General features: G+C 64.8%; 210 protein-coding genes, 6 tRNA genes and 2 riboswitches (2 of these 218 only partly in view). Of the genes, 119 read left to right on the top strand and 97 right to left on the bottom strand.

Annotation, left to right across the window (positions count from 1 at the left end; translation table 11 throughout):
* Positions 1-881, bottom strand: partial view of a threonine aldolase family protein gene (locus tag BH93_RS22070; protein ID WP_242459033.1) — the 5' portion only. 133 nt of this gene lie to the left of the window's left edge; the window shows 881 of its 1,014 coding nt (coding positions 1-881); the start codon lies at positions 879-881; the stop codon falls past the left edge of the window.
* A gap of 67 nt (positions 882-948) precedes the next feature.
* On the opposite strand from BH93_RS22070, the gene BH93_RS22065 reads away from it, so the two are divergent.
* Complete coding sequence (locus BH93_RS22065) at positions 949-1,587, top strand: TetR/AcrR family transcriptional regulator (protein WP_052065041.1); 639 nt, start codon at positions 949-951, stop codon at positions 1,585-1,587.
* A 107-nt stretch (positions 1,588-1,694) separates the two neighbouring features.
* Here the strand turns inward: BH93_RS22065 and BH93_RS22060 are convergent, their stop codons facing one another.
* Positions 1,695-2,345, bottom strand: coding sequence for a DsbA family oxidoreductase (locus BH93_RS22060; RefSeq protein WP_037173282.1), 651 nt, complete (start codon positions 2,343-2,345; stop codon positions 1,695-1,697).
* Positions 2,346-2,476: 131 nt separating this feature from the next.
* Between BH93_RS22060 and purB the strand changes: the two genes are divergently transcribed.
* Positions 2,477-3,895 carry an adenylosuccinate lyase gene (gene purB / locus BH93_RS22055; RefSeq protein ID WP_032376530.1) on the top strand — a complete coding sequence of 473 codons (1,419 nt, stop codon included), beginning with the start codon at positions 2,477-2,479 and terminating at the stop codon, positions 3,893-3,895.
* Here purB and BH93_RS22050 read toward each other — a convergent pair whose 3' ends face one another.
* A complete protein-coding gene (locus tag BH93_RS22050; RefSeq protein ID WP_037173281.1) occupies positions 3,896-4,687 on the bottom strand; it encodes an HAD-IIA family hydrolase in 792 nt (263 codons plus the stop codon). It abuts the gene before it with no gap.
* Between the two features lie 275 nt (positions 4,688-4,962).
* On the bottom strand, positions 4,963-5,136 hold the full coding sequence (locus BH93_RS22045) for a hypothetical protein (RefSeq protein WP_165712585.1): 174 nt from the start codon (positions 5,134-5,136) through the stop codon (positions 4,963-4,965).
* 35 nt (positions 5,137-5,171) lie between these two features.
* Between BH93_RS22045 and BH93_RS28260 the strand changes: the two genes are divergently transcribed.
* From BH93_RS28260 to BH93_RS22035, 3 genes are read left to right on the top strand one after another with little or no spacing between them, the layout of a single operon-like run.
* On the top strand, positions 5,172-5,531 hold the full coding sequence (locus BH93_RS28260; RefSeq protein WP_347402327.1) for a hypothetical protein: 360 nt from the start codon (positions 5,172-5,174) through the stop codon (positions 5,529-5,531).
* 2 nt (positions 5,532-5,533) lie between these two features.
* Complete coding sequence (locus tag BH93_RS28255; RefSeq protein WP_347402318.1) at positions 5,534-6,307, top strand: DUF4010 domain-containing protein; 774 nt, start codon at positions 5,534-5,536, stop codon at positions 6,305-6,307.
* Between the two features lie 27 nt (positions 6,308-6,334).
* Positions 6,335-6,757 (top strand): HIT family protein, encoded by a 423-nt coding sequence (locus tag BH93_RS22035; RefSeq protein ID WP_037173279.1) that lies wholly within the window; start codon positions 6,335-6,337, stop codon positions 6,755-6,757.
* Here the strand turns inward: BH93_RS22035 and BH93_RS22030 are convergent.
* Positions 6,747-7,868 (bottom strand): ABC transporter substrate-binding protein, encoded by a 1,122-nt coding sequence (locus tag BH93_RS22030; RefSeq protein WP_037173277.1) that lies wholly within the window; start codon positions 7,866-7,868, stop codon positions 6,747-6,749. The two genes, BH93_RS22035 and BH93_RS22030, sit on opposite strands and share 11 nt — an antisense overlap.
* Before the next feature lie 261 nt (positions 7,869-8,129).
* Between BH93_RS22030 and BH93_RS22025 the strand changes: the two genes are divergently transcribed.
* The 5 genes from BH93_RS22025 to BH93_RS22005 all read left to right on the top strand — a co-directional run bounded on the left by BH93_RS22025 (position 8,130) and on the right by BH93_RS22005 (position 14,058).
* Positions 8,130-9,203: an ABC transporter substrate-binding protein gene (locus BH93_RS22025; RefSeq protein ID WP_037173276.1), complete on the top strand. Its 1,074-nt coding sequence runs from the start codon at positions 8,130-8,132 to the stop codon at positions 9,201-9,203.
* Between the two features lie 65 nt (positions 9,204-9,268).
* Positions 9,269-11,155, top strand: a complete 1,887-nt coding sequence (locus BH93_RS22020) for a siderophore-interacting protein (protein ID WP_052065040.1) — start codon at positions 9,269-9,271, stop codon at positions 11,153-11,155.
* Positions 11,152-12,195 carry an iron chelate uptake ABC transporter family permease subunit gene (locus BH93_RS22015; protein WP_037173274.1) on the top strand — a complete coding sequence of 348 codons (1,044 nt, stop codon included), beginning with the start codon at positions 11,152-11,154 and terminating at the stop codon, positions 12,193-12,195. The genes BH93_RS22020 and BH93_RS22015 overlap by 4 nt, the downstream gene beginning before the upstream one ends.
* Positions 12,192-13,256, top strand: a complete 1,065-nt coding sequence (locus BH93_RS22010; protein ID WP_037173272.1) for a FecCD family ABC transporter permease — start codon at positions 12,192-12,194, stop codon at positions 13,254-13,256. The genes BH93_RS22015 and BH93_RS22010 overlap by 4 nt, the downstream gene beginning before the upstream one ends.
* A gap of 13 nt (positions 13,257-13,269) precedes the next feature.
* Positions 13,270-14,058 carry an ABC transporter ATP-binding protein gene (locus tag BH93_RS22005; RefSeq protein ID WP_037173271.1) on the top strand — a complete coding sequence of 263 codons (789 nt, stop codon included), beginning with the start codon at positions 13,270-13,272 and terminating at the stop codon, positions 14,056-14,058.
* Between the two features lie 16 nt (positions 14,059-14,074).
* On the opposite strand, the gene BH93_RS22000 is transcribed toward BH93_RS22005, so the two are convergent.
* A complete protein-coding gene (locus tag BH93_RS22000) occupies positions 14,075-14,839 on the bottom strand; it encodes a 2,3-dihydro-2,3-dihydroxybenzoate dehydrogenase (protein WP_242459032.1) in 765 nt (254 codons plus the stop codon).
* Entirely contained in the window at positions 14,836-15,984 is a 1,149-nt protein-coding gene (locus tag BH93_RS21995; protein WP_080739009.1) for an isochorismate synthase, read from the bottom strand. The genes BH93_RS22000 and BH93_RS21995 overlap by 4 nt, the downstream gene beginning before the upstream one ends.
* Before the next feature lie 128 nt (positions 15,985-16,112).
* On the opposite strand from BH93_RS21995, the gene BH93_RS21990 reads away from it, so the two are divergent.
* From BH93_RS21990 to BH93_RS21945, 10 genes are all read left to right on the top strand, one after another.
* On the top strand, positions 16,113-17,408 hold the full coding sequence (locus BH93_RS21990) for a lysine N(6)-hydroxylase/L-ornithine N(5)-oxygenase family protein (RefSeq protein WP_037173269.1): 1,296 nt from the start codon (positions 16,113-16,115) through the stop codon (positions 17,406-17,408).
* A 4-nt stretch (positions 17,409-17,412) separates the two neighbouring features.
* Complete coding sequence (locus tag BH93_RS21985) at positions 17,413-19,143, top strand: ABC transporter ATP-binding protein (protein WP_155290925.1); 1,731 nt, start codon at positions 17,413-17,415, stop codon at positions 19,141-19,143.
* A gap of 116 nt (positions 19,144-19,259) precedes the next feature.
* Positions 19,260-20,933 carry an ABC transporter ATP-binding protein gene (locus BH93_RS21980; RefSeq protein WP_242459252.1) on the top strand — a complete coding sequence of 558 codons (1,674 nt, stop codon included), beginning with the start codon at positions 19,260-19,262 and terminating at the stop codon, positions 20,931-20,933.
* Between the two features lie 27 nt (positions 20,934-20,960).
* A complete protein-coding gene (locus BH93_RS21975; RefSeq protein ID WP_037173267.1) occupies positions 20,961-21,623 on the top strand; it encodes an isochorismatase family protein in 663 nt (220 codons plus the stop codon).
* 65 nt (positions 21,624-21,688) lie between these two features.
* A complete protein-coding gene (locus BH93_RS21970; protein WP_242459251.1) occupies positions 21,689-23,239 on the top strand; it encodes a (2,3-dihydroxybenzoyl)adenylate synthase in 1,551 nt (516 codons plus the stop codon).
* Entirely contained in the window at positions 23,236-35,931 is a 12,696-nt protein-coding gene (locus tag BH93_RS21965) for a non-ribosomal peptide synthetase (protein ID WP_037173264.1), read from the top strand. Before BH93_RS21970 ends, BH93_RS21965 begins: the two co-directional genes overlap by 4 nt.
* Before the next feature lie 54 nt (positions 35,932-35,985).
* Positions 35,986-37,026: an ABC transporter substrate-binding protein gene (locus BH93_RS21960; RefSeq protein ID WP_242459031.1), complete on the top strand. Its 1,041-nt coding sequence runs from the start codon at positions 35,986-35,988 to the stop codon at positions 37,024-37,026.
* Positions 37,027-37,064: 38 nt separating this feature from the next.
* Positions 37,065-37,292 carry a phosphopantetheine-binding protein gene (locus BH93_RS21955; RefSeq protein ID WP_155290924.1) on the top strand — a complete coding sequence of 76 codons (228 nt, stop codon included), beginning with the start codon at positions 37,065-37,067 and terminating at the stop codon, positions 37,290-37,292.
* A 40-nt stretch (positions 37,293-37,332) separates the two neighbouring features.
* Positions 37,333-39,150, top strand: a complete 1,818-nt coding sequence (locus BH93_RS21950; RefSeq protein ID WP_037173262.1) for a siderophore-interacting protein — start codon at positions 37,333-37,335, stop codon at positions 39,148-39,150.
* Positions 39,151-39,198: 48 nt separating this feature from the next.
* Positions 39,199-40,092 carry a siderophore-interacting protein gene (locus tag BH93_RS21945; RefSeq protein ID WP_037173260.1) on the top strand — a complete coding sequence of 298 codons (894 nt, stop codon included), beginning with the start codon at positions 39,199-39,201 and terminating at the stop codon, positions 40,090-40,092.
* On the opposite strand, the gene BH93_RS21940 is transcribed toward BH93_RS21945, so the two are convergent.
* A complete protein-coding gene (locus tag BH93_RS21940; RefSeq protein WP_037173258.1) occupies positions 40,089-41,282 on the bottom strand; it encodes an FAD-dependent monooxygenase in 1,194 nt (397 codons plus the stop codon). The genes BH93_RS21945 and BH93_RS21940 overlap by 4 nt on opposite strands.
* Positions 41,283-41,398: 116 nt before the next feature.
* Here BH93_RS21940 and BH93_RS21935 point away from each other — a divergent pair, with 116 nt between their 5' ends.
* From BH93_RS21935 to BH93_RS21925, 3 genes are read left to right on the top strand one after another with little or no spacing between them, the layout of a single operon-like run.
* Entirely contained in the window at positions 41,399-42,439 is a 1,041-nt protein-coding gene (locus BH93_RS21935) for an iron ABC transporter substrate-binding protein (RefSeq protein ID WP_037173256.1), read from the top strand.
* Positions 42,440-42,442: 3 nt separating this feature from the next.
* Positions 42,443-44,011, top strand: coding sequence for an ABC transporter permease (locus BH93_RS21930; protein WP_242459030.1), 1,569 nt, complete (start codon positions 42,443-42,445; stop codon positions 44,009-44,011).
* Positions 44,008-45,063 carry an ABC transporter ATP-binding protein gene (locus BH93_RS21925; RefSeq protein ID WP_037173254.1) on the top strand — a complete coding sequence of 352 codons (1,056 nt, stop codon included), beginning with the start codon at positions 44,008-44,010 and terminating at the stop codon, positions 45,061-45,063. The genes BH93_RS21930 and BH93_RS21925 overlap by 4 nt, the downstream gene beginning before the upstream one ends.
* Here BH93_RS21925 and BH93_RS21920 read toward each other — a convergent pair.
* Positions 45,060-45,626, bottom strand: coding sequence for a CG0192-related protein (locus BH93_RS21920; RefSeq protein WP_037173253.1), 567 nt, complete (start codon positions 45,624-45,626; stop codon positions 45,060-45,062). The two genes, BH93_RS21925 and BH93_RS21920, sit on opposite strands and share 4 nt — an antisense overlap.
* A 10-nt stretch (positions 45,627-45,636) precedes the next feature.
* A complete protein-coding gene (locus tag BH93_RS21915) occupies positions 45,637-47,040 on the bottom strand; it encodes an MDR family MFS transporter (RefSeq protein ID WP_037173252.1) in 1,404 nt (467 codons plus the stop codon).
* A 63-nt stretch (positions 47,041-47,103) separates the two neighbouring features.
* On the opposite strand from BH93_RS21915, the gene BH93_RS21910 reads away from it, so the two are divergent.
* Positions 47,104-47,988, top strand: coding sequence for a phosphoribosylaminoimidazolesuccinocarboxamide synthase (locus BH93_RS21910; RefSeq protein WP_037173567.1), 885 nt, complete (start codon positions 47,104-47,106; stop codon positions 47,986-47,988).
* Positions 47,985-50,111: a S9 family peptidase gene (locus tag BH93_RS21905; RefSeq protein ID WP_037173250.1), complete on the top strand. Its 2,127-nt coding sequence runs from the start codon at positions 47,985-47,987 to the stop codon at positions 50,109-50,111. The genes BH93_RS21910 and BH93_RS21905 overlap by 4 nt, the downstream gene beginning before the upstream one ends.
* 48 nt (positions 50,112-50,159) lie before the next feature.
* On the opposite strand, the gene BH93_RS21900 is transcribed toward BH93_RS21905, so the two are convergent.
* On the bottom strand, positions 50,160-50,834 hold the full coding sequence (locus BH93_RS21900) for a response regulator (protein ID WP_032376361.1): 675 nt from the start codon (positions 50,832-50,834) through the stop codon (positions 50,160-50,162).
* Positions 50,831-52,324: a sensor histidine kinase gene (locus BH93_RS21895; RefSeq protein ID WP_242459250.1), complete on the bottom strand. Its 1,494-nt coding sequence runs from the start codon at positions 52,322-52,324 to the stop codon at positions 50,831-50,833. The genes BH93_RS21900 and BH93_RS21895 overlap by 4 nt, the downstream gene beginning before the upstream one ends.
* A 234-nt stretch (positions 52,325-52,558) precedes the next feature.
* Here BH93_RS21895 and BH93_RS21890 point away from each other — a divergent pair, with 234 nt between their 5' ends.
* The 7 genes from BH93_RS21890 to BH93_RS21860 all read left to right on the top strand — a co-directional run bounded on the left by BH93_RS21890 (position 52,559) and on the right by BH93_RS21860 (position 58,543).
* Positions 52,559-53,959 (top strand): cation:dicarboxylate symporter family transporter, encoded by a 1,401-nt coding sequence (locus tag BH93_RS21890; RefSeq protein ID WP_037173249.1) that lies wholly within the window; start codon positions 52,559-52,561, stop codon positions 53,957-53,959.
* Between the two features lie 133 nt (positions 53,960-54,092).
* Entirely contained in the window at positions 54,093-54,599 is a 507-nt protein-coding gene (locus tag BH93_RS21885; RefSeq protein ID WP_032376363.1) for a glutathione peroxidase, read from the top strand.
* Between the two features lie 55 nt (positions 54,600-54,654).
* Entirely contained in the window at positions 54,655-55,356 is a 702-nt protein-coding gene (locus BH93_RS21880) for a DUF2334 domain-containing protein (protein ID WP_037173564.1), read from the top strand.
* A 123-nt stretch (positions 55,357-55,479) separates the two neighbouring features.
* Complete coding sequence (locus BH93_RS21875; RefSeq protein WP_037171107.1) at positions 55,480-55,968, top strand: helix-turn-helix domain-containing protein; 489 nt, start codon at positions 55,480-55,482, stop codon at positions 55,966-55,968.
* A complete protein-coding gene (locus BH93_RS21870) occupies positions 55,965-56,819 on the top strand; it encodes an IS3 family transposase (RefSeq protein WP_037171110.1) in 855 nt (284 codons plus the stop codon). The genes BH93_RS21875 and BH93_RS21870 overlap by 4 nt, the downstream gene beginning before the upstream one ends.
* A 92-nt stretch (positions 56,820-56,911) precedes the next feature.
* Positions 56,912-57,715, top strand: a complete 804-nt coding sequence (thiM, locus tag BH93_RS21865; RefSeq protein WP_037171112.1) for a hydroxyethylthiazole kinase — start codon at positions 56,912-56,914, stop codon at positions 57,713-57,715.
* A 180-nt stretch (positions 57,716-57,895) separates the two neighbouring features.
* Positions 57,896-58,543 carry an LppP/LprE family lipoprotein gene (locus tag BH93_RS21860; RefSeq protein WP_037171114.1) on the top strand — a complete coding sequence of 216 codons (648 nt, stop codon included), beginning with the start codon at positions 57,896-57,898 and terminating at the stop codon, positions 58,541-58,543.
* On the opposite strand, the gene BH93_RS21855 is transcribed toward BH93_RS21860, so the two are convergent.
* The gene (locus BH93_RS21855) at positions 58,540-59,178 is read right to left on the bottom strand and encodes an MBL fold metallo-hydrolase (protein ID WP_037171116.1); all 639 of its coding nucleotides are present in this window, start codon (positions 59,176-59,178) and stop codon (positions 58,540-58,542) included. The two genes, BH93_RS21860 and BH93_RS21855, sit on opposite strands and share 4 nt — an antisense overlap.
* 100 nt (positions 59,179-59,278) lie before the next feature.
* Here BH93_RS21855 and purS point away from each other — a divergent pair, with 100 nt between their 5' ends.
* The 4 genes from purS (at position 59,279) to BH93_RS21835 (ending at position 60,873) form a co-directional block, all read left to right on the top strand.
* Positions 59,279-59,530 carry a phosphoribosylformylglycinamidine synthase subunit PurS gene (gene purS, locus BH93_RS21850; protein ID WP_032376367.1) on the top strand — a complete coding sequence of 84 codons (252 nt, stop codon included), beginning with the start codon at positions 59,279-59,281 and terminating at the stop codon, positions 59,528-59,530.
* Positions 59,527-60,204, top strand: a complete 678-nt coding sequence (purQ, locus tag BH93_RS21845) for a phosphoribosylformylglycinamidine synthase subunit PurQ (RefSeq protein WP_037171119.1) — start codon at positions 59,527-59,529, stop codon at positions 60,202-60,204. Before purS ends, purQ begins: the two co-directional genes overlap by 4 nt.
* A 36-nt stretch (positions 60,205-60,240) precedes the next feature.
* On the top strand, positions 60,241-60,591 hold the full coding sequence (locus BH93_RS21840) for a VOC family protein (RefSeq protein WP_037171120.1): 351 nt from the start codon (positions 60,241-60,243) through the stop codon (positions 60,589-60,591).
* A 120-nt stretch (positions 60,592-60,711) separates the two neighbouring features.
* Entirely contained in the window at positions 60,712-60,873 is a 162-nt protein-coding gene (locus BH93_RS21835) for a hypothetical protein (RefSeq protein WP_155290824.1), read from the top strand.
* Between the two features lie 25 nt (positions 60,874-60,898).
* Here BH93_RS21835 and BH93_RS21830 read toward each other — a convergent pair whose 3' ends face one another.
* Positions 60,899-61,789, bottom strand: coding sequence for a hypothetical protein (locus BH93_RS21830; protein WP_037171121.1), 891 nt, complete (start codon positions 61,787-61,789; stop codon positions 60,899-60,901).
* A 66-nt stretch (positions 61,790-61,855) separates the two neighbouring features.
* Between BH93_RS21830 and BH93_RS21825 the strand changes: the two genes are divergently transcribed.
* Positions 61,856-63,151 (top strand): M18 family aminopeptidase, encoded by a 1,296-nt coding sequence (locus BH93_RS21825; protein WP_197914462.1) that lies wholly within the window; start codon positions 61,856-61,858, stop codon positions 63,149-63,151.
* Between the two features lie 514 nt (positions 63,152-63,665).
* On the opposite strand, the gene BH93_RS21820 is transcribed toward BH93_RS21825, so the two are convergent.
* On the bottom strand, positions 63,666-64,430 hold the full coding sequence (locus tag BH93_RS21820; RefSeq protein WP_242459029.1) for a nucleoside phosphorylase: 765 nt from the start codon (positions 64,428-64,430) through the stop codon (positions 63,666-63,668).
* A gap of 103 nt (positions 64,431-64,533) precedes the next feature.
* Between BH93_RS21820 and purL the strand changes: the two genes are divergently transcribed.
* From purL to purM, 10 genes are all read left to right on the top strand, one after another.
* Positions 64,534-66,825: a phosphoribosylformylglycinamidine synthase subunit PurL gene (gene purL / locus BH93_RS21815; RefSeq protein ID WP_037171123.1), complete on the top strand. Its 2,292-nt coding sequence runs from the start codon at positions 64,534-64,536 to the stop codon at positions 66,823-66,825.
* A 101-nt stretch (positions 66,826-66,926) separates the two neighbouring features.
* The gene (locus tag BH93_RS21810) at positions 66,927-68,654 is read left to right on the top strand and encodes an alpha/beta hydrolase (RefSeq protein ID WP_371832108.1); all 1,728 of its coding nucleotides are present in this window, start codon (positions 66,927-66,929) and stop codon (positions 68,652-68,654) included.
* Positions 68,651-69,244, top strand: coding sequence for a CPBP family intramembrane glutamic endopeptidase (locus BH93_RS21805; RefSeq protein WP_037171126.1), 594 nt, complete (start codon positions 68,651-68,653; stop codon positions 69,242-69,244). The genes BH93_RS21810 and BH93_RS21805 overlap by 4 nt, the downstream gene beginning before the upstream one ends.
* 2 nt (positions 69,245-69,246) lie before the next feature.
* Positions 69,247-69,633: a sterol carrier family protein gene (locus BH93_RS21800; protein ID WP_032376375.1), complete on the top strand. Its 387-nt coding sequence runs from the start codon at positions 69,247-69,249 to the stop codon at positions 69,631-69,633.
* A gap of 138 nt (positions 69,634-69,771) precedes the next feature.
* Positions 69,772-71,334 (top strand): amidophosphoribosyltransferase, encoded by a 1,563-nt coding sequence (purF, locus tag BH93_RS21795; RefSeq protein WP_032406013.1) that lies wholly within the window; start codon positions 69,772-69,774, stop codon positions 71,332-71,334.
* A gap of 141 nt (positions 71,335-71,475) precedes the next feature.
* Entirely contained in the window at positions 71,476-73,119 is a 1,644-nt protein-coding gene (locus BH93_RS21790; RefSeq protein ID WP_052064778.1) for an ABC transporter substrate-binding protein, read from the top strand.
* 4 nt (positions 73,120-73,123) lie between these two features.
* The gene (locus tag BH93_RS21785) at positions 73,124-74,215 is read left to right on the top strand and encodes an ABC transporter permease (protein ID WP_052064772.1); all 1,092 of its coding nucleotides are present in this window, start codon (positions 73,124-73,126) and stop codon (positions 74,213-74,215) included.
* The gene (locus BH93_RS21780; protein ID WP_032376376.1) at positions 74,215-75,183 is read left to right on the top strand and encodes an ABC transporter permease; all 969 of its coding nucleotides are present in this window, start codon (positions 74,215-74,217) and stop codon (positions 75,181-75,183) included. Before BH93_RS21785 ends, BH93_RS21780 begins: the two co-directional genes overlap by 1 nt.
* A complete protein-coding gene (locus tag BH93_RS28150) occupies positions 75,180-76,817 on the top strand; it encodes an ABC transporter ATP-binding protein (RefSeq protein WP_037171128.1) in 1,638 nt (545 codons plus the stop codon). Before BH93_RS21780 ends, BH93_RS28150 begins: the two co-directional genes overlap by 4 nt.
* A 92-nt stretch (positions 76,818-76,909) precedes the next feature.
* The gene (gene purM / locus BH93_RS21770; protein ID WP_032376541.1) at positions 76,910-78,010 is read left to right on the top strand and encodes a phosphoribosylformylglycinamidine cyclo-ligase; all 1,101 of its coding nucleotides are present in this window, start codon (positions 76,910-76,912) and stop codon (positions 78,008-78,010) included.
* Positions 78,011-78,098: 88 nt separating this feature from the next.
* Here the strand turns inward: purM and BH93_RS21765 are convergent, their stop codons facing one another.
* The 3 genes from BH93_RS21765 to ygfZ form a co-directional block, all read right to left on the bottom strand.
* Positions 78,099-78,293 (bottom strand): DUF3073 domain-containing protein, encoded by a 195-nt coding sequence (locus BH93_RS21765; protein WP_008719426.1) that lies wholly within the window; start codon positions 78,291-78,293, stop codon positions 78,099-78,101.
* A 247-nt stretch (positions 78,294-78,540) separates the two neighbouring features.
* The gene (locus tag BH93_RS21760; RefSeq protein ID WP_037171130.1) at positions 78,541-79,179 is read right to left on the bottom strand and encodes an MOSC domain-containing protein; all 639 of its coding nucleotides are present in this window, start codon (positions 79,177-79,179) and stop codon (positions 78,541-78,543) included.
* Positions 79,176-80,297: a CAF17-like 4Fe-4S cluster assembly/insertion protein YgfZ gene (gene ygfZ / locus BH93_RS21755; protein ID WP_037171177.1), complete on the bottom strand. Its 1,122-nt coding sequence runs from the start codon at positions 80,295-80,297 to the stop codon at positions 79,176-79,178. The genes BH93_RS21760 and ygfZ overlap by 4 nt, the downstream gene beginning before the upstream one ends.
* Positions 80,298-80,391: 94 nt before the next feature.
* On the opposite strand from ygfZ, the gene BH93_RS21750 reads away from it, so the two are divergent.
* The 6 genes from BH93_RS21750 to BH93_RS21725 all read left to right on the top strand — a co-directional run bounded on the left by BH93_RS21750 (position 80,392) and on the right by BH93_RS21725 (position 88,508).
* Positions 80,392-81,690, top strand: coding sequence for a dicarboxylate/amino acid:cation symporter (locus tag BH93_RS21750; protein ID WP_037171131.1), 1,299 nt, complete (start codon positions 80,392-80,394; stop codon positions 81,688-81,690).
* 24 nt (positions 81,691-81,714) lie between these two features.
* Positions 81,715-82,578: an aminodeoxychorismate lyase gene (locus tag BH93_RS21745; RefSeq protein WP_037171133.1), complete on the top strand. Its 864-nt coding sequence runs from the start codon at positions 81,715-81,717 to the stop codon at positions 82,576-82,578.
* A 134-nt stretch (positions 82,579-82,712) separates the two neighbouring features.
* Complete coding sequence (locus BH93_RS21740; protein WP_037171178.1) at positions 82,713-84,182, top strand: cytochrome ubiquinol oxidase subunit I; 1,470 nt, start codon at positions 82,713-82,715, stop codon at positions 84,180-84,182.
* A 9-nt stretch (positions 84,183-84,191) separates the two neighbouring features.
* Positions 84,192-85,229, top strand: a complete 1,038-nt coding sequence (cydB, locus tag BH93_RS21735; protein WP_037171135.1) for a cytochrome d ubiquinol oxidase subunit II — start codon at positions 84,192-84,194, stop codon at positions 85,227-85,229.
* The gene (gene cydD / locus BH93_RS21730) at positions 85,226-86,914 is read left to right on the top strand and encodes a thiol reductant ABC exporter subunit CydD (protein ID WP_037171137.1); all 1,689 of its coding nucleotides are present in this window, start codon (positions 85,226-85,228) and stop codon (positions 86,912-86,914) included. Before cydB ends, cydD begins: the two co-directional genes overlap by 4 nt.
* A complete protein-coding gene (locus BH93_RS21725; protein ID WP_080738883.1) occupies positions 86,907-88,508 on the top strand; it encodes an ATP-binding cassette domain-containing protein in 1,602 nt (533 codons plus the stop codon). The genes cydD and BH93_RS21725 overlap by 8 nt, the downstream gene beginning before the upstream one ends.
* A gap of 179 nt (positions 88,509-88,687) precedes the next feature.
* Here the strand turns inward: BH93_RS21725 and BH93_RS21720 are convergent, their stop codons facing one another.
* Positions 88,688-89,329, bottom strand: a complete 642-nt coding sequence (locus BH93_RS21720; RefSeq protein ID WP_052064779.1) for an FABP family protein — start codon at positions 89,327-89,329, stop codon at positions 88,688-88,690.
* A 384-nt stretch (positions 89,330-89,713) separates the two neighbouring features.
* Between BH93_RS21720 and BH93_RS21715 the strand changes: the two genes are divergently transcribed.
* A complete protein-coding gene (locus BH93_RS21715; RefSeq protein WP_037171138.1) occupies positions 89,714-91,231 on the top strand; it encodes a cutinase family protein in 1,518 nt (505 codons plus the stop codon).
* A gap of 80 nt (positions 91,232-91,311) precedes the next feature.
* Here the strand turns inward: BH93_RS21715 and BH93_RS21710 are convergent, their stop codons facing one another.
* From BH93_RS21710 to BH93_RS21690, 5 genes are all read right to left on the bottom strand, one after another.
* On the bottom strand, positions 91,312-91,617 hold the full coding sequence (locus BH93_RS21710; RefSeq protein ID WP_032376387.1) for a DUF1416 domain-containing protein: 306 nt from the start codon (positions 91,615-91,617) through the stop codon (positions 91,312-91,314).
* Between the two features lies 1 nt (position 91,618).
* On the bottom strand, positions 91,619-92,455 hold the full coding sequence (locus BH93_RS21705; protein ID WP_037171140.1) for a sulfurtransferase: 837 nt from the start codon (positions 92,453-92,455) through the stop codon (positions 91,619-91,621).
* 49 nt (positions 92,456-92,504) lie between these two features.
* Complete coding sequence (locus tag BH93_RS21700) at positions 92,505-92,972, bottom strand: DUF4395 domain-containing protein (protein ID WP_037171142.1); 468 nt, start codon at positions 92,970-92,972, stop codon at positions 92,505-92,507.
* A 251-nt stretch (positions 92,973-93,223) separates the two neighbouring features.
* The gene (locus tag BH93_RS21695; RefSeq protein ID WP_037171143.1) at positions 93,224-93,643 is read right to left on the bottom strand and encodes a thioredoxin family protein; all 420 of its coding nucleotides are present in this window, start codon (positions 93,641-93,643) and stop codon (positions 93,224-93,226) included.
* Complete coding sequence (locus BH93_RS21690; protein ID WP_032376391.1) at positions 93,640-94,419, bottom strand: LmeA family phospholipid-binding protein; 780 nt, start codon at positions 94,417-94,419, stop codon at positions 93,640-93,642. Before BH93_RS21690 ends, BH93_RS21695 begins: the two co-directional genes overlap by 4 nt.
* A 130-nt stretch (positions 94,420-94,549) precedes the next feature.
* On the opposite strand from BH93_RS21690, the gene BH93_RS21685 reads away from it, so the two are divergent.
* From BH93_RS21685 to pstB, 6 genes are all read left to right on the top strand, one after another.
* A complete protein-coding gene (locus BH93_RS21685; RefSeq protein ID WP_032376392.1) occupies positions 94,550-95,311 on the top strand; it encodes a winged helix-turn-helix transcriptional regulator in 762 nt (253 codons plus the stop codon).
* Positions 95,312-96,217: a mycothiol synthase gene (gene mshD, locus BH93_RS21680; RefSeq protein ID WP_052064773.1), complete on the top strand. Its 906-nt coding sequence runs from the start codon at positions 95,312-95,314 to the stop codon at positions 96,215-96,217.
* Positions 96,218-96,417: 200 nt separating this feature from the next.
* Positions 96,418-97,518, top strand: coding sequence for a phosphate ABC transporter substrate-binding protein PstS (pstS, locus tag BH93_RS21675; RefSeq protein WP_032376394.1), 1,101 nt, complete (start codon positions 96,418-96,420; stop codon positions 97,516-97,518).
* Between the two features lie 87 nt (positions 97,519-97,605).
* Positions 97,606-98,643: a phosphate ABC transporter permease subunit PstC gene (gene pstC, locus BH93_RS21670; RefSeq protein ID WP_032376395.1), complete on the top strand. Its 1,038-nt coding sequence runs from the start codon at positions 97,606-97,608 to the stop codon at positions 98,641-98,643.
* Positions 98,644-98,646: 3 nt separating this feature from the next.
* Entirely contained in the window at positions 98,647-99,555 is a 909-nt protein-coding gene (gene pstA, locus BH93_RS21665) for a phosphate ABC transporter permease PstA (protein WP_032376396.1), read from the top strand.
* A gap of 37 nt (positions 99,556-99,592) precedes the next feature.
* Complete coding sequence (pstB, locus tag BH93_RS21660) at positions 99,593-100,369, top strand: phosphate ABC transporter ATP-binding protein PstB (RefSeq protein WP_032376397.1); 777 nt, start codon at positions 99,593-99,595, stop codon at positions 100,367-100,369.
* 123 nt (positions 100,370-100,492) lie between these two features.
* Here pstB and phoU read toward each other — a convergent pair whose 3' ends face one another.
* The 6 genes from phoU to BH93_RS21630 form a co-directional block, all read right to left on the bottom strand.
* Complete coding sequence (gene phoU / locus BH93_RS21655; RefSeq protein ID WP_032376398.1) at positions 100,493-101,167, bottom strand: phosphate signaling complex protein PhoU; 675 nt, start codon at positions 101,165-101,167, stop codon at positions 100,493-100,495.
* Positions 101,168-101,233: 66 nt separating this feature from the next.
* Positions 101,234-103,153: an LCP family protein gene (locus BH93_RS21650; protein ID WP_037171145.1), complete on the bottom strand. Its 1,920-nt coding sequence runs from the start codon at positions 103,151-103,153 to the stop codon at positions 101,234-101,236.
* A gap of 118 nt (positions 103,154-103,271) precedes the next feature.
* Positions 103,272-104,411, bottom strand: a complete 1,140-nt coding sequence (dusB, locus tag BH93_RS21645; RefSeq protein ID WP_037171147.1) for a tRNA dihydrouridine synthase DusB — start codon at positions 104,409-104,411, stop codon at positions 103,272-103,274.
* Positions 104,412-104,503: 92 nt separating this feature from the next.
* Positions 104,504-105,460 carry an acyl-ACP desaturase gene (locus BH93_RS21640; protein WP_032377482.1) on the bottom strand — a complete coding sequence of 319 codons (957 nt, stop codon included), beginning with the start codon at positions 105,458-105,460 and terminating at the stop codon, positions 104,504-104,506.
* Between the two features lie 261 nt (positions 105,461-105,721).
* Positions 105,722-105,797 (bottom strand) — tRNA-Lys (locus BH93_RS21635).
* Between the two features lie 67 nt (positions 105,798-105,864).
* Positions 105,865-107,088, bottom strand: a complete 1,224-nt coding sequence (locus tag BH93_RS21630) for a lipase family protein (protein WP_242459028.1) — start codon at positions 107,086-107,088, stop codon at positions 105,865-105,867.
* 701 nt (positions 107,089-107,789) lie between these two features.
* On the opposite strand from BH93_RS21630, the gene BH93_RS21625 reads away from it, so the two are divergent.
* From BH93_RS21625 to BH93_RS27825, 6 genes are all read left to right on the top strand, one after another.
* On the top strand, positions 107,790-108,458 hold the full coding sequence (locus BH93_RS21625) for a TetR/AcrR family transcriptional regulator (protein WP_032377441.1): 669 nt from the start codon (positions 107,790-107,792) through the stop codon (positions 108,456-108,458).
* A gap of 79 nt (positions 108,459-108,537) precedes the next feature.
* Positions 108,538-108,610 (top strand) — tRNA-Glu (locus tag BH93_RS21620).
* Positions 108,611-108,734: 124 nt separating this feature from the next.
* Positions 108,735-108,808: transfer RNA gene (locus BH93_RS21615), tRNA-Asp, on the top strand.
* A 56-nt stretch (positions 108,809-108,864) separates the two neighbouring features.
* A tRNA-Phe gene (locus BH93_RS21610) sits at positions 108,865-108,941 on the top strand.
* A 117-nt stretch (positions 108,942-109,058) separates the two neighbouring features.
* Positions 109,059-109,628: a DUF6584 family protein gene (locus BH93_RS21605; RefSeq protein WP_037175690.1), complete on the top strand. Its 570-nt coding sequence runs from the start codon at positions 109,059-109,061 to the stop codon at positions 109,626-109,628.
* Positions 109,629-109,711: 83 nt separating this feature from the next.
* Entirely contained in the window at positions 109,712-110,014 is a 303-nt protein-coding gene (locus BH93_RS27825) for a hypothetical protein (protein ID WP_032377439.1), read from the top strand.
* Positions 110,015-110,028: 14 nt separating this feature from the next.
* Here BH93_RS27825 and BH93_RS21595 read toward each other — a convergent pair whose 3' ends face one another.
* Together BH93_RS21595 and BH93_RS21590 are read right to left on the bottom strand one after the other, a co-directional pair.
* Positions 110,029-110,328, bottom strand: a complete 300-nt coding sequence (locus BH93_RS21595) for an ANTAR domain-containing protein (protein WP_037175689.1) — start codon at positions 110,326-110,328, stop codon at positions 110,029-110,031.
* 90 nt (positions 110,329-110,418) lie between these two features.
* Positions 110,419-111,003, bottom strand: a complete 585-nt coding sequence (locus BH93_RS21590; RefSeq protein WP_032377437.1) for a helix-turn-helix domain-containing protein — start codon at positions 111,001-111,003, stop codon at positions 110,419-110,421.
* A gap of 90 nt (positions 111,004-111,093) precedes the next feature.
* Between BH93_RS21590 and BH93_RS21585 the strand changes: the two genes are divergently transcribed.
* Positions 111,094-112,212, top strand: coding sequence for a hypothetical protein (locus tag BH93_RS21585; protein WP_052065474.1), 1,119 nt, complete (start codon positions 111,094-111,096; stop codon positions 112,210-112,212).
* On the opposite strand, the gene BH93_RS21580 is transcribed toward BH93_RS21585, so the two are convergent.
* The 6 genes from BH93_RS21580 to metE form a co-directional block, all read right to left on the bottom strand.
* Complete coding sequence (locus BH93_RS21580; protein WP_037176847.1) at positions 112,139-113,056, bottom strand: pseudouridine synthase; 918 nt, start codon at positions 113,054-113,056, stop codon at positions 112,139-112,141. The genes BH93_RS21585 and BH93_RS21580 overlap by 74 nt on opposite strands.
* Before the next feature lie 89 nt (positions 113,057-113,145).
* Positions 113,146-114,141 carry an NADP-dependent oxidoreductase gene (locus BH93_RS21575; RefSeq protein WP_037175688.1) on the bottom strand — a complete coding sequence of 332 codons (996 nt, stop codon included), beginning with the start codon at positions 114,139-114,141 and terminating at the stop codon, positions 113,146-113,148.
* Positions 114,142-114,152: 11 nt separating this feature from the next.
* The gene (locus tag BH93_RS21570) at positions 114,153-114,578 is read right to left on the bottom strand and encodes an organic hydroperoxide resistance protein (RefSeq protein WP_032377436.1); all 426 of its coding nucleotides are present in this window, start codon (positions 114,576-114,578) and stop codon (positions 114,153-114,155) included.
* Entirely contained in the window at positions 114,575-115,033 is a 459-nt protein-coding gene (locus BH93_RS21565) for a MarR family winged helix-turn-helix transcriptional regulator (RefSeq protein ID WP_037175687.1), read from the bottom strand. The genes BH93_RS21570 and BH93_RS21565 overlap by 4 nt, the downstream gene beginning before the upstream one ends.
* A 98-nt stretch (positions 115,034-115,131) precedes the next feature.
* Positions 115,132-116,178, bottom strand: a complete 1,047-nt coding sequence (locus BH93_RS21560; RefSeq protein ID WP_037175686.1) for an ABC transporter substrate-binding protein — start codon at positions 116,176-116,178, stop codon at positions 115,132-115,134.
* A gap of 106 nt (positions 116,179-116,284) precedes the next feature.
* Positions 116,285-118,540, bottom strand: coding sequence for a 5-methyltetrahydropteroyltriglutamate--homocysteine S-methyltransferase (metE, locus tag BH93_RS21555; RefSeq protein WP_037175685.1), 2,256 nt, complete (start codon positions 118,538-118,540; stop codon positions 116,285-116,287).
* Between the two features lie 130 nt (positions 118,541-118,670).
* Positions 118,671-118,881, bottom strand: a riboswitch (cobalamin riboswitch).
* A gap of 237 nt (positions 118,882-119,118) precedes the next feature.
* Here metE and BH93_RS21550 point away from each other — a divergent pair.
* On the top strand, positions 119,119-120,210 hold the full coding sequence (locus BH93_RS21550) for a 3-deoxy-7-phosphoheptulonate synthase (RefSeq protein WP_037175684.1): 1,092 nt from the start codon (positions 119,119-119,121) through the stop codon (positions 120,208-120,210).
* 47 nt (positions 120,211-120,257) lie between these two features.
* Here BH93_RS21550 and BH93_RS21545 read toward each other — a convergent pair whose 3' ends face one another.
* Entirely contained in the window at positions 120,258-120,878 is a 621-nt protein-coding gene (locus BH93_RS21545; protein ID WP_037175683.1) for an alpha-ketoglutarate-dependent dioxygenase AlkB, read from the bottom strand.
* A 58-nt stretch (positions 120,879-120,936) separates the two neighbouring features.
* Between BH93_RS21545 and BH93_RS21540 the strand changes: the two genes are divergently transcribed.
* A complete protein-coding gene (locus tag BH93_RS21540) occupies positions 120,937-121,362 on the top strand; it encodes a VOC family protein (protein ID WP_037176845.1) in 426 nt (141 codons plus the stop codon).
* Here BH93_RS21540 and BH93_RS21535 read toward each other — a convergent pair.
* Positions 121,355-122,380 carry an AraC family transcriptional regulator gene (locus BH93_RS21535; protein WP_037175682.1) on the bottom strand — a complete coding sequence of 342 codons (1,026 nt, stop codon included), beginning with the start codon at positions 122,378-122,380 and terminating at the stop codon, positions 121,355-121,357. The two genes, BH93_RS21540 and BH93_RS21535, sit on opposite strands and share 8 nt — an antisense overlap.
* The gene (locus BH93_RS21530; protein ID WP_037175681.1) at positions 122,377-123,549 is read right to left on the bottom strand and encodes a pyridoxal phosphate-dependent aminotransferase; all 1,173 of its coding nucleotides are present in this window, start codon (positions 123,547-123,549) and stop codon (positions 122,377-122,379) included. Before BH93_RS21530 ends, BH93_RS21535 begins: the two co-directional genes overlap by 4 nt.
* Positions 123,550-123,611: 62 nt before the next feature.
* Here BH93_RS21530 and BH93_RS21525 point away from each other — a divergent pair, with 62 nt between their 5' ends.
* On the top strand, positions 123,612-124,598 hold the full coding sequence (locus BH93_RS21525) for an LLM class F420-dependent oxidoreductase (protein ID WP_037175680.1): 987 nt from the start codon (positions 123,612-123,614) through the stop codon (positions 124,596-124,598).
* On the opposite strand, the gene BH93_RS21520 is transcribed toward BH93_RS21525, so the two are convergent.
* The 3 genes from BH93_RS21520 to BH93_RS21510 form a co-directional block, all read right to left on the bottom strand.
* Positions 124,579-125,268: a DUF3239 domain-containing protein gene (locus tag BH93_RS21520; protein WP_197914460.1), complete on the bottom strand. Its 690-nt coding sequence runs from the start codon at positions 125,266-125,268 to the stop codon at positions 124,579-124,581. The two genes, BH93_RS21525 and BH93_RS21520, sit on opposite strands and share 20 nt — an antisense overlap.
* A 39-nt stretch (positions 125,269-125,307) precedes the next feature.
* The gene (locus BH93_RS21515; RefSeq protein WP_032378320.1) at positions 125,308-126,963 is read right to left on the bottom strand and encodes a DNA repair helicase XPB; all 1,656 of its coding nucleotides are present in this window, start codon (positions 126,961-126,963) and stop codon (positions 125,308-125,310) included.
* Positions 126,964-127,052: 89 nt separating this feature from the next.
* A complete protein-coding gene (locus BH93_RS21510) occupies positions 127,053-129,344 on the bottom strand; it encodes a helicase-associated domain-containing protein (RefSeq protein WP_037175677.1) in 2,292 nt (763 codons plus the stop codon).
* A gap of 61 nt (positions 129,345-129,405) precedes the next feature.
* Here BH93_RS21510 and BH93_RS21505 point away from each other — a divergent pair, with 61 nt between their 5' ends.
* Positions 129,406-129,594: a hypothetical protein gene (locus BH93_RS21505; RefSeq protein WP_008719333.1), complete on the top strand. Its 189-nt coding sequence runs from the start codon at positions 129,406-129,408 to the stop codon at positions 129,592-129,594.
* A 78-nt stretch (positions 129,595-129,672) separates the two neighbouring features.
* Here the strand turns inward: BH93_RS21505 and BH93_RS21500 are convergent, their stop codons facing one another.
* The 3 genes from BH93_RS21500 to BH93_RS21490 form a co-directional block, all read right to left on the bottom strand.
* Positions 129,673-130,284 (bottom strand): transglycosylase family protein, encoded by a 612-nt coding sequence (locus tag BH93_RS21500; RefSeq protein WP_037175676.1) that lies wholly within the window; start codon positions 130,282-130,284, stop codon positions 129,673-129,675.
* An 8-nt stretch (positions 130,285-130,292) separates the two neighbouring features.
* A riboswitch (cyclic di-AMP (ydaO/yuaA leader) is annotated at positions 130,293-130,494 on the bottom strand.
* A 276-nt stretch (positions 130,495-130,770) separates the two neighbouring features.
* Complete coding sequence (locus BH93_RS21495; protein WP_032377424.1) at positions 130,771-131,145, bottom strand: YccF domain-containing protein; 375 nt, start codon at positions 131,143-131,145, stop codon at positions 130,771-130,773.
* A gap of 3 nt (positions 131,146-131,148) precedes the next feature.
* Positions 131,149-131,367 (bottom strand): hypothetical protein, encoded by a 219-nt coding sequence (locus BH93_RS21490; RefSeq protein ID WP_032378319.1) that lies wholly within the window; start codon positions 131,365-131,367, stop codon positions 131,149-131,151.
* 188 nt (positions 131,368-131,555) lie between these two features.
* Between BH93_RS21490 and BH93_RS21485 the strand changes: the two genes are divergently transcribed.
* Complete coding sequence (locus BH93_RS21485) at positions 131,556-131,972, top strand: cold-shock protein (protein WP_008719325.1); 417 nt, start codon at positions 131,556-131,558, stop codon at positions 131,970-131,972.
* Between the two features lie 12 nt (positions 131,973-131,984).
* On the opposite strand, the gene BH93_RS21480 is transcribed toward BH93_RS21485, so the two are convergent.
* From BH93_RS21480 to BH93_RS21470, 3 genes are read right to left on the bottom strand one after another with little or no spacing between them, the layout of a single operon-like run.
* Positions 131,985-132,497: a DUF2771 family protein gene (locus BH93_RS21480; protein ID WP_037175675.1), complete on the bottom strand. Its 513-nt coding sequence runs from the start codon at positions 132,495-132,497 to the stop codon at positions 131,985-131,987.
* Complete coding sequence (locus BH93_RS21475) at positions 132,494-134,191, bottom strand: MFS transporter (protein WP_197914458.1); 1,698 nt, start codon at positions 134,189-134,191, stop codon at positions 132,494-132,496. Before BH93_RS21475 ends, BH93_RS21480 begins: the two co-directional genes overlap by 4 nt.
* 4 nt (positions 134,192-134,195) lie before the next feature.
* On the bottom strand, positions 134,196-135,059 hold the full coding sequence (locus BH93_RS21470) for a glutaminyl-peptide cyclotransferase (protein ID WP_037176842.1): 864 nt from the start codon (positions 135,057-135,059) through the stop codon (positions 134,196-134,198).
* A gap of 41 nt (positions 135,060-135,100) precedes the next feature.
* On the opposite strand from BH93_RS21470, the gene BH93_RS21465 reads away from it, so the two are divergent.
* From BH93_RS21465 to BH93_RS21455, 3 genes are read left to right on the top strand one after another with little or no spacing between them, the layout of a single operon-like run.
* Positions 135,101-136,117, top strand: coding sequence for a DUF3027 domain-containing protein (locus tag BH93_RS21465; protein ID WP_080739161.1), 1,017 nt, complete (start codon positions 135,101-135,103; stop codon positions 136,115-136,117).
* Positions 136,114-138,843 carry a sacsin N-terminal ATP-binding-like domain-containing protein gene (locus tag BH93_RS21460; RefSeq protein WP_037175674.1) on the top strand — a complete coding sequence of 910 codons (2,730 nt, stop codon included), beginning with the start codon at positions 136,114-136,116 and terminating at the stop codon, positions 138,841-138,843. Before BH93_RS21465 ends, BH93_RS21460 begins: the two co-directional genes overlap by 4 nt.
* A complete protein-coding gene (locus tag BH93_RS21455) occupies positions 138,833-139,384 on the top strand; it encodes a phosphatase PAP2 family protein (protein WP_197914456.1) in 552 nt (183 codons plus the stop codon). Before BH93_RS21460 ends, BH93_RS21455 begins: the two co-directional genes overlap by 11 nt.
* On the opposite strand, the gene BH93_RS21450 is transcribed toward BH93_RS21455, so the two are convergent.
* On the bottom strand, positions 139,353-139,496 hold the full coding sequence (locus tag BH93_RS21450; RefSeq protein ID WP_155289340.1) for a hypothetical protein: 144 nt from the start codon (positions 139,494-139,496) through the stop codon (positions 139,353-139,355). The genes BH93_RS21455 and BH93_RS21450 overlap by 32 nt on opposite strands.
* 140 nt (positions 139,497-139,636) lie before the next feature.
* A complete protein-coding gene (locus BH93_RS21445) occupies positions 139,637-139,876 on the bottom strand; it encodes a DUF2530 domain-containing protein (protein ID WP_032377420.1) in 240 nt (79 codons plus the stop codon).
* 59 nt (positions 139,877-139,935) lie between these two features.
* On the opposite strand from BH93_RS21445, the gene BH93_RS21440 reads away from it, so the two are divergent.
* Genes BH93_RS21440 through BH93_RS21430 form a run of 3 tightly spaced genes read left to right on the top strand, consistent with a single transcriptional unit; the run spans position 139,936 to position 143,197 of the window.
* Positions 139,936-141,387 (top strand): NCS2 family permease, encoded by a 1,452-nt coding sequence (locus BH93_RS21440; RefSeq protein WP_037175673.1) that lies wholly within the window; start codon positions 139,936-139,938, stop codon positions 141,385-141,387.
* A gap of 34 nt (positions 141,388-141,421) precedes the next feature.
* Entirely contained in the window at positions 141,422-141,868 is a 447-nt protein-coding gene (locus BH93_RS21435) for a MarR family winged helix-turn-helix transcriptional regulator (protein WP_032377418.1), read from the top strand.
* 57 nt (positions 141,869-141,925) lie between these two features.
* A complete protein-coding gene (locus BH93_RS21430; RefSeq protein ID WP_037175670.1) occupies positions 141,926-143,197 on the top strand; it encodes an MFS transporter in 1,272 nt (423 codons plus the stop codon).
* Between the two features lie 6 nt (positions 143,198-143,203).
* Here BH93_RS21430 and BH93_RS21425 read toward each other — a convergent pair whose 3' ends face one another.
* Genes BH93_RS21425 through BH93_RS21405 form a run of 5 tightly spaced genes read right to left on the bottom strand, consistent with a single transcriptional unit; the run spans position 143,204 to position 146,910 of the window.
* Positions 143,204-143,809, bottom strand: coding sequence for a response regulator transcription factor (locus BH93_RS21425; protein ID WP_037175668.1), 606 nt, complete (start codon positions 143,807-143,809; stop codon positions 143,204-143,206).
* On the bottom strand, positions 143,806-144,942 hold the full coding sequence (locus tag BH93_RS21420; protein ID WP_052065467.1) for a sensor histidine kinase: 1,137 nt from the start codon (positions 144,940-144,942) through the stop codon (positions 143,806-143,808). The genes BH93_RS21425 and BH93_RS21420 overlap by 4 nt, the downstream gene beginning before the upstream one ends.
* Before the next feature lie 38 nt (positions 144,943-144,980).
* The gene (locus tag BH93_RS21415; protein WP_037175666.1) at positions 144,981-145,754 is read right to left on the bottom strand and encodes an ABC transporter permease; all 774 of its coding nucleotides are present in this window, start codon (positions 145,752-145,754) and stop codon (positions 144,981-144,983) included.
* Positions 145,751-146,686, bottom strand: coding sequence for an ABC transporter ATP-binding protein (locus tag BH93_RS21410; RefSeq protein WP_037175664.1), 936 nt, complete (start codon positions 146,684-146,686; stop codon positions 145,751-145,753). The genes BH93_RS21415 and BH93_RS21410 overlap by 4 nt, the downstream gene beginning before the upstream one ends.
* On the bottom strand, positions 146,683-146,910 hold the full coding sequence (locus BH93_RS21405) for a hypothetical protein (protein ID WP_080739160.1): 228 nt from the start codon (positions 146,908-146,910) through the stop codon (positions 146,683-146,685). The genes BH93_RS21410 and BH93_RS21405 overlap by 4 nt, the downstream gene beginning before the upstream one ends.
* 167 nt (positions 146,911-147,077) lie before the next feature.
* On the opposite strand from BH93_RS21405, the gene BH93_RS21400 reads away from it, so the two are divergent.
* The 4 genes from BH93_RS21400 to BH93_RS21385 are packed head-to-tail and all read left to right on the top strand — an operon-like array spanning position 147,078 to position 150,785.
* Positions 147,078-147,632 (top strand): CcdC protein domain-containing protein, encoded by a 555-nt coding sequence (locus tag BH93_RS21400; protein ID WP_032404404.1) that lies wholly within the window; start codon positions 147,078-147,080, stop codon positions 147,630-147,632.
* Positions 147,629-148,771, top strand: coding sequence for a sensor histidine kinase (locus BH93_RS21395; RefSeq protein WP_037175662.1), 1,143 nt, complete (start codon positions 147,629-147,631; stop codon positions 148,769-148,771). The genes BH93_RS21400 and BH93_RS21395 overlap by 4 nt, the downstream gene beginning before the upstream one ends.
* The gene (locus tag BH93_RS21390) at positions 148,768-149,415 is read left to right on the top strand and encodes a response regulator transcription factor (RefSeq protein ID WP_032404402.1); all 648 of its coding nucleotides are present in this window, start codon (positions 148,768-148,770) and stop codon (positions 149,413-149,415) included. The genes BH93_RS21395 and BH93_RS21390 overlap by 4 nt, the downstream gene beginning before the upstream one ends.
* A gap of 44 nt (positions 149,416-149,459) precedes the next feature.
* Positions 149,460-150,785: an MFS transporter gene (locus tag BH93_RS21385; protein ID WP_037176837.1), complete on the top strand. Its 1,326-nt coding sequence runs from the start codon at positions 149,460-149,462 to the stop codon at positions 150,783-150,785.
* On the opposite strand, the gene BH93_RS21380 is transcribed toward BH93_RS21385, so the two are convergent.
* A complete protein-coding gene (locus BH93_RS21380) occupies positions 150,782-151,981 on the bottom strand; it encodes a GNAT family N-acetyltransferase (RefSeq protein ID WP_037175661.1) in 1,200 nt (399 codons plus the stop codon). The two genes, BH93_RS21385 and BH93_RS21380, sit on opposite strands and share 4 nt — an antisense overlap.
* A gap of 108 nt (positions 151,982-152,089) precedes the next feature.
* Here BH93_RS21380 and BH93_RS21375 point away from each other — a divergent pair, with 108 nt between their 5' ends.
* A complete protein-coding gene (locus BH93_RS21375) occupies positions 152,090-152,893 on the top strand; it encodes a TrmH family RNA methyltransferase (RefSeq protein ID WP_037175659.1) in 804 nt (267 codons plus the stop codon).
* Positions 152,890-153,159 carry a DUF2537 domain-containing protein gene (locus tag BH93_RS21370; RefSeq protein ID WP_037175657.1) on the top strand — a complete coding sequence of 90 codons (270 nt, stop codon included), beginning with the start codon at positions 152,890-152,892 and terminating at the stop codon, positions 153,157-153,159. The genes BH93_RS21375 and BH93_RS21370 overlap by 4 nt, the downstream gene beginning before the upstream one ends.
* Positions 153,160-153,164: 5 nt before the next feature.
* Here the strand turns inward: BH93_RS21370 and BH93_RS21365 are convergent, their stop codons facing one another.
* The 5 genes from BH93_RS21365 to BH93_RS21345 form a co-directional block, all read right to left on the bottom strand.
* Positions 153,165-153,896 carry a DUF6928 family protein gene (locus tag BH93_RS21365; RefSeq protein WP_442981233.1) on the bottom strand — a complete coding sequence of 244 codons (732 nt, stop codon included), beginning with the start codon at positions 153,894-153,896 and terminating at the stop codon, positions 153,165-153,167.
* Between the two features lie 143 nt (positions 153,897-154,039).
* Positions 154,040-154,933, bottom strand: coding sequence for a septation protein SepH (gene sepH / locus BH93_RS21360; RefSeq protein WP_037175655.1), 894 nt, complete (start codon positions 154,931-154,933; stop codon positions 154,040-154,042).
* A gap of 111 nt (positions 154,934-155,044) precedes the next feature.
* Positions 155,045-155,716, bottom strand: a complete 672-nt coding sequence (locus tag BH93_RS21355; protein WP_037175653.1) for a rhomboid-like protein — start codon at positions 155,714-155,716, stop codon at positions 155,045-155,047.
* Positions 155,717-155,824: 108 nt separating this feature from the next.
* Complete coding sequence (gene serC, locus BH93_RS21350) at positions 155,825-156,946, bottom strand: phosphoserine transaminase (protein ID WP_032377404.1); 1,122 nt, start codon at positions 156,944-156,946, stop codon at positions 155,825-155,827.
* A gap of 69 nt (positions 156,947-157,015) precedes the next feature.
* Positions 157,016-158,134: a citrate synthase 2 gene (locus tag BH93_RS21345; RefSeq protein WP_165712804.1), complete on the bottom strand. Its 1,119-nt coding sequence runs from the start codon at positions 158,132-158,134 to the stop codon at positions 157,016-157,018.
* A 78-nt stretch (positions 158,135-158,212) separates the two neighbouring features.
* On the opposite strand from BH93_RS21345, the gene pdxH reads away from it, so the two are divergent.
* From pdxH to BH93_RS21320, 5 genes are all read left to right on the top strand, one after another.
* Entirely contained in the window at positions 158,213-158,887 is a 675-nt protein-coding gene (pdxH, locus tag BH93_RS21340; RefSeq protein ID WP_080739154.1) for a pyridoxamine 5'-phosphate oxidase, read from the top strand.
* A 5-nt stretch (positions 158,888-158,892) separates the two neighbouring features.
* On the top strand, positions 158,893-160,176 hold the full coding sequence (locus BH93_RS21335; RefSeq protein ID WP_032378311.1) for an MFS transporter: 1,284 nt from the start codon (positions 158,893-158,895) through the stop codon (positions 160,174-160,176).
* Entirely contained in the window at positions 160,160-161,089 is a 930-nt protein-coding gene (locus BH93_RS21330) for an aldose 1-epimerase family protein (protein ID WP_037175555.1), read from the top strand. Before BH93_RS21335 ends, BH93_RS21330 begins: the two co-directional genes overlap by 17 nt.
* Positions 161,086-162,024 carry a carbohydrate kinase family protein gene (locus tag BH93_RS21325; RefSeq protein WP_037175554.1) on the top strand — a complete coding sequence of 313 codons (939 nt, stop codon included), beginning with the start codon at positions 161,086-161,088 and terminating at the stop codon, positions 162,022-162,024. Before BH93_RS21330 ends, BH93_RS21325 begins: the two co-directional genes overlap by 4 nt.
* Positions 162,025-162,094: 70 nt before the next feature.
* Positions 162,095-163,393 carry a citrate synthase gene (locus BH93_RS21320; protein WP_032377399.1) on the top strand — a complete coding sequence of 433 codons (1,299 nt, stop codon included), beginning with the start codon at positions 162,095-162,097 and terminating at the stop codon, positions 163,391-163,393.
* Between the two features lie 211 nt (positions 163,394-163,604).
* Here BH93_RS21320 and BH93_RS21315 read toward each other — a convergent pair whose 3' ends face one another.
* Complete coding sequence (locus tag BH93_RS21315) at positions 163,605-164,405, bottom strand: carbon-nitrogen hydrolase family protein (RefSeq protein WP_155291054.1); 801 nt, start codon at positions 164,403-164,405, stop codon at positions 163,605-163,607.
* Positions 164,406-164,451: 46 nt separating this feature from the next.
* Between BH93_RS21315 and BH93_RS21310 the strand changes: the two genes are divergently transcribed.
* The gene (locus BH93_RS21310) at positions 164,452-165,093 is read left to right on the top strand and encodes a GntR family transcriptional regulator (protein ID WP_032377397.1); all 642 of its coding nucleotides are present in this window, start codon (positions 164,452-164,454) and stop codon (positions 165,091-165,093) included.
* Here the strand turns inward: BH93_RS21310 and BH93_RS21305 are convergent.
* Positions 165,065-166,414, bottom strand: coding sequence for an MFS transporter (locus tag BH93_RS21305; protein WP_037175552.1), 1,350 nt, complete (start codon positions 166,412-166,414; stop codon positions 165,065-165,067). The genes BH93_RS21310 and BH93_RS21305 overlap by 29 nt on opposite strands.
* Positions 166,415-166,544: 130 nt before the next feature.
* Between BH93_RS21305 and BH93_RS21300 the strand changes: the two genes are divergently transcribed.
* Together BH93_RS21300 and BH93_RS21295 are read left to right on the top strand one after the other, a co-directional pair.
* On the top strand, positions 166,545-167,219 hold the full coding sequence (locus BH93_RS21300) for a DUF2848 domain-containing protein (RefSeq protein ID WP_037175551.1): 675 nt from the start codon (positions 166,545-166,547) through the stop codon (positions 167,217-167,219).
* A gap of 85 nt (positions 167,220-167,304) precedes the next feature.
* Entirely contained in the window at positions 167,305-167,664 is a 360-nt protein-coding gene (locus BH93_RS21295) for an FKBP-type peptidyl-prolyl cis-trans isomerase (RefSeq protein ID WP_032377394.1), read from the top strand.
* Positions 167,665-167,671: 7 nt separating this feature from the next.
* Here the strand turns inward: BH93_RS21295 and BH93_RS21290 are convergent, their stop codons facing one another.
* The 4 genes from BH93_RS21290 to BH93_RS21275 form a co-directional block, all read right to left on the bottom strand.
* Positions 167,672-168,709, bottom strand: coding sequence for an isopenicillin N synthase family dioxygenase (locus BH93_RS21290; RefSeq protein ID WP_037175545.1), 1,038 nt, complete (start codon positions 168,707-168,709; stop codon positions 167,672-167,674).
* A gap of 62 nt (positions 168,710-168,771) precedes the next feature.
* Positions 168,772-170,073 (bottom strand): sensor histidine kinase, encoded by a 1,302-nt coding sequence (locus BH93_RS21285; RefSeq protein WP_037175544.1) that lies wholly within the window; start codon positions 170,071-170,073, stop codon positions 168,772-168,774.
* Positions 170,070-170,798 (bottom strand): response regulator transcription factor, encoded by a 729-nt coding sequence (locus BH93_RS21280; protein ID WP_037175543.1) that lies wholly within the window; start codon positions 170,796-170,798, stop codon positions 170,070-170,072. The genes BH93_RS21285 and BH93_RS21280 overlap by 4 nt, the downstream gene beginning before the upstream one ends.
* Before the next feature lie 17 nt (positions 170,799-170,815).
* Complete coding sequence (locus BH93_RS21275; protein WP_032378310.1) at positions 170,816-171,022, bottom strand: hypothetical protein; 207 nt, start codon at positions 171,020-171,022, stop codon at positions 170,816-170,818.
* A gap of 141 nt (positions 171,023-171,163) precedes the next feature.
* Between BH93_RS21275 and BH93_RS21270 the strand changes: the two genes are divergently transcribed.
* On the top strand, positions 171,164-172,492 hold the full coding sequence (locus BH93_RS21270) for a cryptochrome/photolyase family protein (protein ID WP_037175541.1): 1,329 nt from the start codon (positions 171,164-171,166) through the stop codon (positions 172,490-172,492).
* A 6-nt stretch (positions 172,493-172,498) separates the two neighbouring features.
* On the opposite strand, the gene BH93_RS21265 is transcribed toward BH93_RS21270, so the two are convergent.
* The 6 genes from BH93_RS21265 to BH93_RS21240 form a co-directional block, all read right to left on the bottom strand.
* Positions 172,499-173,401 carry a DMT family transporter gene (locus BH93_RS21265; RefSeq protein WP_032378309.1) on the bottom strand — a complete coding sequence of 301 codons (903 nt, stop codon included), beginning with the start codon at positions 173,399-173,401 and terminating at the stop codon, positions 172,499-172,501.
* A 136-nt stretch (positions 173,402-173,537) separates the two neighbouring features.
* Positions 173,538-175,394 (bottom strand): propionyl-CoA synthetase, encoded by a 1,857-nt coding sequence (locus tag BH93_RS21260; protein WP_037175537.1) that lies wholly within the window; start codon positions 175,392-175,394, stop codon positions 173,538-173,540.
* A gap of 10 nt (positions 175,395-175,404) precedes the next feature.
* Positions 175,405-175,902 (bottom strand): hypothetical protein, encoded by a 498-nt coding sequence (locus BH93_RS21255; RefSeq protein ID WP_032377388.1) that lies wholly within the window; start codon positions 175,900-175,902, stop codon positions 175,405-175,407.
* Positions 175,899-177,146: a molybdopterin-dependent oxidoreductase gene (locus BH93_RS21250; protein WP_037175536.1), complete on the bottom strand. Its 1,248-nt coding sequence runs from the start codon at positions 177,144-177,146 to the stop codon at positions 175,899-175,901. Before BH93_RS21250 ends, BH93_RS21255 begins: the two co-directional genes overlap by 4 nt.
* A gap of 94 nt (positions 177,147-177,240) precedes the next feature.
* Positions 177,241-177,849, bottom strand: coding sequence for a TetR/AcrR family transcriptional regulator (locus tag BH93_RS21245; protein WP_037175533.1), 609 nt, complete (start codon positions 177,847-177,849; stop codon positions 177,241-177,243).
* Complete coding sequence (locus BH93_RS21240; RefSeq protein ID WP_037175530.1) at positions 177,846-178,511, bottom strand: class I SAM-dependent methyltransferase; 666 nt, start codon at positions 178,509-178,511, stop codon at positions 177,846-177,848. Before BH93_RS21240 ends, BH93_RS21245 begins: the two co-directional genes overlap by 4 nt.
* A 127-nt stretch (positions 178,512-178,638) precedes the next feature.
* On the opposite strand from BH93_RS21240, the gene BH93_RS21235 reads away from it, so the two are divergent.
* Positions 178,639-179,028, top strand: coding sequence for a hypothetical protein (locus tag BH93_RS21235; RefSeq protein ID WP_037175527.1), 390 nt, complete (start codon positions 178,639-178,641; stop codon positions 179,026-179,028).
* A 78-nt stretch (positions 179,029-179,106) separates the two neighbouring features.
* On the opposite strand, the gene BH93_RS21230 is transcribed toward BH93_RS21235, so the two are convergent.
* From BH93_RS21230 to BH93_RS21200, 7 genes are all read right to left on the bottom strand, one after another.
* Positions 179,107-180,591 carry a carboxyl transferase domain-containing protein gene (locus BH93_RS21230; protein ID WP_037175525.1) on the bottom strand — a complete coding sequence of 495 codons (1,485 nt, stop codon included), beginning with the start codon at positions 180,589-180,591 and terminating at the stop codon, positions 179,107-179,109.
* Positions 180,592-180,615: 24 nt separating this feature from the next.
* Positions 180,616-181,815 (bottom strand): ABC transporter permease, encoded by a 1,200-nt coding sequence (locus tag BH93_RS21225; RefSeq protein ID WP_037175523.1) that lies wholly within the window; start codon positions 181,813-181,815, stop codon positions 180,616-180,618.
* Positions 181,812-182,705: an ABC transporter ATP-binding protein gene (locus tag BH93_RS21220; protein ID WP_032404380.1), complete on the bottom strand. Its 894-nt coding sequence runs from the start codon at positions 182,703-182,705 to the stop codon at positions 181,812-181,814. Before BH93_RS21220 ends, BH93_RS21225 begins: the two co-directional genes overlap by 4 nt.
* Positions 182,706-182,721: 16 nt before the next feature.
* Entirely contained in the window at positions 182,722-183,273 is a 552-nt protein-coding gene (locus BH93_RS21215; protein ID WP_037175517.1) for a hypothetical protein, read from the bottom strand.
* A gap of 4 nt (positions 183,274-183,277) precedes the next feature.
* Complete coding sequence (locus tag BH93_RS21210) at positions 183,278-183,808, bottom strand: hypothetical protein (protein ID WP_037175516.1); 531 nt, start codon at positions 183,806-183,808, stop codon at positions 183,278-183,280.
* On the bottom strand, positions 183,805-184,077 hold the full coding sequence (locus BH93_RS21205; protein WP_032404377.1) for a helix-turn-helix transcriptional regulator: 273 nt from the start codon (positions 184,075-184,077) through the stop codon (positions 183,805-183,807). Before BH93_RS21205 ends, BH93_RS21210 begins: the two co-directional genes overlap by 4 nt.
* 64 nt (positions 184,078-184,141) lie before the next feature.
* Positions 184,142-184,597, bottom strand: coding sequence for a MarR family winged helix-turn-helix transcriptional regulator (locus BH93_RS21200; protein ID WP_037176814.1), 456 nt, complete (start codon positions 184,595-184,597; stop codon positions 184,142-184,144).
* Positions 184,598-184,678: 81 nt separating this feature from the next.
* Here BH93_RS21200 and BH93_RS21195 point away from each other — a divergent pair, with 81 nt between their 5' ends.
* Positions 184,679-185,509 (top strand): alpha/beta fold hydrolase, encoded by an 831-nt coding sequence (locus BH93_RS21195; protein WP_052065408.1) that lies wholly within the window; start codon positions 184,679-184,681, stop codon positions 185,507-185,509.
* Between the two features lie 74 nt (positions 185,510-185,583).
* Here BH93_RS21195 and BH93_RS21190 read toward each other — a convergent pair whose 3' ends face one another.
* Complete coding sequence (locus BH93_RS21190; RefSeq protein ID WP_037175511.1) at positions 185,584-187,215, bottom strand: ABC-F family ATP-binding cassette domain-containing protein; 1,632 nt, start codon at positions 187,213-187,215, stop codon at positions 185,584-185,586.
* 54 nt (positions 187,216-187,269) lie between these two features.
* On the opposite strand from BH93_RS21190, the gene BH93_RS21185 reads away from it, so the two are divergent.
* Positions 187,270-188,118: an aldo/keto reductase gene (locus BH93_RS21185; protein WP_037175509.1), complete on the top strand. Its 849-nt coding sequence runs from the start codon at positions 187,270-187,272 to the stop codon at positions 188,116-188,118.
* Positions 188,119-188,158: 40 nt separating this feature from the next.
* Positions 188,159-188,980, top strand: a complete 822-nt coding sequence (locus BH93_RS21180) for a uroporphyrinogen-III synthase (RefSeq protein ID WP_037175508.1) — start codon at positions 188,159-188,161, stop codon at positions 188,978-188,980.
* On the opposite strand, the gene BH93_RS21175 is transcribed toward BH93_RS21180, so the two are convergent.
* Positions 188,977-190,041 carry an NAD(P)-binding domain-containing protein gene (locus BH93_RS21175; protein WP_037176811.1) on the bottom strand — a complete coding sequence of 355 codons (1,065 nt, stop codon included), beginning with the start codon at positions 190,039-190,041 and terminating at the stop codon, positions 188,977-188,979. The genes BH93_RS21180 and BH93_RS21175 overlap by 4 nt on opposite strands.
* Before the next feature lie 65 nt (positions 190,042-190,106).
* On the opposite strand from BH93_RS21175, the gene BH93_RS21170 reads away from it, so the two are divergent.
* From BH93_RS21170 to BH93_RS21160, 3 genes are all read left to right on the top strand, one after another.
* Positions 190,107-190,838: an enoyl-CoA hydratase gene (locus tag BH93_RS21170; RefSeq protein ID WP_037175507.1), complete on the top strand. Its 732-nt coding sequence runs from the start codon at positions 190,107-190,109 to the stop codon at positions 190,836-190,838.
* Positions 190,835-192,169 carry an ammonium transporter gene (locus BH93_RS21165; RefSeq protein ID WP_037175506.1) on the top strand — a complete coding sequence of 445 codons (1,335 nt, stop codon included), beginning with the start codon at positions 190,835-190,837 and terminating at the stop codon, positions 192,167-192,169. Before BH93_RS21170 ends, BH93_RS21165 begins: the two co-directional genes overlap by 4 nt.
* 192 nt (positions 192,170-192,361) lie before the next feature.
* On the top strand, positions 192,362-193,036 hold the full coding sequence (locus BH93_RS21160; RefSeq protein ID WP_037175505.1) for a hypothetical protein: 675 nt from the start codon (positions 192,362-192,364) through the stop codon (positions 193,034-193,036).
* 67 nt (positions 193,037-193,103) lie between these two features.
* Here the strand turns inward: BH93_RS21160 and BH93_RS21155 are convergent, their stop codons facing one another.
* A complete protein-coding gene (locus tag BH93_RS21155; RefSeq protein WP_037175504.1) occupies positions 193,104-194,051 on the bottom strand; it encodes an alpha/beta fold hydrolase in 948 nt (315 codons plus the stop codon).
* Between the two features lie 197 nt (positions 194,052-194,248).
* On the opposite strand from BH93_RS21155, the gene shbA reads away from it, so the two are divergent.
* Positions 194,249-194,824, top strand: a complete 576-nt coding sequence (shbA, locus tag BH93_RS21150) for an RNA polymerase sigma factor ShbA (protein ID WP_037175503.1) — start codon at positions 194,249-194,251, stop codon at positions 194,822-194,824.
* Between the two features lie 113 nt (positions 194,825-194,937).
* Positions 194,938-196,584, top strand: coding sequence for a purine-cytosine permease family protein (locus BH93_RS21145; RefSeq protein WP_165712801.1), 1,647 nt, complete (start codon positions 194,938-194,940; stop codon positions 196,582-196,584).
* A gap of 63 nt (positions 196,585-196,647) precedes the next feature.
* On the opposite strand, the gene htpG is transcribed toward BH93_RS21145, so the two are convergent.
* Positions 196,648-198,573, bottom strand: coding sequence for a molecular chaperone HtpG (gene htpG, locus BH93_RS21140; RefSeq protein WP_037175500.1), 1,926 nt, complete (start codon positions 198,571-198,573; stop codon positions 196,648-196,650).
* A gap of 94 nt (positions 198,574-198,667) precedes the next feature.
* On the opposite strand from htpG, the gene BH93_RS21135 reads away from it, so the two are divergent.
* From BH93_RS21135 to BH93_RS21070, 14 genes are all read left to right on the top strand, one after another.
* The gene (locus tag BH93_RS21135) at positions 198,668-199,783 is read left to right on the top strand and encodes an MBL fold metallo-hydrolase (protein ID WP_080739220.1); all 1,116 of its coding nucleotides are present in this window, start codon (positions 198,668-198,670) and stop codon (positions 199,781-199,783) included.
* A 23-nt stretch (positions 199,784-199,806) separates the two neighbouring features.
* On the top strand, positions 199,807-202,221 hold the full coding sequence (locus BH93_RS21130) for an HAD-IC family P-type ATPase (protein ID WP_037175498.1): 2,415 nt from the start codon (positions 199,807-199,809) through the stop codon (positions 202,219-202,221).
* Between the two features lie 40 nt (positions 202,222-202,261).
* Positions 202,262-202,450, top strand: a complete 189-nt coding sequence (locus tag BH93_RS21125) for an antitoxin (RefSeq protein ID WP_032377365.1) — start codon at positions 202,262-202,264, stop codon at positions 202,448-202,450.
* A 78-nt stretch (positions 202,451-202,528) separates the two neighbouring features.
* Positions 202,529-204,157 carry a Na+/H+ antiporter gene (locus BH93_RS21120; protein ID WP_037176808.1) on the top strand — a complete coding sequence of 543 codons (1,629 nt, stop codon included), beginning with the start codon at positions 202,529-202,531 and terminating at the stop codon, positions 204,155-204,157.
* A gap of 28 nt (positions 204,158-204,185) precedes the next feature.
* A complete protein-coding gene (locus BH93_RS21115; RefSeq protein ID WP_037175496.1) occupies positions 204,186-205,367 on the top strand; it encodes an alpha/beta hydrolase family protein in 1,182 nt (393 codons plus the stop codon).
* Complete coding sequence (locus BH93_RS21110; protein WP_037176805.1) at positions 205,364-206,536, top strand: sensor histidine kinase; 1,173 nt, start codon at positions 205,364-205,366, stop codon at positions 206,534-206,536. The genes BH93_RS21115 and BH93_RS21110 overlap by 4 nt, the downstream gene beginning before the upstream one ends.
* A complete protein-coding gene (locus BH93_RS21105; protein ID WP_032404362.1) occupies positions 206,533-207,333 on the top strand; it encodes a LytR/AlgR family response regulator transcription factor in 801 nt (266 codons plus the stop codon). The genes BH93_RS21110 and BH93_RS21105 overlap by 4 nt, the downstream gene beginning before the upstream one ends.
* A gap of 67 nt (positions 207,334-207,400) precedes the next feature.
* Positions 207,401-207,706: a hypothetical protein gene (locus BH93_RS21100; protein ID WP_230594602.1), complete on the top strand. Its 306-nt coding sequence runs from the start codon at positions 207,401-207,403 to the stop codon at positions 207,704-207,706.
* 6 nt (positions 207,707-207,712) lie between these two features.
* Entirely contained in the window at positions 207,713-209,455 is a 1,743-nt protein-coding gene (locus BH93_RS21095; protein WP_032377360.1) for a sodium/solute symporter, read from the top strand.
* A 264-nt stretch (positions 209,456-209,719) separates the two neighbouring features.
* Positions 209,720-210,019: a DUF485 domain-containing protein gene (locus BH93_RS21090; protein ID WP_037176803.1), complete on the top strand. Its 300-nt coding sequence runs from the start codon at positions 209,720-209,722 to the stop codon at positions 210,017-210,019.
* Entirely contained in the window at positions 210,016-211,647 is a 1,632-nt protein-coding gene (locus tag BH93_RS21085) for a solute symporter family protein (protein WP_037175495.1), read from the top strand. Before BH93_RS21090 ends, BH93_RS21085 begins: the two co-directional genes overlap by 4 nt.
* A gap of 83 nt (positions 211,648-211,730) precedes the next feature.
* Positions 211,731-212,162, top strand: a complete 432-nt coding sequence (locus tag BH93_RS21080) for a type II toxin-antitoxin system Rv0910 family toxin (protein ID WP_032377358.1) — start codon at positions 211,731-211,733, stop codon at positions 212,160-212,162.
* A 72-nt stretch (positions 212,163-212,234) separates the two neighbouring features.
* A complete protein-coding gene (locus BH93_RS21075; protein WP_197914454.1) occupies positions 212,235-213,890 on the top strand; it encodes a substrate-binding domain-containing protein in 1,656 nt (551 codons plus the stop codon).
* A gap of 149 nt (positions 213,891-214,039) precedes the next feature.
* Positions 214,040-215,647 carry a VWA domain-containing protein gene (locus tag BH93_RS21070; RefSeq protein WP_242459026.1) on the top strand — a complete coding sequence of 536 codons (1,608 nt, stop codon included), beginning with the start codon at positions 214,040-214,042 and terminating at the stop codon, positions 215,645-215,647.
* 3 nt (positions 215,648-215,650) lie between these two features.
* Here the strand turns inward: BH93_RS21070 and BH93_RS21065 are convergent, their stop codons facing one another.
* Positions 215,651-216,388 carry an energy-coupling factor transporter transmembrane component T family protein gene (locus BH93_RS21065; RefSeq protein WP_037175487.1) on the bottom strand — a complete coding sequence of 246 codons (738 nt, stop codon included), beginning with the start codon at positions 216,386-216,388 and terminating at the stop codon, positions 215,651-215,653.
* Positions 216,385-218,418: an ABC transporter ATP-binding protein gene (locus BH93_RS21060; protein WP_197914452.1), complete on the bottom strand. Its 2,034-nt coding sequence runs from the start codon at positions 218,416-218,418 to the stop codon at positions 216,385-216,387. The genes BH93_RS21065 and BH93_RS21060 overlap by 4 nt, the downstream gene beginning before the upstream one ends.
* Before the next feature lie 24 nt (positions 218,419-218,442).
* Here BH93_RS21060 and BH93_RS21055 point away from each other — a divergent pair, with 24 nt between their 5' ends.
* Positions 218,443-219,723 (top strand): MFS transporter, encoded by a 1,281-nt coding sequence (locus tag BH93_RS21055; protein ID WP_037176800.1) that lies wholly within the window; start codon positions 218,443-218,445, stop codon positions 219,721-219,723.
* 43 nt (positions 219,724-219,766) lie between these two features.
* Here BH93_RS21055 and BH93_RS21050 read toward each other — a convergent pair whose 3' ends face one another.
* From BH93_RS21050 to BH93_RS21040, 3 genes are all read right to left on the bottom strand, one after another.
* On the bottom strand, positions 219,767-221,170 hold the full coding sequence (locus BH93_RS21050; protein WP_052065403.1) for a DEAD/DEAH box helicase: 1,404 nt from the start codon (positions 221,168-221,170) through the stop codon (positions 219,767-219,769).
* Between the two features lie 222 nt (positions 221,171-221,392).
* On the bottom strand, positions 221,393-222,736 hold the full coding sequence (locus BH93_RS21045) for an HNH endonuclease (RefSeq protein ID WP_197914450.1): 1,344 nt from the start codon (positions 222,734-222,736) through the stop codon (positions 221,393-221,395).
* Positions 222,737-222,838: 102 nt separating this feature from the next.
* Positions 222,839-222,923: transfer RNA gene (locus BH93_RS21040), tRNA-Arg, on the bottom strand.
* Between the two features lie 109 nt (positions 222,924-223,032).
* On the opposite strand from BH93_RS21040, the gene BH93_RS28025 reads away from it, so the two are divergent.
* The gene (locus BH93_RS28025) at positions 223,033-223,500 is read left to right on the top strand and encodes a hypothetical protein (protein ID WP_052065400.1); all 468 of its coding nucleotides are present in this window, start codon (positions 223,033-223,035) and stop codon (positions 223,498-223,500) included.
* A gap of 7 nt (positions 223,501-223,507) precedes the next feature.
* Here the strand turns inward: BH93_RS28025 and BH93_RS21030 are convergent, their stop codons facing one another.
* From BH93_RS21030 to BH93_RS21005, 6 genes are all read right to left on the bottom strand, one after another.
* Entirely contained in the window at positions 223,508-224,269 is a 762-nt protein-coding gene (locus tag BH93_RS21030; protein WP_155291052.1) for a hypothetical protein, read from the bottom strand.
* Positions 224,266-224,877, bottom strand: coding sequence for a hypothetical protein (locus BH93_RS21025; protein ID WP_037175482.1), 612 nt, complete (start codon positions 224,875-224,877; stop codon positions 224,266-224,268). The genes BH93_RS21030 and BH93_RS21025 overlap by 4 nt, the downstream gene beginning before the upstream one ends.
* A 191-nt stretch (positions 224,878-225,068) precedes the next feature.
* Positions 225,069-225,144, bottom strand: a tRNA-Arg gene (locus tag BH93_RS21020).
* A gap of 426 nt (positions 225,145-225,570) precedes the next feature.
* Positions 225,571-227,988 carry an FtsX-like permease family protein gene (locus tag BH93_RS21015; protein WP_155291051.1) on the bottom strand — a complete coding sequence of 806 codons (2,418 nt, stop codon included), beginning with the start codon at positions 227,986-227,988 and terminating at the stop codon, positions 225,571-225,573.
* Between the two features lie 50 nt (positions 227,989-228,038).
* Positions 228,039-228,740 carry an ABC transporter ATP-binding protein gene (locus tag BH93_RS21010; RefSeq protein ID WP_037176793.1) on the bottom strand — a complete coding sequence of 234 codons (702 nt, stop codon included), beginning with the start codon at positions 228,738-228,740 and terminating at the stop codon, positions 228,039-228,041.
* An 87-nt stretch (positions 228,741-228,827) separates the two neighbouring features.
* Positions 228,828-230,060 (bottom strand): PucR family transcriptional regulator, encoded by a 1,233-nt coding sequence (locus BH93_RS21005; RefSeq protein ID WP_032377353.1) that lies wholly within the window; start codon positions 230,058-230,060, stop codon positions 228,828-228,830.
* Positions 230,061-230,388: 328 nt separating this feature from the next.
* On the opposite strand from BH93_RS21005, the gene BH93_RS21000 reads away from it, so the two are divergent.
* Positions 230,389-230,686 carry the beginning of an acyl-ACP desaturase gene (locus BH93_RS21000; RefSeq protein WP_037176791.1) on the top strand. 608 nt of this gene lie beyond the right edge of the window, so the window shows 298 of its 906 coding nt (coding positions 1-298); it begins with the start codon at positions 230,389-230,391; its stop codon lies off the right edge, out of view.

Genomic DNA, 230,686 nt, shown 5'->3' with positions numbered 1-230,686 from the left:
GCCGGATCTTCGACGGTGGCCAGCACGATGTTCGTCTCCGGTTCCGGCACATCCCAGCCTCGCTCCCGCAGTCCACGGGCAAGGGTCGCCGCGTTGGCGTGATCCTCGGCCAGATCGCCGATTCGATCCAGCGCAACGAGCCCTGCCGCAGCCAGAACGCCACCCTGACGAACCCCGCCGCCCAACATCTTTCGGACGCGTCGGGCCTCGTGGATTCGCGCCGCGTCGGAGACCAACATCGAGCCGACGGGGGCTCCGAGGCCCTTGCTCAGGCACACCTGCACCGTGTCGGCGCCTGCAGTCAACGATGCAATCGGAACATCGAGGGCCACAGCGGCATTCCACAGTCGCGCACCGTCCAGGTGAATTTTCAGACCCGAATCACGTGCGGCACCGACGAGTTCGGACCATTCGTCCGGCCCGAACACGGCACCGCCGGCAAAGTTGTGGGTGTTCTCGAGCGAGAGCAGCGTAGTCCGCAGCGCGAAGTACGGTCCTGCGCCACCGGCCTCGGCGCGAACGGTCGACGCGAGGGGACGGCCGGGGCCTGCGTCGTGGGGGAGGGCGTTCGGCATCCCGCCTGCCAACCACGCTGCGGTGCCGAGCTCGGATCCCAGCACGTGCGCGTGCTCGGGTGCCAGGAACCGATCGCCGCGCTGCAGATGCAGCATCAGCGCAATGATGTTGCCCATCGAGCCCGATGGCACCCACAGTGCCGACTCGAATCCGAGCATGCCTGCGACGGCCTCTTCCAGTGCCGCCATCGTGGGGTCGTGATCGAGGACGTCGTCGCCCACTTCGGCGTCTGCCATGGCTTTTCGCATGACCGAATCGGGCCGGGTGATGGTGTCGGAGCGGAGGTCGATCGTTCTGTGTGCCACGAGTAACGACAATTCCATAGCTCGAAAGCAGTCCGACGAACGGCCTGGAGCTGGCACGATGACTTGAATGTCCGCAGGTCCGACCGAGTCGCAACACAAGGTGTCGGGTGCGACTCCGAAGGGGGTGCGCCGCCGCCAGGCATTGGCGTCGGCCGCTGCGGACCTCCTCGTCGAGGGTGGCTTCGACGCGGTTCGGCACCGATCCGTGGCCGCGCGAGCCGGGCTTCCGCTGGCGTCGACCACCTACTATTTCGAGTCCCTCGGAGACCTTGTTGCTGCAGCAGTCGACGTCGTCGGAACCCGTGAGATCGACGTCATGCGCGGTCGCATCGAGGACGAGGGCAAGTGCTCGAACGAAATGGAATCGACGGTCGACCTCATCGTCGACCTGCTCATCGGGCCACAGGACGGCCACGAGCAACTGATCGCACGATACGAGCGCTTCATCGCGTCGGCCCGGCATCCCGAACTGCGGGAAGTGCAACTGCGGCTGCGCGCCCAGATCGACGACCTGCTCACCGACGTGCTGCGTAGATCGGGCCGAACCGTGCAGGAAGAGCAGCTGCGACGACTCGTGGCGGTGGTCGACGGAGCAGTGGTGGGCGCGCTCAGCGAAGTGGACCCCGATCCTCGTGAAATGGCGCGAAGCATGCTGTTGGCCGTCATCGACATCGTGGCACCGGCGGAACAGGTGCCGGCCGATTGACTGCTAGTCGGTCTCGTCAGGGTCTGCGTCGTGGATTGGCAGTACCTCGCACACGCCGCCCTCGCAGACGGGGCCGTGGTCGTCGCCGATGATCTCCAAAGGACTGCTCATGAGCCGGCAGCGGCCTTCTGCAGGACCTCGGCGAACACCGACGGTTCCTGCGCGCCCGAGACACCGAGCCGTCCGTCGATCACGAAGAACGGCACACCGCTGATCCCGTACGCGATGGCCTGCTCCTTGTCCGCGCGCACTGCTGGCAGGAACTCCTCGGATTTCAGCGCCTCGACCACCTCGTCGCGGTCGAGGCCGACCTCCGTGGCCAGGTCGGCGAGGTCATCGGTCCGGCCGACGTGGCGGCCCTCCTCGAAGTAGGCCGCCAGAAGCCGTTCCTTCATCTCGACCTGCTTGCCCTTCGACTTGGCGAAGTGCAGAAGCTCGTGCGCCTTGACGGTGTTGGTGTGCTGCAGGGCGTCGAAGTCGTACGCGAGCCCCTCGCCTGCGGCCAGCTCGGTCATCTGCCCCAACATCTGCGTGACCTGGGCGGCCGGCATGCCTTTGTGCGAGACGAGAAAGTCGACCTCGCTGCCGTCGAAGTCGACCGGTGTGTCGGGCGCCAGCTCGAACGAGTGGAACTCCACCTCGAGCGTTCCGCCCCCGGCGGTGAACGCTGCAGCGCCTGCCTCGAAGCGGCGCTTGCCGACGAAGCACCACGGGCATGCGATGTCGGACCAGATGTCGACCTTCACTGTTCGGCTCACGTCGGCTCCAACCTCGGAACACGCTGCGGTTATTCCACTCCGCGGCGATGGTCTCGATGCTCGGTCCGACGGCCGAATCCGAGTCCGACCTCATCCGAGACCGACAACTGCGCCACGTAAGCTGGACGCTCGTGAGCATCCCGAATGTCCTGGCCACCCGTTACGCGAGTCCTGAACTGGTGGAGCTGTGGTCGCCGGAGCACAAGATCGCCCTGGAACGCCAGTTGTGGATCGCCGTGCTGCGCGCGCAGTCCTCCCTCGGAGTCGACGTACCCAACGCTGCGATCGCCGACTACGAAGCCGTCGTGGACCAGGTGGATCTCGCGTCGATCGCCGAGCGTGAGCGGGTCACCCGGCACGACGTCAAGGCTCGAATCGAGGAGTTCAACGCCCTCGCAGGCCATGAACACATCCACAAGGGACTCACCAGCCGCGACCTCACCGAGAACGTCGAGCAGCTGCAGATCCTCCGCTCGCTCGAACACGTGCACGCGCACGGCGTCGCGGTTGCCAAGCGGCTGGCCGAACGCGCTGCCGAGTACTCCTCGCTCGTCATGGCCGGTCGCAGTCACAATGTCGCGGCTCAGGCCACGACTTTGGGTAAGCGTTTCGCCTCCGCAGCCGACGAGCTGTTGCTGGCACTGGCCCGGGTTCAGGAACTGATCGCTCGCTACCCACTGCGCGGGATCAAGGGCCCGATGGGCACCTCGCAGGACATGCTCGATCTCTTCGGCGGCGATTCCGCCAAGCTCGTCGCACTCGAGCGCATCGTCGCCGACCACCTCGGGTTCCGGCACACGCTCACCAGCGTCGGCCAGGTCTATCCCCGCTCGCTCGATCACGAGGTCGTCTCTGCGTTGGTCCAGATCGGTGCCGGACCGTCCTCGTTCGCGCATACCGTCCGACTGATGGCGGGCCACGAACTCGTCACCGAAGGCTTCCAGCCGGGGCAGGTCGGCTCGTCGGCGATGCCGCACAAGATGAACACCCGCTCGTGCGAGCGCGTCAACGGCTTGCAGGTGGTACTGCGCGGCTACGGATCGATGGCCGCCGAGCTCGCCGGTGCGCAGTGGAACGAGGGTGACGTCTTCTGTTCGGTCGTGCGCCGCGTCGCCTTGCCCGACGCCTTCTTCGCCATCGACGGTCTCATCGAGACCTTCCTGACGGTGCTCGATGAATTCGGTGCCTACCCGGCCGTCATCGCCAAGGAACTCGACCGATACCTGCCGTTCCTCGCGACGACGAAGGTGCTCATGGCCGCCGTGCGCGCGGGCGTCGGCCGCGAGACCGCGCACGAGGCGATCAAGGAACACGCCGTCGCCGTCGCACTGGCGATGCGCGAGCAGGGTCAAGAACCCGACTTGCTCGACCGACTGGCCGCCGACGACCGACTCCCACTCGATCGGGCTGCCCTCGATGCTGCACTTGCAGACAAGACCGCTTTCATCGGTGCGGCCGACGCCCAGGTCAGTGCTGTCGTCTCGGCCGTGGAGCGGTTGATCGCGAAGTTCCCGGGCGGAGCGTCGTACAGCCCGTCGCCGATTCTCTAGTCAGGACAGGACGTCGGGGAGGTCAGCGACGGAGTCGATCACGTGGTCGGGCTCCATCGCGAACTCGTCCGTGATGCGGCGGTCCAGCACATCCTGACGGAACTTCCCGGTGCGCACCAGCACCCCCGTCATACCGACGACCTGGGCGGCGAGAACGTCGTTGTCCAGGTCGTCGCCGACCATCACGACATCGTCCGGGTCGACGCCCATCCGGTCGGATGCCGTCCGGAAGCCCAGCGGAGCCGGCTTCCCGATGGCCTTCGCGGTATGGCCCGACGCTTGTTCCATTCCGGCCAGATACATGCCGGTGTCGATGCGCAAACCGGCTCCCGTGCTCCACATCAACGACCGATGCATCGCGACGACGGGTATGCCGCGGCACAGCCAGTCGTAGACGCGACTGAGGCGCTCGTGGGTGAACTCCGGCCCGGCCCCGCCGACCGCCACGACGTCGGGATCCTCGGACGTCTCGTCGACGAACTCGATTCCCGGCATGTCGCCCTTGATCTCACCGTTGTTGATCAGCACCACGCGCGCGTCCGGATAGTTCTCGCGTAGATGATCCGCGGTGAGCGACGCGGCCGTGACGATCTCGTCGGAATGGACGTCCAGCCCGACATCGCGCAACGCTCCGGCGATCTGTTCGCGTGTCTTCGACGTGGTGTTGGTCAGAAACGCGCGGGCAATGTCCTTGCTGTCCAGGAACTTCAGCGTCTCCGCGGCCCCGGGCACCGCCTGCCACGACGTCACCAGAACGCCGTCGATGTCGAAAAGAACCCCGCCGATACCCATCGGCAAACAGTAGTCGGGTTACCGAACGCCTGCAGCCTCAGCCATGTCGTGCACGTAGGGTCGACCGCACCTAGGGCGTAAGTCATACGCGTGAGGGACCTTTCGCCCTGTTTCTTCGACTGTGTGCTCCCGACAATGGGTTTGTGACCTACTGCGGCGCGGAGAGCTGACGTCGTGACGGAAACGTCGGATCACAGCAGAGACGAATGGGGCTCGGCTATGTTCTCCGCTCGAGGCGAGCCGGTCCGAAACCGGACCGTCCGTGGATTCGAATTCTATTCGGCTGCGGGGTCCGTCGCCGACTCGAGCGGCTCTCGGTCGGTGTTGCGGCAAATCCGTTCCAGTACTGCACGATCGGTGACACTGTCGTGAGCTGGATGGACGTCGAGCCCTTCCTGGTGGCGCTTGCCATCGGGCTGCTGCTCGGGTTCGAGCGTGAACGCAGCCATATTCGCAGCTCCCGGCCGGGTCGCGTTCGTTCGCGCTGCTGTCTCTTGCCGGAGCCGTCGCCGCCGGCTTCGACAACTGGGCCGTCGCAGCCGGCATCGCTGTCGTCGGGCTGCTCATGGCACTTGCCTACCTCCGCACCAGCGGGCAGGACCCGGGGACCACTACCGAGATTGCCGCGCTGGTGGCCTATCTGCTCGGCGCGCTCGCCTATACCGACCCGTCGGTGGCCGTCGCCCTTGCCGTGATCGTGGCCGCACTGCTGGCGTCGAAGTCTCGCATTCATCGCTTCGCCCGTCAGATGGTCAGCGAGATCGAACTCGAAGACGCCATCAAGTTCCTCGTGGCGGCGTTCGTCATCCTGCCGTTGTTACCCGATCGCGGAATCGGACCCTAGGCGTGCTCAACCCGGCCAAGGTATGGCTCCTCGTCGTTCTGCTCACCGGTATCGGATGGATCGGATACATCGGCGTCCGGACGCTCGGGCCCCAGCGCGGTCTGCTCGTCACGGGTCTGGCCGGCGGATTCGTATCCGCAAGTGCGGCGACTGCGTCGATGGGCCGGCTGAGCCGAACGGCCGATGACATGCGGGCACCGCTCGCCGGGGCGCTCGTTGCCAGCCTCGCCACCTTCATACAGTTGCTCGTCGTCATCGGGTTCGTCGAGCCGGAGGTGCTTCGACGACTGTGGCCCCCGGTGGTGGCGGCAGCCATGGTGCTCGTTCTGGTCGCCGCCGTCGTCTACCGCGGTGCCTCGGCCGGCGCACAAGACGCTGAGACGAGCGCGAGCGTCGAACCGCAGACCGCGGCGCGGCCGTTTTCGTTGCGGCCGGCACTCGTCTTGGCCGCTGTTCTCGTCTTCGCCCTCTTTGTCGGCCGATGGGGTGCCGACGTTCTGGGTTCGCGAGGAGCGGTGCTCGCCGCAGCTGCGGCGGGTCTCGCCGATGCCCACGCCGGCGCTCTCGGTGCTGCGAGCCTTGCTGCGAAAGGCACCATCACGGTCGACAGCGCGCTGCTGGCAATCGCTGCTGCGCTGGGATCGAACCTGCTGGTCAAGAGCGTGCTGGCCTTCACCTCGGGTGGTCGTCGCTTCGGTCTCGGGTTTCTTGCGGGCATGGCTGTGCCGACCATGGTCTTCGCGGTCGCGATGACCATGGTGGTGACGGTGGGGTGAACTGCAGTGGACCTTAGAGTCGGGACTGTGAACCCATATACGATCTTCGCCGAAATCACTGCCGGGACGGCCGAGTCCTCCCGCGTCCACGAGGACGAGACAGTGGTCGCGTTCATGGACATTCGACCGCTCACCAGTGGACACGTACTGGTAGTGCCCAGGGAGCAGTTTCGGACGCTGGCGGAGTTGCCGCCGGAAGTCGGCGCCCGTCTGTTCGTCGTGGGGCAGAAAGTGGCCGCCGCTGTGCGCGCGAGCAATCCACGCGTCGCCGGCGTCAACCTGTTTCTCGCCGACGGCACGGTGGCAGGCCAGGAAATCTTTCACGTGCATCTGCACGTCATCCCACGCATGATCGGCGACGGCTTCGGCCTCCGCGCTCGACCGTCGTCCCCGCAGCGATCCGAACTCGACCGACGAGCTGCGGAGATCGCGGCGGCGATTACTCGGTAGTGACCTTCTGCGCCTTGGACAGTGCGTCGGCGTAGACGTCGATGGTCTTGGTGTAGCGGCTGTAGCTCTTGTTGGCGCCGTAGTCCCAGAGCACCATCTGTTGCTTGTCGACGGCCGCGATCGTGTCGAATCCGGGGTAGCGACTGGGGATGTCGGCCAACTTCACGTCAGCCGCGTTGGCAACGTCGTGGTAGACGAATGCGACATCGGCATCGACACTCGACACGTTCTCCCACGACACCTTCTTCCAGTATCCGTCGTCGGTGCCGTCGGGGGTGTACATCTTCAAGCCCCAGCTTTCGTAGTCGCTGAAGTCCGGATCCGCGGACGGGTCGAGTACGTACGCGACGTCGAGGGGCCAGACGCCGACTCCGGTGAGGTCCTGGCGTTCGGCGGCAACCTTTGTGAAGTTGTCGACGGCAGCGTCGTAGTCGGCCTTGATGTCTGCCAGTTGCGGGGTGTCGAGGTCGACGCCGAGCGAGGACGCGAGTCCGGCGTAGTTCTCGATGGTCTTCGCTGTCGAGGTCGTGTCCAAGGTGACACCCAGGGTGGGAGCGAGCTGATCGATCGTGTCGGCCTTGGACGTGTCGGCCGTGGTGGTCAGCTTGCCGAACTGGCCGAATCGTGGGTTGAACTCGCCGATGACAAGATCCGGTTCGAGGCCGGCGGCTTTCTCGAAATCGAATGCGCCCCAGCTCTCGCCGACCGATTCGATGCCGGCGAGATCGGAGCAGCTCAGAATGGGGCTGGTGCCCATCGGAGTCGTCGACCAGATGGCGATCGGCTTGATTCCGTACGACATCAGCGCCGCAGCGGATTCCTCGTCGGCGATGATTCTGGTCGGCTGGGTAGCGAGGGAGATCGTGCGTCCGCGACCGTCGGTGTACGTGAACGGTCCGGACGCGCGGTCGACTGCATCGACGCGGTCGTTCTCGCCGCACGCGGCGGGGTTCGCGTTCAGGTCGACGATCTGTGCGCCGCGGTCTTCCGGTTCGGTGGTGTCGCTGCTGCATGCCGCGGCAGTGAGAAAGACGAGGACAGCAATGCTCCCGGTCAGGGCACGTGGTCGAGACCCGTACCGGCCGGTGCTGGGGATTCGATGGGAGATCATGTCTCGCTTTCGTCTTGGTTGCATTTACCGTCATGGCCCGGTGCGACGCATCGCACCGTCGCTGACCGTCGGCCCAACCGCGTGGTTCGAGGCCTACGACGAGACTTCGGTTCGGCGGTGGAGGTGATCAGGAGACCGTGCAGTACCTTACTGCGTGATTTAGGTGAGCGTTACCTTATAAGTGCTACCTTGTCAGTCGCCTCACCCGGTCGGGTGTGAGACGCCGCAGTGTGTTGTCGAGTCGAGAGGTACCGAGCAACGATGAAGGTTCGTACGAAGTGGACGAGGAGCGCCGCGTCGATTGCGCTTGCCGGAGGGCTGACCATCGCTCTCGCCGCCGCCGGCTGCAGCAGTAGTACCGACGAGGCACCCACGGCCGAGTCCACCACCGCCGCGTCGGAATCAGCATTTCCGGTCACCATCGATTCCGCACTCGGATCCGCGACGATCCCCGAGGCCCCGACGCGCGTCGCCACCTGGGGTTGGTCCAACCAGGACGCCATGCTCGCTCTCGGTGTCGTGCCCGTCGCCATGCCGACCTTCGACGGCCCGCAGTACGGCTCGGAAGGCGGCATCTTGCCGTGGGACGCGAAAGCGCTCGCCGACCTCGGCGGCGAAACACCCACGCTGCTCTCCGGTGACGGAACCGGAGCGGTACCCGTCGAGCAGTTCGCCGCTGCCGCCCCCGATCTGATCTTCGCCCCGTACTCGGGATTGACCCAGGAAGAGTTCGACAAGCTCTCCGACATCGCACCGGTCGTCGCATACCCGGACGAGCAGTGGACGACCTCGTGGCAGGACCAGCTCACCATCGCGGGCAAGGCACTCGGCAAGGAGAAGGAGGCCGCCGATCTGGTCTCCGGAGTCGAGAATTCCATCTCCGACGCGGCCGCGAAATACCCGGCGCTGCAGGGCAAGACGGTCACCATCGCTCTCCCCAATGCTCCCGGCACGTTCGCCGTCAGCAAGGACGACGACGTGCGCGTCGAGTTCCTCGAACAGCTCGGGCTGGTCAACGAGCCCACCATTCAAGAGGCCGACCCGGCCAAGGATCCCGATGCCGTGTTCTTCGAGCTCAGCCTCGAGCAGGCGTCGCTGTTGAAGTCGGATGTGTTGTTCGTCGTCGCCTACGACAAGGAATCACTGGGTGCCTTCCTCGTCGAACCGGCTGTGGCCTCGCAGCCTGTGCTGGCACAGGGACGCACTGCATCCACCGAAAGTCTCAGCGTCGACAAGAACTTCGCGTTCGGCGGTTTGACGGTACTGACGATTCCGTACATCCTCGACGACGTGGCATCGGCGCTGAACACCGCCGCCGAGAACGTCCAGGGCTGATCCGAGCGCAGGCCCACCCGACGCACCGCGGACGTGCATTCATCCGAGAAGGAGCGTGTTGCACCGTGGCAAGGTCTCACCGACTTCAGGTCGTCTTTCCCGAAGTCATCCGAACGGCCACCGTGATCGACACGGAGCAACTCAGTTCGGGAATGCGCAGGATCGTGCTGGGTGGGCCGCAGCTGCGGGAATTCTCGCGAGACGGATACGACTTTCCGGCGCTGCGTAGCGAGGGATTCGACGACTTCGTCCGCCTGTTCTTCCCACTCGACGACAACGGCACGATCGCTCTACCGGTGCAACACGAGCGCACGGTTGAGTGGCCGCGGGACCCGCGGCCGCTGACCCGCAACTACACCGTGCGCAGCGTCGATGCCGAGACTGCCGAAGTGACTCTCGATTTCGTCACCCACGACACCGGAATCGCGTCGACGTGGGGGCGTCGCTGCGCCGTGGGTGATTCCATCCCACTGTTGGGCCCGGTGCGCTCGGGTCACGCACCCGCCGAGGTGGATTGGGTGTTGCTTGTCGGAGACGAAACCGCGTTGCCTGCTGTTGCTCGCTACCTCGACGAAGCCGGAGCAGGTGAGCGAATCCGGGTGTTCGTCGAGGTGGCCGACGCCGAGCGAGAACTACCCTTGCCGACGGCCGCCGACGTCGAGATCATGTGGGTCCACCGCGACGGCGCGGTTGCAGGTACCGGAGACCTGCTGGAAACAGCCGTGCGCAGTGCGCCCTGGTGGGAGGGAACCGTGTTCGCCTGGGTAGCAGGCGAATCCACAACACTCAAAGGCATCAGGCGATACCTGCGCGAGGATCGCGCGATGCCGCCGGAGATGGTCGAGGTCACCGGCTACTGGCGGCGCGCAGAGGTTCTCACCCGCGCGGACGATCCGGAAGTTCCCGATCTCAACGCTCGCGAATCCGAGCCGTTCGACAGGCTTGCCGAACGAGCGGAGATGTTCTCCCCCTTCGCGATCAGGGCGGCGAACACGTTGCGCATCCCGTTGCATGTCTCCCGCGGAATACGCACCGTCGACGAACTGGCCACGGCCACGGGCACCGATACGCGAGCATTGGCAAAATTCGTCCGCTACCTGCGGTCCGTCGACGTGCTCACCGAGGATTCGGATGGCGGTGTGATCCTTGCCGATATCGGTGAAGCCATGCTCGGTGACGACTGGATTTCGCACTGGCTGGATTTCGACGGTATCGAGGCGCGAGTGGAATTGTCGATCACCGGACTCGTCGAGAGCCTGCGCACCGGCGCTGCCAGTGCGAGCCTGCTGACCGGCAAGACGTTGAGCGAGGACCTCGCCGGCTCGCCTCGGCTGACGGAATTGCACCACAACCACATTGCGGACGAGGCAGCGTTCCTGGGTCCTGCTCTGGTCCAGGACTATTCGTTCGACGGCGTGTCGACGTTGGCGGTGACCGGTGCGGCATCCGGGGTGGTGCTCGGCTCGATCCTGACGGGCCACGACGCGATGTCGGCAACCGTTCTGGGATTGCCCAGCGAACTCGACCTCGTCCGACGCGATCTGCAGACGTGGCCGGAACTTCCGGCGCGCGTGACCGAGTGCGCTCAGAGTGTGATGGCCGAACCCCGTAGGACCCCCACGGACGGATTCGACGCATACCTGTTGCTCGAGGTCACCGGGCATTATCGTGACGACGATCTGGCGTTGCTCCTGGCGAGCGCCGCAGCAGGCTTGTCGGAGGGAGGCAAACTGGTTGTGGTGGAAAGACTGTCGGACGACGGTGCGATCAACGAGGATCAGGCCGAGTTCGATCTGTTGATGCTCTGCATGCATGGCAGTGGAGTGCGAACCAGAGCCGAGTTCGAGGCGGTCGCAACCGCTGCAGGCCTGGTGGTGACCGCGTCTCGTCTCGTCGGCTGGGGTATCGCCGTACTCGATATCCGTAGTGCAGACCGTGTGAGGACAGGGTGATCGATGAGGCGGACCACCCGGTGTCAGCGGAGGGGCTTGCTCACACCGATGCGCGGCGGACCGCAGGGTTGGTCGTCGTCATCGGAGTTCTCGCGACCCTGTGCCTGGTGAGTGTCGCGGTAGGCACCGAGTACATCCCCCTCGGTTCGGTCTGGCATGGCCTGTTCTTCTCCGACGGTTCCACCGACTCTGTGATCGTCCGCGAACTGCGCCTTCCGCGAACCGTTCTTGGGCTCGTCGTGGGCAGCGCACTAGGGGTGGCCGGTGCACTGATCCAGGCGATGACGCGAAACCCCCTGGCCGATCCGGGCATCCTGGGCGTCAACGCCGGAGCCGCGTTCTTCGTCGCGTTGGCCGTCGGCGTACTGGGTTTCACCGGTATCGACTCCTACATCTGGTTCGCGTTCGCCGGAGCCGTACTCGCCGCGGTCGCGGTGTACGCACTGGGGTCGATGGGGCGGGCGGGCGCGACGCCGATTCGCCTGACCCTGTCCGGAATTGCGCTCGGTGCGGTACTCGGTGGAATCACCTCGGGCATGCTGCTCCTCGACCCGGACGCCTTCGACAGAATGCGGTTCTGGAGCGCGGGATCATTGGCCGGCCGCGGCCTGGACATCGTGACTGCGACCGGGCCGTTCATCGCATCGGGGCTGTTGCTGGCTGCCCTCGTCGCACGTCCGCTCAACGCGATCGCACTCGGTGACGATCTGGCGCAGTCGTTGGGAGCACGAGTGATGCGTACGCGCCTCATCGGTGTTGTCGCAGTGACTCTGCTCGCCGGTGCCGCGACCGCAGCGGCCGGGCCCATCGGGTTCGTCGGACTGATGATTCCGCACATGGTGCGGTGGTTCGTCGGGCCGGATCAGCGCTGGATTCTGATCTACACCGTGTTCGCGGCACCGGGACTGCTGCTGCTTGCCGACGTGGTGGGCCGTATCGTTGTTCGGCCGGGTGAGCTCCAGGTGGGGATAGTCACCGCATTCGTCGGCGCTCCGGTACTGATCGTGCTGGTCCGCCGCAAGAAGGCGAGCGGACTGTGACCCCAGGGCAGCGCGGCAGCGTGGACTTCGGGCGGCGGTTGTGGATCGTTCGACTGCGTGATCGGGTGGACGGACGAATCGACATCCGAACGGTGACGGTCTGTGCCGCACTGCTTCTCGCGACGGCGGTGGTCGCCGTTCTCGCGGTCGGTACCGGCGACTACTACGTTCCGCCGAACGAGGTGCTGGCCGCGGTGTTCGGTGACGCTCCACGCGTCACCGAGATCATCGTCATGGAGTGGCGCTTTCCCCGAGTGGCACTGGCGTTCCTGTTCGGAGCCGCCCTCGGTGTATCCGGTGCGGTCTTTCAGTCGTTGACGCGCAATCCGTTGGGCAGCCCCGACATCATCGGATTCGCCACCGGCGCGTACACAGGCGCGCTCGTCGTCATCCTCACTCTCGGTGGCGGCTATTACCGGACCGGAGCGGGCGCGCTCGTGGGCGGACTGGCCACGGCGGCGGCGGTGTATCTGCTTGCCTACAAGCGCGGGGTGCAGGGCTTTCGGCTGATCATCGTCGGGATCGGCGTCAGCGCGATGTTGGCCTCGGTCAACACCTGGTTGGTCGTGAAGGCCGATCTGGCCGAAGCGATCGCGGCCGCCGTCTGGGGTGCGGGAAGTCTCAACGGGTTGGGATGGGCGCAGGTGTGGCCGGCGCTGATAGTGATGGCCGTGATCACTCCGTGCCTGGCGGTACTGTCGCGGCGGTTGCCGATGTTGGAGATGGGGGACGACGCCGCACGTGCCCTCGGGGTGCGCGCCGAACCGACGCGTCTGATGCTGGTTCTTCTGGGCGTAGCGTTGATCGCACTGGTCACCGCGGCCGCGGGACCCATTTCGTTCGTCGCGCTCGCTGCGCCGCAACTCGCGCGCAGGCTTACCGGAACATCAGGAGTCGCGATGGTACCCGCGGCCTGTATGGGGGCGCTGATGCTCGTGGTCAGTGACGTTGTCGCACAGCGCGTCTTCGCCCCGACTCAGCTGCCGGTCGGTGTTGTGACCGTGTCGGTGGGAGGCGCATATTTCGTGTGGTTGCTCGCTCGCGAAGGGAGAAAGCAGTGACAGGGAGAAAGCGATGACCGAGTCTCGGTTGCACGCAGACGCGATCACGGTCGGATACGACAAGAGCGTGATCATCGAGAACTTGACCGTCGCGATTCCCGACGGCAAGTTCACGGTCATCGTCGGCCCCAACGCCTGCGGTAAATCGACGCTGCTGCGAGCACTCTCGCGGCTGCTGAAGCCCTCCCTCGGAGCCGTTCTGCTGGACGGCAAGTACATCTCGTCGTACCCGGCAAAGGAGGTTGCGCGACGCCTCGGCCTGTTGCCCCAGACCTCCATCGCACCCGACGGTATCTCGGTAGCCGATCTCGTTGCGCGAGGACGATATCCCCATCAGAAGTTGATCCGGCAGTGGTCGACGGCGGACGAGGATGCGGTCGTCCTGGCCATGGACGCCACCGGAGTGACGTCGCTGTCGGCCCGACCGGTCGACGAACTGTCCGGTGGACAGCAGCAACGAGTATGGGTGGCAATGGTTCTCGCGCAACAGACACCACTTTTGCTCTTGGACGAGCCCACGACCTTTCTCGACATCGCGCACCAGATCGAGCTTCTCGACTTGTTGGCCACACTGCCCCGCGAGAACGGCAACACACTGGTCGCGGTGCTGCACGACCTCAACCACGCCTGCCGGTACGCCGATCACATCATCGCGATGAAGGACGGCGCCGTCGTCGTCGAAGGGCCGCCGGCCGAGATCGTCACCGCCGACGTGGTGGAGGCGGTTTTCGGACTGCCGTGCCGCATCATCGACGATCCGGAATCGCACACTCCATTGGTGATTCCGATCGCGCGACGCTGAGAAGCACGGCCGACACTCAGGCTCCGAGCGTCGCACCGCCGTCGACGTAGAGTGCCTGCATCGTGATGTGTCGGGCCCGATCGGAGAGCAGGAATTCGACCGAGTCGGCGATGTCTTCCGCAGAGGCTATGCGGCCCAACGGAATACCGTTCTTGTACGACGCGAGGTCACCGTCGACGACGGGTTGAATGTTGCTCTCGTCGGTCGCGTCCGGCCACAGAGATCGCTGCATGTCGGTATCGGTGGACCCGGGTGCGACGATGTTGGCCCGGATGCCGTCCCGAGCCAGTTCGAGACCGAGGACCCGAGTCAACATCGTGGCGGCGGCCTTGGAGGATCCGTAGGCACCCATCGACATTCGCGGTACTCCTGCCGCGTTCGAACCGACGACGACGACGGCTCCGGTACGGCGTTCGCGCATCGGCTTGCATACCGCCTGTACGACGTTGAGTAGCCCGAACACATTGACATCGAATATCTTTCGCCAGTCGTGGAGACTGGAGTCGAGAACGGAGCCGGTGGACAGGATGCCTGCGACATGGGCCAAGCCGCTGATCGGACCGAGCGTGGACTCGATCTCTGTCACCATCGCCGTGACTGCGTCGGGATCGCGCACATCCACGACATGAATGCTCGCTGCGCCGCGGAGGAGGGCGGCCGTTTCGGTGAGGGCCTCGTTGTCGATGTCTGCGAGCGCGAGCCGCCGCCCGGCGTGAGCGAGTGCGATGGCGGTTGCGCGGCCGATTCCCTTGCCTGCACCGACTACCAGAGTGATTGTCACAGTGTCACCCCCAATGCGCAGAGCACGGTACCGAACTTGGTGGACGTTTCTGCCAGTTCGGCCGAAGGGTCGGACTCGGCGACGATCCCGCCACCTGCGTATGCGGTCAAGACTCTTCGATCGGAACTGATTTCGGCACAGCGGATCGCCACCATCCACTCACCATCTCCATCGGAGTTGCACCAGCCGACGGCCCCGGCGTAGAAGCCTCGGTCGCCCTCCAATTCTGCGATCGTCCGATAGGCGGCGTCGGTGGGTGTACCGCACACTGCCGGCGTCGGGTGTACCGCGAGTGCCAGCTCCAGGGCTGTGGTGTCGGGTTGTCGGAGCTCCCCTCGAATGGGCGTTCCCAGATGCCACAGTTGCGGCGTACGAGTCAACGTCGGGGCATCGGGAATGTCGAGGCTGCGACACAGAGGCGCAAGCGATTCGCGGAGTGCATCGACGACGAACGCGTGTTCGCGAGTGTCCTTCGACGACTGGAGCAGTGCCTGGCCCGCGTCGCGGTCTCGACGCTCGTCGGGGTCGCGGGCAACGGATCCGGCCAGCGGATGGCAGGTGACCGTCGAGGCTCGGCGACGGATCAACACCTCAGGACTGGCACCCACGAGCGCACGGCCTACGTAGTGCCCGCCTGCAGGGCTGAGATCGACCTGAAAGCCGTTGCGACTACGGTTGTTCGCCACGAGTGCCGACAGAACGGCCGAGGGGTCGATGCGATTGTCTGCCCGTAATCTCAGTGTTCGCGCGAGAACCACCTTCTGCAGCGAATCGGCGGGGTCCGCCAGTGCCCGTACGGCAGTGCAGACGCGATCGAGATGATCACGCTCACCTCGATCACCGACGGTGAATCGCGGCAGTGCAGGACCTGACGGGGTCTGCGGCCCTGATGTCGTCGGATCGACGAATGTCAGTGTTGTGGGAACCGAAAGGGCGCAGGGAGAATCCCGGCGGAATGCCAGTGCACCGACCACGGCGGACGCCGCCCCCGTCCGGAGTGCGCCCGCCGCCTCGACCGGGTCGTCGTAGCAAGTCTCGATCCCGCGACCGATAGCTGTCCCGTGGGGACGTGAAAGCACGAAACCCTCTGCAGCGGTTGCATCCTCGGTTCGGTCGGCGCGCACCGTGCTGATCTGGGGCTTCATTTCCATCCTCGTCTCATCGGTGAAGACCTCATGGTCTTGTTTCTGCAAACTCCCTGAGGGGTTTACACTCGGCAGTCGCAATGTAGGTTAGGCTAAACTGCCCCCAACCGACAAGGACAACAGCACCCATGGCGATCGATCACTCCGAACCAGTCGACATTCTCGGCGTCGGCTACGGCCCGTCGAACCTGGGTTTGGCTATCGCTCTGCAGGAACGCAACCGAGCGGTACCGCAGCAGGATCGATTGACCTCGGTGTTCGTGGAACGTCAACTGGAGTTCAGGTGGCATCCGGGCATGCTCCTGCCCGGCGCGACGATGCAGATCTCTTTCCTCAAGGACCTGGCGACGCAGCGAAACACCCGCAGCGAATACACCTTTCTGGAGTACCTGGCTCAGCGAGATCGACTGACACACTTCATCAACCTGCAGACTTTCTTTCCCTCCCGGCTCGAGTTTCACGACTATCTGACCTGGGCGGCAGCAAAAGTCGATGCCGACGTCGCGTACGGGACGTCCGCCACCTCGGTTGCGTGGAAAAGTGGCTGTTTCGAGGTCTCGGTAACCGACAACGACGGACGCCCTAGCATGTTGCGTGCGCGCAACGTGGTGCTCGCAGGTGGTTTGACGCCCACACTGCCTGCCGGCGTCGCACCCAGCGCGCGAGTGTTCCACAACCACCGTATTCTCGATCACCTCGAGGCATTGCCGGATCTGCAGCACCGTCGGTTCGTCGTAGTGGGTGCCGGGCAGAGTGCTGCCGAAGTGGTTGCACACCTGCACGATCGCTACCGTGATGCCGAGGTGCACGGCGTCTTCGGCAAGTACGGGTACAGCCCGGCAGACGACAGTCCGTACGCCAATCGGGTGTTCGACCCGGAAGCGGTGGACGACTTCTATTCCGCCACTCCGCAATTGCGGGAGCAGCTGATCAATTACCACCGCAGTACCAATTACTCCGCGGTCGATCTGCCGCTCATCGAAGATCTGTACAACCGGGAGTACGGCGAGCGAGTGTCCGGCGACCGCAGGTTGTTCGTACACGGGGCATCCGAGGTGTCGATGCCCGAACCGATCGACAACGGTGTGGAGGTCGCGATCGTGCATCGCCCCACCGGCAGAGTGGAGCGGCTCGACTGCGATGCTGTGGTGTACGCCACCGGTTTTCGGTCGCTCGATCTACGCGGCATTCTCGGCGAGCTCGGCAACGACTGTGTGTTCGCACCCGACGGCACCCCGGAGGTCGAACGTGATTATCGGTTGCGGACCGATGAGTCCATTACCGGTGGTATCTACTTGCAGGGCGGAACGGAACATTCGCACGGGCTCACGTCATCGTTGCTCTCGAATATTGCCGTGCGATCGGGCGAGCTGGTGGACTCCTTGGGCTCGCGTGCGCTGCTCGACTCGGTCCTGGCGCGCTGACATCGTGAAATTACCGATCTTCTTCGACGCGCCGCCCACGCCATTGGCGTTGCGGGACATCGAGATCGACCAGACCACGACCCCACGTCAGCTGACATTGCGGACGATGTTCGGGGCCAAGAGGTACACCGTGCCTGCCGGCATACTGTTGATCTCGCATCAGCTGTGCGCGGCGTTGGTCCCGGTGATCATGGGAGTGGCCGTCGACCGAGCCATCAGGACCGGCGACCCCCAGCAGCTGGTGCTGTGGGTAGCGGTGCTCGCGGTGAACTTTGCGTTCATGTCCATGACTTTTCGCTTCGGTGGACGCATCGGATTCCTCGGCATGAACGCCATCCAACACCATATTCGAACCCGGGTCACCGACAGAATTCTCGACTCGCGTGGAATGGCAGGACCAGCAAGACAACCGGGAATGTTGCTCTCCATAGCGACATCGGACGCGCGGCAACTCGCCACGTCCGTCGCAATCGGGATCTATCCGCTCGGTGAATTCGCTGCGGTGCTCTTCGCTGCACTGATTCTGTTGTTCATCTCGTGGCCGCTCGGACTGGCCATCGCGATCGCCGCGCCACTGATGCTCTGGCTGATGGATCGAGCTGGAGCGCCATTACGCCGCCGTAGTGGTCTCGAGCAGCAGTTGGCCGGTGAGGCGGCCGGAACCGCAGCAGATCTCGTCGGCGGGTTCCGCACGGTCAAAGGTCTCGGGGCAGAGCCCGAGGCTACCGGTCGCTATCGCGCAGCGAGCGGGCGCGCGCTCGAAGGTACGTTGCGCGCCAGCGTGGCCCGTGCGGGATACCTCGGATCCATGGACTTGGTCTCCGGTTCGTTCATCGCCGCGGTTGCGGTCGCGGCGGGCCTGATGGCATCGAGCGGGGCAATGACGGTAGGGCAGCTCATCACTGTCGTGGCCGTCACCCAGTTCGTCATGGGCCCGCTACAGGCCTTCGCCGCCAACTTCGGTGTCGTCTGGGCCGGTGCGTTGGCGTCGGCTCAGCGAGTCGCGACCGTTCTGCAGGCACCACCGGCGGTCCGCGATTCCCCATCGACCGGCTGCTCACGCGGAGCGGACTTGGCGTTGAGGGGAGTGCGGTGCGGCGGCGGGGACGTTGCCGATGTCGAGATAGCCGAAGGTGAGTTCGTCGCAGTCGTGGCCGGGCCTGCAGCGGCACGAGCATTGGCCGAGGTTCTCGCTGGTTCGGGCGAACCGGATTGCGGCACTGTGACAGTCGGCGGAGCGGAGATACACCGATTGTCCTCCACCGAGCGGAAGTCGCGTCTGCTCGTCGTTCCACACGAAAGCGATCTGTTCGAAGGAACTGTGGCGGAGAATATTTCGCGCTCGACGATGCTGCCCGGTGATTCCATCGATCGAGCACTGTTCGCGGCTGTCTGCGAGGACCTCGTCGACGCGCTGCCCGACGGCTTGAATACCGACGTGGGTGAGGCAGGCCGGTTGCTTTCGGGCGGGCAACGGCAACGAGTATCCCTGGCCCGCGCGCTCGCCGCCGATCCGCCGATTCTCGTGTTGCAGGATCCGACGTCGTCGGTCGATTCGGTCACCGAGGCGCTGATCGCCCAGCGGATGGTCGAGATGCGACGCGGACGTACCACCGTGGTGATCTCGTCGTCGCCCAACCTGCGGGCCGTCGCATCCACCGTCATGCACCTCGAATCCGCTCGGTCGGTGGAGGACATGTCGAAGCAACAGCAGGATGTCGAGGTGAGTTCGTGATGTCGTCGTTGGACACCGTGACCCCACCGTCGGCGAATCCATCTACGCTACCGGTCGCGGGCGTATCGCAAGTGCTGGCCGAAGTCCGTCGATCCTTCAGAGGGTCCGGCGTGCGAATGTTCGTCGTCGTCGCGGTGATGATTGCGGGCGCTGCCCTCGGACTGGTTCCGCCGTGGGCACTCGGACGCATGGTCGATACCGTCATCGACGGCGGTGGAGCGCACCGGATCTGGCTCCTCGGGGCTGGGATGGTGGGTGCAGCCGTGTCGTTCGCCGGATTCACAGCTCTGGGAGTGGCGTTGTCCGCGCGACTGTTCGAGACGGCGCTCGCGCGATTGCGCGAGTCGATGTTCGCCACCAGCCTCGGGCTCCCGCTGGAGCGGGTCGAGCGTGCAGGAAGCGGAGATCTCATTTCTCGTGCGACCGACGACGTCGACGAGGTCTCGTCTGCGATCGATGCCGTTGTGCCTGCACTTTCTGCGTCGCTGTTCACAGTGGCACTCACGGCGGTCGGACTGACCGCACTGGACTGGCGCTTCCTCGCCGCGGTGGTCGTCGTCGTTCCGATCTATGTTTTCGCGGTGCGGTGGTACCTGAAGAACGCTCCGGGAATCTATGCCGCTGAGCGGGCCGCCATGGGTCTTCGTGCGCACCAAGTTCTGGGATCGGTCCGAGGTCTGCGCACTGTGCACGAATTCGACATGGCCCCGGCGCTGGCACGACGGGTGGGCACGCATTCCTGGGAGGTGGTGCGGTGGAGCATGCGTGCGCGCATCGTCCAGAACAGGTTCTACGGACGCCTGAACACCGCACAGTTCGTCGCCATGGCCGCTCTGCTGATCATCGGCTTCCACTTGGTCGGTGCAGAGGCAGTGACGGTCGGAGCCACGACAACCGCAATGTTGTTGTTTCTGAGGCTCTTCGAGCCGATCGACAACGTTCTGTCGGTGATCGACGAACTTCAATCGGCGATTGCCTCACTGGCACGCATCGTCGGAGTGATCTCGCTGGGACATCCATCGGCCGTGCGGCACGGTGCCGACGACGAATTGCCGGCGGCAGGGGCTCTGCACGCTCGAGGTGTCAGCTTCGGGTACACACCGCAACGCCAGGTCGTGCAGTCGGTCGACCTCGCCGTCGAGCGGGGCGAAACTGTTGCCATCGTCGGTACTTCCGGTGCGGGAAAGTCGACGCTCGCGGCCGTGTTGGCAGGGGTGCGTCAGCCGACTTCCGGATCCGTGCACTTTGCGGGAGTAGATGTGAACGAGATCTCGGATACGGCCCGCGCACGACGAATCACGCTCGTGACTCAAGAGGTACACGTGTTCACCGGCAGCCTGCGCGAGGACCTCGGCCTTGCCGCACCCGATGCCGACGACGAAGCGATGAAGACCGCGTTGCGTACGGTGCTGGCCGATGAGTGGTTCGACCTGCTTCCCGATGGTCTCGATACTCGGCTGGGAGACGCCGGGCACGCGCTTACCCCCGTGCAAGCTCAGCAGTTGGCGCTGGCTCGGCTGGTTCTGGTCGACCCCGCGGTGGCGATCCTGGACGAGGCAACTGCCGACGCAGGGAGCGCCGGCGCGTCGTTGCTCGAGCGGTCTGCCGCGGCTGCCCTCGAAGGGCGCTCGGCCGTGGTCATTGCGCACCGACTGGATCAGGCGCGTCGCGCTGATCGAATTCTGTTGATGGACAACGGGTGCATTGTCGAGAGTGGCTCGCACGAGCAGCTACTCGAACAAGGTGGGCGCTATGCGCGCCTGTGGAACGCCTGGACTCTGCACCGCTGAACAGATGTACCGAAGAGAGGGACGATCATGGCAATACCCAAGATTGCGAGCTACGAGTTGCCCAACCGTAGCGAAATTCCGCACAACGTCGTGGACTGGACATTGGATCCGAACCGCGCGGCGCTGCTGGTGCACGACATGCAGAAGTACTTCATCGACGCCTACGTCGACGCCCCCGAATTGATCACCCCCGTCATCGACAACATCGCCGCGATCCGGTCCCGGGCCGACGAACTCGGTATTCCTGTGGTGTTCACGATGCAGCCGGGGGATCAACATCCCTCCCGTAGAGGCATTCTCGCGGACTTCTGGGGACCCGGGCTCGGTACGGGGCGCGACACCGAGGTGATCGAACGGCTTCGGCCGAACGTCGGTGACATCGAGGTCACGAAATGGCGATACTCGGCGTTCCAGCGCACCGATCTGCGCGAATTGTTGGCACATCACGGTCGAGATCAGCTGATCGTCACCGGCGTGTACGCCCACATGGGCTGCCTTCTCAGTGCAGCCGAGGCCTTCATGTCCGATGTGTCACCGTTCTTCGTCCTCGACGCCACCGCGGACTTCTCCCGCGACGAACACCTGATGGCAGCTACGTACGCCGCCAAGCGATGCGGCACGGTCGTCACCACCGACGAGGTGGCATCGTCGCTACGGAGATCGAGTGCAGCTGTCGGAGTGAGCAGTTGAATACTTCGACAGCCGAATCCGTTGTACCGCTCGAGCTACCGGGGGTAGTCCCGTACCCGGAGGAGATGGTCCGGCGCTATCGCGAGAAGGGTTACTGGACGGGCCGAACGCACTCGGACCTGCTGGACGCCGCCGCGAGTGAGTACCCCGATCGGACGGCTGTGGTCGACGACCACCGGACACTCACCTATTCCCGGTTGGCCGAGCGGGTGCAGATCGTCGCCGGTGAACTCAGCAGCAGAGGAATCGGCCGCGGAGATCGAGTCGTGGTGCATCTGCCCAACACTGCCGAGTACGTCGAAGTGGTGTTCGCCCTGTTCGAGATCGGTGCCCTCCCGGTCTTCGCGCTTGCCGCACATCGAGCCGGCGATATCGTTCAATTCTGTTCTGCCACCACGGCTCGGGCGTACATCACCGTCGACCGGTTCGGAGCGACCGACTTCGCGAACATCGCCACCGACATCGCGGGCGAGTGCCCGGACGTGTCGACGGTGATCGTTGCGCGCGGCGACGAGAATTGGACCACCGCCGCACCACTCCCGCGTCGAAACCGTTCGCTGCCCTCGGATATTGCCTTCCTCCAACTGTCGGGCGGGACGACCGGAACCCCGAAGCTCATTCCGCGGACACACGACGACTACCTCTACTCGGTGCGCGAAAGCGCTCGGATCTGCGGAATCGACTCGTCCTCGGTGATGCTGGCCGTCCTGCCGATCTCGCACAATTTCACGATGAGTTCGCCCGGGCTCCTCGGCATCGTCGCTGTGGGCGGTTCCGTGGTCATGGCCCCAGACCCGAGTCCGGATACTTGTCTGCCTCTGGTGCAGCAACATTCGGTGACTCACGCTGCGCTGGTACCACCGCTGCTGGTGGCCTGGTTGAACTCCTCGGCTCGCTCGGTGTGGGACATCTCCTCGCTTCGGGCGTTGTGGGTGGGCGGCGCGAAGTTGCCTGCCGAAGTCGCTCGACGGGTCACCCCGGAATTCGGTTGCGAGCTCACTCAGGTATTCGGGATGGCCGAAGGATTGGTGAATTACACCCGACCGGACGACGATCTCGACACCGTCTGCACCACCCAAGGCAGGCCGATTTCACCCGACGACGAGGTTCGCGTCGTGGACGATTCCGGAGTCCCGGTTGCAGACGGTGAGCCGGGGAATTTGCAGACGCGTGGGCCGTACACGATTCGCGGATATTACCGAGCTCCGGAGGCCGATCGCATTGCGTTCACTGCTGACGGCTTCTATCGGACCGGCGATATCGTCGTTCGAGACCATCGGGGTTACCTCCAGGTTGTCGGTCGGACGAAAGACCAGATAAATCGCGGGGGCGAGAAGGTGGCCCCGGCGATGGTGGAGAATCATCTGCTGGCGCACGACGAAATCCACGACGTGTCCGTGGTCGGTGTCCCCGATGATGCTCTGGGGGAGAAGATCTGCGCCTATGTCGTCAGGCGTGATGCACGGTCCGAATCCCCCACCGCTGCCCAGCTGCGCGCATTCCTGCGAACGGAACGGAAAGTGGCCGCGTACACCATTCCCGACCGATTCGAGTTCGTCACCGAATTCCCGACCACCTCGGTGGGCAAAGTCGACAAGAAGAGCCAGAAGCAATGACCCTCACGGAACACCTTCACTCCTACCCGGCTGCGAGCGCCACGGTCCCGCTGCTTCCGCTGACCGGTGCGCAAGCAGGAATCTGGAATGCGCAGCGGTTGGAGCCGGAGTCGCCGTACTACCTCGTCGGCGAGGTCGTGGAGATCGACGGTTCGGCCGATGATGTCGGGCTGAATCTCGACATACTCGTCGATGCCGTCGTCGACACGATCGCCGAGGCAGAGACGATGCGGCTGCGATTCGTCGACACCGAAGGTGGACCACGACAGTGGATTTCGGATCCCCCGTCACGTACTGACGCGGCCCAGGCAGTGACGGTGATCGATCTCTCGACCGAGGCGGACCCGCGACGCAGCGCCGAAGAGCACGTTGTGCGCTGCCGGACGGAGGCTGCCGAATTCTGCCGCGACATGGTGGATCGGGAGCTCTTCGCGTACACCCTGTTGGTGCTCTCGCCCAACGAAATCTGGTGTGTACAGCTGTATCATCACCTGATCGTCGACGGCTATTCAGCGGCCATGATTTCGCGTCGGGTGGCCGCCCGATACACATCGGCGACAACGGGAAAGGCGCTGCGTCCCAATCCGTTCGGCTCAGTCGCGGAATTGATCGACGAAGATGTGCGGTACCGGGAATCATCCGACGCCGCCGCCGATCGGGAGTACTGGTCGAAGACACTGGATCCGCTGCCGGAGCGACCGAGCCGAGCAGGTACCGACGACGGTCCGGCCGAGGACACGCATTCGGCGAGGGCGACCGTCGATCGAGTCGCCATGGAGCGACTCGCGGGTATAGCCGACCGCTGCGGCTGCACGTGGGCGGACGTTCTCATCGGTAGCTATGCGGGTTTCGTCTCGCGACTGCACGGGACTTCGGACGTGGTCATCGCACTGCCGGTGATGGTACGCACAACCAGGACGGCGTTGACGACGCCTGCGATGGCGGTGAACGTTCTTCCGCTGCGCATCTCGGTCTCGCTCGAAGATACGATCGTCGATCTCGCGATGTCTGCTGCGACGGCCCTGACGGAGTTGCGCGCGCATCAGCGTTACCGCGGCGAGGACATCGTCCGCGATCTCGCTGCACCCGGTGCCGGTGCTGTGCTGCACGGAGTCGGAATCAACCTCAAGGCATTCGATGTGGGGTTGAACTTCGGCGGCGCCGTGGGCACCCTCCGCAACGTTGCCGGTGGACCGCCGGAGGAACTCGGTCTGACCGCCACGCCGATCGCCGGCGGCGCGATGATGCTCGGATTCGAAGTCGATGCGCGCCAGCACTCGCAGGCGACCGTGTCTGCGCGAATGGAGGGGCTCGTCACTCTCATCGAGTCGATGTGCTCGCAGGCCCTCCCCGCTCTGGGACACGTCGGGCTCAGACCCGCGGGTCTCGATCCGCAGTGGCAGCCGGCTGCGCTCGCGGGTAGTGCTGTGCCACAACCTGTTGCGGATGTCTTTGCCGATATGGTGCGCGATCGGGTCTCGGACGTTGTGCTCGACGACGGTGAAACGAACTGGACAGCAGCAGAACTGGCCGATCGCGCGTACCGGATAGCGCGACTGATGCGGGATCGGGGAGTCGGTTCGGGCGACCTTGTGGCCCTGGCGCTACCGCGATCACTCGACCTGGTCGCGTGCATCTTTGCGGTGTGGGAGGCGGGTGCGGGCTACGTCGCTCTCGACCCGGCATACCCGGTCGAGCGCTCCCGAGATATCGCTCGACGAGCTCGTCCTGCCCTGATCGTGAGTCAGGGTGGCGCGACTTTCGGCGATATCGACTGCGACACCATCGATTTTCGTGAGAGCGCGACCGCGGCAGAACTTGCACGCTATCGGGCAGCCCGACTGCAACCCTCGGAACTGTCCGCACCCAGGCACCGGGAGGATCCGGCGTACGTACTGTTCACTTCCGGTTCGACAGGGCAACCCAAGGGCGTCGTCGTCCGGTCCGGTGGACTCTCGCACCTCGTGCATCGGCATCGCAACACCGTCTATGCGGACGCAGTCGGGCGAACGGGCGACGATGCGCGACGCCTCCGCGTCGCGCACACCACCTCGTTCTCGTTCGACGCCTCCCTCGACCCGCTGTTGTGGATCCTCGATGGTCATCGAATCAGACTGTACGACAGCGATGTACAGCGTGATGCCGAATTGCAGCTGGCGTCGTTTGCGGCCGACCGCATCGACGTGATCGACACTACTCCGTCCATGATGTCGTTCCTGGTGGACGCCGGGCTCGACCGAGTGCGCAGTGTCGGCACTGTTCTGATCGGTGGTGAGGCGCTTCCGAGTGCGCTCGCGGAACGGCTGGCGTCGAGTTCTGCTCGCGTGTACAACATGTACGGACCGACCGAAGCCACCGTCGACGCGCTCTCGGCCGAGGTCACCGGCGGACACGTTCGGATCGGGCGACCCCTCGACGGCACGTCGGCGTACCTCCTCGATTCGGCTCTGCAACCGGTGATCGACGGTGAGACCGGGGAGCTGTACCTGGCCGGCCCGCAGCTCGCCCAGGGCTACCTCGATCGACCCGACGCCACCGCGGACAGGTTCGTCGCCGATCCGTTCGGTTCTGCCGGTGACCGGATGTATCGCACCGGCGATCTCGCGCGGTGGCACAACGACTCCGGCTACGAATACCGCGGTCGCGCAGACGACCAGGTCAAGATCCGCGGCCACCGCGTCGAACTGGGGGAGGTCGAGTTCGCGCTGTCGCGAACCGAGGGCGTGGCCGGTGCCGTCGCGGTGGTGTCCGGTAGCGGCACGACGGCCAGGTTGTTGGCCTACGTCGTCGGCGAGACCGTAGCAGTGGAGTCCGGGGACAGGCCGACGACAGGCGCGGTGATCGACAGCGACAGTATTCGTCGTGACATGGCCTCGCGCGTGCCCGATCACATGATTCCGTCGATCGTGATGGTGCTCGACCGATTCCCGACGACGGTGAACGGCAAGGTCGATCACGCGAAACTACCTGCGCCTCGATCGGGCTCCCCGTCGACATCGAGTACGCGAACTGCCCGCACTCCGGCCGAGTTCGCGCTCCAGTCGGTATTGGCGGACGTTCTGGACCACGAGGACGTCCCGCTGGAATCGGATCTGTTCTCACTGGGCGGAGACAGCATCGCGGCCATCAGCATCAGCAGCCGATTACGTGCTCACGGGGTGGTGTTGACGCCCAAGGAACTACTGACCGGGCGCGATCTGGTGACGCTCGGTGCGGCCGCCCGCGTTCTCGACGGCGTCCCGAATTCCGCGGTCGTGGACGCCCCGCACGGTTCCACGCCGACCACACCCATCATGCGTTCGGTGTTGCGCACCAACGACGTCGAGTCGATCGCGTCGTATGCGCAGTGGGCGGTGGTAGAGGTGGCCGAGGTTCCGGATCAGGCGCTGCTCGTCCAAGCGGCGTCGCGCTTGCGTCGGCGACACCCCGCGCTCGGGATGGTCGTGGAGAGCTCCGAGTCCGTGTACGTCCCGGAAATTCCGGGCGACGACGACAGCTGCGGTGCCGAGTTCGGTCCCGTCGATGCCGAGCAATACGCACAGAACATCGGCACCTGGGCACGCTCGCTGTCGCGAGAGCTGGACCCACGGGCCGGGAAGCTGTTGCGGCTTGCCGTCGTTCGCATGTCCACCGGTGACGATCGATTGTTGGTGATGGTGCACCACATCGCGGTCGACGCGGTGTCCTGGCCCACGCTGTTGAGAGATTTGCTCGCATCGTTCGGTGACGAGGACGGCAACTACGTAGTGCAGGGCACGTCATGGCGTCACCGCGCACTCGATCTTGCCGCTCGCGGCGCTGCCCACCGATATCTCGACGAACTCGACGTGTGGATCACAGTGGCGAACCCCGTGTCTCTGCCTCTCGTCGACGGCACTCTTCGCGAGGGCGTCGACACCCACTCGACTGCCTCGATCACCCGAACCACCGCCGTCCCGTCGATCACGTCCGCCGTTCTCGACGACCTCTGTGCCGCATACCGAATGCGTCCGGACGAAGTACTGCTCGTGGCACTGACCGTCGCCGTACGGGCCTGTCGCGGATCCGCACTGGAGAATTTTCCGGTGATGATGGAGGGACACGGCCGCGACGAGGACGGTGACATCGATCTGGGTACAACGGTCGGTTGGTTCACCACCGAATACCCTGTGTCAGTGCCTGTTTCGATCCTCCACGATGAAAGTTCGGTCATAGAGGCGCTGGCCGGTGGTGAGGTCGTGGCGAAACTGCTGCACGGTGTCAAGGAAAGCCGCCGGGTCGGGCGAGACGACGGCCTCGGCTACGGCGTTCTGCGCTACCTCGACGACGCAGGGACGGGGCTCGGGGCAGTGAGTGGACCACAGTTGCTGCTCAACTATCTGGGCAAGCCTGCAGTGACGTCCGGGCCCGGCTGGCGGAGCGTAGCCGGTGATGCGTTCGGGGTGGTGGAACCACCGAACCGGATGCTCTCGGAAGTTCTGGCCGTCAATGCATTCGTCCACGACACCGCAGACGGTGCCGAGCTGTCCTTCGAATGGACGGCAGCCGGACTCCTGTTCGACTCGTCGAATGTGCTGAGGCTGCAGCGACACTTCGGTGCCGCCCTGTCGGGCCTGGCTGCCCACGCGGCGCTCTTCGCCGGTGGACTCAGCTCGGTCGACGCCGACGCCGTGGGCGTCACCCAGCAGCAGATCGACAATCTCGAAGGCCTTGTCGGATCGGTCGATCGCCTCCTTCCGCTGTCACCGTTGCAGGAAGGCCTGTTGGCCCATGCGGCGAGATTCACCGACGACTCCGTCTACACGCTGACCGCAGTGGTGGATCTCGACGGCGATCTCGACGCCGAACGACTGCGATCCGCATTCGGTGCAGTAGTGCGTCGGCACTCCAACCTCGCGGCGGGCTTCCACTTCGAGGGGTTCGATGTTCCGGTACAGGCGATCACAAGAGAATTCGACATCGCCTGGCGAACCACGGACCTGAGGTTCCTGCCGGACGAGACAGCTGCCGCTGCGGCGCAGCAGGCGCAACACACGGCCGCGGCCCGCACCTTCGACGTACGGTTCGGGCCGCTGATGGCGGGGCACGTAATTCTGCTTCCCCATTGCCGCACTCGGTTGATTCTCAACGCGCATCACCTCGTGACCGACGGATGGTCGACGCCGATTGTCCTGCGCGAGTTGGTACAGCTCTACAACGGTTTTCCTCACCCGTTGCCGCCGGCACCGGACTACGCCGACTACCTGCGATGGCTGGCCAACCTGGATCGGACCGAGATGCAGGGTGCCTGGCGGTCCAGGCTGGCCGGTTTCAGCGAGCCCACCATCGTGGCGCGCGGCGACGGTACCGGACTCGGTGTGCTCTCTGCCGAGGTGCAGTTGTCGCCTGCGGTCGCAGATCGAGTCCCTGCGCTCGCGCGAGAGAACGGTCTGACCGTCAACACTGTCGTACAGGCCGCCTGGAGCGCGGTGCTGTGCGCACTTCTCGGGCGAACCGATGTGGTGTTCGGTACCACTGTCTCGGGACGCCCGGCCGAGCTGGCCGGTGTGGAGGACATGGTCGGCCTGTTCAGCAACACCGTGCCGGTACGGATGCATTGGACGGAGGAACCACTCCGAGAAATATTGCGGCGCAGCCAGAACGAGCAGTACGCCCTCGAAGCTGCGGGGCATCTGTCGCTATCGGAAATCGAGGCGTGCAGCGATGCGCGCGGAGCAGATGCTCTGTTCGACACGCTCGTCGTCTTCGAGAACTACCCAGAGCTCGTCGGGTCCGCGGCAGCGGGCCACACCCGCGTTCTTTCCGTCGGCAACGTGGGGTCCACGCACTACCCGCTCTCGCTCCTCGCTCCGCCCGGTGATCGCCTACGGCTCGTCGTCGACCACGATTCCTCGGCCGTGGAATCAGCGACCGCCGATGCAGTCGCGAGAGCCCTGGCGTCGGTGCTGAACGACATGATCGATGGAATCGACCGTCCAGCAACGGAGTACGTTCCCACATCGGTGCCGGTGCTGCCACCCCGGGTGCCGAGCCGAATTCTCGAACCGGTATCGGGCGAGGCCTCGGCCGACGTGGTCGACACCGTCACTGCGCAGCTCGCCGCAATTCTGGACATGCCACTGGATATCGAGGACGACTTCTTCGAGCAGGGTGGCCACTCATTGGCCGCCATGCGCGCAGTGAGTGCACTGCGCCGCGTCGGAGTCGTCGTGACGGTCGCGGACATTTTCGCGGCACGGACGCCGAAGGCCCTGGCGGCGCGGGCATCGCACGCACACACTGTCGACGTGGCTGCCCCGGTCGGCTCGGTGGCTGGTGAACCCGTCATGTCCTCCGCGCAGGAGCGGTTGTGGATCCTGCAGCGCATGGAAGGGCAATCCCGCACCCATGACGTGCCGGTCGCTCTGCGCCTGACCGGGGAGATCGACATCGTGGCGCTGCGCGCTGCGTGGGGAGATGTGCTCGATCACTTCGCTGTGTTGCGAACCTGCTACCCGGCAGCAATTTCCGGTGATCCCACCGTGCGCGTCGTCTCGGACTCCGACTTGCCGGACCTGATCGTTCGAGAGAGCAACGCGGGCATCGTCGACGCGGTACAAGTCGAGCTGAGCGATCCGGACCGTGCCGTCGACATCGAGTCGTCCGCACCGGCGCGGGCAGTCCTGATCCGCGCCGTCGACGGTGTCGCGCTGGCACTGGTCTTCCATCACATAGCAATCGACGGCGCGTCGGTACCCATCGTCCTCGACGCCTTGATCGAGGCCTATCGGGCCCGAACGGTCGGTCATCCGCCCCGGCTACATCACGATGCACCGACGTTCGGCGAGTTCGCGATTGCCGACCGCGCCCGCAGCGGATCGGCAGAGGCCGAGGATGCGCTCCAGTATTGGCAGGAGAGGCTGGCCGATGCGCCGGTGGAACTGGACCTGCCGACGGACCGATCGCGGCCCCGACGTACCTCGTCGAGATCGGTGAGTGCCGTCCGTCCGCTGTCGAACGGGATGTCGAGTGGACTTCGCGCTGCCGCAGTTCGGCACGGAGTGAGTCCGCTCATGCTCGTCGAAGCCGCCGTCGCACTGACCTGGCAGCGGTACGGTGCCGGAGACGACATTCTGCTCGGAACAACCGTGTCGGATCGAGAGATGCTGCAGGACGGTAGGTTCCGCACTACCGTCGGATATCTGGTCAACACGACTGTGCATCGCGTGGATCTGAGCGGAAACCCCACGACCGGTGAGGTTCTCGGGCGAGTTCGGAGCATCGGACTCGATGCACTGGCCCATCAACAGGTCCCGTTCGATCGAGTGGTCGGCGCTCTCTCTCCGCCGCGTGCTGTGGGGCGCCATCCGCTGTTCCAGACTCTCGTGGGTCACGAATTCGGCGGAGCACCGATCGAATTCGGTGAGGTTGTCGCGACACCGATGGAACCGCTGGACCCGCCCGCTCGGATGGACACTGTGGTGTGGTTACGAGAATTGCCGACAGGGCAGGAAGTGCGAATCGGGGCCGCGGCGGACCTGTTCGACTCGGCCACTGCCGATTCCGTTCTCGACGAGATCGTTCGTGTACTCGATCACATCATCCGGTTCCCGGACGCGCGGATCGACCGGATCGGTGCCCGACCGACGCAGTGTGCGTCCGAAACGGTCTCGACCACTCCGAAGTCTGTGCTCGAGCGATTTCTGCATCAGGTGCAGGTCGCCCCGAACTCGATTGCCATCGTGGCCGGCGACACGGAGCTCGATTACAGCGAGACCGGCTGCCGTGTCGAAGCCTTGGCGCGAGCACTTCTTGCGGCGGGCGTGGGCCCGGGCGGCGTTGTGGGCGTTGCCCTGACGCGGGATGTCACACTTCCCATAGCTCTGCTGGCCGTGATGCGATGCGGGGCAGCGTATCTTCCGCTGGACGTGGACTATCCACGAGAGCGGTTGCAGTACATGATCGACGACGCACGGCCGGTGTGCATCGTCGCGTCGAATTCGGCGTCCCTCGACTGGATACGGGTTCCGTCGGTGTCGGTCGAGCACCTCGGGGCGCCGGACGACGAGACGGTTGCGTTACCTGTCCCGGCGGATCCTGGACCGGCACCGGCCTACATCATTCACACGTCCGGAACCACGGGGAAGCCCAAGGGCGTCGTGGTGACGACGGCAAATCTCGCGACGTTCGCAGAGGCGGTGACCGAACAGCAATGGGTACGACCCGGCGACCGTCTGGTGGCGGTGACGACCGTGTCGTTCGATATCGCCGTGCTGGAACTGCTGTGTCCCTTGACTGTCGGAGCAGCGGTCGTGGTGGTACCGCGTCAGGTGGTTGTCGATCCGGAGCAACTCGGCACCGTCGTCGTGAGCAGTGGTGCCACCGTCGTGCAGGCAACTCCGTCGCTGTGGCGTCTCCTGCTGGGATCCTCTCGCGCCGCGGAATTCGGTGGGTTGCGCGCCTTGGTGGGCGGTGAAGCCCTGTCGTCGGAACTGGCCGAGCAGCTGATCGAGAGCACCACCGAGGTGTGGAACGTGTACGGTCCCACCGAGGTCACCGTGTGGGCGACCGCAGCCCGACTCGACGTGGGATCGCCGGTGAGCATCGGGGCACCGTGGAACGGGGTACACGCAAGGATCCTGGACGGGCTTCTGCGCCCGGTGCCCGACGGGGGACGCGGCGAGCTGTATCTCGGGGGCGCACAGGTTGCGGCGGGATATCTCGGCCGTCCGGATCTGACGGCAACGAGGTTCGTGCCCGATCCGGAACATATTGGGCAAAGGCTCTACCGCACAGGTGATCTCGTCCGGAAGCGGCCGTACGGTATCGAGTACTCGAGACGCACCGACGATCAGGTCAAGGTGCGCGGCTTCCGGGTCGAGCTCGGAGAAGTCGAGTCGGCTCTGCGAACCGTGGACGGCGTGCGGGACGCCGCCGTGAGGGTCGGGGAGATCGGCGACGGTACTTCTCGCCTGTTCGGCTACGTTGTTCTGAACCCGGATACGCCTGCGGCGGAGCAAGCTTCCATCGGCGGAAACACGTCGACGGAAATACGGATTCGGCGCGAGCTCGCTGCGTTGGTTCCGGATCACTTCGTGCCGCAGTCGATTACGGTGCTCGGCGGACTGCCGCGTACGCTCAACGGCAAACTCGATCGAGGTGCGCTGCCGATGCCGGTGCCGTCTTCGAAGCCGGGCGGTGACGCGGCGACGGTGGCCACGGTCGAGGTAACGCCGATGGCGGCGATCCTCGACGCGGCGGCCGAAGTGCTGGGCGTGTCGGTCGAGACCGACGGCCCCGACGCGAGCTTCTTCGAGCTCGGCGGCGACAGTATCGCCGCGGTTCGATTCGTAGCGGCAGCGGAGCGAATGGGTGTCCGATTCGAGGTCGCCGACGTCTTCGGCGCAGGCACCCTATCCGAACTCGCTGCTCGTGCTACCTCGTCCGCACCTTCCTCGGCCGTGACCGAGAAGAGAGTCGAGCTCGTCACGGTGGGCCCGCAAGCACGCCGATCGCTGGACCGATCGTTCCCGGGGTGGCAGTCGGTGCTTCCGCTGACACCGTTGCAGCGGGGCATGTACTTCGAGTCGATCAGCGCCGCCGGGACTGCGGGCCGTGCCGACAGCTATCACGTCCAGCATCGGTTCGAGTTCGGCGAAACCATCGACCGGCCGGCACTGGCGGCGGCTCTGACGGCTGTGCTGAGTCGGTACCCCACTCTGGGGGCAGCGTTCACCCACAGAATGATGGCCGAACCGGTCGCAGTGGTCTCACCTGCGTCGATCGAGTTGCAGGAGAAGCAACTGCACAACGCACGCACTATCGATGTTCTTGCGGCCGAGGAGTTCGCCACTCCGTTCGACCTCGAGCGTGCGCCCCTGATCCGTGCCGTGGTTGCCACGACGCCGGGAGGTAACTCGTACCTGGTGGTGACACAGCATCATCTGCTCAGTGATGCCTGGTCTCAATCGGTGATGTTCACCGAACTGTTCGTGCTCTACGGAGTCGCGCGCATGACATCGGGTCTGTATCGGTCGCAGGACTCGCTGGCAGGTTCGCTGCAGCGAGTCCTGGAGCCGGCAGCCGATTTCACGGAACATCTGCGGCACTTGAACACTCGTGACAACGCAGCGGCCGCCGACGCATGGAAGGACCATCTGGCCGATCTCGACCAGCCGACATCGGTGGCACCGTCGAAGAACAACAACACGACCGCGAGCTCGATCTCGTTGCCTGATCGCCGCACGCGTCAGGTCGATGCCGCCCTGCGCGAGTCCGTTACCGCGACGGCGCGTGAATCGGGAGTGACGGAATCGACGGTGGTCGCGTTGGCGTGGGCACTGACGTTGCGCCGCACGACCGGACGAGACGATGTCGTGTTCGGATCCACGGTGTCCGGACGCGATCCGATGGTTGCCGGCGCCGACCGAATGGTCGGCCTCACCTTGAACACGGTGCCGATCCGGTGCCGATTGCGGCCGGGGGCATCGATGCCCGAACTGCTTCGCGAGATGTTCGGCGACCGAGCAGCTCTCGTCTCACATCAACATCTGGGGCTCGGCGAGATCGGGCGCGTAGCTGGGTTCGCGACGTTGTTCGACACGCTGCTGGTGTTTCGTAATCTCGGCGGCGACGCCGAGAGGTTCGAGGTCTTCGAGCGTGCCGGTGTCGTGTCGGCCGACGCCACCGATGCCACCCATTACGCGGTCACTGTCGACGTCGATCCTCGGGGTCGCAGTGGAGCCATGGAGGTGACGGTCGAGAACCGCCCGGACCTGGTCGACTCCGAGACAGCAGAGCTGCTGTTGGACAACATGATCGAGATGCTCGGCGCGGTGAGTGGACGCACGGTGGGCATCGGGACCGTCGCGGACACCGGTTGCTCGATCGAGAACTCGGAGTCGACTGCGCTGACTCCCGAGCGTGTCCGAGTTCCGCTGCCAGGGGATCCGGAGGGCAGCATCGACACGTTGTTGTCCGAGCGAGCCGCGGCGACTCCCGATGCGCCGGCAATCACGTACGGACCGGACACACTGACCGCCCGCCGATTCGACGATCGCGTCGGAGCGTTGGCGCGGATTCTGGTGGCATCGGGAGTATCTGCAGGTGACGTGGTTGCACTGTTGCTCCCTCGGTCGATCGATCACGTGGTTGCCATCTTTGCCGTCATGCGTGCCGGGGCAGCATATGTGCCACTGGATCTGCAGAATCCGATGTCGCGAATCGAGGAGATTCTGGTCGACAGTGGCGCTCGTACTGTGATGTGCACCGGCGGTGTCACCTTCGGTGCACAGGGACCTCGGCTGATCGATCTGACGGCCCCGGAAATACGTGCCGTGCTCGACGGCGTAGTCCCCGCTCCCGTCACTCCTCTCCGCGCTGTGAGTGGCCCGCGGCACGCTGATCAACCCGCTTACATCATCTACACATCGGGGTCGACGGGAAAGCCGAAGGGAGTGCAGGTCGGTCATCGAGGGCTGACAGCGATGTTCCACAATCACCGGGACGAAATTTTCACGCCCACGGTGAATTCGGTGGGGGGTAGGCAGCTTCGTATCGCCCACACGGTCTCCTTCTCGTTCGACATGTCCTGGGAAGAGCTGTTCTGGATGCTGGCCGGGCATCATGTCCATGTCATCGACGAGGAACTGCGGGCCGATCCGGTTGCCCTGGTCCAGCACTACCACCGCGTGGGAATCGACGTGGTGAACGTAACGCCCTCGTATGCAAAGGAACTCATCTCGGCTGGTGTGCTCGCCGAAGGCCATGGTCCGGCGCTGGTGATGCTCGGTGGTGAAGCGGTGCCTCAGGAACTGTGGACCCGATTGCGGGAGCAGCAGGGAGTCGACGGATACGACCTGTACGGCCCTACCGAATTCACGATCAATGCCATGGGGTCGGCGGTCCACGCCAGTGACACCCCGTGTCTCGGCCGTCCGGTGCGTAATGCGCAGGCGCGCATTCTCGATTCGGGTCTGCGACCGGTGGCAACCGGCGCAGTCGGCGAGCTCTATTTGTCCGGAGACGGGACGGCCCATGGATATACGGGTCGGGCGGGACAGAGCAGTACCGCGTTCGTCGCTGATCCTTTCGGCCGCGGTCGACGGATGTACCGCACCGGAGATCTGGTTCGATACCTGCCCGGTGCCCGCCTCGAATACCTGGGGCGCGCGGACCGTCAGGTCAAGGTGCGTGGAATTCGGATCGAACTCGGTGAAGTCGAGTCGGCCCTCGAGTCTCTGGAAGGGATCGAACGCGCCGCCGCGACCGTTCGGACCGATGGCGGCAGGACAGTGTTGGTGGGCTACGTCGTGTGCACCGAATCGAGCGATCGTGTTCGGATCGATGAGGCCGAGGTGAGGTCCAGGTTGCGCAACAGTGTTCCAGCGCAACTGGTTCCGGCTCAGATCGTGGTGGTGGATCGGATTCCACTGTCAGTGAACGGCAAGCTCGACCGCGCTGCGTTGCCCGAGCCGCCCAGTCGGAACGCAGGCGAGACATTGCGCGGTGACACGCAGCGGACGGTGGCGGCAGTCTTTCGTTCGATTCTGGGAATCGACGTCGGCGCGGACGACGGATTCGCCGACAGCGGCGGCGACTCCCTGGCGGCCATGCAGGTGGTGTCGCAGCTCGAACGAGAGACGGGAGTGCGTGTCGAGGTGGGAGAACTGATCGCGTTGCAAACCGTCGCGCAACTTGCCGAGGCGGTGGAAGGTAGGAGAGGCTTAGTTTAGTATCGCCCAGGGTGTTCTTCTCGCAACCATGAAAGATCTCGAAAGGATCCAGCAGTGTCGAGTACGGCAAGTACAGATTCGGGCCATTCCCGTTCGCGATTCCGCATCCGGGGCCTGCGCCTCGCGGCAGTGGCCTCGGCCGCCTTGATCGTCCTCGGATCGGCAGCGTGCAGCTCCAATGCCGGCTCGGACGAGGGGGCGGAGACCACAGCAGCCGATACCCGCGTGATCACGACCGATCAAGGTGAGGTCACAGTGCCCGCCGATCCACAGCGCATCGCAGTGCTCTCGGCCGGTTTGGCGGGGTACTTGTTCACGCTGGACGCACCGATCGCCATCGCCGACACACGCCTACTCGGTGTCACCAACCTCGACGGTGGCTTTCCGCCGCAGTGGGCCGACAAGGCGAAAGCCCAAGGCACGGCCGAGCTCCCGGCCGGTGAACAGCTCGACCTCGAGGCTATTGCGCAGGCCGATCCTGATCTCATCATCGGTGGCGGCCAGGGTTTCGCGGCTGTGTTGGCACAGGAGTCCTACGATCAGTTGACCCAGATTGCTCCTACCGTGCTCGTACCGTCGAGCGTCAACACCTGGCAGGGTGAGCTCGAAGAAGTAGCCGAGGCCGCCGGGGAATCGGACAAGGTCGACGCGCTGATGACGGCATACGAGGACAAGGTTGCCGAGGTGAAGGATTCGATCACCGTGCCCGGGGCCCCGGTCTCCTACTTGCTGTCCCTGAGTACGAACGAGCCCTCGTTCATCCCGCAGACTGCGGCACTGCCGACATTGCTGGCGTCGGTCGGCTTCGAACCCGACGACGTCCTGACGAAGGCGAACAATCCGGAGCTGTACGGTTCGGGCGATTCGTTCGTTGTCAGCCCCGAACTGCTCGCACCGATCGCGACGGCGCCGGTGATGTTCGTGGTCCCGGTGGCCGGGCGCAGCCTGGCCGAATTGCAGCAGGATCCGGCGTACGCGAGCCTGCCTGCATTCGCCTCCGGCAAGGTGTACGAGCTTCCGGCAACCAGTTACCGCCCCGATTACGACGGTGTGATGTCAACTCTCGACCTGGTCGAGCAGACCTTCGCTGCCTGAGCAGATTCGGGAACCAATCGAACACGAAGGACGCAACTGTGCTCACTCGCAATACTGTCATCGAAGACATTGCCGCCGCACTGGACCGAGCGGCTGGGACTCTCGGCGACGATGTGAATCTGCTCGACGAGGGACTGGACTCGATCAGGATCATGGGATTGGTGGACCGCTGGCGGGCTGCGGGTGCCGATGACGTCGATTTCCCGACGCTGGCCGCAGACCCGACCGTCGGGCACTGGGTAGCCGTCGCGTCGGGTGAATTGTGAAGTTTCGGCCGAGCCGACGTTTCTGACAGAAGGGTGTTCGATGGCGGGGACCGTCCGCGAGGTTCGAGTTTTTCCGATCTGTATGCGGGAACTCGACGTACTGGCCGTGGAAGACGTGACGCCCGGGATGCGGCGCGTCGTCGTGGGCGGTCCGTCGATGGATGCGCATGTGCGTGACGGCGTCGAGCTGCCACCGGTGCGTAGCACCGGATTCGATGACGACGTCAAAGTCCTTCCGGTGGATCCGATCACCGGTAAGCTGCCGTTTCCGGTGCCCGAGAACGCGGGTGACGGAACGGTCGACTGGCCACCGGGATCGTTCCCGTACGGCCGGACCTACACGGTGCGTCGTTTCGATGACGAGCGCCGCGAGATGGCTCTCGACTTCGCGGCCCATGAGGGTGGACTGGCAGCCGACTGGGCCAAGACGGTCCAGCCCGGCGAGAAGATTCTCGTTGCCGGACCCAAGCATTCGGCCGGACTGCCCGTCGGCGTCGACTGGATGTTGATCGCCGGCGACGAGACTGCGTTGCCCGCAATCGCGCACTGTCTGGAGAAGTTGCCCGCCGATCTACCTGCCACGGTGGTCATCGAGGTTTCCGAGCACGCCCACCGGCAAGAGCTGACAAGCGCTGCGCCGGTGGATATCACCTGGCTCTGTCGGACCGACAGTGGCGGCGAGTCACGCTTGGTGGAGACGGTGCAGCGTGCGCAGTGGCGTCCCGGACAGCCATACCTGTGGGTGGCGGGGGAGGCGTCGACGATCAAACCGCTGCGTCGCTGGGCCAAGGTGGACAAGGAAATTGCGAAGCAATTCATCGAGATCGCCGGGTACTGGAAGCGACGCGAGATCGCAGCCGTCGGATCATCGGCGGAGTCGGATCCCGATGCCCAGCTGCACGAGTTGTCGGAGTTGTTGCCGCCGTTCGCCATTCGTACCGCCGTCACCGTCGGTATCTTCGCCGCGATCGACGGTGGGGCAGGCACGCCGTCGGACATCGCAGCCCAATGTTCGACGCATCCCGGTGCCACCGCCAAGCTACTGCGTCATCTGGTTCTGATGGGACTGTTGACCACCGACGGCACTCGTTTCGGACTCTCCGAGATGGGTGCGCTTCTCAGCGACCCGGACGCCTTCGTCACTCAGTCGTTGAATTTCGACAGGATTCATTCACGACTGGACATGGCGTTCCTCGGCCTTCTCGACACCGTACGGAGCGGGGTGCCGGCGCGGCAGCACGGCTTCGTCGACAAGATGAGCGAGGACGGGTTCGCCGCTGACTTTCACGAAGAAACAGCGTTCGGTGCCGTGTATCGAGCGCCCGCGCTGCCCGATGCAGTCGACCTGGAGGGAATTCGGACCGTCGCGATCTACGGCGAGGGCGGCGGGGTGTACGCGGATACTCTGGCGCGCATGCACCCCGACCTGACGCTACGTCTCGTCGGACTCCCCGCTCAGGGCGATCGCACGGCGGCCGATGTGGCTCCGTCGCGTCGGGACCTGGTCGAACGCATCGACGCCAGTGAATTCGTTCCGTTGGCCGAGCCTGTCGATCTGGTGATCGCGGCCGACGTGCTCGATTCTCACCCCGACGCCGATGCCCGAGTGCTGCTGAAGGCACTGGGGAATTCGGGGCGGCGGGTGGTGCTGATCACCGACTTGCTCGATCCCGACACCACCGATGACCACGACACAGAGGACGACCTGTTGCGGCTGTGTCTGTACGGCTCGGGTCGTCGCACTGCAGCGGAAGTACGGGAGTTGGTCGTCGGGTCGGGGTTCGAGCCGCCGCGTTTCGGATCATTGGGTTGGGGCTCGACCATCGCCGAGTTCGGCGGACATGCTTACCGGGGTTAGCCTGAAGGTTCTCTCGAGAAAACGACGAGATATGTATCGAGGACGAAGATGAGTGAAGGATCGCGTGGCTTCTACTACGCCGACGTCGTTGCGGTGGAACAGCTCACGGTGCACATGGTGCGCGTGACGTTCGGCGGCGAGCATGTCGCCGGCTACCGCACACTCGGGGTGCCCGACGAATGTGTCGGTGTCTATTTCCCTCGGGCGGGGGAAACGAAGCCGCCGCCGATGACCGAGGTCGACGGCCTGTGGTGGTTCCACGGTCTCGAGAACGCACCGGAGGGCCGCAACTACACCATTCGCCGTCTCGATCCCGAGCGCGGTGAGCTGACCATCGACTTCTTCGCACACGAGGGTGGGGTCGCGGCGACGTGGGCTCAGCGGGCCACCCCGGGGCAGACGGTGCTCTTCACGCGTCCGCGATCCTGGTATTCACCTCCCGCCGACGTCGAATGGCTGCTTCTGGTCGCCGACATGACCGGTTTGCCCGCACTCGGCCGGCTCGTCGAACAGTTGCCGGCCGGGGCGAAGGCTCATGCCATTGTCGAGGTGCTCGAGCGCGGCGACATCCAATCCTTCGAGACCGCGGCCGACGTCACGTTCGATTGGCGTATCGGTTCCGGAAACGGAGACAGCGCAAGCGTTCTCGACGACGCGGTGCTGGCGTACCCGCTACCCGAGGGGCGCGGCTACGTGTGGTTCGCCGGAGAGGCGTCGTCCTCGCGTCGGGTGCGTAAGTATTTCCGAAAGGAATTGGGCTACGACATAGCGCATTTCGACATCATCGGATACTGGCGGGCCGATTCCGAGAAGTGGCTCGAGAAGTACAAGCAGTACCAGGAGGAAGCGCTGGCGGTGTACAACGGCGTCATCGAATCCGGCCGCACCGAGCAGGAAGCCAGTGAGGCATTCGATGCACTGCTCGAGCGGGTCGGGCTCTAACTCCGGAATACGTAGTTCGGCAACTCCAGCGTCGCCGCATCGGGACCGAGGAATCTGCTCGTGACCGCTTGCACGGGTTTCGATCCGGCGAGACGAAGTACCCCGCGGAACGCGGCTACTCCCGCAGCGGTTTTCGGATGCGCGACGCGAGGCACGCCGGGCGGAAGCTTCTGAGCCTGCTCGACGAACGGCCGCATGCGTGCCTCGAAGGCCTCGAATCCGGCGCGATGATCGCTGGCCCGGGCGAGTTCGCCGGCGAGGACGTAGGCGCCGGTGACCGACAACGTGGTGCCCATGCCGCTCAACGGCGTTGCGCACCAGGCGGCATCGCCGAGCATCCCGATTCTGCCGTTCGACCAGCGTGGAGCCTTCACCTGCGCGAGGTAGTCGACGTAGAGTTCCGAGTCCGGTCCAAGCGAGTCGAGAATTCTGGGCACTTCCCAGCCGACGTCGGCGAACTTCGCCCGCAAGGCAGCAATGACCTGCTCGGTGGACGCGCCTTCGTACCCGCCATCGTCGGACACCCAGGACAGGCTGAAACGCGTCGTGCCGAGGTTGTCCGGGCGCAGATTGGCGACTCTGGATCCGGGGGCGTTGCACCAACGCCACCAGCCGTCGTCGCTCGGTCCCTTCGGCAACACCCCGTAGGCGGTGTACAGGCCGACCGGCGTGGTCTCAGCTTCGGCAGGAAACACCAGTTCTCTACTGCTGGAACGAACTCCGTCGGCGAACAGGACGAGATCGAACCTCTCCACGGGCGACGACGCGAACGTGACGTCCACGCCGTCGGCATCCTGAGCAACGCCGACGACACGATCGCCGTACCGGTATTCGGTTCGCGGACCGGCTGATTCGACGAGGATCCGAGCGAACTCGCCGCGCAGAATCTCCAACTCCGCCGTCGGTCCGTCGTGGGAGCCGTCGCCGGCCGGGAAAGCGGCGATGGTGGCATCGTTGTCGTCGACGAATCGCGTGCCCTTCTCGGTGGTGCCGTTGGCGAGCAATGTCGCGTCCATGCCCATCCGCCGCAGCACCTCGCGGCCCGATCCACGAACATCGATGTTCTGGCCGCCCAGCCGCAAGTGCGGAGCGCGTTCGACGACGGTGACGTCGTAACCGGCCTTGTCGAGCCAGAAGGCCACGGTGGGTCCGGCGATGCTGGCACCGGTGACGAGCACACGAGAAGTCATGGGACGGGCATGCCCGGGCGGCTGGTCGTTCAATCCCGAAAGGGAAAGTAGCTGAGCCTCACCTTGGTGGTGTACCTTCTCGGATTGTCCGGTTCATCCTTTTCGTCAGGAGTCCAGTGTTCACAGTCCGTCGTTTGGCCCTGCTCTCGTGCAGCGCAACCCTCGTCCTCGGTCTTACTGCGTGCAGCTCGGGCTCCACCGACGAGGCCGCGTCCACGTCCGAGTCCGCCACCGCAGACACCGCGCTGGTGGTGTACTCCGGCCGCGGTGAAGAACTCGTCGACCCGCTGATCGAGCGCATCGGCGGCGGTATCGAGGTCGACTACTCGGGCAACACCAACGCCCAGGCCGCGAAGATCCTCGAAGAGGGCGACGCGACGCCGGCCGACGTCTTCTACGGACAGGACGCAGGCGCCCTCGGCGCTCTCGACGAGGCAGGCGCACTCGCGCCGCTGCCCAAGGACATCCTCTCGCTCGTCCCCGAGCAGTACCGCGGCACCGACGGCACCTGGGTCGCCACCTCCGCACGAGCCCGCGTGCTGGCCTACAACTCCGATTCGGTGCAGGCGGCAGACCTGCCGACGGGCATCGACGGACTGCTCGATCCCCGCTGGCGCGGACAGATCGGCTACGCACCGACCAACGCGTCGTTCCAGGCCTTCGTCACTGCCCTGCGCGTGCAGCGCGGTGAGGACGGTGCTCGCACCTGGCTCGAAGGATTCGTCGCCAACGAGCCCGTCGCGTTCGAGGGCAACGGCCCGCTGCTGACCGCCGTCAACGATGGACAGGTCGCCACCGGCCTCCTCAACCACTACTACTGGTACCCGTTCAAGGACGAGAACGGTGCCGACGCTCCCGTCGAGCTGCACTACTTCGAGCCCGGTGATCCCGGCGCACTGATCAACGTCGCCGGTGCCGGTGTGCTGGCTGCGTCGGACAACCAGGAGGCCGCATTCGACTTCGTCCGTGAGCTGCTCTCGACCGAATCGCAGACCTACTTCGCGAACGAGACTGCCGAGTACCCCGTCATCGACGGCGTCACGTCGGACTACGACCTGCCGCCGCTGTCCGAGCTGGGCTCGACCGATCTCGATCTGGGCCGGCTCTCGTCCCTCGAGGAGACCCAGACCCTGCTCACCGACGTCGGAATCATCTAGTCGGTGCTCGATTCTGCACTCCAGCCGCTTCGGCGGCGCCACTTCGGCGGTCGTCCCGTTCTCGGGACGGCCGCGTTGTGCGTGGGAGCGCTGGCGCTGACACCCTTGGTGTACCTGTTCGTTCGAGCGTTCGACGGTGGTACCGAGAAAGTACTGCGGCTGCTCCTGCGGCAACGCACCCTCGATCTTGTTGTCCGGACGGCCACACTCGCGCTCACCGTGGTGGTCGCCTCCGTTGTGGTGGGGACGCTGCTGGCCTGGTTGACCGTGCGGACCGATCTACCGGGTCGACGCATCTTCTCGATGATTCTCGCGGCACCGTTGGCCATCCCGTCGTACGTCTCCGGCTACCTGTGGATCGCCGAATTTCCCTCACTTGCAGGGTTTTCCGGCGCTGCGCTGGTGCTCACGTTGTCCTGCTTCCCGTTGGTGATGTTGCCGGTGTCCGCGGCGTTCGCCACCGCGGACCCGTCGTTGGCCGAAGTGTCTCGCACCCTGGGCCGCGGGGCGGTGCGCACCGCATTGACCGTCGAGTGCCGTCGCGTCGTTCCGGCGGCGGCGGCAGGTGCACTTCTGGTGGCGCTGTACACCATCAGTGACTTCGGGGCGGTTGCACTGATGCGGTACGACGCCTTCACTCTCGGCATCTACAGCGCTTATCGCGGCGGGCTCGACCGTACCGCGGCGGCCGTCCTCGGGTTGGTGCTCGTGGTGGGTGCGTTGGTGCTGACCCTTCTCGAACGGCGTGCTCGACGCGGGGCCACGGCGCGCGTGGGATCGGGCACCGACCGAACCGCGGAGCCGATCGCCCTCGGCCGATGGCGCATCCCAGCTGTCGCTGTCGTCGTTGCAGCACTGAGCATTTCGGTGCTCGTGCCGATACTGGCACTGGCGCGATGGCTCACTCGATCGCTGCGCTTCACCGTCGACTGGTCGGACGTGCTGGCTGTCAGCGCCAAGACAGTCCAGTACTCGGCGACTGCTGCCCTGGTGGTAGCCGTGCTCGCGTTGCCGGTCGCGCTGTTCGCGGCCAGATCCACCTCCCGAAGTGCCCGCACCGCCGAGTTGTCCACGTACATTGCGCACGGTCTCCCGGGTATCACCGTCGGACTCGCCACGGTGTTTCTCGGAATCAGGTTCCTGCCGTCGTTCTACCAGACCGCGCTACTGCTGGTGCTGGCGTACGTGGTTCTGTTCCTGCCGTTGGCCGTCGGTAGTACCAGGGCCGTCGTCGACGCCACTCCTGTTGTTCTCGAGGATGTTTCGCGAACGCTCGGCGCCGGACGTGTGCGCACCGACCTTCGGGTGACGATTCCGATCGCCGTACCCGGCATCGCCGCCGGGTCCGCGCTGGTCTTCCTGACCGTCGCCAAGGAATTGCCGGCGACCCTGATGCTGCGCCCGCGCGGAGTCGATACCCTCGCGACCACGCTGTGGTCCACCACCGAGGCGTTCCGATACGGCGAGGCGGCTCCCTATGCCGTGGCGCTGATCGTGATCTCCGTGGTTCCGACGATCGTCCTGACGCGGGCGCTGGGGCGCACGACACGGAAGCGAGTGGTACTGCGATGAGTACGATGATCTCCGATCTTGTTGCCTCCTATGGCAGTACCACGGTGTTGCACGGCATCGATCTGGATCTGGGCGACGGTGAGATGCTCGCCGTGCTCGGCCCCTCCGGCTGCGGCAAGACGACTCTGCTGAGATCGATCGCGGGCCTGCACCGTATCGATGCGGGTCGCATCACCTCCGACGGGCGCGACCTCTCCGTTGCCGGACGTGTCCAGGTACCCCCGGAGAAGCGGGGGATAGGCCTGATGCCGCAGGAAGGTGGACTGTTTCCGCACCTGACAGTCCGCCGAAACATCGAATTCGGTTTGCGCACAGGGTTCGTGCGGCCGTACCTGTCCGGCCGAGCGGAGCGGTCGCGACGCGTCGACGAGATGCTCGAGCTGGTTGGACTGCCCGACGCGGGTGCGATTCGGCCCAGCGAACTCTCGGGTGGTCAGCAGCAGCGCATCGCGTTGGCGCGTGCGCTGGCTCCGGCACCGTCGGTGGTGCTGATGGACGAGCCGTTCGCCGCTCTCGATGCAGGACTGCGCACCTCGATCAGGCAGGACGTACGAGAGTTGTTGAAGGCCAGCAAGACCGCGTCGCTTCTCGTCACCCATGACCGGGCCGAAGCGCTCGGCACGGCGGATCGTGTCGCTGTACTACTGGGCGGGCGCTGCGCCCAGGTCGACACGCCGCGTCAGGTGTACGAGCGGCCGACCACGCCCGCCGTGGCGCGATTCGTCGGCGACGCGTACTTCGTCGATGCGGTGGGCCACGGCGATTACGTCGAGACGATCCTCGGACGAATCGAGACCACCACTCGCGCAACGGGAGACGGGCAGGTTCTGCTTCGCCCCGAACAGTTGGTGGTCTCGGATCCGGAGGACGGCGCATTCGTCGTCGAGCACGAGTTCTTCACCGGCCCCGAGTCCTCGGTGACCTTGCGGCACAGCGATACCGGGCTGCGACTGCGGGTCATCGCCCGCACCTCCGATCGATTCACCCCCGGCAGCGTTGTGGACGTCTCCGTGACGTCTCCGGTGCACTGGTTCGCGGGCTCTGCGGACTAGGTTCGCAACTCCACGAGCGGGATCGGATCCTGTTGGCCGGGCCAGGTACCGAACAAGTGCGGCAGCTCGGTGGCAGTAGTGTCGATCACCCGTCGGACATACAGGCGCGGTGACGTCGACGGGTGCCCACCGGTACCCCGGACCCGCGTAGTGGATTCACGCACCGCTCGAGAACCGCCGGGGGAGTGCACCACCAGTTCCGCCTGTTCAGCACCGTCGACGATCGCCGCGGTGGTCACTGTCACGTACACCGGATCGCCGACGCCGTCGTAGACCCAACGCGTGCCCAGTACCGAATGTTCCATCGTGGCAACAAGATACGCGTCGGCGCCGGCCAGGGGTGCACTGCGATAGGTCAGGGGTACCTGAAACACCGTGCCCGACGGCGTCCGCACGAGATGGGTTTCGACGCCGACCTCTCCCGCCGGATCGTCGAAACGATATGCGCCGACGGCTTCGAAGCCGGTGGTATCCCTTTGAGCTGCCCACTCCTGCGTCGGAATCCAGGCTGCAATCGCGTCCAGTTTCGAGGGAACGAGCGTGGCGCGATGAATGATGGACATACAGAGAACGCTACTTTGCTGCACGCTTCGGCATCAGTACGGCTGCGACGGTCATCAGGACGGCCGCGACCAACACTCCGATGAAGACCAGATGGATGGCGTCGGACAGTTGTTCGGGTTCGGGATCCCCGGACACTCGCGCGTTGACGATCGCGCCGAACACCGCGACGCCGACCGCGCTACCGAGGGAGCGGGCGAACATGTTGGTGGAGGTGACGACGCCACGTTCGGCCCAATCGACGCTCGACTGTGCTGCGATCAACGTGGGGCTCGCGATCAACCCCATGCCGAGGCCGATGACGAAGCACATAGCCGCGACATGCCAGATCTGCGACTCGGCGTCGAGCAACGTTGTCAGTGCCGCCCCGACGACGCCGATCGAGCCGCCGACGACCGCGGTTGTTCGGAAGCCGAAACGGAGGTACACCCGACCGGACTGGGATGCGGCGATCGGCCAACCGAGAGTCAGTGTGGACAGCGAGAACCCGGCGACGATGGCTCCGGTGCCGAAGACCCCTTGCACGAATGTCGGCACGTAGGAGGTCAGCCCCAGAATCAGCGCGCCGACGAGCAACGAGATGAAGCTGCTGACCACCAGAACGCGCCGGGTGAACACCCACAGCGGCAGGATCGGCTCCTCGGCGCGGGACTCCACCCACGCGAACACCGCAAGCAGTAGGAAGCCCACGACGAAGATCGCGATGCTGATCGGCGAACCCCAGGCCCAGGACTGGCCACCTTCCAGCAAGCCGAGCAACACCATTGTTGCGCCGACGGTGAGCAGAGCGGCCCCGAGGTAATCGATCTTGGGTTTTGCGCGTTCGACGGCACCCTCCTCGAATTTGCGCAGCAGCATGAACGCCGCCAGCGCGCACAGAGGAATGTTGATGAAGAAGATCCATCGCCAGGACAGGAACTCGGAGAAGACGCCGCCGAGCGCTGGGCCGAGAACCGAGGAGATCGCCCACACGCTGGCCAGGTAGCCCTGGACTTTGGCGCGTTCGGCGAGGGTGTAGATGTCGCCGGCGATCGTGATGGACATCGGCTGTACGGCACCCGCACCGAGTCCTTGAATCGCGCGGAAGGCGATCAGAGCAGGCATGCTCCACGCCAGGCCACACAGAATGGAGCCGAGACAGAACATCGCGATACCGAACAGCATGATCTTCTTGCGTCCGAACAGGTCGGAGAGCTTGCCGTAGAGCGGCACCGAGACCGCCTGCGCAAGCAGGTAGATCGAGAACAACCACGGGAACTGCGCGAACCCGCCGAGGTCGCCGACGATGGTGAGCACCGCAGTGGCGATGATCGTGGCGTCCAGCGCCACCAGTGACGAGCTGAGCATCAGCGCGATCAGGATGGGACCGCGTTCGGAGCGGAATCCGATGTCCGGGGTCGATTCGGTCGTTGCCATTGCTACTCATTGTGATCCCTGCCTGCCGACGCGGCGGCACCGGCCCAGATAGTGTTGAACACCGTGCGACCATCATTGAGTAGCTACGAGCATCTGGCCGGCGGCAAGGTCCGCGATCTCTACACCATCGACGACGCGCATCTGCTGCTCGTCGCGAGCGACCGCATCTCGGCGTACGACCACATCCTCGACACCCCGATCCCGGACAAGGGACGGGTGCTGACGGCGATGAGCGTCTTCTTCTTCGAAGAACTCGGCGGCGTGAACCATCTGGCAGGCGACCCGCGAGACGAGCGCATTCCCGCCGAACTGCTCGGCCGCGCTCTGGTGGTGAAGAAGCTGAACATGGTGCCGATCGAATGCGTCGCTCGCGGCTACCTCACCGGCTCCGGTCTGGCCGATTACAACGCGACCGGAGCGGTCTGCGGAGTCGAGCTGCCGCCCGGCCTGATCGAATCGAGCAAACTCGACGAGGTGATCTTCACTCCCGCCGCAAAAGCGGCACTCGGCGATCACGACGAGAACATCACCTTCGACCAGGCCGTCGAGCAGGTCGGTGCCGAACTTGCCTTCAAGTTGCGCGAGGACACCATCGAGATCTATTCGCGCGCAGCAAACTTCGCTCTGGAACGCGGAATCATTCTCGCTGACACCAAGTTCGAGTTCGGTACCGACGCCGACGGCAATCTCGTGCTCGCCGACGAGGTGCTCACTCCCGACTCCTCGCGGTACTGGCCCGCCGATTCGTACCAGGAAGGTCGCGTTCAGCCGAGCTTCGACAAGCAGTTCGTCCGCGACTGGTTGACCGGTGAATCCGGGTGGGACCGCAAGTCCGACACCCCGCCACCACCGTTGCCGGACGACATCGTCGCCGCGACACGCAGCCGCTACATCGAGGCCTACGAGCGCATCTCGGGCCTGAACTTCGACGATTGGGTCACGCCATGACGATCACCCCTCCCGTTGCCAAGAAGGTGCCGCTGGAGCGCACCCATCACGGCGATACGTTCACCGACAACTACGAATGGTTGCGTGCAAAGGAAGACCCCGAGGTCATCGCGTACCTCGAGGCCGAGAACGCCTATACCGAGCAGCAGACGGCCGGACTGGAATCACTTCGCGGCAAGATCTTCGACGAGATCAAATCGCGAACCCAGGAGACCGACCTGTCCGTGCCGACGCGCATGGGTCAGTGGTGGTACTACTCGCGCACCGTCGAGGGTAAGTCGTACGGCCTCCAATGCCGTTGCCCCGTGGACTCTCCCGACGACTGGACACCGCCGACGCTGTCTTCCGACGTGGACGTTCCCGGTGAGCAGGTCCTGCTCGACGCCAACGTCGAGGCGGAGGGTCACGACTTCTTCTCCCTCGGTGCGTTCTCGATCAGTCTCGACGGCACGCTGTTGGCGTACTCGACCGACACCGAGGGCGACGAGCGGTACACGCTGCGTTTCAAGAACCTCGAAACCGGAGAACTGCTGGCCGACACCATCGAGAACGTCGCGCCGGGAGCCACCTGGACCGCCGACGCCACGCACGTCTTCTACCTGACGGTCGACGAATCCTGGCGTCCCGACACCGTGTGGCGACACACCCTCGGTAAGACCGAGGACGTCAAGGTCTTCCACGAGCCCGACGAAAGCTACTGGGTAGGTTTCGGTTCCACCCGTAGCGAGAAGTACCTGATGATCTGGGTCGGTTCAAAGATCACCTCCGAGTGCCTCGTCCTGGAATCCACCGATCCCGAGGGCGAGTTCCGCGTGGTACTGCCGCGCACGGACGGCATCGAGTACAGCATCGAACACGCCGTCGTGGCGGGTGAGGATCGTTTCCTCATCACCCACAACGGTTCGGTCAACGGCTGGGGCACCGAGGGGGAGAAGGCCGAGAACTTCCTGCTCGCCGAGGCCCCGGTCTCCGACCCGCTCGATCAGCGCATTCTGGTTCCGCATCAGGGCGACGTCCGAGTCGAGGACATCGACGCCTTCGCCGGCCACCTGATCTTCACCTACCGGCGAGAAGCGTTGACCCGCATGGCGATCTGGCCACTGACCGACGAGGGATACGGCGAATACCGCGAGCTCGAGTTCGACGAGGAGCTCTATTCGGTCGGAGCCGGCTCGAACCCCGAGTGGGACCAGCCGCTGCTGCGGATGGTCTACACCTCGTTCATCACCCCCGGTCAGGTCTACGACCTCGACATCGCCATTGGTGAACTGCTACTCCGCAAATCGCAGCCGGTTCTCGGCAAGTTCGATGCCAGTGACTATGTGCAGCACAGAGATTGGGCCACCGCGCCGGACGGAACGCAGATTCCGCTGTCGGTCATCGCTCGCAAGGACGTCCCCGAGGGCCCGGCTCCCACGTTGCTGTACGGCTACGGATCGTACGAGGCGTCGATGGACCCGTCGTTCTCGGTCGCGCGGTTGTCTCTCCTCGACCGCGGCATCGTGTTCGTCGTCGCACACGTGCGCGGCGGCGGCGAGATGGGTCGCCACTGGTACGACAACGGCAAGACGCTGAAGAAGAAGAACACCTTCACCGACTTCGTCGCTGCCGCACAGCATCTCATCGACACCGGCCGCACCTCACCGAAGCATCTGGTCGCCGACGGTGGTAGCGCAGGCGGTCTGCTGATGGGTGCGGTGGCCAACTTGGCACCTGAGCTGTTCAACGGCATCCTCGCCAACGTTCCGTTCGTCGATCCGCTCACCTCCATCCTCGACCCGTCACTGCCGCTGACGGTCATCGAATGGGATGAGTGGGGAAACCCGTTGGCGGACAAGGAGGTGTACGAATACATGAAGTCGTACTCTCCCTACGAGAACGTCGAGGCCAAGGACTACCCGTCGATCCTGGCGATCACGTCCATCAACGACACCCGCGTCCTCTACGTCGAACCCGCCAAATGGGTTGCGGCCCTGCGTGCCACGAAGACGGGGGACTCGGATCTGCTGCTCAAGACCGAAATGAGCGCCGGGCACGGGGGAGTGAGCGGACGCTACGAGAAGTGGAAGGAAGCGGCTTTCGAGTACGCGTGGATCGTGAGCGCCTCCGGCGCACGTGCATAGAAACTCGTAGCCTGCTACGAGTTTCCGTTCACATGCGGCGCAGCCGCTCTAACGCCACACGTAGCGGACCTGCGGTCGCCCGGCTTTACCGTATTCGGTGTGCCGGGTGACCAGGCCGTCGTCGGCCAGACGCTCGAGGTATCGCCATGCCGTCACTCGGGACACTCCGACGACCTTGGCGGCCTCGGATGCATTGAGTCCGTCGGCCGATTCCTTGACGGAGGCGGTGATTCCGTCCATCGTCTGCGGGGCAATGCCTTTGGGGGTGGAGACGCGTTCGTCGGCCGTCCGAAGATGTGCCATTGCACGGTCGATGTCTCGCTGACTGGACGCGTTCTCCCCGGCGGGTAATGCGTCGTGGAACTCGCGGTAGCGCTCGAGCTTGTCGCGAAACGCAGCGAACGTGAACGGCTTGAGCAGATACAGCACGATGCCGTGCGCCACGGCCGAACGCACAACCGACAGATCCCGCTCGGAGGTGATGGCGATGACGTCGGGGCTCGGGCGCAGGCCGCCGAGGGCCGCAGCCACGTCGATGCCACTCGCGTCGGGCAGCCCGATGTCGAGCAACACCAGATCGACGGACTCGGTGCTGGCGAATCTCATGGCAGCAGCACCGGTGTGTGCGACGCCGGCAACCTCGAAGCCCGGGGTGCGCTCGACGTACGTTTTGTGAGCCTCGGCGATCAGCGGTTCGTCGTCGACGATCAGTACCTTGATCACGACGGAGATCCAGGGATGGTGGCGATCATGACAGAGCCGTACGTCACCTCGGATGTCAAGGTGCCGCGATGGCGACCGATCACCTGAGTCACCAGGGCCAAGCCCAGCCCGCGTGACCCGGACTTGGTCGAGTAGCCGCGCCGCAGAGCTGCTTTCAACGTCTCCGGTGGCATTCCGGGACCGCTGTCGGCCACGCGGACGACGAGTTCGCCGTCGGCATCACGGACGGTCACTTCGACCCACGGCTGATCGGATTCTTTCGAGGCATCGATGGCATTGTCTATCAGATTGCCTACCAGCGTGACCAATTCGCGAGCCGTCAATACCCCCTCGTCCTCCATCGCCGTGTCGTCGGTGATGGTGAGTTCCACGCCCTGCTCGGCAGCTTGACTGACCTTGCCCAGTAGCAGTGCCGCGAGCGCAGGCTCGCCGACGGCGTTCATCAGCCGGTCGATGAGGGATTGCGAGAGCTCTAGATCGGCCGTCGCGAACTCCACGGCTTCCTCGGGTCGACCGAGTTCGACCATCGTGATGACCGTGTGCAGCCTGTTGGCCGATTCGTGAGCCTGCGAACGCAGCGACTCGGCGAAACTACGCACCGAGTCGAGTTCACCCATCAGTGAACGTAATTCGGTCTGATCGCGGATCGTCAGCACATTGCCCAGTCGCCTGCCCTCCCACATCACCGGATCCTGATTGACGACGAGAACACGATCCTTGGTCAGATGCAGTTCACCGCGCACGATGCCGGTGTCCATCTGCTGCATCGACTCCGGCAACGACGCGAGCGAGACCGGGCCTTCCGGTAGGTCGAGGAGGCGTCGAGCCTCGTCGTTGACCAACTCGGCCTCGTCGCCGCGGCCGAATACCAACAGACCTTCACCGATGGAGTGCAGGACGGCGTCGTGATGCTCGTACATGGTGCGCAGCTCCGCCGGTGCCATGCCCAGTGTCTGACGCCGGAGCCGGCGGCTGAGCAAGGTCGATCCCACCGCGGCGACGACGAAGGCGGCGAGCACGACTCCGATGATGAGCGGTAGCCCCTGAAAGAACTGGTCGCTGATCTTCTGGCGAGTGACTCCGGCGGAGACGAGGCCGACGATCTCGCCGGACGAGTCGGTGACCGGTGTGACCGACCGAATCGAGGGGCCGAGGGACCCGACGTAGGTTTCGGTGAACGTTTCGCCTTGCAGCGCACGGTCGATATTGCCGCTGAAGGGCTTACCGATCAGGTCGACGGTGGTGTGGGTGAAGCGGGTGCGATCCGGTGCCATGACGACGATGAAGTCGACGCCCGTTACCTGCCTGATTTTCTCCGTCTCCGGTTGCAGACGCGAGGTCGGATCGTCGGACTCGATGGCCACCGGCGTCGACGGTTCGTTGGCGATGCTCACCGCGATCGCCGTGACTTCGCGTCGGGTCGCGTCGTCGCTGTTGGAACGTTCGTTGAGCACCGTCAGGATGCCGCCGGCGAACACGACGACCGCCATGACGACGAGCTGCAGCACCAGCACCTGGCCGGCGACGCTCAGCGGACGTTTGGTGGACAACGGATTCCTTTCGCGCAAGAACAATCGGTGTGAACGAAATGAACGTATAGGTGACTCCTGTCACTGCGTGCAGCAACATCATCTCTCAGCAGGGGTGATGCACCTCACTCCACTCCCAGTAGTTACGAAGTCCGCAGTTCGACTCGCGCTTCACTTGAACCAGAAGGAACACTCATGAGTATCAGCACCGATGCTGAGCGGAACGACAACCCGCCCACCGAGCCCAAGAAGAAGCGCGACAGGACTCACTGGCTCTACATCGCGGTGATCATCGCTGTCGTCGCCGGTGTGATCGTCGGACTGGTGGCGAAGGACTTCGCCTCGGACCTTTCCATCCTCGGCACACTGTTCGTCAGCCTGATCAAGATGATGATCAGCCCGGTCATCTTCTGCACCATCGTGCTCGGCATCGGATCGGTCCGCGCCGCAGCCAGCGTCGGCCGCGTCGGTGGATTGGCTCTGGCGTACTTCATCGGTATGTCCACCATCGCCCTCGGTATCGGCATGGTCGTCGGTAACCTCATCAAGCCCGGTGACGGCCTGAACATCTCGCCCAACGACGCCGGCCTCAAGCTGGCCGACACCGCTCACGAAGCGGGCGGCACCATGGACTTCATCGCCGGAATCATTCCGACGTCGTTGCTCTCGTCGCTCACCGCCGGTTCGGTACTGCAGACGCTGTTCGTCGCCATCCTCGTCGGCTTTGCACTGCAGGCCATGGGCAAGCAGGGCGAAGGCATTCTCAAGGGCATCGGCGCAGTGCAGAAGCTCGTCTTCCGCATCCTGACGATGATCCTGTGGCTCGCCCCGATCGGTGCGTTCGGTGCCATCGCCGGAGTCGTCGGCAAGACCGGATTCGACGCCGTCATCCAGCTCGGCACCCTGATGCTCGCCTTCTACATCACCTGCTTCATCTTCGTCTTCTTCTTCCTCGGACTGATCCTGAAGTTCGTCTCCGGATTCTCGATCTTCAAGCTGGTCAAGTACCTGGCCCGTGAGTACCTGCTCATCGTCGCCACCAGCTCGTCCGAGTCGGCCCTGCCGCGTCTGATCGCCAAGATGGAGCACGTCGGAGTCGAGCGCACCACCGTCGGCATCGTGGTCCCCACCGGCTACTCCTTCAACCTCGACGGCACCGCGATCTACCTGACGATGGCCTCGATCTTCATTGCCGACGCCATGAACATGCCGCTTTCGATCGGCGAGCAGTTCTCGCTGCTGCTGTTCATGATCATCGCCTCCAAGGGTGCAGCCGGAGTCTCCGGAGCCGGCCTGGCCACCCTCGCAGGCGGCCTGCAGAGCCACCGTCCCGAACTGCTCGACGGCGTCCAGCTCATCGTCGGAATCGACCGGTTCATGTCCGAGGCCCGCGCAGTCACCAACTTCTCGGGTAACGCTGTCGCCACCCTGCTGGTCGGCACCTGGACCAAGACGATAGACAAGGACCGCGTTCACACGGTGCTCGACGGCGGACTGCCGTTCGACGAGGAGACCATGGTCGACGACCACCTTCCCGAGGACGACCGACCCGCTGACAAGCAGGTCATCATCGAAAAGCACGCCGCCAAGGCGTAAGGCCTGCCGGGTGCCGCGCATCCCCCCGTCGCCCGGTTCGGAAAAACGCAAGTACGACCCCGCCACCAGCGGGGTCGTACTTGCTTTTGTACGTCGGTTCCATTCTGTCGGTACTCACAGGTAAGTTCGGGTGATGACTGAAGTTCAGAACATCGGCATCAACACGCTGGGTGGTGCGCCCACCTCGCTCGACGAGTACGCCGGAAGGGCCGTTCTCGTGGTCAATGTCGCCTCCAAGTGTGGACTGACCCCGCAGTACGAGAAGCTCGAGAAGCTCGCCAACGAATACTCGGCCCGCGGCCTTTCGGTCGTCGGAGTGCCCTGCAACCAATTCGGTGGCCAAGAGCCCGGCACCGCCGAAGAGATCGAGACGTTCTGCTCCACCACGTACGGCGTCACGTTCGCAATGACCGAGAAGGTCGACGTCAACGGTGACAACCAGCACCCGTTGTACGCCGAACTGACCAAGACCGAGGACGCCGAAGGCAAGGCCGGAGATGTTCAGTGGAACTTCGAGAAGTTCCTGATCTCGCCCGAGGGCGTCGTCACCGATCGCTTCCGTCCGCGCACTGAGCCGGACGCTCCTGAGGTGCTCGCCGCGATCGACAAGATCCTGCCGAAGGAAACGATCGCCGTTTAGCTTCTGTCTGCATCGACTTCGAGCCTCGTTCACGCTGGTGTGCGAGGCTCGAGTCATGTCTGGACGCCTGATCGTGTCGGTGAGCGGAATCAAGAACGACACCTACGAGCATGCCGCCGAGTTCGCGCGAATTCTCGACGGACGAGGCGTCCCGTTGTCGCTGCTCGTCGCACCGCGATTGAAAGACAAATACCGTCTTGCTGCGGATGTGCCCACCCAGGAGTGGTTGCGGGCCCGACGCGACGGCGGCGACGCGATCGTTCTGCACGGCTACGACCAGGCCGCGACGAAGCGTCGACGCTCCGAGTTCGCCGCACTGCCTCGTCACGAAGCTCGACTGCGCCTGATGGCAGCAGACCGGGTGATGGAACAGACCGGACTGCGCACCCGAGTGTTCGCTGCTCCGCGCTGGATCGCCTCACCCGGAGCCGTCGAAGCGCTGCCCGATGCAGGCTTCCGAATATTGGCTGCGCTGAACGGCATTCACGACCTCGACCGGGACGGCGTCGTCCGTGCCCGAGTCTGGGGAATCGGTGAAGGATTCAAAGCCGAACCCTGGTGGTTCAAAGCTCTGGTACTCGGGGCCGGCCGCACCGCGCGCCGCGAGGGAGTGGTGCGCCTGGCGATCAGTGCCAAACAACTCGGTCGACCGGGGCCGCGACAGGCAATCCTCGATGCCATCGACCTCTCCCTCCACCACGGAGCCGAAGCCGGCATCTACGAGTGGATCCCGCGCACCAAAGCCCGCGTGGCGTAGCTCCTCGCTGCACCCCCCACCCCCGCCCCGCGTCAATGGGCCCTTGCATGCCCCAGACGTATGTGCACCGCTCCCCAGAAGTTGGACTGAGTAATTCAGTTCCGACTACTGGGGAGCGTGTGTATGCGTGTACGAAGTTCACTTACCGAGGATCAGCGGGTCGCGGCGGTAGCGTTGTTCGAGGACGGGCTGGGTGCGGTCTCGGCGGCTGCGAAGGTCGGTGGCGGTAGGTGCGCTGTGGTCTTGCTGTACGACCGGTGGCGGGTTCGAGGGAGACATGCATTGGTGGAGAAACCGGATCGACAACACTTCTCGTTCGAGTTCAAACTCGCTGTGGTGCAACGTGTTCTGGCTGGGGAGAACAAGATCGAGCTCGCCCGCGAGTACGGTCTGTCGTCGGCGAGAATCATCGATCCGTGGGTGCGTGGATACCGCCGCGACGGCGACGAGGCGCTTCGCCCGAAGCGGGCGGGACGTCGACCTGCGGCGTCGGGAGCGGATCTCGGGGAGGCCAGCGAGCTCGACCGGCTCCGTGAGGAGAACGAGCGGCTGCGCACTCAGGTGGCGTACCTGGGAAAATTGCGGGCCTTGAGGGAACAGGGACGACGGTGAAGGTTCTCGCTGTCATCGCCCTCAAGGCCCAGTACCGACTCGATGTGCTGCTCGACGTCGCCGGCCTGGCTCGGTCGACGTTCTTCTACCGTCAAGCACAGTTGCGCAGACCCGATCCGAAGGCCGCATTGAAAGCGGCGGTGAGCAGGGCGTTCGAGAAAAACCACCGACGCTACGGGCATCGACGCGTGCACCGAGTCCTCGTCGAGGCGGGGTGGCGGGTGGCGAAGAAGACGGTGTTGGCGTTGATGCGTGAACTCGGGTTGGCCTGCCCTGTGCGGCGCCGTCGACGGTATGTCTCGTATCGGGGACAGGTCGGGGCGGTCGCTGCGAACATCCTCGGCCGCGACTTCTCGGCGGAGGCCCCGAATCAGAAGTGGGTCACCGATGTCACCGAGTTCCGGGTTGGGGAGGCGAAGTTGTATCTGTCTCCGGTGATGGACTTGTTCGATCGTCAGATCATCTCGTATTCGATCGGTCGGTCTCCGACGACGGAGTTCACCAACCGTTCTCTACGGGACGCGTTGAGTACCCTCGGTGGCGGTGAGTGTCCAATTGTGCACTCGGATCAGGGATTTCACTACCAGCATCACTCGTGGAGTCGGTTGCTCACCGATGCGGGAGCGATCCAATCGATGTCACGCAAAGCCAACTGTTACGACAACGCGATCATCGAGAACTTCTTCGGTCACCTCAAAGAAGAGATGTTTCATCACACCCGATACCTGAACCTCGGCGCCTTGCACACCGCGATCGAGGACTACATCGACTGGTTCAACAACGACCGCATCTCGCTACGCCTCGACGGCCTGAGCCCGGTGCGATACCGAGCCCAGGCCCTCGCGGCCTAGGCTTTGCATTAGCAGTCCAACCCACGGGGTCCAGTGCAATGCAGTGGTCCATTGACGCGGAACGGGGTGGGTGCGGTCGTAGACTCGCAACAATGAGTGCCTCGACTGTGACCCTGGACGATATCGTTGCCGCACATCGACAAATGCGTGAACGCAACCCGCTGGTGCAGTGCCTGACCAATACCGTCTCGGTTCAGTTCGTGGCGAATGCCCTCCTCGCCGCGGGTGCCGCTCCGGCGATGGTCGACAACCCCGAGGAAGCGGCCGGTTTCGCGGGTATCGCCGACGCGGTTCTCGTCAACCTGGGTACCCCGACGGCAGCGCAGGTGGAGAGTTCTCGGCTGGCGTCGGCCGCTGCGAGGGACGCGGGTAAGCCATGGGTACTCGATCCGGTAGGGGCGGGCGGTCTGCCGTGGCGTACCCAGGTGGCCGTCGAGCTACTTGCCAACCGGCCCAGCGTCATTCGCGCGAATGCGTCCGAGGTCATGGGTCTGGCGGGCGCTGACGGCGGATCGAGAGGGGTGGATTCGTCTGCGCGCGTTGCGGATTCCGTCGATGCGGCGAGGTCGCTGTTGGACAGGGCTGAGATCGTGGCGGCCTCGGGGGAAGTCGACCACATCGTCGGGCAAGGATCTCTGGTGAAGATCGGCGGAGGAAGTGCACTGCTGCAACGGGTTACGGCTACCGGGTGCGCGTTGGGTGCACTGACGGCGGCGTACTGCTCCGTTGCTCCGAATGCGTTGATCGGTGCCGTCGCCGCGCACGCGCATGTTGCGGTGGCGTCGGAGACAGCGGCGCAGTCGACCTCGCGGCCGGGATCCTTCGCTGCCGCGTTCCTCGATGGCCTGGACACGGTGGACGAGTCGGCACTGCGGGAACTGGTTCGGCTCGACTGACGGGTGCAACGGTTGCTCCACTGTGCGGCGACATCCGCGGACACACTGCGGCGCGCACGACGAGTGGAGCAAAAATCGCCTGCGCCGTGAAGGTAACGGCCCTTGATCGAAATGTGATGTAACAGAACACGTTTGCGAGCAGACATACCTGACGTCCCGTAAATCGAACCAGGTGGTCTTATGAAACGACTAGTTCTCGTCACCATCACTGCGCTCAGCCTCGTCGCGTGCGGCAACTCGGACGAACCGGTCGCAGCGACGGCCACCGGTGCGCCTACCTCGAACGCCCAGTCCCAGCCCGTGCAGCCACAGGACCAGCCCGAGGCGACCCAGCCGGTAGTCGCGGGCGAGGATGCGCAGCCCAACGGTCCGGTCGACTCGAACACCGAAGAGCTTCCCGAGAACAACTCCATTCCCGACGCGACGGTGCCTGTGACCTGCCTCGACGTGTCGTCCAGCTCGGTGACCGAAGCCGTGAACTCGCTGCCGCTGGTCTTCGCCGATTCACCGTGGGTCGCGACGCGGATGGGCGACCCGTGTGCGTCGTTCACCTGGGTCGAAGCGCTCCCGTCCGGGGCAACGGTGAGCTCGCCGACACATCTGCTCTTCTTTCACAGCACCGAGTACCTCGGCACCGCGACACTGGAGCCGTACGGGTTCACGTCGGTGGCGGCCCAGTCCGCCGACACGATCACAGTGAACTACCGCTGGCCACTCGCTGGTGACGCCAACGCGAATCCGACCGGCGGCCCGGTGACGATCGACTATCGGTGGGACGGGACGCAGGTGACCATGATCGGCACCCTTCCGCCCGAGGTCACCAGCTAGATCGAGACGGACGATTCCTCGGGAAGCTCGCGGAATTCGGCGTCGGACATGTCCTTGAAGCGGCCGTAGTACGCGCCGGTCGCCTGGTCGGCAATCACTGCCTGATGAATGGGGAACGCCATCTTCGGAGCCACCGCACGCAGGAACTCGACCGTCTCGGACAGCTTCGACCACGGTGCGGCCGCGGGGAGCGCGAGCACGTCGACCTGCTGCTCGGGGACGAAGAGCGAGTCGCCGGGATGGAACAGCTGGCCCGGGTTCTCCGGAGTGCCGAGCAGGTAGCCGGTGTTGTCGATCTCCGGCAGTTCGGGATGGATGACGGCGTGGGTTCCGCCGACGCCGGTGACCGTGATACCGCCGACCGCAAAGGACTTGCCTGCGGGAGCCGCCGCCCACTGGCCGCCCAATTGGCCCGCAGTCATCGGATCGGCATGCAGTGCCGCTCGCGGATTTGCCTCGACCAGAGCCGGAAGTCGTTGCAGGTCGACGTGATCCGGGTGCTGATGGGTGACGAGGATGGCATCGAGTCCGGTGATGCCCTCGAACCCGTGGGAGAACGTGCCGGGATCGAACAGCACGGTGGTGCCGTTGAGTTCGACGAGAACGCAGGAATGTCCGAAGTGTGTCAGCCGCATGGACTCCACAGTAAGCGCGGTTTCGCGCCTCCCGCCAGGGCTGCGTAGACTCCCACCTGCCGGTAACAGTCTTGCTGTACGTATTTCAAGGAGCGCTTTCGTGGCCCGAGTCGTTGTCGATGTCATGCCCAAGGCCGAGATTCTCGATCCGCAGGGTCAAGCGATCGCGGGCGCGCTGGGCCGTCTTGGCATCTCCGGTGTATCCGACGTGCGACAGGGCAAGCGTTTCGAGCTCGAGGTCGACGACTCCGTCGACGACGCCGAGCTGGAGAAGATCGCAGAATCGCTGCTGGCCAACACGGTCATCGAAGACTGGACGGTCACTCGTGTGTCGGTAGAGCCCGCCGCATGAGCGCCCGTATCGGAGTCATCACCTTCCCCGGGACCCTCGACGACGTCGACGCCTCCCGCGCTGTCACCCTGGCCGGCGGAGAAGCCGTCAGCCTGTGGCACGCCGACGCCGATCTGAAGAACGTCGACGCCATCGTCGTCCCCGGCGGATTTTCCTACGGCGACTACCTGCGGGCCGGCGCAATTGCCAGATTCGCCCCCGTGATGGAGTCCGTCGTGAAAGCAGCCGAGGGCGGTATGCCGGTTCTCGGTATCTGCAACGGCTTTCAGGTGCTCTGCGAGGTGGGACTGCTTCCCGGTGCGTTGACCCGCAACGAAGGGCTGCACTTCGTCTGCCGCGATCAGTGGCTGGCAGTGGAGAACACCGACACCGCGTGGTCGTCGCGATACGAGCCCGGTGCCGAGATTCTGATTCCGGTCAAGAACGCCGAGGGTCGATTCCAGGCACCCCAGAACGTGCTCGACGAGCTCGAGGGCGACGGTCGCGTCGTGTTCCGCTACAGCGGCACCAACCCGAACGGATCGCAGCGGGGGATCGCCGGAATCTCTTCGGCCAACGGTCGAGTCGTCGGCTTGATGCCCCACCCGGAGCATGCGACCGAGCCGCTCACCGGTCCGAGCGACGACGGCTTGGGCATCTTCTATTCGGCTCTGGACACGATCGTCAACGCCTGACTCCAACGTGTCGGTGGTCGCGGTTACTGTGCTGCCATGACACTGACGTTGGGCATGATCACGTTCGACACCACCGATCCTGGGCCGCTCGCGCACTGGTGGGCGACGCAGGTCGACGGCACGATCGTGGAGGAGAACGACGGCTGGTTCTACGTCGTCGAACTCGCCGCCGCGCCGTACCGAATGGCCTTTCAGAAGATCGATGATCCGACGCCCGGCAAGAATCGTGTCCACCTCGACATGACCACCGAGAATCTCGACGGTGAGGTTGCGCGTCTGGTCGGGGCGGGTGCACGTGAAGTTGCGCAACACACCATGGGCGACTTTCGCTGGGTGACGCTGAGCGACCCCGACGGCAACGTGTTCTGCGTGTCCGGGTCGCACTGAGCGCCGAATGCCTGCCCAGGCATGGGTGACCCTCGTTGCGGGCAGATCTGCACGTCGCGCACTGGCGCAACCGCTTGAGACCGAGGACACTGACGGCGAGAGCGAGCAGGAGGACCAGCGATGACCACTACCGACGAACGCAACATCAAAGCACCACGGCCATCGGTCGCCGCTGCCGCTGCCCGCGCGTACATCACCATGGCCGAACGCGATCATCAACCCGTACCCGACTGGATTCGCGACGCTGCAGCGGGACGACCGACCACTCCGCCTCCCGAATAGCGGGTCTACCGGCGCGTGATCGCGATCAGGCCGCGCACGCTCGCAACTCCGTCAAGGTAGAAGCGAAAATGCCCGTTGGGCCGTGGGATACGTCGCAATACTCGCCGTCTCGCCAGAAGAACACCGAGCGCGACAGTGGGCTCGGTGTGTCACGACTGAACATGTCGGCCAGCTCGGCGAGTGCGGCCACTGCCCCGAGTGCACTATCGGCATCGCTCGGCCTGTGAACGGCCACTTCGTAGGCGCTGGGGACGGCGAACAAAAGGCCGTACAGGCACTCGCCGAGGTGCGTCGATATCAACGTGGGCATGTCTGCGACCTTCGACGCGAGGTAGATCGAATCGCCGCTCAGTACATGGACGTCGATGCCGTCCCTGCTGAGGATCTGGGCGTCCTCGAACTGCATCGCAGCCGTGTTGTGTCGGCCGGCAGCCCACGCGGCCTGCAGGTCCCGGCCGACGAGATGCCGATCGGCCAGTGTCAGCGCTCGATTGGGAGACGACAGATTCAGCACACGCACCGGGGATCCGGGTGCGTCGACCAGGGGAACCGCGTAATCGTATTCAGCCAGTGCCTCGAGGGCGGTCGGTGCGATGACGCGCTCGCGCAACCTCGCATGGAACTCGTTGTCCGACAAGGAGGTGATGAACGTCGGGTCGGCTTCGCGCATCATCTCGATCATGACGTCGACATGGCTGTCGATGATGCTGTCCCACGCCGATCTGCCTGCCTTCGAGCAGCGGGCGAAAAGGTTCTCCAGCGGAAGGTGCGCGCCTGATCCCGTCGCCAGTGTTGTCGAATCCACGCGGTGAACCACTACCCCGCGCCTGCGGAACACCTCGATGGTCTTCATCCGCACGATTGCGAATGTGGTTGCGTGAACTGCACCGTAGTTCGGCAAAGACTGAAATTTCATGAAGATCCCCCCGGGTCTGTGTGTGCTCTCGATGCGTTCGACGCGGCGGCTGCCACAATGGTTCCCATGCCGTCCAACGCCTCCGCAACCGGTCTCTGCAACTTCGTCGACGTCTCGCCGTCCCCGTTTCACGTGTGTCGGACGGTGTCGGTGCAGCTCGAGGAGGCCGGTTTCGTTCGGCTCGACGAGATCGACGCGTGGCCGACCGAACCCGGTCGCTACTACTTGATCCGCGGCGGTTCACTCGTCGCATGGAGTACCGAGCGTGATTCGGGTCGTTCCGCAGGCTCCACTCCCGATGGCCCCTTCCGTGTCGTCGGCGGGCACACCGACAGCCCCAACCTTCGCGTCAAGCAACATCCCGATCTGCAATCCGCGGGCTGGCAGATGGTGGGCCTCGAGCCATACGGCGGTGCGTGGCTCAACTCTTGGCTCGATCGCGATCTGGGTATCTCCGGCCGGTTGAGTGTGCGCGACGGCAGCACGGTACGCGAGGTCCTGGTGAAGGTCGACGAGCCCATCCTGCGGGTGCCGCAGCTCGCGATTCACCTCTCCGAGGATCGCAAGGGCGTCACCCTGGATCCGCAGCGACACGTCAATGCCATTTGGGGCGTGGGTAATTCGCCACAATCGTTCATTGCATACGTCGCCGAGAGAGAAGGCGTCGACCCGCATTCGGTACTGGGCTGGGAGTTGATGACACACGACCTCGCGCCCAGTGCAGTCGTAGGGGTCGAGTCGGAATTGGTCAGCGCGCCGCGTCTGGACAATCAGGGCACCTGCTACGCCGGAACTCAGGCTTTGCTTGCCGCAGTGGAGAATCCGACCGCTGTCACTCCGGTGCTGGCATTGTTCGACCACGAGGAAGTCGGCAGCATGTCCGACCGCGGCGCGTTCTCGGATCTGCTGAACACCGTGCTCGAGCGCATCGTGCTCGGACGCGGCGGTGGCCGTGAGGACTTCCTCCGCACGATGGCCGGATCCATCTGTGCCTCAGGCGATATGGCGCACGCTACGCACCCGAACTACCCGGATCGGCACGAGCCCGCGCATCGCATCGAGCTCGGCGGGGGACCGGTGCTGAAGGTCAACCAGAACCTGCGCTACGCAACGGACTCCGCCGGAGCAGGTGCCTTCGCGCTCGCCTGCGATCAGGCCGGAGTTCCCTTGCAGCGCTACGTACATCGCGCCGATCTACCCTGTGGATCGACTATCGGACCAATCACCGCGTCGCGCACCGGGCTGTCGACGGTGGACGTCGGGGCAGCGCAGCTGGCCATGCATTCGTCGCGAGAGTTGATGGGTGCCAACGACGTGAAGTCCTACGCCGACGCGCTGGCGGCATTCCTCGCCCCTGCCTGAGCCTGAGCGGCGATCGCAAACGCGCGCGCATTCGTCAGGTGCGCGTGGATTAGTGCCCGATTTGGTGGCTGTTCCGCTCGCGTCTGGCAAACGCGCGCGCGTGTGCGAGATCGGGGGGGTGGGCGTCGAACTGAGGTGCGCCTGGGGGCACCGGGGCTAAGGATCGTCGGGTGGTCGGGGTCGAACGCGCGCGCATTCGTCAGGTGCGCGTGGATTCGTGCCCGATTTGGTGGCTGTTCCGCTCGCGTCTGGCAGACGCGCGCGCGTGTGCGAGATCGGGGGGGTGGGCGTCGAACTGAGGTGCGCCTGGGGGCACCGGGACTAAGGATCGTCGGGTGGTCGGGGTCGAACGCGCGCGCATTCGTCAGGTGCGCGTGGATTCGTGCCCGATTCGGTGGCTGTTCCGCTCGCGTCTGGCAGACGCGCGCGCGTTTGCGAGATCGGGGGGGCGAACGCGCGCGCGTTTGCGAGATCGGGGGGTGAACGAGCGTCCCGAACCCCGAACCCCGACGACCTAGACCGGATCGAGTTGCAGGCACGCATCCGCCGCGAGCCAGAACAACTGTTCGCGCACTGTTGTCGCCTTGGTCCAGCCGCGGTGATCCCAGTCGGCGGCCAGGGAGTCTCCCGCGTACAGCAGTTGGGCGAATCGCACTCCGCGGAATCGGGCCACCGCGCAGAATGCCGATGCCTCCATGTCGACGGTTCGGCAGCCCTCTTCGACGCGGCGAGAAACCCGGGCGCGGGTCTCGCGGTAGAGCGCGTCGGTCGTCCAGGATCGCCCGGTGACGAAGTCGATTCCGGCATCGGTGAGCACCGACTGGAGTACGGCCACACCTGCCGGGTCGGCCTCGACCACCCGTCCGGGCGGTAGGTAGTGGAACGAGGTGCCCTCGTCGCGCAGGGCGCTGTCGACCACCATCACGTGTCCCATGCCCAGGTCGTCGGACAGGGCTCCGGCACCGCCGACGGCCACGAACTGCGTGCAGCCCATGGCGATGGCCTCTTCGAGGAACAGCGCAGCCAGTGGCGCGCCGACTCCGGGATGGAAGACGGCGAGCTTCTGTCCGCCTCGTTCGATCTCGTAGACGGGGTGTTCGCCGTGCTCGGAGCGCATGACCGACACGACTCGGGCGTCGCCTTTCGCGCAGATGCTGTCGATCACCTCGGAGAAGAAGCAGACGACGGCCTTCGGCGGTACGTCGACTCCCTTGGCCACCATCGACGGGTCGATGACGCCCGTTTCATCCAGATCGTCCTCGGTCAGTGCGATGTCCATCAGGTGATGTTCGCACGAGGCCGATACGTCCGATGCCGTAGATGTCGGTGGCACCTTATACACTCGCCCTGGCATTTCGCTCCATCGAAGGGACCTATTCCTCGTGTCCGCTAGCTCTGTACCCACAGACACTGTCTCCAACGCCGTCGCCACCCCCGACGTTGCGCAGCCGTACAAGGAACTCGGACTCAAGGACGACGAATACGTCCGCATCAAGGAAATTCTCGGCCGTCGGCCCACCGATGCCGAATTGGCGATGTACTCCGTCATGTGGAGCGAGCACTGCTCGTACAAGTCCTCCAAGGTGCACCTGAAGTACTTCGGTGAGACCACCACCGACGAGATGCGCAAGCCGATGCTCGCCGGCATCGGTGAGAACGCGGGCGTCGTCGACGTCGGCGACGGCTGGGCCGTCACGTTCAAGGTCGAGAGCCACAATCACCCGTCGTACGTCGAGCCCTACCAGGGTGCGGCCACCGGCGTCGGCGGCATCGTCCGCGACATCATGGCCATGGGTGCGCGCCCGATCGCCGTCATGGACCAGCTGCGATTCGGTGCTGCCGATGCACCCGATACGCGCCGCGTCCTGAGTGGCATCGTCGCAGGCGTCGGCGGTTACGGAAACTCCCTCGGCCTGCCGAACATCGGCGGCGAGACGGTGTTCGACGCCTCGTACGCCGGTAACCCTCTGCTCAACGCCCTGTGTGCCGGCGTCATGCGCGTCGAGGACATGCACCTGGCGTTCGCGTCGGGCCTGGGCAACAAGATCATTCTGTTCGGTGCCCGAACCGGTCTCGACGGGATCGGCGGCGTGTCCGTCCTCGCGTCGGAGACCTTCGACGGTGACGAGACCGGTGGGGGCCGCAAGAAGCTCCCCGCGGTGCAGGTGGGCGACCCGTTCACCGAGAAGGTGCTCATCGAAGCCTGCCTCGAGCTGTACTCGAACAAGCTGGTCGTCGGTATCCAGGACCTCGGCGGTGCCGGATTGTCTTGTGCCACTTCGGAACTCGCCTCGGCGGGTAGTGGTGGTATGCACATCGAGCTGGAGAAGGTGCCGATGCGCGCCACCGGCATGACGCCCGCCGAGGTGCTCTCGAGCGAATCCCAGGAGCGCATGTGCGCCGTGGTGACGCCCGACAACGTCGATGCGTTCATGGCCGTCTGCAAGAAGTGGGACGTGCTGGCGACCGTCATCGGTGAAGTCACCGACGGTGAGCATCTGCAGATCACCTGGCACGGAGAGACCGTCGTCGACGTTCCGCCGAAGACCGTTGCGCACGAAGGACCGGTGTACAACCGTCCGGTTCAGCGCCCGGACACCCAGGACGATCTGGTCGCGAACACCACGGCGTCGCTGCAGCGTCCGGAAACCGGGGACGAACTGAGGGCGACGCTGCTGAAGATGATCGGCTCGCCGCAGTTGTGCAGCCGTCGATTCATCACCGAGCAGTACGACCGCTATGTGCGCGGCAACACCGTTCTCGCCGAGAACGCCGATGCAGGCGTGATCCGAATCGACGAGAAGACCGGGCGCGGAATCGCTTTGGCCACCGACGCGTCGGGCCGTTACACCGCACTCGATCCTTACCAGGGTGCCCAGCTCGCACTCGCCGAGGCGTTCCGCAACGTCGCGGTCACCGGCGCTACACCCAAGGCCGTCACCAACTGCCTGAACTTCGGCTCGCCCGAGGATCCCGGTGTCATGTGGCAGTTCCAGCAGGCCGTGCGAGGACTGGCGGACGGCTGTGTGGCCCTTGGCATCCCGGTCACCGGCGGCAACGTCAGCTTCTACAACCAGACCGGTGCCGAGCCGATCCTGCCGACCCCCGTCGTCGGTGTGCTCGGCGTGATCGACGACGTGCATCGCCGCATTCCCACCGGCCTCGGACTCGAGCCCGGCGAGACGCTGATCCTGCTGGGCGAGACCTACGACGAGTTCGACGGATCCATCTGGTCGCAGGTCGAGCACGATCACCTCGGCGGCGTTCCACCCAAGGTCGATCTGGCTCGCGAACAGTTGTTGGCCGACATTCTGCTGTCGTCCTCGCGCGACGGACTGGTGTCGGCGGCACACGACCTGTCCGAGGGTGGTCTTGCGCAGGCAGTGGTGGAAGCGGCCCTGGCCGGTGAAACCGGTTGCCGCATCATCGTTCCCGAGGGTGCCGATCCGTTCGTCACACTGTTCTCGGAGTCCTCGGGTCGCGTACTGGTCGCGGTGCCGCGCACCGAAGAGACTCGTTTCACCGGTATGTGCACCGCCCGCGGTCTGCCGTGGACGCGCATCGGTGTCGTCGACGAGGGTTCGGATTCCATCGAGGTGCAGGGGCAGTTCTCCGTCCCGATGGCGGAGCTGCGTGAGACGTTCGAGAGCACTCTCCCCAGACTTTTCGGCTGACCGAGGTGGGGGGACAGGCATCGGTCGGGAAACAGGCATCGGAGCGGCACGACAGAGAACTCGATGCCGCACTCGAACCGGATCAGCATCATCGGTACCACCTGCCGACCCTGGAATTCTCGGTCCCCTCGCCCGACAAGCATCCGTTCGTCATGTGGGCGTGGGGTCTGCTGCGCCTCGACTTCACCGGGATCGCGTTCAGCGCGTTGTTCTTCTGCTGGTCGCTGACTCCGTCGCTGCTTCCTCGCGGGTGGCTGTTCCAGGGCATCATCGGCGGTATCAACGCGGCCATCGGCTACGCCTTCGGTGTGGCGATCGGGTGGGCGGTGACGCGGTGGTGGTTGTCGTCCCGATCGTGGTGGCCGTTGCCGCGCGCGGTCGATCGCGCCGTCAAGATCGCTGTGCCGGTCGTGGCTGTCGCGGTGTCGATGATCATGCTGGCCATCTCGGCGGAATGGCAGCGTGAGCTCGCGGCATTGATGGACGCGGAGGGCACCACCACAACGGGTTACCTACGAACCGGGGCACTCAGCCTCGCCATTGCGGCACTGCTGATTTCGCTGTGGCGGGTGTTGCGCGACGTCGTTCGACTGCTGGCCCGCCAGATCAACCGCGTGGTGAAGATGCCACGGGAAGTGGCCAATGCGCTCGGGGTCGTCCTCCTCGTCGTGCTCTCCGTCGCACTGGTTCAGGGCGTGCTGCTCCGTGCGGTCTCGGCGGTCACCAACTCGGCATTCAGTCTGCAGAACGACGAAACTCGTGATGGGGCAGAACAACCCGTCGCCGACGAGCGATCCGGCAGCCCGAACTCGTTGGCCCCGTGGGACACCCTGGGCTTCGAGGGTCGTAACTTCGTCTCCAGCGGTCTGCGCGCCGACGAGATGGAACGGGCCACGGGCCGCCCGAGTCTCGAGCCGATTCGGGCATACGCAGGATTGGAAACCGCAGAGACCCAGGACGAACGACTCGACATCGTGGTCGCCGAACTCGAACGCACCGGGGCCTTCCAGCGGCAGGCCCTGATCGTCGTTCCGACGACGGGCACCGGGTGGGTGAATCCGACCGCCATCGAAGCGGAAGAGCTCATGTTCGACGGCGATGTCGCCACCGTCGCATCTCAGTATTCGTATCTGCCCAGCTGGATCTCGTTCATCGCCGAGGGCGACAAGGCGGCTCAGGCCGGCAAAGCGCTCATCGACAAGGTTCACGATCGCTGGCTGCAGGAGCCGGAGGCCACCCGCCCCAAGTTCTACGTGTACGGCGAGAGCCTCGGTACCCAGGCCGGGGAGGGTGCCTTCGACGGTTTGGCGGACATCAGGGCCGTCACCGACGGAGTCCTGTGGGTGGGTCCGCCGAACAACAACCGCATCTGGAGTCAGTTCGTCAGCCGACGTGATCCGGGAAGTCCCGAGGTTCGGCCGGTCTACTCCGAGGGGCTGACGGTTCGCTTCGCCGACAACTCGTCGGGCATCCCGCCGGAGGACCAACCGTGGTACGCACCGCGGATCCTGTACGTCCAGCATGCCTCGGATCCGGTGGTCTGGTGGTCGCCGGATCTGCTGTTCGAGCGTCCCGACTGGCTTTCCGAACCACCGGGGCCGGATCGGCTGCCGAGTATGCGATGGTTCCCGGTCGTCACGTTCTGGCAGGTGGCCGCCGACCTGACCAACGCCGCGGGCGTCCCCGACGGACACGGCCACAACTACGGCACCCTGGTGCTCGACGGCTGGGTCGCCGTCGCCGCACCCGAGGGCTGGACCGACCGCGACACCGAACGAGTCCGCGGAGTCATGGAGCAGTTCGCGGGCCGAGACGGTCCCGAGAAGTGAGCCCCGAAGCGCTACTGATCGGCGCCGCGACGACGGCGTGGAGCACGGTCGTGCTGCCGTCGACAGATCTCGATGCCCGTGGACGGGCGGTGGCCAATGCCTCGTTCGCCGTGGCCGTCGCGTCGGTAACGGGCCGCAGCGCCGCGCAACTGGGATTGCGCAACACTGCTGCCGGCCTGAAGTGGGGCGCTGCGGCGTCGGCGATTCCTGTCCTCGGATCTGCCGTCGTCGCCGCAATTCCAGCGCTGCGACGTCGGGTCCGGCCTTCCGAGGACGAGCTGGCCGAGTGGGTGCTGTTTCGCATTCCCGTGGGAACAGTGCTCACCGAGGAGTTGCTGTTCCGTGGTGTGCTCGACGCCGCGTCGCCGGCCCTGTCGCCGATCTTCTTCGGCCTGTGGCACATTCACCCGGCCCGCGCTGCCGGAGACACAGTGATCGGAACGGTGCTGGCGACGAATGTGGCCGGGGTTGTCTTCTCATGGCTCAGGGCCCGCAGTGGAAGCGTGCTCGCCCCGGCGCTGTTGCACTACTTCCTCAACACGAGTGGCGCTGTGCTGGCGCATCTCGCAGCGAACGACAGGAGTCGGTAGCAGTGCCTCCGCACAAGGAAGTCAGCCCCGCCGAGGTGCGCGACGCAGTTCTGGCGGTGGGGGACTGGATCAAGGGTGAGGCGGACAAACCGGCTCGCGCACAGATTGCCGCGGCAGTGCGCACCACCGCCAGAACTCTCGGCCAGAATGCGCCCGGATCCTCGGTGGAGGTACGCGTACCGCCGTTCGTTGCGGTGCAGTGCATCGTCGGGCCTCGTCATACTCGAGGAACTCCGCCGAACGTCGTCGAAACCGATGCTCTGACGTGGCTGCAGGTGGTGACCGGAACCCGGGATTTCGCCGAGGCCCTCGCCGACGGTTCCATCGATGCGTCCGGTAGCCGGGCGGCCGAAGTGGGCCGCTGGTTACCGCTGCTGTCCATCAAGTGAGCCTGCCTGATCCGAGGGCGAATCGGACACTCGTTCACCTGTTGGGAATCTCCCGTCCACACGATGCGTTGACTCCGGCCGTGTGCCCGTAGACTTGGGCACGGCCCCCCGCCCCGTACCCCCAAGGGAGCAATGCCCGTGACCAACGCCGATTTGTCGGTCGACAGTCCGAATCTTCTGCTAGGCAAACCCCTCGACGAACCGGAGAACGAGCCGCGCGAAGAGTGCGGAGTGTTCGGAGTGTGGGCACCGGGCGAGGATGTGGCCAAGCTCTCCTATTACGGCCTTTATGCGCTGCAGCACCGTGGTCAAGAGGCTGCCGGCATTGCGGTGTCCGACGGTTCTCAGGTACTGGTGTTCAAGGATCTCGGCCTCGTCAGCCAGGTGTTCGACGAGCAGACCCTGGGAGCTATGCCCGGGCATGTCGCCATCGGCCACTGCCGCTACTCCACCAGCGGGTCGGTGACGTGGGAGAACGCTCAGCCGATCTTCCGCACCACCACCGCGGGCACCGGGATTGCGCTCGGCCACAACGGAAATCTCGTGAATTTCGCCGAGCTCGCCACCAAGGCTCGTGACGCCGGCCTGATCAGCGATCGGCTGCAAGGAAACGGCACCTCGGATTCCGATGTGGTGACGGCGCTGATGGCCCACAAAGCCGCCGATTGCACCGTCGAACAGGCGGCGATGGAGCTGTTGCCGCAGCTCAAAGGCGCGTTCTGCCTGACGTTCATGGACGAGCACACGCTCTACGCCGCCCGTGACCCGCACGGTGTTCGCCCGCTGTGTCTCGGCCGTCTCGATCGCGGCTGGGTGGTTGCCAGTGAGACGGCCGCGCTCGACATCGTCGGTGCCGCGTTCGTTCGAGACATCGAGCCCGGCGAGCTGCTCGCGATCGATGCCGACGGCGTTCGGTCGTCGCGTTTCGCCGCTCCCGAGCCCAAGGGATGCGTGTTCGAGTACGTCTACCTCGCACGACCCGACAGCGTGATCGGCGGCCGTTCGGTGCACTCGACTCGCGTCGAGATCGGACGACGGCTCGCCAAGGAGCATCCGGCCGAGGGCGATCTGGTGATTCCGGTGCCCGAGAGCGGAACTCCCGCTGCGGTCGGTTTCGCTCAGGGCTCGGGCATTCCCTACGGCCAGGGCCTGATGAAGAACGCCTACGTGGGCCGCACGTTCATTCAGCCGTCGCAGACCATTCGTCAGCTCGGCATCCGGCTCAAACTCAATCCACTCAAAGAGGTCATTCGGGGCAAAAGGCTGGTGGTGGTGGACGATTCGATCGTCCGCGGCAATACCCAGCGTGCGCTGATCAGGATGCTGCGAGAAGCCGGTGCGCTCGAGATTCACGTCCGCATCGCGTCGCCACCGGTGCGGTGGCCCTGCTTCTACGGCATCGACTTCGCTTCTCCCGCAGAGCTGATCGCCAACGGCGTCGACTCCGAGGACGGGATTCTCGAAGGCGTCCGCCAGGCCATCGGTGCGGACTCGCTGGGGTACATCTCCATCGACGGCATGATCGCGGCGTCGGAGCAGCCCGAATCGCGGTTGTGTGCAGCATGTTTCACCGGTAAGTACCCGATCGATCTGCCCGCCGACAATGCGCTCGGCAAGCACGTTCTCGAGGGTCTACTGGCGTCGGCGGCCGGGCAGCCGGTGGCCAACGACGCAAATGTGAGCGCTCTCAGTCGCCCTTGAGCTGGGCTTTTCCCTGAGGGAACAGCAGGGTTTTCTCAATGCCACATATTGGAAACAGTCCATCGGTACTGTCCCGAGTTACATAGGACACACCGATTTGGATAGAGGCATCAGATGACCCTGTCGCCCGACGACGGACGCATGCTGCGCTACAGCGCCGCATCCAGGACAGCTGTGCGCAAGCACGGTAAGAAGACCGCTGCAGTGGCAGCACTGTCGGTACTTGCATTGACGGCCGCTGCGTGCGGCTCGGGACGCACCGACGCCGGCGGATCCGGTGACGGCGGCGGCGGAGATACCATCACCGTCGGCACCACCGACCAGGTGACCTCGCTCGACCCGGCCGGCTCGTACGACAACGGCTCGTTCATGGTGATGAACCAGACGTACCCCTTCCTGATGAATTTCGCGCCCGGCAGCTCCGAGCTCGAGCCCGATGTCGCCGAAAGCTGCGATTTCGCCGAGCCGACCGTCTACAAGTGCACGCTCAAGGACGACCTGACGTTCGCGAACGGCAACCCGCTGACGAGCGAGAGCGTGAAGTACTCGTTCGACCGGATCGTTGCGATCAACGATCCCAACGGGCCTGCGTCGTTGCTGACCAACCTCGACAGCGTCGCGACACCGGACGAGAAGACCGTCGAGTTCACGCTGAAAGCAGCGAACGATCAGACGTTCCCGCAGATCTTGGCGACACCGGCAGGTCCGATCGTCGACCAGACGTTGTTCCCGGCGGACAAGATCCTCGACGACGACGCCATCGTGGCGGGTACCCCGTTCGCCGGTCCGTACTCGATCTCGAGCTACGCCAAGAACTCCCTCGTCAGCTTCACCGCTAACGGTGACTACAAGGGCATCCTCGGCACGCCGAAGACGTCGTCGATCAACACGAAGTACTACACCAGCTCCGACAACCTCAAGCTCGACGTGCAGAACAAGGCCATCGACGTCGCGTGGCGCTCGTTGACGCCGACGGACGTCGAATCTCTCGGCGGGGTGGACGGTCTCACCGTGCACGAGGGACCCGGCGGCGAATCGCGCTACATGGTCTTCAACATGAACACGATGCCCGGCGACACCCCCGACCAGAAGCTGGCCGTACGCAAGGCAATTGCGGCCTCGGTGGATCGTCAGGCGCTGTCGGACGGCGTCTACAAGGGCACCTACACTCCGCTGTACTCCGTCGTCCCCACAGGTTTGGCCGGTGCGAACACCGCGTACGGCGATGTCTACGGCACCACGCCCAACCGTGACGAGGCAGCCGGATTCCTTTCTGCCGCAGGCGTTGCCACCCCGGTGCAGCTCAACCTGCAGTACAACCCGGACCACTACGGTTCGTCCTCGAGCGAGGAATATGCCGCGATCAAGAGTCAGCTCGACGCGACGGGCCTGTTCAACGTGAACCTGCAGTCCACCGAGTGGAGCACGTACACCAAGGAACGCGTCGCCGACGCGTACCCGGTGTACCAGCTGGGTTGGTTCCCGGACTACCCCGACGCAGACAACTATCTGACGCCGTTCTTCGCGCCGGACAACTTCCTGCAGTCGCACTTCGAGAGCCCGGCCATCACGTCACTGCTCGATCTCGAGCGCACGACGGCCGACGAGAATGCGCGGATGCAGATCATCGGCCAGATCCAGACCGAGCTCGCGACGAACTACCTGCCGACGCTTCCGCTGTTGGAGGGCAAGCAGATTGCCGTCGCAACCAACGAGATCAGCGGCGTGGACGAGACGCTCGACGCCTCGTTCAAGTTCCGGTTCGTCACGCTCGCCAAGAGCTGACGGCGTGCCCACTACCGACAGCACGACGGTAGAGGGCGAGAAGCAAGCACAGCAGGCGAGCGCGCCGTCACGGTACGGCGCGCTCGCCCGTTATCTCGGGGTCAGATTTCTGCTGATCATTCCGACTGCCTGGATTCTCGTCACCGTTGTCTTCTTTCTGATGCGAGTGATCGGTGATCCGATCACGGCGGCCCTCGGTGGCCGCCTTCCTGCCGAACAGATCGCCCAGCGCAAGGCCGAGGCCGGCTACGACCGGCCGATTCTGACGCAGTACTGGGAGTACCTGACCGGCTTGCTGCGTGGCGATTTCGGCCGTTCCGCGACCGACAACCGCGCGATCAGCGACGTCCTGCTCGTCAACGGTGCAGCCACTCTGGAACTGGCCTTCTGGGCTTTGCTGGTGGCCTTCGCCGTCGGTATTCCGCTCGGGTTCTTCGCCGCTACCCATCGCGACCGGTTCGGCGACGCCTCGTTGCGGATCTTCGCCATCCTCGCGTACGCGGCACCGGTGTTCTTCGTCGGAATGCTGCTCAAGCTGCTGTTCGCAGTCAAGCTCGGTTGGCTCCCGGTGGCCGGACGAGCCAGCACCAATGTGGAACTGGCACTGCAGAACGTCTCGCCCAAGACCAACATTCTGATCGTCGATTCGTTCCTGTACGGCGAATCGAGCTACACCATCGACGTGCTCGAGCACGCTGTGCTGCCCGCTCTCGCTCTCGGCTTGTTGACCGCCGGCGTCTTTCTGCGGCTGGTGCGCGTCAACCTGATTCAGACGCTGCAGGCACCGTTCGTCGATGCCGCTCGAGCTCGCGGGTTGAGCGAGGGGACGGTGACGAGACGACACGCGTTTCGCAACGCGATGATCCCCATCGTCACCGTCATCGGCCTGCAGATCGCCGTGCTGCTCGGCGGCGCTGTGCTCACCGAAACCACCTTCGAGTGGCAGGGCCTGGGATACGAACTCGCCCGGTACCTGCAGGCCCGCGATTTTGTTGCGGTGCAAGGCATCGTGACGTTCCTGGCCGTGGTGGTCGCCGTCGTCAGCTTCGTCACCGACGCGATCGTTGCACTCATCGACCCGAGAGTGAGGTTCTGATGAGCACCGAAGTCGTGCTGTCCGACGTACCTCCCACCCGTCCACACCGTCGAGGATTTCCCGGCGTCGCGTTCGTCAAGTCCACCTCGGGATTGCAACGCGTCACGTTGATCGTCGGCTTGGCCCTGATGGTGGGGTTCGTCATCGCGGCGGTGTTCGCGCCGCTTCTCGCGCCGTACGGGTTCTCGCAGACCAGCGACGCCGGGCAGGATTTTGCTCGCCAAGCGGCTCCGTCCGCCGAGCACTGGTTCGGTACCTCGGTCCGCGGCGAGGATGTGTTCTCGCGGGTGATCTATGGTGCCAGAACAGCATTGATGGTGATCGCGTCGTCGTTGATCCTCTCGCTGATCATCGGCGTTCCCCTCGGGCTCGCCTCGGGATACATCGGACGCTGGTTCGACCGCGTGCTCGTGCTGTTCATGGACGCGATGTACGCATTCCCGTCTCTGCTTCTCGCGGTGGTCATCTCGATCGTCGTCGCAGGTGGCCAATCGTCGAGCTTCGGCGGTATCGCATCCGCGGCGATCGCCATCACGGCCATCTTCGTCCCGCAGTACTTCCGTGTGGTCCGCAACGCCACGGTGGCGGTCAAGACCGAACCGTACGTCGATGCCGCACGGGTCACCGGCGCAGGCACACCGCGAATCCTGTTCCGCCACATCCTCGCCAACGTGGTGCAGACGCTGCCGGTCATCATCACCCTCAACGGGGCCGAGGCCATCCTGACCCTGGCCGGGCTCGGGTTCCTCGGGTTCGGCATCGAACCCACCTCCGCCTCGGAGTGGGGATACGACATCAACAAGGCCCTGCCCGATATCTCCAACGGCATCTGGTGGACGTCGGTGTTCCCGGGCCTTGGCATCGTGCTGGTGGTTCTCGGTTTGACCATGGTGGGCGAAAGTGCAAGCGAGACACTCAATCCGCTGCTACGCACCCGCAAGAAATTCAAGAAGGCGGTGAAGGTATGACATCGAGCGTTGCGACTCCACGCGAGTCCGCACTGTCGGTGAAGTCGTTGTCCGTCACGTTCCTCACCGATGCCGGCGAAGTCGATGCCGTCACCGAGGTCTCCTTCGAGGTGTATCCCGGTGAGGTACTGGCCGTGGTGGGGGAGTCCGGCTCGGGCAAGTCCGTCAGCGTCCGTTCCGCCATCGGACTGTTGCCGGACACTGCGCGCGTCGAGGGCCACGTGGTGCTCGGTGGTCAGGACGTGACGAGGCTGAGCAACAAGGCGTGGGCGCAGTTGCGCGGCAACAAGATTTCGATGGTGTTCCAGGAACCGGGCAGTGCTCTGGATCCGCTGTTCACCATCGGATATCAGATTGTCGAGGCGCTGCGTGCGCACACTCGCGCGGACGGTAAGCGGATGTCGGCGAGGGATGCGAAGACGCGGGCCATCGAGCTGTTGACGATGGTGGGCTTGCCCAACCCCGAGCAGCGCTTCTCGTACTACCCGCACGAACTCTCCGGTGGGCAGAAGCAACGCGTGATGATCGCGATCGCCATCTCGTGTGAGGCGAAGGTCATCATCGCCGACGAGCCGACCACCGCCCTCGACGTCACGGTGCAGGCCGAAATCCTCGAACTGCTACGTGATCTCAAGGATCGGCTCGGCTGCGCCATCGTGCTCATCACCCACAGCATGGGCGTCGTGTCCTATCTGGCGGACCGCGTCGTCGTCATGCAGAACGGTCGCGTCGTCGAGGAAGCGCCGGTGGCGCAGTTGTTCGCCGCCCCTGCGGACGATTACACCAAGAAGCTGCTGGCCGCGGTGCCGACTCTCGCTGCGGTGGAGTCGGACAAGACCGTCGACACCTCGGGTGAACCGGTACTGGAGGTGTCGCGGCTGGTGGTGCAGTTCTCCGGTGGTGTCGGCTCCCCGGCGTTCCGGGCGGTCGACGACGTTTCACTCACCATTCACCGCGGCGAGACCCTCGGCTTGGTGGGTGAATCCGGCTCGGGTAAATCGACCATCGGCAGATGTGTTGCAGCACTGCAGAAGCCGACAAGCGGCAGCGTGACGGTGATGGGTCGGAACATTGCCGGCGTCAGTGAACGCAAGCTCAAGCCCCTGCGCAAACGCTTCGGCTTCGTCTTCCAGGACCCGTCGGCGTCACTGAATCCGCGACTGACCGTCGGACAATGTATCGCCGAGCCGATGATCGTGCACAAGTACGGCTCCAAGGATGCGATCGCGGTGAGGACGACCGAACTGCTCGACGCCGTGCAATTGCCGTCGGGCACCGACAAGCGGTACCCGCACGAGCTGTCCGGTGGGCAGCGGCAGCGCGTCAGCCTGGCGCGCGCACTGGTGCTGGGTCCGGATCTGGTGGTGGCGGACGAGCCGACCAGTGCACTCGACGTCTCGGTGCAGGCAGCAGTGCTGGACTTGTTCGAGGCGCTACAGCAGGAATTCGGTTTCGCGTGCCTGTTCATCAGCCACGACCTCGCCGTGGTGGACCGCGTCGCGCATCGTGTGGTGGTGCTGCGCAACGGGGGAATCGTCGAAGAGGGAACGCCGTGGAAGATTCTGCGATCCCCGGAGGCGGACTACACCAAGAAGCTGTTGGCCGCGATTCCCGGCAAGCGCCTGCACACGTGAGTTCTTCTCCTGACCGCGCACTCCGGTACCGTTAGGGCGCTATCTGCCCCTCGACGGGCGCTGACATGAACTAGTACACAGGCTGGAGCCGAATGACCGAGGAATCCCAACCCACGAGCGCAACTCACTCGGGCGGTGCCTCCTACGCGGCGGCCGGGGTCGACATCGCCGCAGGAGACCGAGCAGTGCAGCTGTTCGCGCCGCTCGCCAAGAAGGCCAGTAGGCCCGAGGTCATGGGCGGTCTCGGCGGTTTCGCCGGTCTCTTCGCACTCAAGGGCGACTACCGTGAGCCGGTCCTGGCTGCCTCGACCGACGGCGTCGGCACCAAGGTCGCCGTGGCTCAGGCCCTCGGCAAGCACGACACACTCGGCCTCGACCTGGTGGCCATGGTCGTCGACGATCTTGTCGTCTGTGGAGCCGAGCCGCTGTTCCTGCAGGACTACATCGCCGTGGGCCGCGTCGTTCCCGAGCAGGTCGCAGAGCTGGTCAAGGGCATCGCCGAGGGCTGCATCATCGCCGGCTGCGCACTGCTCGGCGGCGAGACGGCCGAACACCCGGGGCTGATGGCCGACGGCGATTACGACCTCTCGGCTACCGGCATCGGCGTCGTGGAAGCAGATTCGATCCTCGGCCCCGAGCGGGTGCGTCCCGGTGACGTCGTCATCGGCATGGGATCGTCGGGCCTGCACTCCAACGGATATTCGTTGGCTCGCAAGGTGCTGCTCGAGATCAACCACATGGACCTCGGCGGACACGTCGAGGAGTTCGGCCGCACCCTCGGTGAGGAGCTGCTCGAACCCACCAAGATCTACGCCAAGGACTGCCTCGCGCTCGCAGCCGAGACCGACGTGCGTACGTTCTGCCACGTCACCGGCGGCGGACTCGCCAACAACCTCTCACGGGTGATGCCCGAGGGCCTGGTGGCCGAACTGGACCGCACCACGTGGAGCCCGGCTCCGATCTTCTCGCTGATCGCTCAGCGCGGACGCGTCGAGCGGGCCGAGATGGAGCAGACGTTCAACATGGGTGTCGGCATGGTCGCCATCGTCGCTCCCGAGGACGTCGACCGCGCCCTCGCAGTGCTCACCGCACGTCACATCGATTGCTGGACACTGGGCACGGTGAAGAAGGCAACCGGCAAGGACGTAGCCGACGAGCGCGCGCTGTTGCTGGGTAACCACCCGCGGTTCTGAACGGCAGGGTTCTGATCGGGGCGTTACCGCACGAACAAATGAGGGGGAGCCGCTAAGCGGCTCCCCCTCAGTCGTTCAGTGCACAGTACTAGCGTCGCCAGTCCTCGTACTCGTCTTCCTCGACTCGGGAATGCACATCCGAGTCAGAGTGGATGCCACGATGGGAGTTGGACGAACCACCGGAGAGTTCTTTCTGCAGACTCTCCAAGTCCGTTGTCGGCGAGCTGTACTTGAGCTCACGAGCGACCTTTGTCTGCTTTGCCTTAGCCCTGCCTCGGCCCATGGCGGTGCCCCCTCGCGGACTTGCGGGGCGGCCTGGGGAAATTTGGCGGCCCCGTTAGAGTTGGTATTTCTTCCTGGCACACACTCTAGCGCGCGAATCGCCGCGATGCGCATACGGCACCACGTGTCGGTGGCGGGCGCACCGGCGCGACACGCCCGGGGTAGGGGCCCGCGCTGCCTGTACCTGCGCATATCCGTGCACAGGCAAACTATCTTCGTGATGCGACACGAGAACTACGTGCTGCGCGTCATGGTTTGCGCGAGGATTTCAGTGCAGCTGCTGCATCGCGATACACCTTCGGTGCCAGTCCCGGCTCATCGAGCAGTGTCTGCAGTGCGGCTGCATTCTTCCCCTCGAAGAGCATTCGTACCGTCACCCCGTGGTCGGGGATCGACTCCACGGTGACCGCGTCACCGGCGGCGAAGACACCCGGTTCGAGAACTCGGAAGTACGCACCCACATCGCCGCGTGCAGTGAACCGGCGAACCCATCCCGACTCGCCCATCCACCGTGCGAACGTGCCGCAGGGCCTGCGAGCGATGGTCGCTTCCAGCGTCACCGTGCCGACTCGCCACCGTGAACCGATCACCACGTCGGTCACCGGCACCCCACTGGTGCGCAGGTTCTCCCCGAATCGACCCGGCGGAACCGGTGCCCCCAACTCGTCGGCCCAGTAGCGCGCCTCGTCTTCGTCGTAGACGTACACGGCCTGATCGAGACCGCCGTGGAACTTCGTGTCTCGGCAGTGATCGCCGCCGATGCCCAGCTCGTGGACGTCCACCTGCCCGTCGACGGGTCTCTTGTCGATGCCGCTGTCGACCACCGCTCGGCGTCCGAACGGAACGTCGGCGTGCACGACGCAGACCGCGAGAACGGTCCCGGTCACCGGCCGCGCAGGCGGTCGACGGCAGCGCGACCAGCTTGGACGTCGTCGTAGGACGGGATGGAATCAGGATCGATCGACGCGGCACACGGACCCGCTTCGAGGGGGGTGTCCACCGGAATCGTTCTCTTGAGAAGAGCGAGAGCGATCGGGCCGAGCTCGAAGTGATCGATGACGGTACCCAGACGCCCCACCGACCGTCCGCCTGCGGTGACCGCATCGCCCGTGCTGGGCCGACCGTCGGCGGAGCCGTCGAGATGCAGCAACACGAGGTGCCGCGGCGGTCGACCGAGGTTGTGGACGCGCGAGACGGTCTCCTGGCCGCGGTAGCAGCCCTTCTCCAGGTGCACGGCACCGAACTCGGCGGCACTGCCGATCCAGCGAACCTCGTGCGGAATGGTCTTCTCGTCGGTGTCGACGCCCACGCGCGGTCGCAACGATTCCACCCGCAACGCGTCGAACGCCCAGGTTCCGGCCGGGGCGGCACCGGCGTCCCGCAGGCGGAGGAACCACTCGGTGAGGTGTGCGCGGGGGATCACCACGTCGTACGAGTTCTGGCCGGGCCACGGCATCCGCCGAACGAATCCGCCGCCGTCGATCGCCGACGCACCGTAGATCTCGCTCGGAGCCGGCACACCGGCCTTGTCGAGGACCGACGCCGCGTCGGATCCCAGGACGGTGAGAACGGCCACATCGTCGGCCTCGCGGGGTTCGGCTTTCGCCCAGAACACCATCTTCTTCAGAAACGACAGCAGATCGGGGCCTGCGGCCCGTTCGGTATCGATGTAGGTGACGCCGTCCAGGTCGGTCTGGACGAAGTGGTGCTCTATGCGGCCGTTGATGTCCAGGCTCAGGTTCTCGGCCGAGCTGCCGTCGGGCAGGTTCGAGACGAGTTGGCTCGAGATCGTGTTCAACCAGCTCAGGCGTTCGTCTCCGCTGATGGCGAGGACGAAGCGGTGGGATCGATCGATGACGGCGGCCCCGCTGACGGCGTCGCGTTGTTCACCGAACGGATTGCCGTAGTGCCAGGCCACCCCGGCGTCGACGCTGTCGTCCGGGGATGGAACGGCACCGGGAAGAGTGAGAAGAGGACTTGGGCTGATCGTCACGGAATCGGACACCACCCCATAGTAGGAGCCTGGGGAGTCCGACGTTTTACCTACGTGCAACGTGTGGGATATCCGGGGGCGATTTCCCCTGTCTAGGTTTCGAGCCGTGAAAGCTCTGAGACACCCGGCAGCACAAATAGGTTTGGCAGCGATCGGCGGAATCGTGTTCGGTCTGATCGTGGGTGATTGGGCCGCGAACCTGAAGTTCGTCGGCGATCTGTTCATCCGCCTGATCCAGATGTCGATCGTGCCGCTGGTCATGGCATCGGTGATCGTGGCGACGGGATCCATGTCCGGAACAGGTACCGGCAAGATCGCGGTGCGGACGTTCAAGTGGATGATCGGCTTCTCGTTCGTGGCAGCTGTGCTGGCGTGGCTGCTGAGCGTTCTCATCCGCCCTGGTGCAGGCATGGAATTCACTGCGCAACTCGACCCGAGCCTGGAAGAGAGTGCGAGCGAGGCGCTCGGCTGGCAGGACACTCTGCTCAACTTCGTCTCGACCAATGTCTTCAGCGCGATGTCCACAGCGACGATGGTGCCGATCATCGTGTTCTCGTTGCTCTTCGGAGTTGCGCTGCGCAGCCACATCACCAAGACGGGCGACACCGGCGTACTGACGTTCATGGATCAGATTCAGCAGATCGTCCTGACGATGATTCGCCTGGTCATGACCATCGCTCCGGTCGGTGTTTTCTGTCTCCTCGCCGCTCTCGCAGGAGATGTCGGATTCTCCGTCGTCTCGACTGCGTTGAGCTACCTGGGGACCACCCTGCTCGGAGTACTGATTCTCTTCGCACTGTTCGTGATCGTGGTGACGGTACGAACCCGGTTGGATCCGAGAAGCTTGCCGAGCAAGCTCACCGAGCAGACGGCCATTGCTGTCACGACCACGAGTTCTGCAGTCACCTTCCCGACCGTTCTGAAGAACACCGTGGAGAAGGTGGGCGTCAGTCAGAAGGTCGCGAACTTCACGCTGTCGATCGGACTCACCATGGGTTCGTACGGCGCGGTCCTCAACTACATGATCGTCGTGATGTTTCTTGCGCAGGCGGGCGACGTCGATCTGAGTGTCGGTCAGATTGCCCTCGGTATGGGTCTGGCGATCCTGCTGAACATGGGCACGATCACGGTGCCGGGTGGATTCCCGGTGATCGCGATGTTCCTGGCAACGTCGTTGGACCTGCCGTTCGAAGCGGTCGGCCTGTTGATCGCCGTGGACTGGTTCGCCGGAATCTTCCGCACCTTCCTCAACGTCAACGGCGACACGTTCGTCGCGATGTTGGTGGCCAACGCCGACGACGAGATCGACCGTGACGTCTACAACGGAACCAAGACGGTCGTCGCCGAGGACATCGACCTCGACGAGTACCGCGACGTGATGGCGCAGGCAGATCGAGCCGACTGACCGTCTGGCTCTACAGTGACGGCCATGGCCGATTCGGTAGTGGTGACGTTGGACGGCCGAGTGCACGACGCCGGGCAGCCGTTGTTGTTCGCCGACGATCTGGCTGCCGTACGCGGTGACGGGGTGTTCGAGACACTGCTCGTGCGGGGCGGCGCTGCCTGCGCAGTGGAGTTGCACCTGGCCCGTCTGGCGGCGTCGGCGACGGCACTGGAACTGCCTGCTCCCGATCTCGACGAGTGGCGAACGGTGATCGACAAGTCCGTCGGTCTCTGGACCGCGGACTCGGCGGACGAGGCCGTGCTTCGGTTGGTACTCAGTCGGGGACGCGAGCGCGGTGGAGCGCCGACGGCGTTCGTGACGGTGGGGCCCCTTCCCGGGCGGGTGCGGACAGCGCGCGCGAACGGGGTGTCGGTGATCACGCTCGATCGAGGCTATTCGGTCGAGTTCTCGGGGACTGCGCCGTGGCAGCTCGCCGGAGCGAAAACACTGTCGTACGCCACGAACATGGCTGCGCTGCGGCACGCGTCCGCCGAGGGGGCCGACGACGTCATCTACCTGAGCAGCGAGGGACGGGTACTGGAAGGTCCACGGTCCACGGTGGTGCTCGCGCGCGGTAAGACACTCGTCACACCGTCGGTGGAGCAGGGCATCCTGGCCGGAACCACCGTCGCCGGGTTGTTCCAGGTTGCCCGAGCTGCCGGCTGGACCTGCGAGCACGGGCATGTCTACCCAGCGGATCTCATTGCGGCAGATAGCGTTTGGTTGGTCTCGAGTGTCACCCTCGCGGCGCGGGTGACGGCGATGAACGGCGTTGTTCTCGGTCGTCCCGGGAGCGGCGAACAGGTGGCCGAGATGGTCGATCGAGCCGTGGGAGTCGCCGCCACGTAATAGGTGCCCAACGACCCTGCCGAAAGACTCTTCCCTACTACTACTCGTAGTAGTACATTCGAATCAGTCGCGGGCCAATGCCCTGACCTGCGGTGTTGCCCGTCACAGCTCGGGTGGAAGAGTTCGGAGTATCGATGGACGCGTTGGATGTCTCGCGGTGGCAGTTCGGTATCACCACCGTTTACCACTTCATTCTCGTACCTCTCACGATCGGCCTCGCGCCGATGGTGGCCGCCATGCAGACCATGTGGGTGATCACCGGCAAGGACTCCTGGTATCGGCTGACCAAGTTCTTCGGCAAGCTGTTCCTCATCAACTTCGCCCTCGGCGTCGCGACCGGAATCGTCCAAGAATTCCAATTCGGGATGAACTGGAGTGAATACTCGCGCTTCGTCGGTGACGTGTTCGGTGCACCACTCGCGCTCGAGGGGCTGGTGGCATTCTTCCTCGAGTCCACGTTCCTCGGGCTGTGGATCTTCGGCTGGAGCAGACTCCCCAAACTTGTTCACCTGGCGGCGATCTGGCTCGTTGCCATCGGCGTGAACGCCTCGGCCTTCTTCATCATCGCAGCCAACTCCTGGATGCAGCATCCCGTCGGCGCGATCTACAACGAGGAGACCGGCCGCGCCGAGCTCACCGATATCTGGGCGCTGCTCACCAACAACACTGCGCTGGCGGCCTTTCCACACGCCGTCGCAGGTGCATTTCTCACCTCCGCAACCTTCGTCGCCGGCATCTCCGGTTGGTGGATGGTGCGCGAGGCGCGCAAGAAGAAGCTGGCCGAACAAGCCACCGACTCACGCACGATGTTCCGATCGGCAGCACGCATGTCCTTCATCGTCATGATCGTCGCAGGCGGCGCACTCGCCATCACCGGAGACATTCAGGGCAAGCTCATGTTCGAGCAGCAGCCGATGAAGATGGCATCCGCAGAATCCTTGTGCGACACGGAAACCGGAGCCAGCTTCTCGCTGCTGACCGTGGGTACCCACAACAACTGCGAATCCGTGGTGCACCTCATCTCGATTCCCGGACTCACCTCGTTCCTGGCGGAGAACGACTTCGGTGCCACCGTGCAAGGCGTCAACCAATTACAGGACCAGTACGAGCAGCAGTTCGGCCCGGGCAACTACAAGCCCAACCTTTTCGTCACGTACTGGGCATTCCGGATGATGATCGGACTGGCCGCAGGCTCGGCCCTGCTCGCCGTCGCGGGATTGTGGGTCACCAGAGGTGGTCGGATTCCCGACCAGAGGTGGTTCTCGTGGTTGTCGCTGCTGGCCATTCCGACTCCGTTCCTGGCCAACAGTGCCGGCTGGATCTTCACCGAAATGGGCCGTCAGCCATGGGTTGTCGCGCCGAATCTCTCGGGAGTCGACCAGATCCGGCTCACCGTCGATCAAGGTGTCTCCGACCATCCCGTCGGCCTCGTCGTCGCATCGCTGGTGACGTTCACACTGCTCTACGCCGCCCTCGGGGGCGTCTGGTTCTACCTGCTTCGACGCTACGTCATCGAAGGACCTCTCGACCACGACGCGCACCCGCACGTCGACCCGCCGGATTCGGAAGACGAAGAGCCCAAACAGCTCTCGTTCGCGTACTAGGGGATAGTCATGTCACTGCCCGAATTCTGGTTTCTCATCATCGCCTTCTTCTTCGTCGGCTACTTCGTGCTCGAAGGCTTCGACTTCGGCGTCGGCATGCTCATGCCCATTTTGGGCAGGCACCCGGACGCCGCGACGGGTGAGAAGCGAAGGCGTGCCGTCCTGAACACGATCGGTCCGGTCTGGGACGGCAACGAAGTCTGGCTCATCACCGCAGGCGGTGCCCTCTTCGCAGCGTTTCCCGAGTGGTACGCCACGTTGTTCTCGGGCTTCTACCTGCCGCTGTTGTTGATCCTGGTGGCGCTGATTCTGCGCATCTGCGCCATCGAATGGCGCGGAAAGATCGACGACCCGGTGTGGCGTCGACGCTGCGACATCGGCATCGGCATCGGCTCGTGGGTTCCGGCGGTGTTGTGGGGCGTCGCGTTCGCCAACATCGTGCGCGGAGTCGCGATCGACGAGAACAAGAAAGTCACCGCAGGATTCTTCGACCTGCTCAACCCGTACGCATTGCTCGGCGGAGTAACGATGGCCGTGGTGTTCGCACTGCACGGTGCCGTGTTCATCGCGCTCAAGACCTCCGGGGACGTGCACGAGGACTCGGTGAAAATGGCAGCGTGGCTTTCGGTTCCGGCAGTACTCGTCGGTGGAGCCTTCGCGCTGTGGACACAACTCGCGTACGGGAAGACCTGGACCTGGGCACTCGTCGCGGTGGCAGCCGTGGCGCTGTTGCTCGTCGTCGCGCTGACGGCGAAAGTACGCGAGGGCTGGGCCTTCGTCTTCACCAGCATCGCCATCGTTGCCGTCGTCGTGCTGCTGTTCGCCTCCCTGTTCCCCAACGTCATGCCGTCCAGCACGGACGCCGCCTTCGATCTCACCATCGCCAACGCGTCGTCCAGCCCGTACACGCTGAAGGTGATGACGTGGGCCGCGGCATTCGCTGCCCCCGTCGTCATCGGTTACCAGGCCTGGACGTACTGGGTCTTCCGGCAACGCATTTCGAGCGCTCAGATACCGGACTCGATCGGACTGACGGTGAAACCGTGAACGCACCCGCCCGCTCACGGGCACCGGTCGATCCCAGACTGTGGAAGTATTCTCGCTCCGCGCGGGGTTACCTCGTCGCGACGGTCGGACTGTCGACCGTCGTCACCCTGTGCATCATCGTGAGCGCGCTTGCCATCGGCCGCGTTCTGGCCGGCGTCATCACCGACCCGATGGCCAGATCGTTGTCCGACTGGACCACGGAACTGGTGGTGCTGGGATGTGCGATGGCAGTTCGCGTGCTCGCGACCGGAGCCCAGTCTCGATACGCGCACCGGTCGGCATCGCGAGTGGTGGCCGAGCTCGAGCTCGAAGTGCTCACGACCGCAACTCGTTTCGAGCCTCGGGAGCTCGACTCCGAACGTGAAGAGCTGGCGGTCGTGGTGACTCGCGCCATCGGCGGATTGCGGGCATACCTGATCGGCTACCTACCGGCGCTGGTGCTGGCCGTCATCGTCACCCCGTTGGTCCTGGTCGTCATCCTGACCCAGGACGTGACGTCGGCGGTGATCATCGCGGTGACCCTGCCGCTCATCCCGATCTTCATGATTCTGATCGGACTGCTGACCAAGGGGCGAGCGGCTGCGACGCTCACCACGATGACCCGGCTGTCGGCGCAGTTGCTCGATCTGTTGGCCGGTCTGCCGACATTGCGCGCACTGGGGCGCGAACACGGGCCCGCCGCCCGCATCCGAGCACTGGGCGACGCACATCGGCGAACGACGATGCGCGCGTTGAAGGTTGCCTTCCTCTCGTCGATGGTTCTCGAACTGCTCGCGACCCTGTGTGTCGCGCTGGTAGCTGTCGGTATCGGACTGCGGCTGGTATTCGGGGAGATGACACTCGAGGCAGGCATCGTCGCGTTGATCCTCGCGCCCGAGGTGTACTTTCCACTCCGGTCCGTGGGCACCCAGTTCCACGCGGCCGAGGACGGCGTCGAGGCCGCCAGCCGAGCATTCCGCGTGTTGGATCGCCGGACGGTCCGGTCGAGCGGTGGTCGAACGGTCGACGCCTCGGCCGCGAACATCGAACTCGACGGACTCACCGTCACGAGTCGAGACGGCGAGGCTCCGGCAGAGCTCAATGCAGTGTGCCGAGCGGGCACCGTCACGGTACTGACCGGACCGAACGGCGCAGGCAAATCGACTGCACTACAAGCGATCCTGGGTCTGACAACGCCTTCGAGCGGCGCGGTGAGAATAGGGGGAGTGCCGGTGGCCGAACTCGACCTCGACCAGTGGTGGGCGCAGGTTGCCTGGCTCCCGCAGCGGCCGGTGTTGTTGCCCGGCACGCTGTACGAGAACGTCACCCTGCACGGAGTGCCCGACTCGGATGCCTTGAACGCTGCGTGCCGTTCGGCCGGCTTCGACGAGGTTCTCCGAGATCATCCGGCCGGCTGGGACACCCGCGTCGGTCAGGGCGGAGTGGGGCTGTCGCTCGGCGAACTGCAGCGCCTCGCCCTCACCCGGACCTTCGTCTCGAATGCTTCGGTGATGGTGCTGGACGAGCCGACCGCACACCTCGACTCGACGCGGGAAAAGACTGTGCTGCAGGCTGTTCGAGCCGCGGCCGACCGAGGAGTCACCGTGGTGATGGTGGGTCACCGGCGGTCGGTGTTGCATGCCGCCGACCGAGTCGTCGAGGTACACAGTGACGCGACCCTGCACCCGAAGGTCGATCATGTCTGATCTGCGTCGGGCGTTGGCGTTGTTGGAGCTCTCCCCGCGGCGGGTGGCGGTGGCCGTGGCCGCCGGAGTGGCGACCCTCGGGAGTGCGCTGGCTCTGGCCGCGCTCTCGGCATGGTTGATCACCCGAGCCTGGCAGATGCCACCCGTGCTCGATCTGTCCGTGGCAGTGGTAGCCGTTCGGGCGCTCGGCATTTCGCGGGGAGTGTTCAGATATCTGGAACGGCTGTCCACACACGACGCGGCTCTGCGCGGTACGACGGCAGCTCGCACCGGAATCTACGAGAGGTTGGCGAACGGAAACGGAGCAATCCACCTGCGGCGCGGTGACGTTCTCGCGCGCACCGGAGCGGACGTGGACGTGCTCGGCGACGTCGTCGTGCGGGCCGTCGTGCCCATCTGTGTCAGCGTCGTGATGATGTTCGCCGCGGTGGGCCTGCTCGCCGGCATCGCGCCCGCTGCCGCGTCGATCCTGGCGGTGGCGTTGCTGGTCGCCGGAGTGGGCGCACCGATGCTGGCGGCGCGGTCGGCGAGGATCGCCGAAGAGGCCGGTGCCGACGCCGACGCACGGTTCGCGGAGTCGGCCGTCCGCGCCCTCGACCATGCTGCGGAATTGCGGGTCGCCGGGCGACTGGACAAAACACTGGCCGAAGCTCGAAGCGCAGCACAGGATTCGGTGGTTGCCCGGGACCGCGCCGCCCGTCCGTCGGCCATGGCCGACGCCGCTGGGCCGCTGTCGATCGGAGCGTCGGTGATCGGGTCCTTGCTCGTCGGAATCGGTCTGTACGGACCGGACGGAGGCACCGCCGGCGGTATGACGCCGATGGCACTGGCGATCATCGTGCTGGTTCCGCTGGCTGCGTTCGAGGCGACTGCCGCGCTCCCCGGGGCGGCTGTCGCGCTGATGCGCGGCCGAATCGCAGCCACCCGAATCATGGCGATGCTCGATGCGGCTCCGCCGCAGTGGCGTGGTTATGTGCCCTCTGGGGTCCTCAACCGCACCACTGCGCGAAGCGCACTCATCGGCCCCAGTGGATCGGGTAAAACGACGATGTTGCGCGCACTTGCCGAGGAATACGGCTCGGACGCAGCGCTGTTCGCCGAGGATGCGCATCTGTTCGACACCTCGATTCTGGAGAATCTGCGGGTGGTTCGCGGCGACGTGAACGAGCGGGAAGCAGTGGAGGCGCTGCGGAAAGTGGGCCTCGGCTCGTGGCTCGACGCGATGCCCCTCGGTGTCCACACGACTCTGGTGGGCGGCGCACAGGCAGTGTCCGGGGGAGAGCGGCGCAGGCTGCTGCTCGCGCGCGCTCTGCTCGGTACCGCACCGATCGTGCTGCTGGACGAGCCGACGGAACACCTCGACGGAGTCTCCGGCGCACGGATACTGCGCGAGCTGCTCACCACCGACGGCGGCCTGTTCGGTGCCGACCGAATCGTAGTGGTCGTCACCCATCAATTGCCGGAGAACACCGACGCCGACCAGGTGATCGATCTCGGTGCAGACCCGAAGAAAAAACACTTTGCCGACTCGGAATCTCCGGCGTACGTTGGGAGTACACGAGAGAGGAGGTGGTCTGAAGTTGATGAACTCTAGGACGCGTGAGGTGGCTGTCAGCTAGCCGCTATCGCTGACGGATTCACTGCGAAGACCGCGCGAGCGGCAAGCGAATCCCAGGCAGCTACCCGGCCCCCGAGCCCCCGACCTGTCCGGTCGGGACCTGAAAGCAGGTATGGCTCGGGGGCCGTTCGCGTGCAACGAGCAGGAAGAAAGATTCAGCCGATGTAGCGAGAGAGCCGTGCGGACAACCGCGGTGCGAGTGGGCCGTCGGCGACGACACGTTCCTCGACGTACGCCAGATCTCCACCCTCGACGATGCCGTAGAGCCGCTTCGCCCCGCCGACCAGCGCACCCGAGGTGCTGCGGATGACGACGTCGGTGGCGAGTTCCCAGGACGACTTGGTGAGTGCGTGTCCGTAATACAGTTCGACCACACCGGTGCTGTGGGTCAGCAGGAGCTCGATGACCTCTTCGTTCTCGGAACCCTTGACGCCGTGGCCGCCGCTGACGCGCCAGAATCCGGTCTCGCGGAGGTCGGGGTGAGCGTAGTTGCCGTCGGAGTCCAGCCGCCAGGAGCGCGATTCCCAGCTCAGGTAGCTGCCGCCGTCGTGGGTGATGACGATCTGCTGTCCGAAGAGGTAGTCGGTTCCCAGTTCGGGGTCGTGCCCCTCGCCCTCACCGCGCCAGACACCGACGAGTGGCAACAGAGCCAGCATCGACGGGTTCAGATCGGGACCGAGCCGCAGGTTGGCGGTGTCGTCGGGATGGGGGATATCGGGCAGTACCGGGACGTTGCGCAACGATGCCTCGGCGAACTTCTGTTCGGCCGCCGCTATCGCTTCGTCACCACTGGTGATGGGGGCGTTCCGTCCCTCGTCAGCACTGCCGGGTTGCCCCGCAACCGGATCCGTCACGACTCGTCGTTGACCAGTCGGTAGACGACGTAGAGCGAGAACGCGATGATGGCAATTGCCGCGAGCGCAAGCAATACCTCGAAGAAGATGACCACGGGATCGAGTTTAACCCGCGTAGTTTCCCACCGAGAACAGCGGCCCGAATCCGACGTGTGTCCTTGGTGACATCTACCCAACTTCGGGGTCGTCAGTGCGCTGGATCACTCGTATTGGTGGAGAAATCCCGGCAAGCAGGTACCTTCTTCGGGGGACGTCGGGCGCTCGCGGGCGAATTTCCGACGTTTTTCACTGTGTTCTGTCACGAAGGCTGGGGAGGTCTCCGCAACAATGCTGCGTCGTAAACGCGCTCTGACATCGTCGTTCGGATCCGTGTTGTTCAGGTCTGCTGTGGTGACCCTGGCGCTGGCGCTCGCAGCACCCGCTGCTGCGCTCGCCGCACCCGACTCCGGATCGGCGGACTCAGGATCGGCGGACTCCGGTTCCGCAGACTTCGGGTCCTCGCAGGGTCCGAACATCGATCCCAACAACTACGCGCAGGACTGCCCGGACGTGCTGCTGTTGGCGGTGTCCGGAGCCACCGACTCGGCCGCAGATCGCAATCCGCTCAACGAAGAAGCACAGACGATCGCGTCGAACTGGGTCGGCAACGTCACCGTTCCGGTCGGTGAGGCGAACGCGGACAGCCCCGGTACCGTCGGCTGGCTCTACGTCCCGTACACCTCCACGTACGGCTTCGACGTCATCGACAACGTGGCTACCTACCAGGAATCGATCGCCGACGGCCTCGCGTCGACCAATCGATTGATGGACGAGTACAAGACCAAGTGCGGCGAGAAGACCAAGTTCGTTCTGCTCGGGTACAGCGTCGGCGGTGAGGTTCTCGATCGACTCGCGATCGAACTCGGACACCGCGATCCGAATGCCCTCGTCACAGCCGACGACGTCGTCGGCGTCATGATGGTCGGGTCGCCCTACCGCCCGGCCGGTGTGCCGAACTTCGGTGACGAGGTAGGCGAGTCACGCGGCGGATTCATGGACCAGTCGCCCCGGGACTACGGATCGATGACCGACAAGGTCACGTGGTCGTGCCGACCCTACGACCTCGCCTGCGATTCGCCGGACAAGATCGAACTGCTGCAGCTGGCGCTCGGCGTGCTCGGTCAGATGCGGTTGACCCTGCTGAATCCGGTGCAGACCGTCTCCGATTTCGCTCGGACGGTAGCGAGCATCGCCACCCGCGCGATCGTCGACATCGCCACGAACAAGTCCTGGCTCGAGTCGGACGAGACGCTTCTGCAGGTTCTGGTCAAGGTCTCCGACCGGCAGTATCAGGTGGACGACGCGCAGGCTGCGGCAGCGCTGTCTCCCGACCAGCTGCTCGCCGATCTCAACTGGGCTCTCGGGCCCGGTGCCGAGACCGTGAAGGCGAAATTGCGGGCCGAAGGCGAGGGCCTGGTGGAGAACAACAAGGGCATCGTCGACGTCGTGCTCGGGCCCTATTTGGCAATCGGCTTTCTGCAGCACCTGTCCTACTGGTACAACGACCCCAACGACGGTTACGAGTGGGAGAGCGAGAAGATGGTCGCCTGGGTGACCGATCTCGCTCGCACCGAACGCGAGAAGAACAACGCACCCCCTGCCGTCGATCCGGCCGCGCCGTCCGTGCCCGAGACTCCCCAGCCTGCGTCGGAGCCTCGCCTGCTGCCGGAGCCGGGAACACAGACTCGCGTCAGCGACCTCGGTGCCTTCCTCGAGTCCCAGGGCATCCCGGTCCCGGAGGGGATGTTCCCGCCGCAGTACTCCACTGTTCCGGAGCGCACCACCGCAGCGCCCGTGCCCAACTGAACAATCATCGGCCTGGACAGAAAAGAACCCCGCACCTGCTCGTAGGTGCGGGGTTCTTCGTTTCGATCGGTGCTGCGAAATCAGACTCCGACGGTGACGTCGGCAGAGTGCACGCCTGCGCCCTCGGGAGCGATGACGGTGTCGCCGTTGCCCGATGCCGACAGTGCGCGCAGCGTCCACTGGCCGGGAGCGGCGAAGAAGCGGAAGTCTCCGGTGCCCGACGCGACGACCTCGGCGGTGAACTCGCCGGTGCCGTCGAGCAGACGCACGAACGCTCCTGCTACCGGCTCACCGTCGCCGGCGAGGACGCGGCCGGTGATGACCGTTTCCTTCTCGACGTCGACGCCTGCCGGGATGGTCTGGCCCTGTACGGGTGCTCCACACATATCAGTGAACCTCCAACTCGATGGGTGCTCCGACGAGGGAGCCGTACTCGACCCAGCTACCGTCGTAGTTCTTGACGTCTTCCTTGCCCAGCAGCTCCTTGAGGACGAACCAGGTGTGGCTCGAACGCTCACCGATGCGGCAGTAGGCGATGGTGGCCTTCTCGTCGTCGTAGCCCTTGGTCTTGTACAGCTCTTCGAGCGCGTCGTCGGACTTGAACGTGCCGTCCTCGTTGGCGGTGGTGCTCCACGGGATGTTGATCGCCGACGGCACATGACCACGCTGCTGAGCCTGTTCCTGCGGCAGGTGAGCCGGGGCGAGGATCTTGCCCGAGAACTCGTCGGGCGAGCGCACGTCGATCAGGTTCTTGTTGCCGATCGCGTCGATGACCTCGTCGCGGAATGCGCGGATCGACAGGTCGGGAGCCTCGGCACGGTACTGGGTGGTCTCCCGGCTGACGACGTCCTTCGACAGTGCGCGTCCGTCGAGTTCCCACTTCTTGCGTCCACCGTCGATGAGCTTGACGTCCTTGTGGCCGTAGAGCTTGAAGTACCAGTAGGCGTAGGCGGCGAACCAGTTGTTGTTTCCGCCGTACAGAACGACGGTGTCGTCGTTGCTGATGCCCTTCGCCGACAGCAGGTCCGAGAACTGCTCCTGGCCCAGGAAGTCGCGGCGAACCGGGTCCTGCAGGTCCTTGCGCCAGTCGAGCTTGACTGCACCTTCGATGTGTCCGCCGTCGTAGGCGCTGGCGTCTTCGTCGACCTCGACGAAGACGGTCTTCGGTGCGTTCAGGTTCTGCTCGGCCCAGTCGGCAGAGACCAGGACGTCGGAGCGAGCCATGGTGTTCCTTTCGGTCTTTCTTGTACGGATCGGAAGAAGGGTGTGAGTGCTAGGTGCTGCGCAGTCGCGCCGCGAGGGGGTAGAGCATGCACCCGAGGCAGACCGCGAACGCGGCGTTGAGAAACGCCGCGAACAAGGCGAAGCCTGCTGCCACGGTGCCGACGACGGGAGCGCCGAGCACGAAGCCGAGAACTCCGACGGCGGCGAACGCGAATCCCACCAGCTGAGCGAACTTCAACGGAGCCACCGGCTCGCGTTCGCTGGTCGGGGAGAGTCGCGGAGCGACGAACGTCGCGTAGATCGTGCCGTACGGACTGTGCTTGGGTCCGCGTACGGCTCCGATTCCGAACACGATCGCCTGTAGCCCGAGCAGGATTGCCGCTGCGGGGACCGAGATCGTGGTCAGGAGAAGTACGACGACCAGGACGGCGGTGGTGATCCACGCTGCGAAGCGCGGGCCGCGGACGTCGACCTGGTCGATCGTGTGGGTGTCGGTGTGGGTGTCGTGTGTCGACATCGAGAAGTACTCCTGTACGAGGCCGGGGCACGCCGCAAAGGCAGTGCTCGGACGTGGATTCCTGTCTTGGGCCGACATCACGCATGGGCGTGGCGGCAGAAGGAAATCAGCAGCAGCGACAGCAACATCCGCCCAGTCGGCACAGATCAACCGTGCGTCGACTGGTGAGCATCAGCTCGTGGCGGGAGAACACGAAGAGCATCCTACCTGCTACCAGCGGTGCGTCGAACCGCCGGCCCGAGCGGGTGCGGTCACAGGGCGTCGAGCGCGGACCGCAGAGCCGCCGCGGAGGGAACCCCCGCGATTCTGGAGCGCCGACGCAACTCGGTGTCGAGCACGAACGTGGTGGGCAACGACAGCACTCCCAGCTCACGAGCGAGGGCCGGATGGGCATCGATGTCGAGCTCTACTTCGCGGGCCCCGCTGCGGTCGTTCAGCACTTGGCCTACGACGCGACGGACGGCCGCGCACGGTCCGCACCAGTCCGCCGAGAAGTGCAGCACGGTCGCGGTGTCGGTCGTGATGCCCGCCTCGAGCAGGAGTGGGCGTAGCGCGTCGGTGTCGGAGCCGGTGTCTCGTACGGCGCGCACGGTGCCGGACCGGCTCCGGAGGTAGAGCCCGGTGACTACGGCGAGGACCGCCACGACCAACAGGACTGTGATCCCTGTCACGGCTTTTCGATCTCGTTGAGGTCGATCGTCACGTTGTCGCCCGAACCCTCGATGACGATCTGCGACCCTTCCGCGTACACGTCGGTAGGCAGAAGTCCGAAGGGCAGGTTCTGGCGCTCGATGGTCTTGGTGAACAACCCGAGCACGGTCGGCTTGGCGAAGTCGGGAATCGTGAAGTCCGCCCGACCCTCGGGGCCGAAGTAGAAGTCGGATGCCACGATGGCGACACTGTCTCCCTCGAGCAGAAGGTCGGCTTCCACGCTCACTGTGGTCTGCAGTGGGCCGACCGGCACCGTTCCGGTCAGCACGACGCCTCCGGTCGTCGTCTTCCCCGAGCCACCCGAGCCGCCCGTGCCGTCGGACTTGTCGGCCGGGGGCGCAGAAACCTGCAGGTCGACGATGCCGAGGAACCGGCCGAGGTCGGTCGCTTCGATGCGGACGCGGCCGTCGAGTTCGTCGACCGGAATGGCGCGGACGTTGTTGTCGATCAAGTCCGACAGGGCGATGTGGACGCCGCGAAGATTGGCCTCGATGGTCGTCGAGCCGACGTATTCGGTGGGAACGTCCTGAGCCCTGATCTCGATGTTCTGGTAACGGCCGTCCGCTGCCTGGGTCAGGAACGGGAATCCGTGCACGATCACCTGGGGGTCCGAATTGAGTTCGCCACCGGCGCGAATCGCGCGTGAGACTCGGTATTCGGAATACGCCGCCGCGCCGAAATCCACGACGAGCGCGAGGGCCAGCAGGCTGACGAGTCCGATGAGAAGTGTGCGCACGCGTCCATTGTGACCGACGGGTCGCGTACTGCCCGCTTCGGCCAGTTGTACGGACAAGCTAGTCTGTGTCCTTGACGAATACTCCAATCCAGCTCGGGCTGGACCGGCCAGCAGTAAGAATGGAGACGCAGTGGAGCTCCTACTACTGACCTCCGACCCCAATCCGGAGGGCGTTCTTCCGTCCCTTGCTCTTCTGGCGCATCACGTGCGACCGGTGCCCACCGAGGTCTCCTCGCTACTCGAAGCGGGTTCGGCCGATATCGCGCTCGTGGACGCCCGCACCGATTTGGCTGCGGCACGCGGGTTGTGTCGCCTGCTGGGCAGTACCGGGTCGGCCATCCCCGTCGTCGCGGTTCTCACCGAGGGCGGGCTCGTGGCGGTCAACTCCGATTGGGGCCTGGACGACATCCTGCTTCCGGGTACCGGCCCGGCGGAGCTGGACGCGCGCTTGCGGCTACTGGTGGGGCGTAGTGGCGGCGTCGCGAGCCCGGAGACCTCGGGCAAGATCACGCTCGGCGAGTTGATCATCGACGAGGGCACCTACACCGCGCGACTGCGCGGTCGTCCGCTCGATCTGACCTACAAGGAATTCGAGCTGCTGAAGTATCTGGCTCAGCACGCGGGCCGCGTGTTCACTCGCGCCCAACTGCTGCAGGAGGTGTGGGGTTACGACTTCTTCGGTGGCACGCGCACCGTCGACGTCCATGTTCGACGCCTACGCGCCAAGCTCGGCACCGAGTACGAATCGCTGATCGGCACAGTGCGCAACGTGGGATACAAGGCGGTCCGGCCTGCGCGCAACACCAAGGGCGGCCCAGTTGCATCGGACGGCGCGGGCGGGGATACCGGCGATGCGGATTTCGAGTTCGAGCAGGAGAGTACTCTCTCCTAGATGAGTTCGGATACTGCGTTCGGCGTCCATCCCATCGACGGCGACGCACCGTCTTCTCGGGTTTCCGACGAGGTTCATCGGATCCTTTCTCGCGCAACGGAAGTCGACGGCACCGCGCCGCTCTCGGAGCAGGCGGTGAAGGCGGTCGACGCCGGCGAGAACGTCGTTCGTCTCGTCGCCACCGAAGGTGATCGCGTTGTCGGCTACGCCGGAATCGCCGACGGGATGGCCGAGGCGGTGGTCGATCCTTCTTCTCGCGGTCGCGGTATTGGTCGCGAATTGGTTTCTCGCGCACTCGATATCGGCTCGGATGCGCGAATCTGGGCGCATGGCAACATCGCCGCGGCGCAGTCCGTTGCAGCTCGTCTGGAGCTGAAGGTGGTTCGGGAATTGCTGCAGATGCGTCGGGCATCGGCCAGTCCTGATCTCCCCGATGTTGTTGTGTCGGACGGTATTACGCTGCGAACCTATCGTGGTCATCAGGACGACGCAGAGCTGCTGCGGGTGAACAATGCGGCATTCTCGTGGCACCCCGAGCAGGGTGGCTGGACCGACCGCGACATTGCTGCGCGACGAGACGAGCCCTGGTTCGATCCGGCGGGCCTGTTCCTGGCGTTCGAGGAAGGCAGCGACCACCTGCTGGGATTTCACTGGACAAAAGTTCATTCGGCCGAGGGCACCGAGCCGGCCATCGGTGAGGTGTACGTCGTCGGTATCGATCCGCAGTCCCAGGGCCGTGGTCTCGGTCGAGTGTTGACGCTGGCGGGCCTGCACTACCTGCGTAGCCGCGAACTGGGTCAGATCATGCTGTACGTCGAGGCCGACAACACTGCCGCGGTACACACTTACACCAAGCTCGGGTTCACGAATTACCACGTGGACGCCGCGTACGCGCGTACCGTCTAAACGGACATTTCCAGCGCGGTGTTCATCTTCCGTTCACCCACGCGGGGGTAAACGTCTACCACCTGCCCTTACCTTTCTCTCTGGGCGGCAACCAACGCCGCCTGGTGCGAGGTTTCTTTCGAGCCGGCACCCACACAGTCACTGCTCGGCCGATCAGGCCCGAGGCGTGAACACGGCCCAAGATTCCTCGGAGGAAACAGGTGAACCTCAAGCGCAACGGTGCTCTCATGAGTGCAGTGGCAGTCAGTGCCATGTTGCTGGCCGCATGCGGTAGCGACGCGAACGTCGCCACCACGGACGGCGCATCACAGTCCTCGGCTACCTGCGAAGGCAAGTCCCCGCTGACCGGTGAAGGCTCGTCCGCTCAGCAGAACGCCATGTCCAACTTCACCTCGATCTACTCCGGCGTCTGCGCCGGCAAGGCCGTCGAGTACACCACCAGCGGCTCGGGTAACGGCCGCACGCAGTTCGTCGCCGGTCTCGTCGACTTCGCCGGATCCGACTCGTCGATCAAGGACGATCAGGCCGCCCAGGCTGCCGTTCGTTGCGCAAACAACCCGGCCTGGAACCTGCCCTTGGTCTTCGGCCCGGTTGCAGTGGCCTACAACGTCGACGGTGTCGACAATCTGGTGCTGAACCCCGACGTCATCGCCCAGATCTTCACCGGCAAGATCACCACCTGGAACGACCCGGCCATCGCCGCACTCAACGAGGGCGCAACGCTCCCGTCGACCGCGATCACCCCGGTCTACCGCTCCGACTCCTCGGGCACCAGCGACAACTTCCAGCGCTTCCTGGCTGCATCCGCTCCCGAGGCCTGGACCCTGAACCACAGCTCCGACTGGGCCGGCGGAGTCGGTGAAGGTGCCAACGGATCCTCGGGCGTCGCCCAGGCCGTGGCCGCAACCCCCGGTGCGATCACCTACGTCGAGAAGGGCTTCGCCGACCAGGAGAGCCTGGGCAAGGCAGCCGTCGACTTCGGCAACGGACCGGTCGAGCTGAGCAGCGAGACCGCAGGCAAGGCCATCGACGCCGCGAAGTTCAAGGGTGAGGGCAACGACCTCGTCATCGACATCGACGGCCTGTACGCCAGCAACGCAGCCGACACGTACCCGCTGGTCCTCGCGACCTACGAAATCGTGTGCTCGAAGGGCTACGACGCCGACACCACGGCAGCCGTCAAGTCCTTCCTGCTCAGTGCAGCCAACGAGGGCCAGGAGGGCCTCGAGGCAGCCGGCTACGTCCCGCTGCCCGACGCATTCAAGGAACGCCTGGTCACCGCTATCGAAGCGATCGCCTGATTCAATGAGACGTAATCTTGCTTCGGCTCGCGACATCGCGAGCCGAAGCAAGACCGTCCTCGACCCCCACACGAGACAGTGAGCGGTATGAGCGACACCCACTCGATGACCGGCGTCCCCTCCGCGGCTACCGTGCCCTCCACGGGTGCCGCGCACAAACCGGAAGAACCACAATTGTCAGACAAGAAAACGTCGGGAACCGTCACACGTCCCGGTGACCGGATCTTCCGAGGCCTGGCCACGGGCTCGGGCATCTTCATCATCGCCCTGATCGCCGCCGTGGGAATCTTCCTGCTCTGGCGCGCGATCCCCTCACTGTCGAACAACACGGTCAACTTCCTGACCTACAACGGCGCCTGGGACACATCCGACACCTCCGCAATGGTGTTCGGTGTACTCGACCTCTTCCTGGTCACCGTCACCGTGTCTCTGTTCGCGCTGATTCTCGCGATGCCGGTCGCTCTCGGCATCGCCATCTACCTGACGAACTACGCACCCAAGCGAGTCGCAGGACCGCTCGGCTACATCATCGATCTGCTGGCCGCGGTCCCGTCGATCGTCTTCGGTCTCTGGGGTCTCTACGTCCTCGCGCCCGCCATCAGTCCGTTCGCCGAATGGCTGAACTCGTCGCTGAGCTGGTTCCCACTCTTCAGCACCGGATCGGTGTCGATCGCCGGCGGCGGCACCATCTTCACCGGTGGCATCGTGCTCGCCGTGATGATCCTGCCGATCATCGCCGCCGTCACCCGTGAGGTGTTCATCCAGACGCCGAAGGGCCAGGTCGAAGCCGCCCTCGCGCTCGGAGCCACTCGCTGGGAGGTCGTGCGCACCACGGTCATTCCGTTCGGTAAGTCCGGATTCGTCTCGGGCTCGATGCTCGGCCTCGGCCGCGCGCTCGGTGAGACCATCGCGCTGTACATCATCATCCGCAGCACCCAGGCGACCTTCGGCGGAACGTTGTTCGACGGCGGTTCCACATTCGCCACCAAGATCGCACTGGCCGCAGGCGAGTTCAACAACCCGCTGCAGGCAGGTGCCTACATCGCCGCCGGTCTGGTGCTCTTCGTCCTGACCTTCGTCGTCAACGCCGGTGCTCGCGCCGCCATCGCCGGAAAGAAGGACTGACCCATGACTGCAACCATGGACAAGCCCGTCAAGGAACCCACGTTCCAGGGCGTCAGCGCCAGGCGCAAGGCGTCCAACCTGGCGGCGACGATTCTCGTCAGCCTCTCGGTGCTGGTCGCTCTCGTACCGCTGATCTGGGTGCTCTACACGGTGATCTCCCGCGGTCTCTCTGCCGTGGTCTCACCCACCTGGTGGCAGAACTCGCAGGCCGGCGTCACCCAGTTCATCGCAGGCGGCGGCGCGTATCACGCCATCGTCGGAACTCTCCTGCAAGGACTGTTCTGCGCCGTCATCTCCATCCCGATCGGCATCTTCGTCGCCATCTACCTCGTCGAATACGGCGTAGGTACTCGGCTGGCCCGAGTGACGACCTTCATGGTCGACATCCTCACCGGTGTGCCGTCCATCGTCGCGGCCCTGTTCATCTACGCGCTCTGGATCGCCACCTTCGGCTTCCAGCGCTCCGGTGTGGCCGTCGCATTCGCTCTGGTGCTGCTGATGATCCCGGTGATCGTGCGCTCGGCGGAAGAAATGCTGCGCATCGTTCCGCAGGACCTGCGCGAGGCGTCCTACGCACTCGGTGTGCCGAAGTGGAAGACCATCGCGAAGATCGTCATCCCCACCGCGCTGTCCGGAATCGTCACCGGAATCATGTTGGCCCTGGCCCGCGTGATGGGCGAGACGGCACCGGTGCTGATCCTGGTGGGATCTGCCACCGCCATCAACTTCAACATCTTCGAAGGGCCGCAGACGTCTCTGCCGCTCATGATGGTCGACCTGCAGAAGGCAGGAACCGGCGTGCTCACCGCTGAGCGCATGTGGGGAGCAGCCCTGACGCTGATCCTGATCGTCGCAATACTCAACATCGGCGCGAAGTTGGTCTCGAAGTTCTTCTCGCCCAAGAACTTCTGACCCACCCGACTCCAGCGAACCGTAAGGAACGAAGAACATGGCAAAGCGTCTCGATCTCAAAGACGTCAACATCTACTACGGCAAGTTCCACGCCGTCTCCGACGTCACCCTGGCCGTACCGCCGCGCAGCGTCACCGCGTTCATCGGACCGTCGGGCTGCGGTAAGTCGACCGTCCTGCGTTCGCTCAACCGCATGCACGAGGTAACCCCCGGTGCCCGCGTCGAGGGCTCGGTGCTGCTCGACGGCGAGGACATCTACGGCAACGGCGTCGATCCCGTGGGTGTGCGCCGCACCATCGGCATGGTCTTCCAGCGCCCCAACCCGTTCCCGACGATGTCCATCAAGGACAACGTCGTGGCGGGCCTCAAGCTGCAGGGCGGCCGCGGCAAGAAGGAACTCGACGAGATCGCCGAGCGCTCACTCAAGGGCGCCAACCTCTGGAACGAGGTCAAGGACCGCCTCGACAAGCCCGGTGGCGGCCTCTCCGGTGGTCAGCAGCAGCGTCTGTGCATCGCTCGTGCCATCGCCGTCTCGCCCGATGTGCTGCTGATGGACGAGCCGTGCTCGGCTCTGGACCCCATCTCGACACTGGCAATCGAGGACCTTATCCAGGAACTCAAGCAGGACTTCACGATCGTCATCGTCACGCACAACATGCAGCAGGCTGCGCGCGTGAGCGATCAGACCGGCTTCTTCAACCTCGAGGCGACCGGTAAGCCGGGCAAGCTCATCGAGATCGACGACACCGAGAAGATCTTCTCCAACCCGACGCAGAAGGCCACCGAGGACTACATCTCCGGCCGCTTCGGATAGCCACATACCGCGAAGAGAACCCCCGCCGAGCGAAAGCTCGACGGGGGTTCTTCTCGTTGTGCGCCTGCCCTGATACGGACATCGAGTAGCGCTGCCGGGCAGCGCTACTCGACGTGAGCGGTACTACGAGGTGGGAATGTTGTTCTGGTGCAGGTCGACCGGAAGCTGGCCGGTGACGAGGAAGATCACTCGTCGGCCGACCTCGACAGCATGATCGGCGAAGCGTTCGTAGAAGCGACCCAGCAGAGTCACGTCCACCGCAGCTGCGACGCCATGGCTCCACTCACGGTCCATCAGAACGGTGAAGAGGTGACGGTGCAGATCGTCCATCGCCTCGTCTTCCTCCTGCAACTTCGCAGCGCGCTCGGGGTCGCGTGTCTCGAGGACCTCGCGTGCGGACGCGCCGATCTGAACGGCGAGGCGTCCCATCTCGGCGAAGTACCCGTTGACGACCTCGGGGAGGGCATGGTTCGGGTGTCTGCGGCGAGTGATCTTCGCGACGTGCAGGGCGAGTGCGCCCATCCGGTCGATGTCGGCGACGATCTGAATGCCGGCCACCACCGAACGAAGATCGCCTGCGACGGGCGCTTGCAGGGCGAGGAGCGTGAAAGCCTTCTCCTCGCACACCGCGCTGAGCTCGGTGATCTTGTCGTGCTCGGAAATGACCTGCTCGGCGAGCACCAGGTCTGCTTGGAGGAGTGACTGGGTGGCCTTCTCCATGGCCGTACCAGCCAGGCTCGCCATCTCTCCGAGGAGATCGGCAAGCTCGTTCATCTGTTCGTTGTAGGCGACGCGCATGAGCGAAGTTTAGTAGGTCACACTGACCTGTTCCCTGTCCCGAGGGTTAACGGAGCATGAATGAACTCAGGCACACGTGTCGTCGGCGGCATTGGTGAACGAAAGATCTTCCGGGAGCGGCGCACTCTCGGTTGTGCCCTCCACCTGTGTGGCATCGATTGCGGTGCCGAACGCCGTCGGGGATTGCGTGTATCCGGGGTAATTGGAGCCGAGCACCACCTCGACGACGTTGTTCAGGCTCGGAGCCAGCTCGATGGCTGCGCCGGGGATCGCCGATGCGACGGTCGCTGCGGCCGCTTCCTGGTCCTGGGAGTAGCGCACCACGGTCTGGGCGGCGGAGCCCGAGAAGTTGCCCACAGTCAGGATCTGGAATCCGTAGGTCGCGAGCTCGTCGGATGCTGTTTGTGCCATCCCGGCGATATCGGACGCGTTGGACACCTGGAGCGACACCGTGCCTGGTTCGACGGCCAGTAGCGGGGTGTCGGGGGCGGCGGGGGGAGCCGAGGATTCGGGGGTCACCGGCTCTGCGCGTTCCTCGCCGGGCAGCGGATCGTCGTCGATGATCGCCTGGAAGATGGCGCCGATCGCCTCGTCGTTGGGGATCTCGTTGCCGTAGTCGTTGGTGCCGGTGGTGGGGATGGTGAGGAAGGTGACCGCGCCGGCGTCCACGTTCTGCAGCGACCGGCCCAGCGTCACGAGGTCCTGGGTCTTGACGTTCTCCACGAACGTGTCCGAGGTGAACGCGTTGACGAATCCGTTCAGCTTGCCCGGATCGAGCAGCACCTTGTTCGAGAGCGCGGACCTGAGCAAGGACGACAGGAAGCGTTGTTGCCGCTTGATGCGGCCGTAGTCGCCGTTGCCCTCGGACTCGACGTTGCGAGCCCGGACGTAGTTCAGCGCGGTGCGCCCGTCGATGCGTTGTGTACCGGGGTTGGGCAGTACGTCTCCGAGCTCGTAGTCGATCAACGGTTGCGCGGTGCAGACCTCGACGCCGCCGACCTCGTCGACCATGGACTCGAACCCGGCGAAATCCATTCCCACGAAGTGCCCGATGCGGAGACCGGAAATCTTCTGGATCGTCTTGACCAGGCATTTGGGGCCACCGAGCGCGTAGGTGGCGTTGAGCTTGTCGCCGTACGCCTCGGGGAACATCTCACCGGTGTAGGTATTGGTGTCGTTGTCGAACTGCTCGCACTCGGGGCGCGTCACATCGAGATCTCGCGGGAAAGACACGGCGACGACGCGACTGCGATCGGCCGGAATGTTGACGAGCATGACCGTGTCCGAGCGGGCTCCCTCGGCGTCGGCGACGGTTCCGGCACCGACCTCGCCGCTGGCCCCGGTGCGGGTGTCGGTACCGACGATCAAGTACGTCTCGTCGCCGTACTGACCTGCGGCGTCGACGACGTCCGTCGAGTCGGGATCGAGCGCAGCGACCTGAAGAAATCCTTGGTCGGTGTTGCGGAGATATCCCCACACCACTCCGGTCAGTGCCACCGAGAGAATCGCGATGAGAGACACCAGACTCCGGCCGACCATCCGCAGTCGCCTGCGTCGTCGCACCCGGCTCATCGCCAACCGCGTCAGCGCCGGGCGGTCCGAGGCGGGCGCGCCCACCGGTTCCGGTACCGCATGCGGCGGCGTCGGTGGTACTGCCCGGGAGGGTGGGGGCGTGGAATCGGTGATCGGGGCGATGATCTCGGTGGGTTCTTCGGTCTCGGGCCGTTCGGTGGGTACCCGACGACTCGATCCCGACCGCGACATCTTGTCCACCAACTCGGCCACCGAGACGGTGTCGGCATTACGCGGCGATCGTTTACCGAGCCTGCCGCTGTCGCCCGGCTGCGGTGGTGAATCCTGGTCCGGTGTGGACGGGCGTTCGGAGCGAGGCCGATGCTCTCCGTTTTGTCTGATTGAGGAAAGCGGGCGCTCCCATGGGGCGCGACCCTCGGGCACAGACGGGCCCGACTCTCGATCGTCTCCCACGAATTCGAACCTGGCCTTCCATCACACGCACGCGTTGCCTACTCGGCAATCCAAGCCATAGTACTGACTCGAGCGGCATGGTCCACTTCGTGCGAGGTGAGGGCCGGTCAGCTGGGGATCAGCCGCCCGAGTGCATCAGGTCGGCACCGGCCGGGACGCAGATGTCCTCCGGATCGTCGAGCCAGCCGTCGGGCAGAGAAACCGCGCCCGGAGAGCCCTGTCGTCCGCGGGGCCCCTCTGCGTCCTTGGGAAACGGAACGGTCGGATCGAGTTGCGCCAGAAGATCGTCCAGCTCGCCGAGAGTGGACACCAGCGCCATCGAGACTCGAAGATCCGATCCCGCCGGGAAGCCGCGCAGGTACCAGGAGACGTGCTTGCGCAGCTCGCGCAGGCCCTTCTTCTCGCCGTGGTGCTCGGCGAGCAACTCGGCATGCCGGGCGATGATCGTGGCCACCTCGCCGAGGGTGGGTGGAACCGGCTCGGGTCGGCCGTTCAGGCGGGCGCTGAGTTCGGCGAACAGCCACGGCCTGCCCAGGCAGCCTCGCCCGACGACGACGCCGTCGCAGCCGGTCTCGGCCATCATGCGGACCGCGTCGGCGGCGGAGAAGATGTCGCCGTTGCCCAGCACCGGGATACCCGTGACGTGTTCCTTGAGTCGGGCGATCTGGTTCCAGTCCGCGGTACCGGAGTAGCGCTGCGACGCGGTTCGCGCGTGCAACGCCACCGCGGCGGCACCCTCGTCGGCGGCGATTCGGCCTGCGTCGAGGTGCGTGTGGTGGTTCTCGTCGATGCCGACGCGGAACTTGACGGTGACGGGAATGTCGGTGCCCTCGGTCGCCTTGACGGCAGCGGCGACGATACGACCGAACAGGTTGCGTTTGTACGGCAGAGCGGCGCCGCCGCCCTTGCGAGTGACCTTCGGAACCGGGCAGCCGAAGTTCATGTCGATGTGGTCGGCCAGATTGTCGTCGACGATCATTTTCGCCGCGGCGTACGTGGTGTCCGGATCGACGGTGTAGAGCTGCAGCGACCGCGGAGTTTCGGTGGGGCCGAAGGTCGTCATGTGCATCGTGGCGGGCTGTCTTTCGACCAGCGCGCGGGCGGTCACCATCTCGCAGACGTACAGGCCCGACGTGCTACCTGCCCGCTCGAGTTCCTGTTCCCGGCACAGCGTCCGGAAAGCCACGTTGGTGACGCCTGCCATCGGTGCCAGGACGACGGGGCTGCGCAACTCCAGTGAGCCGATCTGCAATGTCATGGAAGAGCCTTTGGAACGGAGGGAGAACTTTCAGGAGAAAAAAGGGGTGCCCGGCACCGAAATCGGTACCGGGCACACCAGTCGAGCGAAACTTACGACGCGCGTGCTTCGGCTTTGGCGCGTTCGCGGGCGAGGGAGCGGTCTCGCATTTCCTCGAACTTGGTGGCTTGGCGTTCGAGGTCTTCGAGGAACGCGGCGAGTTCTTCGCGCTTGTTCTCTCCGCGGGCGGTGAAGTCGTTGCGCTCGAAGACGTTCCACTTGCGCAGTACCGGCCAGACGACGTCTTCGAGGTGCTGACGCAGGTCGTAGATGCCGTGCTTGGCCATGAGCACACCGTTGCGGCGGAAGTTCGGCATCCCGGCACCGGGCATGACGAAGTTGGTCACGATGTCCGAGACGGCCTGCAGCGTCTGATCGGGGGAGATGTCCATCGCCGCGCCGGTGATGTTGCGGTAGAAGATCATGTGCAGGTTCTCGTCGGCGGCGATGCGCTGGAGCATCCGGTCGGCGATCGGGTCGTCGCAGACCTTGCCGGTGTTGCGGTGCGAGACGCGGGTGGCGAGTTCTTGGAAGGTGACGTACGCGACCGAGTGCAGCAGGCCGACCTGTGATCCGGCGGGGGAGGCGTAGCCGTTGGTCATGTGGATCATGCGGGCTTCTTCGAGGGCGACGGGGTCGACGCCGCGGGTGACGACGAGGTAGTCGCGCATGACGATGCCGTGGCGGTTCTCTTCGGCGGTCCAGCGGCCGACCCAGGTGCCCCAGGCTCCGTCGCGGGAGAAGTTCTCGGCGATCTCACGGTGGTAGGAGGGCAGGTTGTCCTCGGTGAGCAGGTTGGTGATCATCGCGGCTTGGGCGACGTCGGAGAGCTTGGACTGTTCGGGGTCGTAGTCCTGGCCGCCGAGGGCGGCGAAGTTGCGGCCTTCGTCCCACGGCACGTAGTCGTGGGGATGCCATTCGCGCGCCATCGTGATGTGACGGTTCACGTTGTCTTCGGCAGTGGGTACCAGCTCCTGCAGAAGCTCGAGCTGTGTCAGATCCCTCGCCATTAGATCGCCTCCATAGATTGCGTACGACCGGTCCAGCTTACGGCACCGTAGGTTCGGTGTGAACCGTGTCGCGCCTGTTCACTTGCTGTTCCGGCAGTCGTGATGTCCGGTGTCGACCGACCCGAATCCCCCGAATGTCGATCGACCGGTCGGCCTGTCGCGACTGTTGCAGTTCCCCCTGCACGTCGCTTCGTCTCGGCCGATCGTTACTCCCGAGTGTACGTACCGGGCAGGTGTGATCCCTGTTACCCGGGAAGTGTGTGGTGCCCCCAGTAGGACTCGAACCTACGACCTGCGGATTAAAAGTCCGTAGCTCTACCAACTGAGCTATAGGGGCGCGGCTCGAAAGTGTAACGGGCCGCGCGGCGCCGACGGCATGTACCCCCGACACTGCTACCGATGGGTCAGCGTCCGAAGCTGCTGCACCCGCTCGGCGCAGGAATGCCGGCCAGACGGTCGTCGATCCAGGCGAACGCACCGGGGATTCCGGTCACCGCGACGACGAGATGCTCGCCGACGTATTCCTCCAATCGGACGCTCGCGCCGTTGGCGCACCACTCGTCGTACAGGTTCTCGGCCCCTTCCGCGGGTATCCAGAACTCTTGCTGCCCGTGATAGATGAAGACCGGGACGGTCGGTATCCGGTCTCCACCCATGCGTGTCGACGCGATGATCTGCTCGGCGATCGGCGTCCGATCGACGTCCGGAATGTCCGAAAGGGCTTGTGCTGGAATGGGAGCCACCAGGCCTCCCGGGGCGGTGAGATAGATGCACATGTCCTTGGCGATGGTGGCCAGGCGCAGACCGTTGGCGTTCATCAACGAGAACATCTCGGGATACTCTCGGGCGACTCCGAGCGTGGCCGAAAGGAACAGTGTCGACCCCACCGTTCCGTTGAGCGAATGCAGCAGAATGCGGTAGTCGGTGGGTGCACCGCCGAACGCCACGCCGACGAGATTCACGTCCGGGGCGTAGGTGGGAGCCAGCTGCGCGGCCCATCCGGAAGCGATGGCACCCCCGGAATATCCCGTCGCAGCGATCGGAGACTCTGCAGGCAAGCCCAGCTCGGGCAGTTTCACCATCGCGCGGAGGGCGTCCAGGATGGCGTGGCCCGCCATCGGTCCCGCCGCATATCCCTGGCGCGGCCCCTGATGATCGGTGACGACGACGGCATAGTTCTTCGCCAGGAACGACTGCACCGGAACGATCTCCGGCGCGATTCCGCGAGGGAGGGTCCACGACGGAGCGCAGGTGTTTCCGAGTGAGTCGATGGCCATGTTGTACGCCACTACCGGCCGGCTACCGGGTCCCGTCCACGGTGCCGAGGGCACGATGATCGTGGTGACACCCGCGACCGGCCGATCCTTGGAATCGTTGGTGCGGAACAGGATTTGCGTCGACCTGACAGGGGTGAACAGCGGCCCGACGGTGACCTGTCGGGTCGCCAGGACGGACCCGGGCGGTTGCTGTTCGTAGCCGGCGGGCGGATCGAACCAGGGCTCGCCGAGCGGGGTGGGTAAGTAGAGGGCAGGATCGGGAACGGGGGCCACGAGGTTGCCGAAGGGGTCTGCGATCGCCGTGCTGGTTGTCGGGATCAGCAGAAGCGAGACGGCGAAAAGTGTTGTCATGGAACGAAATATTCGGACCGATCCCCTCATGGCGTGCACTCGTTTCCGATAGGCAGAGCCGGATGTGTGATGCAGCTCACAGTAAGCTGATCCGATCGCGAGGGATGTGCGAAATGGCGAAAGTGTCGAAAACGTTATCTGCCGGCCTCTTCGACATCGATTATCCAACTTGGGATTTGGCTGTACTCGACAAATTCGTGTGCGTAAGGCGCTGGTGTGCAATAGATTTGACCCGCTAACGACCTTGGCGAATCAAGGTAGCTCGAGACTTGTTATGGGCAAATGTAATTCGGCTTTCAACTGAAAGCGAGGCAGGTGCCCGAGACTGTCGGGCAACGCGTCGACGGTTTCGTTCTCGAGGTGTCGATCGGGCGATGTGCGCGCTTTCGGCTTCGGATCCGGTGACGGCACGGGTGGTCGCGGTAGAGGTGCGACACGGTGCAGGTGCGATGAGGACAGGTGGTTGTCGATGGGCGGTACCCGGGTGGTGAAGCGGCTCGAGTGCGCACCCCCTGCAGCGCACTCGAGCCGCGCAGACCATACCATCAGGCTTGTTTTGGTTGCCTAATCAAATTTTCTGTCGGCAGTGCCCGTCGAACCGAACCGCTGGTGAGTCGACTCGTGTGTCGTTCGGGTGAAGTACTCTCTATCTGTACTACCTGTGGATACGCAGGGCGCTTGGGCTCGGAGGCACGAAGTAAATGGCACAACAGGAGCGCGCACGGCGGACCCGGGCGGCCATCGTAGAGGCGGCGGCGGCGGAATTCGCCAAGCGTGGATACGCAGCAGCATCCGTCAACACCATCTTGGAAGGCTCGAACGCCACCAAGGGTGCGATGTATTTCCATTTCCAATCCAAGGAGGATCTGGCCAGAGCGGTGCTCGCGGCCGGGTTGGATCGGTATGTGGCGATAACGGAGAAGTGGGCCGACACCACTGCACACCCCTTCTATGTCATCCGGGGCATCGTGGACGACATAGCGCAGAACTTCCAGAACGACGTGATCGTGCGTGCCGAATTCCGGCTGATAGTCGAGCCCGAGTTCTACGCCGAGGTGCATTCCGGCGGCGGTCGAGTATGGGGAGCGCAAGGTCACAAGCAGGCCGAGCGCGCTCTGGCGATGGGGGACCTCAAGCCGGAGTTCGACGCGGCCAAGTTCGTCCGCGTGCTCGCTGCGTCGATGGCAGGCCAGCGCTACATGTCCGATCTGGTGGCCGACAACGCGGATCTCCGCGAGCGGTTCGAGGAGTCCGTCGAGGTCGTTCTCTTGGCCATGGCGTCCGAGCGTTGGCTCGCGGAATTCAAACTGCACGGGTGGGAGCACTACGGCGAAAACTGCGCCAAAACCACCTCTGACCTGCCGGTTTGAGATTTACAGCGAAAGTGTCCTAAGCTATCCCAGCTCCCAACGGAACGCCGTTGAGGGTAACGTCGAAGCAGTTCGGCGGGCCCCCTTCGTCTAGCGGCCTAGGACGCCGCCCTTTCAAGGCGGTAGCGCGGGTTCGAATCCCGTAGGGGGTACGTAGGAAGAGATCGGTTTGACAACCCGGTCGGCAGTACAGCAGTCTTCGTCTCGCTCTTCACGAGGTGCGGATTTGCAGTTCGGAGAGTTACTGCGCTAGAAATAGCGCGGCAACAACAGCAAGGCCCTGTGGCGCAGTTGGTTAGCGCGCCGCCCTGTCACGGCGGAGGTCGCGGGTTCGAGTCCCGTCAGGGTCGCAACATCGGTGCGAAATCACCGACATTGCGATGGCATTGTTTTACCGGTGCCGCCCGGCCAGGTAGCTCAGTTGGTACGAGCGTCCGCCTGAAAAGCGGAAGGTCGCCGGTTCGATCCCGGCCCTGGCCACCACGGTTTTGGATCGACATGCTCGATGAAAGCCCCTTCCGGCGTCCGGGAGGGGCTTTTTCGTGGTCACGACGCCTCCGTGCCGAGACGACATCGCTCGTCGAGCGATAAGGTCGACGCGTGGACGTGATCGATCGAGCGCAAGAGGATCTTGCGCGTGGAGACACCATCGGTGCTCGGGATCGGCTCGTTCGCGCCCTGCGTCGGAACCCGGCCTCGCCGGGCATTCTCGAACTGCTTGCGTACACCCATCTTGTGCTCGGCGACCGCGCGGCCGCAGGCGCAGCATGGTTCCTCACCGACAAATCCGACGACGATCCAACGGCGTCGGCTGCATTCGCCGCACTGCAGAGGCAGTACCGGTCACCCTTGGCACTGGCCGAGGCCCTTCCCATCCACGCGCCCTCGGACTGGTATCCGGGCCGGGCTCGGGTCCGCCTCGAACGACTCGAGGCCGCTGTCGAAGCCAACGGTCAGCGCTGGGTGCCGCCGCGTGACGTCGTCTACTTCGACGAGGACGGGCTGAACTCCGACGACTTCTACGGCTCGGACGACGATCAGGACGACTCGGAGTACGACCGCCCAGGGGCGAGTTACCGAACGGTGCGGCAGCGCGCGATCGCGGCGACCATCGTCATCGCCATTGCTGCCACCTCGGCATCGGTGGTCCTGGCGCTCGTCTTCGGCTGATGCCGGTTCACGGACGAACTATCCGACGCCGGGCGTAGAGTCGCGAAAGAATTTCCGGCCGACGATCGAGGGTGACGAGTTTCATGGGCACAGCGAACGGCGCGCCGTCACCGGCTCCGCGAGACGACAACTATGCAGTAAACCTCGAACAGGCGAGGGTCTTCGCCCGAGGATTGGCCGAACACATCCAGACGTGCTCGGCGTCCATCGAAAGCGCACAGTCCAAGGCATTTCGAGCTCGCGCGGACCGCGCAGAATCCCGAGCCCGAGCGTTCGAGTCCGAGGCGTCGACGCTCCGGGCCGAGCTCTACGAGATGTACCGCCACATCGATGCGATGACGGCCCGGTTTCCGGAACTGCGCACCGATCCGGCTGTGCGCGGTTAGCCGGTCTGTGTGGTTCAGACCGCCGCGGAATCGGTGACCGAGCCGAACGTAGCCTCGGCACCGCGACGGCCGAGGGCCGAGCCCCACACCTCGTACACGGCATCGGTGGTCGAGGATCGCTCGATATCGCGGCCCTCGGCGACGGTGATGAGCGTGCGGGAGAGCTCGAACAGACTGACCCGGTGATTTCTCGCGGTCGTGAACAGCTCGTCGATGGCGTCGGCAACGGATCCACCGTGGATGCCGATGAGCACTCCGGTTGCGATGTCCACGTGGGTGCGAGATGCAGGCGATTCGGGAAGTCTGTCGGTCATCTTTTTCCTCGAGATGGTGTGGTCGGTGCGGATGACCGAAGCGGATCCTGGCGTCGAGCGGGCTTCACTGTCTCACACCGACATGACATTTCATACCGTCGGTTTCGCCCGCACGTGCATCCGCTCGCCCTGGGGTCCGAACAGGCTCAGTAGCTCCACCGGCCGGTTCCCGACGGCACCGAACCAGTGCGGTACCCGGGTGTCGAATTCTGCTGCCTCACCGGGTTTCATCGTCAGATCGTGCTCGCCGAGAATCAGCCGCAGGGTGCCGTCGAGCACGTAGAGCCACTCGTACCCCTCGTGCGTTCTGGGGCGAGGCTCGGAGTCCTCGGGTCGGACCAGAAGTTTGTAGGCCTGCAGTCCGCCCGGGCGCAGAGTCAGGGGAAGAATTGTCACGTGTTCGCGAACGGTGGCCGTCGTACGCACCCGAGGGTCGGCGACAGGCGGCGCGGTCACCAGATCGTCGAGCGCCATCTGATGGGCCCGGGCTATCGGCCACAGGAGTTCCAGGCTCGGTTTGCGGTCGCCGGATTCGAGACGTGAGAGCGTGCTGATCGAGATTCCCGTGGTCTCGGACAGTGACGCCAGGGTGGTGTTCTTCTCCATCCTGATGCGTTTGAGGCGGGGACCGAGGCCCGCGATGACCTCGTCGAGGCTTGCCGCTGCTTCCTTCATCCCTGTATTGCAGTTTCAGCAAACGAATTTGTCAAGTCTCGCAGGGGTAAAACTGCCCGTGGACGGCGGCGGACGGCACATACTCGCTTCATGACCGCTCGTGCTGGGCGCGTACGACCTAGGGGCGTGATTCGTGACGCCTACGGTAGCCCCGCGTCCGAGGCCTTCATGGTCGTGGCCATTGCGACCATTCTGATCACCAGGGCGTACCTGGAGGCGACCCATTACCCCCAGGTCGGTGGCAAGTCGCTGCACATCGCGCATGCCCTGTACGGCGGCGCGGCGATGATGTTGGCTCTGCTGGTCGGCTGGATGTTCATCGGGTTCGGTGTTCGAGTGTTCACCGTGCTGCTCGGCGGTGTCGGGTTCGGGTTGTTTCTCGACGAGGTGGGCAAGTTCGTCACCAAGGACAACGACTACTTCTACGGCCCGTCCTCGGAAATCATGTACGTCCTGGTGGTCCTGCTGTTGGTGTTCAGCAGGATCGTCCGCGAGTTCCGTCGGCCCTCTCGGGGCGAGTCGCTGGCCAACGCGGCTGCCATCGCCGCCGATGGCGTCGGGCACGGACTGCCCGATCACCGCCGCGACTGGGCGCTGCGGATGCTCGTGCGGGCCGAGGCGGAGGGAGCCGATCCGGACACCGTGGCCGGCATCAGGATGGTGCTCGGCACCTGTGGTCGGTCGACGTCACGCACCCATTCCTTGCGTCAGTTCGTTCCCCGGCTGATCCCGGCGTTCTTCACCAGTGCCCGGTGGGTTCCCGTCGTCGGCTGGGGACTGGTTCTGATCTCCGGTGCGGGCGTCGTGTTCGGGATCGTCGAACTGGTTCTCGGAGACCTGCACATCGATCGCCGAGACCTGACGATCGACGTCGACGGAATGGGTATCGCCAGCGGGATCCTGTTCGTCAGTGCGTGCATCACGTTCGCCTCGGCGCTCCCGGCGATGCTGCGGTTGCGGAAGGACGGTCCGCTCTGGCCGCTGCGCACCCTCCGCGTGTCGGCGTTGATATTCACCTTGCTCAACGCGTTGGTGGATTTTGCTCAGGAGGGTTTCACCGCGCTGGGGAACGTGGCGATCGGACTGTTCGCGCTCGCGGTCATCTCGCATCGCATCACGGTGCGCACCACCGAGATCATGGAGAACTCTGTTGTGCTGCAGGAGGATCGAGACTCCGATTGCTCTCGAACCGTCGGATCAGACCAGTGAGTGGATCGACGAATTCGATCGAACGGGCCAGCAGCCGGAGCGGATCGGAGTAGTCGTCGCCGGCGACCTCACGGAACAAGGGATAGAAGTTGTCGCCGACGATAGGAATACCCAACGAGCACAGATGAACCCGAAGTTGATGCGTCTTCCCGGTACGGGGGTGCAGCCGATACAGGCCGTAGGACCCGACGGTGTCGATTAGGTCCACGAGTGTCTCGGCATTGGGTTCGCCCGGTACCTCCACGGCCTGAAGAACGCCGCGCTCCTTGACGATTCGACTGCGCACCGTCAACGGGAACCGGAGTTCGTGAGCGAGTGGGGCGATCGCCTCGTACTGCTTGGTGATGGTGCGTTGAGCGAACAGCTCCTGGTACGGCCGGCGAGCCTGCTGACGCACGGTGAACACCAGAACCCCCGCGGTGAGCCTGTCCAGACGGTGCGCCGGGCTCAGCTCGGGCAGGTCGAATCGGCGTCGGAGCAGAACGAGGGCCGAGCGAGCGACGTACGCGCCGCGCGGAGTGGTGGCAAGAAAATGCGGTTTGTCGACCACCAGTAGATTCTCGTCGCGATGGAGGACGTCGAGGGAGAACGGAACCGTCGGCTCCACCGGCGGGTCGCGGTAGAGGTAGATGTCCGCACGTGGCCTCGCGACCGTCGCCGAATCGATGGGTATGCCTGCCGCGTCGACGATTTCGCCGCCCGCCACCTTCTCGGTCAGCCTCGCCGCGTCCTGCGGAAACCGTGCACACAGGTACTCGAGCACGGTGGCCCCGGTCGCGATATCGGGCATCCGGACCCGAGTTGGGTCGAGGCCGTCGCGCAACGGCAGGGGAGCGGCGGGCATGGTCACGACTGTAATCGGTCGACATGGAAACACCCCGGCCGGAAATTCCGGCCGGGGTGTGGTCTGCGGTGGAACCGTTCGGGTCCGACCTAGATGGTGACGACCATCTTGCCGGTGTTCTCGCCCTTCATCAGACCGATGAACGCCGAGGGAGCGTTGTCGAGACCATCGACGACCGTCTCGTCGAATTCGATGGCACCGCTTCCCAGCCACTCGGTCATCTTCGCGCGGAACTCCTCGGTGACGTGGGCGTAGGAGCCGACGATGAAGCCCTTGAGCGTCAGCTCCTTGCCGATCGCCAGCGCGAGGTTGCGCGGAGCAGGAGTCGGCTCGGTGGAGTTGTACTGAGCGATGGCTCCGCACATGGCAATTCGGCCGAACTTGTTCATCGAACCGATGGCGGCTTCGAGGTGCTCGCCGCCGACGTTGTCGAAGTACACATCGATGCCGTCCGGTGCAGCTGTGCGGAGCTGCTCGGCAACAGGACCGTCGTGGTAATCGAATGCTGCGTCGAAACCGAGCTCGAGTAGGCGGGCGACCTTGGCGGGAGATCCGGCACTGCCGATGACGCGGGAAGCGCCGAGCGCCTTGGCGATCTGGCCGACGAGCGACCCGACTGCTCCGGCAGCGCCGGAGACGAAGACGACGTCACCCTCCTTGAACGAGGCAACTTCGGTCAGCCCGGCATACGCCGTCGTTCCGGTCATTCCCAGTGCGCTCAGGTAGGCGGATGCTTTCGCGGCCGAGAGGTCGACCTTGCTCGCTCCCTTGGCCGGAACGACGGCGAGATCGCGCCAGCCCTTGCCGTGCAGAACCGCGTCGCCGACCGCAAAACCCTCGGCCTTGGACTCGACGATCTCGCCGACGGCACCGCCGTCGAGCGGGGCGTCGATCTGGAACGGCGGGACGTACGACTTCACGTCGTTCATCCGACCACGCATGTACGGATCGACCGACATCACGATGTTGCGGACGAGGATCTGCCCGTCCACGAGTTCGGGGAGGTCGACGACCTCCGCGCGAAAGTTGTCTTCGGTCGGCCAGCCTTGTGGGCGGGACGCGAGGTGAATTTCGTGTGCCTTCATGGTGTTTCCTCTTACTCGTCTTCGGTGACTGTGACGGTGACGTCGATGTTGCCGCGGGTGGCGTTGGAGTACGGGCAGACCTGATGGGCCTTGTCGGCCAGGGCCTGCGCGTCGTCGCGGCTCAGGTTCGGCAGAGTCACCTCGAGGGTGACGGCGAGCTGGAAGCCGCCTGCGTCGTTCGGGCCGATGTCGACACGAGCGCCGACGGCCGAATCGGTGACGTCGGCCTTGTCCTGGCGCGCCACCATCTGCAGTGCGGAATGGAAGCACGCGGCATAGCCGGCGGCAAAGAGCTGCTCGGGGTTGGTGCCGTTGCCGCTGCCGCCCATGGCCTCCGGGATGGCGAGGTCGAGATCGAGACGTCCGTCGGAGGTGCGGGCGTGGCCGTTGCGGCCCTCTCCGGTCGCGAGGGCTTCGGCGGTGTAGATGGTCTTCATGATTCTCCTTCTGTCGTGCTCGAATCGGGGTGATGCAGAGCGCTCGTCAATGCGTCGAGCGCTTCTTTGAGTCTGACGAGATCGTCGATTCCCATGCCGGTCTTCTCGGCCAGCTTGCGTGGGATGTCGAGTGCCTTTGCGCGCATGGCGCTTCCGGTCTCGGTGAGGTGGATTTCGACGCGGCGTTCGTCGGTGCTCAGGCGTCGACGCTCGATGAAGCCGAGGCCTTCGAGGCGCTTGAGCATCGGTGAGAGAGTGCCGGTGTCGAGATCGAGTTCGGCACAGATCTCCTTGACGCCGCGCCCGTCCTTCTCCCACAGCACCAGCAGCACGAGGTACTGCGGATACGTGATGCCGAGCTCGTCGAGCATCGGGCGATACACCGCGGTCGTAGCCCGCGATGCGGAGTACAGCGCGAAGCACACCTGACGGTCGAGTGCGAGTTCGTTGGTCACGTGAAGAACAGTAGTGCACGGTTAAGTTGTGCGCAACCTAAAACCCCTCGTGCGCGTTTTGCGTACTCCTGAACGCGCAAAACGCGCACGACGAGGGATCAGCTCTGCAGGGCGCTCTTCAGGCCGTCGAGCACGATCGTTGCCGCAGTCGGGCCTGCATTGAGGTACCACGGGTCGTCGTCGACGCGCACGATGTGGTTCTCGGTGGCTGCGCTCATACCGGTCCACAGCGGGTTGGTGGTGTACGACGCGGCGCTCGAATCGGCTCCCGCGTCCTGGCTCGATACGAACACCCAGTCGGCGTTCGCGAGCTGAATTTCCTCCTCGCTGAAGTCCTGCGAGGTCTTGTCGAACTGCTGACTGTCCGGCCGTGCCAGCCCGGCGTCCCAGGCGATGTAACCGGCGAACGAGGGGACGCCGAACACTCGCGCCCGATCCGCGGTGAAGCGGACGAAGGAGACCGTGGGGGTGCCGCTGCTGCCGGCAACCGAGTTGCCCAGTGCTGCAGCGTCGGAGACGAAGGTGTCGATGAAGGACTGCGCTTGCTCGGTTCGGCCCAACGCGTCGGCGAGCAGTAGGAAGTCCTGCTTCCAGTTCACTCCGGTGCCTTCGGTGAGCACGGTCGGTGCGATGGTCGAGAGCGTCGGGTAGATGTCCTCGGAGCCGGTCTTGTTCGCCAGGATGAGGTCGGGTTCGATGGCGGCGATGGCCTCGATGTCGACGCTCTGGCGGTTGCCCACGTCCACCACCTGCGTCAGCTGGTCCGTGTACTGGGGGAACGAGAAGCTGATGTAGTCGGGCACCAGTTCGGCTCCGTCGCCGTAGGCGGCCCCGGTCGGTACGACGCCCAGGGTGAGGGCTGCGTCGAGCTGACCGGTGGCGATGACGACGATCTTCTTCGGTTCGGCGGGGATCTCGGTGGAGCCGCCGAAGTGGCCGACGGTGCGTGGGAACACTCCGTCGGCCGCTTCCGAACCCATACCGTCGGGGATGCCTGTCGGTCCCGGTGCGTCCGTCACGGCGTCGACGGTGGCAGATTCTGCGCTGGTGGAGGGCGTGGCTGTCTGCTCGGCGGTGCCGCCGCAGGCGACAGTGGTCAGCGCGGTGACTGCGGCGATCGTGGTGGCCAGGAGTAGACGTTTCACTTCGTTCTCTTTCACGGGGCGGGCGTAGGCAGGTAAGCCTAGCCTGTACCTCGCGACCGAGGTGAGCGGAACTTCGTAGCAGGGTCGGAGTTCCGCTCACCCGGTGTCAGCGCAGCGCGGCCGCCGCCTGCACCATGTTTCTCAACGACCGCTCCACCTCGGCCACACCGCGGGTCTTGAGTCCGCAGTCGGGATTGACCCAGAGTCGTTCGGCAGGAACGGCTTTCAATGCCGCACGTAGCGATTCGGTGATCTCGTCGACGCTCGGCACCCGCGGTGAATGGATGTCGTAGACGCCGGGGCCGACACCGAGGTCGAATCCGACGGAGTTCAGGTCGTCGAGTACCTCCATGTGCGAGCGGGCCGCCTCGATCGACGTCACGTCGGCGTCCAGGTCGACGATCGCGTCGATGATCTCACCGAACTCCGAGTAGCACAGATGCGTGTGAATCTGAGTGTCGTCGGACACCCCGGATGTCGAGATCTTGAACGATCGCACGGCCCACTCCAGGTACGCCGCTGTATCTTTCGAGCGCAGCGGGAGAAGCTCACGAAGGGCAGGTTCGTCCACCTGAACGATTCGAATACCCGCTCCCTCCAGATCGATCGTCTCGTCGCGAATCGCCAGGGCGATCTGGGCTGCGGATTCGGCCAACGGTATGTCGTCTCGGACGAACGACCATGCGAGAATCGTCACCGGGCCGGTGAGCATGCCTTTGACCGGCTTGTCGGTGAGCGACTGCGCATACTCGGACCAATGCACGGTCATCGGTTTCGGACGCGAGACGTCGCCGTACAGAATCGGCGGTCGGACGCATCGAGATCCGTACGACTGGACCCAGCCGTTCGACGTGGCCGCGAAGCCACTGAGCTGCTCGGCGAAGTACTGCACCATGTCGTTTCTCTCGGGTTCGCCGTGGACCAGCACGTCGAGGCCGATGTTCTCTTGCAGTGCAACGACATCGGCGATCTCGGATTGCATCCGGGACACGTATTCGGCGTCGTCGATCTCACCGGTGCGCAGGGCTGCCCGAGCGAGTCGAATCTGCGTGGTCTGCGGATACGAACCGATGGTGGTCGTCGGCAGCGACGGCAGGTCCAGTCGCACAGCCTGAGCCCGGCGGCGTTCCTCGGCCGGGGTGCGGTCGACGGTAATTCCCGCTTCGAGACGTGCCCGAACGGCCGCGTCGTGCAGTCGGGGGTCGGTGCGACGAGTCTCGAGCGCGGTCCTGGCCTGCTCGAGCTCGGACGACACCGATTCGGTCCCATGTCGTAGTGCCTGGGCGAGAACGGACACCTCGGCAACCTTCTCGGTACCGAAGGCCAACCAGGATCGGAGCGGATCGACGATGTCGGTTTCTCCGTCGAGGGTGTACGGAACATGCAGCAGCGAGCACGAACTCGACACCGCAAGCGTGCCGGCACTACCCAACAGGCTCGCCAAGGTTGCCAGCGCCTTGTCGAGATCCGACCGCCAGATGTTGCGCCCGTCCACGACGCCCGCGACCATGTGCTTGCTCGCGAGCGCAGGTACCACGGCAACGTGCTCCACGGTGCCCGGCACCGTCAGATCGATCGACAACCCCTCGACGCCGGTCGACGCGAGCACGGGCAGTACAGCACCGAGGTCACCGAAGTACGACGCCAGCAATATGGCAGGCCTCGTCGACACCGCGCTCAGGTAGTCGTAAGCCTTCTTCGCACAGTCGATCTCGCTCTGGGTGCGATCGGCCACGAGCGCAGGTTCGTCGAGCTGGACCCACTCCGCCCCGGCATCGGCGAGGTTGGTCGGCAGCTCCGCGTACAGCGGCAGAATCTCGTCGAGGCGGTCCAGTAGCGGGGCGCTGCTGCCGACTGCCTTCGACAGCAACAGGAACGTCACCGGTCCTACGACGACCGGTCGAGCCGGGACATCGAGCGCGCGAGCTTCTTCGAGCTCGGTGAGCACCTTCTCGGGGTGCAGGGAAAAGGTTGTCGCGGGAGAGATTTCGGGTACGAGGTAGTGGTAGTTGGTGTCGAACCACTTGGTCATCTCGAGCGGTGCGACGGTCTCGTTGCCTCGGGCGGCGGCGAAATAGCGGTCCAGCTCGCTGTCGATGCTCCGAACCCGCTCGGGCAGTGCGCCGAGCATGACCGCGGTGTCGAGCACGTGGTCGTAGTACGAAAAGGTGTTCACCGGAACGGAATCGAGTCCGGCGGCGACGAGTTCTCGCCAGGTGTTCTCGCGCAACGTCCGCGCAACGGATTCGAGTGCGGGTGCGTCGAGCGTTCCGGCCCAGTAGGATTCGACGGCTTTCTTCAGTTCTCGGTTCGGTCCGATACGAGCCGAGCCGAGCACGGTGGCGGTGAATTCGATACTCACGGTAGTTCTCCAGGTGACTGCTGCATCGATGGCGCACCGCCTTCTCGGGCGCGCGCATCCCGGAGAGCCCCACGAGCAGCCGTACCAGGGTTACGCGCCCATTCCACGAGGCGGTGAACCGCTGCGCACGGCGTGCACAGCACAGACGGCAGGTATTCGGACTCGCGGGCACGTGGACGAAGAGCCCACTCCTACTGGCCGTCGCTTCCCGAAGAGGCCTCTTCAGTGCTGTTGACGGCGGTCGTTCCTGCATACCGCTGCGGGACAGTCCCGGATTCTCACCGGGTTCCCTCTCACGACGCGCCGGAACTGCCGCGCATCGCTTCGGCGCCGTGGTGAACTTCGGGGCTCCTCATGACCACCTGGCGAACCGACTGCAGGGACGAGCATAGATGCATCGCCGACGCGTCTGTTACGGTGCTCTCCATGCAGCGCACGTATTTCTGGTTTAGCAGGCCGGCCCCGGGTGGGTCAGCCAGCGACGCCATGCGCTGACCTCCACCCCACGAGCCGGATACAGACCGGCTCGAAGTGCGCGTGGAGCATGCTGAGTCGGCCTGGGAACAGGAAACCCTCTCATGACGCTCTCTCTCGACACCCCGTCACTCGATGATCAGCGGACGATCAGTATCAGTCCGCTGGTTGCGCCGTCGGTGTTGCGCCGCGAACATGCCGTGGACGACGCGATCTCCGCGACGGTCCGCTCCGGACGCTCCGGCGTGGTCGACATTCTCGACGGCCGCGACGATCGACTGATCGTCGTCGTCGGCCCGTGTTCGGTGCACGACACCGATGCTGCCCTCGACTACGCGCGGCGCCTTGCCGCCACGGCAGCCGAACTGGGCGATCGACTGCACATCGTCATGCGGGTCTACTTCGAGAAGCCCCGGACGACGCTGGGGTGGAAAGGACTGATCAACGATCCGCACCTCGACGGCAGCTTCGATATCAATTCCGGACTACGGGTGGGACGCCAACTGCTGCTCGATATTTCGGCGCTCGGCCTGCCTGTCGGATGCGAATTCCTCGACCCGATCACTCCGCAGTACATCGCAGATCTGGTGAGCTACGGCGCGATCGGTGCACGGACCGCTGCGAGCCAGGTGCACCGCCAGCTGTGCAGTGCGCTGTCGATGCCGGTGGGGATCAAGAACTCCACCGAGGGCGATATCCAGGTGGCGGTCGACGGCACCCGCGCCGCCGCGGCGAGCCATGTCTTCCCCGGCACCGATCTGGACGGCCAGGCAGCGCTCGTTCGGACCGTCGGAAACCCGGACTGCCACGTCATTCTCCGCGGGGGCGTCGACGGACCGAACTACGATGCCGAATCGGTCGCAGATACCGTTGCGCGCTTGCGTAAGTCGGGTCTGCCGGAGCGCGTCGTCATCGACGCCAGTCACGGCAACAGCCGCAAGGACCACAACAAGCAGGTCGACGTGGTCACCGATGTGGCAGGCCGAGTCGCAGCAGGCGAACACGGCATCGTCGGGCTCATGCTCGAGAGCTTCCTGGTGGCTGGGCGTCAGGATCTCGAACTCGGCCACCGCGACGACCTGGTGTACGGGCAGTCGATCACCGACGCCTGCCTCGACTGGGACACCACGGCAACACAATTGAACGTGCTGGCTGCGGCGGTCGACAAGCGTCGGGCATCGAACCCTGCGCACTGAAGAACCCAGCGCACTGAAAAACCCTGCGCACTGAAAAACCCAGCGCGTCAACGAACCCCGCGCGGTCGGAATTGCACGCTGATGCGTGGGCCGATCGCGCGGGTGGACTTGGGAATCGCATGCTCCCACGTGCGCTGACACGAGCCTCCCATCACCACCAGGTCGCCGTGCCCGAGCGTGAACTTGAGCGACGTACCGCCGCCGCGAGGGCGAAGCATGAGTTGTCTTGTCGCACCGAGCGAGACGATCGCCACCATGGTGTCCTCGGTCGCGCTGCGGCCGATGTTGTCGCCGTGCCAGGCGACGCTGTCGGAGCCGTTGCGGTAGTAGCACAGCCCTGCGGTGGCGAACGACTCACCGAGTTCGGCGCGGTAGTGATCGTCGAGCGCGTCACGCGCCTCGTACAGTGCCGTGTGCGGCCAGTGCTCGCGCTCGGCATAGAAGCGGACCAGGCGTGGCACGTCGACCACGCGGTCGTACATCTGTCTGCGTTCGGCGCGCCAATCGACGTCGGTCACCAGCGAGTCGAAGAGACGGGTATCGGACAACCAGCCCGGGCGCACGTCGATCCAGGCACCGAGCGTCAGCTCCCGTCGGGTGACGGACTGCAGCGACCCGACGCCACCGTCGTCGTCACCGAACAACGAGCCTTGCATCGCGAGCGACATGAATCGACTGTATCGAACAGGTGTTCCCATTTCCACTGCGCGGCGGTATCTTCGTCGCATGGGCTATCGATTTCAGGTCGTCGTGGACAGTGCCAACCCTCATGCGCTGGCGAAATGGTGGGCACAGACGCTGGGTTGGCAGTCCGAACCCAGCAACGAGGACTTCATTCGCGAGATGGTCGCTGCGGGGCATGCTCGTGAGGAGGACACGACCACCTTCGAGGGCGTTCTCGTGTGGCAGGCGGGCGCGGGAATCGTCGATCCGGACTCACCCGGCTCCCCGCGGGTGCTGTTCCAGTCGGTACCCGAGCCGAAATCGGTGAAGAATCGGTTGCACCTCGACATCCGCGTCGGTGACGAGCGTGAGTCGGTGGTGACGGAACTCGAAGCACGAGGTGCGTCGGTACTTCATCGAGGTCATCAGGGTCCCAGTATCTGGATCACCATGACCGACCCCGAGGGCAACGAGTTCTGCGTCAGCTGACGCGGTACGAGCCGGGGGTCTGACCGGTCCAGCGCTTGAACGCGCGGCGGAACGCGCTGGGCTCGGAGAAGCCGAGACGAGCCGAGATGTCGTCGACACTGTCTCCGCGGCTCAGCCCTGAGATCGCGGCATCACGCAGCACTTCTTCGCGCAGTTGGTTGATCGAGGTGCCCTCCTGCCGGAGGACGCGTCGAAGGTGCGGCGGGCTGATGTTGAGCATCGCCGCGATGTCCTCGGTTCCCGGTGCGCCGCCTTTGAAGCCGGTTTCGAGCGCCCGGCGAACCTGGCTCGACGCGGTGCTGTCGTAGTCTCGCGACGAGAACAGCAGATTGGGTGACTCGGCCAGATACTCGGCCAGGGTCTCCTCGCTCTGCACTATCGGTGCTCGCATCACCGCGCTGTCGAATTCCAGTGTGGCACGGTCGGTTCCGAACTCGACATGCGTCCCGAAAATGGAGTCGTACATCTTGCCGGCCTCGGGCCCGGGAAGCGCGTACGGCAGTTGCACCGACAGCAGTTTGACGCGGTTGCCGATGAGCCACGCCGCGAATCGGTGCAGCAGAATCAACAGGAAGTCGGTGAGCAAGCGTTCGGCGAGGGCGTTGGCTTCCGGGGTCAGATGAGTGGTGGGCGTGACGTGGATCGTCAACACCGTGGACTCCTCGGTGCGGTCCAACGTCATGGGGCGAACCGGAATCAGCACCCGCATGGTCTCGGACATCCTGATCAGAGCTGCCCAGAGGTTCTCCGAATGAATCAGGGTCTGACAGATCACGCGAAAGCTGCCGCGCCGCACCGGTACTGCGGCAAGGCCGAACAGTTCGTCGCCGGTCACCGCCCAGACCGCCTGGGTGAAGGCGGTGACTTGGCGGGTGGTCAGCCGTTCCGCCGGGTTCCCGAGGATGGTGGGCCCGATCCCGGCCATCGACAACGGGTAGGTCAAATCCATCCCGCCGCTCGTTGCGAGGTCGACGGCCTGTCGGACGAAATACGCCGGGATCGTCGATTGCGGAGTCACAATCTCCGTAACCTCTCGGCTGCGTCGGCGAGTACCTCGTCCTGCTTGCAGAAAGCGAAGCGTACCAACGACTTCCAGGGAGCTGGTTCGTCCACGAAGGCCGTGACCGGAACCGCTGCGACGCCCACCAGATCCGGCAGGGAGCGGCAGAATTCGTACGCGTCCCCCCGCCCGATGGGCGCGACGTCGGCGCACACGAAATATGTTCCCGCGCTGTACTTCACGTCCGCGCCTGCGGCGTCGAGTGCAGCCGAGAGCGTGTCCCGCTTGCGCTGCAGGCCGTCGCGCATCGAGGCGATCCACGGCTGCTCGTGCTCGAGGGCATAGGCGACGGCAGGTTGGAAAGGGGTACCGCCGACGAAGCTCATGAATTGTTTGGCGGCGCGCACGGCATCGATCAAGTGGGCCGGGCCCAGCGCCCAGCCCGTCTTCCACCCCGTTGCGTTGAAGGTCTTGGCCGCACTCGAGACGGTGACGGTGCGCTCGAACATCCCCGGCAGCGTCGCGATCGGCGTGTGCACTGTGCCGTCGAACGTCAGGTGCTCGTAGACCTCGTCGGTGAGGACGAGCAGGTCGTGTTCGACGGCGATCTCGGCGATGCGGACCATGGTGGCGCGGTCGAAGACGGTACCGGTGGGGTTGTGCGGGGAGTTGACGATGAGCATGCGTGTTCGGGGACCGACGGCACGATCGAGGGCCTCGGTGTCGACCGTCCACCCGTTGCCGTCGGGAACCAGGGGCACGGCGGTACGGGTCGCTCCGGCAAGGGCAACGGCGGCCGCGTAGGAGTCGTAGAACGGCTCGATCAGCAGCACCTCGTCGCCCGGCTCGATCAAGCCGAGGAGCGATGCCGAGATCGCCTCGGTGGCACCCACGGTGATCAGTACCTGCGAGTCGGGGTCGTAGTGCAGCCCGAATCGCCGTTCCCGGTCGGCGGCGACGGCATTGCGTAGCACCGGCATACCCGGGCCGGGGGAGTACTGATTGAGTCCGCTCGCGATGGCCTCACGTGCGGCCTCGAGCATGGCAGGCGGCCCGTCGGTATCGGGAAAGCCCTGACCGAGGTTGACGGCATTCTTCGCCACCGCGAGAGCGGTCATTTCGGCGAATATCGTCGATGCGAACGGGCGCAGGCGCGCTACGGTGCGCGAGGGCGGCATCTCGGACATTCGTCCAGCGTAGTTCACCGGCCGGAACCGGTCTTTCGCCCTGCGTCTGTACTGTGCCTGTCATGCGATTCGGATTGTTCGTTCCACAGGGTTGGCGCCTGGATCTGGTCGGTATCGACCCCGCCCGGCACTGGAATGTGCTGCGTGATCACGCGCTCGCCGCCGAGGCCGGTCCGTGGGAGTCCCTGTGGGTGTACGACCACTTCCATACCGTTCCCACCGCAACAGACGAGGCGACGCACGAGGCATGGTCGCTGATGTCCGCACTGGCTGCGAGCACCTCCCGGATCAGGCTGGGGCAGATGTGCACTGCGATGTCGTACCGCAACCCGGCCTACCTCGCCAAAGTTGCTGCCACGGTGGACATCATTTCCGGCGGACGCGTCGAGATGGGCATCGGCGGCGGCTGGCACGAGCACGAGTTCCGCGCCTACGGCTACGGGTTTCCCTCTCCGGGTGAACGATTGGGTCGGCTCGACGAGGGCGTGCAGATCTTCAAGCAGGCATGGACGACCGGTGAGGTGTTCCTCGACGGAAAGCACTACCAGATCGACGGTGCCGTGGTGCGGCCGCTGCCGCTGCAGGAGGGCGGAATCCCGCTGTGGATCGCGGGCGGGGGCGAGAAGGTCACCCTGAAGATCGCCGCGAAGTACGCCAACTACACCAACTTCGATGGAACCCCCACCGGATTCGCCGCCAAATCGGCTCTGCTGCGCGAGCATTGCTCCACCGTGGGTACCGACTTCGATGCCATCGTCCGCTCCGCGAACTACAACGTCGTCATCGCGGCGACCGAGTCGGAAGTGGAAGACAAGCTTCGCGCCCTGGAGAGTCGGCTCACCGATTACGTGGGTGCGGACAAGGCCGAAGGAGCCCTGACGGCGTTCCGCGGCATGCCGGCCGTCGGAACCCCGGAACAGATCGTCGACAATCTGACGGCGCTGCAGGAGCAGGGGATGGCGTACGGAATCTTCTACTTCCCGGAAGCTGCCTACGATCGCTCCGGAATCGAACTCTTCGAGCGCGAGGTCATCCCGGCTCTCCCGTAGCTCGTCTCAGGTCGTCGGGAAGATCTGCCGGATCGATGAGCAACTGTTGGTTCTTTGCCTTGCGTACCTTCTCGGACAAGCCGATGTTCGCGTGCAACAGCGCCCACTCGCCCTCGGTGATCTCGTCGGTTGCGCGCGCGAGAACCGTGGTATCGGGAGTGCCCCAGGCGATGGGCATCGCCGAGACCAACTGCCACGTTCGCCCGCCCGTGTTCGCGCCGCGGTCGGCGAGAACCGACACCGAGGGCACCTTCGCTCCCCGCTCCATCGCGTGGCCGGGCAGGGCTCGCACGACCCGGGTGATCAACACGTAGTGCGGTTCTTCGACACCCGGCTTCGCGATGTCGACCAAGGCCAGCAACAGAGCTCCGACCGGTAATTTCTCGGCCACCATCGCAGGAACCAGATCGCCTGCAGCATATTGCGATTCGATGGACCCCATCTTGCGCGGTGCCCACAGCATCACCCACAGTGAGGTGGCCGCACCGATGCAGAACACGGCACCGAGGATGTACGACCACGGGGTTGCGATCCAGATGAACCACACCCCCAGGGCAGTCAGGATCACTGCAGTGAGCGCCGCCGAGGCGCGCAGCCGGCGAAGCTCGGTGAACGTCTCGTTCACCGACTTCGCGTGGGCTACGTCTACTGGGAACTGGAATCGGCGCACACAACTATTCCTAGCACGCCGCCCGTGCCGACAGAAGCGTCAGATCGCCGGACCGAGTAAGTCGTCCGCGTCGGTGATGCGGTACGCGTACCCCTGCTCGGCGAGGAAACGCTGACGGTGCGCGGCGTACTCGGCGTCGAGAGTGTCGCGCGACACCACCGAGTAGAAATGGGCCTGACCGCCGTCGTGCTTGGGCCGGAGCAGTCGGCCGAGGCGCTGCGCCTCCTCCTGCCTCGACCCGAATGTGCCCGAAACCTGTACTGCGACAGATGCTTCGGGTAGATCGATCGAGAAGTTCGCCACCTTGCTCACCACGAGCGTCTGAATCTCGCCCTTGCGGAACGCGTCGAAGAGCACTTCACGTTCCTTGTTCTTGGTCGAACCCTGAATGACCGGAGCGTTCAGGGCCTCACCGAGCTCGTTCAACTGGTCGAGGTACGCGCCGATCACCAGCGTCGGAGCGTCCTGGTGTTTGGCGAGGATCGACTTCACGACGGCGATCTTGGTGTGAGCCGTCGAGCACAGCTTGTAGCGCTCTTCGGGTTCGGCCACGGCATACGACATGCGCTCGGCATCGGTGAGGGTGACGCGAACCTCGATGCACTCCGCCGGTGCGATCCACCCCTGCGCCTCGATGTCCTTCCACGGCGCGTCGTATCGCTTCGGGCCGATCAGCGAGAAGACGTCACCCTCGCGTCCGTCCTCGCGGACGAGGGTTGCCGTCAGACCGAGGCGTCGACGCGACTGCAGATCTGCCGTCATGCGAAACACCGGGGCGGGGAGCAGGTGGACCTCGTCGTAGATCACCAGACCCCAGTCGCGGGAATCGAACAGTTCCAGGTGCTTGTATTCACCTTTGGTGCGACGCGTGATCACCTGGTACGTGGCGATTGTCACAGGGCGGATCTCTTTGCGCTCTCCCGAATACTCGCCGATCTCCTCCTCGGTGAGCGAGGTGCGCGCGATCAGCTCGCGCTTCCACTGTCGACCGGCGACGGTGTTGGTGACCAGAATCAGCGTGGTGGCCTTGGCTCTGGCCATCGCCGCTGCGCCGACCATCGTCTTGCCCGCGCCACACGGCAGTACGACGACGCCCGAGCCGCCGGCCCAGAACGAATCCGCCGCCATCTCCTGGTAGTCGCGCAGTGTCCACTTGCCGCCCTCGGTGTCGAGTTCGATGGGGTGAGCTTCGCCGTCCACGTATCCGGCGAGGTCCTCGGCAGGCCAGCCGATCTTGAGCAGCATCTGCTTGAGGTGGCCGCGCTCGCTGGGATGGACGATGACGGTGTCCTCGTCCACCATGGCACCGAGCATCGGCGCAATCTTCTTGTGGCGCATCACTTCTGTGAGCACTGCGCGGTCGAGACTGATCAGGGCCAGGCCGTGGATCGGGCTCTTGACCAACTGCAGTCGGCCGTAGCGTGCCATGGTGTCGACGATGTCCACCAGCAGCGGCTGCGGCACCGCGTAGCGCGAGAAGTTCACCAGCGCGTCGACCACCTGCTCGGCGTCGTGGCCCGCAGCGCGCGCGTTCCACAGGGCCAGCGGGGTGATGCGATAGGTGTGCACGTGCTCGGGGGCACGTTCGAGCTCCGCGAACGGTGCGATGGCCGCCCGCGCTGCACCCGCGAGTTCGTGATCGATCTCGAGCAACAGCGTTTTGTCGGACTGAACGATCAGCGGGCCGTCGGTCACGGTTCCTCCTAGAGACTTCCGCTGCGCCCGAAAGAGCGCAACTTCTCCATTGTCCACAGGTAGGGGCGCGCGTGCACGTGAGCGTCGAACTACTCGACCAGAGCGACCGACGTGATGCGATGCAGGGTGAAGCGGCGAACGCCTCCGGTAGCGGGGTCGAAGGCGTCGAGTTGGCCGCCGCCGATGCTGATCGGATCGACGATCCGGTGGGTCGCGACACCCTGTGCATCGACGTAGCCGATGCTGACGCTGCGTTTGACCTTGGCTGCGGTCTGCAACAGCGTCATCGTCGCGGTGCTGCTGGCGCGAGACCCGTCGGCGCGCACCACCGCGCCCCCGTTGCCCGCTGCCCGGTCGGCCGCGCGCATCCCACGCACCAACGAACCCAGCTGTTCCTCGGTGGGAACAGCCGGAGTGCGGAACGTCTGGCGTGGCCGCCGCGCCGATACCCGCGACCCGCGGGCGCGCAGATCGACGATGGTTCCGGACGAGTCCTCACCTGCAGGCGCGAACCCGGCCCCGGCCAGCACCGTGAGCACCTCGGCGAGCGGGGCCTGCGAGATCGCGACGGTCGGGGCGAGGGCTCGAAGCGCCAGCGATTCCGCCGCCGGGGACGCCATCACTTCCGCCAGCAACGCCGGGTCCTCGCATCGGACGAACGACGCGGCGACGCCTGCCCGCAGGCGACCGTGTCGACGCGCCACGTCGTCGATGAGATAGGTCAAGGCCTGCGGCACCGGTGTGCGTGAGTGGGTCGCGAACAGCGCGTGCAGCTCGGACGCGCTCAATCCCACATCGAGGGCGCGTCGCAGGCTCGTGTCGCTGATCCGGTACATCGTCGCTGCCCCCGCCGATTCGACGTCGGCGACGAGTTCGATCCGATCGTGCAGGTCCGGCTCGAGCGGGCCCGGTGCCACCAGCGTGAGATCTGCCTGCACCAGGACGTAGTCGATCGGCTCGGGCAAAGCCGCGCGCATGTCGGCCTCGGCGTTGCCGTCGTGCAGCAGTGAGCGCCCCGGGGTCGACATCGCTCCGCGGCCGACGATTCCCAGTGCGGTTGCTTCGGCGACGACGTGTCCGACGGGTGTGACGCCGAAGCGTCCGGACCATCGGGGACGACGCCACGCCAGGATCCGGGCGAGATCCGCCGGCTGGGCCGAGTGTCCGCTGCCGAGTTCGGTGAGCAGTTCCAGGATCATCCGTCGATCCCGCGGTGCTGCCGGAGAGCGAACTTCCTCGGACAGGGCGGCGATGGGCTTGTCGTTGGGGTCACGCATCCCGATGACCCACGGCGCCCGCGGCACCTCGAGCCAGGCGGAGGCGAGCGTGTGCCAGCGGGCCGCCGGGGCAGCGGTGAGCCAGGCGTCGACCGCCGGTGTGGGAGCCCAGTAGTCGTCGCCGGTGTCGGACGCGGGAACCGGGTCCGGTGTTCCGCTGGAGATCAGATGCGCTGCCGCCAGCAGTTCGACGAGGATGCTGACTCGGTCCTCGTCGAGGCCGGTCGCCTTGGTGATCTTGCGGAGCTCGCGCACGCCCAGTCCGCCGGCCTTGAGAGCAGGAGCAGGCGACGCGGAGAGGGCTTCGATGATCAGGACGCAGTGCCTACCCAGTTCGAGGGCCTCGCCTGCGGCAGCGGCATCGACGTCGGTGAGCGACTGTGTCCTGGTGGCGAGCTTCGGCTCGGCGAGCGACCGTGGATCGGACATCGGCTCGCCGCGCAGAATCTGCCCCACCTGGACGGGCAGTTCGACGGTTTGCTCGTCCAACCAGATCAGCAGGCCGGCGGCGAGCAGCTTCTGGACCGGCCGGTCCGGCGGAGTGCCCGGTGCCGCGTCTCGGGTGCGGCCGGTCGGGGACGATCTGGCGAGAGTGTCGAGCAGATTGCGTTCCCCCTCGCCGAGTTCGGCGAGAGCTGCGGTGATGTGCGACTCGGTGAGATTGTCGACCGGATCGAGCGCGCGTCCGATGCGCCACGGCACGGCGTCCGCGGCGGTCGCGCTGATCCGGAGGCCGGACGCGTCGCCCCACACCAGCAACCGCTCGCGGAGCTGGGCCAGCGCTTTGTCGACGCTCTTGGCCGGTGCGCGTTTGGCCACGACGGCCAGTAGTGCAGCGCGAGTGACGGGCCGTTCGTAGGCCTCCTCGATGGCGAGGATCTCGAGGACGGTCAAGGCGAGTGTGTCGAGGGTGTCCGCGGTGTGCAGAATCGACCGTCGTTGCTCGGCCCGTCCGGCGAGTACGGCCAGCGATGCGGGCGGCGGCGCGGTCAGATCCGGGCGCAACGACATGGCCTTGATCAGCTCGGCGTCGGAGCGAGCTGCGATCCACTGAGGTAGATCAGGGGGCGTGTCGGTGTGTCGGTGCGCAGTCGTGTCGGTCATCGTCTATCAGATTAGAGACCTGGGCTGGTGCTCGCCGCAGGGCAGGTGTCAAAATAGGCGCATGGTGAACAAGTCGAAGAAGCCCTATGTCGATCCAGGCTGGCCGGAAACCGCTCGCGGTGACCACGCGGTGACCGAACTCTCGTCCGCTCGATCGGGTGGCTTGTCGCCCTTCGGCGAGGACACCGAGTTCCCGCTGCCCGTCGAAGACCTGCCCTACGCGCACCCGGTGACCGTGGTCAACCGCTAGCAAAGGCCACGCAGTACGAAAAAGCCCCCGACGATGTCGGGGGCTTTTTTCGTACGAGATGCGAACCGTCGCGGGCGCTTACTGGGGCAGGAATGCCTTGTTGGCCTGGTAAAAGTTCACGACCTGCGGATCGAGCTGGATGCCCTGCGCTGCGTTCTGGACGAACGAGGCGATCGCCGGATCGTTGGTGAGGTTCTGGACAGCGGTGACGATGCCGTCGACGACCTCGGCCGAGCTGTCGACTGCCGGGATGGACGACAGGTCGGGAAGTGCGGGAACTTCCGGTGCCTTGGGGGTGACCGGAACGCTGCGCTCGGTAGGCGCGCTGCTCAGGCCGAGGCTCGAGGAGCAGGACGGCCATGCGCCCCAGCCCTGCGAGTCGAGGACCTTCTCTGCGACTGCGATCTGCTCTTCGCGGCTGGCCTGGTTGGCCGTGGCTGCGTACTGCTGGCCGCCGTGTGCGTTCCAGGTGCTGGGGGAGAACTGCAACCCGCCCTGGAAGCCGTTGCCGGTGTTGATGCCCCAGTTGCCGCCGGCTTCACACTGTGCAAGGCGATCCCAGTCGGAATCCGGTGCCGCGTTCGCGGTGCCGGTGAAGGCGATGCCCGCGGTGCCCATGATGGCTCCGGTGACAGCAACCTTCGCGACGGTCTTGCCAGTGGTGCTCGGCTTGCGATGACGTCCGCTCATACGAGTTGAAATCCTCTCCACACGCGCCTGCGAGGTCAGCTGTCGGGTTCGGGCTGAGAGGTAGCCCGGCCTTTTCGCTCATTCGTCTCGAATGGGCAATTGGGCTTCACCCCAAGGGAAGTCGGTGCAACTTCGTGAGTTGCGACAACTTCCCGGTTGTCCGTGGAGGACGTGGGTCCCCCGTCCTCGTCCCCTGGGTGATCGTCGAGGGTGTTCCGGTATCCGCGGGACGAGGTTTGGCGCTGCGGACCGGAGTTCGGCCGAACTTTCCGGCCGCTGCTGACCGTACTGAAATTCCCGGCTTACGTCACTATTTGGTAACTGTCGATTTCGCGGCGTCGTCCCGAGCACATTTCGTACCTCTTTCGGGCCTCTCGCGTCCGCCCAGCTAGTGGGCGTTGCGGGCAGTGAACCCCGGTCCGTTGCCGGCCTGTTACCTCAGCGTTATGTGATGGAAGTCACAGGAGGTGAGAGTCGTCCGGAAAGTCACCGAACGGCAACGATGTCTTTGCCGAGGGGCATCAGAGATACGGGGATCAACTTCAGGTTCGCGATCGCGAGTGGAATGCCGATGATGGTGATCGCCATGGCGACAGCGGTGACCACATGAGTCAGCGCCAACCACCAGCCGGCGAGGATCAACCAGAGCACGTTCCCGACGAGCGCGCCGGACCCGGATCCTGGCTTGTCGACGATGGTCGACCCGAACGGCCACAGCGCGTACACACCGATACGGAACGACGCGATGCCGAACGGGATGGTCACGATCAGGATGCACAGCAGAAGGCCGGCGAAGAAGTAACCGATGGCCAGCCACAGCCCACCGAAGACCAGCCAGATGATGTTCAGAATCAATCGCATGATCTACCGAGCCCGCCGTCCGGACGCCAGCGCGTACACCAAAGCCAGCACGAACCCGGCCGGTGCCGAGAACATGGCCGTCAGATACAGGCTCAGCGGGGGCTTGGAGTCGGAGAAGATCGGAAACAGCAGGATCGCGACGATGGCGACGAGGCCTATCGCGAACAGTGCGAGCGCGATGCGCAGCAGAACGGTGCTGCTCTTACGGGTCGGTGTGTCCACGTGCACCACGGTAGTGCGAAGTGCGGGGTGCGAAGAACTCGAATGCTTCATCGGTACTCACCGCGCTAGACTGGTGTATTCGCGTCCTACGTTCTCGTGGGACGCGAAATTTGTGCAGACCGCAGGTCCGAACATCGGGCCCGCGACCAACGAAACTACCGACAGCAACAGATGAACGGGTGAGCTCAGTGCCGACCGGCAAGGTGAAGTGGTACGACGTCGACAAGGGATTCGGATTCCTCTCTCAGGAGGAAGGCGAGGACGTCTACGTGCGTTCGTCGGCGTTGCCGGAGGGCGTCGAGGGCCTCAAAGCCGGTCAGCGCGTCGAGTTCGGCATGGCAGCGGGCCGTCGTGGACCACAGGCGCTGAGCTTGAAGGTGCTCGAGCCTGCACCGTCCGTGCGGCAGAACACCGGCAGCACCCGCCGTGAGCCCGTCGAGCGCAAGCACACACCCGACGAGCTGCACGGGATGGTCGAGGACATGATCACACTGCTCGAGGCGACGGTGCAGCCCGAACTCCGTAAAGGCAAGTACCCCGATCGCAAGATCGCGCAGCGAATCTCCGAGGTCGTTCGGGCCGTCGCCCGCGAGCTCGACAGCTGACATCCACCGAACCTACGGGCGGGTGCCGATCGACCAGATGGCGTGGCTGACGAACCCTTCCTGATTGGTATCGGTGTCGATGATGCCGGTGGGCAAGCGCACCTCGATACCGAGCAGCGTCCGGTTGCTGTCGTCCTTCGTGGGAACCGTGACGCTGAGCTTGGTGTCCGGCTCGTTGAACTCGGTGTTCTCCACCACGTCGCCACTGTCGTCGCCGTAGACCACGGCGAGCACCCACGGGGCCGAGTAGATGGGGGCGGGCAGCGAGAGCTGCACCGTCCTGGCGTTGCCCACCTGAATCTCGGCGGTCTCACCGACGTTGGTGCACAGCGGGTCGCTGACAGCGCAGTACAGATACGGCTCCACCACGACGGCGCGACCGTTGGCGTACGCGGTGACGGTCGGTTCCTTCTCCGGTGCTCTCCCGATCAGCAGGGCGAGCACCGCAGCGAATGCGACGGCGATGACGACGAGACCGGCGACGATGATCGCCGCGATCTTCTTGGTGCGGGGAGCGAGATTCACTTGGTCACGTTTTCGCCGAAGGAGCCGTCGGACATTTCTTGTTCGACGTGATCGGGGCGGTTGCCGCCGAAGCCGGGTAGGAGCGATCTGCCGCGGTAGGTGAGGAAGGTCTGCACGAGGCCGATCGTAAGCAACACCGACACGACGGTGAAACCGAGCCAGTATTCGGTGGGGAGCAGCACCCCGAGTGTGCCGCCCAGAACCCAGCACAACTGCATGACGGTTTCCGATCGGCCGAATCCCGACGCGATCGATTCCGGCGGCAGATCGGCCTGCAGCGACGCGTCGAGGGAGACCTTGGCCAGCGCGCTGGCACTCGACGCCACCAGTGCTGCCACGGCTGCGGTGAGCAGGCTGTCGGTGATAGCAGCGACGACTGCCACTACCGTCACCGCGATGGTGCACCGTAGGACGACCAACGACGGCCGGCCGAGCTTGATCCTGGCACCGAGCGCGTTGCCCGCGAAGTTGCCGAGACCGGCGGCGGCTCCGACGAGTCCGAGCATCGCGGCCTGCTGCAGCGGCTCGTGTTCGGTGCGGGATTTTGCAACGAACGCGATGTAGAGCGTCAGGAAGCCAGTGAGGATGCGGATGGTGCCGTTTCCCCACAGTCCCACGATGACGGCCCGTCCCAGGGGCTGTCTGCGGTTCTTCGTGTTGCTCGGCGGCGTGCGGCGCAGATTCTCCGTCGGGGCACTGCTTCCGGCGAAGTCGTTGCCGCTGTGCTGGTCGGCGTGGTAGCTCAGGGTGGCAGGCACTTCACCCTCGGTGATCTCGACCCAGGACGGGATCTGCATGCTGAGGTAGCCGCCGAGCACGGTGATCGCGGCGACGAACCACAGCGCGCCGGGTGAGCCTGCGAAGAACGCGATGCCGCCGGCGACGGCCCCTGCCGCGATGGTGCCACCCAGCAGACCGAAGACGGTGAGCCGAGAATTGACGCGGACGAGGTCGATCTCCGGCGGTAACACTCGCGGCGTCACCGCGCTCTTGAGGACTGCAAAGGACTTGCTGAGTACGAGCATGCCGAGCGCGGCGGGGTACAGCACCCAACTGTCGAAGTTGAACACCAGCACTACAGCCAGCACGGTGCGCAACCCGAACGATGTGGCCAGCGCGATGCGTCGACCGTGTTGAAGGCGGTCCAGCAGCGGCCCGATCAACGGTGCGATCAGCGCGAACGGCGCGATGGTGATGACGAGATAGAGCGCGACCTTGGTCTTGTCCTCACCGGTGGCCGCAGAGAAGAACAGTGTGTTGGCCAAGGCGATCGCCAACGCCGCGTCCGACGCGAAGTTGGCCATGGTCGCGTAGGTCAGTGCCGTCAGCCCGGACTTGTCCGCACCGTCGGCTTTCGCAGCTCGCTGGAACGACGCGATGCCCTTGCCGGTGAGCTCGCGGCCGCGCATGGCGGCAACGCGAGTGACGGTCAGCTTCTTCGGCATCGGCGGGGGCTTGCGAGCGCCGGTCCGGCCACGCGGAGCGGTGATCTTCTCGGTTCGAGGCGGATGCAGCGGCGGCAGCGGTTCGCGGCGACTCGGAACGCGGGCGGAGTGAGCAGGTGCGGGCGGGTAGTTGGCCAGACCCGGATGATCCGAGTGATCAGGAGCGGAGCCTGCGGAGTGACCGGACACGCCGTTCTGTTCGGGGTCGTCCGCACCCGGTGGGGTGTGGGGGAGACGGGGATCGGTCACGGGGTCAATTCTGTCCTACGGGCGCGGTATCGGTGAATCGCACCTCGAAGATCTTGGGCCAGAATTTGCCGGTCACGAGGAATCGGTCGGTACCCGGGATCTGTGCGATGCCGTTGAAGACGTCGGCTCCGCCTCGATCGGCGGCAGACATCGAATTCCACAGCGGTGTGCCGTCGATGACGGCTGTCACCTTCCCGGTGTCGGGGTCGATGCGCATGATGTCGAATGTCTGCCACACATTGGCGTAGATCGAGCCGTCCTCGGCGCATTCGAGCTCGTTGAGGCGTTCCACGGGATTGCCGTCGAGTGTGACGTCCACCGTGTCGACTGCGTCGAAAGAGGTGGGGTCGCGGAAGGTCAGGGTGGATGTGCCGTCGCTCATGACGAGGCGGTCGTCGGGTGTTCCTCGACCCGATGTTCCGCGGCCCTCGGTACAGAGTCCCCAGCCTTCGCCGTCGTAGTTCACTCGACGCTGTTCGGTCAGGGTGTCCCGGTCGCGAGCGATGGCGACTCCGTCTTGCCAGGTGATCTGCCACAGGGTGTCCCCGTCGACGGTGATCCCTTCGCCGAACAGGTCGGACGGCAGATCTACCCGCTCCAGCTCGGTCATGTTCTCGAGTGAGGTGCGCCTGACGAACGACGAGCCTTCCAGCCCGGTGCCCTCGTAGAGCACGTCACCGTCGATCTCGAATCCCTGAGTGAACGCGTCGTCGCCGCGGTCGTATTCGCGCACGACGTCTGCAGTCAGGGTCGGCACCGAGTCCGAGGTCGTCGGAGCTGCGGTCGTCGATCCCGATGTCGACGAGCACGCGGTGACCGCGAGTGCAGAGGTCAGGACGGCGGCGAAGGTGCGAGCGCGGACGGTCATTGCATCCATGATGGCAGCCCGAACTGGGCGTCACCGAGTCGATGCGGCAAACTGAATGTGTGAGTTTCGTATCTTCTCCAGAGCTCGATTCCATCCGCCCCGTCTTGGCCGATGCCGTGGACCTCGCGCGGCAGGCTCTGCTCGACCTGGGAGAGGGAGGTGTCGGCGAGTATCTCGGGGTCACCGTCGAGGACGCCAGCGCGGCCACTCACCGGTTCGCCAGCGATCTCGAGGGCTACCGAGGGTGGCAGTGGGCCGTTGTGGTCGCGGCCCCGGAGGACGCCGACCGCGCCACGGTCAGCGAGTTGGTTCTGCTGCCGGGCCCCGACGCTCTGGTGGCACCGTCCTGGGTGCCCTGGGACGAACGTATCCGTCCCGGTGATCTGGGACCTGGCGATCTGCTGTCTCCGCGACAGGACGACCCACGACTCGTGCCGGGCTACGTCAGCTCCGGTGATCCCGCCATCGACGACGTTGCCGGCGAGATCGGTCTCGGTCGAACGAAGGTCACCAGCCTCGAAGGGCGTCTCGACGCCGCCCAACGCTGGCACGACGGCGATTTCGGTCCCGATGCCGAGATGGCCAAGGCTGCGCCGTCGACGTGTGGGCTCTGCGGCTTCTACCTGCCCATCGCCGGATCGTTGTCTGCCGCATTCGGAGTGTGCGGCAACGAATTCGCCGCCGACGGGCGCGTGGTGCATGCCGAGTACGGCTGCGGTGCGCACTCCGATACCGAACTGCCCACCGGAGCAGGATCACCGCAATTCGAGCCGTACGACGACGCGGCTCTCGACGTCACCGTAGCGCCGACGCCTCCGGTCGAGACAAGTCTTCCGCTCGAGGCCGTTTCTGCGGACGAGACCACCGACAGTGTGGACGGGTCCGACGGACCGACCGAGGCAACCGAAGCGCCGGCAGAGGCAGAGGCCGTGCAGGTGGAGGCAGTTCGGGAAGCAGAGGTACCGGCCGGTGAAACGGCTCCGGTATCGAGCGAGTCGGCGGAACCCGAGGCGGCCGATGAGACTGTGCACGAAGAGGATTCGGTATCTCCGAGCTGATCGACCCGTTCGATACCGGGTCGCTGCGCGAGTCGATTCTCGCGGCCTGGGCCTCGTCGCCCACGCGGCTTCGTGAGGATTCGGCGTCCGAGTCGGATCTGGTGCGCGGAGGCTACCGCGACCGGCTCTTGACCGAGCTCGCGCAGAACGCTGCAGACGCGGCGTCGCGGGCGGGTGTGTCGGGTCGATTGGCCGTGTGGACCGACGACGCCGGTTCCATTCACATCGCCAATACCGGTGCTGCGCTCGATGTTTCGGGTGTACATGCACTGACGGCCCTGAGAGCGTCGGCCAAGACTGCTGCAGATGGAGGCGTCGGGCAGTTCGGAGTCGGTTTCACCGCGGTGCGCTCGGTGTCCGACGAGATCGAGGTGCGATCGCTGGGCGGCGGTGTGCTGTTCAGTGCGCGGCGCACCTCGGCTGCGCTGCGCGAGCGCGGCATGGCCATGCCCGAGGCGGGTGTGCCGGTACTGAGGTTGGCGTGGCCGGTGGCGGAACCGCCCGGTGCGGGGTTCGACACCGAGATCGTGTTGACGCCGCGAACGGATCCGGACGCGGAGTCCTTTGGCTCCGGATATGCGGACGAGGCCGTGGATTTGCTTCTCGAACTCGAAGCGCTGGACTCGATCGAGATCGAGGGCGTTGTGATCGACTGCGTCAGAACAGCACTCGACGCCCGGAGTGCCGACATCGCGATCGGATCGCGAACATGGCGACAGTTCACCACCCCTGCCGCGCGCTGGCTGGCTCCCGTTGTCGACGGTCTACCCGTTCCTGCGTCACCCGACGTGTTGCGGGCTCCCACCCGATCGGACGAGCTGTTGTCGTTGCCCGCGTTGGTGATTGCCGATGTGCCGATGCAGCCGGACCGGCGGCGCGTGCTGCCGGGTGTCTCGTTCGATGCGGTGGCACGCGGGTACGCGGATTTCGTGGCGTCACTTCCTGCGTCGTCGCGGGTGCCGTTCGTGCCCGAGGTCGGATTCGCTCGAAGCGAGGTCGATGGGCAGTTGCGAGAGCTGATCTTCCGCCGATTGTCCAGCGCACCATGGCTTCCCGGTGCGCGCGGACGCAACCTCGTGCCCGAGCGGTCGAATGTCGTCGCGGACGCCTCCGAGGAACTCGCTTCGGTGCTGATCGACGTCGTACCCGATCTGGTCGATGCGACGCTGTCGGGAGCGCGCCACGCGTCGGCGCTCTCGGCAGTGGGGGTGCACCGGATCGGATCGGCCGGGCTGGCGGAGATGCTCGGTGGTCTGGATCGCGAGCCGCGGTGGTGGCAGCAGCTGTACGACGCGTTGACACCCCTCGTCGTCGACGGTGTTGCTGCGGAAGAGCTTGCTGCCCTGCCTGTTCCGCTGGCAGACGGCCGCACGGTGACCGGTGCGCGAACAACGGTGATCGGCTCCGACGCCTCGACAGCGGTGACCTGGGTGCGTCTGGTGCATCCGGATGCAGTGAGTCCGCTGCTGACGCGGCTCGGTGCCCGCGCGGCAACCGCATTCGAATTGCTGACGGACCCGGCCCTCGAGGCGGCACTCGACGATCTCGACTGGGACAGCCACGACGACGTCGAGACTTTGGTGAATGCCGTTCTCGCCCTGGCTGCGGAGGCGGGTGGGCTGCCTGGCTGGATCGGTGGCCTGCCACTCGAAGACGAGCACGGCGAGCTGCGCAGTGCCGACGAATTGTTGCTTCCCGGAGCGCCGTTGGCGGATCTGCTGGTGCAGGATTCACCGTTCGGCGTACTCGCGCCTGCGGTGGTGACGAGGTTCGGTGAGCGGGCTCTGCGTGCGGTGGGCGTCGGGTGGGGTTTCTCGGTGGTACGCGACGAGCTGCCGACCGGGCCGGATCACGACCTCGACGACGAGCCTGCGTGGTGGTCCGGCCTGTCCGCGGAACCGGACACGCTGCTCGCAGTCCGAGATCTCGATCTCGTTCGGTCGGACGCCTGGTCCGAGGCCTTGACCGTTCTGCTCGACGATCCCAATACCCGTGCGGCTCTGACCGATCGGGACGGCTACACCGCGTGGTGGCTCAGGCGTCATGCGCGAATGCAGAGGGTGCCCCTGAGTGCGTTCCGTGCGCCGTCCGACGAGACTTTCGCAGGCCTGCTCGATCCGCTGGATCACCCGCGCGCCGACGAGCTGGAGGCGGTGCTCGCTGCGCCGAAGTGCGAGAGCGTCGAGACAGCTCGTGTACTGCTGCAGGCTCTGTCGGATCCGCAGCGGCATCCGAGTCCCGCGGTGATCGCACGTACCCACACGCTGATCGCGACCGCGGTTGTCGACGGGCGCATCGACGTCGCCGACATCGATCCACCGGATCGAGTTCGCACTCTCGGCGGAGCAGTCATCGACGCGTCGGACGCGTTGGTGATCGACACGCCGTGGCTGGCAAGCGTCGTACCGCCGGAGGTTGCAGTTCTCTCGGACATCTCCACCGCGGCCGCTCTGGCGGACGTTCTCGACATCAGGCCTGCGTCGGAGGCGATCAGCGGAGAAGTGCTCGGAGTCGGACGTGTCAGCTCCTGGGACCGCGAACCTGGAGCGGTATTGGCCTGTGCAGTAATGGGATTGCCGCTGCCATCAGGAGGGGTGGTGGTGCACCGGGAACTGGTGGTCCGATCGACCGGGGACGTCAGTGGTGACCACGCCGTGCCGTTATGGGTTACCGCAGACGGAACCGTCCATTGTGCGGCGAGTTGGGAGCGACCTCGTGGGCTTTGACGCGACAGTGCTGGACTGGATGGTCGGGCATCGAGTCGAATGGCTCACCACGATGTTCTGGATCATCACCACACTCGGCAACACGGTGTCGATGTTTCTGTTGTCCGCGGTGGTCGTCGTTGCGGTGCTTCGCGTCGGACGCAGGTCGGATGCCGTTGTCGTCGCGGGTTCGATGCTCACCGGCTGGGGTCTGATGAATGCGCTCAAATTCGCGTTCGCGCGGGAGCGTCCACCGATTCCGGAGCGGCTGGTGGATATTGCGAGCCATTCGTTTCCGTCGGGCCACGCGATGATGTCGATGTTGCTTGCCACGGTGGCGATCGCGGTGATGATGCGATCGCCGCATCCGTGGCTGCATCGGCCGGTACTGCGTGCGCTACCGGTGGTCGCGTCCCTGCTGATCGGATTCTCTCGGATCTATCTGGGTGCGCATTGGACCACGGACGTGCTGGCCGGCTGGGTGTTCGGTGCCCTGTGGGGGCTGGGATGGATCTATGCCGTCAGGCAGATCAGCGCGAGAAATCAGAGCGCTGGGCGATGACGAGCAGCTCGTCGCGCATGGCCGGGCTGGAGACAGCGTTGGCGCGTGCGTAGAGGGCGCGGAGCGAGCGGACGTGGTTGCGACGGTTGCGGTACTGAGAGACGAGCTTCATGGCCTGGCTTTCGTGGATCAAGAGGTTGTTTGACTGACATAACCCATGGTCCACGTTAACTTTGTGTTACTCAACCGGCTGAGGGGTTAGTTTGCCCACGTCAGGGGCGGTGTGGTGATCGGGCTAACGTGATGCTGGTCTCAATCGAGGCCGCGCTGGGCGGTTTTGCTCCCACGACGTGACGCGGCTCTCTGCATCAGGAAGATTCCGAACCCTACGGCACCGACCGCGATGCCGGACCAGCACGTGGCGAGCGCATCGCCGGTGCGGTCGCCGGTGGCGGTGAACACGACCAGCGCGACGATCCAGCCGAGTATGCCGATCGCCAACACCGGAACCGGATCGGTGAGGCTGCGCGGGATCTGGGGGAGGTCGGCCACAAAATCACGCTACGCCACCATATTTCCCCAAGTCTCGCAGTGTGCTTTATCGTTCGCTCATGCAATTGTCGTCGCGGCTACTCGACAACTACTTCAAGATCACCGAGCGCGGCTCGACGGTGGGGTCCGAGGTACGGGGAGGCGTGGTCACCTTCGTGGCCATGGCCTACATCGTCGTCCTGAATCCGCTGATTCTCGGCAGCTTCTCCGCCGACGACGCAGCGGCCAAGACCGACGTGCTCGGCAACATTCTGCCGGTGGCCCAGGTTGCGGCCGTGACAGCGCTGGTGGCCGGGTTCATGAGCATCGCCTTCGGCATCATCGCGAACTACCCCTTCGGTATCGCGGCAGGCCTGGGCATCAACACGTTGCTTGCCGTGACCATCGCACCCCAGGTGACGTGGCCCGAGGCGATGGGGCTGGTGGTCATCGACGGCATCATCATCGTGTTGCTGGCCGTCACCGGATTCCGCACGGCGGTCTTCAACGCGATCCCGGCGGAGCTGAAGGCAGCGATCGCCGCCGGTATCGGCGCGTTCATCGCGTTCATCGGGCTGGTCGACTCCGGCTTCGTGCGCCGTATCCCCGACGCCGCAGGTACGACGGTTCCCGTCGGGCTCGGCATCGACGGGTCGATCGCGTCGTGGCCGACGGTCATCTTCGTGTTCGGGCTGCTGCTGATGGGTGTACTCGTGGTGCGCAAGGTCCGCGGCGGACTGCTGATCGGCATCGTCGTCACGACGATCTTCGCGGCGATCGTCGAGGCCGTCACCGATGTGGGGCCCTCCAACGGCGTCGACCCCAAGGGGTGGAATCTGTCGGTGCCGCAGTTGCCGAGCCAGTTGGTGCAATCTCCCGATCTGTCGCTGGTCGGCAACGTCGATCTCTTCGGAGCGTTCACTCGCATCGGCGTGCTGGCGGCAAGCCTGCTGGTGTTCACGCTCGTGCTCGCGAACTTCTTCGACGCGATGGGCACGATGACCGGCTTGGGCAAAGAAGCGAATCTGGACAAGGACGGGAAACTGCCGAACATCGGTAAGGCTCTGGTGGTCGAGGGTGCCGGAGCGATCGTCGGTGGCGGTGCGTCGGCGTCGTCGAACACCGTGTTCGTGGAATCGGCGTCCGGAATCGCCGAGGGTGCCCGCACCGGGCTGGCCAATGTGGTCACCGGATTGCTGTTCTTGTTGGCCATGTTCTTCACTCCGCTCACGGCCGTCGTCCCGATCGAAGCGGCTGCTCCCGCGCTGGTCGTGGTGGGTGCGCTGATGATCGGGCAGGTACTCGACATCGACTTCAAGCGCTTCGATTACGCGCTGCCCGCCTTCCTGACCATCGTGGTGATGCCGTTCACCTACTCGATCGCGAACGGGATCGGCGTCGGTTTCATCACCTGGGTGGTACTCGCGGTCGGATCCGGCCGCGCGAAGTCGGTACATCCCCTGTTGTGGATTGTTGCACTGCTGTTTGTTGCATATTTCGCGGTGGGACCCATCACCGAGGCGGTTACATGACGCGCGGTCGGTACCAGGGCGTATTCTCTGCGCTGTGACGTCGGGAAACGTAGTTAAAGACAACCGGGAATTGGCAAGCGATCTGTCGCTTGCGGTGGTGAGGCTGACTCGCCACCTTCGAGGTAGGCGAGTGGACTCGCAAGTATCACTGACGCAGCTGTCGGCTCTGGCCACGCTGAGCCGGGAGGGCGACATGACGCCCGGTGCGTTGGCTGCGCGGGAGAGGGTGCAGCCGCCGTCGATGACGCGGGTGATCGCGTCGTTGGCCGAGCTCGGCCTCGTGGTGCGCACTCCGCACCCCACCGACGGACGCCAGGTGATCGTCTCGCTCTCGCCTGCCGGTCAGGAGCTGATCGCCGACGAGGCGAGCGCGCGCGAGGCGTGGATGACCGCCCAGCTCGCGGGCCTCACGGCCGAGCAGCTCGACATTCTGCGTGACGCGGTGAACATCATCGGCGCCCTGGTGAGCGACTCCGAGTAGTTACCTAGGTTTATTATCTGAATGGTGGCCCCTGCTTCCTCTACATCCGGTTCGTCGATGTTCGCTGCCCTGAAGACTCGCAACTACCGATTGTGGGCGTCGGGGCAGATCGTCTCGCTGGTGGGAACGTGGATGCAGCGGGTTGCCCAGGACTGGCTCGTACTGACGCTGTCCGGCGGCAACGGCTTCGCCGTCGGCATCGTCATGGCCCTGCAATTCGGGCCGACGCTGTTTCTCTCGGTCTGGGGTGGGGTACTGGCAGACCGGTACGACAAGCGCAAACTCCTCATGATCACCCAGGTGTTCGCCGCAGTCTGTGGTCTGGTGCTCGGCGTGCTCGACGTCGGCAACATGGTCGAGCTGTGGCACGTCTACGTCATCGCCTTCATCCTCGGCTGCTCGTCCGCCATCGACGCGCCGGTGCGGCAATCGTTCACCATCGAGATGGTCGGCAAGGAAACTCTCTCCAACGCGATCGCGTTGAACTCGATGACGTTCAACATGGCGCGGATCGTCGGCCCTGCTGTGTCCGGAGTGCTCATCACCCTCGTCGGTACCGGCTGGGTGTTTCTCATCAACGCGGTGTCGTTCGCCGCGGTGTTCGGTGCCCTCGTGGCGATGAACGTCGATCAGCTCTTCCGCGTCGAACCCGCCCCGCGAGCCAAAGGGCAGGTGCGTGAAGGCTTCCGGTACGTCTGGGGGCGGGGCGACCTTCGCGTCCTGCTGGCGACGGTGTTCATGGTCTCGACGTTCGGTCTCAACTTTCCCTTGAGTCTGTCGGTGTTGGCGCGCAACACGTTCGGCAGCGGAGCCGACGCATACGGATTGCTCTCGACCACCCTCGCGGTCGGCACGTTGGCGGGAGCGACCCTGGCGGCCCGGCGCGCCACGGCCCCGCGATTACGGCTCTTCATCGGTGCCGTCATCGCGTTCGGGCTGTTCGAGCTGCTCGTGGGGTTGATGCCCAATTACGTTCTGGTGGCCATTCTGTTGGTGCCCACCGGCGCGTTGACGCTGACGTTCACGACGTCGGCGATGAACATTCTGCAGATGTCGGTACCGTCCGACATGCGCGGGCGCGTGATGGGCATCTACATGCTCTGCTTCCTGGGCGGAACCCCGCTGGGCAGCCCGGTGCTCGGCTGGCTCGCCGACGTCCTCGATCCACGCGCACCGCTCGTGTTCGGCGGCGTCATCTCACTGGCGACGGGTCTCTTCGCAGCCGTGTATCTGCTGCGGCACAACAACTTGCGGATCACCGTGGTGCCGCCCGCCGACGGTCACCGGCTGCCCACCTTCGACACGGTGGCCGTCGGAAGCAAGGTCTGACGCTCGTCAGATCCACCCGTGGCGTCGGGCCAGTGCGCAGGCCTCGTGCCGGTTCGCCGCCCCGAGTTTCGCGGCCGCCGCCGACAGGTAGTTGCGTGTGGTCCCCGGCGACAGATGCGCGCGCTGTGCGATCTCCGCGATCGATGCGCCGTCGGCGGCGAACTCGAGCACATCGGCCTCACGCGGTGTGAGCGGTGAGTCCCCGGCCCCGATGGCTTCCGCGGCGAGCGTCGGATCGACGTAGCGTCCGCCGCCGTGCACGGTGCGCACCACCTCGGCCAGGGTGGCGGCCGAGGTGGTCTTCGGCAGGAACCCCCGCACGCCTGCTTCGAGCGCCTTCTTCAGGTAGCCCGGCCGACCGTGACTGGTGACGATGATCGAAACGCAGGCGGGCAGTGTCTCGGCAATCTTCTGGGCCGTCTCGATGCCGTCGATCCCGCCCATCTGCAAGTCCAGCACCGCCACGTCGGGCGCGAGGGTGGCGGCCACGGTCAGTGCCGTCTCGCCGGAGTCGGCTTGACCGACGATCTCGATATCGTCCTCGAGATCGAGCATGGTCGCGAGCGCCGACCGAATCAGATTTTCGTCGTCGGCCAACAGGACTCGGATCATGGTGTGGTCCTCTGGTTCTGGGGCGATGTCGGCAACATCGCCGTGAGGGTGAAGTCGTCGCTGGTCTTCTCCGCCGTCACGGTGCCTCCGACTGCGACCAACCTTTCGCGCAGGCCGCTCAGGCCGGTGCCGTCGTCGCGGCCGGTCGATGGTTGCGGATGATCGTTGATCAGTCGAATGCTGTTGTCGGTCAGCTCGATCCGGCAGTAGGTAGCCGCGGAATGTCGCAGAATGTTCGTCACTCCCTCGCGGACCACCCAGGCGGCCGCCTCGGCCGCACGCTCGGACAGGACCGAGGTCTCGCCGACCAGTTCGGTGGAGATGCCTGCGGCGGACAGCAGCGATCGAGCTCCGTCGAGTTCCGACGCCACATCGACCGATCGGTAGCCCCGAACCAGCTTTCTGGCGTCGGCCATGGATTCCTGGGCCAGAATGCGAACCTCGTCCATCTGGCCGGCCGCTCGGTCGTCCCCCCGACGAGCCAGCGTCGCGGCGAGTTCGCTCTTGACGGCTATGGCCGAGAGTGCGCGTCCGACGACGTCGTGCAGATCTCGCGAGAATCGCAAACGCTCCTCGGCCACCGAGAGGGCGGCGGCGGCGTCGCGGGTGGCGTCGAGCTCGGTGACGATGCGCAGCAACCACGCCGACAGTTGGACGGTGAACGCCATGAAGGCGATGAAGATGCCGAGTATCAGAGTTTCCACTGCCGGGGTTCCCAGAGCCGCCGCAAGCGCAGCGGCCGCCACGGCTGCGGCCAGGGACCATCGCAACGGAATCAGGGTCGCGACCGCAGTGGTGACGAGTACGGCGGCCCACAGTGCGTTGCTCGTGGTCCCTCCGGCAACCAGCACGACGGCGGCGACGGCCATGACCGCCAACGGGATTCGTGGGTTGGCCGTCGACTCACCGCCGAGCTCGGGGGTGCGCTGCACAACTACGAAAGCGGCGGCGGCACACACCGCTGCCGCCGCCGTCGATAGGTAGTCGTCGTACTGAAGCGTTGTCAGCATCGCGCCGCCGGCGACACCGACGGTGATCAGCAGGAACGATTGGCGGGTGTAGACGCGCACCTTGTCCACTGCACTGCTCTCGTTCCAGCCGTGCAGTGGGTTGAGGTACTCGTACAGCTTCATGATCTCCAGCCTTGCAGACGGTCGACGAAAGGTGTGATCTAGGACCGCGGTTCCCACCGAAAGTGCGTACGGGCGATCAGTACGCTCCCGACGATCCAGGCGAGCATCACCGCGAGAGGCATTATGGCCTCGCCGAAGGTGCCGGCGAATCCGATCGACGTGTCGCCGGGCGTGGTGGTACCGAACCAGCCCAGATTCAACAGGTCCGACACGGCCGCCATCGGAGTCAGTTCGATGACCTTGCTCAGCGAATCCGGAAGTACGTCGCGCAGCAGGGACGAACCGGCCATGGCGATAAGGATGACCGGCAGGCTGGTGATCTGCGCCGCTTCGGCGTTGCGGGTGAAGGCAGACGTGATCAATGCCAGAGCGGCGAACAATGCGGCACCACCGAGAAGGGCAACGGCGACGAGCAAAGCATTGGTGGGAACCGGGCCGCCGAAGGCCACCACAACGGCACCGACGATCAGACCGAGTGCGACGGTGAGGATCAGTGAGGGTATTGCCGGGCCGAGCAGAATCTGAACGTCCGAGCTCTCCCCGGTGCGAAGTCGCTTGAGCACCAACTCGTCTCGACGTGTGGCGTAGATCGAGAGCATGTTGTAGTAGACCATGAACACCAGCAGGAACAGTGCGAAGATCTCGAGCGCAGCTCCGACGCCGGTGTCGGTCAATCCGTTCTCGCCCCGGCTGCCGACGATCAGCAGCACGACGGGGAAGATCAACGGCATCACGACCGCGTTGAACAGCAGTACGCGGTTGCGTCCGAGCAGCGTGAACTCTGCTCGCGACAGGGCGGTCATCGTGTTCATGCGCTCATCACCTTCTGGTCTGTGAAGTCCGGATTGTCGAATTCGTCTGCGATGGAAAGGAACACGGTCTCCAGCGATGCCGCCCGGGCGTCGAGACCGTGCAGGGTCACCCCGCTGGTGCGAGCCCACAGCAGCAGGTCGGTCAAGGTGTCCTGTACCGAGGACGTCTGGATCGAGATCGTGTCACCCGAGACGTCCATCGACGTGCCCGGCAGCGACGGTAGTGCCGTGCCCGGGGCCTTCAGTTCGATCTTCGCCGGATGGTCGGCGACCACCTCGTCCACGGTGCCGCTGCGAACAACCCTGCCGCGGTGCATGATCGCAAGTCGATCGCACAGCGACTCGGCCTCGTCCAGGTAGTGCGTCGTCAACATGATCGTCACGCCGGAGTTCTTCAGCTCCTGAATCAATCGCCATGTGTTGCGGCGACTTTCGGGGTCGAGACCGGTGGTGGGCTCGTCCAGGAACAGGATGCGCGGACGGCTGATGATCGCGCAGGCGAGGTCCAGCCTGCGCTGCTCGCCGCCGGAGAGAAACTTCACCCGAGTATCGGCGCGATCGGCCAGGTCGACGCGACCGAGTACCTCGGTCACCGGCAACGGATCGCTGCAGGTGCCGGCCCACATCCGCAGACTCTCGGCCGTCGTCAGATCCTGTGGCAGGCCACCCTTCTGCAACATGATGCCCAGAGCCGGCCGCACCTTACGGCGATCGGCCACAGGATCCATTCCCATGATCCGTACCGTGCCCCTGCTGGGCCGCGAAAGACCCTGAATCACTTCGAGAGTCGAGGTCTTGCCGGCACCGTTGGTGCCCAGTAGTCCGAACAGCTCACCCTCGGCGATATGCAGATCGAGAGCCTGGACGGCCTCGTATGCGTTCTTGCCCGAGCCGTAGCGACGCGTCATGCCGTCGACGTCGATGATGGTCATGATTGCTTTCCCCACTGGCGCAGTCCGATGACGAACCGGACGCCCATGAAGGCGACGATGACGCCGAGTGCGACGAACGCCGGAAGCGACGTACCGACGATCGCGAACAGCACGGCGACAATGGCAAGGCTGATGACGATGACGACGATCTCACGCGCCATGGTCGGAGCCGGTCCGAGCTCCATCAGATCGGTGAACAGATTTCCTTCGTCTGGTTGCTTCATGACTACGAGTCTGCTGCGCCCGGACCACCGAAAACAGTGCAGCGCATCATGACCTGAGGTGACACCGTCACGGTCCAGCCATGACAAAAGTCATGACTGTCGTTCTCCACCCGATCTCCACCCGTGGGTCGATTCGCCACCACCGCGATCTTCGTAGCGTTACTGCCATGAACATTGCAACGATTGCTCTCGTAGTCCTCCTGGTCGGATACCTGCTGGTGCGGCGCATGACCGGCCAGCTCATGGAAGCCCGGCGCATGCTGGTGCTGCCGGCGATTCTGGCGCTCGTCGGGTTGGCATCACTGAACTCCACGGACCTGTCGGCCACGGCCATCGGGTTCCTCCTCCTCGGCTGCATCGTCGGCGTGGGCTTCGGGGTGATCCGCGGCTACACCGTCAGGATCTCCGAGCGGGACGGGACGGCCTGGATGCGGTACTCGGTCGCGTCGATCGGCCTGTGGATCGCGGCCATCGCCGTCCGCGTGCTGCTGATTCCGGTGGAAAGCGCCATCGATCCGACCGCGGCGTCCGTCGCCGGTCAGGCCACGATGCTGGCCGTGGGCATCGGATTCCTCGCCGAGTCGATCGCCGTTCTCTACCGCGCCATGCACTCCGACGCCACCATCGTCTGGCGTGCCGACAAGTCCGGTCACCACACGATCTCGCCTACGCTGTCCGACATGCACAATCGGGTTCGCGGCGGAGGAACGAAGATTCGGTGACATCGGCACCCAACCCCGACGTACGGTTGCCCACGCTCGACAGCCTCAGGCTGTCGAGCCGGCCGTATGTTGCGGCCATCGTGATCGTCGCGGCCTTCGCCACCTCGGACCTGAGCAATCCGATTCTGCTCGCGCTGCTCGTCGTCAACAGTGTCGTGCTGATGGCATCGGCAATTCCGCGGCGGTTCGTGGGTCCGCGTTCGTCTCTGGTCGGTGCGGGTGTCGCGCTGGTCGCGTCCGCAGCGATGCTTCCCCTCGGGGGCACCACTGCGGCAACGCTGTTCCCGTTTCTGATCGCGGGACATGCGGGGTGGCGATTCAAGCCTTCCGTCTCGTTCCCGTTCGCGATCGCGCTCAGCGTGGCGTGCGCAACCGCGCTGTTGATCGCCGAACACAATGGTGTCGACGGATGGCCATGGGCTACAGGGTTGTTCGCAGGTTGGCCGGTGCTGATCGGGTACTCACGGCGCAGTCGGCTGGACGCACTGCGTAATGCGCGCCGCGCCACCGATGCCGAACTCCGCGAGCATGCCCTGGCCGAGCGTGCCCGCATCGCCCGCGACATTCACGACGTACTCGCTCACTCGCTGTCCGGAGTCAACATGCAGCTCGAAGTCGCCGACGCGTTGCTCGAGGCCGGCCGTGCCGAGGAGGCCAGAGCGGCAGTGGGCAAGGCGCAGAGTCTCGTTCGGGAAGGACTCACCGAGACCCGCCGTGCCGTGCAGACTTTGCGTCAGGATGCGCTGCCCCTCGTGCCGACGTTGGCCGCTCTCGTGGGCGAGGACGCGAGTTTCCGTGTCGACGGCACGGTTCGCGATCTCGATACTCCGCAGGCCCAGTTCATGGTTCGGTGCGCGCAGGAGGCGATGACCAACGCACGCAACCACGCCCCCGGGGCTGCTGTCGATGTGGTGCTTCGGTTCGATGCCGGATCGGTCGAACTCTCCGTGGCCAACGGCCCGGCCCTCTCTCCACCGGACCCGGTCGAGAGCACCGGGATGGGTCTTGTCGGTATGCGCGAGCGCGCCGCGCTCGTCGGCGGGTCGGTCACTGCCGGTCCCGACGGGCGAGGCTGGGTAGTGCGTGCCGAAGTACCTCTGCACAACCGCGCTGAACCGGATACGGAAACGAGAGCATGAGCATTCGGATAGTGATCGCCGACGATCAGGCGTCGGTGCGCGAGGCACTGGCCACGATGTTGGACCTGATCGAGGACATCACCGTAGTTGCGACCGCTGCCGACGGAGCGAGCGCGGTCACCGAGGTGACCGCGGCGATGAGCGACGATCCCCTCGACGTGGTGCTGATGGATCTGCGGATGCCGGGAACCGACGGAATCGAAGCGACGCGAATCCTGAAGGGGCGCTTCCCCGATTTGCCCGTGGTGGTGTTGACGACCTTCTCGGACGAACGCTCGATACTCGATGCACTCGGCGCAGGCGCACGCGGATATCTCACCAAGGACGCCGGACGGGTCGAGATCGCGGCGGCATTGCGGGCGGCCGCAGCGGGGCAGGCGGTGCTGAACCCGGAGGTCCAGGCACGATTGCTCGGAGCCGTCGAAGCGCCTCGCACGCAGCAGATCCCGGCCGGGTTGACGCCACGCGAGCTGGACGTCCTACGCGCGATCGCCGCAGGCCTCTCGAATCGGGAGATCGCTCAGCAGATGTTCGTGAGCGAGGCGACGGTCAAAACACATATCAATCATCTGTTCGCCAAGGCCCAACTACGTGACCGGGCTCAGGCCGTGCACTTCGCATTCACCCACGGTTTGGCGGGATAAGCGGCTCACCTGCGGGAACGCACGTGTTCGGGTACTTTCAGCTCGTGAATCGCACTGACCCGGCGAGGCCTGCAGTTGGGCCCGGCCGTCGTACACAGATGCGCGTCATTCTGGTGGGCTCGGTGCCGAACCTCGTGCAGTGGTTCAACCTGTACCTCTACGCCACGTTCGCGCCGTACTTTCGGACCGAGTTCTTCGATCCGGCCTCGACGAACTCACTCGTGTACGTCTACGGACTCTTCGCACTGACCTTCGTCGTGCGCCCGCTCGGCTCGTGGCTGTTCGGCAGGCTCGCGGACGTGCGAGGCCGACAGTTCGCGCTCGTCGCGGCGGTCACGCTCATGTCGGCCGGATCGGTTGCCCTGGCGGTCACTCCCACGGTCCACGACATCGGTGCCTGGGCAGCGGTGATCCTCGCGGTCGTGAGCATCGTCCAAGGCATCGCAACCGGTGGTGAATATGCGGCGGCGACGGTGTTGCTCTCCGAGTCGGGCACGCGAGGTCATCGCGGATTCTTCGCCTCGTTCCAGGCCGCGACCATCGTCGGCGGCCTCGTGCTCGCGCAGGCGTGTCTACTCGTGCTGCTCGCGAGCACCGACCGCGCGGCAATCTCCGAGTGGGGCTTTCGCCTCGCGTTCGCCGCGGGAGGCGCGGCCGGCCTGGCGTCGCTGTGGTGGGCGCGCGGACTCGATCGCGCCCCGCGAGAACCGACGGCACCGCAGGCGGACCGGGACGCCACGATGGGAGCGCTGTTTCGCGATCACTGGCGTCCGCTGAGTTGGGTGTTCCTGCTGACCGCGGGAGGAAGCGCGGCGTTCTACACCTACACCGTCACGGTTCCCTCGATCGTTCGCGAGACGTTCTTCGCCGCGGACGGGGCCAGGGGAGAGCTCACCGCGACCGGCCTCGTACTTGCGGCCTTCGTCGTGCTCATGGTGCTGCAGCCGGTCGGCGGTGCACTGAGCGACCGTATCGGCAGAAAGCCCCTGCTCGTCGTGTTCGGGGCGCTGGGGATACCTGCCACCGGGGCGTTGGTGCAGGCGACCGCACGTCTCGCATCCCCACTTGCCGTCCTCGTCATTCTGGTGAGCGCATTCTTCGTGCTCACCTGCTACCTGTCCGTGAACGGCATCGCCAAGGCGGAAGTATTTCCCCCACACATCCGAGCGCTGGGCGTCGGCTTCGGCTACGCCGTGGCGAACTCGCTCTTCGGGGGCACGGCACCGTTGATCTACCACGCCACGAGCGGTCACGGCAGCGTCGAATTCATCGCCTACACGACGGTGCTGCTCGCGGTGACGCTGTCCGCCGCCCTCCGGATGGAGGGCGGCGCGGCGACCGCGCTCGACAAGCCGAACAGCCCGGTCTAGAAACCCCAGCCCATGACGGCCGGGCGCGCTGTTCCGAACGTCAGATCCAGTGCATGCAGAGATTCCTCGTTGCGGGCGGTGAGGCGATTGGCCGCGGCGAACAATCGAGCCCGGTGCGTGCCGAAGTAGATGCTGGCGAGCACATCGATGTCGAGTTCGATGTCCGGTTCGGACTCCACCCGGGTACAGGTCGCCTTGCCATCGGTCACGGTGAACGAGTAGGTACCGCCCGCTTCGAGGAACGGATCTCGAACGGCGATGATCAGCGACGTGTCGAGAGCGTACGTGCGCGCCTCCAGCGCTGCCTCGACGTGCATGATGCGGGCCCACAGAGCGTCGTGGTGAGCCGTGACCTTCGGTAGCCGGTTGTTGCTCAGCAGGAACGGCAGTGCTTCGTCCCGTGCCTGCCGGACCTCGATGGTGTCGACCAGGTCGACCCCGACCAGGATCTGCCACAGCGCGGCGTACGCGTCGTCCGTCACGGCGATGAATTCCTCCACCACCACCCGGCTGGGATTGCGTCCGCGGCGGTAGGCGACGTATCCGTCGGCATGGACGATGAAGAACAGTGCGGTCAGTCCGCCGCGTCGGTTCTCACGATCGGCGAAGAAGCGCTCCCAGCGGATCGGCGGCTTGGGCTGCGCGCCTGCGGTCTGCTGCTGCCACCGGTGGTAGATGTCCGGGAGCAGTTCGGTGGCCTCGGCCGACTCGATCAGCCGCACACCCGTCGCCGGGGGAGCGTCCTTGCGGAACTGCGCGAACCGACGGTCGATCGAGACGCTGATCTCCTCGGTCACCGGCCCGTACCCGAAGCGTCCGTAGATTGTCGCCTCGCTGGCTGTCAGCAAAGACAGCGGCGCACCAGCGTCGTTCAGAGCGCGGTGCTGCTGGGTGAACATCGATCGCAGGATGCCGCGTCGTCGATGCGTCGGTGCGACGGACACCCAGGACACTCCGGAGGCCTCGACCTGCGCGCCGCCCGGAACGGTCACCGACATCGGGAAGTGCATGGCGACACCCACCGGGGTCTCGCCGTCCCATGCCAGGTACACGTGCTCGGACTTGGTGAGGATCTGCGTCTCGGCAAGATCCTCGGCGTTCTGGTGCTCGCCGAACGCGTGGGCGTCGAGTAGCGCGACGGCATCCCAGTCGTGGTCGGAGGCGGTGCGGATGGTGATCGATTCGTCGGTAGTCATCGCTCTTTACTTTTCCATACAGGAGTGGAGCCTGCGGAACGACCCGTCGACACAGATGTAGGCCTTCGCCGACGGACTGCCGGAAAGGCCGGGTGACAAGATGAGCGGGTGGTTCATGTAATCGATGTCGACGATCCTCTCGACCCCCGGCTGGACGATTTTCGCGACCTCAACTCCTCGGACAGGCGACCCGATCTGCCCGAGGGCAAAGGTTTGGTGATCGCCGAGGGGGTGCTTGTTGCGCAGCGCCTGTTGACCTCACGTTTTCCGATGATCAGCCTGCTCGGCGTGGATCGACGGCTCGACGCGTTGCGCGACGATCTCGCAGAATCGGATGTCCCGTTCTATCGGACATCGGCCGAGGTGATGGCCGAGGTCGTCGGCTTCCATCTCAATCGTGGAGTGTTGGCGGCGGCGAACAGGCCGCAGGCCCTGGAACTGGACGAGGTGCTGGGCGGCGCGAAAACGGTAGCGATTCTCGAGGGCGTCAACGACCACGAGAATCTCGGGTCGATGTTCCGGAATGCGGCCGGCCTCGGCGTCGATGCCGTGCTGTTCGGTGCTGCGTGCGCGGATCCGCTGTACCGGCGTTCGGTACGGGTGTCGATGGGGCATGTGCTGCGCGTGCCCTTCGCGAAGGTGCCCGAGTGGCCGCGTGGTCTCGATCGTGTTCGCGCGCACGGTTTTCAGCTGATCTCACTGACGCCCAATCCGGAGGCCGTATCGCTGGCCACGGCGATGACGGGGGAGAAGGTCGCGTTGCTGCTCGGCGCAGAGGGCCCGGGTCTGACCGAGCATGCCATGCGCGCCACGGACATTCGGGCTCGTATCCCGATGGCACCGGGCACCGATTCACTCAACGTCGCGACGGCTGCGGCAATGGGATTCTACGAACGGGTGCGCCTGACGTGACCGGTCGCGACCCGGGTGTTCGCTGGACCGGTCTTCCGATCGCCCTGATCTCGGCGACACTGGTGGCGGTGGCACTGACGGCATTCGGCCTGGAACTGGCCAGAATTCAACCGCTGCTCGCGATCGGCTTGAACATCATCGTCGTGGCAGGCGCAGCCCCGACGGTCCTGCGGTGGATCGCCGTCCCGGTCTGGCGCTGGGCCGTCTACGGTGCGAGTGCCGGTGCGCTACTGAGCTTCGTGGCACTGGCGGCCCTGGCCTTCTGACTCGCCTATTTGCGCGAGAACCAACGTTTCTTCGGTCGCGGTGCCGTCTGGTCCGAGGCCTCCGGCATGGGGGCCTGGCCACTCGAACCGTTCGAGCCTCGGCTCTGCTGGTTCGGCGGCGGTGGCTCCTGCCCGGGAACGTACATCGTGAAGCCGCAGACCGGCAGTGTGGCCGGATCGAATTCACCGGGGTGCGGAGCGCCGGTGTAGCGGAATCCGAGCCATTGGGAGTTGGCGGCCTCGGCGAATTCCTGCGGGTGAAACGGCAGAGACTGCGGATCCGGCATCACTCCGGGGGGATAGATCAGCGGATGCTCACCGGCCCAGAACGACCGCTCCCACACCAGCGGTAGGCCTGCGTCCTCGTAGATGTACACCGGAGTGGCGCTGAACGATCGACGAAATTCACCGCGTTCCCAGTAGGCGAAGGCGCCCCACGCGTGCTGGGGATCCGATGCGACGAGATAGGTGTGCTCGGATGCCAGAGGGCGAGTGAAGGATTCGGGAAGCGTCGACGGTGTCGGCACCGAAATATTGGACCCGCACACCACGGTCACGCCCGGATAACAGCCGATGAAGACGTGATCGTCGTCCACACCCGCCGATGTCGATATCGGACCCTGAGCGAGGGGCACAGCGGTCAGGTGGGGGTACAGGCGACCGACGAGGGCCGTCGCAGCATTCCAGTCCGAGGTGGTTGCCTCTCGGAGGACAGAAATCGGATCCGGTGTGTCCACGTACCAGATCGTTGACGCTTTGGCCCCCACTGCCGGCACCTCTCTCTCCGTAAGCTTCGTCGGAAGCCTACGGCGTGAGCGTCGGCAATTTGTCACCGAGCGGTAAATCGGTCATCGGCGAAGTCAGTTGTGCATCGACGAAGTCAGTTGTGACCGCTGCTACGGACGCCGAGCAGGACGTCTTCCCAGGACGGCATGGCTGGTTTGCCGCGTTTGTCCTTGCCGCCGTGACCGGGTGCAGCTTTGGGCGCGGGCTTGGGGTCTCTGGCCACCGGCTCGCGCGGCTGATCGACTTCGGGGGCCGGGGTCTCGTCGGCCTCGATCTCGACCGTCTCGGCATCGAGTTCGCTGTCCGAGGTGGTTCCGTAGTACTCGTCGAAGCTCTGCTGCGAGGCCTCGTCGTCTGCCGATGCGGGCGCGAGGGCGCGTACCGGAGCGAGGCCCCGTAGCTGACGACCGAAGTCGGGGTCGATCAGTTCGTGTGCGGTGTCGTCGAGCGGCGCGATGGTTCCGCCGTGTCCGTCGGGCAGGAACTGCCAGTGCGCCTTGTTGGTGGTGCGTCCCGCCTGCCACTTCAGCTGTGCGACCCACTTGTTGTCCTCGTCGCGCCATGCGTCCCACTCGGCGTCGTCGAGATTGTGGCCACGAGCGCGGAAGGCAAGGGTGACGATGTCGAGCAGAGTCTGAACGGCGGGTCCGTCGTGGCGCAGCGGATGCCCGGCCTGAGCCATCGACGCGGCCTGCGAGCGTTCGAGCAGAACGGGGTGAGCGAACACCTCGACGCGGCTGACGGCCATTCCGGAATCGGCGGCGACCTGTTCGATGGTCGCTCCACTCCGAATTCGAGCCTGGATTTCCTTCGGCCGAAGCAAGCTGTCCATTTCGATCTCAATCTGTCCTAGTCGAGCGATGTCGCCGCGTGAGGCCGCGCGGAGTTTGTCGTCGGCCGGAAGCCGGAATCTGTCGCCGGTCTTGGGATCTGCGCACACGACGAACTTTCCGTCGGCCTCGAGACCCACCACGTGTAAGTCTCGCACTGTGACCTCCTCATCGCGCCGGCTCGCGATACCGTCGAATTCGACCCTAGTTCACCGGGTGTCCTCGGTGGGTGTTCGACACGCATCGCTGCGCCGGCGATCGTTTCTCCATCAGAGAGTAGACAGCTGCGGGCTCGGCTGCACTCGATCGGCCGATGTTGCGTCAATTGTCTTGTGACGCAACATCGATACGTCCCTCTGTAAGTACAACGTGCCCAGGCCGAGGCCGATACTCAGGGCGACCGCGTGTCCGACGGCAGTGAACGACGGGTTCGATATCCCGCTGACGGCGACGACCGCGATCCAGAGTGCGGCCCAGCCCAGCCGCCACGGCATCGGCAGGTAACGAATCATGGATCCGGCCACCGCTGCCGCTGCGTAGCTGACCCCGACGTCGACTGCCATCGCCAGTGAGTCGGCCAACCAATCGACGCGTATTCCGATGAACAGTCCGACGGCAACGAGAGCCGTCGCGCCGATGTGGCCGGCGCTGAACGTGACCAGGAATCGTCGCCAACCGGATATCCATTCGGCGACGGCGAACAGGATTGCGACTCCGGCGAGCCACAGCCAGTTCACCCGACCCTCGGTGAGGAAGACGCTCGTGACGAGGGTGGCGAGATGGCCGTCGGTCAGATTGTGCAGGTTGGTACTCGCTGCGTGCAGCACGTGCCACCGGTCGTGCGGCCCGATCTGGCCGAGCGCTACCGTGCCTGCCGCCGCGAGGATGCAGTAGACCAGCGTTACGCGAATGCGCAGCGCGAATGCCAGGAGCCTGAACATACGAGCGCTCCCTCCGAGGTCGTTACGCTTGCGTACTTGAATGCAAGTGTAGGCCTCGAAGGGAGCGACCCAGCTGTGAGCTTGCTGGTAATCAGCTCATCCCTGGAATCAGCTCAGGGTGGAGACGACCCAGTCGATGCTCTTCGTCAGCGCGGTGATGTCGTCCGGCTCGATGGCCGGGAACATACCGACACGCAACTGGTTGCGGCCGAGTTTGCGGTACGGCTCGGTGTCGACGACGCCGTTGGCGCGCAAGATCTTGGCAACCTGGGCTGCGTCGACCTTCTCGTCGAAGTCGATGGTTCCGACAACCTGGCTGCGGTGATCCGGGTTGGTCACGAACGGCGTTGCGAACTCGCTCTTCTCGGCCCAGTCGTACAGGCGCGAGGAGGAATCGGCGGTGCGCTTGGTGGCCCAATCCAGGCCGCCCTGCGAGTTGAGCCATTCGATCTGATCGGCGAACAGCAGCAGTGTCGCCACCGCCGGGGTGTTGTACGTCTGGTCCTTGCTGCTGTTGTCGACGGCGATCGGCAGAGACAGGAAGTCCGGTACCCAACGGCCGCTGGAGGCGATCTCGTCGACGCGGGCGAGCGCGGCCGGGCTCATCAGCGCGACCCACAGCCCACCGTCGGCGGCGAAGCATTTCTGCGGCGCGAAGTAGTAGACGTCGGAATCGGCGACGTTCACCGGAAGACCGCCCGCACCGGAGGTGGCGTCGATCGCGACGAGGGCGTTCTCCGAGCCGGCCGGACGGCTGACCGGAATAGCCACGCCCGTGGACGTCTCGTTGTGTGCCCAACCGATGAGGTCGACGGACGGGTCGGAGGTGGGCTCGGGTGCACTGCCCGGCTCGGCCTTGACGACGATGGGATCGCCGATGAAGGGGTTGTTCTTGGCCACCGAGGCGAACTTCGAGCTGAACTCGCCGTTGGTGAGGTGCAGCGACTTCTCGCGAATGAGGCCGAACGCAGCGGCGTCCCAGAACGCGGTGGTGCCACCGTTGCCGAGCACCACCTGGTAGCCCTCGGGGAGCGAGAACAGATCTTTCAAGCCACTGCGTACGCGTCCGACGACGTCCTTGACGGGCTTCTGTCGGTGGCTGGTGCCGAACACGGACGCGCCGACGTCGACCAGGGATTGCAGCTGCTCGGGGCGAACCTTGGACGGGCCGCAACCGAAGCGTCCGTCGGCGGGCAGGAGATCGGCGGGAATGATCGGCAAATCGGCCATGGAGTAGCGCGTCCTAGCGTCGATGGAATATGGCACCCATAGGCTAGTCGGGTGCCGCCGCGGCTTCGACTACCGGATCAGTTCCCAGCCGTCGACGGACTCGGGGGTGCGGGGTTCGGGGCCGGTGTACAGGGCGGCCGGGCGAACGAGCTTGCCGAGGCGCTTCTGCTCGAGAATGTGTGCGCACCAGCCTGCGGTACGTCCGCAGGTGAACATCGCGGGCATCATGTGGGCGGGTACTTCGGCGAAGTCGAGGATCACTGCGGCCCAGAATTCGACGTTGGTTTCGATGGCGCGGTCGGGGCGGCGTTCACGCAGTTCGGTCAACGCGGCCTGCTCGAGCGCGGCAGCGACCTCGTAGCGGGGTGCGTTCAACCTTTTCGCGGTAGCGCGCAGGACGCGTGCGCGGGGGTCTTCGGCGCGGTAGACGCGGTGCCCGAAGCCCATGAGCTTTTCCCTGCGGTCCAGGATGCCGGTGATCAGGGCGCGGGCGTCGCCGGTCCTCTCGACTTGTTCGATCATCGGTAGTACGCGGGCGGGTGCGCCGCCGTGCAGGGGTCCGGACATGGCGCCGATGGCACCGGACAGGCAGGCGGCGACGTCGGCTCCGGTGGAGGCGATGACGCGGGCGGTGAAGGTGGAGGCGTTCATGCCGTGTTCGGCGGCCGAGACCCAGTAGGCGTCGATGGCGGCGACGTGGGCGGGGTCGGGTTCGCCTTTCCAGCGGACCATGAACCGTTCGGTGACGGTGGCGGCCTGGTCGATGCGGGTCTGGGGGACGGCGGGTTGGTAGATACCGCGGGCGGATTGGGCGACGTAGGACAGGGCCATCACCGAGGCGCGGGCGAGGTTGTCGCGGGCGGTGGTGTCGTCGATGTCGAGCAGGGGTTGGTAGCCCCAGATGGGGGCGAGCATCGCCAGGCCGGCTTGGACGTCGACGCGGACGTCTCCGGTGTGGATGGGGAGGGGGAAGGGTTCGGCCGGTGGGAGGCCGCGGCCGAATGCGCCGTCGACGAGCAGGGCCCAGACGTCGCCGAAGGTGACGTTCTGTGCGACGAGTTCTTCGATGTCGACGCCGCGGTAGCGCAGTGCGCCGCCGTCCTTGTCGGGTTCGGCGATGTCGGAGGTGAACGCGACGACACCTTCGAGACCGGAAACGAAATCCTCGGGAACGTGTTGAACAGCCATGGCCTGTGGACTCCCTCGTCGCGTTTGCGCCCGGCTCTGCGCCGCATCCGGGCGTACTGTGCCAGAACCATAGCGAGCATGTACGCGGGAGTAGCGTCTGGGTTCGTGTCTGCAGATGAACAGCGCCTGGCGCACATGCGGGTCGACTACGGCGAGCCCGACGACCTCGAGGTCGACGCTCTGGCCCGCGGGTGGTTCCCACTGGCACAGCAGTGGTTGGCCGACGCGGTAGCGGCAGATCTACCCGAGCCCAACGCCATCGTGTTGGGGACCGTCGACGAGGCGGGCAGACCCGCGACTCGCACCGTGCTGTGCAAAGGTCTCGACGCCGACGGCGTGGTCTTCTACACCAACTACGACTCGGACAAGGGCCGCGCGCTCGTGGTGAATCCCTACGCGTCGGTGACCTTCCCGTGGATCGCGAGTGCCCGGCAGCTCACCGTGCGCGGCTCGGTGGTCAAGGTCGACGCCGAGACCACCGAAACCTATTGGCGCACCAGGCCGCGCGGCTCCCAGCTGGGGGCATGGGCATCCGAGCAGTCACGCGCTGTCGGCTCGCGGGAAGAGCTGGCCGCCAAGCTGGCCGAGGTCACCGCAACGTTCGACGGTGTCGAGGTACCGGTACCGCCGAACTGGGGCGGCTTTCGCGTCGAGCCGGAGACGGTCGAATTCTGGCAGGGCCGAACCAGCCGAATGCACAACAGGATTCGCCTGACGGTGGCAAGTGGTGTGATCGAGCGTCTGCAGCCGTGAGCGGGTTGCGCGGCATTCTTGCCGATACGACACCGCTGAAGACTCCGGCCTACCGTCGGCTGTGGCTGGCGAACATCGTCACCGTCATCGGTGCCCAGCTCTCCATTGTTGCTGTGCCGCAACAGGTATTCCAGATCACGCTGAGCTCTGCCTACGTGGGCCTGACGGGTGTGTTCGCTCTGGTGCCGCTCATCGTGTTCGGTCTGTGGGGCGGCGCGCTGGCCGATGTGATGGACCGCCGCACCCTGCTGATGATCACCACGTGCGGTTTGATCGGAACATCTGCGCTGTTCTGGCTGCAGGCGTTTCTCGACCTGAACAATGTGTGGATCATCCTGGTGCTGTTGGCCGTTCAGCAAGCGTTCTTCGCAGTGAACCAGCCGACCCGCAGCGCCATTCTCCCGCGCATCCTGCCCGCCGAGCAGCTGCCCGCCGCGAACTCGCTGAACATGACGGTGATGAACTTCGGTGCGATCGCAGGCCCGCTCAGTGCAGGCATCCTGATCTACTACATCGGGCTCGAGACGCTGTATCTGATCGACACCATCGCACTGTTCGCCACGCTGTGGGCAGTGATCCGGCTGCCGGGGATTCCGCCGGCGAAGTCGGGTCAGCGAGCCGGATTGCGTTCGGTGTTCGACGGTTTCGCGTATCTCGCCACCCAGAAGGTGCTGCTGGCTTCGTTCGTCGTCGACATCATTGCCATGGTGTTCGGTATGCCCAGGGCACTCTTTCCGCAGATCGCGCACGAGAGCTTCGGTGATCCGGCGTCGGGCGGGCCGGTGCTGGGCATGTTGTTCGCGGCCATGTCCGCCGGGGCGGTGGTGGGCGGAGTGTTCTCCGGCTGGCTTCCACGAGTGCGCAGGCAAGGCCTGGCGGTGCTGATCTGCATCGTCGTGTGGGGCGTGGCGATGATCGGGTTCGGCGTCGCCGTCGGCGCGGCCACCGACGGGGCGACCGCCGTTGCCCTGTGGTTCGCGCTGGCGTTCCTGGCTCTGGGCGGCGGGGCCGACATGATCTCGGCGGCGTTCCGCAGCACGATGCTGCAGACGGTGGCGACCGACGAGATGCGCGGCCGATTGCAAGGTGTCTTCATCGTCGTCGTCGCGGGAGGGCCTCGCATCGGTGACGTGCTGCACGGTGCCGCAGCCGCATCGGTGGGGACAGCAGCCGCCGCAGCCGGCGGCGGCGTACTGGTCGTCATCGGTGTCTCGATCGCTGCGCTGGCGCTTCCGGCATTCATTCGCTACCGAGTGGGTGTGGTGGTGAACAATGGCGGTCATGGCTGACGCACAGACCTACTCGTTGACGAGCGGCAAGTATCGGGCAGACATCGCTGCCGTCGGAGCGGGCCTGCGGGTTCTCGAATACGACGGTGCCGCGCTCACCGAGACGTGGGAGGCGGGTTCGAAGCCGCCGCTGTCGGCGGGGCTCGTGTTGGCCCCGTGGCCCAACCGGACGGCCGACGGGACGTTCGCCTTCGAAGGCGTCGAACATCGGTTGGAGATCAGCGAGCCCTCACGCAACAACGCCAGTCACGGTTTCGTCCGAAAGGTGGCGTGGACTCTCGTCGAACACACCGACAGTCGCGTCGAGCAGAGCGTGGACGTCGGGACGCATGAGGGATGGCCGTTCTCGTTGACGGTGACGGTGGTGCACGAGCTGTCGGCGGACGGTCTCACCGTGACCGCGTCCGCGAAGAACACCGGTGATTCGGCCGCGCCGTACGGGATGGGTTTCCACACCTACGTCCGAGTGGGGGATGTGCCGCTCGACGAGTGCACGCTCGAGCTCTCCGCCGGGACACGGCTACCGCTCGATCCGGTGCGCAATCTGCCCGTGGGCAATTCGGTTCCGACGGCCGATACCGAGTACGACTTCCGGGAGCCGCGCACGCTGCAGGGCGTGCAGCTCGACACCCCGTTCAGTGCGTCGCTGCCCGACGGCGACGGCCGTGCGAACCATGTTCTGCGTGGCCCCGACGGCACTGCGACCGTCTTGTGGACCGACGCGAGCTTCGGCTGGGTGCAGGTGTTCACCGCCGATCCGGCCAACGATCAGGCCTATCCCGACCGAGGGCGGGCGTTGGCGATCGAACCGATGACGTGCCCACCCGATGCGTTGAACTCCGAGATCGATCTGATCGTGCTCGAACCGGGGCAAATCTGGTCGGGCACCTGGGGAATGAGGTACGAGAAGTGACGATTCTGGTGTGCGGCGAAGCGTTGGTGGACTTGGTCCCGGTGCACGAGGGGCCGCTGCTCTCGCCCAAGCTCGGCGGCGGACCGTTCAACGTCGCCGTCGCGATCGGTCGATTGGGTTCGCCCGTCGCGTATCTCTCACGGATATCGCGCGATCCCTTCGGGGAGCAGATCCTGGCGAGTCTGCGCGACGCAGGCGTCGACATCTCGTGGGTCCAGCGCGGCGACGAGCCGACCACCTTGGCGATGACCACTCTCGCCGAGGACGGCAGCGCCGAGTACTCGTTCTATGCCGACGGCACCGCCGATCGGCTCGTGGCCGATCCCGGCGATCTCCCGGACGAGATCAGTGTTCTCTCGTTCGGCACGTTGTCGTTGCTCTACGAGCCGGGTGCGTCGATGTACGCGGGATTGCTGCACCGGGCGCGGGCGGCGGGCAAGCTCACGATGCTCGACCCCAACATTCGCCCGGCCGCCATCGACAGCACCAGCGGCGACATCACCGCCGACGGTTTCCGTGACCGCTTCCGCTCGTGGTTGCCCAGCATCGACATCCTCAAGGTGTCCGAGGACGACTCGTTCTGGCTGGGGCTGGGGACGCAGGGGACAACCGTCGACGACTGGCTCGCGGCCGGGGTCACCGCTGTGGTCATGACCCGCGGCGGCGACGGCATCTCGGTCTTCACTGCAACCGACGAGATCTCGGTGCCGGGTGTGGCCGTCGATGTCGTCGACACGATCGGCGCTGGTGACACCGTGCACGGGGCTCTGCTGAGCTTTTTGCAGAAGGAGACCATTATCACATCGAACGCGGTGAAAGCGATGAGCAAGCAAGATTGGCAGCAAGCGCTCGAGTTCGCCGCGAAGGCAGCGGCAATCACGGTTTCGCGCCCCGGTGCCGACCCTCCCTGGGCGTCCGAGGCGTCGAGAGACTAGTTTCACTATCGACGTAAGAACTGTCCGCTTCAAGTACGTGTCCGTTACACGAGTTCGAGAGGGACCATTCGTGCCCGCTGAGAATGACGCCAAAGCCACCCTCACCTATCCCGGTGGCGAATACTCCATGTCGATTGCCGAGGCTTCCGAAGGCAACAACGGCATCGAGCTGGGAAAGTTGCTGGCCACCACCGGCTATACGACATTGGACGGCGGGTTCGTCAACACCGCATCGACCAAGTCGGCCATCACGTACATCGACGGTGACGCAGGCATCCTGCGCTACCGCGGATACCCGATCGAACAACTTGCGGGCAAGTCGTCGTTCATCGAGGTCAGCTACCTGCTGATCTACGGGGAGCTGCCGTCCGCAGATCAGCTCGAGACGTTCACCGACAAGATCCGTCGACACACCCTGCTGCACGAGGACCTCAAGCGGTTCTTCGACGGCTTCCCGCGCAATGCTCACCCGATGCCGGTGCTGTCGAGCGCAGTCAACGCGCTGTCGGCGTACTACCAGGATTCCCTGGACCCCAACGATCCGGCACAGGTCGAGCTGTCGACCATCCGCTTGCTGGCCAAGCTGCCGACGATCGCGGCATACGCCTACAAGAAGTCCGTCGGCCAGCCGTTCCTGTACCCGGACAACTCCAAGAGCCTGGTCGAGAACTTCCTGCGCCTGACGTTCGGCTTCCCGGCCGAGCCGTACGAGGTCGATCCCGAGATCGTCAAGGCACTCGACATGCTGCTCATCCTGCATGCCGACCACGAGCAGAACTGCTCCACCTCGACGGTGCGCCTCGTCGGATCCTCGCAGGCCAACCTGTTCACCTCGATCTCCGGCGGCATCAACGCGCTGTGGGGCCCGCTGCACGGCGGAGCCAACCAGGCCGTGCTCGAGATGCTCGACAAGATCAAGGCCGAGGGCGGCGACGCCACGGACTTCCTGCGTCGAGTGAAGAACAAGGAAGACGGCGTCAAGCTCATGGGCTTCGGACACCGGGTGTACAAGAACTTCGATCCGCGGGCGACGCTGGTCAAGGAAACTGCGCACACGATCCTCGGCAAGCTGGGTAACGGCGACGAGCTGCTCGAGATCGCCCTCAAGCTCGAAGAGACCGCTCTCACCGACGATTACTTCGTCGAGCGCAAGCTCTACCCCAACGTGGACTTCTACACCGGCCTGATCTACCGCGCGATGGGCTTCCCGCCGCGCATGTTCACGGTGTTGTTCGCGATGGGCCGTCTCCCCGGCTGGATCGCGCACTGGCGCGAGCAGAACGAGGACACGACCGGCAAGATCGGCCGTCCGCGCCAGATCTACACCGGCTACACCGAGCGCGACTACCAGGACGTCAGCTCCCGCTAGCTCGTACTGAACAACAATGCCGCCGACTCCTTCGGGAGTCGGCGGCATTGTTGTACCTGCAGCCTTGAGTTCGCAGTTACGCAGGCATTCCAGCCACTTTTCTCGACACAACTGCGATCTCGGTGCGTGACGGCCGAGTTCGCACGCCGAGTTCGAGGTTATGGACGGATTTGGGCCAGAATCCGTCCATAGCTTCGAGTTCGCGGCACCGTCAGGCGTCGAAGTGCCTGCGGTTCTTCAAGACCGGCAGCGTCTTGCGCACGGCGTCGACCATTGCGGTATCGATGTCGATTGTCAGCATGCCGGGCGTCGCGTCCAGTTGCCCGAGGATCTCGCCGGTGGGGGAGCAGACGATGCTGTGCCCCACGCCCAATGGCGCATTTCCCTCGGCGGCAGCGGGTTCGGCCTGGTCGCAGGCGGCGATGAACGTCGTCGAATCCAAGGCACGTGCGCGAGCGAGCAGGGTCCACTGGTCGACCTTGCCGTCACCTGATCCCCACGACGCCGGAACGACGACGAGTTCCGCGCCGAGGTCGCCGAGTTTCTGGAACAGCGCCGGGAATCGAATGTCGTAGCAGGTCGCGAAGCCCACCCGAACTCCGGCGATGTCCACCACCAGTGGGTCCGAACCCGGTGCGACGGTGTCGGATTCGGCGAATCCGAATGCGTCGAACAGGTGAATCTTGTCGTAGCTCGCCTCGATGCCGGGGCCGGTGACGAGCAGTGTGTTGGTCACCCTGTCGTCCTCGGCGGGGGTGAACATCCCCGCGACGACGGTGATGCCGGCATCGGACGCGATGGAACGCATCGCCTCGGCCCATTCGCCGTCGAGAGGCTGTGCGAACTTTCGGATGGGTCCGCCGAAGCAGCGCATCGTCGCCTCGGGAAACACGACGACGTCCGATCCGGCATGTGCGGCCGCACGCGCATGAGTGTCGATGAGTTCGAGGTTCTCGGCGGGGTGTTCGCCGCTGGTGATCTGGGCCAGGCTGATGCGGATTGTCGAGCTCACGGTGTGACTCCTGGTTTCGTCGGAGGAAGACAGGTATACATATCGTATGCAGCCGCTGTCGGGGAGGGAGAAGGCGTATCTGTTCGTGCGCGATCAGGTGCTGTCGTCACCGGCCGCCACCGGCACTTTTCTCAACGAGCAGGAGCTCGCAACGCGAATCGGTGTATCGCGCACGCCGGTTCGTGAAGCGCTGCTGATGTTGCAGTCCGAGGGTCTGGTCGAGATGGTGCCCAAGCGCGGTGCGCACGTGCCGGCGATGTCCGGACGGCAGATCGGCGAGCTGATGGACCTGCGCGGCGTGCTCGAGCGGCACGCGGCCACCCGAGCCCTGCGCGCCGGTGATGCTCCGATAGTGCAGATGCAGAATGCGCTGACGCAGCAGGAATTGCTGATGAACTCGGGCGATGCGGATGCGCCCAAGCAGTTCATCGACTGGGACGGCACGTTTCACCAGAGTCTGATCGATTCGGCGGGAAGCGATCTGCTCTCTCGTACGTATGCCGGCCTGCGAGCGCGCCAGCTTCGCGTTGGCTTGAGTGCGTTGTTCACCGCGGCCAACCGGCAGCATCGGGTGTGCGCCGAGCACCAGGCCATCATCGACGCACTGGGTGCGGGCGACGAGGGCCTGGTGCACGAGAAGATCGACGCTCACCTCGAGGTCACACTTCAGACTCTGCTGCGCGCGTAGCCTTTTCGTTCTCCTGGTTCAGGAGCACGTAGTGCTCGTCCTCGGTGGGGTCGGGGTTGCGCCCGAGTGCGAGGCCGACGAGTGTGACGGCACCGACGATCACGATGTATCCGGCGATCGGTACCCAACTGTCCGTCTTGTCCAGCAGGTACACGAAGATCAGCGGTGCCATCGCTCCGCCGAACACTCCGGCAATCGTGTACGCCAACGAGCTACCCGTGGAGCGCAATCGCACGCTGAACTGCTCGGTGACGAATGCTGCCTGTGGCCCGTACATGAACGAGTGGAACGCCAGGCCCACAACCACACCCAGGATCAGCAGCGGTAGAGATCCTCCGCCGATGACGAGGAAGAAGAGTGCGCTCCAGGCAACACCGCCCACGGCTGCGACGCCGTAGACGAGGCGCCGGTTGATGCGGTCGGAGACCGCTCCGGCGAGCGGGATCAGGCCGAGCTGGCATGCCGATCCGATCAGAATGGCCGTGAGAACCTCGCTGCGCTCGAAGCCCAACTTCTGGGTGCCGTAGGTGATGGAGAAGACCGTGAACAGTGCGTAGATGACGTCCGGCGCGACGCGAGACATGATGCCTGCCACCAGTGGACGGAGTTCGGTCTTGAACACCTCGCTGATCGGGGCTTCGGAGCGATCACCGCTCTCCTGAAGTGCTTTGAACACCGGGGTGTCCTCGAGCTTCAGTCGGATCCACAGGCCGAATCCGACGAGTACGGCCGAGAAGAGGAATGCAACACGCCATCCCCAGGACTCGAACTGCTGGTCGGTCAACGACAGCGTCAGGATTGCAAGTGCGCCGTTGGCGAGCAGGTTGCCCGCGGGTGGCCCGATCTGTGCCGCGGAGGACCAGAACCCGCGCTTGCGGGGATCGCCGTATTCGCTGGAGAGCAGAACGGCACCACCCCACTCGCCGCCGACGGCCACGCCCTGGCAGAACCGCATGGTGACGAGAATGATCGGGGCCGCGATGCCGATGGTGTCGTATCCGGGGATCAAGCCGATGGCGAATGTGGTGACGCCGATCAGCATCAGGGTGATGACGAGGAGCTGTTTTCGCCCGATGACGTCGCCGAGCCGCCCGAAGACGAATCCACCGACCGGACGGGCGATGTACCCGACGGCGTAGGTGGAGAAGGCGAGCAATGTGCCGGTCAGCGGGTCGCTGTCCGGGAAGAAGACCAGCGGAAACACCAGCGCGGCGGCGGCCGAGTAGACGGCGAAGTCGTACCACTCCAATGCCGTTCCGGTCAGGCTGGCCGCGAAGGCCTTGGCCAGGCCCTTTCTATCTACCGAAACAGGTTCGGTCATGACGACTCCTTCGTGTGCCTGGGATCACTCTATCCGTTGTACGTGCTCCATACTTGCTGTATACAAGACGTATGCGCAAGGCTTTGGGCGTATCGGAAACAGAAAATTTACGAGGAGAGGGTCCTTACTGATGCTCACATTCACGTTGCCCGACGGCTCGACCGAGTCGGTAGAAGTGACCGCACTGCTCAATGCGGGCTATGCCGGACGCAACCAGGAGGAGGTGGCGTCGCATATCGCCGAGCTGGCCGAACTGGGCGTTCCCGCTCCGACGGTGACCCCGGCGCTGTATCCCATCTCGCCGTACCTGGCGCAGCAGACCGATGCCGTCGCCGTCCAGCACGGTCGCACCTCGGGTGAGGCGGAATGGGCTCTGGTGATCCTGGGCGACACGGTCGACGACGTGCTGCTCACGGTGGCATGCGACCACACTGACCGTGACCTGGAAGTTCACAGCGTCGCGTGGAGCAAGAACGCGGCTCCCGACGTGCTCGGCGCCGGTGCGTGGCGGTTGAGCGAGGTGGCCGACCGACTGGACGACATCACCCTGACCGGGTGGGCCGACGGAGTGCTCATCCAGTCGGGAACGCTCGGTGATCTTCTCGCTCCGCAGTACTGGCTGGACGTGCTCACCGAACGTGGACTGTTCTCGCGTGGAACGGTATTGATCTCGGGCACCATCTCGATGCACCACGGGGTGAATCAGTTCTCCGACGCCTGGAAGGTGGAGATGGGCGACCCCGCAACCGGCAACACGTTGACCTGCGAATACAAGACGAATCTGATGCCAGCTCCAATTGGTTGACCGTCACGACGTAAAGTCGAAGCGGAATATGCCCAGAGCTTCACAGCCGGCGTCGGCGGGCCGGCATCAACCGCAGGAGACTTCAGTGACGAAGCCAGTGATCGAATTTCAGGCCGGACCGGCACCATTGGACCTGGTGACGGTCGACCTCGTCGAGGGTGACGGCGCAGAGGCAGTTGCAGGCGGCACCGTCGAGGTGCACTACGTCGGCGTCGAGTTCGACTCGGGCGAAGAGTTCGACTCGTCCTGGAACCGCGGCGAATCCATCCAGTTTCCGTTGCGCGGATTGATTCAGGGTTGGCAGGACGGCATCCCCGGAATGAAGGTCGGCGGACGCCGTCAGCTCACCATTCCGCCGGAGCTCGCCTACGGCCCCGCCGGCGCAGGTCATCGCCTCTCCGGCAAGACGCTCGTGTTCGTCATCGACCTGCTGGACGTCAAGTAACAGCAGGTCAAGTAACTGCAGGTCCAGTAACTGCGCGTCGCACCCGCTCGGCTTCGCGGGTTGCCGAGGCATTCGCCGTTCCGCCTCGGGAACCTGCAAGCTTTGCCTGAATGTGTTCGGCCACGGTCACCGGTCGGTACCGGGGCGCTGCGCCGGCCTCGATGCACGACGCCAACGGCGCGATCACCGCGTCGAGGTTGCCGTCGTGGAAGAAGGCCGCAGAACGCCTGCGCTGGATCGTCCCGCCCGATACCGGTGGCCGCACGCGATGCAGAGTCGACATCCACCGATCGTTGGTCAATCGGGCCGTCAGATCACCCAGATTCACCAGCATCGCGCCCTCGGCAGGCTGCACGTCGTGCCACAGCCGGTCGGTGCCGAGGACCTGCAGACCGGGCACCCGATCGGCCCACAGCACCGTCACCAATCCGTAGTCGGTGTGCTCGCTCATTCCGATGAGTTCGCGGTCCGGTACCTCGGTGCCCGGATCGAGCGCGTAGTTGTTCATTCGCAGCGTGTCCAATGACTGATCGGTGATGCGTGAGAACAGGTTCGGCGATTCCCTGAGGGCGTCGGCGAACACCCCGGTCAGCGTCCGGGCCACGCGCGCAGCTTCGGCGAAATACAGTTCGACGGCGTTCCGGAACCCGGTGGACTCGGGCCAGGTGTTCGGCTCACCGGTGCCGATGTTGAATGCCTCGAAGTAGTCGTTCATGCCCGATGCCGAATCGAGCCCAAGGCTCAGGCTCAACGTTTCGCTCTTCGGTGCGGTGTAGCCGCGGTTGAGCTCGGGCGGGCAGATGTAGGCCGATTTCTGCGCTGGGTCGAGTCCGAAGAACGAATCCATCGCCGCTGCGAGCCCGTCAACGATCTCGTCTTGGATGCCGTGCCCCACGATCTGCATGAAACCGACTGTGCTGCATGCATGGTCGACGTCAGATGCCACTCTTCGGCGCGCGATCGCGTCGGCGTTCGGGGAGCGATCACCCAGGACGTACGGCGAGATGTCGATGACGGGGACGGTGAAATCCGATGGCGAGTGCACGGGTCCATACTCCTCGCATCGAGCGGTCCCGCGGGTTTCTCCTGCGTAACGAATGCCGCAACCTAGCGAATCTGCAACTCCATCACCAGGCGCGCGCCGCCCAGTGGACTGTCGGTGAAGTAGACACGGCCACCGTGCAATTCGGCCTGCTGTGCAACCAGTGCCAGGCCGAGTCCCGAGCCACCCTTCGCTGCCCTGGTGCCGCGCTCGAAGCGGCCGAACACCGATTCGCGTTCATCGACAGGAACACCGGATCCGTTGTCGTCGATCAGAACGCGCACTGTCGTGTCCACCCGTTCGGCGGTGATGACGATCGTGGTTGCGTTGCCGTGCCGGACGGCATTGCCGATCACGTTGTCGACGGCCAACCGCAGACCGGTCGGTAGTGCGCGCATCGTGATCTCGGAATCGGGAGCGGACTCCACGCGGATGTCGAGCTCGGGGTGCAGTCTCTGCGCGTCCTGGGCTGCGACGTCGCAGATGTCGATGATGTCGGTCTCGACTCTGTCGCCCTCACTGGACAGTTCACCCGACGCGAGTCGTTCCAGAGCGGTCAGCGTCGTCTCCACCCGTCCCTGCGTTCGCTCGAGGTCACCCAGAATCTCGCGTTGCTGCGCTGGCTCGAGGTCGAGGGTTCGCAGGACCTCGATGTCGGTGCGCATCGCCGTCAGTGGGGTGCGTAGTTCGTGTGCGGAGACGGCCGCGAAGTCGCGTGCGGTGTCGAGGGCGGCATTGGTGCGGTCCTGTGCCTCGTTGAGTCTGGTCAGCATGCCCCCGATCGCGACCGCGAGTGCGTCGGCCTCGGTGACGCCGGTGCGGGTCTCGGGAGCGGTCGGTGGCTGCGCGCTGACCTGCCGGGTCAGCGTCACCAGCGGTCTGACGGCTCGCCCGCCGAACAGCCAGCCCAGACCCGTGGACACGGCGATCGCAACCAGCCCCAGCATCAGTACCTGTTTCTGTTGCTCGTCGGTCACCTGTTGTGCCTCGAGGGCCGGCACGCCGATCGAAATGGAGATCGTGGACACGACGGTCGATACTGCCGTGTAGACGCGGAACCGTTGACCGTCGACGTCGACGGTCTGCGATCCGGTGTCCAGCGCGGGCAGCCGCGTCGGTGTGGACGCGACCACGATGTCGCCGCTGCGAATGGTGACGGCGAATGCGCCGGAGAGTTGATCGATGAAGGCCTCCAACGTCGACGAATTCGGGACCAGCACCTGAGACGCTGTCGTCAACCGTTCGTCGAGCTGATTGACGTTGTTGCGGGAGATGGCAACCGAGGTGACCACCGCGAGTGCGGCGACCACGAGGGTGGCACCGAGGGCCGTGGCGGCAGCGACGCGGGCACGCAGCGAGAAGCTCATGCGGCGTCTCGGACGACGAATCCGACGCCGCGGACGGTGTGCAGGATGCGCGGAGACCCATCGGATTCGAGTTTGCGACGCAGATAGCCGACGAACACGTCGACGACGTTGGTGTCGGCGACGAAGTCGTAGCCCCACACCAGTTCGAGCAATCGCTCACGCGTGAGGACCACGCCCTTGTTCCGAGCCAGAATTGCCAGCAGCTCGAATTCCCGCTTGGTCAGATCGATGTCGACTCCGCCGCGATGCACGCGATAACCGGGGATGTCGACCACAAGGCTCCCGATGGCCACCGCCGAGTTCGGCACACCCGAATCTGCCACCGGTACAACCGGATTGGTGCCGCGCCGGCGCAGCATCGCGCGGATCCTCGCAACGAGTTCGGCCAGCACGAACGGTTTGGTGAGGTAGTCGTCGGCACCGGATTCGAGCCCGGCGATGCGATCGTCCACCGAGCTACGGGCACTGAGCACGCAGATCGGGATGTCGTTTCCCATCGCACGCAACGCGGTCACGACGCTGGCTCCGTCGAGTACCGGCATGTTGATGTCGAGCACGATCGCGTCGGGCGTGGATCTGGAGACCACGCCGAGTGCCTCCGCTCCGTCGGATGCGGTGATGACGGTGAACCCCGACAGGCGCAGTCCACGTTGCAGTGAGGACAGCACGTCGGCGTCGTCATCGACGACGAGGACGGTGGCGGGGGAACTCGACGATTCGGTCACCGGTCCATTGTGACGGTTCAGGCAACCCAGCTGTCGACGGTGGTTCGGCGTTCCTCTGGCGTCTTGGCGAAGAACTCCTCGAGTGCACTGCGGCGGCCGGTGTCGGCATCGAGTGACCAGGCGAGTGCCGGAGCCTTGGCGTAGAGCTGCTCGTAGTACTTCTCGAAGGTGCAGGTGCTGTTCACCAGGGAAAGAGCGCCGGGGAAGGGGCGGGTGTTCGTCATGATGTTCTCCTTCTCTCTTCTGTGTTTCCCAAGGTAGAGGCCCATGTTGCGGCCTTGGTGAGCCGTCGTTGGCGATTCTCTGAGAATTGCGCGGGGCGAGGGTGCGGGTTGCACTCCGGGCGGTTGGGTAAGACTGGAACCATGTCGCTCGTATGGTTTCGCCGTGATCTTCGTCTGGGGGATCTGCCCACCCTCACCGCCGCTGCCGAGTCCGGAGATCCGGTGCTCGGGCTCTTCGTGCTCGACGACCGTTTGTTGAAGCCGTCGGGCGGGCCGCGCAAGGACTTCCTGTTTCGTTCGCTCGAGGCATTGGACGAGAAGCTCGACGGCAGGTTGATGGTGGTGCACGGTGACCCCGAGACGGTGGTCCCGAAGGTGGCGAAGGCGATCGACGCCGAGGACGTCCACATCAGTGCCGACTACGGCCCGTACGGTCGCGAGCGAGACAAGCGAGTGGGCGAGAAGGTGACCCTGGTCGAGACCGGGTCCCCGTACGCGGTCGCCCCCGGGCGGATCCTCAAGAACGACGGCGAGCCGTACAAGGTGTTCACACCGTACTCGCGCCAGTGGCTGGAACACGGCTGGCGCGGACCTGCCGATACGTCGGCCGCAAGTGCGACGTGGATCGACCCGGACGAGGTCAAAGGTGTTCGGCGCGTGAAGATTCCTTCCGAGAAGGAGGCGTCCGACGCAGCAGCCGGTGAGGCCGCCGCGTCGAAGCAGTGGAAGGAATTTCTCGACGAGGTTGCTGCGTACGACGACGAGCGCAATCGTCCCGACCTGGATTCGACGAGCCGGATGTCGGTGCATCTGAAGTACGGAACCATTCACCCGCGGACGATGTTGGCCGACCTCGGCAAGCTACGCAGCGAGGGATCCGCGTCGTACCGTCGGCAGATCTGCTGGCGAGACTTTTACGCAGACATACTCTTTCAGCGTCCCGACAGTGCCCGGGAAAACTACGTCAAGAAGTTCGACAAGATCAAGATCGACTCGGGCAAGCACGCCGACGAGTTGTTCGAGGCGTGGTGCACGGGTGAGACGGGCTTCCCGATCGTCGATGCCGGTATGCGGCAGTTGAACTCGGAGAAGTGGATGCACAACCGGGTCCGCATGATTGTCGCGTCGTTCCTCGTCAAGGATCTGCACCTGCCGTGGTGGCGGGGTGCGCGCTACTTCATGCAGCATCTCGTCGACGGCGATCTGGCCAGCAACCAGCACGGCTGGCAGTGGACCGCGGGAACCGGCACCGACGCCTCGCCGTACTTCCGTGTGTTCAATCCGATCACCCAGGGCGAGAAGTTCGACCCCACCGGCGACTACGTTCGACGCTGGGTGCCGGAGCTGCGCGGTGAAGAAGGAAAAGCAGTGCACACGTTGAAGTTCGGCCGGCCCAAGGGCTACGTGGAGCCGATCGTCGACCACAAGCACGAGCGTGAAGTGGCGATCGCACGGTTCAAGAAGCTGTAGCGGCTGCTATTTTCTGCGGGACAATCCGACTCCGACGAGGCAGATCACTCCGCCGACCACGGCGAGGTAGTGCGGGACTTCGCCCAGCAAGAGCCAGGCGAGAGTGATGGTGATCGGCGGCACGGCGTACGTGGTGATGCCGAGCTTGCCTGCGTTCATTCTCGTCAGCGCGTAGGCCCACGTGCTGAAGGCCAGTGCGGTCGGCACCAGGCCGAGGTAGATCAGTCCGCCGGTGGCACCGGTCGAGGCGGTCGACAGGTCGTCGAGCAGTGCCGGTGCGAAGGGCAGCGTGCATACCGCGCCGATGGTGCAGGCCATCCACGTGACCTGAAGTCCGGGGATCGTCCGTAGCACCGGCTTCTGGCTGAGTACTCCGATCGCGTAGGTCACCGCGGACACCAGACACAGTGCGATGCCGAGGAAGTCGGCGTCTGTCTTGGTGGTCGAGGTGGTGGTGACGGCGGTGACGACACCGACCATGACGGCCCCGGCGAACGCGATGCCTGCACCGATCACCAACCACCTCGGAAAGCCCTCGCCCAGAAGTAGACCCGCGAACAGGGCGACCAGAATCGGCCCGATCTGAATGATCATCGACGTCGTCCCGGCGTCGACGCGCTGTTCGGCGGCATTGAGGGAGACGTTGTAGATGCCGAACCAGAAGACGCCGATGCTGATGATCTGCAGCCACTGGGTGCGGTTCGGCTTGACCCACCTTCTCTTGACGAGAACTATCGCGCCGAGTGCGAACGAGCCGATGAGTAGCCGGCCCAATGCCAGCGGGCCGGCACCGAAGGATTCGCCGACGCCGCGAATGGCCACGAAGGCCGAGGCCCACGAGACCACCGTGACGATGACCGCACCGAGGGCGAGCCAGTCGACGGCAGGACGGGTGTCGAGATCTGTCATGACGATGACGCTATCGCGCGGGAGGTTGCCATGGCGCGCGGATTTCGGCCATCGTTGCGCGAATTCGCGTCGCGATCGTCCCTACCCGTCGTGCGCGTTTTGCGTACCTGGACATACGCAAAACGCGCACGACGGGTCAGCGGCCGAGCAGCTTCTCCAGTGCATCGAGGACGGCCGGATCCTCGATGGTCGACGGCACGCCGTACTCCTCGCCTGCGACGATCTGGCGCATCGTCTTCCGCAGGATCTTGCCCGATCGGGTCTTCGGCAGCGCTCCGACGATCGTCACGTCGCGGAACGTCGCGAGCGCACCGATCTGATCGCGCACCATGGCCACCAGTTCGGTACGCAGCTGCTCCTCGGTGATGTTCTCCCCGGCCTTGAGTACTACGTAACCACTGGGGCGCTGGCCTTTGAGGTCGTCGTGGATACCGATGACGGCGCATTCGGCGACGGCGGGATGGCCGGCGAGCACCGCCTCCATCGACCCGGTCGACAAGCGATGCCCTGCAACGTTGATGACGTCGTCGCTGCGCCCGAGGACGTAGACGTAGCCGTCGGCGTCGATATAGCCGGAATCGCCGGTGAGGTAGTAGCCGGGGAACGTATCGAGATACGAACGCTGGAACCGTGATTCGTCGTTCCACAGACCTACCAGTGCGCCCGGTGGCAGTGGCAGCTGCACGACGATGTTGCCCTCGGTACCTGCCTCCACGGGGTCGCCCGTCGCATCCAAAATTCCGACTTGGAATCCCGGCACCGGGACCGTCGGCGATCCCGATTTGATCGGGAGCGGTTCCAATCCGCGAAGATTGGCGCAGATCGCCCACCCGGTTTCGGTCTGCCACCAGTGGTCGACGACCGGACGATCGAGCGTGCGCGAAATCCACTCGTAGGTATCGGGATCCAGGCGTTCGCCGGCGACGAACAAGGTCTCCAGAGACGAGACGTCGTACTTCTCGAGCTCGGCGGCGTGGGGATCGACCTTGCGGATAGCGCGGAGCGCAGTCGGTGCGGTGAACAGGGCACGGACGCCGTGATCCTGGATCACCCGCCAGAATGCGCCGGCATCGGGAGTGCCGACGGGCTTGCCCTCGTACAGAACCGTTGTGGCACCGGCGAACAGGGGTGCGTAGACGATGTACGAATGTCCGACGACCCAGCCGACATCGGACGCCGTCCACATCACCTGCCCGGGCCCCACGTCGTAGATGTTGCGCATCGACCACGTCAACGCGACGGCATGACCGCCGTTGTCGCGCACCACACCCTTGGGCTTTCCCGTCGTTCCCGAGGTGTAGAGGATGTACAGCGGATCGGTAGCCAGCACCGAAACCGGTTGTGCGGCGGTGGCGTCGGCGATGAGGGTGTCCCAGTCCAGCCACTCGTGGTCGCCGGGAATTCCCTCGCGCGACTTCACGATCACCGATGGCGTCTTCGCAGTGGTGAGAGTCAGCGCGCGTGCCACCAAGGGGAGGTATTCGATGACGCGACCGGGCTCGAACCCGCCGCTGGCGGTGATCAACAGTGCCGGTTCGGCGTCGTCGATCCTCGCCGCGAGCTCCTTGGCTGCGAAGCCGCCGAACACCACCGAGTGCACTGCGCCGAGCCTGGCGCATGCGAGCATCGCGACGACGGCCTCGGGAATCATCGGTAGGTAGATCACCACGCGGTCGCCCGGCCCCACACCTTGCTCGCGCAGTACCCCGGCGAAGCGAGCGACCTGATCGAGCAGTTCGGCGTAGGTGTAGCTGCGGGTGAGACCGAGCATCGCCGAGTCGTAGATCAATGCGGTCCGGTCGCCGTGCCCGGCATCGACGTGCCGGTCCAGGGCATTGAAGCAGGTGTTCAGACGGGCCCCGGGAAACCAACGCGAGCCGTCGAACGCACTGGTGGGAGGGGTATCCCAATCGACTCCCGCTGCGGCTTCGAGCCAGAATTGCTCACGCTTGTCGATGCTGTCGTCGAACGCCTGCCGATACTCGCCACTCATGCCACCGAGCCTAGTTGGGCACGTGCTGCCGTTTCGGGTTATCGCCAACGGGGCGCGAACGCAGCGTCCGGAGCGCTTCGCGGCCACCGTAGAACACTGCGCTGGCCACGAACATGCCTGCTACCAAGAGCAACCACCGCATCGCGTAGGGCTCCTGTGTCAGACCCGTGGCGGCCTCGTACGTCTCGCTACCCTGCGAAAAGATTCCAGGGGCGAAGAGCAGCAGGCTCAGACCTGCGCCGAGCGCCGGAATGCGAACCGCGTTCACAAATCGGCCGAGTCGAGCAACCAGCGTCCGGTCGAGTAGGGCATACAGTGGAAAGAGAATCGCGTCGTGCACAACGGCAGCGCCGACGAACCACAAGCCGATGGACTGCCACCAGACGTCGGTATTCCACAGTGCCGGAAAGCCGATCGTGAGTACGACAACCGCGCCCAGTGCGAGGCAGCAGGCCGTCACCGCCAGGTGCAGCGGGCCGGCACCGTAACGCGCCCGAAAGGTACTCATGCACTCTCCCCGAAGAATTCGACGGATCCGATCCACTTGGTGGCATGTACCCCGGGAATCGCCGGCATCATGATCCGAGCGGGATAACCATGATCGAGAGACAGGTTCTCACCGTTCACTCGAAGGGCGAGCAGCGAGTCGGGATGCATCATCTGGTGTCCCCCGAACGTGACTCGGTTGAACGACCCGGAAGGTTCGAGGGAACGCACCTCACCGGTGTCCACGGAATCGATTCCCGCGACTGCCGCGAGATCCCGCAGCGGCACACCGGTCCACGTCTGAACCGTCGACCAGCCTTCGACGCAGGCGATCGGTAGATCGACGGTGTGCAGGTCCATCTGTTCGAGTTGGGCTCTGGTGAGCACGACCTCGGTGGCACCGGCACGTACGGTGAGTCGCCACGAATCGCCGGTCCGCGCCTCGTCGATACCTGCGGCCTGGGCCGTGCGGTTGATCTGAAAGTCATTGGGCCCGTTGCCGTAGGACCGTCCGCGGGGGAGGAGGATCGCCGCATCGCGAAGAAAGCCGCCCGTCGTCTGTCCGGCGCTGAGGACCGCCACGAACAGTGCGCTGCCGCCGACGAGGGTGAGTGCTCCGCGTCGGCTGATCGTCGCTGGAGCTGGATCGGTTGTGGCCAAACCTGATTCGTCGTCGTCGTCGGGTACCGTGTCGGCCACCCGAATGCGCATCAGTTCCAGGAACGGGCGGGTTCGCAGCGCCGTGACCATGGTCGGAAACTTCAGCACCACGTGGGCCAGGAATCCGGCGATGAACACCCAGTCACCCCAGTAGTGCGCGGTGTAGAAACTGAACCCGAAGAGGTAGTCGTACTGAATGTTCAGCACGCCGGTGATGATCTCGAAGAGAATACCGCCGACCAAGGCCAGCAACGATATCCGTTCGAGTAGGTGGGCAATGCTTCGAATCGGTGGCATCTCGATCAACTTCGGGATCACCGACCACAGCTTGGCCAAGACGATCGGCACCATGATCAGTCCGAGGCCCACGTGTAGGCCCTGGGTGAGTCGGTAGAACCAGACGGGTTCGGTCGGCCAATCGAACGACGGTAGCCGTAGCCATCCGACGTCACCCGGCATGGATTGGCCGAATTGTGGACCGTACGCGACCCAGGAGATGAGTCCGGTCACTGTCACGATCGGCAGCGCGACGAGCAGCACGGAGGCGAGGACCGACGTGAACCAGACGCCGCGGATCGGGCTGCGGAACGTAGGAAGTCGTTGCATTCTGGTTCCCGTCTCCCAGTTTGTACCCAGTAGTACAAACTGTGAGATCGACCCTAGCGCACTCGGGGCTCGGTCGCCAGAGTTCGTCCGGTTGTCACGTCTCGGTACGGCGTCGACGAACCGCGGCGACCGCAGCGTCCAGGACGTCGCGGAGCGGTCGAACATCCCCCGCGATACGGGCGATGAGCATTCCGCCCTGAAGCGATGCGATCAGTGTGGCGGCAACAGCGGCCGGATCGGTTGCCACGTCCAGTTCCCCGCGGTCGACCATGCGGCGAAGCCCCTGCTCCAGCGGTTGCTCCCAGCGGCGGAACGCAGCATGAAGACTGGGGACGAACGCCGCGTCGTTCTTCAGTTCTGCGGCAAGCGAGCCGAGGGGGCACGAGAACGGCCCCCCGGGCTGCTCGTGGTTTCGGACGACCTCGGCGGCCCATGCGTCGATGTCGTCGAGGCTGTCGATGTTGGCCAGGCGTGGCTGAGCGGCGAGGACGCGTTCGAGTTGGCGGGCGATCACTGCCTCGACCAGGTCCGACTTGTCGGAAAAATAGTGGTACAGCTGCGACTTCCCGGTCTCGGATGCGGCAAGTACGTCGTCGAGAGTAGTTCCCGCGACGCCGTGCTCGTACATCATCGATGCGGCCGCGTCGACGATGGCCGCTCTGGTTCGTCGGCCCTTTGCCGTTCTCGGTAGCTCCTTGCTCACAGGCCCTCGGTTCCTCGCTCGATGTTGTGAACAGCGAGTTCCATGAATACCCGACCGTTCGACTCGACGGTTCGCCGGACTTGTAGTCCCGCCGTTACCGCCAGCGCGTACAGCGCGCTCACGCCGACGCTGGCCCAGCTGAACCATTCGCCGATCGAGTCACCCGTCTCCCAACGGACCATTGTGCTCCGATCGTCGATCCCGAAGGCGGATTCGACGATGGCCGTACCCGTCTCGTGCAGCAGCGATCGAACCGTCCTCAGCAGTGCAGCCGGGTCGCCGCCGATGCCGATGTTGCCGTCCGCGAGCAGCACGTGCGACCACTGGCCCGCCCCGGGCAGCGCAGCGAAAATGTCCTGTTGCATCGCGCGCCCGCCCCTATGGTTCGTCATCTCCACAGCAACCGAGGAGGTGTCGACGCCCAGGGTGGGAACTCCGGCGCGAGTGAGGGCCTCGGTCAAACGTCCCGGGCCGCAGCCGAGGTCGAGTGTCGGCCCCGAGCAGAAGGCGATCGACGCCTCGTCTGCCCGGATGTCCTGCGCTGTCGAATGCGCACCGCCCAGCCAGCGTTCGATCGGCAGAGGGGTGCGGCGGCCGTGGGAATCGGTGAGCCACGAGGGAAGGCCGGCACGGCCGCGGCGATAGACGTCGTCTGCGATCACCCGATTGAATGTACCAGCGGGTACAGTAGACGGCACCGTGAGAGGTGCGTCAAATTTCCTGTGGCTGCCGTCAATATTGCGTCAACACCTCTGTTCGACGCCTCCGCGCGGCGCAAGACTGCTTCTCATGACACTTCTCGACATGCTTCCGTCTCTCGGTGCCGCCTACGTTGCGCGGTGCGATCCATCGCTGTGGCCCGCCGATACGCACTGTGTGTGTGGCCGAATCACCGTCGACGGCGTTGCGCTGGAGGATCTGGCCGATGCGCAGGGCACTCCGGTGCAGTGGGGCCGCATTCTGGTGACTCGGGTGCGCTCGGTCATCGCAGGCGAGGTGGGCGTCGATGCCGAGTTCGGTGATCTGCTGCAGGCCGTTGTGGTCAATCGGCATTCGGTGGGTCCGGTGGTCAAGGTCGACGTGCACAGCCCAGGGCGCAGTTGCGTCAGTCCGGTCGAGTTGCCCGCAGACCTACGCGCAGGTGACGTGGTAGCGCTCGTGACCTCGCAGGTGCACTAAAACTCGTAGCAGGGTCGGCGGGAGTGGAGCCTGCGGAACGACCTAGTGGGGTCGCCCGCTCACATGCGGCGGAGCCGCTCAGCCCAGCGTGCGGTAGCGACCGAGTCTTGACTGCGTGCGGGCGGCGGGATCGACGGTCGACAATCCGCGCAGTTCTCGGGCGATAGCATCGGCGATGCGGCCGGAGAACGCGGCCGGTTCGTCGGCCGCGTCGGGGAGTTCGGGCACGATGGCGTCGACGATGCCGTCGCGCAGTAGATCGACCGACCGGATGCCCTGCGCCTCGGCCATCTCCGCTGCGTGAGCGGTGTCGCGGTGCACGATCGCGCTGGCACCCTCGGGCGGAAGTGGTGCGAGCCAGGCGTTCTGGGCGCACAGGACTCGATCGGCAGGCAGCAGCGCGAGGGCTCCGCCGCCGGTGCCCTGGCCGAGCAAGACCGACACCGTGGGAGTGTCTACGGTGACCAGATCCGAGATGGAGCGAGCGATCTCGGGTGCCAGACCGCCCTCCTCGGCTTCCTTGGACAGTGCTGCGCCGAACGTGTCGATCACGAGCACCAGAGGTATTTGCAGTTCCTCGGCCAGCCGCATTCCGCGTCGGGCCTCGCGTAATGCCGCCGGGCCCATTGTCGCGCTGGCCGAGCTGCTGCTCCGGTCGTTTCCGAACAACACACAGGATGCGCCGCGGATGCGGCACAGCGACAACAGGATCGAGGTATCGGCCTCGCCCTGCCCGGTACCACTGAGCGGAACCTGCTCGGTAGCAGCATGTTCGATCAGTTGCCGAATCCCGGGGCGATCGGCGCGACGCGACGACTGCACCGAATGCCAGGCCGACCGTTCGGTCATGGGCGCAGGACTGTCATCAGCGATATCGGTCCATGCCGGGGCGTCGAGGATCACCCGCAGGGCTCGAGTGAGTAGATTTCTCACCTGATCGACCGGCACCACCCCGTCGATGACCCCGTGTTGGTAGAGGTTCTCGGCGGTCTGGACTCCGTCGGGAAAAGGCTTGTCGTACAACGCCTGATAGACGCGGGGGCCGAGGAACCCGATGAGCGCTCCGGGTTCGGCGACAGTGACGTGGGCCAACGACCCCCAGGATGCGAACACCCCGCCGGTCGTGGGATTGCGGAGGTACACCAGATACGGCAGGTGTGCCATCTTGTGTGCGGTGACGGCGGCGGCGATCTTGACCATCTGCACGAACGCGAGTGTGCCCTCCTGCATTCGCGTTCCGCCGGACGTGGGGGAGGCGATCAGCGGCAACCGTTCGGCGGTGGCGCGTTCGACAGCGGAGGTGATGCGCTCGGCCGCGGCAACGCCGATCGATCCTGCGAGAAAGGCGAACTCGCAGGCGATGATCACCACGCGTCTGCCCTCGATGGTGCCCTCGCCCGTCGACACCGACTCGTCGCCGCCGCTCTTCTCGCGAGCCTTGGCCAGGTCCCTCAGATAGGACTCCCCAGGATGGACGTCCACGGGCGTGGAGTCCCACGACACGAACGATCCGCCGTCGAGAACGGAGTCGAGAATCTCGGCGGCGGATGTCCGTGGGCTCATATCGGGGAGCCTACGCAGCGAACCCTAGCGAGCAAACGCTTCCTTCCAGGAGACGGTCTTGCCGATGCGCAGAATGGAGCGCTGGTAGATCTTCGCCGCACCCATCGCCAGGATCGCGGTGGTGACGATCATCAGGACCGCCGATCCGACGATCTGTACCGGTGAGGTCACGCCGGCGGCGATGCGCAACGGCATCATGATCGCGGAGAACGGGGGGATCCAGCTCAACGTGTTCGCGAGTGTGCTCTCCGGATCGCTGACGGAGTAGAAGGCAGCGAAGAACATTGCCATGATCAGGATCAGCAACGGCATGGTCGTCGAGTTCACGTCCTCCTGCCGCGAGACCATCGACCCGCCCGCCGCGTAGAGCACCGCGAAGAAGGCGAAGCCCAGGATGAACCAGGCCAACGTGGCAGCGAAGACACTTACGGCGGCGCCGGTGACGGTGAGTACGCCCGTGCCCAATCCTGCTCCGACACCGGCTATTCCGTAGAGGGCGAGCTGCAGGATGCCGACGGTGCCGATACCGAGGATCTTGCCCCACAGCAGCTGCAGTGGGCGAACGGTGGAGAGCAGCAGTTCGACCACCCGTGAGGACTTCTCTTCGACGACGCCCATCGCGACGTACATTCCGAAGCCGATGATCTGGGCGTACAGCAGGAACACTGCCGACAGCGCCAGAGCAGTCCGCTGGCCGGCTTCGGGGTCCGGCGGATCGATCGCGTCGACGGTGACCGTCGCGGCACTTGTGGCTGCCCCGAGTTCGTTCTGATCGACGCCCTGTTGTGCCAGTGCAGCATTCGTTGCGTGCGTCGAAACACTGCCCTCGACGACGGCGCGCAACGTTCCGGTCAGATCGGACTCGGTGACGGCTGTGTATGCGCCTGCTGTTCCATCCGGAACCAGCGCTACGTCGAGATCCCCGGATTCGACGCCGCTCCGTGCGGCTGCGGCGTCGGCGACATCACAGACCTCGACGGGGCTGCCGACGGCGTCTCCGGTTGCCTCCAGTACGGCCGCGATGGACTGATCGCCGGCGACGCCGATCACGTCGCGTTCCTCGTCGCCGCTGCCCGAGAAGATCGAGTACGCGATGATGCCGCCGACGATGACGGCCAGAATGATGACGTTGCTGATGACGAAGCTCTTCTTCATCACCTGAACCGTGAACTCGCGCTTGGCAATCAGTGAGACTGCGCTGAAGGAATTCAGTTGTGAGCTCATGCCACTACCGCCTCTCGGAACAGGTCGCTCAGGGAAGGTTTCTGGATGGAGAATTCGTGTACCGGTCCGGTCGCGAGCGCGGCCCGCAGAACTGATTGATCGTCGGCTCCCGGTGCCAACCCCAGAACGGTGATGCCGTCGCTCTGGCCGAGGATGCTCACTCCGTCGATGCCCGACGCCCATCCGGGGGCAGCGTTCGGTGCGTGGACGTGCAGGTGCGAATCTCCCGATCCGCGTAGTTCGTCGACGGTGCCGACGGCTTTCATCGAGCCCGCGGCGATGATGCCGACGCGGTCGCACAGGCGTTGCACCAGATCGAGCTGGTGGCTCGAGAACACCACGGGCACTCCGGCAGCGGCCTTTTCGCGGAGGACCTCGCTCATGACGTCGACGGCGATCGGATCGAGGCCGGAGAACGGTTCGTCCAACACGAGAACCGCTGGGTCGTGCACCAGCGCTGCTGCCAACTGCACGCGCTGCTGATTACCCAGGCTCAGCGCGTCGACGGTGTCGTTCACCCGCTCGTCGATGCCGAGACGTTCGGTCCAGCGGATCACCGCGGCTTTGGCATCCTTCGACGACAAGCCGTGCAGCTCGGCCATGTACGCCAATTGCGGGCCGACCTTCATCTTGGGGTACAGGCCACGCTCCTCCGGCATGTAGCCGATCGTGCGGCGGACGTCGAGGTCGACGGGTTTGCCGCCCAACAGAACCTGGCCGGAATCTGCCGACAGGACTCCCAGCGCGATGCGCATCGTGGTGGTCTTGCCCGCGCCGTTGCTGCCGACGAAGCCGAACAGCTCGCCCGGCCGGACGTCGAAACTCAGGTTGTCCAGGGCGATTTTGTCGCCGTATCTCTTGGAGACGGAGTCGATCGTGAGGGTGCTCATGGTGCCCTTTCGGTCGTTACTGCTGGTCGAAATCTTCGGTGTCTTCTGGTTCTGGGTCGGGGGTGATCCAGGCGAGAATCATTGCGGGGGAGCAGATGCCGGTCATCAGTGCCGCGAGAGTCCATCCGCCGCCTGCGTAGGCGAGGCGGGGCATCTCGTCGTTCGCCGTCGACAGGAATATCGACGCGAACGCTGCTGCCAGAACCAGCGTCTGTGTGATGGTCAGGCCGATGGATCGAGCTTCGTTGCGCTGCTGCACTTCCCACTCGTCGAGTGCTCCGACCGGTGCATCGCCGTGCCGGCCTGAGACCGTCTGCAGCGCTGTCCAGATCGGAAGAAACAGCAGTGCGGCCGGTATCCATCCGATTGCGAACCACTTGGAGAACAGGCTGCCGATGCTGACGACGAAGAACGAGAAGAGGAGTGCAGCCACCGCAACAACGAGGATTCGGCGTCGATGCTGTGTTCGCCACGCAGGAAGCCAATGCCGTGTCTTGGCGTCGTTCTCGAGAAATCGGCGTGTCCGATAGGCCTGATAGCGGGTGAGGATGTCGGGTTGCGGGGTCATGGTCTCAGCCGTCCTCGGGGTCGGGGTCGGGGGTGGTCCACGCGAGAAGCATTGCGGGAGTTGTGTTACCGGCCAGCAGAGCGATGAGTATCAATGCGCCACCAGAGATTCCGAGGTTCGTCGAGACGAATACCGATCCGATGAACAAGTACCCCGCTGCTACGGTGCCCAGCCATTGAGTAACTCGTAGGCCCGTGGACCGGACTTCGTTGCGGCGCTGGATCTCGAATTCGTCCAATGCTCCGTCCGGTGCTTCGGCGCGCCGATCGGAGACGATGCCGAGCGCGATCGCGCCGAACGAAAAGGCGATGTAGAAGATCGCCCAGAGTGCGATTGCCCAGTCGAGCACCGGGTCCAGCAGGGCGAAGACCGAAGCCATTGCGAGCAGCACCAGCATCGTCACGACGAATGCCCGCCGCCGTTTCCGAGGGCGCAAAGCCGGCAGTCGGTGCACCAAATCGGCGTCGTTCTCTAGAAACGCCTTCGTGCGGGCTCCCTGATAGCGGCTGAAGATGTTGGAACCGGGCGTAGTCATCGATCCTTTTCCCTTCGGAAGAGTTCGGCCGACAGTGGTCCGAGTTCGGTGCGCGAGAACACTGCTTCGATCGGCAGATCGAAGACGTCGCAGATACGCATCGCGAGGTCCAAGCTCGGGTAGTGGTCGCCTCGTTCGAGGGCACCCACCGTCTGCGGGTTCACCTCGACGAGTTCGGCCAGTTGTGCGCGGCTCATCTTTCGTTCTGCCCGCAGAACACCCACCCGGTTGTAGATCGGGAGCGCGGTACCGCGCTTGACGGGGCTCATGACAATGAAGTGTTGTATAAACCCAACGATCTGTCAACGACTAATAACAGATTGCCTCAGTGGGCTACGTTTCCTGTTGCTCCCGGGCGTCAGCAACGATGGCGCGCATCGTCGTCAGAAACTCGTCGATCGTTGCCCGCTGATCGGGTGTGAAACGCGCCAGCTCGTCGACTGCTCGGCCGATGACGGGGCCGAAGAACGTGGTGCCGAGTTCCGAGGCATGAGCGGTCACGCGCAGCAGTACTCGCCGGCGATCGGATGGGTCCGCTTCGCGTGATACCAAGTTGCGCTTGCTCATTCGATCGACCAGGGCCGTGACCGACGCGGATTCCAGGCCCAGCTGGGTCCCTAGCCAGCCGGGCGTGGCGCGCGTTCCGGCTCGGTCCGCGTCGAGGAGGCAGATCAGCGCCCGGATATCCGTCGGGTGGAGCGCATGTCTCTGCGCGAACTCCGCGCCCAGAAGATCGAGGTCGACGGTCAGCGCACGTAGCTGATGGACGGCGGAGGCAGGCTCGGTCATGTGCTGATCCCTCGGGAGATGCTGGACGTGAAGTCTCTTCATTGTCTACTATCTCGATCATCGAGAGAAGTGAGGGTTGCCGTGACAGTGGACAATTTTTATGCCGCCTACGACCGTGTGCTGAAGAAATGGCCGGTCGAGGTCGAGGTGATGAACGTGAACACACCGCACGGAACTACCCGAGTGAACGCCTGCGGACCCCTCGACGGACCGGCGCTGGTGTTACTACCGGGCGCGGGCGCGACGTCGACCGTCTGGTTCGCCAACGTCGACGCGCTCGCGCGGCACTATCGGGTGTATGCGGTGGACCTGATGGGCGACGTGGGGCGCAGCGTCCCAGGCAAACAGTCCATCGGCTCGGTCGAGGAGTTGATGGGTTGGTTGACGGCTGTCCTGGACGAACTCGGCCTGCACTCTGTCGCGCTCTGCGGCCATTCGTACTGCGCGATGATCACTCTGGCATACGCGCTCCATCACGACAACCGCGTCGACGCACTGACGCTGCTCGATCCCAATTCCTGCTTCGGCTCCATGAGTCCGCGGTACCTGCTTCACGCCCTGCCGATTCTGCTGTCTCCCAACGAGAAACGGCAGCTTAATTTCGTCCGATGGGAAACCGACGGCGCGCGGCTGGATTCGGATTGGCTCGACGTACTTGCTCTGGGAGCCGCGCATGCCCCGACCACAAAAACCATCGTTCCGAAACGGCCGAAGCCTGCTGCGTTCGACAACTTCGGTGTGCGCACCACAGTGGTCCTCGCAGGGAAAGGGAAGGTGCACAACGCGGCTCGCATCGAATCCGCGGTACGAGCGGTTCTGCCCACAGCGAGGACGGTAATCCTCGACAACGCAACGCATCACACGTTGCCGATGCTTCCCGCAGCCGAGGTGAACGAGATTCTGCTGAGCTGACCCTTATTTGACCACAGATTATTCATTTGCTCACCTGTACAGGTAGGCATCTGAACAACCCGTGGGCACATTCCTTACTTCTCGCTCAACTGTCCGTCGGCCATCGTCCAGTGACGAGTGCTGCGGACCGTGTCGAGCATTCTGCGGTCGTGAGTCACCAGCAACAGCGTGCCCTCGAAGTTCTCCATCGCACGTTCGAGTTGTTCGATGGCGGGCAGGTCGAGGTGGTTGGTCGGCTCGTCCAAGACCAACAGATTCACACTACGCGCCTGCAGCAAGGCCAGTGCCGCACGGGTTCGCTCACCGGGCGAGAGCGACGACGCCGGCCGCAGCGCATCGTCGCCGCGTAGGCCGAACTTGGCCAGCAGCGTGCGGACTTCGGCATCGGGCCACTCGGGAACCGCTGCGCTCAAGGCATCGGATACGGTGCCCTCTCCGACGAAATATGCTCGTGCCTGGTCGATTTCACCGACGGCGACCCCGGATCCCAGTGAGGCCGTGCCCTCGTCCGGGCTGAGCCTGCCCAGCAGAACCGACAGCAAAGTCGTCTTGCCGGAGCCGTTGGGCCCGGTGATCAGGATTCGATCGCCCCACTCGATCTGCGTCGTCGCCGGTCCGAACGTGAACCCTGATCGCCGGACGACAGCACCGCCCAACACCGAGACAACGGTGCCGCTGCGGGGAGCCGCCGCAATCTCCATTCGCAGCTCCCATTCCTTGCGGGGTTCCTCGACCACCTCGAGTCGCTCGATGCGGCGCTGCGTCTGACGAGCTTTCGCGGCCTGCTTCTCTGTCGACTCGGCGCGCGTCTTGCGCGCTATCTTGTCGTTGTCGGTGGCCTTCCGGCGCGCATTGCGTACCCCCGACTCCATCCAGTTCCGCTGCATCTGCGCGCGAGATTCCAACGCGGACTTGGTGTCCGCGAACTCGTCGTACTTCTCCCGGGCATGCTGGCGGGCAATCTCACGCTCCGCCAGATAGGACTGGTAGCTGCCGTCGTACACATCGATGCGCCGCTGCGCCCGATCCAGCTCGACGACACCCGTGACCGTCCGCGCCAAGAATTCACGATCGTGGCTGACGACGACGATCGCCGCTCGCGTCGCGACGACGAATTGCTCGAGTTGCTCGAGGCCCGCCAGATCGAGGTCGTTGGTCGGTTCGTCGAGCAGAAGGATGTCGTACCGCGCGAGCAGAATCGCGGCCAGACCGGCGCGGGCAGCCTGCCCACCCGACAGATCCGTCATCAGTGCAGATCCGTCGACCTCCAGGCCCAGGTCCGCGAGTACCTTCGCGGTGCGTTCTGTCAGATCAGCGCCACCGAGAGCCAGCCACTTCTCCAGTGCTGGGGTGTAGAGGTCCTCGTCACTCGAACCGAGAGCCTCGGCGGCCGCGTTCATCGACGATTCGGCCTCGGTCACCCCGGTCCGTCGACCGAGAAAGTCCTGCACCGTTTCCCCGGCTATCCGCTCGGGTTCCTGCGCCAGATAGCCGACGGTCGCGTCGGGTGGGCTGGTGTAGATCTCACCCTCGTGATCGGCCGTCCCCACACCCGCGAGCAGCGTCAACAGAGTCGATTTCCCTGCACCGTTCGCCCCGACGAGCCCGATGACATCACCCTCGGTCACCGTCAGATCCAGGCCGGAGAACAGGGTCCGATCGCCGTGAAAAGCGGCGAGATCATCGATACGAAGCGTTGCGGTCACACCGAAACTCTATGGCCCGGGAACAACACCACCCCACCCACCGTTGCCATTCGTATGACGTATTCAGCCGAGACCAGTACTGTCCCGACCATCGTGCTCAACGACGGCACGTCCATTCCCCAGCTCGGGTTCGGTGTATGGCAGGTTCCCGACGACGGTGCCCAGGCCGCAGTGGCCGAGGCGCTGAAGGTCGGGTACCGCAGCATCGACACCGCCAAGGTGTACGAGAACGAGGCCGGCACCGGCAAGGCGATCGCAGAGTCCGGCATCGCCCGCGACGAGTTGTTCATCACCACCAAGTTGTGGAACGACGATCAGGGTTACGACTCCACCTTGAAGGCGTTCGACGCGAGCATGGATCGCCTCGGACTCGAGTACCTCGACCTGTACCTCATTCACTGGCAGCAGCTCGATCGCGACAAGTACATCGACACCTTCAAGGCTTTCCAGAAGCTCAAGGCCGACGGCCGGATCGGCTCGATCGGCGTCTCCAATTTCACCATTCCCACCCTCGAGAAGCTGATCGACGCGGTCGGTGAGACGCCGTCGATCAACCAGATCGAGCTGCATCCGCGTCTGATCCAGGAAGAGCTGCGCGCTTTCCACACCTCGAAGGGCATCGCCACCGAGGCCTGGAGCCCGCTCGGCTCCGGCACCGTCCTGGACGATCCGGCCTTCGCGCCCATCGCCGAGGCGCACGGAGTCACCCCGGCCCAGGTGATCCTGCGCTGGCACATCCAGCTCGGCAACGTGGTGATCCCCAAGTCGGTGACCCCCGAGCGCATTGCCAGCAACTTCGACGTGTTCGGCTTCGAGCTGAGCAACGACGAAATTCAGCAGATCAATGCGCTGGACTCCGCCGATGGCCGCACCGGCCCGGACCCGGACAAGTTCAGCAGCTGACCTGTCAGTTCCAAGTACGTCGGGGGCCTAGTCTGTACCCATGTCGGAACCGCTCGACGGCAAGACCGTTGCCCTCACCGCCGAGCGGCGCGCGGACGAATTGGCCACCATGCTCGAACGCCGCGGCGCGAACATCGTTCACGCCGCGGCGATTCACGTTCTGCCCCTGATCGACGACTCCGAGTTGAAGTCGGCCACAGAGGGCATCGTCGAGCGCCCACCGCAGATCGTCGTGATCAGTACCGGCATCGGTTTTCGGGGCTGGCTCGACGCGGCCGCCGACTGGGGTATGCGCGAAGACCTCCTGACAGCACTGGGGCGCACGCGAATCATTGCCCGAGGTCCCAAGGCGCGCGGGGCAATTCGCGGCACGGGGCTTCGTGAAGAGTGGTCGCCGGCCACCGAGGCCTCGCAGGAAGTATCCGATCATCTTGCTGCCGAAGGTGTTTCCGGAGTGGACGTCGCGGTTCAGCTGCACGGCGTCATCACCGAATGGGAACCGACGATCCACCTGAGCGATGCACTGAGCGAACTCGGTGCACATGTCCGACCGATCCCGGTGTACCGCTGGATTCGCCCCGTGGATCAGGCCCCGCTCATCGACCTGTTGGAGCAGATCATCGAGCACCGCGTGGACGCGGTGACGTTCACCAGTGCCCCCGCCGTCGCGTCGCTGCTCTCGACCGCGAAGGACAACGGCCTGCTCGACGCCTTCCTGGACGCGCTTCGAGGCCCCGTCGCCGCGATCTGCGTGGGGCCGGTGACGTCGGCCCCGTTGGATGCGTTGGACGTCCCGACGTCGATGCCGGGCCGGGCACGATTGGGTGCGCTGGCGAAGTTCGTGACCGAGCAGCTCGGTTAACCCAGAGTCTCGAGCAGCTCCGTCACCGCAGCTCGTCCGGCGCGGTTCGCTCCGATCGTGCTCGCGGACGGCCCGTAGCCGAGCAAGTGGACGCGATGGTTCGCTGCCACTCGGGTGGCTAGTCGACCGTCCATGACGATTCCTCCGCCGTGCCCGCGCAAGCGCAGAGGGGCCAGGTGGTCGAGTGCGCTGCGAAAACCGGTGGCCCACAGAATCACGTCGGCGCGTTGACTCGATCCGTCGTTCCACACCACCGAATCTGCGGTGATCGCCGAGAACATCGGCTTGCGTTCGAGCGCGCCGCGCTCGCGTGCGGCGGCCAACGACGGCGTCAGCAACAGCCCGGTCACCGACACGACCGAGCCCGGTGGCAGGCCCGCCCGCACCCTCTCCTCGACCATCGCCACGGCCGTCCGTCCGGCATTCTGATCGAACTCGCCGTTCCGGAACACCGGTGGTCGGCGCGTCACCCACGTTGTGGTCGTCACCTGGGAAATCTCGTCGAGCAGCTGGACGGCCGAGATCCCGCCGCCCACCACCACGACATGCTTGCCGGCGAACTCGTCGGCCGTCCGGTAATCCTTCGTGTGCAATTGCCTGCCGGTGAACGTCTCGGCTCCGTCGTAATGCGGAACGAACGGCTTCTCCCACGTTCCTGTCGCATTGATCAATCCCTCGGCCATGACGACCGTCTCCCCGGCCTCGACCCGGAAGAGAGGTTCGCGATCGCACACGACTGTCACCGTGACGGGGCGTCGAACATGCAGTTCGAAGCGGTCCTCGTACTCGCGGTAGTAGCGGGGGACGGCCTCGGCGGCCGGAATGGTGTCGGCCGGCTCGTCGCCCAGCGTTTCGGCGAAGGTCATACCGGGCAGGTCGTGAACCCCGTTGACGGTGCTCAGCGTCAGCGAAGGCCACCGGAACTGCCAGGCGCCGCCGGGGCCGGGGGCACCGTCCAGCATCACGAAGCCTGCGCCCGCGTCCAGGCCGGCGCGGTGGAGGTGGTAGCCGGCCGAGAGTCCGGCCTGCCCCGCGCCGATGACGGCAACTCGAGTGTCGATCACGTCTACCAGTAGATCAGCCACCCAGTAGGTAAAACCGGTACTGGTCGGTAACCTCTGCTCTCGTGATCGGACTCTCTCGTGACGGCGATGTCGTCACTCTCGAATTGCAGCGCCCGGATCGACGCAATGCGTTGAACACGGAGCTGTGTCTTGCGGTGCGCCACGGTGTGGAACAGGCCGAGCGTGACGGGGCGCGGGTTCTCGTCATCACCGGGCAGGGCACCAGCTTCTGTGCAGGTGCGGATCTGACCGGTGATGCGTTTCCCGACTCGTTCGGGCAGATCCTCGAGGAGATGTTGATCGCCGTCGAGTCCGTGTCGATTCCGGTGATCGCGGCGATCAACGGACCGGCTGTAGGGGCAGGGACACAGTTGGCCATTGCGTGCGATCTTCGGGTCGTTGCGCCGGGAAGCTTCTTCGAGATTCCATCGACGCGACTCGGTATTGCCGTGAGCAACTGGACCATCAAGCGGCTGGCCGCGCTCGCCGGTGGGGGAGTTGCGCGCACGATTCTGCTCGGCGGGGAGCGGGTGTATGCCGAGCAGGCCTTCACCTGCGGCTTGGCAAACAAACTCGGCGATCTCGCGGTTGCAACGCAGTGGGCCGAGTCCATCACCGAGCTCGCTCCGCTGGCTCTGCGTCATCTCAAGCTCGTGTTCAACGACGATGGGATTCACGATGATCCGACGCCGGAGCAGCACGCGGCGTTCGAGGCCGCGTGGAGCAGTGAGGACATGAAGGAAGCGCGACGGGCACGTGCCGAGAAGCGCAAGCCGAAATTCGTGGGCAAGTGATCACCGGAGCGCCCGATGCGGGCGACACCGCGTGGCTGCTGGCCAGCACCGCGCTGGTGCTGCTGATGACGCCCGGCCTGGCCTTCTTCTACGGCGGCATGGTGCGCTCGAAGAGTGTGCTGAACATGATGATGATGAGCCTGTCGGCCATCGCCGTGGTGTGGCTGTTGTGGTTGGTGTTCGGCTTCTCGATGGTGTTCGGCGACAACGTGATCGGCGGCTGGATCGGAAACCCGTTGCAGTACGCCGGTTTCGAGGGTCTGTTGGGCGGGGTGTACACCTCGGCCGGGGGAGCGGTGTCGATTCCGTTGGTGGGAACCGTTCCTGCACTGGTGTTCGCGGCGTTCCAGGCCGGATTTGCCATGGTGACGGTGGCGTTGATCTCCGGCGCTGTCGCAGACCGGATGCGGTTCGTTCCCTGGGTGCTGTTCGCGGCGTTGTGGTCCACCCTCGTGTATTTCCCTGTGGCGCACTGGGTGTTCTCGCTCGACGGGCTCACCAGTGAGTTCGGCGGATGGGTGACGAACAGGCTCGGCGCGATCGACTTCGCCGGCGGTACTGCGGTGGAGATAAACGCAGGCGTCGCCGGGCTGGTGCTCGCGCTGGTCGTCGGCAAGCGTCGTGGCTGGCCGCGAGATCCCATGCGCCCGCACAACCTTCCGGCCGTCATGCTCGGTGCCGGGTTGCTGTGGTTCGGTTGGTTCGGCTTCAACGCGGGATCGTCGTTGGCCGCGGACGGCGTCGCCGCAGTGGCCCTGGTGAACACGATGGGTGCCGGAGCGATGTCCATGGCGGCGTGGCTCGTCGTCGAGAAGTGGCGGGACGGGCACGCCACGTCGTTCGGCGCGGCGTCGGGCGTCGTGGCCGGTCTGGTGGCCATCACACCGTCGTGCGCGGCAGTTACCCCGATCGGTGCCGCGGCAATCGGCATCGCCTCCGGTGCCCTGTGCGCTCTGGCCATCGGCCTCAAATACCGCTTCGGTTACGACGATTCGCTCGACGTCGTCGGTGTGCACCTCGTCGGTGGCATCGTCGGCACGCTGATGATCGGGCTCGTAGCCAGTGCGCAGATGCCGGCGGGCGTGGACGGGCTGTTCTACGGCGGTGGCCTGCACCAGCTGTGGGTGCAGGCGATCGCGGTGGTGGCGGTGTTCGTCTACTGCGCGGTGGTCACCACCGGAATCGCGTTCGCGATCAAGGCTGTCATGGGTGTGCGCGCCGACGCGCAGCACGAAGCCGACGGCCTCGACGAGCACGAGCATGCCGAGTCCGCCTACGACTTCGGAGTGGGCCACGGCGGCAGCAACAAGCCTGGTCTTTTCGGTAAGTAGGGGCAACCCGTACGCGCCCTTTACGAACCGATCGGTCGTTGAAAGTCGTTCTGTCCCTTTCGGGTTGATGCGATCGATCGTTGTTCGATTCGACCCCGTTCGTTCATCTTCGGTTCGCCTCGACCGCTTGTTGTCCCCATAGTTTTTCGCTGCTCGACATCGAGTGATGGACACGACGAAAGACTGAGGAACATGAAGCTGACTCGATTCGCGGCAACGTCCGCATTGGTCATTGCAGCGATGACGACCGCCATGGGCACCGCCTATGCCGATCCGGCACCGGCTCCCGCCGCTGCCGTCGGATGGAACGTCACCCAGGCCGGCAACCAGGTCCTCGTCGACACGACGGCCGGCACCCTGAGCAACGAAGACAACCACCTCGTCGTCCGCGATTCCAGTGGTGCCGTGGTCGACTCGGTTCCGCTGGCCATTGCCGCCGACGGATTCTCGCACCCCGTCGCCGCCGTGATCGACGGTAACCACGCCACCCTGACCGCCGATGTCTCGCCCGCCGCGGCAACTCCGGTCTCCACCTCTCTCCCTGGCCTGCAGCAGGTCGACCTGCCCGCCGCAGTTGCTGGTGTCAAGGACAACCTCAGCCTCACGGCTTCGGTCGGTGGATTCCTCGGTGCTGCAACCGGAATCGTCGGCGGATGCCTCCTCGGAATCATCACCGGAGTCGTCGTGACTGCACCGGTTGCAACTCTTCTCGGAGCCGGCCCCATCGGCGGCTGCGTCATCGGCGCAATCGCCCTCGGTGCCATCGGATCGCTCGCCGGCACCTCCGCCGGTGGCCTCGGCGCGGTCATCGGTAACGCCGGACAGTTCATCCAGCTGCTCAACGCTCCGCCCGCAGTCAAGAAGTAACACCGCCTCGACAACAGTGCTGTGGCCCGCATCGGATATCCGGTGCGGGCCACAGTCGTCGAAAGGTCTAGCGTGCCAGGGCGAGATCCCCCACGTGAGCACGCCGAGCCGTTGTCACGAGTTCGACGACGGCCTCCGCCACCTCGTGCGCTCGTTCGAGAATCACCATGTGCCCGGCCTGCGCGACGCGCACCAGCCGTGCGTCGGGAAGATGGGCGGCAAGGGTTTCCGAGTGGCGCATCGGCGTCATCAGGTCGTCCGAGCCGCACAGCACCAGAGTGGGAATGGTGGCGAGTGCCGCCAGGCCGGCCACCTCGTCGAGGCCTCGAAACGCGCCGAGAAACCCGGCCATCGTCACGATGGACGTGTCGCCGAGCATGGCCGTCGCCAGCGTGACCACCCGCGGGCTGACTTTGTGGGATCCGCATCCCGCCGTCCTGACGATGGGGGCGCAGACCCCGCGACTGAGCCTCTTGGCACCCGACATCAGTCGAGGGGCGCGTCGAACAGCCGCCTGAAATGCCGACACGGCCGGATGGGCGAGGCAACTACCGAGCCCGTCGTCGGTGATCCCGCCCGCGGACGTCGCGATCAACCCGACCCCGACGAGGCGGGAGCCGATGGCGTCCGGGTACTGACGCGCGTAGGAGAGCGCCGTCATGCCGCCCATCGAGTGTCCGATCACGACGAACGGTCCCACCGGGACGACAGCGCGAATGACGTCGGCCAGGTCCTCGCCGAGCTGATCTATGGTGCAGCTCTCCGGCACGGCCGCGCTCGACTCTCCGTGACCGCGGTGGTCGTACATCACGATTCGGACGTCGTCGCCCCACGTGTGTTCCACCTGCCGGCGCAGGTCCGTCCACGACTGCATGCGCAGGCAGTGCCCGTGCACGAACACCGCGGTCAGAGGCGCATTCGGATGTCCGAATTCGCGAACCGCCAGTGCAGTGCCATCGCCCGCAGCGACGGTGCTGCGGCGACCGACCTGATGGGTCTGCTCGCTGGTGTTCATGTGCGCTCCGCGGGTGTGAAGGTCACGTGCTGCGACGAGGTTGTTGTCGGGTACTTCGCTCCCGCGACACGCCGTGTTACCTGAATCACATTTTCTTCGGATGTGATAGCCACTGCGACCAAGCCGAGCGGGAATCTGCACCGAAGCACTGATGAGCGTTCAGGTGAGGGCGCGCGTTGCCAGTGAGGAGATCGGCCATGGGCGTGGACAGGCTCGACGAGGTAGTACCGCAGGCCGTCGCGGGAGATCGAACCGCCCTCGAGCAGGTGCTGGTGCTGATCCAGCCGCCGGTACGCAGATATTGCGCCGCCCGAATCGGCAACCTCGACGTCGCCGCCGACGATGTGGTGCAGGACGTGTGTCTCGCCTTGGTCACCGCCATTCCCAAGTACCGCGACATGGGGAAGCCCTTCATGGCCTTCGTGTACGGAATCGCTGCCCACAAGCTGGCCGACGCCGGGCGCAAATCTGTATTGCGACAGACGTTCTCCATCGACGAAATGCCCGAGGAGCAGTCTCAGGACGCCGGGCCGGAGCAGCTCGCTCTCGGCTACGAACTGCGCAGTCACGCACAGGCGCTGATGGACACTCTGCCGACGAAGTACCGCAAGATCATTCTGATGCGAGTGGTGTGGGGTCTGACGGCGCCGCAAACCGGTGCTGCCCTCGGAATGACGGCCGGAGCCGTGCGGGTGGCCCAGCATCGGGCGATGAACATGCTTCGTGCCGAACTGGCGAACTTCTCGCTGCTCGACGCCCGCGCAGTCGCCTGATAGAGCCGCGAAAGCGGGTATTACCAGCGTATGTCCGATTCGTCGGAATGAGTAACAGTAGCTACACATACGCAAGACACGGCGGCAACGTGGCAGTCCTACGTTACTGATCCATGACCGCCGTACAGCCTGCGCCGACAGACACCGCGCTGAAAGAGACGCTCGAGGACTACACGCTGCGCTTCGCGCCGCGTAGCTACCGCAAATGGGGAACCGGTGTTGTCGCGACGTCCGCGCTCGGCGGAATCGCGTATCTCGCGGACTTCGCCATCGGTGCCAACATCGGAATCTCGTACGGAACCGGCAACGCGCTCTGGGGCATCCTGGTGTTCGCGGTCGTGATCTTCCTGACCGGGCTCCCGCTCGCCTACTATGCCGCCCGCTACAACATCGACCTCGATTTGATCACTCGGGGAAGCGGATTCGGCTACTACGGGTCGGTGGTCACCAACGTCATCTTCGCGACGTTCACGTTCATCTTCTTCGCGCTCGAAGGTTCGATCATGGCGCAGGGACTCGAACTGGGACTGAATATTCCGTTGCCCATCGGGTACGCGGTATCGACGATCATGGTGATCCCGCTGGTCATCTACGGCATGAAAGCCCTTGCCAAACTTCAGGTCTGGACCACCCCGCTGTGGCTGGTGCTGATGGTGCTGCCGTTCGTCTACCTGGTGATCAGCAATCCCGATTCGGTCGGCGAGTTCTTCGCCTTCGGCGGCCAGGACGGGGCCGACGGCAAGGGCGTCAACATCGGATCGGTGATGCTCGCGGCCGGCGTGTGTCTCTCGCTCATCGCGCAGATCGCCGAGCAGATCGACTACCTGCGTTTCATGCCGCCCAAGACTCCGGAGAATTCCCGGCGCTGGTGGACTGCAGTGCTTCTCGCCGGACCGGGTTGGGTGATCTTCGGTGCTCTCAAGCAGGTCGTCGGACTCTTCCTCGCCGTGTACCTGATCGCCAACGTCGTCGACGGATCCACCATCGCCAACGAGCCGGTGCACCAGTTCCTGGAGATCTACGAGAACTTCATGCCCGGCTGGCTCGCCATGACCCTCGCGGTGATCCTGGTCGTCATCAGCCAGATCAAGATCAACGTCACCAACGCCTACTCGGGATCATTGGCGTGGACCAACTCCTACACCCGCATCACCAAGACGTATCCGGGTCGCATGGTGTTCGTCCTGTTCAACCTCGCGATCGCACTGATCCTGATGGAAGCAAACATGTTCAGCTTCCTCAACAACATCCTCGGCTTCTACGCCAACTGCGGCATCGCGTGGATTGCCGTCGTGGCCTCGGACATCGTGTTCAACAAGTACATCCTGAAGCTCTCGCCCAAGGTGCCCGAGTTCCGACGCGGCATGCTCTACAACATCAACCCGGTCGGCTTCGGATCCATGGCGGCCTCGGCAATCCTGTCGATTCTGGTCTTCTTCGGGGCATTCGGATCTGCGATCAAACCGTATTCGCCCATCGTGGCTCTTGTTCTCGCACTGGTACTTCCGCCGATCCTGGCGGTGGCAACCAAGGGTAAGTACTACCTGCGACGCACCGACGACGGTATCGACCTGCCGATGTTCGACGAGCACGGTAACCCGTCCGACGCGCTCGTGATGTGCCATGTCAGCGGTATGGAATTCGAGCGACCAGACATGATCGCATCCAACGTGGCGGGGCCGGACGGCGAGAAGCAGTACATCAGTTCGCTCTCGCTGAGCACCGACAAGACGGGGGAGCACATCCTGCCTCCGCAGTGAACCACCCCCCTCGTGCGCGTTTGCGTAGTCAGAAGTACGCAAAACGCGCACGAGGGCGAAGCCCTACACCGTGCGGGTCAACCTCTCGGCCAGCAGTCGGGAGAACTTGGCCGGATCCTTCAGTTCCGTACCCTCAGCGAGAAGAGCCGTCGCGTACAGCAATTCGGCAGTCTCGGCGAGGTGCGGGTCGTCACTGCGATCCTCGCGGGCCTTCTTCAATCCCGTCACCAGATCGTGGGTGGGGTTGAGTTCGAGGATCCGCTTGGAGGTCGGCACGAACTGTCCCGAGGCCTTGTACATCTTCTCGAGTTGCGGGGAGAAGCTGAACTCGTCGCCGACGACGCAGGCCGGTGACGTCGTCAGACGGGTCGACAGACGTACCTCCTTCACGTCCTCACCGAGGGTCTCGGTGAGCCAGGTCAGCAAGTCCGCGAATTCCTTGTCCTGCTCCTCGCGCTTGGCCTCGGACTCCTTCTTCTCCTCTTCGGTGTCGAGGTCCACCTCGCCCTTGGCGATGGACTGGAACGACTTTCCGTCGAAGTCGGTGACGTTGCCGACCCACACCTCGTCGACCGAATCGGTGAGCAGCAGCACCTCGAGCCCGCGCGCCTTGAACGCCTCCATGTGCGGCGAGCTCTCGATCTGCTGACGCGATTCGCCCGTCATGTAGTAGATCTGCTGTTGGCCGTCCTTCATCCGGTCCACGTACTCGGCGAGGGTGGTCACGCCCTCCTCGGAGTTGGTGGACGCGAACGACGCGATGCCCAACAGGGTTTCGCGATTGTCATTGTCGGAGATCAGGCCTTCCTTGAGGACCGTGCCGAACTGCGACCACAGCGTCTTGTACTTGTCGGGCTGCTCGCTCTGCAGTTCCTTGACCGTCGAGAGCACCTTCTTGGTGAGGCGTCGACGGATCGCCCGGATCTGCCGGTCCTGCTGCAGGATCTCGCGAGAGACGTTGAGCGAGAGGTCCGCTGCGTCCACGACACCCTTGACGAAGCGCAGGTACTCGGGCAGCAGTTCCTGCGAGTCGTCCATGATGAACACGCGCTTGACGTACAGGTGCACGCCGGCCTTGCTCTCGCGCATGAAGAGGTCGAACGGCGCCTGCGACGGAATGAACAGCAGCGCTTGGTATTCGAACGTGCCCTCGGCCTTGAACGGGATGACCTCGAGCGGCTCGTCCCAGGCGTGGCTGACGTGCTTGTAGAACTCCTTGTACTCCTCCTCGGACACCTCGTCCTTGGAGCGGGTCCACAGTGCCTTCTGCGAGTTGATCGTTTCGGTCTCGATCGTGACCGTGTCCTCGCCGCCTTCCTCTTCGCTCTTGACGCGCTTCTCGACGTCGATGCGAATGGGCCAGGCGATGAAGTCGGAGTACTTCTTGACCAGTTCCTTGATCTTGCGCTCGGACGCGTAATCGTGGAGGTGGTCCTCCTCGTCGGCCGGCTTGAGGGCCAAGGTCACCGAGGAGCCCTGCGGGGCGTCGTCGACGTCGGTGATCTCGTAGGTGCCCTCGCCGGTGGACTCCCACTTGGTGGCAGTGCTCTCGCCTGCCTTGCGGGTGAGCAGCGTGACCTTCTCGGCCACCATGAACGTGGAATAGAAGCCGATGCCGAACTGGCCGATCAATTCCTCGGAAGCAGCTGCATCCTTGGCTTCCTTGAGCTTCTTGCGGACCTCGGCGGTACCGGACTTCGCCAGCGTGCCGATCAGGTCGATCACCTCGGAGCGGGACATGCCGATGCCGTTGTCGCGGATGGTGAGGGTGCGGGCCGCGGAGTCGATATCGATCTCGATGTGCAGATCCGAGACGTCGACGTCCAAGTCCTTGTTGCGGTACGACTCCAGGCGCAGCTTGTCCAGCGCGTCCGAGGAGTTCGAGATCAGTTCACGGAGAAAGCTGTCCTTGTTGGAGTAGATGGAGTGCACCATCAGATCCAGGAGCTGACGCGTCTCCGCCTGGAATTCGAGCTGTTCGGTACTCAATGTCTCCCCTTCTAGCAGCAAAACCGACGCGAATATTCTACGGCAAGGCTACGGGTGAGCTGCGAAGACGTCGGCGCCGCCTACTGTGGTGGCCGTGACGAAGACGAAGTTCGTACTGGGAGCCACGGCAGCGTTGAGCGGGGCATGGTTGGCGCGTGCCCTGTGGGGGCTTCCGTCGGCCATCGGTGCCCGGCGAGTGCACATCACTCCCTACGCCGCCGGGTCCCCGCGATACCGCGATCGCCGGTTCCACAACTCCGACCCCAGTTCCAGCTACGTGCCGGGGCGCGGCGAGAAGGGCGAGAAGAACATGTTCGTCTCCCTCGTCACCGAACGCGGCAAGGGCAGGCCGCAGCGGCCGATTCCGTTGGCCCCACCGATCGCGCCGGTGGACGCGGGCGAGCTGGCGGTCACCTGGTACGGACATTCGAGTGTGCTCATCGAGGTCGACGGCTATCGCGTTCTCGCCGACCCGGTGTGGAGCAATCGCGTGTCCCCGTCCTCGGTGGTGGGGCCGGCGCGGCTGCATCCGACGCCGGTCGAGTTGATCGACCTGCCGCGGGTCGACGCCATCGTGATCTCCCACGATCATTACGACCATCTCGACAAGGCGACGGTGCAGAAGTTGGCGAGCACGCAGTCGGCACCGTTCGTGGTGCCGCTGGGAATCGGCGCGCACCTGCGCAAGTGGCGGGTGCCCGAGGAACGCATCATCGAACTGGACTGGGACGAGCAGACGAACCTCGGTGGCCTCACCGTCACGTGCACCGAGGCTCGGCACTTCTCGGGCCGCGGTCTGACCCGGGACTCGACGCAGTGGGCGTCCTGGGCCTTCGCCGGTCCGGTTCGACGCGTCTTCTTCGGCGGCGATACCGGCTACACACCGAAGTTCGCCGAGATCGGCAGCAACTACGGCCCCTTCGATCTGACGCTTCTTCCCGTCGGTGCCTACGACGTGCGGTGGCCGGACATCCACATGAATCCGGAGGAAGCGGTCACCGCGCACGTGGATCTGACGGCGTCGGGCATCTTCGTGCCCATTCACTGGGCGACGTTCAACCTGGCTTTTCACCCGTGGTCCGAGCCGATCGTGCGCCTGCACGCCGCCGCGCAGGACGTCGGAGTGCAGGTGGCGGTGCCGATGCCGGGGCAGCGCATAGACGGCACGCGAACCCTGCACGACGATCGTTGGTGGTCCCGGCTGGGCTGATCGAACAGGTTTAAGCTGCACGCATGTCTATCGACGCCGATGCGCAGCGGGATTCCGGGCTGACCGAGGCGGAAGTCGCCAGGCTGAAGTCCGAGGGGAAATCGAACGACGTTCCGGCCCGCGCGTCTCGTTCGGTTCGCGACATCGTCCGCGGCAACGTGTTCACTCGCATCAACGCAATTCTCGGTGTGCTGTTGATCATCGTGCTCTCGACGGGTTCGGTGATCGACGGCATGTTCGGGCTGTTGATCGTCGCGAACAGTGGCATCGGCATCATCCAGGAGATTCGCGCCAAGCGCACGCTGGATCGGCTGGCGATCGTCGGTCAGAACAAGCCGCAGGTACGACGCGACGGTGTCTCGCAACAGATTCCGCCCGACGAGGTCGTTCTCGGCGACATCGTCGAACTGGGCCCCGGTGATCAGATCGTCGTCGACGGCGAGGTGATCGAGACCGCGAGCCTCGAGATCGACGAGTCGTTGCTCACCGGCGAAGCCGACACGGTGCACAAACTTCAGGCAGCGCAAGTACTTTCGGGCAGCTTCGTGGTCTCGGGCAGCGGGGCGTATCGCGCGACGAAGGTGGGGCGCGATGCCTACGCGGCCAAGCTCGCCGAGGAGGCCAGCAAGTTCACCCTGGTCAAGTCCGAGCTGCGTAGCGGTATCGACAAGATCTTGAAGTTCATCACGTACCTGATGATTCCGGCCGGCGCGCTCATCATCTACAACCAATTGTTCTCCAGCGGGCAGGCTTTGAGGCCGGCCCTCAACGGCATGGTGGCAGCGCTCGTTCCGATGGTCCCCGAGGGCCTGGTGCTGATGACGTCGATCGCGTTCGCGGTGGGTGTGATCCGGCTCGGTCAACGGCAATGCCTGGTGCAGGAGCTGCCTGCGATCGAAGGACTCGCCCGGGTCGACGTGGTGTGCGCAGACAAGACCGGCACGCTCACCGAGAACGGGATGCGGCTACACGAGTTGGTGTCGATCGGCGACAGCGATTCCGATTCTGCCACAGCCGCTCTCGCATCTCTGGCGCACGACGACCCGCGGCCCAACGCGAGCGTGCAGGCCGTCGGCGAGGCGTACCCCGACTCGCCGGGGTGGACGCAGAGCGCCGTGGCCCCGTTCTCCTCGGCCAAGAAGTGGAGCGGCCTGTCGTACGGGGAGCACGGAAACTGGCTGCTGGGTGCCCCGGACGTGTTGCTCGACCCGAGCTCCGAGGCGGCTCGATTGGCCGAATCCACCGGTTCCAAAGGCCTGCGGGTATTGCTGCTCGCCAGCAGTGACATCCCGGTCGACGCCCCGGATGCACCCGGTGTCGTCACCCCGCGAGCGCTGGTGATTCTCGAGCAGAAGGTGCGCGAGGACGCCCGAGAGACGTTGGACTACTTCGCAAGTCAGCACGTCGAGGTGAAGGTCATCTCCGGCGACAATGCCGTCTCGGTCGGTGCGGTTGCCGGGTCGCTCGGCCTACCCGGCGGCGACGCCCCGATCGACGCGCGAGAGCTGCCCGAGGACTCGGAGAAGCTGGCCGACACTCTCGCGAATTCCACCACGTTCGGCCGCGTCCGGCCCGACCAGAAGCGGGCAATGGTCGGCGCGTTGCAATCTCGCGGCCACACGGTCGCGATGACCGGTGACGGCGTCAACGACGTGCTGGCTCTCAAGGACGCCGATATCGGTGTCTCGATGGGCTCGGGAAGTGCGGCCACGCGAGCCGTCGCGCAGATCGTGTTGTTGGACAACAAGTTCGCCACTCTGCCCTACGTCGTGGGGGAGGGGCGACGTGTCATCGGCAACATCGAGCGAGTCTCCAACCTGTTCCTGACCAAGACCGTGTACTCGGTGCTGTTGGCCTTTCTCATCGGGCTTTCGGGTGTGCTGTCGCAGATCTTCCACTTCGAGCCGATTCCGTACCCGTTCCTACCGCGGCACGTGACGATCGCGGCTTGGTTCACCATCGGCATTCCGGCGTTCGTGCTCTCGCTCGCTCCCAACAACGAGCGGGCGCGCAGCGGATTCGTCTCGCGGGTGATGCGGCTGGCCGTCCCGTCCGGACTGATCGTCGGCTCGTGCACGTTCGTGTCCTACTTGCTGGTGTACGCGGGCCCGAACGCCACCGAGACTCAGGTGACGCAGGCCAGCACGACCGCGCTGATCACTTTGATCATGATCGCGCTGTGGGTGTTGGCCGTCGTCGCACGGCCGTACAACTGGTGGAAGATCCTGCTTCTCGCCGGATCGGTCGGCGGTTACCTGTTGCTGTTCGCAATCCCGTTCTGCCGTACCTTCTTCAAGCTCGACCCGTCCAACATCGGAGCCACCACCAGTGCATTGATCATCGGCGGCATCGGAATCGCGCTCGTCGAGGTCGCGCACCGGTTCGGATCGGCACTGCGCAATCGAACATCACTACGCAACACGCAGTACAAAACGTAAGCTTCCAGGTGTTCGATCATTCCAGCGACAGGAGACAGTCATGGGCTTCGCAGACAATCTGAAGGGCATCGTCGACAAGGGCAAGGACCTTGCGGCCGAGAACTCGGACAAGATCGACGACGTCGTCGAGAAGGCGGGGGACTTCATCGACAACAAGACCGGTGGCAAGTACTCCGACAAGATCGACAAGGTTCAGGAAGCAGCCAAGAAGGCAATTCCGGACAAGTAGGACGTACCGGTCGTCCGGAGCTCGTCATAGCGGCCGTCGGTCGCGCCATAGTGTGCGGCTGACGGCACAATCGTGTCGGTGGACGGACCGATTCTTCTTCTCGTAGTCATCTTCGCGATCGCCGTTGCCGGTTTCGCCAAGCGTCTGGACCTTCAGGTCCCGCTCGTTCTGGTCACCGTCGGGTCGATCGCGTCGTTCGTTCCCGGCGTTCCGCATGTGAGTCTCTCGCCTCAGCTGATCCTCGGCGTGGTGCTTCCGCCGCTGCTCTACTCGGCTGCGCTCGATTTCTCGTTCGTCACCTTCCGCCGGAACCTCGGCCAGATCCTTCGGCTCGGACTGGTCATGGTGATCGTGACGATGGTCGCCGTCGGCTGGTTCGCGAATTTGCTGATTCCCGAACTGACGCTCGGTGCGGCACTGGTGCTCGGTGCCGTCGTGGCCCCGCCCGATGCGGTGTCTGCGATCGCCGTCGGCCGCAAGCTCGGCCTCCCCGCGAGAATGATGGCCATCCTCACCGGCGAGAGCTTGGTGAACGACGCGGCCGCACTGACCCTGTTCACCCTGGCCGTGGCGTCGGTGACGGGTAGCCGCATCGAACTGGGTTCACCGGTGTTGTACTTCGGCTACGAGATCGTCGGGGGCGTTCTGGTCGGGCTGGTCCTGTCGCGCATCGTCCGGTTCATCCGCAAGCGCATCGCCGACTCGGCCCTCGAGACAGTGCTCGGTCTCGTGCTGCCGTTCGCGGCCTTTCTGGCGGCGGAGGAAATTCATGCCTCCGGTGTCCTGGCCGTTGTCACCGCAGGCTTCGTGTTGGGACGCATCACCGCAGACGTCTCGGTCACCACTCGGGTCCAGGAACGCCAGGTGTGGCCCACGCTTGATCTGCTCCTGGAGGCGTTCGTGTTCGCCTACATGGGTTTACAGCTGAAATTCGTGATCGAGGAAGTGCAACGCGAGGGGCTGCCGGTCCATCACGTATTCGGATACGCGCTGGTGGTGCTCGTGGTGGTCATGGCCGTCCGTCCTGCCTGGATTTTCGTCAATTCCGGTCGACACATGTTGTTTCGCAGACTGTTTCGGCGAAAGGCACCACGCGAGACCGGTCTGAGCTGGCAGCAGAACCTGGTGCTCTCGTGGGCAGGCATGCGCGGAGTGGTGACGCTTGCCGCGGCCGCCGGTGTGCCGTTGACGACGGTGGTGGGGGACGAATTCCCCGGTCGCGCAGTGATTCAGGCCGTCGCGTTCGTCGTCGCGGTCGGAACGTTGCTGCTGCAGGGCCTGACGCTTCCGCTGCTGATCCGCCGACTCGACGTCGCCGATCCACTCGAGCAGCAACGCACCGACAATCAGCGATTGCTCTCGCAGGCCATCGCCCGCACCGCCGCCGAGACCTACCTCGAGCGTGCTGCGAAGGACGGAATCGCGGGCGTCGACAGCGATCGGGTAGCCGAGGTGATCTCGCGCGTACGTCGTTCGGTGCGGGCACGATTGGACGCGGACGAGACCGAGGACAGGGAGAAGCGAATCGCGGCGGCCGGAGCGCTGTTCGATACCCTGCGGCACAACGTGCTGGTCGCGCAGCGGGCGGCGCTGGTCGCCGCCCGCGACTCGGGGGAGCTGGACGACGAAGCTCTGCGCGCAGTGTTGAATGGTCTGGACGTGGAAGAGATTGCGGCCGAGGCCCGCATCCAACGACGCACGATGTAGACGAACACAATGTAGGAGCGCAGAGACAGTGAGGTCGAGCGGGTTGGTGGCGGCCACGGCACTGGCGTTCGCTTTGTCCGCCTGCAGCACGCCGGCGTCACCGACAGAACCGTCCGTCCCTGCTGCGATTGCTGCGCCCGAGGGCTCCGAACGCGGCGCGATCGTGTCGTCGATGCAGCTGGGCCAGGTCGACATCGGCGTCGCGTACCTCGGTGGAACGGCCTTCAAGATCGTCTACCGCACCACCGACGGGGTGAGCGGTGGCGGTACCGAGACGTCGGGAACGGTGTTCGTGCCCAAGGGTTCTGCGCCTCCGGGCGGCTGGCCGATCGTGTCGGTGGGGCACGGCACCACCGGCGTCACCGACGAATGTGCACCCTCGCTCTACCCGAATCTGTTGGGCACCATCGGATTGGTGACGCCGTTCCTCGAGCGCGGCACCGTGGTGGTGGTGACCGACTACCAGGGGCTCGGGACATCGGGGGATCCGGCGTACCTCGACCGAGACGCCGCCGCCTACGACGTCATCGACGCGGTGCGTGCGGCCCGTAACGTGGTGCCCGACGTCGGTACCCGGTGGGGTGCAGTGGGCACTTCCCAAGGTGGGCAAGCAGTCTGGGCAGCTGCCGAGCACAGCGCAGACTACGGCGACGGCTTGCAGTTGGTGGGTGCCGCGGCGCTCTCGCCCACCGCGGATCTGACTCGCATCCTCGCCCCGGAGACCGAACAGACCTTGCCGCGCCAGCTGCTCGTGCCGTATCTGTTCGAGGGTCTGCACGTCGCGGATCCGAGCGCCGAGCGTTCGGACTACATCCGCGGCACGTTCGCCGACAACGTGACCGCACTGACGGCGTGCAGCGATCTGCTCGGCTTCTCCAAGGCCGACGCCGGAGCTGTCATCGATCCGGCCGATGCTCTCCCGGCCACCGAGCAGGCAGCGGATCGGATGACGGACTGGCTCGAATCGGTGGCGCTGCCGACGTCGCGCACCGACGTTCCGCTGTTCGTACTGGTCGGCGAGCGCGACGACCTGATCGATCCGCAGTGGACTCGGGATGCCGTTGCGACGGCCTGCGGCATGGGCGACGACGTCGAGTTCAGGTCCGAACCGCAACAGGGCCACGCCGAGCTGGCAGCCAACGCCGTCGGAGTCGACTGGCTCGTCGAACGATTCCTGAACGTACCGACTTCGGGTACGTGCGGGCGATGACGGCTGCCCTGGCCTGGCTGGCGGTGATCGTGGCGCTGATCGTCACGGTGATCGCAGTCATCAGCCTGCGTGGTCGACGCGATCTGACCACACCGGCCGAACGAGCCGTGCACTCCACCCTGCACACCGCATCCCTGGCAGCCAAGCCGCTGCGTGACGGTCTCGACGCCCGCTCGGCATCGGCCGCCGCGCCGCATCTGCGGGTACTGACCGGGGCGGACGCGCTCGGTATCTGCGATCCCGACGGTTCCCTGCTGGCCTGGGACGGTCCGTGGGACGAGCTGACACCGGCATTCGTGGAGGCGGCGAAGCGAGCCGTGGACGGTCAGCGGCGAGTGCTGGTGCGCCTGCCGCTCGGTTCGATCCACCCGGTGAAGGCGCTGGTGGCGCAGCCGCTGGTAGTCGACGATTCGCCCGTGGTCGGGGTATTGGGTGCGGCCATGGTCGACGAGCCGGGGCCCGGCGTGCTCGGTGCCATCGCCGAGGTCGCGCGCTACGCGTGCGGGCAGATCGAGCTCGCCGAACTCGATGCCTCGAGGGCTCGGTTGGACCGCGCCGAGGTGCGGGCGCTCCGGGCGCAGATCAGCCCGCACTTCATCTACAACGCACTGGGCACCATCGCGTCGTTCGTCCGTACCGATCCCGATCGGGCCAGGGAACTGGTGCTCGAGTTCGCCGATTTCACTCGATATTCGTTCCGCAATGCAGGCGAGTTCACCGTGCTCGCGGACGAACTTCGCAACATCGACCGGTACCTGACGCTCGAGCGCGCACGCTTCGGTGATTCGTTGCAGGTCTCGTTGCAGGTCGCGCCCGAGGTGTTGGGGGTTGCGCTGCCGTTCCTCGCGCTGCAGCCGCTCGTGGAGAACGCCGTCCGGCACGGCCTGTCGGGCAAGGCCGACGGCGGTCGCGTGACGATCATCGCGGCCGACGAGGGCACCGACGCGGTGATCAGCATCGAGGACGACGGCGTGGGGATGGACCCCGAGGTGCTGCGGTCGGGCAGCCTGCACACCGAGGACGCGGCTCATGTCGGATTGGCGAACGTGGACGATCGGCTGCGGGCGGCCTTCGGAAACGACTACGGTCTCGTCGTGGACACCGCACCGGGCGCAGGCACCAAGGTGAGCATGCGCGTGCCGAAATTCAGGCCGGGTGTGCGGGCATGACGCAGGCCGGAACCTCGAGCGGACGCGGATTGGTCGTGCTCGCGGTGGACGACGAGCGCCCCGCGCTGGACGAGCTCGCCTTCCTGCTACGCGAGCAGGACGCCGTCTCCGAGGTGTTCACCGCGCAGGACGCGACCACCGCGCTACGGCAGCTCCAACAGACCTCCGCGCAACCGGTTGTCGATGCCGTGTTCCTCGACATCAACATGCCCGGCCTCGACGGACTCGAACTGGCCGGCATCCTGTCGGCCTTCGCGCGGCCACCCGCCGTCGTGTTCGTCACCGCCCACGACGATCGGGCACTCGCCGCATACGATCTGGGTGCCGTGGACTATCTGCTCAAGCCACTGCGCGAGGATCGGCTCGCCGAGGCCGTTCGACGCGTCCTGGTTGCCCGCCGTCGACCGGCGCAGGCCGCCGACACCTCCGCCGACGAGGTGATTCCGGTCGAACTCGGCGGAACCACCACGTTGGTGCACCGGTCCTCGGTTGCCTGGGTCGAGGCCGACGGTGACTACGCCAGATTGCATACCGGTACCGGCTCTCACCTCGTGCGGATACCGATCTCGGCACTCGAAAGTCGCTGGGCCGATGCAGGATTCCTGCGGGTGCACCGTTCCTATCTGGTCTCGCTGCGACTGGTGACGGGAATCCGCAGCGTCGGTTCGGGTTTGGTGGTGTGCTTGCGGGGCAGCGGCGATCTGGCCGCCTGCGAGTTGCCGGTGAGCCGCAGGCACGCCAGGGAGCTCAAGGACAGACTGGTCCGCGGGCCGCTGCAATCGTGGTCGTCGCGATGATCAGAGGTGCGAGGTGAGCCAGCCGCATCGGCAACGCGTCGTACTCTCGCAACGTCGCGGAGCACGGATGGTGCGCACCCGCGTCGAAGTGCAGGAGCAAACCGAGGTGGGCGACGCCTTGGTTCGTAGTCTCGTCCGTGCCCAACTGCTGCTGTCGGTGCGGTTGGCGGTGATGACGCTGTCGATACTGTTCGCAATCCCGTTGTCGGGCTTGCTGCTCGAGCGTTTCACCGATGTCGCCCTGCTGGGTATCGGGTTGCCGTGGTTGGTGCTGGGGGTGGCAATCTATCCGCTGCTCTTCGGGGTCGGCTGGGCGTACGTGCGCCGGGCCGAGCGCAACGAGACGGAGTTCGTCGGTCTGGTCGAGGACTAGGCGTCGGTGAACCAGTCCATTCCCGTCGCAACGGTGATCGCGCTGCTCCTGGCAGCTGCGGCCACCGTGGGCATCGGCGTCTACGGAGTTCGGTTGGCCCGCACCACCTCGGACTTTCTGGTGGCCTCGCGTTCGGTCGGGCCGCGGTGGAACGCCGCGGCCATCAGTGGTGAATATCTTTCTGCTGCATCGTTTCTCGGTGTCGCCGGTCTCATAGCCAAATACGGTGCCGATGCGCTGTGGTATCCCGTGGGCTTCACCGCGGGTTACCTGGGTCTACTGCTGTTCGTCGCCGCGCCCCTGCGCCGGAGTGGCGCGTACACGGTGCCGGATTTCGTCGAGTTCCGGCTCGGTGCACCATGGTTGCGCACCGTGGCCATGTTGGTGGTGGTGGTCATCTGCGCGCTGTATCTGGTGCCGCAGTTCCAGGGCGCGGGCCTGACCCTGAACATCCTCCTCGGAGTACCGGGCTGGGTCGGGGCCCTGGCTGTCGGGCTCATCGTCATCGCCAACGTCGTCGGCGGCGGAATGCGCTCGATCACCTTCGTGCAGGCGTTCCAGTACTGGCTCAAGCTCACCGCGATCGCGATCCCGGCACTGGTGTTGGCGGTGCACTTCTATTCGGACGACCGCAGCGTCGGCAGCCCGGCCCCACCGACCGTGTCCGAGCAGACCGTGGTCGACATCACCACCGATGTTCTCGTACAGGTGGACTCACCGATCGTCGTATCCGTGGCCGGCACCCTCGATGGAGGGAGCGTCGACGGCCGAGTGCGTCTCGAGGCAGGCGAACACGAACTGGGATCGGGCACTGTGCTCACGTTGGACGCAGGCTCGCCCGTCCCGGTGGTGGCGGGAGCGCCGACCACCGACAGGGCATGGGCGATGCCCGGCGGGGGACTGGGCGGCGCGCATCCGCTGTATCAGGTGTATTCGCTGATCCTGGCCACGTTCCTCGGAACCCTCGGACTGCCGCACGTGCTGGTGCGGTTCTACACCAACCCGGACGGCCGAGCCGCGCGACTCACCTCGTTGACCGTCCTGGCGTTGCTCGGCATGTTCTACCTGTTCCCGACGGTGCTCGGCGTCTTCGCTCGCCTGTACGTACCGCAACTGCTCATCACCGGGGCATCGGACGCCGCGGTACTGCTGTTGCCCGGCTCCGTGCTGTCCGGAATTCCAGGGCAGCTGCTCGCCGCTCTCGTGGCCGCCGGTGCCATTGCGGCGTTCCTCTCGACCTCGTCCGGTCTGCTGGTCAGCATCGCCGGAGTGTTGAGTACCGATGTGCTCTCGGGCAAAGTGCGAGACTTCCGCGTCGCCGCGATACTCGCCGGCGCTGTACCGCTCGCCCTGTCGATCGGCGTTGTCTCACTCGACCTCTCACGCACCGTCGGGCTCGTGTTCGCAGTCGCGGCGTCCACCCTGTGCCCATTGCTCGTACTCGGAATCTGGTGGCGCGGACTGACTGCAGCAGGAGCAGCAACCGGGCTGTTCCTCGGCGGTGGGATCTCCCTCGTGGCCGCGTCGATCTCCGTCGTCACCCCCATCTCCGACGGCGTCCTCGGCGGTTGGGCGGCAGCGATACTCGGCTACCCGGCCGCAGTCAGCGTTCCCGTCGCCTTCGCCGCGATGATCGTCGTCAGCCTCGCCACCCGAAAAACGGTGCCGTCGGACATCTCCCGTATCTTCGCCCGACTGCACCTGCCCGAGGGCCTCGACATGGGCAAAGACCGAGAGCGCGAACTGTAACTGCGTCTTCTGGTCGTTCCGCAGGCTCCACTCCACTCGTTGGGTCATTCCGCAGGCTCCACTCCCGCCGCCGCCGCTCATCTGCCATTCTCGACCGCTCGTCGCACACTCCCGCAGCCCGCCGTGTGATCGATGCCACCTCCTGATTTTGTGACCTGACTCTCATTACTGTTCCGACTCAGCTAGAGCTCACATCTACTTCAGGAGTCCAAGGTGACCGCACCGGAAACCAATTCGCCACCGGACGCGCAAGCGTTCGTCGACATGCAGGCCAGTCCCGAGTTCCAGGAACTCCGACGTCGCCTGCGTAGCTTCGTGTTCCCGATGGCCGGGTTCTTCCTGGTCTGGTACGTCATCTACGTGCTGCTGAGCACTTACGCCGTCGACTTCATGTCGACCAAGGTGTGGGGCAACATCAATGTCGGCCTACTGCTCGGCCTCGGCCAGTTCGTCACGACGTTCGCCATCACCGGCATCTACGTGAAGTTCGCCAACCGTGAACTCGATCCTCGCGCCGCAGCCTTGCGCGCCGAGATGGAAGCCTCCCAGGGAGCGAAGCGATGATCCTCGCGCAAGCAGCAAGCACCACCGTCGGCGAACCACTCGTCAACATCGCGATCTTCGGCGCGTTCGTCATCATCACGATGGCCGTCGTCATTCGCGCATCGAAGAAGAACGCGACCTCTGCGGAGTTCTTCACCGCAGGTGGCGGATTCTCCGGGCCGCAGAACGGCGTCGCCATCGCCGGCGACTACCTCTCGGCGGCAAGCTTTCTCGGTATCGCCGGTGCCATCGCGGTCTACGGCTACGACGGCTTCCTGTACTCCATCGGCTTCCTCGTCGCCTGGCTCGTCGCCCTGCTTCTGGTTGCCGAGTTGCTCAGGAACACCGGCAAATTCACCATGGCAGACGTGCTGAGCTTCCGGCTGAAGCAAGGCCCGGTCCGCACCGCGGCCGCGTTGTCCACCCTGACCGTCTCGCTGTTCTACCTGCTCGCCCAGATGGCAGGTGCCGGCGGACTCGTCGCACTGTTGCTCGACATCTCCGACCGCACCGGGCAGTCCATCGTCATCGCCATCGTCGGTGTGCTGATGATCGCGTACGTCCTCATCGGCGGCATGAAGGGCACCACCTGGGTGCAGATCATCAAGGCCGTTCTGCTCATCGCCGGTGCCGCATTCATGACCGTGCTCGTGCTTGCCAAGTTCGGCCTGAACTTCTCCGAGCTGCTCGGTAGCGCACAGGCCATGGTGTCCTCGTCGGCCAGCGACGCCGTCGCAGCGCGCGATGTCATCGAGCCCGGTGCTCAGTACGGCGGCAGTGCCACCTCCAAGATCAACTTCCTCTCGCTCGGTATCGCACTCGTGCTCGGCACTGCAGGTCTGCCGCACGTGCTGATGCGCTTCTACACGGTGCCCACCGCCAAGGAAGCTCGTCGCAGCGTCGTGTGGGCCATCGCGCTCATCGGTGCGTTCTACCTGTTCACCCTGGTGCTCGGCTACGGCGCCGCGGCGATCGTCGGACCCGACCGCATCCTGGCCTCGGCCGGCGGTCAGAACTCCGCGGCTCCGCTGTTGGCGTTCGAGCTCGGCGGCGTCATTCTGCTCGGCGTCATCTCGGCGGTCGCCTTCGCGACCATCCTCGCCGTGGTCGCCGGTCTGACGATCACCGCGTCGGCGTCGTTCGCTCACGACATCTATGCGAGCGTCATCAAGAAGGGCAAGGTCGACGACAAGAAGCAGGTCAAGGTCTCGCGCATCACGGCCGTCGTCATCGGCATCCTGGCCATCGGCCTCGGCATCCTCGCCAACGGGCAGAACATCGCCTTCCTGGTGGCACTCGCGTTCGCCGTCGCGGCGGCCGCGAACCTGCCGACCATCCTGTACTCGCTGTTCTGGCGTCGCTTCACCACCACCGGCGCACTGTTCAGCATGTACGGAGGCCTGATCTCGACGATCGTGCTGATCGTCTTCTCCCCGGCCGTCTCCGGATCGCCGACGTCGATGATTCCCGGCTCGGACTTCGCCTGGTTCCCGCTCTCCAACCCGGGCATCGTGTCGATCCCGCTGGCATTCATCCTCGGCATCGTCGGAACACTGATCTCGAAGGACACCGAGAACACCGACAAGCAGGCCGAAATGGAGGTTCGCTCCCTCACCGGCATCGGTGCGGAGAAGGCCAGCGCGCACTAGTACACCTGTAGACGCGTCGAGAAGTGCCCGTGTGAGCAAGGCCTCACACGGGCACTTCTCGTTCAGCGGTTACCATCCCTGCTGTGGCCAAGCTGAAGGTTTCCCTCGACGTCCCACTGACCCCCGAGCAGACGTGGGAGCACGCGTCCGATCTGTCCGGGTACGAGCAGTGGCTCTCCATCCACGAGGCGTGGCGGGGGGAGCTGCCCGAGCAGCTTGCCGTCGGCACCACCCTCGACTCGATCGCCAGCGTGAAGGGTATGCGCAACCGGGTGTCCTGGAAGATCGAGTCCTACGATCCACCCAAGAAGCTCGAGCTCAAGGGCAACGGCAAGGGCGGTGTCAAGATCGGATTGAACATGTCCGTGAAATCCAAGGGCGACGGTTCCGAGATCACCATCGACATCAATCTGGGCGGCGCACCGCTGTTCGGTCCGATCGGTTCCGGCGTGGCCCGTGCACTCAAGGGCGACATCGAGAACTCGTTGAAGACGTTCGTCAAGATCTACGCCTGACGTAGTATCTGGCGAACCGAACGGCGGGGCGGACGATCTTCTCCCTCTCGCTCGCTACGGAGAGGTCATGTCATGCCCGGTAGGCACAGTGCTTCGTCGTCCACGACGAGCAGTAGGGGACTGGTGAAGTACGGCGTGATTGCCGTTGCCCTCCTCGTCGTGGTCGCAGGCGGCGTGGTCGTTGCACAGAAGGCCTTCGGTTCCGAATGCGGCGACCCCGCGTCCTACTCGTTGGCCGCGGACCCCGCGATCGCGCCGGTGCTGCAGAAGATCGTCGACGGCACGTCCGCAGAGGATCTGGAGTGCGCTCGGATCGACGTGACCGCGAGCGAATCGGGTCAGGTCTCGGCCGCGGTGGCCAAGGGTGCCGATGTTCCCTCTCTCTGGATTCCGGATTCGTCGCTGTGGGTCGGCAAGACCGTCCGGTCCACCGCGTCGCTGATCGACCTCGCGAGTCAGTCGGTGGCCAGTACCCCGGCGGTGCTCGCTGCCCGCAAGGACGAGGTGCCTTTCTTCGACACGTGGCTCACTGCCTTGAAACTCGAAGGCCTGCGTATCGGAAACCCGTTGACCAACACCATGTCCGACGCGGCGATCCTGGGCGCGGTGGCCGAGGCCGGATCGGACGAGAAGGCCCTCGACTCGGTCTCGGCGGCGCTCGTGCCCATCGCACAGGCTCAGGCCGCGACCCGCGGTGAGGCCGATCCGAATGCTCGTCTGGACGACGTGGTCGCCGACGGCGGAGTTGCCGTGGTCTCGGAGCAGACCTTCCTGCAGTACCAGATCGACAACGACAACAATCTCGGTGCGACGGTACCGCCGACGGGCAGCATCTTCCTGAACTTTCCGTTGGCCGTGACCGAGCCTGCAGGCGACCGACACGAGGCCGCGAAGTCCGTCGGCACGGCTCTGGCGGCGGCCATCGAATCCGAGCAAGGCCAACAGGCGTTGTCCGAGGACGGGTTCCGCTCCGCGGACAATGCACCCCTGCGCTCCGCGGACAATGCAGTGTTGGATTCCGATCGTGGGATCGGGGAGGTGACGCCCCTGACGATTGCCGATCAGCAGGCCGCCGAGTCGACGCTGAAGCAGTATCAGGTGCTGGCGCTTCCCTCGCGGGCATTGGTGATGGAAGACGTCTCCGGATCGATGAACTACAGCGCCGGTGCGAACACGCGCATCGCCATGACGGTGCAGGCCAGCGAGACCGGCAATCGCCTGTTCCCCGACAACGCGTCGATGGGATTGTGGGCATTTTCGATCGGACTCGGCGGCGGCAGCCAGGACTACAAAGAGCTGGCACCGATCCGGCGCATGGACGAGAAGGTCGGCAACACCACTCAGCGCGAGGTGCTGCTGCAGCAGACTCGAACCCTTCCTTCGCTGGTCGGGGGCGGTACTGGCCTCTACGACACCACGTTGGCAGCGTTCCGTACCGTGCAGGAGGGATACGACCCCGATGCCGTGAACAGTGTCATCATCCTCACCGACGGCACCAACGAGGATCCGGACAGCATCTCGCTCGACGAGCTGTTGTCGACTCTGCGCGCCGAGCAGGACCCGTCCAAGCCGGTCGTCATCGTCACCATCGGCATCACCGACGACGCCGATGCCGGTGTGCTGCAGCAAATTTCGGCTGCTACCGGTGGTTCGAGCTTCGTTGCGCGAAATCCGGCCGAAATCCCGAATGTCTTCGTGAATGCGCTGAGGAGCCGTTCCGGTCGGTGACGGGAGCGGCTATGCTGTGCGCCGCGTGCTCTCCGTCACCTGGGGTAGTGCGGAGTAACCGTGGCGCAGAGGCGTGTCGGGGGTCGAAGTAGGGGGCGAAGTCGATGTCGGGACGTCACAGCGGCAGCAGTCGTAGGTTCAGTCCTGTCGTGACCTGGGGCGCAGCTGCGCTCGCGGTAGTCGTGGTCGCGGCGGGCGGCTGGTTCGGCGTCCAGGCCGTCCGTGCATCCGGTGCGGATTCCTGCGATTCCCTCGACACCGTCTCGCTCGCGGTTGACGCCTCCATCGCCGAGCCGGTGCAGCAGATCGTCTCTCGGGCCGACGAGTTCGATCGTGGGTGCGTGAACTTCGATGTCCGCTCCGAGCGTCCCACCGACACCGCGACGGAGATCGCGGGCACCGAGAACCGCCCGGACCTGTGGATCCCGGATTCGACGCTGTGGCTGCTCAAGACCCTGCGCTCGACCGGTGCTCTGCCCGAGCTGGCCAAGACGTCCGTCGCGAACACGCTGCCCGTTCTGGTGTCGAAATCCGATGCGGTGCCGGTCACCGATACGTGGCTCAGCGTGTTGCAACTTCCCGGGCAACGCATCGGTGATCCTCTCACCAGCAGTGCGTCGAACGCGGCCATTCTCGGCGCGCTTGCCGAATCCGAGGTCGCGATCTCGGATGCCAAGGCCGTGTCCGCAGCGTTGGTACCCATGGCGCAGGACTTCGGACGGATTGCCGACGCGCCCCACGACACCCCGGATCTCGTGGCCCAGGTGGCCGCCGAGGGTGGCACCAGCGTGGCTACCGAACAGGCGTTGCTCGCCTACGAGGCGGACAACCCGGGCGCGGCGCTCACCGAGTCGGTTCCGCCGACCGGCAGCTACTTCCTCAACTATCCGTTGGCGGTGACCGCTCCGGCCGGGCCCGACTACGACCGTGTCAAGGAAGCCGGAGCGGCATTGGCCTCGGTCCTGGCCACCCAGTCGGCCACCGACACGCTTGTCGCGGCCGGCTTCCGTACCGCGAGCGGCACCCCACTGCCCGACGGCAAGGGTGTCGGATCCGTTGCCTCGCTGGAGATCAAGAACCCCCTGTCCATCGAGACGACACTGCGAGATTGGGCCGTACTCGCGCTGCCGTTGCGCACCCTCGTCGTCGAGGACGTCTCCGGTTCGATGGCCGCGAAATCGGGTGACTCGACTCGTATCGCGTTGACTGTCGATGCATCGGTCGGTGCCAACGATCTGTTCAGTGACCAGACCCAGATGGGTCTGTGGGCTTTCTCGATCGGACTCGGTGGTGGGAAACAGGATTATCGAGAACTGGTGCCGCTCGGTCCGGTGAGCAACACGGTCGACGGTAAGCCGCAGCGCCAGGCGATCCTCGACTCCATTCGTGGTCTACCTGCTCTGGTCGGAGGCGGAACCGGGCTGTACGACACCACTCTGGCCGCATTCCGCCGGGTCAAGGAGGGCTACGACCCGAACTACGTCAACAGCGTCATCATCTTGACCGACGGGTCCAACGACGACGAGGGCAGCATCGGTCTCGACCAGTTGCTCGACACGTTGCAGAAGGAACAGGATCCGGTGCGCCCCATCGTTATCATCACGGTAGGCGTCACCAGCGATGCAGACCCCGTTGCACTGCAACAGATTTCAGCGGTCACGGGTGGTACGAGCTACATCGCCGAGGATCCGCGAGACATCCCCGATGTGTTCGTGAAGGCGTTGAACTCTCGCACCGAGCGCCTCGCGGGCGAATAGCCTTCAGCCCCACAGGAAGCTGATGGCGATGGCTGCGGCGCAGGCCACTGTCACCACGGCCAGTGTCAGCGCGTCCGAGGCCTTGAAGCGAGAGTCGGTGGCGGTGATCATCCCGGTGCCGCCGCGCGCGGTGATGGCCGTACCCATCTCGTCGGCCCGTCGGATGGCCACCGACATGACCGTCGTGACGATGTCGACCAGCGAATTGTCCGAGGCACTGTTGACAACGGGCTTGGGGCGAAGGCGTCGGGCCGCGTTGAGGGTTCGCATCTCTTCGATCAACAGCGGAAGCGATCGCAGGCTCAACGCCACGGCGATCGCCCACTCGTCGACCGGCAGTTTCAGCTTCTTCAGGGGTGCGCCGAGTTTCGAGACGGCCGGGGCTATGTCACTCATCGAGGTGGTCCAGCCGATCATCATCGAGGCACCGAGCAGCACGAAGACGAAGAGCGTCGCGCGCAGGTACACCAGCACTGCTGCGCTGCCGATCGGCAGATTGATCAAGGCTCCGACGCCGAACAATGCCCAGATCCACCACGGTGGACGCGGCAGCGCCGTGATCGGAACGTGCGCAACGATAGCGGCGATCACCAACAGTCCGAACACGATTCCGAGCGCGGGCCACGTCGGTGCCACCACGAGAGTGACACTGAGGAGCAGGACGACGACGAGTTTGGTGCCGGCCCACAGCCGATGGATCGGCGAGAGTCGGGGGACCTGACGCAGTACGACGGTGGTCACGAGAGCACACTCCCCAGGATCGAGTCGGAGACGATGTGGCCGTCGGACATCGTGATGGTGCGGCTGCAGACGGTGTCCATGCCGTCCGCATCGTGTGAGATGACGACGATCCCGACGCCGCGTTCACGTAGTCCGGCGAGAACGCCGATGATGTCGTCGCGGCCGGGTGGATCGAGTCCGGCCAGAGGCTCGTCGAGAACCAGCACGCGAGGCCGACGCGCAATGAGCCCGGCCAGCACGACGCGTCGCATCTGACCACCGCTGAGCGAATCGATCTCGCGGGCAGCAAGGGACCTGTCGAGGCCGACCGCATCCATGGCGGCCGAGACTGTGGCAGAACCGGTTTCGGGCCCGGCTGCCGCGGCGATGTCCTCGGAGACGGTGCGGCGCTGCAACTGTAGGCGGGAATGCTGGAATGCCAGTCCGACGTCGCCCACCCGGGTGGTCATGGCCTTGCCGTCGAGCTGTGCGGTGCCCTTTGTCGGGCCGGTGAGTCCGGCCATGATCCAGGCGAGAGTGGACTTACCCGAGCCGTTTCCGCCGAGAACGAGAACTCCTTCACCACGCTTGACGGTGATATCGACCCCGTTCAGTGCGGCCTGCGCCCAGGGAGTGCGACGGTTGTAGGTGTGCCGAACGTCGGCTACTTCGAGCAGGCGTTGGCTCGAATTGTCGTGCAGTACAGCAGCATTTGCAGTATTCGGTTGCATCCACCCCGAGTCGTGCTGTACCTGATACCCCTCGTGCAGATGTACGACGCGATCTGCGGCAACGGTTTCGGAGACATGGTGGGTGACGAGCACGACCGACATGCCGTGTCTGCGAGGTAGTTCGGCGAGGAGCGAGACCAGATGCTCGCGGCCGGCAGCGTCGATCATGGCGGTTGCCTCATCGGCAATGAGCAGGGCGGGACGGCGGGCCAGGGCCGCGGCCACGGCCAGGCGCTGCATCTCGCCGCCGGACAGGGATGCGGTGTCGCGGTCACCCATGCCGCCGAGACCCACCTCGTCGAGCAGGGCGTCGACGTCGGGACGGGAGTTGCCGGGCGGCAGTCCCCACACCACGTCGTCGGCGACGCGAGTGCCGAGGATCTGGCTCTCGGGTCGCTGCAGAACCATTGCGGTGCCACCGTACCGACCGAGTCCGGTTGCGCCGGGCCTGTTCACGGTGCCTTCCGACGGTTCCAGGCCGGCGAGGATCCTCGTCAGTGTCGATTTTCCGGAGCCGTTGTGGCCGACGATCGCGACAAATTCACCCTGTCCGATGTGGAGCTCGACTCCGGTCAGCGCAGCCGTGGCGCTTCCCGGGTACCGATATCCGACCGAGGTGAGGGTGACCGGCAGTGGTCCGATCTCCTCGTCGTCCGTGCTCGAGACCAGTGCCTCGGGAGTGGGGATGGTGGAGAGACGGTCGAGGATGGCGGTGAGGATCAGCCAGGCGAACAGCGTTCCGGTGACGATCCCGAACGCGATCGAACCGCCGACCCACCACCACCAGTTGTCGAGCACCGCGGTGGAGCTGCTGCGGAGCACATCGGCGGCACCTTGCAAGGCCGACGTGCGCTCGAGCAACCTGGACACTCCTTCCAGGGTGTTGCGGAGGGTGTCGAGGAACAACGTGCGTAGCGGAACGAGGATCAGGAGCAGCAACACCGTCAGTGCCCCGAGCGCAGGCCCGACGACCATCGAGGTGACCAGTACGCCGAACAGTCCTTGCTTCTTGCGCTTCGCCCGCCCGACCAGGCCGCCCAACAGCGCGGCGCTGGCCACGGTGAGGGCCGTCTGAGTACCGGCGGCGACGAATCCGACGAGGGTGCCTGCTACCGCAGCGGTGAGAAGCGCGCGCGTCCGATATCGAAGCGCGACCACCGACATGGGAATGGCCGCGACGACCTGAAGAATTGTTGCCATGGGCACGAGCACACCGATCACCGTCAACGCGACAGTGAAGCTGCTCATGACCGCGGCGGTTGCCAATTCCTGAGGACCGAGGGGCCCTGACTTCGGAGTGCGAGGAGAACTGACGGTCACCGCTCCAGTGTGCCAGCTCAGCTGATGCACACTGTCTGGGTGACTTCCGAGATCGGGACCCGCAGGCGGATTCATCCGGCGTGGATCGTCGCGGCCGTGGCATTCCTCGCGCTTGTCGGTGCAGCGGGCTTCCGGGCGGCACCGAGCGTGTTGATGGTGCCGTTGCAGGAGGAGTTCGGTTGGCCGCGGTCGATGCTGTCGCTGGCGGTGGGCGTCAATCTTGTGCTCTTCGGCCTGACGGCTCCGTTCGCCGCAGCCCTGATGGACCGCTTCGGAATCCGGGCGGTGACGTCGATTGCGTTGACGATCGTCGCGGCAGGCAGCGCTCTCAGTGTCTTCGTCACCGAGGCCTGGCAGTTGGTGTTGACCTGGGGCGTCATGATCGGTCTCGGCACCGGATCGATGGCTCTGGTCTTCGCGGCGGTGGTGACCAACCGGTGGTTCGTGCGGCGTCGTGGCCTCGTGTCGGGCATCTTGACCGCCGGCAGCGCGACGGGGCAGCTGATCTTCCTGCCCGTGATCGCACAACTCGTCGACAGGTCCGGTTGGCGGGCCGCGTCGTTCCTCATCGCGGGGGGCTCGCTGATCGTGGTCCCGTTCGTGCTGCGGTGGCTGCGAAACATGCCTGCCGACATCGGAGTGACACCGTACGGAGCGCCGGAGGGCTACACGGCGGTGGTTGCGGACTCGACAGTGAACCCTGCCAGGGCCGCGATACAGGCGTTGCGTGATGCGAGCCGCGTTCGTACGTTCTGGGCTCTGGTTCTGGGTTTCGCGATCTGTGGCGCGACGACTAACGGGCTCATCGGAACTCACTTCATCCCATCCGCACACGACCATGGAATGCACGAAACCACCGCAGCGGGACTGCTGGCGGTGGTGGGAATCTTCGACATCGTCGGGACGATCGGATCGGGGTGGCTCACCGACCGCGTCGACCCGCGCTACCTACTGGCGGCGTACTACGGATTTCGTGGCGTATCGCTGCTGTTCCTGCCGTGGTTGCTGTCCGCGACCATCCAGCCGTCGATCGTCATCTTCGTGGTGATCTACGGATTGGATTGGGTGGCAACGGTTCCGCCCACGATTGCGCTGTGTCGAGAAGTCTTCGGCGATCGAGGCTCACTGGTGTTCGGCTGGGTGTTCGCCTCACACCAGATCGGTGCCGGTATCGCATCGGTCGTCGCAGGCGTCGTGCGAGACGCCACCGGCGCGTACACGATGGCGTGGTTCGGTGCGGCCGGCCTCTGTGCGGTTGCTGCAGTGGTGAGCGTGAGAACAGGAAAGCGCGGAAAGCCCTCGTAAAAAGGGCTTTCCGCGCTCAGGCTGAGATTCTTACGTGCTCAGATCAGCGGCTGCGCTGGCTCGTGGCCGGTCCTGCTGCACGACGGCTGTGGCCGCCGCCACCGCTACGGGGCTGACCGCCACCGCTGCGGGGCTGACCACCGCTGCGGGGCTGACCGCCACTGCGCGGCTGACCACCCGAACGGGCCGGGCCGCCGCGTCGCGCGTTGTTGTTGCGCGGGGCTCCGGTGCGGGCCGGGGCCTGCTCGACTCGCGGTGCAGGCTCGACGTAGCGGGCCTGCTCGCCGACGAGGTTCGCCACTGCGGGCGAGTCGGCGGTGACACGGATCGGGGTGACCTTGATGTCGGCCTTGCGCAGCAGCACTGCGGTGTCCTTGCGCTGCTCTGGCAGGACGACGGTCACGACGTCGCCGGCGCTTCCGGCGCGTGCCGTGCGGCCGGAGCGGTGCAGGTACGCCTTGTGCTCGGCCGGGGGATCGACGTGGACGACCAGCTGAACGTCGTCGACGTGGACACCGCGGGCTGCGACGTCGGTGGCGACGAGAACGCGGGCCTGGCCGGAGGAGAAGGCTGCGAGGTTGCGGTCGCGTGCGGCCTGCGAGAGGTTGCCGTGCAGGTCGACGGACGGGATTCCGGCGTCGGTGAGCTGCTTGGCCAGCTTGCGGGCCTGGTGCTTGGTGCGCATGAACAGGATGCGTCGTCCGGTACCCGAGGCGAGCTGATGGACGAGCTTCTTCTTGGCTTCGACGCCGTCGACCTCGAAGACGCTGTGGGTCATGGCCTCGACGTGTGAGGTGGCCTCGTCGACGGAATGCGTGATCTGGTTGTGCAGGAAGCGCTTGACCAGCTTGTCGACGCCGTTGTCCAGGGTCGCCGAGAACAGCATGCGCTGGCCCTTGTCCGGGGTGGCGGCGAGGATGCGGGTGACGACGGGCAGGAAGCCCAGATCGGCCATGTGGTCGGCCTCGTCGAGGACGGTGATCTGAACGCCGTCGAGAGTGAGGTGGCGCTGCTTCATCAGGTCTTCGAGGCGGCCGGGGCAGGCGACGACGATGTCGACTCCGCCCTTGAGTGCGGATACCTGGCGAACCTGCGACACACCACCGAAGATCGTGGTGACCTTCAGCGAGTATGCGGAGGCGAGGGGCTCGATCGCGACGGCGATCTGGGTGGCGAGCTCACGCGTCGGCGCGAGAATCAGGCCACGCGGGCGGCCGGGCTTGCGGTTGCCGGGAAGCTGCCCGGCGAGGCGCGCGACCATCGGGATGGAGAATGCGAGTGTCTTTCCGCTGCCGGTCTTTCCGCGTCCGAGTACGTCGCGTCCCTGCAGTGTGTCGGGGAGCGTGTCGGCCTGGATGGGGAACGCTTCGGTCTTGCCCTGGCTCGCGAGTACATCCGCGATGGCCTGGGGTACGCCGAGTGCAGCAAAGGTTTGTGGGGTCGTCATAGTGATGAAAAGTGCCTTTCGGGCAGGGTGTTGCACCTGCGGGCCTTGGGCCGAGATGCAAGGTGGCGAGACTGCCGGTGGGCAGTTTCGATCGCCGTAAGAGAAGCCTGTGCAGGGTGCACATGGTGGTTCGGGAGCATTCCACGACGTCTGACGTGCAGCTACGCGCGTCGTCACCGAGTGTAACCGAGTTGGGGCTCGGTCTCTTCCCGCGGTGACGCGTCATGCAGCGTCGTCGTCGAAGAGACCGGTGATCATCACGTTCTCGATCTGCGAGCTGTAGAGCTCGACCACCGGCATGGGCGGGGCACTCGAGTCATAGGTGTGCCCCGTGGGTGAGATGAGCCTGTAGCGATGTCGCGCGTTGCGTTTGTCTCGTATCGCTTCGGCCGTCCAGCCTTCCCCTTCTTTCGCGTAATTGCATGCGGCACAAAGGCCTGCGCCGTTCTCGGCACTGGTTTTGCCACCTGCGGTGTGTGGCCTGATGTGATCGTGGTGTCGGATCGGCGCGTCACACCATGGGGTGCGGCAGGTGCGATCTCGGAGATCGATGAGGCGTCCCAACGCAGTGGGAAAACCTCGCGATGTGGACTCCACGGCCGTCAGTGCTCCGGATTTCGGATGGGCGTAGAGGCGTCGTAATGCGATGTGCGTCTCACTGTCGAGTGCGTCTCGGATGAGTTGCCGGGCGACGTCGGACGGGATGTCGCCGTAGCCGTGCAGATATGCGGACGTGTCACCACCGGCGAGGAGGGTCGAGTCCGAGATGACTATGTCGACGGTCACCGGCGGTCCTTTAGCAGCGGATGCGCCGGTGATTCGCTCGAACACCAGGTCGGCCATGATCTGGTCGCGGGTGCGTGTGTCGCCGCCGGCGTTGATGATGGTGTCGGCGTCTCGTCGCAGCGTGGCCCACATGCAGACTGTCTTCTCCATCGACGTCAACGCCGTGAAGAAGCCCATCGATTCGGGTGCCGGGCGGGTGCTGGTGCGCCGAGCTGCGTAGGCCTTGGCGCGTCGCTTCACCTGGGAGGCGGCATCGAGCTCGTTGGCAAGTGCGCGGGCGCGACCCTCGATGGTGCGGTCGCCTGCCCCGGCCAGGGTGGCGGGGTCTGCGCACAGTCGCTCGTCGATGGTGCGGCGATCGTCGACGGTGAGGCACGCGGTCTCGCGAGCGAGAATCATGACCCGCCATTCGTTGAGTTCGCCGGCTTTCAGGCGCGCAAGGGTGTGCGGCATTTCGTGTACCAGCGCGCGAGCGAGTCCCAGATGAGTGCCCCCACGGTTCGGTGATTCGCGTCGGGCCAGACCGATCTGTGACGCAATCCCACTGCGCCACTCAGCTTTCGGCTTACCGAGTTCCCTGCGCTCGGTGCTGATGGCTGTTGCGACGGCATCGGTCACCACGGCTTGCGTTGCCACACTGACGCACTTGACAGTCTCGAGAGCGGAGATCAAATCGATGCCGGCTGCTGCGTCGACATCGACATCGGACGCTTGAAGGCGCGCAACGAAACGCAACACTTCATCGGACGTCAGCGGCGAATCTTGTACAACTGTGACCACGAGTTCCTCCCCAGTACTCGAATGCATGTTCGATAGTACGGAGGTTTTTGTGGTTCCGCAATATGTGCACAAAACTGAGAAGGGGTCGCGGAACTGGCTGTGTGGTGCCCTCGGCAGGATTCGAACCTGCGACCTACCCTTTAGGGGAGGGTTGCTCTGGCGTTTTCCGAGAGGCGTTGGGCAGGGCTAGATCCTTCGGTAGGTTTCCAATTATGCTCCTGCGCAATAGATGACGCTAGTTTGCGCTTGATCCCCGCTACTTTACATCTACCTCAAGTGCACCCCCGGCCACCCGGGTGGACGACCTGCGGACCTATCTGCGGGAGGTGCACCCGCACGGCGACGAACTTTCCGAGGAATATGACCCGGATGCACCGCTGTTTCCAGGGCGGCACACCCGCGCCAGCGCAGTGGCCGCAGGCATTGACGTACGGGACCCGGCCGCGATGTACCGGTGGGACGCGCCGCTGACGTGCGCCAATGTGTACGGGCGCTGCCTACAACCCGCCCTGCCCACGCTCAAGTTGCCGCACAGCCGCTGGCACGACCTTCGCCATGCCTTCGCGGTGATGAGCCTCTCGGCCGGTGAGCACTACATGCAGGTGAGCAAGTGGCTCGGGCACGCGTCGTATGTAACAACCCTTACCGTCTACGCCGACTACATCGCCGAGAACGAGGGCGGTAAACAGGCCCCGCTCAGTCGTCCGTCGGCCTCAGATTTAATTCAGCCGCAGGCGTCGAACGTGGTTCCCTTATTTGGGTAATTTCGCCTTACGCAACAGGTGCCAACAGGTCTCTCGCCTCGACGTCGGCGATTCCGATATCGGTCAAGTGGTATACGTCGCCACTCAGATAGACTCTAATGTCGCCTCTGAGCTTTTTCATTACAGCAGACAGATTGCTCCGCTGATTTACAGTTAGCCAAGAAGATAGTAGTGACTTACTGGTGCCCCCATCCCCATGCCAGTAAAGCAGAATCAAAATTCGATCAACAAGCGGAACAGCTTTAAGGATTAAGGGAAATCCGTCGATCACTTGTATCGCAGGCACTTCCTTTTTGACAATATCGGAAATCATGCGCTCAGCGTCTGCGTCTGAGACATTATGGTAAAGTCTGACAAACTCTGCTACGACCCAATCTAGGATATGAACAACTAGGGAGGCGTCCTGCAGGTTTGCGTCGATCTTTCCGAGGTGAGCAACGTCGCGCTTGTTTCTAATGTCGTATACGGCCTGCAGGGTGCGTGGAATGTGAAAGCGTACGGAGTCAGGTGCTGATGTTTTCTTCGCAAGTTCACTTACGAGGGTGGGAGTGCCAGGCAAGTTTGAGCCGATTGCGGTGTGTGATCCGTTCGCTTCCCATTCGAGCATTCGAAAAGCCGCCTCGGAGAAACGTCCTCCCTCGACCTCGGTCGGCCTTAGGTCGCGGCGATGATAACGTTGCTTTGCTTCACGATAAGACGCAAGAAGTTCAGAGTATAGGTCAACCGGAATCCCCGCAGCTGCAAAACCCGCTTCAATGGGCGAGGTCATTCTCCAAAGTTTCCGTATTCTTTCAATCCCGCACCGAAGGAGTCCAGCAGCGCTCTTCTTATTTTGACCTTTCGGTTCTGGCCACTGCCGGTCGAGATGAAGTTTTCGATCCTATCCACGTTTCGGTTGTAGTTTGTATCCATTACATTGTATTCTTCACACTCATCCCGCGCATGTGAAGACGCGATTTCGTTCTCGCCGGTAAAATAATGACAAGCAACAGTGATGACCAGCGTAATGAACTTCTGCGCTTGCGCAGTGTTTTTTGGAAGCTGCGGGCCCTTCAGGAGCAGATGTGGAGCGCCCTTGTCGATGTGGACAAGACGCTCAAGGACATCTTTGCCAACGCCTGTGCCTTCACTCATCTTGACATAAAAGGCTTCTTCGGAGAGTTCACCGCTGGCAGACGATGTCGTGTTGTCCTCACGTCCGGGCAATGCCGGTTGCGTATGGGTCACGCCATGAGGGACCTTAGGGTCTGCGCCACTGATCGGTGGCCCAAGGATCAAATCGAGCGCGCGCGAGAACGCAACCTCTTGGAGAGAATCGGGCACGCCTGCCGCCTCAACAGCTTCCCAGGCCTTTTTGAGAGCTTCGCTTGCATCCATTTGAATTCCGTCGGCTTTCCTCGCGCTTATGTCAGCTCCGAGATCTTATCGCCCAGAACCCGACCACGCGGTAGGTGCAAGGGTTCGGCGTGTCCTCTGCGTCGCACCCGCGGACACCGGGGTGGTGCCGGGGTGGATGTGGCGAACCGACCCACGGATTGTGTCGTGCGGGGACCTGGCCTGGTGTTTCGTGGTGCCCTCGGCAGGATTCGAACCTGCGACCTACCCTTTAGGAGAGGGTTGCTCTATCCCCTGAGCTACGAAGGCTGGTGATCGTTCTTTTGGGCCGAAGCCATTGTCCAGCAACGGCTTTCGATCCAGCAAACAATCGGGTGCGGATGGGTTCGCTGCCGAGATGCTCAGCTGGCCCACATCGCGCTCGCTAGTCTAGCGGCCCACCATGGCGATCGTGAAGCAGGTCGCCGCTGCTCGTCACGGTCCCGGTCAGTGACGAGATCAGGTTCAGGGCGGTGCGGTGCTGGTGAGCGGTGTAGTCGGCGATCGATTCGATCCCGACGAAACACTGCATATCGCGGGCCGATCACCCTTCCTCCCGCAAACGCGCGCGCATTTGCCAGACGCGCGCACAATCGCCGACCTATCGCTGTCTATTCCGCTCGCACCTGACGAACGCGCGCGCGTTTGCGGATTCCGAGGCCCCGCAGCCTGAGCCCCAACACTGAATCCCGCCACTCAATCCGCCGCAATGGCGTCCACGATGTTCAGTCGCGAGGCGTGCACGGCAGGGGGAGCGGAACCCAGCAGCGACAGGCCGAGGGCGACGAGTCCGTACAGCAGCACCGACCATCCGGCGGTGTAGGCAACCGGGATTCCGATGCTGGCTCCGAGGATCAGGGTGCTCAGGTATTGCAGACCGGCGCCGATCATCAGGCCGAGCACACCGCCCACGATGCCGACCGACAGTGCCTCCGCCAACACCATTCGGGCCAGAGTTCCCCGTCCACCGCCCATGGCTCGTAGTACGCCGAGTTCACGTCGACGCTCGAGGACCGACAGCGTCAACGTGTTGAGCAACGCGACCGCAGCAACGAGCGCGACGATCCACTGCAGCGCGATGGCCAGCGCGCCGGACTGTCTGATGGCCGCGCTGGTGCCCTCGAGTGCGGCAGCGCCGGTGTACACGAAGGTCTCGGGCGGAAGTGTCGAACGCAACGAATCCTGCACGGCGGCAACGTCTCCGTCCACGCCGATCTCGAGGTAGGTCGCCCCGGGACGGTCGTACCAGCGCTGCATCGAGTCCAACGAGATCGCCATCGTGCCGCCTGCGGCATTGATGTAGTCCACCAGATCCAGCACCCGCACGTTCTGCACACCGGTCGGCGTCGGGAGGTCGATGTAGTCGCCCACCGACACACCCAACGTCCTGCCGAATCCCTGGGACAGCACCACACCGTCACCGGCGAGCACCTGGGAACGCACGTCGTCGGTGAGCGACGCGAGTGTCACCGCATTGCTACCGTCGGCGACGCCCTGGATGGACACCAGTTCGTCGTCGATCGTGGCGTATGCCCACTGCCCCTCGACGATGCGAGACACACCGGGAGTCGATGCGACGGCTTCTTCCACCTCGGCGGGAACGATGGGGCCCGACGGTATGGCGTCGGGGGAGCTCATCGACACGTACAGGTCGGTGTTCGCCAACGAAGACAGCGATTCGGCCGCCGAGTCGGTCATGTTGGTCAACGAACCCGACACTCCGACACTGACTCCCACCGCAATCACGATCGTCATCACCGTTGCCCAGATCCGCCGCGGCGCTCGTTCGATGGTGGCGGTGGCCAGGCGTCCGGCACCACCCCAGCGGCGCGGGACGGCCGCTGTGGCCGACACGATCGGACCCGTCGCCCCGACGCACAGCGCGACGACGCCGAACATGAACAGAGCACCGGCACCGAGGGTCAGTTGTCCATCGACTTTGACGGCGAACACGAACGATCCGGCAATGGCAACGAGGCCGAACACGGTGGCAGCAGCAACGAATCGGCGACGCGGTCCGCCTGCCGTTTCCCCGCCGCCGACGGCGAGTGCTTCGATCGGCGAGATGCGATACACCTGCACCGCGGCGACGGCCGAGGCACCGACACAGGCCAGGACGCACGCCGCGATCGCCACGGGAATCGCAAAACCGGGCAACACGTACTCGATCCGTGCGTCGAATGCCTGCGACAGGAACGGCGGAAGGCTCTCGATGGCGATGCGGCCCATCGCGATTCCCAACGGAACACCGACGGCACCGCCGATCAGTCCCACCAGAACGGACTCGAACAACAGGTCGCGGACGATATCGCCGCGGCGACCGCCGACAGCCCGGAGCAGAGAGATCGTGGGTCGACGCTTCGCGATGGCCATGTTCATGACGTTGAAGACGAGGAAGGCGGCGACGACGAACGCGATGAGCGAGACCATCAGCGTGGCATTGCGCGTCAGGCTCATCGCTTGGTTCGCGCGGTCGGCTCGGAAGTCCGGATTCATCACCGACACTCGGCCGGCGAGCGCGGCATCGAGGTCGGAACGCAGTGTGTCGCCGCTGCCCAGGACGAAGATCGAGTCGAGCTCACCCGGACGGTCGGTGAGTGCCTGCGCAGCGGGAAGGAGAGCGACCGCGAACATGCCTCCACCGATGCGCTGTGTACCCGGGCCGTCGACCACACCGACCACCGCCCTCGGAACGTCGTCGATGGTGACGGTGTCGCCTTGTTTCAGACCCGTTGCGGCACCGACCAATACACCGGAAGGATCGGACAACAGCCCGGCTGCGTTGCCGACCGCGCCCTGTAGATCCGACTGCAGTGCCGTGATGGACGCGTCGACACCGAGAACCGTCAGATCGCCGACATCGGACCGAACGGTGCTGCGCAGCAGGGGAACCGCGGTGTCGACGCCGGGAACGGAGCGCACCACGTCGAGTTCGCTCTGGTCGAAGCCTGAGTCGGTGACGCCGACGACTTCGTAACTCGCGTTGCCTGCGATCGTCACCGCGAGACGTTCGACCGATCCGGTCAACGACCCGTACGTGCCGAGCACAGCGATGAGCAACCCGGCTGCGACGGCGACGACTCCGGCCGAGACGAGCGAACGCACCCAGTGCATGCGGAGGTCGCGAAGGCTGATGACTCGAAATCTGCTGAGCGCGGTCCCGATCACCGATCGAGACCGGCCGTCGGTGTGTCGGACTCGACGCGACCGTCGATCATGCTGACGATGCGGTCGGTGGAGCGCGCGGCCTCGAGATCGTGGGTCGCCATCACCACTGCTCGACGCCCCTCGCTGGCGTGTGCCACGTCCGCCAGTATTTCGAGGATGTTGTGGGAGGTCCTCGAGTCGAGATTTCCGGTGGGTTCGTCGGCGATCAACAGTGCCGGATTCATCATCAATGCTCGGGCGATCGCGATGCGTTGGATCTGGCCGCCGGACAGCTGAGCCGGCCGGTGCTCGGATCGATTCGAGAGCCCGACCATCTCGAGCAGTCGCATCGCGTCGGCCTTGGCCTTCTTGATGGGTGTGCCGTCCAACAACTTGGGGACGGCGACGTTCTCCCACGCGGACATCGTCGGCAACAGGTTGAAGAACTGAAAGACGAAGCCCACCTGGTGGCGTCGGAAATCGGATTGTGCGTTGTCGTCGAGGGTGGTGACTTCGACGTCGTCGAACCGGATGGAACCCGACGTCGGGGTGTCGAGTGCGCCGAGCATGTGCAGCAGCGTCGACTTGCCGGCGCCGGACGGTGCGACGAGCGAGACGAACTGGCCGCCCTCGATCGTGAGATCGATGCCGTCCAACGCCCGAACCGGTTGCTCTCCGGTGGGGTACTCCTTGACCACCCCGGACAACTCCAGCATCAACTTCGCCACGGACGAATCCCCTTGCTTCTCGAATGTATCTTCGACGCTACCTGCCGTCGGATCGAGGAACCGGTCGGAACTCTCAGATCAGGCTGCGCCGCGCGAGGATTCGAGTCGGCGGGCCACCAGCGCGGCCTGCAGGTGCCGGATTCCGGACGGACGCGTGGGGTCGAAGCCGGTGAGCTGTGCGATCCGCTTGAGGCGGTAATCCACGGTGTTGGTGTGCAGATGGAGCTGGCGGGCAGAGCGCTGCCGGTTCAGATCGTGCGAGATGTGGATCTCGAGGGTCTCGAGCAACTCGGGTGACGAATCGAGCGGCTCGAGGATCTGAGTCAGGTGGCGACGGCCGGGGCCCGGACGCGTCAGCTGGTACTCCAGCACGAGGTCGTCCATGCGGTACAGGCCGGACGGGCGGTGCAGCTGATGGGCCAGGGACAGCAGTTCGTGTACCTGATCGGCTGCGGTGGGGATGTCCGCGGTGGCGGCCTGCTCGGCCGTGACGGTGACGGGCACCTCGGCGGCGGTACCGATGCGATGCACAAGAGCCTCGACCCACTCGTCGTCGTGCACACCGGGAATCAGGACGGTGCCGCCCTCGGTGCTCAGCAGGGACAGGGGAGTGCGGCCGCAGATCGTGGCCAGTTCGGCCTGCACACGACGCAGCTTTCTGCGAGCGGCGACCGTCTTCTGGATGTTGGGGTCGTTCTCGTCCGGGTGCGGCGGCACCGAGATGGCGAGCACGAGGTAACTGTCGGCGAGTTCGATGCCGGACTGCCGTGCCATCGACACCGCGTTGTGGCCGCTGAGAAGTGAGGTGACCAGAGTGTGCGCCGCAGTGTGGTGTTCGCTGGCCACTGCTTGCAGTTCTTCGACGTAGCTCTTGCTGGCGGCGATGGATACCTTCTCCGACAGCAGCACGAACATACGCGCGGCCTCGATCAGCTGTGCGGCATCGCCCTCGCCTGCCCGCTTCGACACCAGGTTCCAACCGATCTGGATGCCCTCGTGGTAGACGCTGAGCACGGATTCGAGCGGAACTCCTTCGCGAGCCCACTGGCTGGCCTTGGCGCGGAGCTCGGCCAGGTCGGACTCGGCTGGAGCGCGGCGTTCGTCGAGCATCTGGACGGCGATGCTGATGCATTTGACGGTGAATTCGGTGACGTCGCCGTGGAGCTGTTCGCCCGGCAACGACCCGCAGGGAGTGTTGGCTGCGAAATGCCCTACCAGGAGCCGCGCCACCGCGCGGAAGTCGCGAAGAGGAGCCGACGCAGGCTGACCCGCGACCATGATTCCGAGGCTAGTCGAGTTGTGAACGGTCACAGATCAACCCTTCGTGTTGGATTCTTCAGGTCATTCGGACTGCAAACTTACTCACGCGTATCAACGCGCTTCCACGGCTCAATCTATGCAATCCAGCGCAAAACCGCGGTGTTTTCGTACTTCAAGTTTGTTTCCTGGCCTCTAACAGGATCGATCATAGGTTGTTATCAACGTGTGATCCAGGTTTTCGGCAAAACTCGTTGTGACCTATCTCGAGCGAGTGGCGCAGACGGCTGCGACTTGCCCTAAACAATGCCGAAGCCGTTCACGGGGTGTGCAGCGCACATCTACCTTGATCTCGTTGGGAGTGGGCGACGAAGGGACGAGCATGCACAGTGATATCGGTCAGTTCACTGTTCTCCGGGAGTTGCGCCCGACCATCGAGGAAAATCTCGCCCGTCACCGCGCCGAGTCCGTTCAGTGGGAACCGGCCGACTTCGTCCGTGCCGAGATGTACTGGGGATCGCGTCCCTCGACGCTGACCGAGACCGCGAAAGCCGCATTGGTGACGAATCTCCTGGTAGAGCAGAACATTCCGCTCTACCGCCGGGATGCGGTGGCAACCGAGGTCGGTGCCTGGCCGTCCTGGCTCACCGACTGGAGCAACGAACGACGTCGGCATGCCG

Origin of the sequence: Rhodococcoides fascians A25f, assembly GCF_000760935.2 — a bacterium.
Taxonomy (GTDB): Bacteria; Actinomycetota; Actinomycetes; order Mycobacteriales; family Mycobacteriaceae; genus Rhodococcoides.
The sequence above is the reverse complement of the archived record's forward strand: the minus strand, read 5'-3'. Positions and strand labels throughout refer to the sequence as shown.

What these genes read in the sequence shown, in the direction of transcription:
- BH93_RS21950 (WP_037173262.1), top strand. Translation starts at nt 37,333, where the DNA reads ATGGCGGGGACCGTCCGCGAGGTTCGAGTTTTTCCGATCTGTATGCGG.
- BH93_RS21700 (WP_037171142.1), bottom strand. Translation starts at nt 92,972, where the DNA reads ATGTCGACACACGACACCCACACCGACACCCACACGATCGACCAGGTC.
- BH93_RS21765 (WP_008719426.1), bottom strand. Translation starts at nt 78,293, where the DNA reads ATGGGCCGAGGCAGGGCTAAGGCAAAGCAGACAAAGGTCGCTCGTGAG.
- BH93_RS21740 (WP_037171178.1), top strand. Translation starts at nt 82,713, where the DNA reads ATGGACGCGTTGGATGTCTCGCGGTGGCAGTTCGGTATCACCACCGTT.
- BH93_RS22030 (WP_037173277.1), bottom strand. Translation starts at nt 7,868, where the DNA reads ATGATCTCCCATCGAATCCCCAGCACCGGCCGGTACGGGTCTCGACCA.
- BH93_RS21975 (WP_037173267.1), top strand. Translation starts at nt 20,961, where the DNA reads ATGGCAATACCCAAGATTGCGAGCTACGAGTTGCCCAACCGTAGCGAA.
- BH93_RS21220 (WP_032404380.1), bottom strand. Translation starts at nt 182,705, where the DNA reads ATGAGCACCCTCACGATCGACTCCGTCTCCAAGAGATACGGCGACAAA.
- shbA (WP_037175503.1), top strand. Translation starts at nt 194,249, where the DNA reads ATGGGCGTGGACAGGCTCGACGAGGTAGTACCGCAGGCCGTCGCGGGA.
- BH93_RS21405 (WP_080739160.1), bottom strand. Translation starts at nt 146,910, where the DNA reads ATGAAGCAACCAGACGAAGGAAATCTGTTCACCGATCTGATGGAGCTC.
- BH93_RS21100 (WP_230594602.1), top strand. Translation starts at nt 207,401, where the DNA reads ATGGTGCGCACCCGCGTCGAAGTGCAGGAGCAAACCGAGGTGGGCGAC.
- BH93_RS21530 (WP_037175681.1), bottom strand. Translation starts at nt 123,549, where the DNA reads ATGTCCGAGATGCCGCCCTCGCGCACCGTAGCGCGCCTGCGCCCGTTC.
- BH93_RS21510 (WP_037175677.1), bottom strand. Translation starts at nt 129,344, where the DNA reads ATGACCGACACGACTGCGCACCGACACACCGACACGCCCCCTGATCTA.
- BH93_RS21885 (WP_032376363.1), top strand. Translation starts at nt 54,093, where the DNA reads ATGACTGAAGTTCAGAACATCGGCATCAACACGCTGGGTGGTGCGCCC.
- dusB (WP_037171147.1), bottom strand. Translation starts at nt 104,411, where the DNA reads ATGACATTGCAGATCGGCTCACTGGAGTTGCGCAGCCCCGTCGTCCTG.
- BH93_RS21745 (WP_037171133.1), top strand. Translation starts at nt 81,715, where the DNA reads ATGGCCGATTCGGTAGTGGTGACGTTGGACGGCCGAGTGCACGACGCC.
- pstC (WP_032376395.1), top strand. Translation starts at nt 97,606, where the DNA reads ATGAGCGACACCCACTCGATGACCGGCGTCCCCTCCGCGGCTACCGTG.
- BH93_RS21925 (WP_037173254.1), top strand. Translation starts at nt 44,008, where the DNA reads ATGAGTACGATGATCTCCGATCTTGTTGCCTCCTATGGCAGTACCACG.
- BH93_RS21575 (WP_037175688.1), bottom strand. Translation starts at nt 114,141, where the DNA reads ATGAAGGCACACGAAATTCACCTCGCGTCCCGCCCACAAGGCTGGCCG.
- BH93_RS21440 (WP_037175673.1), top strand. Translation starts at nt 139,936, where the DNA reads ATGCAATTGTCGTCGCGGCTACTCGACAACTACTTCAAGATCACCGAG.
- BH93_RS21970 (WP_242459251.1), top strand. Translation starts at nt 21,689, where the DNA reads ATGGTCCGGCGCTATCGCGAGAAGGGTTACTGGACGGGCCGAACGCAC.
- BH93_RS21640 (WP_032377482.1), bottom strand. Translation starts at nt 105,460, where the DNA reads ATGGCGAGGGATCTGACACAGCTCGAGCTTCTGCAGGAGCTGGTACCC.
- BH93_RS21255 (WP_032377388.1), bottom strand. Translation starts at nt 175,902, where the DNA reads ATGAGTACCTTTCGGGCGCGTTACGGTGCCGGCCCGCTGCACCTGGCG.
- BH93_RS21210 (WP_037175516.1), bottom strand. Translation starts at nt 183,808, where the DNA reads ATGACTACGCCCGGTTCCAACATCTTCAGCCGCTATCAGGGAGCCCGC.
- BH93_RS28150 (WP_037171128.1), top strand. Translation starts at nt 75,180, where the DNA reads ATGACATCGAGCGTTGCGACTCCACGCGAGTCCGCACTGTCGGTGAAG.
- mshD (WP_052064773.1), top strand. Translation starts at nt 95,312, where the DNA reads ATGAGTTCGGATACTGCGTTCGGCGTCCATCCCATCGACGGCGACGCA.
- pstA (WP_032376396.1), top strand. Translation starts at nt 98,647, where the DNA reads ATGACTGCAACCATGGACAAGCCCGTCAAGGAACCCACGTTCCAGGGC.
- BH93_RS21050 (WP_052065403.1), bottom strand. Translation starts at nt 221,170, where the DNA reads ATGACGACCCCACAAACCTTTGCTGCACTCGGCGTACCCCAGGCCATC.
- BH93_RS22065 (WP_052065041.1), top strand. Translation starts at nt 949, where the DNA reads ATGTCCGCAGGTCCGACCGAGTCGCAACACAAGGTGTCGGGTGCGACT.
- BH93_RS22005 (WP_037173271.1), top strand. Translation starts at nt 13,270, where the DNA reads ATGACCGAGTCTCGGTTGCACGCAGACGCGATCACGGTCGGATACGAC.
- BH93_RS21905 (WP_037173250.1), top strand. Translation starts at nt 47,985, where the DNA reads ATGACGATCACCCCTCCCGTTGCCAAGAAGGTGCCGCTGGAGCGCACC.
- pdxH (WP_080739154.1), top strand. Translation starts at nt 158,213, where the DNA reads ATGTACGCGGGAGTAGCGTCTGGGTTCGTGTCTGCAGATGAACAGCGC.
- BH93_RS21880 (WP_037173564.1), top strand. Translation starts at nt 54,655, where the DNA reads ATGTCTGGACGCCTGATCGTGTCGGTGAGCGGAATCAAGAACGACACC.
- BH93_RS21550 (WP_037175684.1), top strand. Translation starts at nt 119,119, where the DNA reads ATGACGCTCTCTCTCGACACCCCGTCACTCGATGATCAGCGGACGATC.
- BH93_RS21145 (WP_165712801.1), top strand. Translation starts at nt 194,938, where the DNA reads ATGACCGCCGTACAGCCTGCGCCGACAGACACCGCGCTGAAAGAGACG.
- BH93_RS21820 (WP_242459029.1), bottom strand. Translation starts at nt 64,430, where the DNA reads ATGGACATCGCACTGACCGAGGACGATCTGGATGAAACGGGCGTCATC.
- BH93_RS21265 (WP_032378309.1), bottom strand. Translation starts at nt 173,401, where the DNA reads ATGACAGATCTCGACACCCGTCCTGCCGTCGACTGGCTCGCCCTCGGT.
- BH93_RS21015 (WP_155291051.1), bottom strand. Translation starts at nt 227,988, where the DNA reads ATGCACTGGGTGCGTTCGCTCGTCTCGGCCGGAGTCGTCGCCGTCGCA.
- BH93_RS21110 (WP_037176805.1), top strand. Translation starts at nt 205,364, where the DNA reads ATGACGGCTGCCCTGGCCTGGCTGGCGGTGATCGTGGCGCTGATCGTC.
- BH93_RS22050 (WP_037173281.1), bottom strand. Translation starts at nt 4,687, where the DNA reads ATGGGTATCGGCGGGGTTCTTTTCGACATCGACGGCGTTCTGGTGACG.
- BH93_RS21525 (WP_037175680.1), top strand. Translation starts at nt 123,612, where the DNA reads ATGCGATTCGGATTGTTCGTTCCACAGGGTTGGCGCCTGGATCTGGTC.
- BH93_RS21090 (WP_037176803.1), top strand. Translation starts at nt 209,720, where the DNA reads ATGCAGGCCAGTCCCGAGTTCCAGGAACTCCGACGTCGCCTGCGTAGC.
- BH93_RS21275 (WP_032378310.1), bottom strand. Translation starts at nt 171,022, where the DNA reads ATGACGAACACCCGCCCCTTCCCCGGCGCTCTTTCCCTGGTGAACAGC.
- BH93_RS21895 (WP_242459250.1), bottom strand. Translation starts at nt 52,324, where the DNA reads ATGGCGGTCGTCGTGTTCGCCGGCGGCATCCTGACGGTGCTCAACGAA.
- BH93_RS21780 (WP_032376376.1), top strand. Translation starts at nt 74,215, where the DNA reads ATGAGCACCGAAGTCGTGCTGTCCGACGTACCTCCCACCCGTCCACAC.
- BH93_RS21285 (WP_037175544.1), bottom strand. Translation starts at nt 170,073, where the DNA reads ATGAGCTTCTCGCTGCGTGCCCGCGTCGCTGCCGCCACGGCCCTCGGT.
- BH93_RS21225 (WP_037175523.1), bottom strand. Translation starts at nt 181,815, where the DNA reads ATGAGCTCACAACTGAATTCCTTCAGCGCAGTCTCACTGATTGCCAAG.
- BH93_RS21920 (WP_037173253.1), bottom strand. Translation starts at nt 45,626, where the DNA reads ATGTCCATCATTCATCGCGCCACGCTCGTTCCCTCGAAACTGGACGCG.
- BH93_RS21915 (WP_037173252.1), bottom strand. Translation starts at nt 47,040, where the DNA reads ATGGCAACGACCGAATCGACCCCGGACATCGGATTCCGCTCCGAACGC.
- BH93_RS21470 (WP_037176842.1), bottom strand. Translation starts at nt 135,059, where the DNA reads ATGACCGTCCGCGCTCGCACCTTCGCCGCCGTCCTGACCTCTGCACTC.
- thiM (WP_037171112.1), top strand. Translation starts at nt 56,912, where the DNA reads ATGAGTGCCTCGACTGTGACCCTGGACGATATCGTTGCCGCACATCGA.
- BH93_RS21705 (WP_037171140.1), bottom strand. Translation starts at nt 92,455, where the DNA reads ATGGCTCGCTCCGACGTCCTGGTCTCTGCCGACTGGGCCGAGCAGAAC.
- BH93_RS21330 (WP_037175555.1), top strand. Translation starts at nt 160,160, where the DNA reads ATGGCGGTCATGGCTGACGCACAGACCTACTCGTTGACGAGCGGCAAG.
- BH93_RS21185 (WP_037175509.1), top strand. Translation starts at nt 187,270, where the DNA reads ATGACGTATTCAGCCGAGACCAGTACTGTCCCGACCATCGTGCTCAAC.
- BH93_RS21030 (WP_155291052.1), bottom strand. Translation starts at nt 224,269, where the DNA reads ATGACCTCGCCCATTGAAGCGGGTTTTGCAGCTGCGGGGATTCCGGTT.
- BH93_RS21890 (WP_037173249.1), top strand. Translation starts at nt 52,559, where the DNA reads ATGAGTATCAGCACCGATGCTGAGCGGAACGACAACCCGCCCACCGAG.
- BH93_RS21945 (WP_037173260.1), top strand. Translation starts at nt 39,199, where the DNA reads ATGAGTGAAGGATCGCGTGGCTTCTACTACGCCGACGTCGTTGCGGTG.
- pstB (WP_032376397.1), top strand. Translation starts at nt 99,593, where the DNA reads ATGGCAAAGCGTCTCGATCTCAAAGACGTCAACATCTACTACGGCAAG.
- BH93_RS21105 (WP_032404362.1), top strand. Translation starts at nt 206,533, where the DNA reads ATGACGCAGGCCGGAACCTCGAGCGGACGCGGATTGGTCGTGCTCGCG.
- BH93_RS21590 (WP_032377437.1), bottom strand. Translation starts at nt 111,003, where the DNA reads ATGAAGGAAGCAGCGGCAAGCCTCGACGAGGTCATCGCGGGCCTCGGT.
- BH93_RS21965 (WP_037173264.1), top strand. Translation starts at nt 23,236, where the DNA reads ATGACCCTCACGGAACACCTTCACTCCTACCCGGCTGCGAGCGCCACG.
- BH93_RS21580 (WP_037176847.1), bottom strand. Translation starts at nt 113,056, where the DNA reads ATGCCCGCCGCTCCCCTGCCGTTGCGCGACGGCCTCGACCCAACTCGG.
- BH93_RS21205 (WP_032404377.1), bottom strand. Translation starts at nt 184,077, where the DNA reads ATGAGCCCCGTCAAGCGCGGTACCGCGCTCCCGATCTACAACCGGGTG.
- BH93_RS21250 (WP_037175536.1), bottom strand. Translation starts at nt 177,146, where the DNA reads ATGCAACGACTTCCTACGTTCCGCAGCCCGATCCGCGGCGTCTGGTTC.
- BH93_RS21980 (WP_242459252.1), top strand. Translation starts at nt 19,260, where the DNA reads ATGTTCGTCGTCGTCGCGGTGATGATTGCGGGCGCTGCCCTCGGACTG.
- serC (WP_032377404.1), bottom strand. Translation starts at nt 156,946, where the DNA reads ATGGCCGATTTGCCGATCATTCCCGCCGATCTCCTGCCCGCCGACGGA.
- BH93_RS21310 (WP_032377397.1), top strand. Translation starts at nt 164,452, where the DNA reads ATGCAGCCGCTGTCGGGGAGGGAGAAGGCGTATCTGTTCGTGCGCGAT.
- BH93_RS21075 (WP_197914454.1), top strand. Translation starts at nt 212,235, where the DNA reads ATGCCCGGTAGGCACAGTGCTTCGTCGTCCACGACGAGCAGTAGGGGA.
- BH93_RS21875 (WP_037171107.1), top strand. Translation starts at nt 55,480, where the DNA reads ATGCGTGTACGAAGTTCACTTACCGAGGATCAGCGGGTCGCGGCGGTA.
- BH93_RS21450 (WP_155289340.1), bottom strand. Translation starts at nt 139,496, where the DNA reads ATGAAGCTCGTCTCTCAGTACCGCAACCGTCGCAACCACGTCCGCTCG.
- BH93_RS21215 (WP_037175517.1), bottom strand. Translation starts at nt 183,273, where the DNA reads ATGACCCCGCAACCCGACATCCTCACCCGCTATCAGGCCTATCGGACA.
- BH93_RS21860 (WP_037171114.1), top strand. Translation starts at nt 57,896, where the DNA reads ATGAAACGACTAGTTCTCGTCACCATCACTGCGCTCAGCCTCGTCGCG.
- phoU (WP_032376398.1), bottom strand. Translation starts at nt 101,167, where the DNA reads ATGCGCGTCGCCTACAACGAACAGATGAACGAGCTTGCCGATCTCCTC.
- BH93_RS21430 (WP_037175670.1), top strand. Translation starts at nt 141,926, where the DNA reads ATGTTCGCTGCCCTGAAGACTCGCAACTACCGATTGTGGGCGTCGGGG.
- BH93_RS21495 (WP_032377424.1), bottom strand. Translation starts at nt 131,145, where the DNA reads ATGCGATTGATTCTGAACATCATCTGGCTGGTCTTCGGTGGGCTGTGG.
- BH93_RS21420 (WP_052065467.1), bottom strand. Translation starts at nt 144,942, where the DNA reads ATGAAGCTGTACGAGTACCTCAACCCACTGCACGGCTGGAACGAGAGC.
- purM (WP_032376541.1), top strand. Translation starts at nt 76,910, where the DNA reads ATGACCGAGGAATCCCAACCCACGAGCGCAACTCACTCGGGCGGTGCC.
- BH93_RS21585 (WP_052065474.1), top strand. Translation starts at nt 111,094, where the DNA reads ATGACCGCTCGTGCTGGGCGCGTACGACCTAGGGGCGTGATTCGTGAC.
- BH93_RS21790 (WP_052064778.1), top strand. Translation starts at nt 71,476, where the DNA reads ATGCTGCGCTACAGCGCCGCATCCAGGACAGCTGTGCGCAAGCACGGT.
- BH93_RS21505 (WP_008719333.1), top strand. Translation starts at nt 129,406, where the DNA reads ATGGTGAACAAGTCGAAGAAGCCCTATGTCGATCCAGGCTGGCCGGAA.
- cydB (WP_037171135.1), top strand. Translation starts at nt 84,192, where the DNA reads ATGTCACTGCCCGAATTCTGGTTTCTCATCATCGCCTTCTTCTTCGTC.
- BH93_RS21595 (WP_037175689.1), bottom strand. Translation starts at nt 110,328, where the DNA reads ATGACCGACAGACTTCCCGAATCGCCTGCATCTCGCACCCACGTGGAC.
- BH93_RS21540 (WP_037176845.1), top strand. Translation starts at nt 120,937, where the DNA reads ATGGGCTATCGATTTCAGGTCGTCGTGGACAGTGCCAACCCTCATGCG.
- BH93_RS21715 (WP_037171138.1), top strand. Translation starts at nt 89,714, where the DNA reads ATGCTGCGTCGTAAACGCGCTCTGACATCGTCGTTCGGATCCGTGTTG.
- BH93_RS21155 (WP_037175504.1), bottom strand. Translation starts at nt 194,051, where the DNA reads ATGAACACCAGCGAGCAGACCCATCAGGTCGGTCGCCGCAGCACCGTC.
- BH93_RS21055 (WP_037176800.1), top strand. Translation starts at nt 218,443, where the DNA reads ATGCACACTGTCTGGGTGACTTCCGAGATCGGGACCCGCAGGCGGATT.
- BH93_RS21425 (WP_037175668.1), bottom strand. Translation starts at nt 143,809, where the DNA reads ATGATCCGAGTCCTGTTGGCCGACGACGAAAATCTGATTCGGTCGGCG.
- BH93_RS21160 (WP_037175505.1), top strand. Translation starts at nt 192,362, where the DNA reads ATGAAGCTGACTCGATTCGCGGCAACGTCCGCATTGGTCATTGCAGCG.
- BH93_RS21130 (WP_037175498.1), top strand. Translation starts at nt 199,807, where the DNA reads ATGTCTATCGACGCCGATGCGCAGCGGGATTCCGGGCTGACCGAGGCG.
- BH93_RS21270 (WP_037175541.1), top strand. Translation starts at nt 171,164, where the DNA reads ATGTCGCTCGTATGGTTTCGCCGTGATCTTCGTCTGGGGGATCTGCCC.
- BH93_RS21630 (WP_242459028.1), bottom strand. Translation starts at nt 107,088, where the DNA reads ATGACAACACTTTTCGCCGTCTCGCTTCTGCTGATCCCGACAACCAGC.
- BH93_RS21125 (WP_032377365.1), top strand. Translation starts at nt 202,262, where the DNA reads ATGGGCTTCGCAGACAATCTGAAGGGCATCGTCGACAAGGGCAAGGAC.
- BH93_RS21380 (WP_037175661.1), bottom strand. Translation starts at nt 151,981, where the DNA reads ATGACTACCGACGAATCGATCACCATCCGCACCGCCTCCGACCACGAC.
- BH93_RS21465 (WP_080739161.1), top strand. Translation starts at nt 135,101, where the DNA reads ATGCGGCAAACTGAATGTGTGAGTTTCGTATCTTCTCCAGAGCTCGAT.
- BH93_RS21855 (WP_037171116.1), bottom strand. Translation starts at nt 59,178, where the DNA reads ATGCGGCTGACACACTTCGGACATTCCTGCGTTCTCGTCGAACTCAAC.
- BH93_RS21415 (WP_037175666.1), bottom strand. Translation starts at nt 145,754, where the DNA reads ATGAACACGATGACCGCCCTGTCGCGAGCAGAGTTCACGCTGCTCGGA.
- BH93_RS21940 (WP_037173258.1), bottom strand. Translation starts at nt 41,282, where the DNA reads ATGACTTCTCGTGTGCTCGTCACCGGTGCCAGCATCGCCGGACCCACC.
- BH93_RS21625 (WP_032377441.1), top strand. Translation starts at nt 107,790, where the DNA reads ATGGCACAACAGGAGCGCGCACGGCGGACCCGGGCGGCCATCGTAGAG.
- BH93_RS21200 (WP_037176814.1), bottom strand. Translation starts at nt 184,597, where the DNA reads ATGACCGAGCCTGCCTCCGCCGTCCATCAGCTACGTGCGCTGACCGTC.
- BH93_RS21180 (WP_037175508.1), top strand. Translation starts at nt 188,159, where the DNA reads ATGTCGGAACCGCTCGACGGCAAGACCGTTGCCCTCACCGCCGAGCGG.
- BH93_RS21825 (WP_197914462.1), top strand. Translation starts at nt 61,856, where the DNA reads ATGCCGTCCAACGCCTCCGCAACCGGTCTCTGCAACTTCGTCGACGTC.
- BH93_RS21260 (WP_037175537.1), bottom strand. Translation starts at nt 175,394, where the DNA reads ATGAGTGGCGAGTATCGGCAGGCGTTCGACGACAGCATCGACAAGCGT.
- BH93_RS21300 (WP_037175551.1), top strand. Translation starts at nt 166,545, where the DNA reads ATGCTCACATTCACGTTGCCCGACGGCTCGACCGAGTCGGTAGAAGTG.
- BH93_RS21840 (WP_037171120.1), top strand. Translation starts at nt 60,241, where the DNA reads ATGACACTGACGTTGGGCATGATCACGTTCGACACCACCGATCCTGGG.
- BH93_RS21835 (WP_155290824.1), top strand. Translation starts at nt 60,712, where the DNA reads ATGACCACTACCGACGAACGCAACATCAAAGCACCACGGCCATCGGTC.
- BH93_RS21990 (WP_037173269.1), top strand. Translation starts at nt 16,113, where the DNA reads ATGGCGATCGATCACTCCGAACCAGTCGACATTCTCGGCGTCGGCTAC.
- BH93_RS21995 (WP_080739009.1), bottom strand. Translation starts at nt 15,984, where the DNA reads ATGAAGCCCCAGATCAGCACGGTGCGCGCCGACCGAACCGAGGATGCA.
- BH93_RS27825 (WP_032377439.1), top strand. Translation starts at nt 109,712, where the DNA reads ATGGGCACAGCGAACGGCGCGCCGTCACCGGCTCCGCGAGACGACAAC.
- BH93_RS21235 (WP_037175527.1), top strand. Translation starts at nt 178,639, where the DNA reads ATGACACTTCTCGACATGCTTCCGTCTCTCGGTGCCGCCTACGTTGCG.
- BH93_RS21570 (WP_032377436.1), bottom strand. Translation starts at nt 114,578, where the DNA reads ATGAAGACCATCTACACCGCCGAAGCCCTCGCGACCGGAGAGGGCCGC.
- BH93_RS21725 (WP_080738883.1), top strand. Translation starts at nt 86,907, where the DNA reads ATGTCTGATCTGCGTCGGGCGTTGGCGTTGTTGGAGCTCTCCCCGCGG.
- BH93_RS21500 (WP_037175676.1), bottom strand. Translation starts at nt 130,284, where the DNA reads ATGAGCGGACGTCATCGCAAGCCGAGCACCACTGGCAAGACCGTCGCG.
- BH93_RS21710 (WP_032376387.1), bottom strand. Translation starts at nt 91,617, where the DNA reads ATGTGTGGAGCACCCGTACAGGGCCAGACCATCCCGGCAGGCGTCGAC.
- purQ (WP_037171119.1), top strand. Translation starts at nt 59,527, where the DNA reads ATGAGCGCCCGTATCGGAGTCATCACCTTCCCCGGGACCCTCGACGAC.
- BH93_RS21230 (WP_037175525.1), bottom strand. Translation starts at nt 180,591, where the DNA reads ATGAGCCCACGGACATCCGCCGCCGAGATTCTCGACTCCGTTCTCGAC.
- BH93_RS22025 (WP_037173276.1), top strand. Translation starts at nt 8,130, where the DNA reads ATGAAGGTTCGTACGAAGTGGACGAGGAGCGCCGCGTCGATTGCGCTT.
- BH93_RS21410 (WP_037175664.1), bottom strand. Translation starts at nt 146,686, where the DNA reads ATGACCATCATCGACGTCGACGGCATGACGCGTCGCTACGGCTCGGGC.
- BH93_RS21830 (WP_037171121.1), bottom strand. Translation starts at nt 61,789, where the DNA reads ATGAAATTTCAGTCTTTGCCGAACTACGGTGCAGTTCACGCAACCACA.
- BH93_RS21390 (WP_032404402.1), top strand. Translation starts at nt 148,768, where the DNA reads ATGAGCATTCGGATAGTGATCGCCGACGATCAGGCGTCGGTGCGCGAG.
- BH93_RS21355 (WP_037175653.1), bottom strand. Translation starts at nt 155,716, where the DNA reads ATGTTCAGGCTCCTGGCATTCGCGCTGCGCATTCGCGTAACGCTGGTC.
- BH93_RS22045 (WP_165712585.1), bottom strand. Translation starts at nt 5,136, where the DNA reads ATGGCTGCGTTCACGCTCGAACCCGAGCAGCAGCCCGATGGCAAGCGC.
- BH93_RS21305 (WP_037175552.1), bottom strand. Translation starts at nt 166,414, where the DNA reads ATGACCGAACCTGTTTCGGTAGATAGAAAGGGCCTGGCCAAGGCCTTC.
- BH93_RS21085 (WP_037175495.1), top strand. Translation starts at nt 210,016, where the DNA reads ATGATCCTCGCGCAAGCAGCAAGCACCACCGTCGGCGAACCACTCGTC.
- BH93_RS21400 (WP_032404404.1), top strand. Translation starts at nt 147,078, where the DNA reads ATGAACATTGCAACGATTGCTCTCGTAGTCCTCCTGGTCGGATACCTG.
- BH93_RS21545 (WP_037175683.1), bottom strand. Translation starts at nt 120,878, where the DNA reads ATGTCGCTCGCGATGCAAGGCTCGTTGTTCGGTGACGACGACGGTGGC.
- BH93_RS21025 (WP_037175482.1), bottom strand. Translation starts at nt 224,877, where the DNA reads ATGGATGCAAGCGAAGCTCTCAAAAAGGCCTGGGAAGCTGTTGAGGCG.
- BH93_RS21345 (WP_165712804.1), bottom strand. Translation starts at nt 158,134, where the DNA reads ATGGCTGTTCAACACGTTCCCGAGGATTTCGTTTCCGGTCTCGAAGGT.